176 protein-coding genes, 5 tRNA genes and 2 other RNA genes (2 of these 183 cut by a window edge) are annotated in these 230686 nt (G+C 61.6%); 65 read left to right on the top strand and 118 right to left on the bottom strand.

Annotation, left to right across the window (positions count from 1 at the left end; translation table 11 throughout):
• The 3 genes in view from ACOY6C_RS05910 to scpA are tightly spaced (at most 9 nt apart) and all read right to left on the bottom strand, a layout consistent with a single transcriptional unit that may run on beyond the window.
• Window positions 1-1346: the 5' portion of an acyl-CoA carboxylase subunit beta gene (locus tag ACOY6C_RS05910; RefSeq protein WP_420904568.1), read on the bottom strand. Its footprint begins 199 nt before the window's first position; 1346 of the gene's 1545 nt are visible here — the first part of the coding sequence; its start codon is at window positions 1344-1346; its stop codon lies beyond the left edge, outside the window.
• Between the two features lie 9 nt (window positions 1347-1355).
• Window positions 1356-2330, bottom strand: a complete 975-nt coding sequence (gene meaB, locus ACOY6C_RS05905; RefSeq protein ID WP_420904567.1) for a methylmalonyl Co-A mutase-associated GTPase MeaB — start codon at window positions 2328-2330, stop codon at window positions 1356-1358.
• Window positions 2331-4490 (bottom strand): methylmalonyl-CoA mutase, encoded by a 2160-nt coding sequence (gene scpA / locus ACOY6C_RS05900; RefSeq protein ID WP_420904566.1) that lies wholly within the window; start codon window positions 4488-4490, stop codon window positions 2331-2333.
• A 502-nt stretch (window positions 4491-4992) separates the two neighbouring features.
• On the opposite strand from scpA, the gene ACOY6C_RS05895 reads away from it, so the two are divergent.
• Together ACOY6C_RS05895 and ACOY6C_RS05890 are read left to right on the top strand one after the other, a co-directional pair.
• On the top strand, window positions 4993-7770 hold the full coding sequence (locus ACOY6C_RS05895; protein WP_420904565.1) for a bacteriohemerythrin: 2778 nt from the start codon (window positions 4993-4995) through the stop codon (window positions 7768-7770).
• A 7-nt stretch (window positions 7771-7777) separates the two neighbouring features.
• The gene (locus tag ACOY6C_RS05890) at window positions 7778-10405 is read left to right on the top strand and encodes an ABC transporter permease (protein WP_420904564.1); all 2628 of its coding nucleotides are present in this window, start codon (window positions 7778-7780) and stop codon (window positions 10403-10405) included.
• A gap of 719 nt (window positions 10406-11124) precedes the next feature.
• On the opposite strand, the gene ACOY6C_RS05885 is transcribed toward ACOY6C_RS05890, so the two are convergent.
• Window positions 11125-12072: a CHAD domain-containing protein gene (locus ACOY6C_RS05885; protein WP_420904563.1), complete on the bottom strand. Its 948-nt coding sequence runs from the start codon at window positions 12070-12072 to the stop codon at window positions 11125-11127.
• Between the two features lie 382 nt (window positions 12073-12454).
• Here ACOY6C_RS05885 and ppk2 point away from each other — a divergent pair, with 382 nt between their 5' ends.
• The 20 genes from ppk2 to ACOY6C_RS05785 all read left to right on the top strand — a co-directional run bounded on the left by ppk2 (window position 12455) and on the right by ACOY6C_RS05785 (window position 33068).
• Window positions 12455-13324, top strand: a complete 870-nt coding sequence (gene ppk2 / locus ACOY6C_RS05880; RefSeq protein ID WP_420904562.1) for a polyphosphate kinase 2 — start codon at window positions 12455-12457, stop codon at window positions 13322-13324.
• A gap of 187 nt (window positions 13325-13511) precedes the next feature.
• On the top strand, window positions 13512-14204 hold the full coding sequence (locus ACOY6C_RS05875; protein ID WP_420904561.1) for a cytidylate kinase-like family protein: 693 nt from the start codon (window positions 13512-13514) through the stop codon (window positions 14202-14204).
• 25 nt (window positions 14205-14229) lie between these two features.
• A complete protein-coding gene (locus ACOY6C_RS05870) occupies window positions 14230-16986 on the top strand; it encodes a PAS domain-containing hybrid sensor histidine kinase/response regulator (protein WP_420904560.1) in 2757 nt (918 codons plus the stop codon).
• Window positions 16983-17618 (top strand): lipoyl(octanoyl) transferase LipB, encoded by a 636-nt coding sequence (gene lipB / locus ACOY6C_RS05865; protein WP_420904559.1) that lies wholly within the window; start codon window positions 16983-16985, stop codon window positions 17616-17618. Before ACOY6C_RS05870 ends, lipB begins: the two co-directional genes overlap by 4 nt.
• Window positions 17615-18067: an NUDIX domain-containing protein gene (locus tag ACOY6C_RS05860; protein ID WP_420904558.1), complete on the top strand. Its 453-nt coding sequence runs from the start codon at window positions 17615-17617 to the stop codon at window positions 18065-18067. The genes lipB and ACOY6C_RS05860 overlap by 4 nt, the downstream gene beginning before the upstream one ends.
• Window positions 18064-19431, top strand: coding sequence for a Do family serine endopeptidase (locus ACOY6C_RS05855; protein WP_420904557.1), 1368 nt, complete (start codon window positions 18064-18066; stop codon window positions 19429-19431). The genes ACOY6C_RS05860 and ACOY6C_RS05855 overlap by 4 nt, the downstream gene beginning before the upstream one ends.
• The gene (locus ACOY6C_RS05850) at window positions 19415-20533 is read left to right on the top strand and encodes a hypothetical protein (protein WP_420904556.1); all 1119 of its coding nucleotides are present in this window, start codon (window positions 19415-19417) and stop codon (window positions 20531-20533) included. Before ACOY6C_RS05855 ends, ACOY6C_RS05850 begins: the two co-directional genes overlap by 17 nt.
• A complete protein-coding gene (locus ACOY6C_RS05845) occupies window positions 20530-21642 on the top strand; it encodes a zinc ABC transporter substrate-binding protein (protein ID WP_420904555.1) in 1113 nt (370 codons plus the stop codon). Before ACOY6C_RS05850 ends, ACOY6C_RS05845 begins: the two co-directional genes overlap by 4 nt.
• Window positions 21643-21685: 43 nt before the next feature.
• On the top strand, window positions 21686-23347 hold the full coding sequence (locus tag ACOY6C_RS05840) for a response regulator (protein ID WP_420904554.1): 1662 nt from the start codon (window positions 21686-21688) through the stop codon (window positions 23345-23347).
• Window positions 23344-24252: a prephenate dehydratase gene (pheA, locus tag ACOY6C_RS05835; protein WP_420904553.1), complete on the top strand. Its 909-nt coding sequence runs from the start codon at window positions 23344-23346 to the stop codon at window positions 24250-24252. Before ACOY6C_RS05840 ends, pheA begins: the two co-directional genes overlap by 4 nt.
• Window positions 24249-25046, top strand: a complete 798-nt coding sequence (gene lgt, locus ACOY6C_RS05830; RefSeq protein ID WP_420904552.1) for a prolipoprotein diacylglyceryl transferase — start codon at window positions 24249-24251, stop codon at window positions 25044-25046. The genes pheA and lgt overlap by 4 nt, the downstream gene beginning before the upstream one ends.
• Before the next feature lie 17 nt (window positions 25047-25063).
• The gene (gene uvrC, locus ACOY6C_RS05825) at window positions 25064-26944 is read left to right on the top strand and encodes an excinuclease ABC subunit UvrC (protein ID WP_420904551.1); all 1881 of its coding nucleotides are present in this window, start codon (window positions 25064-25066) and stop codon (window positions 26942-26944) included.
• Window positions 26945-26954: 10 nt separating this feature from the next.
• Window positions 26955-27503, top strand: coding sequence for a CDP-diacylglycerol--glycerol-3-phosphate 3-phosphatidyltransferase (pgsA, locus tag ACOY6C_RS05820; protein ID WP_420904550.1), 549 nt, complete (start codon window positions 26955-26957; stop codon window positions 27501-27503).
• A 325-nt stretch (window positions 27504-27828) separates the two neighbouring features.
• Window positions 27829-27903 (top strand) — tRNA-Gly (locus ACOY6C_RS05815).
• Window positions 27904-27995: 92 nt separating this feature from the next.
• A tRNA-Cys gene (locus ACOY6C_RS05810) sits at window positions 27996-28072 on the top strand.
• A 170-nt stretch (window positions 28073-28242) separates the two neighbouring features.
• Window positions 28243-28317 (top strand) — tRNA-Gly (locus tag ACOY6C_RS05805).
• A 166-nt stretch (window positions 28318-28483) separates the two neighbouring features.
• A complete protein-coding gene (locus tag ACOY6C_RS05800; RefSeq protein WP_420906087.1) occupies window positions 28484-29104 on the top strand; it encodes a LabA-like NYN domain-containing protein in 621 nt (206 codons plus the stop codon).
• A 58-nt stretch (window positions 29105-29162) separates the two neighbouring features.
• Complete coding sequence (gene fabD, locus ACOY6C_RS05795) at window positions 29163-30098, top strand: ACP S-malonyltransferase (RefSeq protein WP_420904549.1); 936 nt, start codon at window positions 29163-29165, stop codon at window positions 30096-30098.
• 292 nt (window positions 30099-30390) lie between these two features.
• Entirely contained in the window at window positions 30391-32451 is a 2061-nt protein-coding gene (locus ACOY6C_RS05790) for a HAMP domain-containing methyl-accepting chemotaxis protein (protein WP_420904548.1), read from the top strand.
• Between the two features lie 227 nt (window positions 32452-32678).
• Complete coding sequence (locus ACOY6C_RS05785; RefSeq protein WP_420904547.1) at window positions 32679-33068, top strand: bacteriohemerythrin; 390 nt, start codon at window positions 32679-32681, stop codon at window positions 33066-33068.
• Between the two features lie 60 nt (window positions 33069-33128).
• Here the strand turns inward: ACOY6C_RS05785 and rfbB are convergent, their stop codons facing one another.
• Both rfbB and ACOY6C_RS05775 read right to left on the bottom strand, forming a co-directional pair.
• Window positions 33129-34208 carry a dTDP-glucose 4,6-dehydratase gene (gene rfbB / locus ACOY6C_RS05780; protein WP_420904546.1) on the bottom strand — a complete coding sequence of 360 codons (1080 nt, stop codon included), beginning with the start codon at window positions 34206-34208 and terminating at the stop codon, window positions 33129-33131.
• Window positions 34209-35098: 890 nt separating this feature from the next.
• Window positions 35099-38014, bottom strand: a complete 2916-nt coding sequence (locus ACOY6C_RS05775) for an insulinase family protein (RefSeq protein WP_420904545.1) — start codon at window positions 38012-38014, stop codon at window positions 35099-35101.
• Between the two features lie 339 nt (window positions 38015-38353).
• On the opposite strand from ACOY6C_RS05775, the gene ACOY6C_RS05770 reads away from it, so the two are divergent.
• The 6 genes from ACOY6C_RS05770 to ACOY6C_RS05745 all read left to right on the top strand — a co-directional run bounded on the left by ACOY6C_RS05770 (window position 38354) and on the right by ACOY6C_RS05745 (window position 46849).
• A complete protein-coding gene (locus tag ACOY6C_RS05770; protein WP_420904544.1) occupies window positions 38354-39610 on the top strand; it encodes an FAD-dependent oxidoreductase in 1257 nt (418 codons plus the stop codon).
• 4 nt (window positions 39611-39614) lie between these two features.
• Window positions 39615-41840, top strand: a complete 2226-nt coding sequence (locus ACOY6C_RS05765; protein ID WP_420904543.1) for an FAD-dependent oxidoreductase — start codon at window positions 39615-39617, stop codon at window positions 41838-41840.
• An 81-nt stretch (window positions 41841-41921) separates the two neighbouring features.
• Window positions 41922-42512: a 4Fe-4S dicluster domain-containing protein gene (locus ACOY6C_RS05760; protein WP_420904542.1), complete on the top strand. Its 591-nt coding sequence runs from the start codon at window positions 41922-41924 to the stop codon at window positions 42510-42512.
• Window positions 42509-43393 carry a CoB--CoM heterodisulfide reductase iron-sulfur subunit B family protein gene (locus ACOY6C_RS05755; protein ID WP_420904541.1) on the top strand — a complete coding sequence of 295 codons (885 nt, stop codon included), beginning with the start codon at window positions 42509-42511 and terminating at the stop codon, window positions 43391-43393. Before ACOY6C_RS05760 ends, ACOY6C_RS05755 begins: the two co-directional genes overlap by 4 nt.
• Window positions 43394-43642: 249 nt before the next feature.
• Window positions 43643-45766 (top strand): NACHT domain-containing protein, encoded by a 2124-nt coding sequence (locus ACOY6C_RS05750; RefSeq protein WP_420904540.1) that lies wholly within the window; start codon window positions 43643-43645, stop codon window positions 45764-45766.
• A gap of 315 nt (window positions 45767-46081) precedes the next feature.
• Window positions 46082-46849, top strand: coding sequence for a Crp/Fnr family transcriptional regulator (locus ACOY6C_RS05745; RefSeq protein ID WP_420904539.1), 768 nt, complete (start codon window positions 46082-46084; stop codon window positions 46847-46849).
• A gap of 199 nt (window positions 46850-47048) precedes the next feature.
• On the opposite strand, the gene ACOY6C_RS05740 is transcribed toward ACOY6C_RS05745, so the two are convergent.
• The 8 genes from ACOY6C_RS05740 to ACOY6C_RS05705 form a co-directional block, all read right to left on the bottom strand.
• Entirely contained in the window at window positions 47049-48431 is a 1383-nt protein-coding gene (locus ACOY6C_RS05740) for a sensor histidine kinase (protein WP_420904538.1), read from the bottom strand.
• Window positions 48403-49425 (bottom strand): SDR family oxidoreductase, encoded by a 1023-nt coding sequence (locus tag ACOY6C_RS05735; RefSeq protein ID WP_420906086.1) that lies wholly within the window; start codon window positions 49423-49425, stop codon window positions 48403-48405. The genes ACOY6C_RS05740 and ACOY6C_RS05735 overlap by 29 nt, the downstream gene beginning before the upstream one ends.
• A gap of 7 nt (window positions 49426-49432) precedes the next feature.
• The gene (locus ACOY6C_RS05730) at window positions 49433-50104 is read right to left on the bottom strand and encodes a response regulator transcription factor (protein ID WP_420904537.1); all 672 of its coding nucleotides are present in this window, start codon (window positions 50102-50104) and stop codon (window positions 49433-49435) included.
• A complete protein-coding gene (locus ACOY6C_RS05725) occupies window positions 50079-50441 on the bottom strand; it encodes a PepSY domain-containing protein (RefSeq protein ID WP_420904536.1) in 363 nt (120 codons plus the stop codon). Before ACOY6C_RS05725 ends, ACOY6C_RS05730 begins: the two co-directional genes overlap by 26 nt.
• A gap of 5 nt (window positions 50442-50446) precedes the next feature.
• Window positions 50447-50998: a diheme cytochrome c gene (locus tag ACOY6C_RS05720; RefSeq protein WP_420904535.1), complete on the bottom strand. Its 552-nt coding sequence runs from the start codon at window positions 50996-50998 to the stop codon at window positions 50447-50449.
• A 12-nt stretch (window positions 50999-51010) separates the two neighbouring features.
• Window positions 51011-52000: a DUF1924 domain-containing protein gene (locus tag ACOY6C_RS05715; protein WP_420904534.1), complete on the bottom strand. Its 990-nt coding sequence runs from the start codon at window positions 51998-52000 to the stop codon at window positions 51011-51013.
• 329 nt (window positions 52001-52329) lie between these two features.
• A complete protein-coding gene (locus ACOY6C_RS05710) occupies window positions 52330-54237 on the bottom strand; it encodes a tail fiber domain-containing protein (protein ID WP_420904533.1) in 1908 nt (635 codons plus the stop codon).
• A 12-nt stretch (window positions 54238-54249) separates the two neighbouring features.
• Entirely contained in the window at window positions 54250-54528 is a 279-nt protein-coding gene (locus ACOY6C_RS05705) for a hypothetical protein (protein WP_420904532.1), read from the bottom strand.
• 254 nt (window positions 54529-54782) lie between these two features.
• Between ACOY6C_RS05705 and ACOY6C_RS05700 the strand changes: the two genes are divergently transcribed.
• Window positions 54783-55364 (top strand): superoxide dismutase, encoded by a 582-nt coding sequence (locus tag ACOY6C_RS05700; protein ID WP_420904531.1) that lies wholly within the window; start codon window positions 54783-54785, stop codon window positions 55362-55364.
• A 473-nt stretch (window positions 55365-55837) separates the two neighbouring features.
• Here ACOY6C_RS05700 and ACOY6C_RS05695 read toward each other — a convergent pair whose 3' ends face one another.
• Window positions 55838-56431, bottom strand: coding sequence for a hypothetical protein (locus ACOY6C_RS05695; protein WP_420904530.1), 594 nt, complete (start codon window positions 56429-56431; stop codon window positions 55838-55840).
• Window positions 56385-56681, bottom strand: coding sequence for a hypothetical protein (locus tag ACOY6C_RS05690; RefSeq protein WP_420904529.1), 297 nt, complete (start codon window positions 56679-56681; stop codon window positions 56385-56387). Before ACOY6C_RS05690 ends, ACOY6C_RS05695 begins: the two co-directional genes overlap by 47 nt.
• On the opposite strand from ACOY6C_RS05690, the gene ACOY6C_RS05685 reads away from it, so the two are divergent.
• Window positions 56652-65297, top strand: coding sequence for a hypothetical protein (locus ACOY6C_RS05685; protein WP_420904528.1), 8646 nt, complete (start codon window positions 56652-56654; stop codon window positions 65295-65297). The two genes, ACOY6C_RS05690 and ACOY6C_RS05685, sit on opposite strands and share 30 nt — an antisense overlap.
• 555 nt (window positions 65298-65852) lie before the next feature.
• Here the strand turns inward: ACOY6C_RS05685 and ACOY6C_RS05680 are convergent.
• The 11 genes from ACOY6C_RS05680 to lysS all read right to left on the bottom strand — a co-directional run bounded on the left by ACOY6C_RS05680 (window position 65853) and on the right by lysS (window position 78698).
• Window positions 65853-68249 (bottom strand): heavy metal translocating P-type ATPase, encoded by a 2397-nt coding sequence (locus tag ACOY6C_RS05680; protein ID WP_420904527.1) that lies wholly within the window; start codon window positions 68247-68249, stop codon window positions 65853-65855.
• A gap of 79 nt (window positions 68250-68328) precedes the next feature.
• Window positions 68329-70305 (bottom strand): DNA mismatch repair endonuclease MutL, encoded by a 1977-nt coding sequence (mutL, locus tag ACOY6C_RS05675; protein ID WP_420904526.1) that lies wholly within the window; start codon window positions 70303-70305, stop codon window positions 68329-68331.
• Window positions 70306-70362: 57 nt separating this feature from the next.
• Window positions 70363-71016 carry an endonuclease III domain-containing protein gene (locus ACOY6C_RS05670; RefSeq protein WP_420904525.1) on the bottom strand — a complete coding sequence of 218 codons (654 nt, stop codon included), beginning with the start codon at window positions 71014-71016 and terminating at the stop codon, window positions 70363-70365.
• Between the two features lie 2 nt (window positions 71017-71018).
• Complete coding sequence (locus ACOY6C_RS05665) at window positions 71019-71351, bottom strand: nucleotidyltransferase domain-containing protein (protein ID WP_420904524.1); 333 nt, start codon at window positions 71349-71351, stop codon at window positions 71019-71021.
• Window positions 71352-71379: 28 nt separating this feature from the next.
• Entirely contained in the window at window positions 71380-72114 is a 735-nt protein-coding gene (locus tag ACOY6C_RS05660; protein ID WP_420904523.1) for a pseudouridine synthase, read from the bottom strand.
• Window positions 72111-73139 carry a tryptophan--tRNA ligase gene (gene trpS, locus ACOY6C_RS05655; protein ID WP_420904522.1) on the bottom strand — a complete coding sequence of 343 codons (1029 nt, stop codon included), beginning with the start codon at window positions 73137-73139 and terminating at the stop codon, window positions 72111-72113. Before trpS ends, ACOY6C_RS05660 begins: the two co-directional genes overlap by 4 nt.
• 37 nt (window positions 73140-73176) lie before the next feature.
• A complete protein-coding gene (locus tag ACOY6C_RS05650) occupies window positions 73177-73848 on the bottom strand; it encodes a site-2 protease family protein (RefSeq protein ID WP_420904521.1) in 672 nt (223 codons plus the stop codon).
• A 66-nt stretch (window positions 73849-73914) separates the two neighbouring features.
• Window positions 73915-75177: a lipoprotein-releasing ABC transporter permease subunit gene (locus tag ACOY6C_RS05645; RefSeq protein WP_420904520.1), complete on the bottom strand. Its 1263-nt coding sequence runs from the start codon at window positions 75175-75177 to the stop codon at window positions 73915-73917.
• Window positions 75174-75881: an ABC transporter ATP-binding protein gene (locus ACOY6C_RS05640; RefSeq protein ID WP_420904519.1), complete on the bottom strand. Its 708-nt coding sequence runs from the start codon at window positions 75879-75881 to the stop codon at window positions 75174-75176. The genes ACOY6C_RS05645 and ACOY6C_RS05640 overlap by 4 nt, the downstream gene beginning before the upstream one ends.
• Complete coding sequence (locus tag ACOY6C_RS05635) at window positions 75874-77121, bottom strand: lipoprotein-releasing ABC transporter permease subunit (RefSeq protein WP_420904518.1); 1248 nt, start codon at window positions 77119-77121, stop codon at window positions 75874-75876. Before ACOY6C_RS05635 ends, ACOY6C_RS05640 begins: the two co-directional genes overlap by 8 nt.
• A 98-nt stretch (window positions 77122-77219) precedes the next feature.
• Window positions 77220-78698, bottom strand: coding sequence for a lysine--tRNA ligase (gene lysS, locus ACOY6C_RS05630; RefSeq protein ID WP_420904517.1), 1479 nt, complete (start codon window positions 78696-78698; stop codon window positions 77220-77222).
• Window positions 78699-78959: 261 nt separating this feature from the next.
• On the opposite strand from lysS, the gene ACOY6C_RS05625 reads away from it, so the two are divergent.
• Window positions 78960-79124 (top strand): hypothetical protein, encoded by a 165-nt coding sequence (locus ACOY6C_RS05625; RefSeq protein ID WP_420904516.1) that lies wholly within the window; start codon window positions 78960-78962, stop codon window positions 79122-79124.
• 171 nt (window positions 79125-79295) lie between these two features.
• Here the strand turns inward: ACOY6C_RS05625 and ACOY6C_RS05620 are convergent, their stop codons facing one another.
• Together ACOY6C_RS05620 and ACOY6C_RS05615 are read right to left on the bottom strand one after the other, a co-directional pair.
• Complete coding sequence (locus ACOY6C_RS05620) at window positions 79296-80045, bottom strand: phospholipase A2 family protein (RefSeq protein WP_420904515.1); 750 nt, start codon at window positions 80043-80045, stop codon at window positions 79296-79298.
• A 9-nt stretch (window positions 80046-80054) separates the two neighbouring features.
• Window positions 80055-80495: a hypothetical protein gene (locus tag ACOY6C_RS05615; protein WP_420904514.1), complete on the bottom strand. Its 441-nt coding sequence runs from the start codon at window positions 80493-80495 to the stop codon at window positions 80055-80057.
• A 280-nt stretch (window positions 80496-80775) separates the two neighbouring features.
• Here ACOY6C_RS05615 and ACOY6C_RS05610 point away from each other — a divergent pair, with 280 nt between their 5' ends.
• Window positions 80776-81276 (top strand): type II toxin-antitoxin system RelE/ParE family toxin, encoded by a 501-nt coding sequence (locus tag ACOY6C_RS05610; protein ID WP_420904513.1) that lies wholly within the window; start codon window positions 80776-80778, stop codon window positions 81274-81276.
• The gene (locus tag ACOY6C_RS05605) at window positions 81269-81571 is read left to right on the top strand and encodes a helix-turn-helix domain-containing protein (RefSeq protein ID WP_420904512.1); all 303 of its coding nucleotides are present in this window, start codon (window positions 81269-81271) and stop codon (window positions 81569-81571) included. Before ACOY6C_RS05610 ends, ACOY6C_RS05605 begins: the two co-directional genes overlap by 8 nt.
• 249 nt (window positions 81572-81820) lie before the next feature.
• Here ACOY6C_RS05605 and recJ read toward each other — a convergent pair whose 3' ends face one another.
• From recJ to alaC, 3 genes are all read right to left on the bottom strand, one after another.
• A complete protein-coding gene (recJ, locus tag ACOY6C_RS05600; protein ID WP_420904511.1) occupies window positions 81821-83575 on the bottom strand; it encodes a single-stranded-DNA-specific exonuclease RecJ in 1755 nt (584 codons plus the stop codon).
• A 312-nt stretch (window positions 83576-83887) separates the two neighbouring features.
• Window positions 83888-85198 carry a homoserine dehydrogenase gene (locus ACOY6C_RS05595; RefSeq protein ID WP_420904510.1) on the bottom strand — a complete coding sequence of 437 codons (1311 nt, stop codon included), beginning with the start codon at window positions 85196-85198 and terminating at the stop codon, window positions 83888-83890.
• A gap of 96 nt (window positions 85199-85294) precedes the next feature.
• Window positions 85295-86485, bottom strand: coding sequence for an alanine transaminase (gene alaC / locus ACOY6C_RS05590; protein ID WP_420904509.1), 1191 nt, complete (start codon window positions 86483-86485; stop codon window positions 85295-85297).
• Between the two features lie 334 nt (window positions 86486-86819).
• Between alaC and gap the strand changes: the two genes are divergently transcribed.
• From gap to ACOY6C_RS05570, 4 genes are all read left to right on the top strand, one after another.
• A complete protein-coding gene (gap, locus tag ACOY6C_RS05585) occupies window positions 86820-87821 on the top strand; it encodes a type I glyceraldehyde-3-phosphate dehydrogenase (RefSeq protein ID WP_420904508.1) in 1002 nt (333 codons plus the stop codon).
• Between the two features lie 5 nt (window positions 87822-87826).
• A complete protein-coding gene (locus tag ACOY6C_RS05580; RefSeq protein ID WP_420904507.1) occupies window positions 87827-88459 on the top strand; it encodes a class I SAM-dependent methyltransferase in 633 nt (210 codons plus the stop codon).
• Window positions 88456-88989, top strand: a complete 534-nt coding sequence (locus ACOY6C_RS05575) for a cytochrome b (RefSeq protein ID WP_420904506.1) — start codon at window positions 88456-88458, stop codon at window positions 88987-88989. The genes ACOY6C_RS05580 and ACOY6C_RS05575 overlap by 4 nt, the downstream gene beginning before the upstream one ends.
• A 139-nt stretch (window positions 88990-89128) precedes the next feature.
• Window positions 89129-89731, top strand: a complete 603-nt coding sequence (locus ACOY6C_RS05570; RefSeq protein WP_420904505.1) for a nitroreductase family protein — start codon at window positions 89129-89131, stop codon at window positions 89729-89731.
• Between the two features lie 284 nt (window positions 89732-90015).
• Here ACOY6C_RS05570 and ACOY6C_RS05565 read toward each other — a convergent pair whose 3' ends face one another.
• The 13 genes from ACOY6C_RS05565 to ACOY6C_RS05505 form a co-directional block, all read right to left on the bottom strand.
• Window positions 90016-90912, bottom strand: coding sequence for a metallophosphoesterase (locus tag ACOY6C_RS05565; protein ID WP_420904504.1), 897 nt, complete (start codon window positions 90910-90912; stop codon window positions 90016-90018).
• Between the two features lie 48 nt (window positions 90913-90960).
• On the bottom strand, window positions 90961-91971 hold the full coding sequence (pdxA, locus tag ACOY6C_RS05560) for a 4-hydroxythreonine-4-phosphate dehydrogenase PdxA (protein WP_420904503.1): 1011 nt from the start codon (window positions 91969-91971) through the stop codon (window positions 90961-90963).
• Complete coding sequence (locus ACOY6C_RS05555) at window positions 91968-93320, bottom strand: peptidylprolyl isomerase (RefSeq protein ID WP_420904502.1); 1353 nt, start codon at window positions 93318-93320, stop codon at window positions 91968-91970. Before ACOY6C_RS05555 ends, pdxA begins: the two co-directional genes overlap by 4 nt.
• Window positions 93304-95568 carry an LPS-assembly protein LptD gene (locus ACOY6C_RS05550; protein ID WP_420904501.1) on the bottom strand — a complete coding sequence of 755 codons (2265 nt, stop codon included), beginning with the start codon at window positions 95566-95568 and terminating at the stop codon, window positions 93304-93306. The genes ACOY6C_RS05555 and ACOY6C_RS05550 overlap by 17 nt, the downstream gene beginning before the upstream one ends.
• 43 nt (window positions 95569-95611) lie before the next feature.
• On the bottom strand, window positions 95612-96913 hold the full coding sequence (locus ACOY6C_RS05545; protein WP_420904500.1) for a bifunctional folylpolyglutamate synthase/dihydrofolate synthase: 1302 nt from the start codon (window positions 96911-96913) through the stop codon (window positions 95612-95614).
• Entirely contained in the window at window positions 96913-97866 is a 954-nt protein-coding gene (gene accD, locus ACOY6C_RS05540; protein ID WP_420904499.1) for an acetyl-CoA carboxylase, carboxyltransferase subunit beta, read from the bottom strand. The genes ACOY6C_RS05545 and accD overlap by 1 nt, the downstream gene beginning before the upstream one ends.
• A gap of 112 nt (window positions 97867-97978) precedes the next feature.
• Entirely contained in the window at window positions 97979-98866 is an 888-nt protein-coding gene (locus ACOY6C_RS05535; protein WP_420904498.1) for a DUF4351 domain-containing protein, read from the bottom strand.
• 194 nt (window positions 98867-99060) lie between these two features.
• Window positions 99061-99696, bottom strand: coding sequence for a phosphoribosylanthranilate isomerase (locus ACOY6C_RS05530; RefSeq protein ID WP_420904497.1), 636 nt, complete (start codon window positions 99694-99696; stop codon window positions 99061-99063).
• Window positions 99697-99754: 58 nt separating this feature from the next.
• Window positions 99755-100111 carry a hypothetical protein gene (locus ACOY6C_RS05525; protein ID WP_420904496.1) on the bottom strand — a complete coding sequence of 119 codons (357 nt, stop codon included), beginning with the start codon at window positions 100109-100111 and terminating at the stop codon, window positions 99755-99757.
• A gap of 148 nt (window positions 100112-100259) precedes the next feature.
• Complete coding sequence (locus ACOY6C_RS05520) at window positions 100260-100928, bottom strand: hypothetical protein (RefSeq protein WP_420904495.1); 669 nt, start codon at window positions 100926-100928, stop codon at window positions 100260-100262.
• Entirely contained in the window at window positions 100925-101698 is a 774-nt protein-coding gene (locus ACOY6C_RS05515) for a hypothetical protein (RefSeq protein WP_420904494.1), read from the bottom strand. The genes ACOY6C_RS05520 and ACOY6C_RS05515 overlap by 4 nt, the downstream gene beginning before the upstream one ends.
• Window positions 101695-102684: a hypothetical protein gene (locus ACOY6C_RS05510; protein ID WP_420904493.1), complete on the bottom strand. Its 990-nt coding sequence runs from the start codon at window positions 102682-102684 to the stop codon at window positions 101695-101697. Before ACOY6C_RS05510 ends, ACOY6C_RS05515 begins: the two co-directional genes overlap by 4 nt.
• Before the next feature lie 40 nt (window positions 102685-102724).
• Complete coding sequence (locus ACOY6C_RS05505; RefSeq protein WP_420904492.1) at window positions 102725-107608, bottom strand: invasin domain 3-containing protein; 4884 nt, start codon at window positions 107606-107608, stop codon at window positions 102725-102727.
• Between the two features lie 321 nt (window positions 107609-107929).
• Here ACOY6C_RS05505 and ACOY6C_RS05500 point away from each other — a divergent pair, with 321 nt between their 5' ends.
• The 4 genes from ACOY6C_RS05500 (at window position 107930) to ACOY6C_RS05485 (ending at window position 112359) form a co-directional block, all read left to right on the top strand.
• Window positions 107930-109231, top strand: a complete 1302-nt coding sequence (locus ACOY6C_RS05500; RefSeq protein ID WP_420904491.1) for an adenylosuccinate synthase — start codon at window positions 107930-107932, stop codon at window positions 109229-109231.
• A 90-nt stretch (window positions 109232-109321) separates the two neighbouring features.
• Window positions 109322-109849, top strand: a complete 528-nt coding sequence (locus ACOY6C_RS05495) for an LEA/WHy family protein (RefSeq protein ID WP_420904490.1) — start codon at window positions 109322-109324, stop codon at window positions 109847-109849.
• Window positions 109850-109967: 118 nt separating this feature from the next.
• Window positions 109968-111416: a 23S rRNA (uracil(1939)-C(5))-methyltransferase RlmD gene (gene rlmD / locus ACOY6C_RS05490; protein ID WP_420904489.1), complete on the top strand. Its 1449-nt coding sequence runs from the start codon at window positions 109968-109970 to the stop codon at window positions 111414-111416.
• 112 nt (window positions 111417-111528) lie between these two features.
• Entirely contained in the window at window positions 111529-112359 is an 831-nt protein-coding gene (locus tag ACOY6C_RS05485) for a hypothetical protein (protein WP_420904488.1), read from the top strand.
• A gap of 23 nt (window positions 112360-112382) precedes the next feature.
• Here the strand turns inward: ACOY6C_RS05485 and ACOY6C_RS05480 are convergent, their stop codons facing one another.
• Both ACOY6C_RS05480 and prfB read right to left on the bottom strand, forming a co-directional pair.
• Window positions 112383-113222, bottom strand: coding sequence for a fused MFS/spermidine synthase (locus ACOY6C_RS05480; RefSeq protein ID WP_420904487.1), 840 nt, complete (start codon window positions 113220-113222; stop codon window positions 112383-112385).
• A gap of 78 nt (window positions 113223-113300) precedes the next feature.
• Window positions 113301-114414 (bottom strand): peptide chain release factor 2 gene (prfB, locus tag ACOY6C_RS05475; RefSeq protein ID WP_420906085.1). Its coding sequence is split into 2 segments (ribosomal slippage): window positions 113301-114344 and window positions 114346-114414, totalling 1113 coding nucleotides; the frame shifts between segments, so codons are not numbered across the junction.
• A gap of 268 nt (window positions 114415-114682) precedes the next feature.
• Here prfB and ACOY6C_RS05470 point away from each other — a divergent pair.
• The gene (locus tag ACOY6C_RS05470) at window positions 114683-116035 is read left to right on the top strand and encodes a class II 3-deoxy-7-phosphoheptulonate synthase (protein WP_420904486.1); all 1353 of its coding nucleotides are present in this window, start codon (window positions 114683-114685) and stop codon (window positions 116033-116035) included.
• 47 nt (window positions 116036-116082) lie between these two features.
• Here ACOY6C_RS05470 and ACOY6C_RS05465 read toward each other — a convergent pair whose 3' ends face one another.
• The 33 genes from ACOY6C_RS05465 to ACOY6C_RS05305 all read right to left on the bottom strand — a co-directional run bounded on the left by ACOY6C_RS05465 (window position 116083) and on the right by ACOY6C_RS05305 (window position 145561).
• On the bottom strand, window positions 116083-116247 hold the full coding sequence (locus ACOY6C_RS05465; RefSeq protein ID WP_420904485.1) for a hypothetical protein: 165 nt from the start codon (window positions 116245-116247) through the stop codon (window positions 116083-116085).
• On the bottom strand, window positions 116247-116459 hold the full coding sequence (locus tag ACOY6C_RS05460; RefSeq protein WP_420904484.1) for a hypothetical protein: 213 nt from the start codon (window positions 116457-116459) through the stop codon (window positions 116247-116249). Before ACOY6C_RS05460 ends, ACOY6C_RS05465 begins: the two co-directional genes overlap by 1 nt.
• Before the next feature lie 56 nt (window positions 116460-116515).
• Window positions 116516-116668, bottom strand: a complete 153-nt coding sequence (locus ACOY6C_RS05455; RefSeq protein ID WP_420904483.1) for a hypothetical protein — start codon at window positions 116666-116668, stop codon at window positions 116516-116518.
• 220 nt (window positions 116669-116888) lie between these two features.
• Complete coding sequence (locus tag ACOY6C_RS05450; RefSeq protein WP_420904482.1) at window positions 116889-118700, bottom strand: O-linked N-acetylglucosamine transferase, SPINDLY family protein; 1812 nt, start codon at window positions 118698-118700, stop codon at window positions 116889-116891.
• Window positions 118701-118708: 8 nt separating this feature from the next.
• Window positions 118709-119791: a TIGR03032 family protein gene (locus ACOY6C_RS05445; protein WP_420904481.1), complete on the bottom strand. Its 1083-nt coding sequence runs from the start codon at window positions 119789-119791 to the stop codon at window positions 118709-118711.
• A 471-nt stretch (window positions 119792-120262) separates the two neighbouring features.
• Window positions 120263-121042 (bottom strand): DNA adenine methylase, encoded by a 780-nt coding sequence (locus tag ACOY6C_RS05440; protein WP_420904480.1) that lies wholly within the window; start codon window positions 121040-121042, stop codon window positions 120263-120265.
• Window positions 120957-121205 carry a Com family DNA-binding transcriptional regulator gene (locus ACOY6C_RS05435; RefSeq protein ID WP_420904479.1) on the bottom strand — a complete coding sequence of 83 codons (249 nt, stop codon included), beginning with the start codon at window positions 121203-121205 and terminating at the stop codon, window positions 120957-120959. The genes ACOY6C_RS05440 and ACOY6C_RS05435 overlap by 86 nt, the downstream gene beginning before the upstream one ends.
• Before the next feature lie 257 nt (window positions 121206-121462).
• On the bottom strand, window positions 121463-121681 hold the full coding sequence (locus tag ACOY6C_RS05430) for a hypothetical protein (protein WP_420904478.1): 219 nt from the start codon (window positions 121679-121681) through the stop codon (window positions 121463-121465).
• On the bottom strand, window positions 121665-125303 hold the full coding sequence (locus ACOY6C_RS05425; protein ID WP_420904477.1) for a discoidin domain-containing protein: 3639 nt from the start codon (window positions 125301-125303) through the stop codon (window positions 121665-121667). Before ACOY6C_RS05425 ends, ACOY6C_RS05430 begins: the two co-directional genes overlap by 17 nt.
• A gap of 29 nt (window positions 125304-125332) precedes the next feature.
• Window positions 125333-126268, bottom strand: a complete 936-nt coding sequence (locus ACOY6C_RS05420) for a hypothetical protein (RefSeq protein WP_420904476.1) — start codon at window positions 126266-126268, stop codon at window positions 125333-125335.
• The gene (locus tag ACOY6C_RS05415) at window positions 126265-127581 is read right to left on the bottom strand and encodes a hypothetical protein (RefSeq protein ID WP_420904475.1); all 1317 of its coding nucleotides are present in this window, start codon (window positions 127579-127581) and stop codon (window positions 126265-126267) included. The genes ACOY6C_RS05420 and ACOY6C_RS05415 overlap by 4 nt, the downstream gene beginning before the upstream one ends.
• 96 nt (window positions 127582-127677) lie before the next feature.
• The gene (locus tag ACOY6C_RS05410; protein ID WP_420904474.1) at window positions 127678-128709 is read right to left on the bottom strand and encodes a hypothetical protein; all 1032 of its coding nucleotides are present in this window, start codon (window positions 128707-128709) and stop codon (window positions 127678-127680) included.
• Between the two features lie 3 nt (window positions 128710-128712).
• Entirely contained in the window at window positions 128713-129081 is a 369-nt protein-coding gene (locus ACOY6C_RS05405) for a hypothetical protein (protein WP_420904473.1), read from the bottom strand.
• Window positions 129078-134054, bottom strand: a complete 4977-nt coding sequence (locus ACOY6C_RS05400; RefSeq protein WP_420904472.1) for a phage tail tape measure protein — start codon at window positions 134052-134054, stop codon at window positions 129078-129080. Before ACOY6C_RS05400 ends, ACOY6C_RS05405 begins: the two co-directional genes overlap by 4 nt.
• A gap of 69 nt (window positions 134055-134123) precedes the next feature.
• Complete coding sequence (locus ACOY6C_RS05395; RefSeq protein WP_420904471.1) at window positions 134124-134483, bottom strand: hypothetical protein; 360 nt, start codon at window positions 134481-134483, stop codon at window positions 134124-134126.
• A gap of 11 nt (window positions 134484-134494) precedes the next feature.
• The gene (locus ACOY6C_RS05390) at window positions 134495-135238 is read right to left on the bottom strand and encodes a phage tail tube protein (RefSeq protein WP_420904470.1); all 744 of its coding nucleotides are present in this window, start codon (window positions 135236-135238) and stop codon (window positions 134495-134497) included.
• Entirely contained in the window at window positions 135235-135681 is a 447-nt protein-coding gene (locus ACOY6C_RS05385; RefSeq protein ID WP_420904469.1) for a phage tail terminator protein, read from the bottom strand. Before ACOY6C_RS05385 ends, ACOY6C_RS05390 begins: the two co-directional genes overlap by 4 nt.
• 1 nt (window position 135682) lies before the next feature.
• Window positions 135683-136195: a phage protein Gp36 family protein gene (locus ACOY6C_RS05380; RefSeq protein ID WP_420904468.1), complete on the bottom strand. Its 513-nt coding sequence runs from the start codon at window positions 136193-136195 to the stop codon at window positions 135683-135685.
• The gene (locus ACOY6C_RS05375; protein WP_420904467.1) at window positions 136195-137130 is read right to left on the bottom strand and encodes a major capsid protein; all 936 of its coding nucleotides are present in this window, start codon (window positions 137128-137130) and stop codon (window positions 136195-136197) included. Before ACOY6C_RS05375 ends, ACOY6C_RS05380 begins: the two co-directional genes overlap by 1 nt.
• Window positions 137131-137173: 43 nt before the next feature.
• Window positions 137174-138169: a peptidase gene (locus ACOY6C_RS05370; RefSeq protein WP_420904466.1), complete on the bottom strand. Its 996-nt coding sequence runs from the start codon at window positions 138167-138169 to the stop codon at window positions 137174-137176.
• A gap of 381 nt (window positions 138170-138550) precedes the next feature.
• Complete coding sequence (locus tag ACOY6C_RS05365; protein WP_420904465.1) at window positions 138551-138895, bottom strand: Mor transcription activator family protein; 345 nt, start codon at window positions 138893-138895, stop codon at window positions 138551-138553.
• Window positions 138892-139311 carry a gp16 family protein gene (locus ACOY6C_RS05360; protein ID WP_420904464.1) on the bottom strand — a complete coding sequence of 140 codons (420 nt, stop codon included), beginning with the start codon at window positions 139309-139311 and terminating at the stop codon, window positions 138892-138894. The genes ACOY6C_RS05365 and ACOY6C_RS05360 overlap by 4 nt, the downstream gene beginning before the upstream one ends.
• 18 nt (window positions 139312-139329) lie before the next feature.
• Window positions 139330-139397: hammerhead ribozyme type II (locus ACOY6C_RS05355), an RNA gene on the bottom strand.
• Window position 139398: 1 nt separating this feature from the next.
• Window positions 139399-139848, bottom strand: a complete 450-nt coding sequence (locus ACOY6C_RS05350; RefSeq protein ID WP_420904463.1) for a hypothetical protein — start codon at window positions 139846-139848, stop codon at window positions 139399-139401.
• Window positions 139849-139883: 35 nt separating this feature from the next.
• The gene (locus tag ACOY6C_RS05345; protein WP_420904462.1) at window positions 139884-140381 is read right to left on the bottom strand and encodes a host-nuclease inhibitor Gam family protein; all 498 of its coding nucleotides are present in this window, start codon (window positions 140379-140381) and stop codon (window positions 139884-139886) included.
• A gap of 12 nt (window positions 140382-140393) precedes the next feature.
• On the bottom strand, window positions 140394-140648 hold the full coding sequence (locus tag ACOY6C_RS05340; protein WP_420904461.1) for a hypothetical protein: 255 nt from the start codon (window positions 140646-140648) through the stop codon (window positions 140394-140396).
• 16 nt (window positions 140649-140664) lie between these two features.
• Window positions 140665-141828 (bottom strand): ExeA family protein, encoded by a 1164-nt coding sequence (locus ACOY6C_RS05335; protein ID WP_420904460.1) that lies wholly within the window; start codon window positions 141826-141828, stop codon window positions 140665-140667.
• Complete coding sequence (locus tag ACOY6C_RS05330; RefSeq protein ID WP_420904459.1) at window positions 141825-143570, bottom strand: transposase; 1746 nt, start codon at window positions 143568-143570, stop codon at window positions 141825-141827. The genes ACOY6C_RS05335 and ACOY6C_RS05330 overlap by 4 nt, the downstream gene beginning before the upstream one ends.
• Window positions 143564-143791, bottom strand: coding sequence for a hypothetical protein (locus ACOY6C_RS05325; RefSeq protein ID WP_420904458.1), 228 nt, complete (start codon window positions 143789-143791; stop codon window positions 143564-143566). The genes ACOY6C_RS05330 and ACOY6C_RS05325 overlap by 7 nt, the downstream gene beginning before the upstream one ends.
• 5 nt (window positions 143792-143796) lie before the next feature.
• Window positions 143797-144783, bottom strand: a complete 987-nt coding sequence (locus ACOY6C_RS05320; protein ID WP_420904457.1) for a hypothetical protein — start codon at window positions 144781-144783, stop codon at window positions 143797-143799.
• Window positions 144784-144788: 5 nt separating this feature from the next.
• On the bottom strand, window positions 144789-145094 hold the full coding sequence (locus tag ACOY6C_RS05315) for a helix-turn-helix domain-containing protein (protein ID WP_420904456.1): 306 nt from the start codon (window positions 145092-145094) through the stop codon (window positions 144789-144791).
• Window positions 145072-145335: a hypothetical protein gene (locus ACOY6C_RS05310; RefSeq protein WP_420904455.1), complete on the bottom strand. Its 264-nt coding sequence runs from the start codon at window positions 145333-145335 to the stop codon at window positions 145072-145074. Before ACOY6C_RS05310 ends, ACOY6C_RS05315 begins: the two co-directional genes overlap by 23 nt.
• 28 nt (window positions 145336-145363) lie before the next feature.
• Window positions 145364-145561, bottom strand: a complete 198-nt coding sequence (locus tag ACOY6C_RS05305; protein WP_420904454.1) for a DNA-binding protein — start codon at window positions 145559-145561, stop codon at window positions 145364-145366.
• 105 nt (window positions 145562-145666) lie between these two features.
• On the opposite strand from ACOY6C_RS05305, the gene ACOY6C_RS05300 reads away from it, so the two are divergent.
• The 17 genes from ACOY6C_RS05300 to ACOY6C_RS05220 all read left to right on the top strand — a co-directional run bounded on the left by ACOY6C_RS05300 (window position 145667) and on the right by ACOY6C_RS05220 (window position 157844).
• Entirely contained in the window at window positions 145667-146068 is a 402-nt protein-coding gene (locus ACOY6C_RS05300) for a helix-turn-helix domain-containing protein (protein WP_420904453.1), read from the top strand.
• 11 nt (window positions 146069-146079) lie between these two features.
• Complete coding sequence (locus ACOY6C_RS05295) at window positions 146080-146451, top strand: hypothetical protein (protein ID WP_420904452.1); 372 nt, start codon at window positions 146080-146082, stop codon at window positions 146449-146451.
• A 65-nt stretch (window positions 146452-146516) separates the two neighbouring features.
• Window positions 146517-147575: a PDDEXK family nuclease gene (locus ACOY6C_RS05290; protein WP_420904451.1), complete on the top strand. Its 1059-nt coding sequence runs from the start codon at window positions 146517-146519 to the stop codon at window positions 147573-147575.
• 145 nt (window positions 147576-147720) lie between these two features.
• Window positions 147721-148674 (top strand): hypothetical protein, encoded by a 954-nt coding sequence (locus ACOY6C_RS05285; protein ID WP_420904450.1) that lies wholly within the window; start codon window positions 147721-147723, stop codon window positions 148672-148674.
• Window positions 148667-149281 carry a hypothetical protein gene (locus ACOY6C_RS05280; RefSeq protein WP_420904449.1) on the top strand — a complete coding sequence of 205 codons (615 nt, stop codon included), beginning with the start codon at window positions 148667-148669 and terminating at the stop codon, window positions 149279-149281. The genes ACOY6C_RS05285 and ACOY6C_RS05280 overlap by 8 nt, the downstream gene beginning before the upstream one ends.
• A gap of 67 nt (window positions 149282-149348) precedes the next feature.
• Entirely contained in the window at window positions 149349-149987 is a 639-nt protein-coding gene (locus ACOY6C_RS05275) for a D-alanyl-D-alanine carboxypeptidase family protein (protein ID WP_420904448.1), read from the top strand.
• The gene (locus ACOY6C_RS05270) at window positions 149984-150169 is read left to right on the top strand and encodes a hypothetical protein (RefSeq protein WP_420904447.1); all 186 of its coding nucleotides are present in this window, start codon (window positions 149984-149986) and stop codon (window positions 150167-150169) included. The genes ACOY6C_RS05275 and ACOY6C_RS05270 overlap by 4 nt, the downstream gene beginning before the upstream one ends.
• Complete coding sequence (locus ACOY6C_RS05265) at window positions 150157-150615, top strand: DUF2730 family protein (RefSeq protein WP_420904446.1); 459 nt, start codon at window positions 150157-150159, stop codon at window positions 150613-150615. The genes ACOY6C_RS05270 and ACOY6C_RS05265 overlap by 13 nt, the downstream gene beginning before the upstream one ends.
• Complete coding sequence (locus tag ACOY6C_RS05260; RefSeq protein WP_420904445.1) at window positions 150608-150904, top strand: VpaChn25_0724 family phage protein; 297 nt, start codon at window positions 150608-150610, stop codon at window positions 150902-150904. The genes ACOY6C_RS05265 and ACOY6C_RS05260 overlap by 8 nt, the downstream gene beginning before the upstream one ends.
• A 10-nt stretch (window positions 150905-150914) precedes the next feature.
• Window positions 150915-151487 (top strand): DUF1804 family protein, encoded by a 573-nt coding sequence (locus tag ACOY6C_RS05255; protein ID WP_420904444.1) that lies wholly within the window; start codon window positions 150915-150917, stop codon window positions 151485-151487.
• Window positions 151484-153163 carry a phage terminase large subunit gene (gene terL, locus ACOY6C_RS05250; RefSeq protein ID WP_420904443.1) on the top strand — a complete coding sequence of 560 codons (1680 nt, stop codon included), beginning with the start codon at window positions 151484-151486 and terminating at the stop codon, window positions 153161-153163. The genes ACOY6C_RS05255 and terL overlap by 4 nt, the downstream gene beginning before the upstream one ends.
• A 2-nt stretch (window positions 153164-153165) precedes the next feature.
• The gene (locus ACOY6C_RS05245; protein ID WP_420904442.1) at window positions 153166-154659 is read left to right on the top strand and encodes a DUF935 domain-containing protein; all 1494 of its coding nucleotides are present in this window, start codon (window positions 153166-153168) and stop codon (window positions 154657-154659) included.
• Complete coding sequence (locus ACOY6C_RS05240) at window positions 154643-155959, top strand: phage minor head protein (RefSeq protein ID WP_420904441.1); 1317 nt, start codon at window positions 154643-154645, stop codon at window positions 155957-155959. The genes ACOY6C_RS05245 and ACOY6C_RS05240 overlap by 17 nt, the downstream gene beginning before the upstream one ends.
• 148 nt (window positions 155960-156107) lie before the next feature.
• Window positions 156108-156482 carry a Mor transcription activator family protein gene (locus ACOY6C_RS05235; protein ID WP_420904440.1) on the top strand — a complete coding sequence of 125 codons (375 nt, stop codon included), beginning with the start codon at window positions 156108-156110 and terminating at the stop codon, window positions 156480-156482.
• Window positions 156479-156919, top strand: coding sequence for a phage virion morphogenesis protein (locus ACOY6C_RS05230; RefSeq protein WP_420904439.1), 441 nt, complete (start codon window positions 156479-156481; stop codon window positions 156917-156919). Before ACOY6C_RS05235 ends, ACOY6C_RS05230 begins: the two co-directional genes overlap by 4 nt.
• 36 nt (window positions 156920-156955) lie before the next feature.
• Window positions 156956-157453 carry a hypothetical protein gene (locus ACOY6C_RS05225; protein ID WP_420904438.1) on the top strand — a complete coding sequence of 166 codons (498 nt, stop codon included), beginning with the start codon at window positions 156956-156958 and terminating at the stop codon, window positions 157451-157453.
• Window positions 157437-157844: a hypothetical protein gene (locus ACOY6C_RS05220; RefSeq protein WP_420904437.1), complete on the top strand. Its 408-nt coding sequence runs from the start codon at window positions 157437-157439 to the stop codon at window positions 157842-157844. The genes ACOY6C_RS05225 and ACOY6C_RS05220 overlap by 17 nt, the downstream gene beginning before the upstream one ends.
• A gap of 457 nt (window positions 157845-158301) precedes the next feature.
• Here ACOY6C_RS05220 and ACOY6C_RS05215 read toward each other — a convergent pair whose 3' ends face one another.
• The 31 genes from ACOY6C_RS05215 to ACOY6C_RS05065 form a co-directional block, all read right to left on the bottom strand.
• Window positions 158302-159615 (bottom strand): HlyD family type I secretion periplasmic adaptor subunit, encoded by a 1314-nt coding sequence (locus ACOY6C_RS05215; protein WP_420904436.1) that lies wholly within the window; start codon window positions 159613-159615, stop codon window positions 158302-158304.
• Entirely contained in the window at window positions 159612-161291 is a 1680-nt protein-coding gene (locus ACOY6C_RS05210) for an ATP-binding cassette domain-containing protein (RefSeq protein ID WP_420904435.1), read from the bottom strand. Before ACOY6C_RS05210 ends, ACOY6C_RS05215 begins: the two co-directional genes overlap by 4 nt.
• A 35-nt stretch (window positions 161292-161326) precedes the next feature.
• On the bottom strand, window positions 161327-184180 hold the full coding sequence (locus ACOY6C_RS05205; RefSeq protein WP_420904434.1) for a cadherin domain-containing protein: 22854 nt from the start codon (window positions 184178-184180) through the stop codon (window positions 161327-161329).
• Between the two features lie 92 nt (window positions 184181-184272).
• Entirely contained in the window at window positions 184273-184536 is a 264-nt protein-coding gene (locus ACOY6C_RS05200; RefSeq protein ID WP_420904433.1) for a hypothetical protein, read from the bottom strand.
• Between the two features lie 346 nt (window positions 184537-184882).
• A complete protein-coding gene (locus ACOY6C_RS05195) occupies window positions 184883-185344 on the bottom strand; it encodes a bacteriohemerythrin (protein ID WP_420904432.1) in 462 nt (153 codons plus the stop codon).
• A gap of 198 nt (window positions 185345-185542) precedes the next feature.
• Complete coding sequence (locus ACOY6C_RS05190) at window positions 185543-187765, bottom strand: NADP-dependent isocitrate dehydrogenase (protein WP_420904431.1); 2223 nt, start codon at window positions 187763-187765, stop codon at window positions 185543-185545.
• Window positions 187766-188179: 414 nt separating this feature from the next.
• Window positions 188180-190201 (bottom strand): sodium-translocating pyrophosphatase, encoded by a 2022-nt coding sequence (locus tag ACOY6C_RS05185; RefSeq protein WP_420906084.1) that lies wholly within the window; start codon window positions 190199-190201, stop codon window positions 188180-188182.
• Window positions 190202-190394: 193 nt separating this feature from the next.
• A complete protein-coding gene (locus tag ACOY6C_RS05180; protein WP_420904430.1) occupies window positions 190395-191036 on the bottom strand; it encodes an adenylate kinase in 642 nt (213 codons plus the stop codon).
• A 186-nt stretch (window positions 191037-191222) separates the two neighbouring features.
• On the bottom strand, window positions 191223-191495 hold the full coding sequence (locus tag ACOY6C_RS05175; protein WP_420904429.1) for a succinate dehydrogenase assembly factor 2: 273 nt from the start codon (window positions 191493-191495) through the stop codon (window positions 191223-191225).
• Window positions 191496-191525: 30 nt separating this feature from the next.
• On the bottom strand, window positions 191526-192164 hold the full coding sequence (locus ACOY6C_RS05170) for a pentapeptide repeat-containing protein (RefSeq protein ID WP_420904428.1): 639 nt from the start codon (window positions 192162-192164) through the stop codon (window positions 191526-191528).
• Between the two features lie 189 nt (window positions 192165-192353).
• Complete coding sequence (locus tag ACOY6C_RS05165; RefSeq protein WP_420904427.1) at window positions 192354-193232, bottom strand: 2-oxoacid:ferredoxin oxidoreductase subunit beta; 879 nt, start codon at window positions 193230-193232, stop codon at window positions 192354-192356.
• Entirely contained in the window at window positions 193232-194947 is a 1716-nt protein-coding gene (locus ACOY6C_RS05160) for a 2-oxoacid:acceptor oxidoreductase subunit alpha (RefSeq protein ID WP_420904426.1), read from the bottom strand. Before ACOY6C_RS05160 ends, ACOY6C_RS05165 begins: the two co-directional genes overlap by 1 nt.
• Before the next feature lie 71 nt (window positions 194948-195018).
• Window positions 195019-195891 carry a succinate--CoA ligase subunit alpha gene (sucD, locus tag ACOY6C_RS05155; RefSeq protein WP_420904425.1) on the bottom strand — a complete coding sequence of 291 codons (873 nt, stop codon included), beginning with the start codon at window positions 195889-195891 and terminating at the stop codon, window positions 195019-195021.
• A 12-nt stretch (window positions 195892-195903) separates the two neighbouring features.
• Window positions 195904-197064 (bottom strand): ADP-forming succinate--CoA ligase subunit beta, encoded by a 1161-nt coding sequence (sucC, locus tag ACOY6C_RS05150; protein ID WP_420904424.1) that lies wholly within the window; start codon window positions 197062-197064, stop codon window positions 195904-195906.
• Window positions 197065-197123: 59 nt separating this feature from the next.
• Window positions 197124-198788 carry an FAD-binding protein gene (locus ACOY6C_RS05145; protein WP_420904423.1) on the bottom strand — a complete coding sequence of 555 codons (1665 nt, stop codon included), beginning with the start codon at window positions 198786-198788 and terminating at the stop codon, window positions 197124-197126.
• 8 nt (window positions 198789-198796) lie between these two features.
• Complete coding sequence (locus tag ACOY6C_RS05140) at window positions 198797-199489, bottom strand: 4Fe-4S dicluster domain-containing protein (RefSeq protein ID WP_420906083.1); 693 nt, start codon at window positions 199487-199489, stop codon at window positions 198797-198799.
• A gap of 534 nt (window positions 199490-200023) precedes the next feature.
• On the bottom strand, window positions 200024-200479 hold the full coding sequence (locus tag ACOY6C_RS05135) for a hypothetical protein (RefSeq protein WP_420904422.1): 456 nt from the start codon (window positions 200477-200479) through the stop codon (window positions 200024-200026).
• Between the two features lie 477 nt (window positions 200480-200956).
• Entirely contained in the window at window positions 200957-201748 is a 792-nt protein-coding gene (locus ACOY6C_RS05130; RefSeq protein ID WP_420904421.1) for a hypothetical protein, read from the bottom strand.
• Between the two features lie 147 nt (window positions 201749-201895).
• Window positions 201896-203212 carry an EAL domain-containing protein gene (locus ACOY6C_RS05125; RefSeq protein ID WP_420904420.1) on the bottom strand — a complete coding sequence of 439 codons (1317 nt, stop codon included), beginning with the start codon at window positions 203210-203212 and terminating at the stop codon, window positions 201896-201898.
• Window positions 203213-203297: 85 nt separating this feature from the next.
• Window positions 203298-204932 (bottom strand): thiamine pyrophosphate-dependent enzyme, encoded by a 1635-nt coding sequence (locus ACOY6C_RS05120; RefSeq protein ID WP_420904419.1) that lies wholly within the window; start codon window positions 204930-204932, stop codon window positions 203298-203300.
• 48 nt (window positions 204933-204980) lie between these two features.
• Window positions 204981-207020, bottom strand: coding sequence for a 2-oxoacid:acceptor oxidoreductase family protein (locus tag ACOY6C_RS05115; RefSeq protein ID WP_420904418.1), 2040 nt, complete (start codon window positions 207018-207020; stop codon window positions 204981-204983).
• Between the two features lie 241 nt (window positions 207021-207261).
• Complete coding sequence (recR, locus tag ACOY6C_RS05110; protein ID WP_420904417.1) at window positions 207262-207882, bottom strand: recombination mediator RecR; 621 nt, start codon at window positions 207880-207882, stop codon at window positions 207262-207264.
• Between the two features lie 34 nt (window positions 207883-207916).
• Window positions 207917-208237 carry a YbaB/EbfC family nucleoid-associated protein gene (locus ACOY6C_RS05105; RefSeq protein ID WP_420904416.1) on the bottom strand — a complete coding sequence of 107 codons (321 nt, stop codon included), beginning with the start codon at window positions 208235-208237 and terminating at the stop codon, window positions 207917-207919.
• A gap of 48 nt (window positions 208238-208285) precedes the next feature.
• On the bottom strand, window positions 208286-210154 hold the full coding sequence (dnaX, locus tag ACOY6C_RS05100) for a DNA polymerase III subunit gamma/tau (RefSeq protein WP_420904415.1): 1869 nt from the start codon (window positions 210152-210154) through the stop codon (window positions 208286-208288).
• A gap of 232 nt (window positions 210155-210386) precedes the next feature.
• Window positions 210387-210484, bottom strand: an RNA gene (gene ffs / locus ACOY6C_RS05095) — signal recognition particle sRNA small type.
• A 75-nt stretch (window positions 210485-210559) separates the two neighbouring features.
• Window positions 210560-210649 (bottom strand) — tRNA-Ser (locus ACOY6C_RS05090).
• On the bottom strand, window positions 210640-211257 hold the full coding sequence (locus tag ACOY6C_RS05085; RefSeq protein WP_420904414.1) for a nucleoside deaminase: 618 nt from the start codon (window positions 211255-211257) through the stop codon (window positions 210640-210642). The genes ACOY6C_RS05090 and ACOY6C_RS05085 overlap by 10 nt, the downstream gene beginning before the upstream one ends.
• Window positions 211254-211808, bottom strand: a complete 555-nt coding sequence (locus ACOY6C_RS05080; RefSeq protein WP_420904413.1) for a hypothetical protein — start codon at window positions 211806-211808, stop codon at window positions 211254-211256. Before ACOY6C_RS05080 ends, ACOY6C_RS05085 begins: the two co-directional genes overlap by 4 nt.
• Window positions 211809-211836: 28 nt before the next feature.
• On the bottom strand, window positions 211837-212193 hold the full coding sequence (locus ACOY6C_RS05075) for a (2Fe-2S) ferredoxin domain-containing protein (RefSeq protein ID WP_420904412.1): 357 nt from the start codon (window positions 212191-212193) through the stop codon (window positions 211837-211839).
• Window positions 212194-212279: 86 nt separating this feature from the next.
• Window positions 212280-212370: transfer RNA gene (locus tag ACOY6C_RS05070), tRNA-Ser, on the bottom strand.
• Between the two features lie 99 nt (window positions 212371-212469).
• Window positions 212470-214356: an SUMF1/EgtB/PvdO family nonheme iron enzyme gene (locus tag ACOY6C_RS05065; RefSeq protein WP_420904411.1), complete on the bottom strand. Its 1887-nt coding sequence runs from the start codon at window positions 214354-214356 to the stop codon at window positions 212470-212472.
• Window positions 214357-214588: 232 nt separating this feature from the next.
• Here ACOY6C_RS05065 and ACOY6C_RS05060 point away from each other — a divergent pair, with 232 nt between their 5' ends.
• From ACOY6C_RS05060 to ACOY6C_RS05045, 4 genes are all read left to right on the top strand, one after another.
• Window positions 214589-215914: an HlyD family type I secretion periplasmic adaptor subunit gene (locus tag ACOY6C_RS05060; protein ID WP_420904410.1), complete on the top strand. Its 1326-nt coding sequence runs from the start codon at window positions 214589-214591 to the stop codon at window positions 215912-215914.
• A 51-nt stretch (window positions 215915-215965) separates the two neighbouring features.
• Window positions 215966-219907: an ATP-binding cassette domain-containing protein gene (locus tag ACOY6C_RS05055; protein WP_420904409.1), complete on the top strand. Its 3942-nt coding sequence runs from the start codon at window positions 215966-215968 to the stop codon at window positions 219905-219907.
• 124 nt (window positions 219908-220031) lie between these two features.
• Complete coding sequence (locus ACOY6C_RS05050; protein WP_420904408.1) at window positions 220032-221459, top strand: HlyD family type I secretion periplasmic adaptor subunit; 1428 nt, start codon at window positions 220032-220034, stop codon at window positions 221457-221459.
• Between the two features lie 19 nt (window positions 221460-221478).
• A complete protein-coding gene (locus tag ACOY6C_RS05045; protein WP_420904407.1) occupies window positions 221479-223404 on the top strand; it encodes an AAA family ATPase in 1926 nt (641 codons plus the stop codon).
• 69 nt (window positions 223405-223473) lie between these two features.
• Here ACOY6C_RS05045 and ACOY6C_RS05040 read toward each other — a convergent pair whose 3' ends face one another.
• The 7 genes from ACOY6C_RS05040 to ACOY6C_RS05010 form a co-directional block, all read right to left on the bottom strand.
• On the bottom strand, window positions 223474-224271 hold the full coding sequence (locus tag ACOY6C_RS05040) for a uracil-DNA glycosylase (RefSeq protein WP_420904406.1): 798 nt from the start codon (window positions 224269-224271) through the stop codon (window positions 223474-223476).
• A 40-nt stretch (window positions 224272-224311) separates the two neighbouring features.
• The gene (locus ACOY6C_RS05035) at window positions 224312-224503 is read right to left on the bottom strand and encodes a hypothetical protein (protein WP_420904405.1); all 192 of its coding nucleotides are present in this window, start codon (window positions 224501-224503) and stop codon (window positions 224312-224314) included.
• 102 nt (window positions 224504-224605) lie between these two features.
• On the bottom strand, window positions 224606-225484 hold the full coding sequence (locus ACOY6C_RS05030) for an SCO family protein (RefSeq protein WP_420904404.1): 879 nt from the start codon (window positions 225482-225484) through the stop codon (window positions 224606-224608).
• Between the two features lie 77 nt (window positions 225485-225561).
• Window positions 225562-226437: a heme o synthase gene (cyoE, locus tag ACOY6C_RS05025; protein WP_420904403.1), complete on the bottom strand. Its 876-nt coding sequence runs from the start codon at window positions 226435-226437 to the stop codon at window positions 225562-225564.
• A 124-nt stretch (window positions 226438-226561) separates the two neighbouring features.
• Window positions 226562-228292: a cbb3-type cytochrome c oxidase subunit I gene (locus ACOY6C_RS05020; protein WP_420904402.1), complete on the bottom strand. Its 1731-nt coding sequence runs from the start codon at window positions 228290-228292 to the stop codon at window positions 226562-226564.
• Between the two features lie 14 nt (window positions 228293-228306).
• Window positions 228307-228843 carry a cupredoxin domain-containing protein gene (locus ACOY6C_RS05015; protein ID WP_420904401.1) on the bottom strand — a complete coding sequence of 179 codons (537 nt, stop codon included), beginning with the start codon at window positions 228841-228843 and terminating at the stop codon, window positions 228307-228309.
• Window positions 228844-228900: 57 nt separating this feature from the next.
• Window positions 228901-229062: a hypothetical protein gene (locus ACOY6C_RS05010; RefSeq protein ID WP_420904400.1), complete on the bottom strand. Its 162-nt coding sequence runs from the start codon at window positions 229060-229062 to the stop codon at window positions 228901-228903.
• Window positions 229063-229488: 426 nt separating this feature from the next.
• Between ACOY6C_RS05010 and ACOY6C_RS05005 the strand changes: the two genes are divergently transcribed.
• Both ACOY6C_RS05005 and ACOY6C_RS05000 read left to right on the top strand, forming a co-directional pair.
• A complete protein-coding gene (locus tag ACOY6C_RS05005) occupies window positions 229489-230565 on the top strand; it encodes a hypothetical protein (protein WP_420904399.1) in 1077 nt (358 codons plus the stop codon).
• A protein-coding gene (locus tag ACOY6C_RS05000; RefSeq protein WP_420904398.1) for an ABC transporter ATP-binding protein crosses the window boundary here: on the top strand, window positions 230552-230686 show its 5' portion. It continues 834 nt past the right edge of the window; the window shows 135 of its 969 coding nt (coding positions 1-135); it begins with the start codon at window positions 230552-230554; its stop codon lies off the right edge, out of view. The genes ACOY6C_RS05005 and ACOY6C_RS05000 overlap by 14 nt, the downstream gene beginning before the upstream one ends.

Here is a 230686-nt window from a genome sequence, read left to right as displayed (position 1 = left end):
TCCTCGGCGGAACGGATCTCGTTGCGAAAGATGATCTCCGCGGCCCCTTTCGGTCCCATGACCGCGATTTCGGCGTTGGGCCAGGCGTAATTGAGATCGCCGCGCAGATGCTTGGAGGACATGACGTCGTATGCGCCGCCATAGGCCTTGCGGATGATCACGGTGATCTTGGGAACCGTGGCCTCGGCAAAGGCGAACAAGAGCTTGGCGCCATGCTTGATGATCCCGCCCAACTCCTGCTGGAGTCCGGGCAGAAAGCCGGGCACATCCACGAAGGTGACCAGCGGGATGTTGAAACAGTCGCAGAACCGCACGAAACGGGCCGCCTTCACCGAACTGGCGATGTCCAGGCAGCCGGCCAGCACCAGAGGCTGATTGGCCACGATGCCGACGGTCCGACCATCCATGCGCGCGAAACCGATGATGATGTTCTTGGCGTAGCCGGCCTGCACCTCGAGAAAGTCGTAGTTGTCCACCACCTTCTCGATCAACTCCTTCATGTCGTAAGGCCGGAGCGGATCGTCGGGGACCAGGGTATCCAGCGACGGGGTGTCGCGACGCGGATCGTCACCGGTTTCGATGCGCGGGAGCGGGGTCTGGTTGTTGGAAGGGAGGAACGAAAGCAGACGACGCAACTGCTTGAGCAGGTTGAGATCGTTGTCAAAGGCGAAATCAGCCACCCCGGAGCGGGTGAAATGGGTGAGCGCGCCCCCCAACTGCTCGGCGCTCACCTCTTCGTGGGTGACGGTCTTGACCACCTCCGGTCCGGTGAGGAACATGTAGGAGGTATCCTTGACCATGAGGATGAAGTCGGTCAAGGCGGGAGAATAGACCGCGCCACCGGCACAGGGGCCCATGATCGCCGAGATCTGCGGCACCACCCCGGAGGCCAGCACGTTGCGCTGGAACACCTCGGCATAGCCGGCCAGGGAGGCCACGCCCTCCTGGATGCGCGCGCCGCCGGAGTCGTTGATACCCAGGATGGGGGCTCCGACCTTGACGGCCATATCCATGATCTTACAAATCTTCCGTGCGTTCGACTCGCTCAGGGAGCCTCCGAGAACCGTGAAATCCTGGGAAAAGGCGAACACCTTGCGTCCGTAGATGGTGCCCACCCCGGTGACCACGCCGTCGCCGGCCACCCGGTTCTCCTGCATGCCGAAATCGGCACAGTTGTGCTCCACGAACATGTCCAACTCCTCGAAGGAGTCGGGATCCATCACCACCTCCAACCGTTCGCGAGCGGTCAGCTTGCCCCGTCTGTGCTGCGCCGCGATGCGCTCCTGCCCGCCCCCCAAACGGGCCTGCCCACGCAAACGATCCAGTTTGTCAATGATTTCCCACATGTTTCCAACTCACCGCCCGAAGAAATGTTGCAACAACCGCTCAGCCGCAGCCACCGCACCCAGCGTGCCATTCTCCACCCCCGGTTCCAGCTCCCCAACCAGTCTCCGAATGGTCGGATCGGCCAGAAACCGGCGCCGCAAGCCATCGTGAACCCGCTCCCACATCCAGGGGGTCGCCTGCCGCAGGCGTCGTTGTTTGAGTTCGCCATTCTCCATGGCGCGTTGCCGAAATGCCTGGATCGTCTCGTAAACCGCCTCGATCCCCTGCTCCTCTTGGGCGCTGGTCAGCAACACCCGAGGCATCCAACCGGTCACGTCGTGGTGCAAAAGCGGCAGCGCGGAACACACCTGCGCGGCGGTGGTTTCGGCGGCATGCCGGAACGGACCATCCGCCTTGTTGATCACCAGCAGCTCGGCCAACTCCATGATGCCGCGCTTGATCCCCTGCAACTCGTCGCCGGCGTTGGGCAACAGCACCAGCATGAAAAGATCCACCATGCCATGAACCTCGGTCTCGCTCTGCCCGACGCCCACCGTCTCGACCAGGATCAGCTCGAAACCGGCGGCCTCCAGCAACACCATGCTCTCGCGGGTACGCCGCGCCACCCCGCCGGTGGCGCCGCCCGTGGCCGTGGGCCGGATGAAGGCCAACGGATGGGCGCTCAGGCGCGGCATGCGGGTTTTGTCGCCGAGTATGCTCCCGCCGCTGCGTCGCGACGACGGATCAATGGCCAACACCGCCGTGGGCACCCCCTTGCCGACCGCCAGCATGCCCAAGGATTCGATCAGGGTGCTCTTGCCCGCCCCCGGCGGACCGCTGATCCCGACCCGTATCCCGCGCATCTCCGTATGGCTCAAACCATCCAGCAGTCGGGCGGCCAGAAGCTCGTCCTCGGGACGGGAACTTTCGATCAGGGTGATCCCCTTGGCCAGCGCCCGACGTTCGCCGCGCCGGATCCCCTCGGCCAGCGACTCCGGGGTCATTCAGGCCGCCCGTGGCAGCAGACGCCGCTCGATGGCCGCCAGAACCCGACCTGCCGCCTCCACCGCCGAGGCGCCCGGCCCAAAAATCTCCGCCACGCCCACCGCTTTGAGGGCGGCATGGTCCTGCTGAGGAATCACCCCGCCAGCCACCACCACCACGTCCCCCGCCCCCTCGCGCTCCAGGGCGCGCATCAGCAAGGGCAGCAGGGTGGCATGCCCGCCGGCCAGACTCGAGACGCCAATGGCGTGAACATCGTTCTCCACCGCCTGCCGGGCGGCATCTTCCGGGGTCTGGAACAAGGGGCCGATGTCCACGTCGAAGCCGGCATCCGCGAACGCCGAGGCGATCACCTTGGCTCCCCGGTCGTGTCCATCCTGACCGAGTTTGACCACCAGCAACCGCGGACGCCTGCCGGTGCGCTGCTCGAACGATGCCACATCGCCGGCCAGATGGCTCCAGGCCGCGTTCCCCTGCCAGTCGGCGGCATACACCCCGCTCACGCCACCGATCTGACGACGATGGCGGCCATATACCGCCTCCAACGCATCGCTCACCTCGCCCACCGTGGCCCGTGCCGCCATCGCCTCGATGGAGAGGGCCAGAAGGTTGCCGCTCTCTTCGCGGGCCGCGCGGGTCAGGGCATCCAGGCAGGCATGGACCGCGCCCGCATCCCGGTTGGCGCGCACCTCGGCCAGACGCGCCAGTTGGGCATCGCGCACCGCCATGTTATCGACCACCAGCACATCCAGCGGTTCATCCGTGGCGCAGCGGTAGCGGTTCACCCCGACGATCACCTCCTCGCCGCGATCGATGCGCGCCTGCTTGCGGGTGGCCGCGCTCTCGATGCGCCGCATTGGCAGACCGGTGGCAATGGCCGAAACCATGCCGCCGGCGGCATCGATCTCCCCGATCAACTCCCAAGCCTTGTCGGCCAGATCGTGGGTCAGGCTCTCCATCAGATAGGAGCCGCCCCAGGGATCGATCACATGGGTGAGATGGGCCTCTTGTTGCAGGATGATCTGAGTGTTGCGCGCGATGCGGGCCGCAAACTCGCTCGGCAGGGCGATGGCCTCGTCGAGCGCGTTGGTGTGCAGGGATTGGGTGCCGCCAAAGACCGCCGCCATCGCCTCGATGGTGGTGCGCACCACGTTGTTGTGCGGATCCTGGCTGGTCAACGACCATCCGGAGGTCTGGCAGTGGGTGCGCAGCAGGCTGGATTTGGGATCCTTGGGATTGAAGGCGGACATGATCCGCGCCCACAGCAGACGCGCCGCGCGCAGCTTGGCCACCTCCATATAAAAGTTCATGCCGATGCCAAAGAAGAACGACAACCGGGGGGCGAACTCGTCCACGTCCAGACCCCGCGCCAGGGCGGTCTGCACATAGGCCTTGCCGTTGGCCAGGGTGTAGGCCAGTTCGAGCGCGGCATCGGCGCCCGCCTCCTGCATGTGGTAGCCGGAAATGGAGATGGGATTGAATCTCGGCATGGTCGCCGAGCAGTGGGCCAGGATGTCGCCGACGATGCGCATCGAGGGCGCGGGGGGATAGATGTAGGTGTTGCGGACCATGAACTCCTTGAGGATGTCGTTCTGGATGGTGCCGCTCAAGGAGGCGTCGGCAACCCCCTGCTCGCGGGCCGCGACCACGTAACCGGCCAGGATCGGCAACACCGCGCCGTTCATGGTCATCGACACCGACACCTTGTCCAGGGCGATGCCGGAAAAGAGGATTTTCAGGTCCTCCACGCTGTCGATGGCCACCCCGGCCTTGCCCACGTCGCCCACCACCTCGGGATGGTCCGAATCGTACCCCCGATGGGTAGGCAGGTCGAAGGCCACCGAGATCCCCTGCCCGCCCGCGGCCAGGGCCTGGCGGTAAAAGGCGTTGGAGGCCTCGGCGGTGGAAAAGCCGGCGTATTGACGGATGGTCCAGGGCCGCTTGACGTACATGGTGGGATAGGGACCGCGCACATAGGGCGGCAACCCGGGCATGGTGTCGGCATCCCACGGACGCCCGGCGAGATCCGCCTGGGTATAGAGGGGATTCAAGGGGATCCCCTCGGAGCCGGTCCAGGTGAGATCCGCGAGGGATTCACCACCCAGGCTGCGCGTCGCGGCCTGTTGCCACTCGGAAAGCGTGGAGCGCGAGGTGTTGTCCATGGATGGCAACGATGGCCTCCTGCCAAAGTGTTGTTGCACGGATGGTGTGAAATCCGTCCATTCCGAATTCAGCCGGGGCATGACCCGAAAAGGCCGAAGCAAACGCCGCAATCCCCCATCCTTTGACGAATTGATTTTGCGCGGACGTTCTCATCATAATCCCGCATCAGGATCCGGTCAATACGCGCCGGGATCATTCAACGGAGTTTTCCCGAAAACCACTCCCTTGCCAAAAAGGCAACGACCATAAAAAACAATTTCATCTTGTATTTTGGCGACAAACATGCCCAACAATGGCATTTCATGTCCCAATAAACGAAATACCATTCCCATCCGCATGGGTTAGGGTATATTCTTTCGACGACAGGATGTTTACGTAACTTGCATGATGGGGGGAAAACCCCCTCACCCCCCGTACCGTGGACCTCCCTGGCGGGAGTTCCACGGTAACCATCAAGAAACTCTTGCCACGCGTTCACCTCAAGATCCACCGCGAGGATCGATGAAAATCACCCAGAAGATCTTTCTCGGATTTCTCACGCCACTGATCATGCTGCTGATTCTGGGCACATGGGGAATCGTGGTCTCCACCCAGGTGATCCAGGCCACCCGACAGGCGAGCGAAGTGGGCTTCAAGCTGGCCATCGAAGCCAAACAAATGGAATTGAGCGTCGTTCAGGTGCAACAGTGGCTTACCGACATCTCCGCCACCCGCGCCGCCGAAGGGTTCGACGACGGTTTCACCAAGGCCGAGGAGAATGCACAGGCCTTCTTGAAGGGGATCGAAACGTTCCGGCAGTACGCCAGACAAACCAGCGACCAGCCTCTTTTGCAACGCCTGGACACCCTCCAGGAGCGGTTCGCGGCCTTCCAAACCATGGGCAAAAAGATGGCCCAGGCCTACATCGATGGCGGACCGCCAGCCGGCAACGCCATGATGGGATCGTTCGACGAACAGGCCGAAGGACTCGCCGAGGTGCTGCGCCCCTTCCTGGAGATGGAGGTCAAGAATGCCGAGGAGGATCTTCAGACCGTTCAAGGCAAACTGGCCTTCCTGCGCGGCGGCATCCTGATCATTCTGCTCATCGCCCTGGCGGCGGTGGGGGTGATCGGCTTTTGGCTCGGGCGCTCGATCACCCAACCGATCCACGCCATAGTGCATGTCATGGATCTGGTCAGCCACGGCGACCTGACCGTCCAGCCCACCGGAGATCACCGCAAGGACGAACTGGGCACCCTGAACCACCATTTCAAGCGGTTGATACACATTTTCAGCGAAAACATCCGCCAGATCAATCTCCAGGCCGCCAACATCACCGCCTTCGTAGCCGGCATTCTCCACATGCGCGACAGCATCGGTCGCGGCAGCCACGATCTGGACGTCATCGCGCGTGAGGTAGCCGGTCAGAACCACCAACTGATCGACGCCATCGGCCATATCCAAGGCAACGTCACCCGTTCCGTGGAAAACCTCGAGGCGCTCCATCACGCCTCCCGGCATGTGAGCGAACGGATCAACACCATCGCCTCCGCCTCCGAGGAGGCCAATGCCGGCATCACCCAGATGGCCGATTCGGCGCGCCACATGCTCGGCAACATCGAATCGGTGCATGGGCAACTCACCGAGGTCCACGATGCCATCTCCAGCGTGGCGAATGCCTCCGACGCGATGAAACGGTCCCTGGATGAGGTGCGCGAACGGTGTCGGGCGGCGCTGTTCGAATCGGAGACCACCCGCGAACGGGCCAGCGAGGCCGAGGCGGTCATGGAGGAGCTGTCCAACTCCGCCCACGAGATCGGCGCGGTGGTGGAGATCATCAACCGCATCAACGAACAGACCTCCATGCTGGCGCTGAATGCGGCCATCGAGGCCGCCGGAGCCGGCGAGGCGGGCAAGGGCTTCGCGGTGGTGGCCAACGAGGTGAAGGCCCTGGCCCGTCAAACCTCCGAGGCGACCTTGCTGATCCAGGAGCAGATCATGGCGATCCGCGATCAGACCCGCGCCGCCAAGGAGAAAACCGACATCATCCACGAATCGGTGGAGCGGATCAACGCCGCCAACGAGGCGATCGACATGTCGGTGAACGCCCAAAGCGAAATGACCGATCGGATCGTGCAGGCGGTGGACAAGGTGGCCCTGGCCACCGGAGAGGTGAACGCCAGCACCGAGGCGTTGCAAACCTCCGCCTCGGACGTGGCGCGCGCCGCCGATCAGGCGGCACTCGGCAGCCGCGAGATCGCCGACTCCGCGGAACAGATCGCCCTCTCCGCGCAGGAGATGTACGATCGCACGCAATTGACCGTCGAATCCGCCGAGTCGATCCAGCAGACCGCCGAAAGAACCAACCAACTGGCCATCGAGGTACGCGACAAGGCGGACAACTCCCTGAAGGTGGTCGAGACCATGCATGGCATCGTCAACCACTTCCAGGCCATGAGCGACGTGGTGAGCGGCATCAGCGAGGCGCTCTATACCGCCCAGGCGCGCATGTACATCGGTTCCGAGCCGTTCAACATCCGCCGCATCAAGGAGGCGGTGATCGATCTGATGTACCGGTTGCATCTGGCGGTCGCCACCCGCGACCCGACCCTGGCCAGCCAGATCAACGATCCGGCCTGTTGCGATGTCAAACGTTGGTTGCGGGATGCCTTGCAAGAGTCCCACCTGGATCTGCCCCTGTACCAGAAGATGGAGGCCACCCACGCCCAGTTGCGTCAGACCGCCTTCGAGATTCTGAACCTGATCCCGCACGAGGATCGCCAGGAGTCGCTCTCCGATGCCCTGATCTTCTTCCACGAACTGCGCCGGGTCTTTTTCGAGCAGCTCAATCAGCTCTATCTCGGCAGATCGGACGACCGCTACGCGCATCCGCCGCTCATCCTCTGGCACAAGACCCTGTCGGTGGGCGTGGAGGCGTTTGACATCGACCACAAGAATCTTCTGGAGTTGATCAACCAGCTCCACACCGCCATGCAGGAGAATCAAGGCGTACCCCAAATCAAGGAGATCCTGGACGATCTGCTCAACTACGCCATCACCCACTTCTCCCGCGAGGAGCAAGTCCTGGCCGATCACGGCTATCCGGGACTGGACGCGCAACACCAGCAGCACGAACGGTTCCTGCACTACATCACCGAGCGGAACAACGCGATGGACCAGGGGGACAGCTTCGCCCTGGCCGCCGAGATGCTGAAATATCTCAAGGATTGGCTGTTGCAGCACATCCTGAAGCACGACATGGCCTACACAAGTTTCCTGACCGCCAAGGGGGTCAAATGAGGAGTCGATGAACCGGCTCGTCTGGCTGGCCGGCTGGCGGGCCCTGTTCGCCCAGCCGGGATTGACCCTTCTGGCCATGCTTGGCGTGGCCCTGGGGGTGGCCACCACCACCGCCGTGGACCTGGCCAATCAGGGGGTGATACGGGCCATGCGTCTTTCGGTGGAGGCGGCCACCGGCCAGGCCACCCACCGTCTCACCGCCCCGCCGCCCGGCATCGACGAAAAGGATTACGCCGCCTGGCGTCTGCGACCAAACGCCCCGCCCGCGGCACCCATCGTCGAGGGGACGGTCTTTTCGCTCGTGCCGGAGGGGGAGAGACCGGCCTCCGCGCCGTTGTCCGGGAGCACCGCCCCTGCGCCGTTGTCCGGGAGCACCGGCGCGACCTCCCCGGAAAAGAGCCCCCCACGGATCCCCCTGACCCTGCTCGGCATCGATCCTCTGTCCGAGGGCGCCCTGCGCCCAGGGTTGCGGATTCCCACCCGGGGGGATCTGCTGGCCACCCTCCTGACCCGCCCGGGCTCGGCGCTCCTGCTCGAGGAGACCGCCCGGAAACTGGGCGTATCCCCCGGCGGGACGCTCCGGATCCTGGCCAACGGTCGGGAAACAGACCTCTTCATCCCCGGCCTCATCACCTCCCCGGACCCCCTGGTACGCCAGGCCCTGGCCGCGACGCTCCTCACCGACATCGCCACTGCCCAGGAACTGCTCGGCATGCGCGGCTGGTTGAGCCGCATCGACGCCCGCTTGCCGGAGAACACCCCTCCCCCGGTCGCCCTGCCCGCCGGGGTGAACCTTGCGCCCGCCAACGAGCGGATCGAAATCCTGGAGAACCTCACCCGCTCGTTCCGGGCCAATCTTTCCGCCTTGAGTCTGCTGGCCCTGCTGGTCGGCACCTTCATCATCCACAACGCCATGGCCTTCTCGGTGGTGCGCCAGCGTCGCATGATCGGTCTCAAGCGCGCCCTGGGGGTCACGCGTGGCGAGATCCTGCGCCAGACACTGCTCGACGGCCTGCTGATCGGTCTGCCCGGCACCCTGTTGGGACTTCTGCTCGGCGTGGCGCTCGGCGACACCCTGCTTCAGTTGGTGGCACGCACCATCGATGATCTGTACTACCGGATGCGGGTGGTCGAGCTGGTGATCGAGCCGCTCTCCCTGTTCAAGGGGCTCATCCTCGGTGTTGGCGCGACCCTCATCGCTTCGTGGCTGCCGGCCCGCGAAGCCGCCACCACTGCCGTAATCGACTCGTTGAGCCGTTCACGACTCGAACAACAACGCGGCACCCGCGCCCCACGCCTGGCCCTCTTCGGTCTGTTGCTGATCCTGGCCGGCTGGGGAACCACCCTCTGGCCCACCTCCCGACTCGAGGCAGGCATGCTCGCCATGGGGCTGATCACCGTGGGGTGCGCGCTGCTCGCCCCCTGGTTCACCATCGCCCTGATGGCGCGCCTGCGCCCGCTCCTCACCCGTGGCGCCGGGCTCCACGGTGCCCTGGCCTGCGGCGGGGTGATCCGCGGCGCCAGCCGCACCGGCATGGCGGTGGCCGCCCTCACCGTGGCCACCGCCATGGTCTCGGGCATGGGGATCCTGATCGACGGCTTTCGCGGCACCCTCTCCAACTGGCTCGAGGCCACCACGGTCTCGGATCTCTATGTCTCGGCGGCGGGCACCCTCTCCAACTCCGATTCGATCCCCCTGGAACCGGACCTGATCCGTGCCCTTTCCAGCGTGCCGGGGGTGGCCTCGGTGGGTCTCGGACGGCGCGTCAACCTGGAGACGCCCGGAGGCATGATCCGTCTGCATATTCTGGAGATCGATTTCAAGCGTTTCTCCGGCCTGCAACTCCACCAGGCCGATCATGCCACCCTCTGGCCGCGCTTTCAGAATGACCAGGTGGTGCTGGTCACCGAATCCCTGGCTTTCAAGCAGAACCTCAAGGTCGGCGATCGGATCACCCTCCCCACCCGGCGCGGTCCCCATCCCTTCACCATTGGCGCGATCCATCGGGATTTCCGCTCGGATGCCGGCATGATCACCTTGAGCCGCCACACCTGGCGCGCCCACTGGCCGGACGAGGCGATGAGCGTATTGGGGATCCATCTGGTGAACCAGGCGGAGGCGGACACGGTGATCGAGGCCTTGCGGCGTGCCGCCGGGCCGGAGCGGTCGCTGCACATCCAGTCCAACCTTCAGTTGCGTCAGAACTCGTTGGAAATCTTTGACCGCACCTTTGCCATCACCCGCGCGTTGCGGCTGTTGGCGTTGTTGACCGCCTTTTTCGGGGTATTGACCGCTTTGTCCGCGATCGGCCATGAACGGATGAGGGAGTTGGCGGCGTTACGCGCCATCGGGCTGCGGGTCGGGGAGATCCGGGGTTCGGTGCTTCTGCAAACGGCGTTGTTGGGTCTGGCGGCGGGGTTATTGGCCGTGCCGCTGGGGTGGATGCAGGGATGGATGTTGCTGCATGTGATCAATCAGCGGGCATTTGGTTGGACGCTGGAGAATCACGCCGGGTGGGTGCTTTTGTTGCAACCGTTGTGGCTGGCCCTGCCGACCGCGCTTCTGGCCGGTCTTCCGGCAGCGCGTCGCATGGCCGCCACCCCGCCGATCGAGGCGTTGCGGGAGGTGGAGTGAACGGTACGAATCAGCCGATCGGGTTGGATTGATGGGCCAGAGGCCACTGGCGGAGTCCAGGGAAAGCCGGCGGAGTCCAGGAGTCCAGGGAAAACCGGCGGGATTCGGAAAAAACTGGCGGGGTCCAGGGGCCAATGGCCCCTGGTGGGGTTCGGGGCGAAGCCCTGAGGTTTGGCTTGTGACTTTTCAATTCTTTTTTTTAATTTTTATCAATACTTAAAACTTAAATAATCTAAAAACGTTTAATTTAATTTTTTTGATTTTCGCGCGCCTTACAAAAAAGCCTTTTTTCGCGTCTTTTGCGAAAAAAGGCGCCGCGCGCGCCGTCTCATGTGCCATGAGTCGTTGCCGTTTTTGGGCAACGACTCATGGCGAATTGCACGTCAGCACCCAAGCCGCCTCCGGCGGCCTGTTCTGGCGATGGTCACAGTTGACGTTTTGCAAAAAACGCAAAACGTCAACTGTGACCAAGGCAGCGCGCAGCGTTTTTTTCGCAAAAGGCGCGAAAAAAACGCTTTTTTGTAAAGCGCGCGAAAACCAAAAGACAAAAACCTAAAGACCAAACCTAAAGACCAAACCAGAAGACCAAACCAGAAGACCAAATCAAAGTCTAAAGTCAAAACCCTGGGAGAGGAATCTCCCAGACGCTCTCTTTTTTTTCGACGGTCGAAGCGACACCTTCCCTGAACGGAACAGGGTATGACATGCCGCAGACACCCTCACTTCATCCACGGCATGGCAGAGCTGGCGAACTCCTCCCAACGGGCATTGAGCTGTCCACGCACCTCCTCGTACTGACGGGAACGCCAGCCGATGATGGCCCCGGCATACTGAAGGGTCTCCAGATCGGTGGAACCGGCCAGAATCTTCTCCAACAGACCCGGCATCACCGAAACGTCGTTCATCACGCCAAGAATGTCCTGCAACCCCTTGAGATGCAGCGTGAAGCTGGCCATCCCCTTCTCGGCGAAAAGAGGCAGGAAGAACTCCAACGCATAACGCAGTTTCTTGCACTCGATGCGCAGGGCATGCAGCTCCACATGATCCATCTCGTCGATACGCTCGCCATATCCGAGAGTCATGGACATGCGCTTGTTGAGCACCGAAGCGGCATAAAGACGGATTCCCCGGTTCATGCGGCGACGGATATCCTCGGGCAGGTCGTTGAGATCCTGCCAACCGGCATCGTCAAGCCAACGCGGGAAAGCGCGCATGAACTTTTTGTAACGGTCGCTGTCCATCATCGCACGCACCTGACGATAGGCCTCCTCGCGACGCTCGATGGCCAGAGCCGTCAATTTTTTCTCGCCAGACTCCAGAGGGATCTTGCCCGCGGTCACCTTCAACCCCTCGGAAATGAACACATCCAAATCCCGGGCCGCACCCATGGTGGAGGCGATCCAACTCATCTCCACCCCCCACGGATCGGTGATGGAACGGGGAATCGCCTTGCGGAACAGTCCCAACGCCGAACGCATGCGACGCAACGACACCCGCGCCTGATGCACCCCCTCGATCTCGTCGCCCCGGTAGGCGACCGGCGCCCACTCCCGCAGAGCCCCGAAATTGTGGTTCAGAATCAGTCCAAAGGCCTCACCTGTGGTCTGCTTGTCCTTGAGTGCCGCACCCTTGCTTTTCGCCGTGGCGTTCATATTCGTTTCGCTCATGTATCCATGTCCGTATTTTTATAGAGAATGATCGAGCTTCTTTGCATCAAGAGCAACGATGGCAAATTTTATCACCATTTTCCCCCATCTTACCCCAAATGCCGAATCCCTAACAAGCGGCTTCTCGTCAATTCAAAAAAATGCATATTGCAATGCAAAATCAACCGGGGAAAGGTGGACATGCGCGCCAGTGCGCCTTATGATGGGGAGGGCTTGCGAATGGCGGGATAAACAACTCTTGGGAAAAATGCGCATGTCCAAGATCAGAACTCCATGCCAAGATTCCAAGGCGTGACGCCTGAATCATGGAACAAACACCGCCTCAATTTTTTTCACTATTGACCCAACGTCCTCACAATTCCAAATGCCGCGGGAGAACGGAATGAGCAACAGCATGCAGGATGATGCCAAACAGAACGAAGCCTCCACCGACGATGACGGTCACCCGATCGTTCTCGGCAAGGGGAGCCAGAAAGCGCAACGCAGTGTCCGTCCCAAATTCAAGAAGATGTCCGAGGAAGAGTACCTCAGCATCATGACCCCCCTGCACATCGAGCTGGTGAAGATGCAGAACTGGGTCAAGGAGAACGGCCTGAAGATGATCGCCCTCTTCGAGGGCCGCGACGCCTCGGGCAAGGGCGGCACCATCAAACGGTTCATCGAACACATGAACCCCCGCGGCTGCCGCGTCGTCGCGCTCGAAAAGCCCACCGACCAGGAGCGGTCGCAGTGGTATTTTCAACGCTACGTGCAGCATCTCCCCTCGGCGGGCGAAATCTGCCTGTTCGACCGCAGCTGGTACAACCGTGCCGGCGTGGAACGGGTGATGGGCTTCTGCTCCAAGGATCAGGTGCGCGAGTTCCTGCGCTCCGTTCCGGAATTCGAGCGGATGCTGGTCAACTCCGGGATCATCCTCTTCAAGTTCTACTTCTCGGTCAGCAAGGAAGAGCAGCTCCGCCGCTTCAACAGCCGCATGAGCGATCCTCTCAAACAGTGGAAACTCTCCCCGGTGGACAAAGAGTCCCAGGACAAGTGGGAGGACTACACCAAGGCCAAGGAGGATATGTTCTTCTACTCCTCGACCCCGGAGTGCCCCTGGACCATCATCAAGTCCGACGACAAGAAACGGGCGCGCATCCATGGCATCAAGTATGTCCTGAGCCAGCTCCCCTACAAGGGAAAGAACAAAGATCTTCTGGACTACGACAAGCGCGTGGTGCGCACCGTGGCCGAAGAGATCGGCATCGACTGATCCCTTTGCACCGCTTGCGACGGCCCGGTCGGACCGGGCCGTCGCTGTTCATGGGAGCGCCAACGCCTGAAAGCCGAGGCGCCTCGCCCTGTCAAACCGATTCCCGGCATCTCCCTGGTTGCACGGATCGCCCGGAATGATCGATCCAACACGCCGAATTCGCATCCGCCAAAGGTCCAAAGACACCATGACGAACACTCCGTTGCATCTGGTCCAGGCCATTCTCGACGCAGGCCGCTACGAACCCGAAACGCACGCCGAAGCGCCCGCCATGCCCAAGCCCCTGGTCACCATCTCCCGATTCTACGGGGCTGCGGGCTCGAACACCTCCAAACTTCTGGCCGACCGACTCGGCGTGCATCTGTACGACAAGGAACTCCTCACCACCATCGTCAACAAAACCAAGGGAGACAAAGAGCTTCTTGCCCGTCTCGACGAGCATGTGCGGGGCCTGGTGGATGAGATGCTGATCTCCTTCTTCTCCAAAAAAAGCATCACCTCGGATCAATATTACCGCTACATGGCGAAAGTGATCCTGGGCATCGCCCCCTTGGGCGGGGTGATCGTCGGGCGCGCCGCCCATCTGCTGCTCTCCCCCACCAAGGCGTTCCGCGTGCGCCTGGAAGGCTCCCTGGCCACCTGCGTGGAACGTCTGGCCAAAAACAAGAACATCAAACCCGACAAGGCCGCAAAGCTGATCCTGGAGACCAACAAGGAGCGCGATCAGTTCGAACGACAGGTGGCCAAACGGTTCCCCGGTGCGCACCACGGCTTCGATCTCACGGTCAACACCGACCGGTTCGCTCCCGAACAGGCGGTCCAGGTGATCATCGCGGCCATGCGCGAGGCGGGATTCCAAACCCCCGAACAACCGGTCTGATCCGCTTGGCTTCGCGACCTGTCCCATGACCGCCCGGCACCGAACGGAGGGTCACACCACCCCCGAAACCGTGGAAACCGAACGTCTCACCCTGTTTGGGACGGGGGTCTGGCCCCTGATCGGCGCCTATCTGCTTGGCTGCCTGGTGGCGGTGGCGGGATTCATGGCCGATGCGGAACTGAATCACGCTCCGGTCGAAGGCGGGGTGATTCTTCTGTTCGCCCTGCTGATCGCCTGGCTCGCCCACCGTCTGCTGATCCGCCCCCATCGACGCGAACGGGCCCGTGACGCGGCGCGCATCGTCGAACTCAACCGCTACCACCACGACATCCTCGACTCCATGGCCAACGGCCTGCTGGTCATCGACGACCAGGGCCGGATCCAGACCGTCAACCGTGCCCTCGCCCGGTTGATCGGCACGCCCCCGGCGGAACTGATCGGTCTGCGGGCGGTTGACCTGTTCGTTGAGCCGGACCCAAAGCGCGCCCGGGCGCCCGACTTCTCCCCCCCATCCCAACTCGAAACCGTTTTACGCGCCGTTGGCGGCGAAACGATTCCGGTGACGCTGCGCGCCTCGCGCCTGGAGGGTTTGACCGACCATACCCACGCCACCATCCTGGTGATCGAGGATCTGACCGAACGACGTCATGCCGAAGCCTGTCTGGCACGAATCCAGAGCCATCTGCGCGAGATGGTCGAAGAGCGCACCGCCAAACTCGAAAAGGCCATGCTGGCCGCCAATGCCGCCAATCAGGCCAAAAACGAATTCCTGGCCAACATGAGCCACGAAATTCGCAGCCCCATGACCGCGATCATCGGCATGACCGATCTGGTGCTCGGCACGCGACTCAGCGGCGAACAGCGCGACAAGCTCACCATCGTCCAGGGCGCCTCCCACAATCTCCTGACCCTGATCAACGGCATCCTGGATCTGGCCAAGATCGAGGCCGGGCAGTTGCGGCTGGAGCGGATCAGCTTCGATCTGCGCGCGGTGGTGGAGAATGTCTGCGATCTGGTGGCGGTCAAGGCGCACGAAAAGGAGCTGGAACTTTTCTGCTACATCGCCCCGGAGACACCCGAAATGGTGATCGGCGATCCGAACCGGCTCTCCCAGATCCTGATCAACCTGATCTCCAATGCCATCAAGTTCACCGACGAAGGGGACGTGACCATCCTGGTGCAACGGGCCGATCCGGTTCCGCCCGCCGGGGAGGAGGAGACGGGAACCGGACGGGATTTCGGCGTGATGTTCTCGGTGGCGGATACCGGCATCGGCATCCCGGACAAGCATCACGCGCGGATCTTCGAACGGTTCACCCAGGCGGACGGCTCGATCACCCGCCGTTTCGGCGGCACCGGACTGGGTTTGACCATCAGCCGGATGCTGGCGGAGATGATGGGCGGCACGATCCGGCTGGAGAGCGAATGGGGCGAGGGGAGCATCTTTCATGTGCTGCTGCGGTTTCCGCCAGGTCGGAGAAACGCGCCGGAAGCAACGCCCGACGCTCCGTCCCTCCCGGTGCGACCGGTGGTGGGTCAGGCGTTGGCCGGCGTGCGCATTCTGATCGCCGATCCCCATCCCATGGGACGCACCATCGCCACCGAGATTCTGCACGAGTTCGGCGCGGTGGTCGGGGAGGTGGATGAGTGGCAGGCGATGTTGGCGGCCCTGGATGCCGCCCACGCCGAAAACCGCCCCTGGGAGGTGGTGCTGCTGGATGAACGGATGATCCTGGTGCTCGGCGCGCGTCTGGAGACCCTCACCGGTCACCCCGGCTGGATGGGCAAGGCGGCGATCCTGTTGCCGACGAACCGACGCCCGGCGGATCTGCCCGCGGTGGCCGAACTCCTGGAGATCATCACCATCATCAAGCCCGTGAAAAGGCTTTCGCTGTTGCGCTCGATCCAGGCGATCCTCGAGGGCAGGCTTCACGAAGCCACCCACGAGCCGGAAAGCTGGCTCGCCAACATCCCGGTCACCCCGTCGTTGCGGATCCTTCTGGCCGAGGATCTGGAGGAGAATCGCGAACTGGCCGCCGATGTGCTTGAAAAGGCCGGTCACCAGGTGGTGCCGGTCAAGGATGGCCAGGAGGCGCTGGATCGCATGGAGGCCGGCCCGCCCTTCGATCTGGTGCTCACGGATCTGCACATGCCGCGCATGGATGGCTATGAACTCACCCGACGCATCCGCGAGGGGTGCACGGCCCAGGCCATGGTCCCGGTCGTGGCGGTGACCGCCCGCGCCCTGCCGGGGGAACGGGCGCTCTGTTTTGCCTCGGGGATGACCGAATTCCTCGTCAAGCCCTATCGACCCCTCGACCTGTTGCACGCCGTATCCCGCGCCGCCTCGAAACAGTCGGCGCTCCGAAAAGGGCCTCCGCGCAAAGAACCGGGACTCCTCACCCCGGTCGAGGATCGGATCGCCTTCGAAGAGGCAGCGGAACGACTGCTGGAGGGGACGACCCCGCTTCTGGAACCGTTGCGGACGGCCCTGGGCGACAAGAACGGTCGTCGGGCCCGCGAGCAGTGCGAAACGATCAAGCGCCTCGCCCTGGGATTGGGCGCGGAGCGTCTCAAGCTCAAGGCGGTGCGACTCGGGACGGCGGCGCGCGCCGAGGAGTGGTTGAAAGCCGGCAAGCTGTTCCGCGAACTGGAAATGGAGTGCGATCAAGCGCTCCTGGCCGTGCGTGACCTCAACGATCCGACCCGGGAACCCGGAACCCTCGAACCGCTTCCAACCCGGATGGTCAATCCCGATTCCACCCCTCTCCCGTCCGAATGAGCACGCCGTTCGAATGCCAGCGCGACGCGCGCATCGCCTACGGCGTCGCCTGGGAACAACAATTGGCGCGGGTGGAGGCGATCGCCGCCGGCGCGGCGCCCAATCTCTTCTGGCTGCTCGAACACGACCCGATCTACACCCTGGGCCGCTCGGCCTCCCGTGCCGAAATCCTTGATGCCACCATCCCGACCATCGTCACCGATCGCGGCGGCAAGGTCACCTATCATGGTCCCGGACAGCTGGTGGGGTATGTGCTCAAGGATCTCCGACCGGCCATCCACGCCGCGCGGGCCCACGTCTTCCGACTGGAGGAGACGGTGATCCGCGCCCTGGCCGGATTGGGGGTCGAGGCGCGGCGCGAATCGAACAACCCCGGCGTGTGGGTGGCTGGAGAAAAAATCGCCGCGTTGGGGGTACGCATTCGGCACGGGGTGGCGTATCATGGCTTTTCGATCAACCGCGCGCCGGATCTGAAGGCCTTTGCCGGCATCGTGCCGTGCGGATTGGCCGGTCGCGGCGTCACCTCTCTGGAAAAACTCGGCGTCCCGGTGAGTCGCGCCGATTTGGAAACAGGCCTGCTGGCCTCCTTCCGGGAGGTCTTCGAGACGGATTGGCGAGGACAAAACCCATGACACGAGAACTGCAAACCCCCTTTCTGGCCGCAGATGTGATCATCGAACTGATCGACCATCCGGGCCGTCCGATCGTGCTGATCGAACGAAAGAACCCGCCGTTCGGGCTGGCGATTCCCGGCGGCTTCGTGGATCGGGACAAGGAGAGCGTCGAACGGGCGGCGGTGCGCGAGGCCCTGGAAGAGACCACGCTTGAGGTGCGTCTGATCGCGCTGTTGGGGATCTACTCCGATCCTGCCCGCGACAACCGGCTGCATTCGGCCTCGGCGATCTACGTGGGCGAGGCCCATGGCACCCCGCGCGCCGCCGACGACGCCAAGGCGGTGCGGATCGTCCTCCCCGATGCGCTCCCCTCCCCTCTGGCCTTCGATCACGATCGGGTGCTCGCGGACTATCTCGCCTTCCGTGCCACGGGGCGCGTGGCCCCCTTAAGAGAAATCTCCCGATGAACGCTCCCTCGCGCTGGTTCTCCCTCTTTGCGCTGCTCACGCTTCTGGCCGCCCCGCCCCTCGAGGCCGGCCTGCCAATGGCCGTGGACGGCCAGAAACTCCCAACCCTGGCCGACATGGTGGATCGGGTGATCCCCGGCGTGGTCAACATCGCCACGACGGGACACGTCAACGTGCCGGATCACCCGCTGCTCAACGATCCGCTTTTTCAACGCTTCTTCGATGTTCCCACCACCCGAGGAAAACGACAGAAGGAGAGCAAAAGCCTCGGATCCGGGGTGGTGGTCGATGCCAAGAACGGCTACATCCTCACCAATCAGCATGTGATCGACAGGGCCGAGATCATCAACGTCACCCTGCGCGACGGCAACAGCATGCAGGCCAAGCTGATCGGCGTGGACAAGGAGACCGACGTCGCGGTGATCCAGGTGCCGGCCAAGGGGCTCAAGGCGCTCCCCTTCGGCGACTCCGACGCGCTACGCGTCGGAGATTTCGTGGTCGCCATGGGCAACCCCTTCGGACTGGGCCAGACCGTCACCTCCGGCATCGTCAGCGCCCTGGGACGCAAGGGACTGGGCAAGGGGTTCGAGGATTTCATCCAGACCGACGCCTCGATCAACCCCGGCAACTCCGGTGGCGCGCTGGTGGATCTCTCCGGCAAGCTGGTGGGGATCAACACCGCCATCCTCTCCCCCGGCGGCGGCAAGGGGAACGTGGGCATCGGGTTCGCCATTCCCATCAACATGGCCCGTCAGGTGATGGGCCAGCTGATCGAACACGGCCAGGTGCGACGGGGCTTTTTCGGCGCCCAGGCCCAGAACCTCACCCCGGAACTGGCCAAGGCCTTCGGCATCAGCGGCGGCTCGGGCGCGGCGATCACCCGCGTGGTGATCAACTCCGCCGCCTTCCAGGCCGGTCTGCGTCCCGGCGACGTGATCATCGAAGCCCAGGGCAAACCGATCCGCTCGGCATCGGATCTCCACAACGTCATCGGCCTGGCCAAGGTGGGCGAGTCGATCCCCTTGAAAGCGATCCGCGACCGCAAGGAGCAGGAGTTCACGGTGGTGATGGCCAATCCCGAGGCCGAAAAGATCAAGGGGGAGAAGATCGATCCCCGGCTTAAAGGGGCGATCTTCGGCATCGACACCGAAGAGGGGGAGAAGACCCAGATCAAGGTGGTGAAGGTGATGCCGAACAGCTCCGCCTGGGAGGCCGGGCTGCGCGACGAGGATCGGATTCTCACGGTCAACAAGAAGCCGGTGCCCGATTTCCCAGCCCTGGCCAAGGCGGTGCGCTCCGACGAGCGGCAGATGCTGTTGAACATCGAGCGTGGCGAGGAGAAGTTCTTTGTCCTGGTGCGTTGAACGGACAGTCTCGCGTCGTGATGGCTCCCACGACCGACACACGCCTCTCCGCGCGTGGTGGCTCGCGCCCGCGCAACGGCGACGGGGACGGCTCGATTTCGCGACGCTCCGCGCGTGGTGGCTCGCGCTCGCTCTGCTGCTCCTGCCAGCACCCCACGCCGAAGCCGAGCCCCAGACCGCGCCGCCGCGTGAACTGCTGGGCCAGATCGTCAACATCGACCGGCCCGAGTTCAAGGCCAAGGGGCGAATCGCCCTGCACCGCCTCAATCCCCTGGCCGGACAGCTGATCCTGAGCGAATCCAGGGGGGATCCGGAGTGGATCTTCAAAACCATCACCCCCTGGAACCCGCGTCTCGCCGCCTTCCTCAAAGAGCTGAAAATCGAGGATCTGGCCCTCACCGAGACCGATCTGTTGCTCGACGGCCCCAGGATCGACTGGAAGGTGGCCGAAATGGCGATCCCCGAGGGGCGGGTCGAACAACTGATCCATCGCCAGGAGGAGGGAGGACTTTGGAACCTCTCCGCGCGGAACTTGCGGTTGGAACGCCTTCCCAAGGGTTTGCAAGGGGTGGTGGTGTCGCTGGCGCCCGGCGCCATGGGGTTCGATCGGCTCGAGGCCTCCGGAGATCGGGAACGCGGCTCGGGCCACGCCACCGGGGTGTTCGGTCAGGGGTGGCGGATGACCCGCCTGGAGGGATCGGGCGAGGTGACCGGACGCGATGGCCAGGGACGCCCCAGCCGGGGCGGCTTCACCTGGAAAGGATCGGGCGTCCGCGCGCCTGGTCTGGCCAGCGCCGCCAAAAAGGTGCCGGAACTGGCCGAGCTGTTGCGTTTCGCCGGACGGAATCCGGGCTCGAAAGAGCCGGTCGATCTGGGCAAAATCGACCTGCGCGTCGAGTCGGACGGCCAGGGGCTGTTCACGATCAAGAAAATCGACCTGAATGCCCCGTGGATCCAGCTTGCCGGGGATGGCGCGCTCGAGATGAAGGGCGGGGCCGGCGGCAAGGATCAACTGCGGTTGAATCTGCTCGCCAAACGACCGGATGGCGACACGAAACGGTTCAAGATCACCCTCCCGGTCGCCACCCTGGTCAAGCCATGAAGATCCGCTTCCCATCCCTGCCGGGCGCCGCGCTGATGCTGGTGCTGATGCAACCGTCGCCCGCCTCGGCCCTCGAGGTGGTGGTCTCCATCAAGCCGCTCCACGCGCTGGCCGCCGCGGTGATGGAAACGACCGGGAAACCGACGCTGCTGATCCAGGGCCATGTCTCCGAACACACCCATGCCCTGCGCCCCTCGGATGCCCGCCTCCTGTCCCACGCGGAGGTGATTTTCTGGGCCGGTCCGGAGCTGGAAGGGTATCTCAAACGTCCTCTGGAGAATCTCGCTCCCCAGGCCCACCAGGTGGCGCTGCTGGCCACTCCGGGTCTGCACCGTCTGCCGATGCGCCAGGGCGGGGTCTGGGAGGGGGACGATCACGACCACAGCAAGGCGGGCGACGACCACGACCACGCGGACCACGACGACCATACCCCGTCGGCCAGAACCGATGACCACGACCACGCGAACCGCAACGACCATGCCCCGTCGGCCAGAACCGATGACCACGACCACGCGAACCGCGACGACCATGCCCCGTCGGCCAAGGCCGTGGAATCCAACGCCCACAAGCCCCCCCCCTCCGTCGAAAAAAAACCGATCGACCCCCACGCCTGGCTCGACCCGCGCAATGCCGCGCACATGGCCTCGGCCATGGCCGAAACCCTGGCGCGCCGCGATCCGGAACGGGCCGCCCGCTACCGCGACAACGCCCAACGACTCGCGCAAAAACTGGCCACCCTGGACACCCGACTGGCCAAAGAGCTGCAAGCGGTGCGCAAGCGCCCCTACATCGTCTTTCACGACGCCTATCAGTACTTCGAAAGCCGCTACGGTCTGAACTCCGTGGGGTCGATCCTGGTCAATCCGGAACAGCCGCCGGGGGCCAAACGGGTCAGCGAGATCGCCGCGCGCCTCCGGGCCACCGGGGCGCGCTGTCTGTTCGCCGAACCGCAATTCCCCCAGCGCATGGTCGATGCCGTGTCCGCCGGTCAGCCGGTGCGGGTCGGGGTGCTCGATCCGCTCGGCGCCGCCTTTCCGGAGGGTCCGGAACTCTATTTCGAGCTGATGGACGCTCTCACCCGCGCCCTGCGCGACTGTCTGCTCCCGTGAACGCACTCCTGCCGCAACCCGTGACCACCCCGGCGAGCCAACCATGAAATCAGCCATTCTCGTCGTGGATGATCATCCGGGAAACCTCTCCCTGATCACCACACAACTGCACGGGATCGACACCGAAATCGTCACCGCCCGTGACGGCCTGGAAGCCCTGGAACGGATGGCCGGTCGCGAATACGCATTGATGCTCCTGGATGCCCACATGCCGATCGTGGACGGCTTCGAGGTCATGCGGCGCATGGTCGATCTGGAGCCGGATCGGCGTCCACCCACCATTCTGGTCACGGCGGTGCATGGGGATCCGGTGTTCATCTCCCGCGCCTATGAGCTGGGCGCGGTGGATTATCTGGTCAAGCCATTCCCCATGGAGCACCTGCGCGCCAAGGTCCAGGTTTTTCTGGAACTCGACCGTCGCAACCGGCTGATCCGTCATCAGGCCGTGGAGCTGGAGGAGCGGCGTCAGTCGCTGGATGTGGCCCGCATCCAGGCCGAAGCCGCCTCGCGCGCCAAGAGCCACTTTCTGGCCAACATGAGCCACGAAATCCGCACGCCGATGAACGCGGTGATCGGCATGACCGACATCCTGCTCGCCTCGAAACTCGATCCTGGGCAGCGTCGTCTGCTGACCACCATTCTGCACGCCTCGGAGTCGTTGTTGAACATCCTCAACGACATTCTGGACTTCTCGAAAATCGAAGCCGATGCGATCCAACTGGATCGCATCCCCCTGGCGCCGCGCAAGGTGGTGGAACACGCGGTGGCCACCCTGGCCGTGGAGGCGGAGATGAAAGGATTGAGTCTCCAGAGCCTCATCGATGCCGGCGTGCCGGAGACGGTTCTGGGCGATCCGGCCCGTCTGCGCCAGGTGTTGATCAACCTGCTCTCCAACGCGGTGAAGTTCACCGAACGGGGCGGAGTGGAGCTGCAACTGCTCAAGAAAAGCCGTCCCGACGGCGGACTGGATCTGGAGTTCCGGGTACTCGACAGCGGCATCGGCATCCCGGACGACAAGATCCCCACCCTGTTCACCATGTTCTCACAGGTGGATGCCGGCATGACCCGACGTTTCGGCGGCACCGGGCTGGGATTGGCCATCAGCCGGAAGCTGGTGGAACGCATGGGGGGCAAGATCCAGGTGACCAGCACCTGCGGTCAGGGAAGCGCCTTCGGCTTCACGGTGCCATGTCTGCTTCCCGACGCCGGAGAACGCCCGAGCCTGGCATCGTCCCTCCCCGCCCATCCGGTGGCGAATCGCCCGGTAAGTGGTGATTTCACGCGGATTCTCCTGGTGGAGGACGATCCGGACAACCGCATGCTCGGCGAACATGTCTTGACATCGGCGGGCTTCTCCGTTACCACGGCTGGCGATGGCGAAGAGGCTTTGAAACAGTTGAACCAGGGGTGCGATCTGGTTTTCATGGATATCCAGATGCCGCGCCTGAACGGCATCGAAACCACCCGACGGATTCGCGCAGGCCGCGAAAAGGCCGATCCGGACCTGCCGATCATCGGCGTGAGCGCCCATGTGCAGATGGATCTGCGTCAGCACTGTCTGGAAGCGGGGATGGATGCCTTTCTCACCAAGCCGTATCGCGCCCAGGATCTCCTGGAGATGATCGCGCATGCCGCCGACAGCCGGCAGCGCCGCATGGAACAACGCCGCAAGGCCACGGACAGACAAGGAAACGGAGCGGCATGAGCAACACCTCCCATCTGCCGGAAGAGGATACCTCCCCCTCTCGAGAAACGCCCGCGCGGGAGCCCCTCGAAAAGACCGTCGCGTTCCAGGGGGAACGGGGCGCCTACAGCGAACAGGCCTGCCGGGAGAGTCTCCCCGGTTACCGGACCATCCCCTGCCGCACCTTCGAAGAGGTGTTCCAGGCGGTGGACGAACGAGAGGCGAGCATCGGCATGATCCCGGTGGAAAACAGCATCGCCGGCGTGGTGAGCGACAGTTACGACCTGTTGGCGGTGTTCCAGCTCCACATCCTGGGGGAGTACTACCTGCGGGTGCGCCACGCTCTGCTCGGTCTGCCGGGCACGCGCATCGACGACGTGCGGGCGGTCTACTCCCACCCCCAGGCGCTGGCCCAGTGCCGCACCTTCATCCGCAAGCACGGCTGGGCCTGCAACGCAGTCTACGACACCGCCGGGGCCGCCGCGGATCTGGCCGAACGGGGTGGAACCCTGGAGGCGGCGATCGCCGCCGAGCTGTGCGCCGAACTCTACGGACTCGACGTGCTGGCCCGCGACATCCAGGACAGCCGGCTCAACACCACCCGGTTTTTGCAGATCGTGAAAGAACGACACGTGCCGCCCAAGGAGGTTCCCTGCAAGACCAGCCTGATCTTCGAGGTGCGCAACATCCCGGCGGCCCTCTACAAGTGTCTGGGCGGATTCGCCACCAACGGCGTCAACCTCACCCGCCTGGAGTCCCGTCCCGTGCCGGGCACCCCCTGGTCGTACCATTTCTATCTCGACTTCCAGGGCCGCCCCGAGGAGCGGCCCTGCAAACTGGCCCTCGAGGAGCTGGATTTCTTCACCAGCAGCTTGAAGATCCTCGGCAGCTATCCCGAATCCCCCACCTGGCATCCCCAACCATGATCGCCTATCCACACTTCGATCCGATCGCCCTGCAACTCGGTCCCATCGCCATCCGCTGGTACGGGTTGATGTACACCCTCACCTTCGTGCTCGGTTGGCCGCTCCTGCAATGGCAGGTGCGACGCCAACGGCTGGAGATCTCCCCGGAACGGCTCGCCGATCTGGTGATGGCGGTGCTGCTCGGGGTGATCCTGGGAGGACGGTTCGGATACATTCTGTTCTATAACTTCAACGCCTACCTCACCAACCCGCTGGCCATCCTCAAGGTGTGGGAGGGGGGCATGTCCTTCCACGGCGGACTGCTGGGGGTGCTGCTGGCCGGTCTCCACTTCTCCCGCAAGGTGGGTCTGTCGTTTCTGGTCGTCATGGAACTGCTGGCGGTGGTCACGCCACTCGGACTGCTGCTGGGCCGGATCGGCAACTTCATCAACGGCGAACTGTGGGGACGTCCCACCGATCTGCCGTGGGGCATGGTCTTCCCCGGCGCCGGCCCCCTGCCCCGCCACCCGAGCCAGCTCTACGAGGCCGGACTCGAAGGGGTGGCGCTGCTGATCGTCCTGATCTGGCTGGGCCGACGCCCCAGACCGGCGGGACTCATCGGCGGGGTCTTTCTGACCGGCTATGCCCTCTCCCGGCTGGCGGTCGAGTTCGTGCGCGAACCGGATGCCCATCTGGGGCTGCTCGCCGGCGACCTGACCATGGGACAGTGGCTCAGTCTGCCCATGCTCGTCATCGGCCTGGGGTTGATCGCCTATGCACGAGGCCGCGCCACGCCAGACACGCCCCCCCGGTGAACGATTTCGCGTCATCCGTGCCGCGCGAGACGGTCGATTCCCTGCCGGATGCTCCAGGGGTCTACCGCTATCTCGACGCGGATGGCCAGGTGCTTTATGTCGGCAAGGCCAAATCCCTCAAGAAACGGGTCGGCTCCTATTTTCATGGAGCCAATTCCGCCCGCATCCAGGCCATGCTCGCCAAGGCGCGGGATCTGGCCATCATCGTCACCGCCAGCGAAGCCGATGCCCTGATCCTCGAAGCCAACCTCATCCGGCGTCTGCAACCCCCTTACAACGTGCTGCTCAAGGACGACAAGTCCCACCCCTGGCTGCGCCTGACCATCAACCACCCCTTCCCGCGCCTCACCCTGCACCGCGGCCCGAAACATCCGGGCGAACGGTACTTCGGCCCCTATCCGAGCGTGCATGCGGTGCGGGAAACCTTGAAATGGTTGCAGGGGATCTTCCCCCTGCGCCAGTGCGAGGAGCGGCAGTTCACCACGCGGCGGCGTCCCTGTCTGCAACACCAGATCAAACGATGTCACGCCCCCTGCATGGGCCTGATCGATTCGGAGAGCCATGGCCGCTGGGTGAAAGAGGCGATCCTGTTTCTGGAGGGGCGCGACCGCCAGTTGATCGAAGGGTTGACCCAGGCGATGTGGGAGGCCGCCGAGACACGCCGCTTCGAGGAGGCGGCCCGCTTGCGGGACCGGATCAAGGCGATTCGCCACGTCCAGGAGCAGCGACGCGGCAACCTCAAGGAGGGGACCGATCTGGATGTGCTCAGCATCACCACCAGCGACGGACCGGCGGTGATCGAGATTTTTTTCATCCGTGACGGGATCCAGCTCGGCAACCAGGCCCACTTTCCGGACAATACCGAGGATCTGGCCCCCGCCGAGGTGCTGGAGTCTTTCATCGCCCAGTTCTACGCCCCCGGTCAGATCGATGCCGAGGACGAAGCGCGGGATGGTCGCGAAAAATCCACCAGCGCCCTCGAGACCCCCTTGCCGCCGCCGGAGATTCTGGTCAACCTGGCCCCGCCGGAGCGCGGCTGGCTGGAGGTGACGTTGAGCCGCCTGCGCGGCGGCGCGGTCAAGATCCGCGTGCCGGAGCGCGGGGAGAAACGGCGTCTGGTGGATCTGGCCCTCACCAACGCCGAAACCGCCAAGATCCGTTCGTTGAGCGGCAAGCGGGCCAACCGTCAACGGCTGGCCGAACTGGCGGAGATTCTGGAGTTGCCTCGCGCGCCGGAGCGGATCGAAGCCTTCGACATCTCCCACATCCAGGATACGCATGTGGTGGCCTCGCTGGTGGCCTTCGGTCCGGAGGGGATGATCAAGAAGGATTACCGCCGCTTCGCGATCCGCGATCCGGACGCCATCGACGACACCTCGCGCATGGCCGAAGTGTTGCGCCGCCGCTTCCGCGACGCCGACGCCAGCGACGCGGACTGGCCGGATCTGGTGCTGCTGGATGGGGGCAAGGGACAGTTGAACGCGGTTGTGGAGGTGGCCGGGGATCTGGGCATCACCGGGGTCACCTTCTGCGCGATCGCCAAGGGTCCGGATCGCGATGCAGGAAAGGAAACCCTGTTCTTGCCCGGACGCTCGGAAGCGATTATACTGCCGGAACGCTCCTCGGTGTTGTTCATGTTGCAGAATATCCGCGACGAGGCGCACCGGTTCGCCGTCACCTATCACCGTGGCAGTCGTGGGAAAGAGCTGGTCCGTTCGGCCCTCGACGACATCCCCGGCGTAGGACCGAACCGCAAGAAGGCGTTGTTGCGACGTTTCGGCTCGGTTCGGGCCCTGCGCGCCGCCGATGTCGAGGAGCTTGAGGCCGTTCCGGGCATCTCCGCCGCCCTGGCAGAGACCATCGTCCACCACCTGAGGAACATCCAGGAAACCACATGAGATCCGATTGATGGTTTGGAATCTTCCCAACACCCTGACCGCGACCCGCATCGCGCTGATCCCGTTCTTCATCGGCAGCGCCTATCTGCCGGATCGCTGGGGATTGATTCTCTCGGCCCTGTTTTTCAGCCTGGCCGCCATCACCGATTGGGCCGACGGCTACGTGGCGCGTCGCTCCGGACTGCTGACCGACTTCGGACGGTTCTTCGACCCGGTGGCCGACAAACTGCTGGTGATCTCGGCGATCGTGCTGCTGCTCTCCCTGGACCGCGCCCCGCTGACGCTGGTGTTGATCATCCTGGCCCGCGAGATCACCATCATGGCCCTGCGCGAACGGATGGCCGGTCTCGGCCTCAAGGTTCCGGTATCCGGCCTGGCCAAATGGAAAACCGGCTTCCAAATGACCGCCATCATCATGCTCCTGGTCCAGGATGGCCTGTTCGACGTGCCATTCCAGTGGCCCGGACTCTTCTTTTTAGGGGTCGCGGCGGTCTTCTCCCTCTGGTCCGGCTACGCCTACCTGGTCACCGCCTGGCCGGCCATCCAGCCGAAACGGTGATGCATCGCCCGATTCACCCATCCTTCTCCCATGGCACCCAGCTTGAAATCATGGCTTCCAAACCGCGCCCAATCGGGCACAGATGGCTTTGTTTGATCTCAGGATCACACGGGATCCAGTCATGACCTCCATACTGCCCGTCAATCTTGATGGTTTACTCCACTTGCGCACCGTTGAAATGAACCGCGTTTCAAGGAAGCTCTGGATCGATTGGAAACCACCTGATGCGCCTGTCCGGCAACGATCGCCATCGCCAATGATCACCCCTTTTTAAACCCCCTTGACGAACCCATCCAGAATTCGCTATGATTGCCAAGTGATGTACGCGGGAGTAACTCAGGGGTAGAGTGCAACCTTGCCAAGGTTGACGTCGAGGGTTCGAATCCCTTCTCCCGCTCCATCTTTTCCACCCTGGCCGTCCGAACGGATGCTCCAGGGGGGGAAACCAGAGGGAACCTCCCCCTCAAACACGTTTTCCTGGCCCGTCGGTCAGGCCGGGTGGCGAAGTGGCCTAACGCAGAGGTCTGCAAAACCTTCATTCGTGGGTTCAAATCCCACCCCGGCCTCCAGTTTTATCGTTGTACCGTGATACCTCGCAACCAGGTGCCACGCATGGCAAGCGCGGGAAAAAAACAATCCCAAAACTTGCATAATGAACTGATTTTTTGATTTTTTTCGGCAGTGCATTTCGATTCGTGGATTTTTGAGGCATTCAAGTTGAGCGTAAAATAGCTCGAATGCGGGAGTAACTCAGGGGTAGAGTGCAACCTTGCCAAGGTTGACGTCGAGGGTTCGAATCCCTTCTCCCGCTCCATCTTCACCCATTCCGCCGTGGAACCCAAAAAAAGCGGTCCACGGTCAAGGGTGAGGGGGCTTTCCCCCCTTCTTGCGAGTTTACGATCCCCCCTCCTCCCCGCCTCCGGATCCTCACGAATCTCCCGTTATTTTCAACAGGATATTCCAAAGGATTTCACATGCCCATCACCTTTCATCCCAACGAGCGCACCGTCATCTTCATCGATGGCTCCAACCTCTACGCCGCCATCCGCTCCCTGGGCTTCGATTTCGACTACAAAAAACTCCTCTCCCACTTCCAAAGCCACAGCCGCCTCCTGCGCGCCTATTACTACACCGCCCTCGGAGATGATCAAGACTACTCGCCGATCCGCCCCCTGGTCGATTGGCTCGCCTACAACGGCTATGCGGTGATCACCAAACCGATCAAGGAGTACCTCGATCCGGTCACCGGTCACAAACGCATCAAGGGGAACATGGACATCGAAATCGCGGTCGGCATGCTGCAAATGGCCCCGCACTACGACCACGCCGTGCTCTTCTCCGGAGATGGCGACTTCCGCAGCGTGGTGCAGGCGATCCAGGACCAGGGCAAATTCGTCTCCGTGGTCAGCTCCCTTCTCACCAGCCCGCCGATGATCGCCGATGAGTTGCGCCGTCAGGCCGACGAGTTCATCGAACTCAACACCCTGAAATCCGAACTGATGCGCAATCCTCATGTCTCCCATGGCAATGTCTGCCCCTCGGTGATCCCGACGGCTCAGGCCGCGACTCCTGCGGTCGCGGAGTCGGGCGCCGCGTTCTGAATACACATTGGTTTCGGGTTCTTCTTGAGTCGATTCTTCAAGGAAGGAGTCTACGCGCATGGGAAAAATCGCCTTTTTGTTTCCCGGACAAGGTTCCCAATCCGTGGGCATGGGTCGCGAACTGCATGACGCGGATCCGGCCATCGCCACCCTGTTCGCCGAGGCCAACGCCACCCTCGGCTTCGACCTGACCGACCTGATGTTCAACGGTCCGGACGAAACCTTGCGTCTGACCGAAAATGCCCAACCCGCCCTGGTGCTCACCGGTCTGGCCGCCCATCACCTGGTGACCGAACGAACCCGCCTGCGCGCCGATTACGTGGCCGGCCACTCCCTGGGCGAATACGCCGCCATCGCGGCGGCAGGGGGATTCCCGGCCCTGGACGCGGTGCGCCTGGTGCGCAAACGCGGCGAGGCGATGCGTTCCGCCCTGCCGGCTGGCGTGGGTGGCATGGCGGCGGTGCTCAACATGGCCCCCGCCGACGTGGAAAAAATCTGCCAGCAGGCCGCCGCCGAAACCGATCTCTTCTGCGCGCCGGCCAACTACAACACCGCCACCCAACTGGTGATCTCCGGCCATGTGGCCGCCGTGCAACGGGCCGTGGAACTGGTCAAGGCCACCAAGGCCAAGGCCCTTCCGGTCCCGGTCTCGGCGGCCTTCCACACCCCCCTCATGGCCAAGGCCGCCGCGACCATGGCCGAGTTCCTGGCCGAACAGCCAATCCAGGACCTCGCCATCCCCCTCATCGCCAACGTCACCGCCGACGCCCTGACACAAGGGGAGATGGTGAAAGAAAATCTCATCGAACAAATCACCGATCCGGTGCGATGGGAGGCCTCGATGCTGCGTCTGGTGGCCCTTGGCGTGGACACCTTCGTGGAACTCGGCAGCGGCACGGTGCTCGCCGGCATGATGAAACGCATCCACAAGGAGGCGCGCATTCTCTCCATCAACACCCCGGCGGATCTGGAAAAACTCACCGACTGGATCTGACCTCCCCGCCATGACGCCTGCCCGATCCGTGCCCCGCACGGATCGGCTCCCGCAGATGCAAAAAACCAACGCCTGGCCGATCCTCATCCCAACGGATCGGGATGTCCCTCCATTCCTGGACCAGATCGCATGCCTCCGATCCCTGTCCATATGATAATCTTTTACAATACCTTTCCATTAAAGTTTCATGCTTGCGCACCATGCGTCGTGCTGATAGGCTGCATGCATGAATTTGCATGGCCATATGGCTCATCGTAATCCCCCCTCGCAAAACTCCGAACTGGTGAAAAAAATGTCCATTCACAATTTAAGCGTCAAGTTCAAGATCCTCGGCGGCGCCTTGCTGTTGGTCGCCATCACGGTGATTTTCGGCGGCCTGGCCAATCTCTACATCGGCAAGGTCTCTGGAGCCCTGTTCGGCATCACCGACAACAACGCCAAGGCGGTGGAGTACGCCACGGGGGTGGAACGGATGGCCCTGGCCACCATCATGGAGGAGAAAAATTATCTGCTGTACGAAAAACCAGAGATTCATCAACGTGCCGAAAACAGCGTCAAGGAGTTGAATCAATTCCTCGACAAGGTGGATGAACTGGCGACCAAATACAACAACACGCAATTGCTGGATCAATCCAAGGCGGCCCGCAATGGCACGGCGGTCTATGCCGACAAGTACCGCGCCGGGGTCAAGGCGTTGCAGGCCAACAAGAACTCCGTGGTCCAGATGGTCGAAAAGGGCCAGATCGTCGAAAAGGCCGCCGAGAAGTTCCTGCAACTCCAGGTGGATGCCTACACCGCCGCCATGAAGGGCAAGGCGGATGCCTCCGCGCTCGATCCCTACGTGCAGCGCTACATCATCACCACCAACATCTACGTGCATGCCCTGGGGATCATGCGCGCCGAAAAGGAGGAGGTGAACTACAAGGATCGCGAGGCCTGGAAGCGGATGAATGTCCTGCTTCCCGAACTGATGAAGCTCTACGACGATCTCCAGAAGATCACCCCGGATGCCGAACAGATCAAGCTGATCGAGGCCGCGCGCAAGGCCACCAGCGAATACATCGAAGCAGCCCGGTCGTGGATCAAGAACGACGACGATCTCAAGGCGATCCTGGCCGACATGGGCAAACTGGGCGCGAATGTGATCAAGCAGGCCCAGCAGGCCGAGGAAGCCGGCTATCATCAACTGGCCGTGGCGCGCGGCGACGCGGAAAAAATCACCCACGAAGCCAATTCGATCATCATCGGCACGATCCTTGGCGCCGTGATTCTCGGCGTGCTGATCGCGCTCTTTCTGGCCTCTCTGATCACCAAACCGATCGTGCAGGGGGTTGCCTTCGCGCAGACCCTGGCGCGGGGCGATCTGACCACCCGTCTCCACATCGACCAGACCGACGAAATCGGCACCCTGGCCAAGTCGTTGAACGAAATGGCCGACAAGCTCAAGGAGGTGATCGGCGAAGTCCGCAACACCGCCAACAGCGTGGCCTCGGGCAGTCAGGAACTCTCCTCCACGGCCCAGCAGATCTCCCAGGGCTCGACCGAACAGGCCGCCTCGGTGGAAGAGACCTCATCGGCCATGGAAGAGATGGCCTCCAACATCCAGCAGAACACCGACAACTCGGAGCAGACCGAGCGGATCGCCCGTCAGGCCTCCATCGACGCGGAACAAGGTGGCCAGTCGGTGAGCGAGGCGGTGAGCGCCATGAAAGAGATCGCCTCGAAAATCTCGATCATCGAAGAGATCGCCCGTCAGACCAATCTGTTGGCCTTGAACGCGGCCATCGAGGCGGCACGCGCCGGCGAGCACGGCAAGGGATTCGCGGTGGTGGCCGCCGAGGTGCGCAAGCTGGCCGAACGCAGCCAAACCGCCGCCGCCGAGATCAGCCGTCTCTCCTCCTCCAGCGTGCTGGTGGCCGAAAAGGCGGGTCAAATCATCAACAAACTGGTTCCGGACATTCAGAAAACCTCCGAACTGGTGCAGGAGATCGCCGCCTCGAGCCGCGAGCAGAACAGCGGCGCCGAGCAGATCAACAAGGCGATCCAGCAGCTCGATCAGGTGATCCAGCAAAACGCCGGGGCCTCCGAGGAGATGGCCGCCACCTCCGAGGAGTTGAATGCCCAAGCCGAATTGTTGCAATCGACCATTTCGTTCTTCAACATCGGCACCGGTTCCGCAGGCGGTGGCGCCACGCGTCGTCCGCCATCCCGCGCCGTGGCAGCCCTGCCCGCGCCGCGCGCGACCCCGAAAAATCCGGGAACCGCCAAGGGAGGCGCCACGTTGCGCCTGACCCATCAGGGCGACTCTGGCGGCGGACGGAAGAATCTGGATGACGAGTTCGAGAGTTTCTGAGTCGAATCGAGGACACCACGCCGGGAGTCCGAACCGCTCCCGGCGTGGTTTCAACCTGACGTGCAAAATCTCTGTATCTTGCAAGCTTTTCCCAGTTGACGCCTCTCTTTCAGGCCTGTACCCTGCCAAATAGATTTGCCGCAAGATCTGTCCGCTCCGTCTGGCCTGTCGATTTATCGACCATGCGGCATCCGGATACTTGTCCACTGACCGCACGAGAGAATTCCATGCCCAGGTTCGATTGGCAATACGGCTATCAGACCAACAACAGGATCGTTGACCTTCAACACAAGTACTTCCTGGAGTTGATGAATCGACTGCACGAAGAACTTGGCGCGAACGTAGATCCGATCTACCAGGAACGTCTCCTGGACGAACTGCTGGCCTATGCCCGATTTCATTTCATCTCCGAGGAGAACATCCTTCTCAAGTACCTGCCGCGCCGTTTCGCCCATCAACAACGGCTGCACGAAGTGCTCGTTCAAGAACTGCAAAAGAAAATCGCGAGCATGAAAGCGGGCCAGACCACAGCCCAGGAGATCGTGCATTTCGTGGTCGAGTGGTTTTTCACCCACACGGTCACCGAGGATGTGACCGATTTTCTGCCGTTGTCCTGACCGTTTTCCTTCCACCCGCCTCTGACCCGAATCCGGGTCAGAGGATTCACCGGTCACGCCTCATCCGCGCCCGCCATACTGCCGTTCCACCCACTGCCGGTAGGCCCCGCTGGTCACATCCGCCACCCAGTCGGCGTGTTCCAGATACCACCCCACGGTCTTGACGATCCCGCTCTCGAAGCTCTCTCCGGGCCGCCAGCCCAGTTCCCGTTCGATTTTTGCGGCGTTGATGGCGTAGCGTCGGTCGTGTCCGGGGCGATCCTGGACAAAGGTCATCTGTTCCGCGTATCCCCGGCCATCCGCTCTGGGGCGCGCCGCGTCGAGAACGCCGCAGATGGTGCGCACCACCTCGAGGTTGGGCTTTTCGTTCCAACCGCCGATGTTGTAGGTTTCGCCCGGTTGGCCCGCCGCCAGCACACGCATGATCGCCAGGCAGTGATCCTCCACATAGAGCCAGTCGCGCACCTGCATCCCATCGCCGTAGATGGGCAGTGGTTTGCCGGCCAGGGCGTTGTGGATCACCAGCGGGATGAGCTTTTCCGGAAACTGATACGGACCGTAGTTGTTGCTGCAATTGGTGATCAGCACCGGCAGGCCATAGGTATGGTGCCAAGCGCGCGCCAGGTGGTCCGAGGCTGCCTTGGAAGCGGCGTAGGGGCTGTTGGGCAGATGCGGATTGGTTTCGGCGAAGGGAGGATCTTCCGGGGTCAAGGTGCCGTAGACCTCATCGGTCGAAACGTGCAGGAAGCGAAAATCCCGTTTGTTCGCGCCATCCTGCGACGTGTCCGGCAATCGGTTCCAGTAGTCGCGGGTCATCTCCAGCAGATGAAAGCTCCCGACGATGTTGGTTTGGATGAATTCGCCCGGACCCAGGATCGAACGATCCACATGGGATTCCGCCGCGAAGTGGAGGATCGCGCGGGGGTGATGCTGATTGAGCAGGGTTCCCAGCAGGTCGCGGTCGTTGATGTCACCACGGGTGAAGAGGTAGCGTGGATCGTCGTTGAGTTTGGCCAGGTTGGCGAGATTGCCGGCATAGGTCAACTTGTCCAGGTTGAGCACCGGTTCGTCGGTGTGTTTGAACCAGGCATGGATGAAATTGGCGCCGATAAAGCCGGCTCCGCCGGTAACGAGGATCATGATTCACAACTCCCTGCCAAAAATGGGGAACGGCTCCAACGGGCAACGGGCTCCAACGGTCACGCGGGGCATCAACACGCCAACGGTCACGCGGGGCATCAACACGCCAACGGTCACGCGGGGCATCAACACGTCAACGGTCACGCGGGGCATCAACACGTCAACGGTCACGCGGGGCATCAGCACGCCAACGGTCACAGGGGACCGGGGACCGGAGGTCCCCGGCGGAGGTTTGGAGGCAGAGCCTCCAAGGTTTTTCCTTTGTGACGTTGACGTTCGCTTGTTGCTCCTTACTGTTCCTGTTTCCGTTCTTGATTCTTGTTCTCGTTTTTCGCGCGCTCTTCACAAAAGCGATTTTTCGCCCAGCGAAAAATCGCCTGCGCGCAGCTTCCGTGCCCCGGTCGTTGCCGTCTTCTGGCAACGACCGGGGCACGTTCGCCCGATTCAAACCGGTCGCCGATGGCGACCGGTCTCTTGGGCCATGTACGCGGGAACGTTTCGCAAAAAACGCGAAACGTTCCCGCAGCCAAGGCAGCGCGCAGCGTTTTTTCGCAAAAAACGCGAAAAAAACGCTTTTTTGTAGAGCGCGCTAAAACCAAAACAACATCAAGAAGGAAAGATCAGAGGAACAGAAAATAAAGTCAAAGTCAGAAAAACAGAAGTCAAAACCAAAAGCAACGTCGTGGGGCGCTGCCCCACACCCTGCCGGGGGCGGTAACCGCCCCCGGTCCCCCGTGATGACGGGTGATCATCCCACCGCCCGGTCCCCCGTGATGACGGGTGATCATCCCACCGCCCGGTCCCCCGTGATGACGGGTGATCATCCCACCGCCCCCACCCGCCCCTGTGACGGAGCATTCCACGCACAACGTCCGCTTGATCCACGCCTCTTACAACGTCCGCTTGATCCACTCCTCCCCCAACCTTCCCTCCATCACCTCGGCGTTGGTCACCAACCCATACCCGGCCCGCTCCGGATCCAGATAGATCCCGGCCACACGCCGCAACTCCACCTCGGTGACCGCCATCACCCGCTTGCGAAAAGCACGCCGCACCTCGGGAAACCGCCCGTACAACGCATCATGAAACGCCCGCTTGGCCTCGCCCGCCGGAGATCCGGGCCGGTCGATCGCCCCGATCATTCCCAAAAGCGCCTCCTCCAAGGCACGCGCATCCGCCTTGCCCGCCATCAACCACTCGAGCGAATTCTGAAAATCGGCCATGGTCTCCTCCACGCGCGGATCGCGATAGGAATAAAACCGGAACAAACCACTGTCCGAATCATACCCCGCCCCGCCACCATAGGCGCCACCCCGTTCGCGAATGGCACGATGCAGATGACCGTTCTTCAGATACAAACCCAACACCGCCAGAGCCGGCGCGTCCGGATGGACATAGGGAACGGTCTTGTGGACACGGGCACAAAAATGGATCTGGGTCACCGTGGCCCAGGCCGTCTTGAGCGCACCGGCAAGCGGTCCCACGACAATGCCGCCCGACGGATCGACCGCCTGGCCACGTCCACCCCACTGCCCGGCCAACGTCTCTCCGAAATCGGCGAAATCCTCCTCCTCACCCACGATCAACATCCGCCCCGGCGCACGCCGCAACAGATCACGCAACCTCTCCAGACGTTCGGCGAACTCGGCGAGAGCCTTGGGATCGTCCAGACTCTTGTCCAGACTCTTCAACCGCTTCACCGCCGCCATGCCGCCCCACAGATCGTTCAAGGCGGCCACGCGACTCATGCCGGCCCCGGCAGCCGAAAGAGCCAGCACATGACCATTCTCGGTGACACGCATCTCGGCGGCGGAACGCATCTGCGCCACCAACTCGCGCAAACGGGAAAGTTCGTCGAAACGGGCGGTGTCGATGGTATCCAGAATCAGTTGCGACAAAGCCCCCTGATTGCGCGACAACGCCTTGCCGGAAATGCAGAAAACGCACCGATAGCTCTCCAGATCGTCCACCGAGGAGCGCAACCCCATACGCGCCGCGATGCCACCGCTGATGGCCGACTGATGGGCCTGGGTCTGAAGGTAATCGCGACCGCCACACCCCACCTCGGAAAGACAGGTGGAAAAGATCGGCAACAACGCCAGCAACTCATCGGGCATGGCCGGCGGGTCGATGACATACTGCTGATAGACCAGCCGGTTGGTGGCCGCCTTGAACCAGAAAACCGGCATCTCCCCCTTTCCGGCCTCGTTCCCCTCGGCGATGGGGATATCCGACGGGATGTCGGAGAGTTCCAGACGCGGCAGAATCTCCGGATCGTCCTCCTGCTCCTGACGGGCGCGCAACGCCTGGGTCCGCTCGATCACCCGCGCCCGCTCCGCCGCATCCATGCCGGCGAGAATCTCCCGCAACCGGGCAATCTCACGCTCCTTGCGCCGGGCGTTCAGCGTGGCATCCGGTTTCAACACCACCCGCACCCGGTGGGGATTCTCCAGCAACCAGACACGCGCCAGACCCTTGATGAAGTCGGGATCGGCCACCCGCTCGCGCAAGGCGTTCAACGCATCATCCAGCGCCAGGGCCTGGATCGGATCCCCGCCGTGCAACGTCGGGGTCAGAGCGTTCAACAGCAGTTTCAGACCATACGGCAGACCATCCCCGCCGATCTCGCGTCGCGACAGCTCCAATTGATGCAACACCGACTCCACCCGCTCCGGCTCGACCCCCTCCTCGGCCACCCGCGCCAGAAGATCCAGAATCAGCTTTTCGACGGCATCGGCCCGTTCCGGCTCCGACCCCTCCAGACCGCATACGAAAACCAACTCCCGTCCCGAGTCGTCCAGGCCGCTCAACGACGAGGGCGAGGCCCCCAGATCGGTGGTCTCGAGCACCTGCAACAGCGGCGAGGAGCTGTTGTCGAGCAACACACCGTTCAACAGATGGGCGTTGAGCAGATGCTCCATCTCCATGGTGCGCCCCAACAGCCAACCCAACACGATGTGGGACTTCTCCGAGGTATCGGTCTCTCCATCCAGGGCATACACCTCCTCGATGGCGAAAGGAGCCGGATGACGCCGCTCGTCGGGAATCGACGAGGCGCCGGGATTGTCCCGAAAACGGGCCAACACCTGTTCCTGGAACCTGGCCTGGTGCTCTGCGGCGGTGATGTCGCCGTAAGTCATGAAAATGGCATTCGAGGGGTGGTAGAAACGGCCATGGAACGCCTTCAACCCGTCCCAGGTCAAATCGGGTATGCACTCCGGATCGCCGCCGCTGTTGTAATGATAGGTGGTGGTGGGAAACAGATGCTCGGACATGCACTGGGAGAGCACCCGCGCCGGAGAACTCATCGCCCCTTTCATCTCGTTGAACACCACACCCTTGAAAACCAGCTCCACATCGGGACTCTCGGGTTCGGCAAACTCCACCCGAAACCCCTCCTGGGCAAAATCGAGTTCATCGAGACGCGGGAAAAAGGCGGCATCCAGATAGACGCGCAGAAGATTATCAAAATCCTTGCGCGACTGGGTGGCAAACGGATAGGCGGTCCAGTCGCTGGAGGTGAAGGCGTTCATGAAGGTGGAGAGCGACCGGCGCAGCATCATGAAGAAAGGATCGCGAACCGGATAACGTTCGCTGCCACACAAGGCGGTGTGCTCGAGAATGTGGGCGACACCGGTCGAATCCTGAGGCACGGTCAAAAAAGCCACCAGAAACGCATTGTGCGGGTCGTCGGCGGCCAGATGCACATGACGGGCGCCCGTGACCCGATGGCGATAGGTCTCCACGGTCAGTTTCAGCGACGCCACGGTTTCACGGCGCGACAGTTCGAATTCGGGATGGCTCATGATGCTCCTTGGCCGGGGCCTGGGTGATGTGCAAACAAAATTGTCGATACAAAAGTATAACGCACGCTTGGGGAAAAAGCGACACGAAACGCGAATCCCCTTGCGCTTAAGCGGTATGCGTGTTAAGAAATTCAGTATATAAGGAAAAGCTGAAACTAACGCATGACGCCTACAAAAGCACGCAAAGGCCATGCCGGTCCTTGAGCTTCCAAAGGCAATAATCGGAACGTGACATTCTGGCTGGTCGTTTCCAGCAGCGCCAATTGGCGCGCAACCCATGCCAGAATTGATGAAGACCCAACCCTCACCCCAAAAAAAATCAACAATCGGAGGTAAACCATGGCGGATGCAAATGCCGCGGGCCAAACCATCCTGGTCGTCGGCGGCGGAATCAGCGGTCTGACCACCGCCGTCGAAGCAGCCGAAACCGGATATCATGTGCTTCTGGTGGAAAAGGATCCTCACCTCGGTGGTCGAGTCTCGCAACACAACAAATATTTCCCCAAACTCTGCTCCCCGACCTGCGGGTTGGAGATCAACTACCAGCGCATCAAAAACAACGCCCGCATCCGCTATCTGACCCTCTCCGAAGTGGTCGATATCCAGGGCGCTGAAGGCGATTACACCGTGCGCATCCAGAAAAATCCGCGCTACGTCACCGAAGCCTGCACCGGCTGCGGCGACTGCTCGGCGGTCTGCACCGCCGAGGTGCCGGATCCGTACAACTTCGGCATGCGTCAGGTCAAGGCGATCCGCAACAACCACGCCATGGCCTTCCCGAGCTGGTACTACATGGATCCCGAATACGCCAAGACCGACGAGGCCCAAAAGGTCGCCAAGGTCTGTCCGGCGGGAGCGATCAAGCCCGACATGCAGGCCGAAATCGTCGAAGAGAAGGTCGCGGCCATCGTCTGGGCCACCGGCTGGAAACCCTATGACGCGGAAAAAATCCTCCCCTACGGCTTTGGTCAGTACGCCAACGTCACCACCAACATGCGCTTCGAGCGTCTGGCCAACGTCTACGGTCCCACCGGCGGAAAAATCGTCCGCGCCGATGGCAAGGAGGCCAAGAACGTCGCCTTCATCCAGTGCGCCGGCTCCCGCGATCACAACTACCTGCCCTTCTGCTCGCGCATCTGCTGTCTGGCCTCGATGAAACAGGCCGCCTACGTGCGCGATCAATATCCGGACTCCAAGGTGACGATCTTCTACATCGATCTGCGCGCCATGGACCGCTACGAAAGCTTTTTGCAAAAAACCCGTGACGATCAGGGCATCAGCTGGATCAAGTCCAAGCCGGCCCGCATCGAGGAGGATGGCCACGGCAATCCGGTGGTGGTGGGCGAAAACACCCTCACCGGCGAACGCTATGCCATGCCCTTCGACCTGGTGGTGCTGGCCACCGGCATGGAGCCCAACTCCGCCGTCGATGCCAAGGTTCCCTATTCCGAGGTTCGCCAGGACGAGTACGGCTTCGTCACCGGTGGCGTGCTGTCCGCCGGTTGCGCGGCCATGCCAACCGACGTGGCCAGCTCCGTGCAGTCGGCCACGGCCATGGCCATGAAGGCGATCCACGCCGCGGTTAAGAGAGGATAAGAACATGGAACAACAAAAGAAAATCGGTTGTTACATCTGCACCGGCTGCGGCATCGGCGACGCGCTGGACCTCAAGGCCCTCAAGGCGATCGCCACCAAGGAGCAGAAAATCCCGGTCGTCAAGGATCATGCCCTGCTGTGCGGAGCCGAGGGCGTGGCGATGATCCAGCAGGATCTCGCCGAGGGGACGGTCAATGCCGTGATCGTCGCCGCCTGCTCGCATCGCGAAAAGGCCGCCGAATTCCGCTTCGACATCGACCTGATGGACCGGGTGGATCTGCGCGACAAGTGCTTGTGGATGCTCGATGTGAAGGAGGGTGACGAGACCGCCGAGGAGGATCGGCAGATGATGGCCGAGGATTACCTCCGTCTCGGTTGCGTCAAGATCAAGAAAATGAACATCCCGGATCCGTTCCTGCACTCGGAAGGCTCCAAGGATGTGCTGGTGGTCGGTGGGGGCCTGGCCGGTCTGACCGCAGCCCGCGACATCGCCCGCGCCGGCTACAACGCCGTGATCATCGAAAAGAGCGATGTTCTGGGCGGCAAGATGAACGCCATGCACAAGGTCACCCCGGACAATCAGCCCCCGTATCGGGAAATGGGCGAGAACTTCATCGGCGCCCTGATCTCGGAAGTCGAGAACGACAACCGCATCAAGATCTTCAAGAACGCCACGGTCACCAAGACCTCCGGCCAGCCGGGCCAGTTCGATCTGATCATCAACAACGCCTCCTCCACCAAGGAGATCCGCGTCGGCTCGATCGTGGTCGCCACCGGCTTCGATCTGTATGATCCCAGCAAACTCCCGGCCAACCTCGGCCATGGCACCTCGCCGGACGTGATCACCAGCGCCGACTTCGAAAAGATGGCCAAGGAGGGCAAGATCCTCCGCAAGTCCGACGGTCAGCCGGCCAAGCGGGTCGCCTTCGCCCTGTGCGCCGGTCAGCGCGACAAGGAGCATCTCGATTATTGCTCCGGCGCCTGCTGCATCTACTCGATGAAACAGGCGATGTACGTGATCGATCAGTACGGCGAGGACGCCTCGACCTATCTGCTCTATCAGGAGATCCGCACCCCCGGTCAGATGGAGGATTTCTACCGCTCGGCCCAGGACAAGGGCGCGGTCTTCATCAAGGGGGATGTGGCCGGTGTCTCCGGCAACGCCAAGGGCGGGGTTTCGGTGAAGGTCCACGACCACCTGATCCGCAACAACGAAACCCTGGATGTGGATCTGCTGGTGCTGGCCACCGGCATGGTCAGCACGGTCGATACCCTGGATCCCAACGCCCCCTCGCCGGTCGGCACCGGTCGCGACGAACTGCCTGGTTCGATCCTGAACCTCCAGTATCGCCAGGGACCAAGCCTGCCACGCCTGGGCGCCGCCGGCTTCCCGGACTCCCACTTCATCTGCTTCCCCTACGAAACCCGGCGCACCGGCATCTACGTCGCCGGTCCGGCCCGTCGCCCCATGGGCATCGCCGCCACGATGACCGATGCCTCGGGCGCCGCCCTCAAAGCCATCCAGGCGGTCGAGGCGGTGTCCCACGGCGTGGCGGTCCACCCCCGTTCGGGTGACCTCTCCTATCCGTCGTACCGCCCGGAAGGGTGTACCCAGTGCAAACGCTGCACGGAAGAGTGCCCGTTCGGCGCCATCAACGAAGATGACAAGGGCAACCCGCTCTTCAACCCGGCCCGCTGCCGCCGGTGCAGCACCTGCATGGGCGCCTGCCCGCAGAAAATCATCTCCTTCGCCAACTACTCGGTGGACATGATCAGCTCCATGATCAAGGAGATCGAGATCCCGGAGGAGGACGAGGAGAAGCCGCGCATCCTGATCTTCGCCTGCACCAACGACGCGGTTCCGGCCCTCGACATGGTGGGACGCAACCGTTCGCCGATCAGCCCCTATGTGCGCATCATTCCGCTGCGCTGCATGGGCTCGCTCTCCCTGGTGTGGATCGCCGACGCCATGTCCAAGGGGTTCGACGGCGTGATGCTGATGGGCTGCAAGCATGGCGACGACTACCAGTGCCACAACGTGCGCGGTTCCGCCCTGGCCGAAATCCGCCTGAGCAAGGTCTCCGAGACCCTGCAACGGTTGAAGCTGGAATCGAACCGCGTGAAGATGGTCGAGGTGAACATCATGGATGCCGATACCCTGCCCAACGCGATCAGCGATTTCGTCGAGCAGATCAGCAACCTGAACCCCAACCCCTACAAGGGTTTCTAACCGGCCTTCAACGAAAACCGGTCGAGCGCCCCGCCCCTGGCATCCAGGAGCGGGGTCCACCGGATGGGAGATCATGGAAAAATGGCTTACGATCTGACATTCGCCAAGGACGTTTACAAGAAGTCCGAAATGGGCCACTGGATCAAGATGTGCATGCAGTGCGGCGTCTGCGCGGGCTCTTGTCCGCTGCGCGCCCATTGGCAGCACTCGCCCCGGCAACTGTTCCAGATGGTGCGCGCCGGCAAGCGCGACGAGGTGCTCAAAAGCTCCGACATGTGGATGTGCACCTCCTGCTACAACTGCATCGTGCGCTGCCCGCGCGAACTGCCCATCACCCACATCATCCACGGTCTGGCCCGCTACGCCGAAACCGAAAAGATGACCGATCCTCTGCAACCCACCCGTCGTTTCGCGGTGGAGGTGTTCTGGAAAAACATCACCGCCACCGGTCGCGTCGGCGAGGCGATGCTCACCATGCGCCTCTACTTCCTGGATGGTCTGGGCGCCGGCATCCAGCGCGGTCTGGAAATGAAGGATTCCGCGATCGGCATGCTCAAAACCCGTCGTTTGAATCCCATTCCGTTCCGCGGCAAGATCAAGGGATTCGACGGCATGACGAAAATGTTGGCGAAAGCGGCTGAACTCGAGGCGAAACTGGAGAACCACGCATGAAGGAGTACACTTTTTTCCCGGGTTGCAGTTCCGAACACAACGCCTCGGCAGCCAACATGGAGAACTCGGTGCAATCCATGTGTCAGATGCTGGGGATCAAGCTCAACGAAATCGATGACTGGAACTGCTGTAGCGCCTCCATCGGCTATGCCGGTGGCGGGCAGTTGCCGCGCATGGCCCTCTCGGCGCGCAACTTCGCCCTGGCGCAAAAACAGCGCGGCAACACCGATCTGGTGGCCACCTGCGCCGCCTGCTGGCTCGCCATGCGCGAGACCAACGAGCGCATCGAGGAAGAGTCCCACATCAAGCAGAACCTCAACACCGCCCTGGCCGAAGCCGGGCTCTCCTACGACGGACACATCAAGACCCGTCACATGGTCGAGGTGCTGATCGAGGATGTGGGTTGGGAGACCCTGAAGTCCAAGGTGACCAAGCCGTTGAAGGGACTCAAGGTGGCCGGTTATGTCGGCTGTCAGACCAACCGTCCCTTTGGGGTGTGCGGGGACAGCTTCGAAAATCCCCAGTATCTGGACCGGATGATCGAGGCCACCGGCGCCACGGCGGTCCCCTTCCCGATGAAGGTGGCCTGTTGTGGTGGTGCGTTGATGTTCTCCGAGCCGGAGAAGTCCTGCGTGCTGACCAAGCAGATCCTGCAATCCGCGGTGGACAACGGCGCCGAGGTGATCGTCACCCCCTGCCCGGTCTGCCAGTTGAACCTGGAGGTCTACCAGGGGTTGATCAACAAAACCCTGGGGACCAACTTCAACATCCCGGTGGTCTACTACTCCCAACTGTTCGTCCTGGCCTGGGGCGGCAAGTGGGAGGATGCGGCGTTGCATCAGCAGGTGATCCCGGCGGAGCCGTTGCGCCGTTTCGCCTGATTTCTCGCCATCCTGGCATCGGGCCCCGAGTGGTTTCGCCACTCGGGGCTTTTTTTGGACCCCATGGGATCCGGTCGCTTTCAGGATCTCCCTCACGCCGACCATGCAGCCTGTCCCACCAAACATAAAATCCTTCTTGCCTGACATGGATTCCATGATAATATCCCGCATGGCGTGACCAGCTCGGGCCCAGGCCCCCGAATCCACGCCGACACCCGCGCCACGGCCAGGATTCCAGAAGATCTTTTCATGACCCCCGACATGCCCTCCGACATCGCGACCTTTCTCGCCACGGCACCCATCGCCCCGCGAACACGACGCCTGCTGACCGCCGCCCCGTTGGAAAATCCTGCGCCCGAACCGCATCCGGATGGTGGCATGGCCCGATTCCGCAAGGCGATTCGCGCCCTTCCCGACCCGGATGGCAGGCACCAACCCGACTCTTCCTGGCTGGAACTCCATCACGGCTATGTCGAACAGCTTCGTCAGCCGCTCTTTCCGGTCCACCAGAGGCCCCGGAACCAGGAGCCGACCCTGACCCCACCAAGCCTCGTCACGGCGTTTCTCCCGCCCGCCTATCGGGCGGTGGTGCATACCCACGATCAGCGCCATTACGACGATCCGACCTTCTGGGATTCGATCGAACTCCGGCAGGATCTCGGTCACCTTCTTCTGGCTTGGCTGCTCTCCGACCAGTCGGCCCTGACTCCCCTGGTGATCATCGGCCCGACCGGCTCGGGCAAGACCCACCTGACCCGCATCCTGGCCGGCCATCTGAGTGCATCCCTGTTTCATCCGGTGCGGCTGGTGCTGGGGAGCGTCGATGCTCAGGCCACGATCCAGGGACAGATCGAGGAGCAGCTGCGTCAGGATCTGGGACGCAAGATCGAATGGGGCCCCTTGAGCCGTTCGGCCCGCGCGCGCCATCCCGTGGTGCTGCTGGACGGAATGAACGAACTGCTCGGCGCCGACGAGCGGGTGTTTCGCGACTATCCGGAAAAGGCGCGCCGTTTTCAGGAGCTGGAGTCCTCCCTGGGACGTCCGGTGCGTCTGATCCTCACCAGTCGCACCGAGGTGATCGATCGGGCCGACCTGCCGGATGGGGCGATGGTGCTGCGTCTGGAGCCCTTCGACGCCATGCGCCGCGACCGCTGGATCCGGCTGTGGAATCGGGCCAATCGGGACTATTTCCGCGCCAGCGGCGTGGAGCCCTTGCGTCCGCCGGACAACCCCGCCCTGCGACAACTGGCCGAGATCCCCTTTCATCTTGCGCTGATGGCGGTGCTGGACGCGGATGGCAACCCGTTGCACGCGTGCGACGCCCTGACCAGCTTCGAGCTGCATCAACGCATCGTGCAACGGTTCGTGGCCCGCACCCTGCCTTCCGGCTGTCCCGACGAACGACTCCATCAAGAGCAGAAACGGCTCGGGGCCGTGGCCGTGGGGATGTTTCATCGTCGGGCTTTGTCGATCCGCGCCGACGAAATCGCGGCAGACGCGCCGTTCTTTCCCCAGGAGGCCGACACCGGGAGTTCACCGTCGGAGGTCTTGCCGCTCCCGCAACTGCTGGAGCAACTCTTTTTCGTGCATGTGGAACGACGTGACAAACGGTCGCGTCCCGGCGCGCTGGGACGGGGAAAGGAGCCGCCGAATCACGGCTACGCCTTCTGGCACGCCACGTTTGGGGAGTTTCTGACCGCGGATTGCCTGTTGCGCCTGACCCGCGACGAAGCGCAACGGATCTGCCGGGAGCGACGCGGACGCAACCGGGCCACCCGCAAGCTCGCCGAGGAGCGGTTCCGCGACCCCATGACCACGCCGGAAGCGTGGATGGCCCCCTTGATCCACACCCCGCTCATCGATCGGCCCGGCATTCTGGCCATGTTGCGGGAACGGGCCAAGGGGTGCTGGCTGATGGACAAGGGGGAGCGCGGCGCGGGCCTGGATCGGGAGAATTTTCTCGTCGTCGTGGACGAGATGATCCAGGGACAGCTGCACTGGATCCTGCATGGCCACACCCTACCCCCGTTGATGACCGACGGACGGCTCCCCTGGTCGCCACGACCGCCGCTGTTGGGTTATCTGGCCATCTACGCCCTCAATCTGATCATCCTGCGCTCGTTGCTCGATCCGGAGGGGTGGATCTTCGACGAGGGGATGCATGGCATCGAGGGGGGCGTGCCAGCCTGGGAACGTCTGAACCATGTGTGGCGCGCCTGGTTCACGGACGAGCATCTGGATCATCTGCACGATTTTCTCGAGATCCGCCGTCATGAGGGACGGGTGCGCATCCAGGCCCATCCCCGTTTCAGCCGTGCGCGCCGCGTCGTCTGTTCGGGGACTCAGTCGGATCCCGAAACAGGCGGAACGTAACGTTCCAAGCCCCCACCGTCGCGGAGGACCGGGGGCCGAATTCCGCGAAAACATGGCCAGACTTGCAAAACACCCCCAATCTTGAAACGCGTCCCGCTTCTCGGGAACCATTTCACACCATTTTTGTCTGAATAGGCAACCGTGTGAAAAATGAGAGGCGCGGCGCGTCCTATGCCACACCCCTTCTCCGTTAAATCACACGCCAGACGACCCAATACCTTGATGGAACACACCCGAATCACACGGCACGAACGTTGCTCTCGGGTTGATGCATCGTGTTGTCAAAAGCCTTCGATTCACAGGAGCCGCAGTACCATGCTCGCACCGAACACCCTTGCCGTCCCTCTTCAGGATGTCTCCTCCTGGTTCCGCTACCAGGATCCGCCCGACGCCCACCTGCCCAGAGGGGAGGCCAACGACGCATCCCACCTCGAACAGCCCCGCGAGATCGAGGTCAATCGATTCCAGACCGGCGAGATCCTGTTCCAAGGCGGAGACGAAACCGGTCCGGTGCTGCTGCTGATGCGTGGTCGGGTGCAGATGTTCGCCGAGGAGGGCTCCCTGCCCACGCCGATTTCCGCGCCACGCGACATCGTGGAGTCGGGAAACTATCTGAACATCGCGGCCCACTTCCTCACGCCCTCCCGCTATTTCATGACCGCGAGGGCCATGGAACCGGGTCAGGTGATGCTGATGGACAAGGCCTTTTTTGAACGGGTCTTGCGCGACTCCCCGGAGACGCAACGCGACCTGATGACCCAGATGGCCCATGAGCTTCGGGAACGCACGGTCCGGTTGCAACAGGAGCCGTGGTGCGCGTCGTGTCGGGTGATCCACTATTTTCTGGAGCGGGTGCCGGGTGATCGTCGCGATGCACCGTTCACGGTCCATCTGGAGACCAAACGACGCGAAATCGCGGTACGGCTGGACATTCGCGAAGAGACCCTGTCGCGCATTCTGACCCAACTGGAAAAGGATGGGCTGCTGTTCTCCCTGGAGCGCAGCGCGATTTCGGTGCCCAAGGCAGAACAGCTTCACGCCCGCCTGCTCGCCTGTCCGCGCTGCCGCAACAAGCGGGCTTAATTCTCTTTACATCTCCCGAGGGAAAGCGACGATTCAGGATCCCCATGATTGCAGGCATCCGGGGACCGCAAGGTCCCCGGCGGAAGTTCGAAGGCGGCGCCTCTTGCAATTTGGGCAAAACGTGTCACCTTCGCCTTGCCTTGAAACAGACCGCTCCAAATGTAGGGGGCCTGAAGGGTTCTCTCAAGAAAAACCGCGCTCACGCCACGGCCTTGAGCGGCAACACCACCTCGACGCAAAACCCGCCCAACGCCTCGGAGCGTCCCAACGCGATCCGTCCGCCGTAATCCAACACGATCTCCTGGACCACGGACAACCCGATCCCCTGCCCGGCGACCCCTTCGGCATCCTCCGCGCGCCCCCCGCGCCGCAAGATCCGCTCGAACTGCTCCGGCGCGCACCCCGGACCATCGTCTTCCACGCGCAACGTCCATCCATCCGCATCCGTCACGCTCAACCGCACCCGTCCGACCGCCCACTTGCAGGCGTTGTCCAACAGATTGCCGACCAGCTCCAACAGATCCTCGCGGTCGATGATCGCCGACAGGGAATCAGGCATGCGGGTCTCGATGCGCAGATTCCGCCCGCCATGGGCGCGACGCATCACATCCACCAGCACCCGCAACTCCCCGATCATTTCCAACCGTCCGACCGGACTCCGCACCCCGGAAAGACGCACCTTCTTCAGCTCGCGGGAAGTCAAGGCGCGAATCAGCTCGATCTGACGCACGATCCTGGCGCGCAACTCCACATGATCCCGCAACTCCTCCCCTTCGATCAGGCGCATCAGCACCGTCAAGGGGGTTTTGATGGCATGGGCCATGTTGCCCGCCGCCTGACGCGAACGTTCCAGACGCGCATGCAGCAGCGCCAACAGCCGATTGATCGCGATGACGAAGGGCAGGATCTCGACGAACAGTCCCTGGACGGGCAGTGACGGGGTGGCCCCCTGTTCGATCTCCCGCAAGGCGACGCCGGCCTGATTCAAGGGTGCCACGGCGCGCCGCAACGCACGCCGCTGCAACATCAGCAGCACAGCGATGGCCAGCAGCGAAATGGCCCCATGTCCCAGTTGCAGCACCCACACCCCGCGTTCCACGTGACTCATCTCCTCGGCCACGACCACCAGCACCGCATGGCCCTGTTTGTAATAGGCGCGGGTGATGCTCCACAGGGAGCGGGCCCAGGGTCGCGATTCGGTCATGAGCGACTTGTCCTGGCCGGGCATGTCCACGGTCAACTCCGCGTCCCACAGGGAACGGGAGCGCAAGGTCTCCTCGCGCACATGAATCTGATAGTAGTGTCCGGACCACGGCTGGGTATAGATGGGATCGATCCGCTCCGGATTGAGCGCCAACCCCGGCATGAGGGTCAGATCCAGATTGGCGAGGAGATTCTCCGCGTCGTGTTCCAGACGCGACACCACATAATCGCGCACCACCTGGCGCATGACCAGCGTGACCAGCAGCCATTGGCAGGCCATGACCACCACCAGCGCCACGGCCAACCCGATCGACAGATCACGCTGCAGGGAGGTACCGGACCCTGCGGCGTCAGAACACTCCTCGTCCGCCATCGACATGCAGCACCTCGCCCGTCACATAATCCGCCGTCACCAGATAGCGCACGGCCTTGACCACCGCCTCCGGACCGGCCATGCCGGCCAGGGGGGTGCGCGCCAACAGACGCCGATACCCCTCATCCGCTCCGGTTTCGGGCGGCAGCAGCGCGCCGGGGGCGATGGCGTTCACCCGCACCTCGGGGGCCAGATCTCGCGCCAGAACCCGTGTCACCATCAACAATCCGGCCTTGGATGCTCCATAGAGGGCATGTCCGGCCAGAGGTCGTTCGCCCCACAGGTCGGCGATCTGCACGATCGAACCGCCTCCATTCCCCCGCATGCGTCGCGCCGCGCCCAGCGCCAACCAGAGCGGCCCCTGGAGATTGACCTGGAGCAGCGCGGTCATCGCCTCCCAACCGGCTCCATCCAACGGGGTGGGTTCAAAGCGGGCGGCGCCATTGACCAGCAACGCCAATCGCCCTTCCAACCCGGTTTCGACCCTCTCCAGCACGGCGTCGAGGGTGGCCGGGTCGGTCAATTCCAAAGAAAACGCCTGCGCCACGCCGCCTTCGGCCACGATCCCGGCCACCACGCCCTCGGCGGACTCCCGATCCCGTTGATATCCCACCGCCACGGCGTATCCCATCCGTCCCAGATCCCGGCAGATCGCCGCGCCCACGCGCCGCCCACCGCCGGTCACCAGCGCCACGCCGCGCCATCCGGCCCGACGATCCCGAGGGTTGGCATCGGGCGACGGACACGCATCGCGCGTCACCTCCCATTCCGCTTCCCGGTCCAATCCGGACAGATCGGCGACCAACAACGCCTCCAGCTCCTCCCTGGTGGTGACCGGCCCGCGTCCGCGCCACGCCGCCCACGGCCAGGGCGGAACCGCACGCCCGGCGCGCCGTTCGTGAACGCGGTACAGCCACCACATCGGCACGAGAGGCAGCAGAAACGGCAGACTCACCATCAGCCCCACCGCCCCCCTGAATCCGCGCCACACGGAACGCATCACCCGGTCACTCCTCCCGAGGTGCGATCAGGAGATACCCCTGTCCGCGCCGTGTCTGGATGCGCTCGCGCCCCACGATATCCCGCAACCGCTTGATGTACACCTCCATCACGTTGCTGTCCTTGTCTCCGTCGTATTCGTAGACATGTTCGGTCAGCCGGCTCTTGGAGAGCACCTGATCCGGATGGAGCATGAAATAGCGCAACAGTCGGAATTCGGTTCCGGTCAGGCCACGCCGCTCACCGGTGGGCAGGATCACCTCCTGCCGCGCCTCGTCCAGGCGCATGCCACCCACCATCAGGTCACCCGGAGCCCGCCCCGAACCACGTCGGGTCAGGGCATTCAGGCGGGCAACCAACTCCTGGACATGGAACGGCTTGCCCAGATAGTCGTCCGCGCCGGCCTTGAAGCCATCCACCCGCTCGTGCCAGGCGTCCCAGGCAGTGAGGATCAACACCGGCACCGTGATGCCACGGCCACGCCAGCCGCGCAACACCTCCAGACCATGGCGTCCCGGCAACCCCAGATCAAGCACCACCGCGTCATAAGGCTCCACGTCGCCCAGGTATTCGGCCTCGACCCCATCACCGGCCTGATCGACCGCGAATCCCGCCCGTCCCAGATCGCGTTTCAACGCGGCGGCAAGCTCCGCATCATCTTCCACCACCAGCAGTCGCACGTTTCGGCTTCTCCTCGTGTTCTCTCAACAATTGACCGGTACGGGCGTCGAACTCCAACTCCATCACCCGTCCACCCTCGTCCTTGACCTCGATCTCATAGATCCATCGCCCGTGCTTGTTCTCAAGCTCCACTTCGAGAATCCGCCGGCCTCGCGCTCTGGGATCGTGCTCCAGGATGCGTTCCAGAGGCAGGATCTCCCCGGCGCGCACCAACTCCCTGGCACGGTCATGATCCCGATGGCGATCCTCGTGATCACGGGAATGGGCGATCCCCATCCCTGGCCAGAGCCATATCAGAGTCCCGACGATGAATCGTGCCCTCCAAGAGCGCTTCATGCGGATCAATCCTTCCAGACACCCAGGCCAGGTACGCGAATCTCCCCCTCTTCAAAGGAGCCCTGCTCGGCACGGGGATGACAACTCTCGCAGCGACTGAACGAGCCGACCTCCGGGCTTCTGACGATTTTCTCGGGAATCTTCCGATGCTCCTTCACGAAATACCCGACACGGCTGATACGCGCCGGAACATCCCCCGCCGCCAACGAGGTCGAAAACTTGCGTGAGAGCTTGTCATCGGTCCGATCCGCAGCATTGGCGATCAGAAAGCCCTGGAGACTCTCCACCGTCACCCCATCCAGTTCGGCGTTGTCCCCGAAATGGCGTTCCAGACCACCCATCACCTGTTCCCAGGCGCGCGCGGGCAGCAAACCCGGCGGATAGGCCATGTGACACGATCCGCACTCGCTCTTGTAGAGCCTGGTCTGTTCCGGCGTGGCGCGCGTGGGCACGGATCGATACTCGGAGCGATCCGTGCCGCCCGACGCCTCCGTCAACGCACCGATGCACCCGGTCAAAAGCAACGCCACCATCCAGCCCTTATGCAGGTTGTTCATGGTCGGCCTCCCTTACCGGACGGAGAGCAGCCAGGTGATGAAATCCCCCTTTTCCTGGACCGAGCAGGGCCGTCCCAGGGTCTCCTTGCAGTTCCGTCCGAACCACTTCTCCACCTTGGCCGGATCGCTCAAACGCTCCCGATTCGCCACCGGGGCCAGAGGTTCGATGGTCTTGCCGGTTTTCAGGTGTTTTCCCGCCTGCCGGGGATCTTCCGTGTGACACGAGGTGCAGCGGGTAACCCGGCCATCTTCACCGGGCACCCCCTGTTTCGCAAACAATGTCCGTCCCCGTTCCGCCTCGAACGGCTGGGCACCCTCGGCGCGATACCCGGCCAGGATCTCCTCCGGCGTGCCCGCCCATGCCGTGCCGCTCATCAGGAGTCCGACCAGCAGCGCCACGGTAACCGTGCCCGTTTGTTTGGGCGCCTTCTCCCAAAACCGGAACATCGCCACCAGACTCCCATGCCCGACCCATTGATGAACGATCCCCATGCCGGCATGCAGACCCAGATAGGCCCACATGGCCACCCCCAATCCTTCATGCACCTCCTTGATGTCATGCAGCCAACCGACGGGACGCACGTTCGGCTCCACGTAGAGCATGAAAATCGTTCCGGTCACCCCCAACGCGGTGGCCGCCAGCAGACCCAATCCCTGCACGGCGCAGGCCAGCGCACCGGGCGTGGTTTCGTTCGGCAACCGCCCTTGCCGGGCATGAACCAGATGGTTCTTGCCATCCGCCCACAGTTCACCCAGACGCGAGGAAGAAAACCAGGGGAAAAACCGCCCCAACGGCGCCGGTTCAGAACAAACCAGGCGCCACATCCAATGGCTGACCAAAAGAACCAGCAACACCACGCCCCAGGTCTCGTGAAACGCATAGAACGAATCCCCGGCCCGTCCGGGTTTGGGGTGGATCATGACCAGGGATACCAGCATCTGTCCCGCGATCCCCAGCGCGATCAACAGATGCAACAAACGGGTGATACGATCATAATACATGACTCTCTCCTTGGTGAAGATGAAAGCGTGTCCATCCGAACCATTCGGACGGTTCTGGGGAGAGAGCATAGGGATGTCAGGTGAATTGACCCTGAATGATCATTCAGGGATACATTTTTTTTACCAAGAAACGCCCGTCAGGGCGTTCCTTGGTTGGAGGCAGGGATTCTCCCCCCATCATGCCAGTTTATCGAGGGGCAAACGGCATGGTGAAGGGGTCGCGACTCATGGCCTCACGACCCCTTCACCTCAAACGGATGGGTGAACGATACCTCTGACGCACGGCGTCACTCTCCCTGCCGGTGCCAGAACGCCTTTCGCATCCCTGGTCAGACGCTCTCGAGCGCCTCGATCCGCACGGTCAGGGCGTTCAACTCCGTCGCCAACGCCACCACCCGCGTCTGGGACTCCTGCAACGCCTTGATCAGGATCGGCACGAAGACCGAATATTTGACCGATTTGGTCACCGTGCCCAGATCACGCCGAACGATGGGACGATCCGCCTCGGTCTCTCCTTCGCCGGGGCTCCACGCCGGATCCGGGATCGTTTCGAAGTCCGGGACCGACTCGACCAATCCCGGAAAAACGGTTTCCACCTCCTGGGCGATCACCCCGATCTGGCGCAACGGGTTGCCGATGAGATTGAAATTCCGCACCCGCACGGCCATGAGATCGGCCAATTTCGGCGCGGTATCGGCAATGTTCTCCTTGAATTTCTCGTCAGAGATGGCTCCATAGCTGTTGTTTGTATTCTGCAGATTTCCATTGTTGAGAATCCTGCATTTGACCGATGCCAACGCCGTCACATCTGAAGAGAACTCGGCAATCGGATCGGTGGCTGTTGTCCCGGAACGATAAGCGCGCAGTGTCAAGATGTCGGACGGGTTGTTGATGTCCAATCTGGCAGATGGCGCCAATGTGTTCAGGCCAAGCAATCCCGCTGACGTGAGATCCAGCAGAACAGAACTCAACCCGGCCTGTTCGCCGTAGATCTCCATCTCCGTTATAAAAGCGTAAATTCCTCCGTTCCACTTTGAAGTGGCATACACGCGAAACTGTGAACAGCTGACCGCGCTGAACGTGACGGTATTCCAGCCCGCTGCAAAAGCGGCCTCTGCTTCATCCGTAGCGGATTGAGTCGCATTGTCTTCCCATCCAGTAATCGAAACCTTAACCCAAGCGGATCCCGTGTAATATTCGACACGAAAATGCTTGATCAGGGAATCGCCGTTTCCCTGTGAATTGTAGAATCGGAACTTTGTGATGTTTCTCTGGCTGCTCAGTGAAAAACCGAATGCGCATGAGGCGGTATTGCTGTAGTTCGTGTTTGAAGACCACGAAGTTGCGCCATTCGTGATCGAGGAAAACGACGCCCCAAGAAGATCGCCAATCAGCCCCGATGGAACGATCTTTTCGGACGGAACCGCCCCGGTAGAACGAACGCACAGTTGTGTTGAAGGGGACGAGGTTCCGAATCCAAGCCGCTTATTCACGGCATCGTAATGCAGCGTGGCGGGATCTTGCGCAATCAAGCCGTCCGGCGCGCCGAAAACCACGCCACCCGATGTCAGATTGTTCACCCCACCGGATCCGATGCCGGTCGGCCCCTTGATGTTGATCCCGGCGTCGCTCCAGGTGGAAACGCCTTTGATATAGACCTGGCCGTTGTCGCCGCGCAGATAAAGATCGAATTGGGCTCCGATCGCGTCCGATGGGACGCCTGAACCCTGATACCAGCGTTGCGGACCTGGAATCCCTTGAGGACCGGTAGCCCCTTGTGGTCCCTGTGGACCGATGGCCCCTTGCGCACCTTGCGGACCCGGATCACCTTGCACCCCTTGCGCCCCTTGCGCCCCTTGCGCCCCTTGCGGACCCACGTCTCCCTGTACCCCTTGCGGCCCCGCCTCCCCTTGCGGACCTTGCGGACCCATCGCACCACTCGGACCCGCCAAGCCTTGCGGTCCCGTCTCGCCCGGGTCACCAGGTTCCCCCTGCACCCCTTGCGGACCTTGCGGACCCTGCAACGCCAATTTCTGCCAGTACTCGCCAGATGTGGCAGGCGCATGACCGTTTCCAACCTGCCTGCACACGTAGATCAAACCATTTTCCATCACCGCATCACCAACCGCATACACGGTCACGGCATCGTAGAATCCGCGAAAAGCCGCCCCAAAGTCCACAGTATCGTTGATTTGGTTTAGCTTACCGGTCATGGGATTGAACTCGAATCTGGACATGACACACCTCCATCACGCATAGGTCAGGGATGCATGGTCGGACCAAGCCTGGTCGAAACGCGCCTCACCCGCAGCAAACTTCGTGGCCGTGGTCCCATCCTCGAACAGACTGATCCGCTTGATCATCCAGACCGGATCCGCCTCGCCACTCCCCGGATAGGCATATCCCAGGTAAAAATGCTGGGTGCTTCCCTCCATGACGGCATGGCTGCGATTGGTCAACAGATCTTCACCTGCGAGCGTGGTTGCAAACTTGCGACTCTTCAACTCCTCCGGACTTAACATCGGCATCTCCTTTGATCCGTCACATAAACGATATTAAATGCTTACATGAACAGTATAACTTTGATCTAAAAAATAAGAATATGAATAAGTTCGTCCAATTGTTATGATTCAGACTCAACAACATAACTAAAAAATAATTTACATGTCCGCCACATTGCTGTATGGAAACCGCCTCCATATTGAGGTATCATGATCGATAATCGCGATTTCGGGATGTCCGCACATCCCCAGCATTCACGCCAACAAAAAGGATGATGACGATGAGCTTTCAATTGCCCCCCTTGCCCTATGCACCGAATGCCCTGGAGCCCCATATTTCCGCCGAAACCCTGGAATTCCATTACGGCAAGCATCATCAAACCTATGTCACCAATCTCAACAAACTGATCGACGGTACGCCGGATCAGGAAAAATCCCTGGAAGAGATCATCAAGAGTTCTTCGGGAGGATTGTTCAACAATGCGGCCCAGGTCTGGAACCACACCTTCTACTGGAACTGCCTGACCCCCGGTGGCGGTGGCGCCCCGACCGGCGCGCTCGCCGATGCCATCAACGCCAAATTCGGCTCTTTCGAGACCTTCAAGGAGCGTTTCACCAACACCGCCATTGGAACCTTTGGTTCCGGATGGGCCTGGTTGGTCAAAAATCCGGATGGTTCGTTGGACCTGATGAGCACCAGCAATGCAGCCACCCCCATGACCGAGGGAAAAACCGCGCTGCTGACCTGTGACGTCTGGGAGCATGCCTACTACATCGATTTCCGCAACGCGCGTCCCAAGTATGTCGAAGCGTTCTGGAACCTGGTCAACTGGGACTTCGTGGCCAGCCGTTTCGCCTCGTAACAGCCTATCCTCTCTTGAACGTGGAACTCCCGTCAGGGAGATCCACGTTCGGCAATCCCCCTCATCATGCAAGCTTACCAACCAGAAGGCCGCCTGGAACACGATTCCAGGCGGCCTTCTGGTTGGCCTGACGATCACAGGGGCCCAGACCGTCTTGACATGTCGTGGCAGCCGCCCCTCATCAAAAATGATGCAACGACCCAAGCAACTCGGCATACTTGTACGCAACAGCTGGCGTCGCAACGCCGTATCAAGGCCTTGACACCACCTGTCAACAAGCCCAATCGGGTAGGATGCGGGTCACCCCACCGTCCTCCCACACCACCGGACAGCCGGACGCACCAAAACAAAATGGCCTGGAGAGATTCTCTCCAGGCCATTTTGTTTTGGTGCCCTTACCCGTCACCTGATGGCAAGCCCCACCCTGCCGTGAACCTCCCTTGCGGGAGTTTCACGGCAGATTCCCAAATTCGTCACCACTCGATCTTGTCGATGTTCTGAAAGTGAACCACATCACCGGTCGCATTGAACGTAATCGAGCCGGACGCATTGTCCAGATGATCGAGCACACCATGCTGCGTGGCGTTGGTCACCGTAACCGTATGATCGTCAACATGCGCAGTCCACCCACCATCGTAGTGGCCGGTCATGGAAAGCGACTTATCGGTCAAGTCGATGATGTCCGTCCACTTGCCTTGACCACCATCCACCGTGGCACTCTGGGCATTGCCAAAAATGAACAGGTCATTGCCAGCCTGACCAAACATATCATCATCACCCCCCCTGCCCAGGAAGGTGTCGTTGCCATTTCCACCCCAGAGGTGATCATCCCCAGAGGTTCCAACCATCAGGTCGTTCTTGGACGTACCGTGCAACGACACGCCATCCTGATGAACAGGCTCATGCGTCGGTTCCGGATGCGGCGCGCAGGTCGGCTCAGGCGCATGCGTCGGTTCCGGATGCGGCGCGCAGGTCGGCTCAGGCGCATGCGTCGGTTCCGGATGCGGCGCGCAGGTCGGCTCAGGCGCATGCGTCGGTTCCGGATGCGGCGCGCAGGTCGGATGCACTCCGGAATGCCCTGAAGATGGCGGTCGGGTATGCATCGACGACGCCGGTCTTGTATGCGTTGACGAGGCCGGTTTCGTACACACCGACGAAGCCGGTTTCGTATGCGTTGACGACGCAGGCTTCGTGTGCATCGACGAGGCCGGTTTCGTATGCGTTGACGACGCCGGTTTCGTATGCATCGACGACGCAGGCTTCGTATGCGTTGACGACGCCGGTTTCGTGTGCGTTGACGACGCAGGCTTCGTACACACCGACGAGGCCGGTTTCGTATGCGTTGACGACGCCGGTTTCGTGTGCGACGACGACGCCGGTTTCGTATGCATCGACGACGCAGGTTTCGTATGCGTTGACGACGCCGGTTTCGTGTGCGACGACGACGCCGGTTTCGTATGCATCGACGACGCAGGCTTCGTATGCGTTGACGACGCCGGTTTCGTCCCGCTCGACGCAGGCTTCGTCCCACTCGACGCAGGCTTCGTCCCGCTCGACGCCGGTTTCGTCCCGCTCGACGCAGGCTTCGTACCGCTCGACGCAGGCTTCGTCCCACTCGACGCCGGTTTCGTCCCGCTCGACGCAGGCTTCGTCCCGCTCGACGCAGGCTTCGTCCCGCTCGAGGCCGGTTTCGTCCCACTCGACGCAGGCTTCGTCCCGCTCGAGGCCGGTTTCGTCCCGCTCGACGCAGGCTTCGTCCCACTCGAAGCAGGCTTCGTCCCGCTCGACGCAGGCTTCGTCCCACTCGACGCAGGCTTTGTCCCGCTCGAGGCCGGTTTCGTCCCACTCGACGCAGGCTTCGTCCCACTCGAGGCCGGTTTCGTCCCACTCGACGCAGGCTTCGTCCCACTCGACGCCGGTTTCGTACCGCTCGACGCAGGCTTCGTCCCGCTCGACGCAGGCTTCGTCCCGCTCGACGCAGGCTTCGTCCCACTCGAGGCCGGTTTCGTCCCGCTCGACGCAGGCTTCGTCCCGCTCGACGCAGGCTTCGTCCCACTCGACGCCGGTTTCGTACCGCTCGACGCAGGCTTCGTCCCGCTCGAGGCCGATTTCGTCCCACTCGACGCAGGCTTCGTCCCGCTCGACGCAGGCTTTGTCCCGCTCGAGGCCGGCTTCGTCCCACTCGACGCCGGTTTCGTCCCGCTCGAGGCCGGCTTCGTCCCACTCGACGCCGGTTTCGTCCCGCTCGACGCAGGCTTCGTCCCGCTCGACGCCGGTTTCGTCCCACTCGAGGCCGGTTTCGTCCCGCTCGACGCAGGCTTTGTCCCACTCGAAGCCGGTTTCGTCCCACTCGAGGCCGGTTTCGTCCCGCTCGACGCAGGCTTTGTCCCACTCGAAGCCGGTTTCGTCCCACTCGACGCAGGCTTCGTACCGCTCGACGCAGGCTTCGTACCGCTCGACGCAGGCTTTGTCCCGCTCGACGCAGGCTTCGTCCCGCTCGACGCAGGCTTCGTCCCGCTCGACGCAGGCTTCGTCCCGCTCGACGCAGGCTTCGTCCCGCTCGACGCAGGCTTCGTCCCACTCGACGCAGGTTTCGTCCCACTCGACGCAGGCTTTGTCCCGCTCGAGGCCGGTTTCGTCCCGCTCGACGCAGGCTTTGTCCCGCTCGAGGCCGGTTTCGTCCCACTCGACGCAGGCTTCGTACCGCTCGACGCCGGTTTCGTCCCGCTCGACGCAGGCTTCGTCCCGCTCGACGCAGGCTTCGTACCGCTCGACGCAGGCTTCGTACCGCTCGACGCAGGCTTTGTCCCGCTCGAGGCCGGCTTCGTCCCACTCGACGCCGGTTTCGTCCCGCTCGACGCAGGCTTCGTCCCGCTCGACGCAGGCTTCGTCCCACTCGACGCAGGCTTCGTCCCACTCGACGCAGGCTTCGTCCCGCTCGACGCAGGCTTCGTCCCGCTCGACGCAGGCTTCGTCCCACTCGACGCAGGCTTCGTCCCACTCGACGCAGGCTTTGTCCCGCTCGAGGCCGGTTTCGTCCCACTCGACGCAGGCTTCGTCCCACTCGACGCAGGCTTTGTCCCACTCGAGGCCGGTTTCGTCCCACTCGAGGCCGGTTTCGTCCCGCTCGACGCAGGCTTCGTCCCACTCGAGGCCGGTTTCGTCCCACTCGACGCAGGCTTCGTACCGCTCGACGCAGGCTTCGTCCCGCTCGACGCAGGCTTCGTACCGCTCGAGGCCGGCTTTGTCCCACTCGAGGCCGGTTTCGTCCCGCTCGACGCAGGCTTTGTCCCGCTCGACGCAGGCTTCGTCCCACTCGACGCAGGCTTCGTCCCGCTCGACGCAGGCTTCGTCCCGCTCGACGCAGGCTTTGTCCCGCTCGAGGCCGGTTTCGTCCCACTCGACGCAGGCTTTGTCCCACTCGAGGCAGGCTTCGTCCCACTCGACGCCGGTTTCGTACCGCTCGACGCAGGCTTCGTCCCGCTCGACGCAGGCTTTGTCCCACTCGACGCAGGCTTTGTCCCACTCGACGCAGGCTTTGTCCCACTCGACGCCGGTTTCGTCCCGCTCGACGCAGGCTTCGTCCCGCTCGACGCAGGCTTCGTCCCGCTCGACGCAGGCTTCGTCCCGCTCGACGGCGGCTGTGAGGTCGGCGTAGTTACACTTGTCGGCGTCGTAGGCGAAGTCACCGTCGTCGGGGTCGTCGGAGTCGTGGCCGAGGTCACCGTCGTCGGCGTCGTGGCCGAGGTCACCGTCGTCGGCGTCGTGGCCGAGGTCACCGTCGTCGGAGTCGTGACCGAAGTCACCGTCGTCGGGGTGGTCGCGCTGGTCACCGTCGTCGGAGTCGTGGCCGAGGTCACCGTCGTCGGGGTCGTCGCGCTGGTTACCGTCGTCGGCGTCGTGGCCGAAGTCACCGTCGTCGGAGTCGTGACCGAAGTCACCGTCGTCGGAGTCGTGGCCGAGGTCACCGTCGTCGGGGTCGTCGCGCTGGTTACCGTCGTCGGCGTCGTGGCCGAAGTCACCGTCGTCGGAGTCGTGACCGAAGTCACCGTCGTCGGAGTCGTGGCCGAGGTCACCGTCGTCGGAGTCGTCGCGCTGGTCACCGTCGTCGGAGTCGTGGCCGAGGTCACCGTCGTCGGGGTCGTGGCACTGGTCACCGTCGTCGGCGTCGTGGCCGAGGTCACCGTCGTCGGGGTCGTGGCCGAGGTCACCGTCGTCGGAGTCGTGGCCGAAGTCACCGTCGTCGGGGTGGTCGCGCTGGTCACCGTCGTCGGAGTCGTCGCGCTAGTCACCGTCGTCGGAGTCGTGACCGAAGTCACCGTCGTCGGAGTCGTGGCCGAGGTCACCGTCGTCGGGGTCGTGGCCGAGGTCACCGTCGTCGGGGTCGTCGCGCTAGTCACCGTCGTCGGAGTCGTGACCGAAGTCACCGTCGTCGGGGTCGTCGCGCTAGTCACCGTCGTCGGAGTCGTGACCGAAGTCACCGTCGTCGGAGTCGTGGCCGAGGTCACCGTCGTCGGCGTCGTGGCACTGGTCACCGTCGTCGGGGTGGTCGCGCTGGTCACCGTCGTCGGAGTCGTCGCGCTAGTCACCGTCGTCGGGGTCGTGGCCGAGGTCACCGTCGTCGGGGTCGTGGCACTGGTCACCGTCGTCGGGGTCGTGGCCGAGGTCACCGTCGTCGGGGTCGTGGCACTGGTCACCGTCGTCGGAGTCGTGACCGAAGTCACCGTCGTCGGAGTCGTGGCCGAGGTCACCGTCGTCGGGGTCGTCGCGCTAGTCACCGTCGTCGGGGTCGTGGCCGAAGTCACCGTGGTCGGGGTGGTCGCGCTGGTCACCGTCGTCGGAGTCGTCGCGCTAGTCACCGTCGTCGGAGTCGTGACCGAAGTCACCGTCGTCGGAGTCGTGGCCGAGGTCACCGTCGTCGGGGTCGTGGCACTGGTCACCGTCGTCGGCGTCGTGGCCGAGGTCACCGTCGTCGGGGTCGTGGCCGAGGTCACCGTCGTCGGAGTCGTGGCCGAGGTCACCGTCGTCGGAGTCGTGACCGAAGTCACCGTCGTCGGAGTCGTCGCGCTAGTCACCGTCGTCGGAGTCGTGACCGAAGTCACCGTCGTCGGAGTCGTGGCCGAAGTCACCGTCGTCGGAGTCGTGGCCGAGGTCACCGTCGTCGGAGTCGTGGCCGAGGTCACCGTCGTCGGAGTCGTGGCCGAGGTCACCGTCGTCGGAGTCGTGACCGAAGTCACCGTCGTCGGAGTCGTGGCCGAGGTCACCGTCGTCGGGGTCGTGGCCGAGGTCACCGTCGTCGGGGTCGTGGCCGAGGTCACCGTCGTCGGGGTCGTGGCCGAAGTCACCGTGGTCGGCGTCGTCGCGCTGGTCACCGTCGTCGGAGTCGTGGCCGAAGTCACCGTCGTCGGGGTCGTCGCGCTAGTCACCGTCGTCGGAGTCGTGACCGAAGTCACCGTCGTCGGAGTCGTGGCCGAGGTCACCGTCGTCGGCGTCGTGGCACTGGTCACCGTTGTCGGAGTCGTGGCCGAAGTCACCGTCGTCGGGGTCGTGGCCGAGGTCACCGTCGTCGGAGTCGTCGCGCTGGTCACCGTCGTCGGAGTCGTCGCGCTGGTCACCGTCGTCGGAGTCGTGGCCGAGGTCACCGTCGTCGGGGTCGTGGCACTGGTCACCGTCGTCGGGGTCGTGGCACTGGTCACCGTCGTCGGGGTCGTGGCCGAGGTCACCGTCGTCGGAGTCGTGGCCGAAGTCACCGTCGTCGGGGTCGTGGCCGAGGTCACCGTCGTCGGAGTCGTGGCCGAGGTCACCGTCGTCGGAGTCGTGACCGAAGTCACCGTCGTCGGAGTCGTAGCCGAGGTCACCGTCGTCGGGGTCGTGGCCGAAGTCACCGTCGTCGGAGTCGTGGCCGAGGTCACCGTCGTCGGAGTCGTGACCGAAGTCACCGTCGTCGGCGTCGTGGCCGAGGTCACCGTCGTCGGGGTGGTCGCGCTGGTCACCGTCGTCGGAGTCGTGGCCGAGGTCACCGTCGTCGGAGTCGTGGCCGAAGTCACCGTCGTCGGGGTGGTCGCGCTGGTGACCGTCGTCGGAGTCGTGGCCGAAGTCACCGTCGTCGGAGTCGTGACCGAAGTCACCGTGGTCGGCGTCGTAGCCGAGGTCACCGTCGTCGGAGTCGTGGCCGAAGTCACCGTCGTCGGAGTCGTGGCCGAGGTCACCGTCGTCGGAGTCGTGGCCGAAGTCACCGTCGTCGGGGTGGTCGCGCTGGTGACCGTCGTCGGAGTCGTGGCCGAAGTCACCGTCGTCGGAGTCGTGACCGAAGTCACCGTGGTCGGCGTCGTAGCCGAGGTCACCGTCGTCGGAGTCGTGGCCGAAGTCACCGTCGTCGGGGTCGTAGCCGAGGTTACCGTCGTCGGAGTCGTGGCCGAGGTCACCGTCGTCGGGGTCGTGGCCGAAGTCACCGTGGTCGGCGTCGTGGCCGAGGTCACCGTCGTCGGAGTCGTGACCGAAGTCACCGTCGTCGGAGTCGTAGCCGAGGTCACCGTCGTCGGGGTCGTGGCCGAAGTCACCGTCGTCGGGGTCGTGGCCGAAGTCACCGTCGTCGGGGTCGTGGCCGAAGTCACCGTCGTCGGGGTCGTGGCCGAAGTCACCGTCGTCGGGGTCGTGGCCGAAGTCACCGTCGTCGGGGTCGTGGCCGAAGTCACCGTCGTCGGGGTCGTGGCCGAAGTCACCGTCGTCGGGGTCGTGGCCGAAGTCACCGTCGTCGGGGTCGTGGCCGAAGTCACCGTCGTCGGGGTCGTGGCCGAAGTCACCGTCGTCGGGGTGGTCGCGCTGGTCACCGTCGTCGGCGTCGTGGCCGAAGTCACCGTCGTCGGGGTCGTGGCCGAGGTCACCGTCGTCGGCGTCGTGGCCGAGGTCACCGTCGTCGGCGTCGTGGCCGAGGTCACCGTCGTCGGCGTCGTGGCCGAAGTCACCGTCGTCGGGGTGGTCGCGCTGGTGACCGTCGTCGGAGTCGTGGCCGAAGTCACCGTGGTCGGAGTCGTCGCGCTGGTCACCGTCGTCGGAGTCGTGGCCGAAGTCACCGTGGTCGGGGTGGTCGCGCTGGTCACCGTCGTCGGCGTCGTAGCCGAGGTTACCGTCGTCGGAGTCGTAGCCGAGGTCACCGTCGTCGGGGTCGTGGCCGAAGTCACCGTCGTCGGGGTCGTGGCCGAAGTCACCGTCGTCGGGGTCGTGGCCGAAGTCACCGTCGTCGGGGTGGTCGCGCTGGTCACCGTCGTCGGAGTCGTGGCCGAAGTCACCGTCGTCGGGGTCGTAGCCGAGGTTACCGTCGTCGGAGTCGTGGCCGAGGTCACCGTCGTCGGAGTCGTGGTCGAAGTCACCGTCGTCGGGGTGGTTGGACTGGTCACCGTCGTCGGCGTCGTCGCGCTAGTCACCGTCGTCGGCGTCGTGGCCGAAGTCACCGTGGTCGGAGTCGTCGCGCTGGTCACCGTCGTCGGAGTCGTCGCGCTAGTCACCGTCGTCGGAGTCGTGACCGAAGTCACCGTCGTCGGAGTCGTGACCGAAGTCACCGTCGTCGGAGTCGTGACCGAAGTCACCGTCGTCGGAGTCGTGACCGAAGTCACCGTCGTCGGAGTCGTGACCGAAGTCACCGTCGTCGGAGTCGTGACCGAAGTCACCGTCGTCGGAGTCGTGACCGAAGTCACCGTCGTCGGGGTCGTAGCCGAGGTCACCGTCGTCGGAGTCGTGGCCGAAGTCACTGTCGTCGGGGTCGTGGCCGAAGTCACCGTCGTCGGAGTCGTGGCCGAGGTCACCGTCGTCGGAGTCGTGGCCGAAGTCACCGTCGTCGGAGTCGTGACCGAAGTCACCGTCGTCGGAGTCGTGACCGAAGTCACCGTCGTCGGAGTCGTGACCGAAGTCACCGTCGTCGGAGTCGTGACCGAAGTCACCGTCGTCGGAGTCGTGACCGAAGTCACCGTCGTCGGGGTCGTAGCCGAGGTCACCGTCGTCGGAGTCGTGGCCGAAGTCACTGTCGTCGGGGTCGTGGCCGAAGTCACCGTCGTCGGAGTCGTGGCCGAGGTCACCGTCGTCGGAGTCGTGGCCGAAGTCACCGTCGTCGGAGTCGTGGCCGAAGTCACCGTCGTCGGAGTCGTGACCGAAGTCACCGTCGTCGGCGTCGTGGCCGAAGTCACCGTCGTCGGAGTCGTCGCGCTAGTCACCGTAGTCGGAGTCGTGGCCGAGGTCACCGTCGTCGGAGTCGTGGCACTGGTCACCGTCGTCGGAGTCGTGGCACTGGTCACCGTCGTCGGAGTCGTGGCACTGGTCACCGTCGTCGGGGTCGTGGCACTGGTCACCGTCGTCGGGGTCGTGGCCGAGGTCACCGTCGTCGGGGTCGTGACCGAAGTCACCGTCGTCGGGGTCGTGACCGAAGTCACCGTCGTCGGAGTCGTGGCCGAGGTCACCGTCGTCGGGGTCGTGGCCGAGGTCACCGTCGTCGGGGTCGTGGCCGAAGTCACCGTGGTCGGAGTCGTCGCGCTGGTCACCGTCGTCGGAGTCGTGGCCGAAGTCACCGTCGTCGGGGTCGTGGCCGAGGTCACCGTCGTCGGGGTCGTGACCGAGGTCACCGTCGTCGGGGTCGTGACCGAAGTCACCGTCGTCGGGGTGGTCGCGCTGGTCACCGTCGTCGGAGTCGTGGCCGAAGTCACCGTCGTCGGAGTCGTCGCGCTAGTCACCGTCGTCGGGGTCGTGGCCGAGGTCACCGTCGTCGGGGTCGTGGCCGAGGTCACCGTCGTCGGGGTCGTGACCGAAGTCACCGTCGTCGGAGTCGTGGCCGAAGTCACCGTCGTCGGGGTGGTCGCGCTGGTCACCGTCGTCGGAGTCGTGACCGAAGTCACCGTCGTCGGAGTCGTGACCGAAGTCACCGTCGTCGGAGTCGTGACCGAAGTCACCGTCGTCGGAGTCGTAGCCGAGGTCACCGTCGTCGGGGTCGTGGCCGAAGTCACCGTCGTCGGAGTCGTGGCCGAGGTCACCGTCGTCGGGGTCGTGGCACTGGTCACCGTCGTCGGGGTCGTGGCACTGGTCACCGTCGTCGGAGTCGTAGCCGAGGTCACCGTCGTCGGAGTCGTGGCCGAGGTCACCGTCGTCGGGGTCGTGGCACTGGTCACCGTCGTCGGCGTCGTCGCGCTAGTGACCGTCGTCGGCGTCGTAGCCGAGGTTACCGTCGTCGGAGTCGTGGCCGAAGTCACCGTGGTCGGAGTCGTAGCCGAGGTCACCGTCGTCGGAGTCGTAGCCGAGGTCACCGTCGTCGGGGTCGTGACCGAAGTCACCGTCGTCGGAGTCGTGGCCGAAGTCACCGTCGTCGGGGTGGTCGCGCTGGTCACCGTCGTCGGAGTCGTCGCGCTAGTCACCGTCGTCGGGGTCGTGGCCGAAGTCACCGTGGTCGGAGTCGTCGCGCTGGTCACCGTCGTCGGGGTCGTGGCCGAAGTCACCGTGGTCGGAGTCGTCGCGCTGGTCACCGTCGTCGGAGTCGTGGCCGAGGTCACCGTCGTCGGAGTCGTGACCGAAGTCACCGTCGTCGGGGTGGTCGGAGTCGTGACCGAAGTCACCGTCGTCGGGGTAGTCGGAGTCGTGACCGAAGTCACCGTCGTCGGGGTGGTCGGAGTCGTGACCGAAGTCACCGTCGTCGGAGTGGTCGGAGTCGTCGGAGTGGTCGGAGTGGTCGGAGTCGTCGGAGAGGTGGTGGTGGTCGGGGTGGTGGGGGACAGTGGAACCGTTGGGGAAGTTGGTGTCGTCGGCAAGGTCGGCGTGGTCGGAGTCGAAGGGGCATCCGAGGCCGCACCCGACAACGGCTCGACGGTCACGGCAGCTGCAACGCCACGCACCTCGGGAACCGTCTGTTCCTCAGGAAGTTGTCGCGGTTCGGATTCCACGTTCGGACGCGGATAGTTCACCAACAAAGGATCCGGTGGGGCGATCTCCGTAGGTGGAACGGGGTCGGCGGCAGCACCCTGGGGATTTTCCACGGGCGGGATCCCCACACCTTCGCCGGGTATCTCCACAACCGGATCGATACCTTCTCCCAAATCGACGCTGCCGGGTGTCGGCAAGGCAACCGGTTGGGTCACCAGATTGGCGGGTTGGAGATTGGCCAGATCCGAATCGTCGTTCGCATCCGCCACGGTCACGCCGTCGGAGTTGGCGACCGGACCAGTATTGTCGGATGGCGCGCCGTTCTGGAGAGCGGTCAGATCGTCGAAAACCTGGGCTTCCGCCTTCTGTTCCTCGGAAGGGGTGAACTCTTTGCTCTCGTCAGCCATGTTCCATCTCCCAATGGTTGATCCACCGATCAGGGCCAGAAGCCTTGCACATCTCAGGTATCGTGAGAGTCAATCCAGCATAACGATCCCGAAAAATTGATCGCTGCACATGATTGACCGTATTGTGAGTATAGAGCCTCCTTGTAAACAAATCCATTCCGCCAAAGGTTATAGTTGCGTCAACTCATTCACCGGACGGATCCACTCGAAAACGACGCAACCGCAAGGCATTGCTCACCACCGTGACGCTGGAAAGGCTCATGGCCACTGCCGCGAAGATCGGCGACAATAAAACCCCGAACCACGGAAACCAGACACCGGCGGCCAAGGGAATCAGAATCACGTTATAGGCAAAGGCCCAGAAAAGGTTCTGGCGGATGTTGCGCATCGTGGCGCGGGAGAGTTGGATGGCCGTGGCCACGCCCATCGGATCCCCGCTCACCAGGGTGATGTCCGAGGCCTCCATGGCGACATCGGTACCCGTACCGATGGCGATCCCCACGTCGGCGCGCGCCAGGGCCGGCGCATCGTTGATGCCGTCGCCCACCATGGCCACCACGCCACCCTGTGCTTGAATCCGCTGGATCTCCGCCACCTTCTGCTCGGGCAGCACCTCGGCGCGCACCTCTTCGATCCCCAGGCGGGCAGCCATGGTCTCGGCGACGACGCGACCATCCCCGGTCAGCATCACCACCTTGATCCCCATCGCACGCAGACGGGCGACGCTCTGTCGGGCACGCGGCTTGATCCCATCCTCCACGGCCAACACACCGATGATCACCCCATCCACCGCCGCCAGAAGCGCGCTCTTGCCGCCTTGTTGCACCGCCTTGAACGCCCCCTCGCTTCCGGCGAGATCCACCCCGTGTTCCTGCATGAGCCGGGCGGTGCCCACCAAAAGCGCATGCCCCGCCACCTCGGCGGACACCCCGTGACCGGGAATCGCCTCGAAGCGTGTCGGTTCGTCGAGCGTCAGTCCCCGTGCCCGCGCGCCGGCGACGATCGCCTCGGCGATCGGGTGTTCCGAACGCCGTTCCGCGGCGGCCACCAGCGCCAGATGCGCTTCCGAGCCGTTCCAATCGGTCAGAACCGGCTTGCCGAGGGTCAACGTGCCGGTTTTGTCGAACACCACCACGTCGATCTTATGGGCGGTTTCGAGGGCATCGCCGCCTCGAATCAGAATCCCATGTTCCGCGCCGCGCCCGGTGCCAACCAGGATCGAGGTGGGCGTGGCCAGACCCAGCGCGCACGGACAGGCGATGATCAACACCGCGACGAAATTCAACAAGGCGTAATTGAAGGCGGGTTCGGGCCCGAACCAGAACCAGGCCAGAAACGTAACGGTCGCGATGCCCATCACCGCAGGCACGAAGATCGCCGCGATCCGATCGGCCAGGCGCGCGATCGGCGGCTTGACCCCCTGTGCCTCGCGCACCATCTCCACCATGCGCGCCAGGGCGGTGTCGCGTCCCACCTTCACCGCCTTGCAGATCACCGAGCCGGTGCGATTGATCGTGCCGCCGGTCACCGCCTCCCCCTTGCCGCGTTCCACGGGCATGGATTCGCCGGTCAGCATCGATTCGTCCAGGGTGGCCTGGCCCTTCAGGATCAGACCATCCACCGGAATCTTCTCGCCGGGTCGCACCACAAAGGTGTCGCCGACCACCACCTCTTTCAGGGGGATGTCGATCTCCTCGCCGCCACGCACCACCCGCGCGGTCTTGGGGGCCAGTCCCATCAACTCTCGGATCGCCTGGGAGGTGCGCCCCTTGGCGCGGATCTCCAGGAACCGCCCCAAAAGGATCAAAACGATGATCATTCCGGACGAGTCGAAATAGACCTCTGCCGCGACCCCGCGCGCGGTGAACAACCCTGGAGCCAGCAGCACCAGCACCGAATAGAGGTAGGCCGAGAAGGTGCCGACCGTGACCAGGCTGTGCATGTTGGCCCCGCCGTGTCGCAAGGCCGCCCAGGCGCTGACGTGAAACGGCCAGCCCACCCAGAACTGCACCGGGGTCACCAGCGCGAATTGCCACCAGTCGGCATGCGGCAGCCCATGCCAGTGCATCACCACCATGTTGGCGATCAGCAGCGCCGCGCCGATCACCAGGCGGCCACGGATCAGGGACTGTTCGCGTTGTCGTTCCGCTTCGGCCAGATCGATCGGTTCTTCGTCGGGACGGGTGCGGATCAGCGTGAAACCCACCGTGCCGATGGCATCGCGCAGCGCCTCGAAGGTGACCACCTCCGCCACATGGGCCACCACCGCCTCCTGAGAGGCCAGATTCACCCGTGCGTGCATCACCCCTGGCAGGGCACTCATGGCTTTTTCCGCCTTGGCCACGCAGGCGGCGCAGGACAACCCCTGAATCGCGAAGGATTCGGTCACCACCGGCACCTGAAAACCGATCTCGCGCACCGCTGCGATCAACCGGTCCAAAGGCACCGCGCCGCTCACCGTCGCCTGGGCCATGGCCAGGTTGACCGCCGCCTTCTCCACCCCGGAAACCCCGTTCAGGGCCCGTTCCACCCGTCCCGCGCACGAGGCGCACGACATGCCACCCACCGGAAAAGTCACCATGTTCGTTATCCAAGATTCTGTATGACTGAATGAAAAAAGTGCGACGTCCGGATGGAATCCCCACCGCCCGGACACCCCCTCAGCGGCGTCCGAACAGTTTTTCCAGATCCTTCAGGCTCATCGCCACGTAGGTCGGACGTCCATGTCCACAGAGTCCGGCATGCAGGGTCGATTCGATCTTGCGCAGCAGGGCGTTCATCTCTTCGCGGCTCAAGCGTCGGTTGGCGCGCACCGAGCCGTGACAGGCCATGGTGGCGATCAGGGGCTCCAGGCGGGCCAGCAGCGCCTCGCTGGTGCCGAAGCGATCGATCTCGCTGGCCAGATCGAGCACCAGGGAGCGGGCCGGGGCATCGGCGATCAGGGCGGGGAGTTCGCGCACCGCGAAATCGTTCCCCCCGAACGGCTCCACCACCACGCCGAGACGGGCCATCTCCTCCAGATGGGCGTTGATCAACCGCGCCTCGACCGGAGAGTAGCGCACCACCTCGGGCACCAACAGCATCTGACGCGGCAGGTGATCCCGCGCGAAGGCTGCCTTCAGCTCCTCATACACGATGCGTTCGTGGGCGGCGTGCTGATCGACCACCACCAGACCCGTGGGGGTCTGGGCCAGAATGTAGGTGCCATGGATCTGTCCGATCGCCTCGCCGAGGTCGATCGTGGCCGGATCCACGCCGGAGAGGCGTGAACCGGTCTCTGATTCGTTCTTTTCGACAAGCGACGGATCCTCTTGGTTCCGCGCCTCGCCAGGCGACGCATCCCGCACGGGGGGCAGAGGCACGGACCAATCGACACCCGGACCCTCGCGCACTCCGGTGAAAGGGATCGATGATCCACCCGAGAGGACGCCACCACCGGGTCGCGAGAAACCCGCGGTGGAAAACGACCCGGACCCGCCCGAACCACGCGGCGGTCCTGGGGGACGTTCCCAGCGGACCGGCTGGCTGACCGCCTCCGGCAGACGCACGCCGGCGGGGAGAACCTCATCCCCATCGGGCGCGTCCGGCAGACGAAACGGCATCCCGGCGCGCACCGTGCGCGCTCCCAACCCGGCCAGGGCATCCCCCAGGGTGGAGCGCACCAGACCATGGATGAAATCGCGCTGGTTGAAGCGCACCTCCTCCTTGGTGGGGTGGACGTTGACATCCAGATCGCCGGGGGGCAACTCCAGAAACAGCACCAGGGCCGGATGGCTCTCCTTGGGAATCAGGTCGCGGTAGGCTTCGCGCACGGCATGGTTGATCAGCTTGTCGCGAATCCAGCGCCCGTTGACGAACAGATGGATGGAGGAGCCGTTGGCGCGATGCAGGGCCGGCAGACCCAACCAGCCGGAAAGATTGGCCTGGGGATGCTGGCGTTCGAACTGGGCGCAGTTGTCCACGAAGTCGCGACCCAGCAGCGCCGCCAGCCGGGCTTCCAGATGCCGGGGATCGTCCCCGGCGCGCAACTCCAGGCTGTCGTGACCGTTGACCACCAGCTTGAAGCCGACCTCCTGATGGGCCAGGGCCAGGCGCTCGACCAACTCGGTGACATGGCCGATCTCGGTGCGCTCGGCGCGCAGAAATTTCAACCGCGCGGGGGTGTTGAAGAAGAGATTGCGAATCGTCACCCGTGTGCCGACGGGCATGACGGCGCGATTTTCCTTGAGATCGGCGCCCCCTTCCAACCGCAATCGCACCCCATCCGGCTCCCCGTCCACCCGGCTTTCCATCTCCAGATGGGCGACCGAGGCGATGGCGGCCAACGCCTCGCCGCGAAAGCCGAGGGTTTGAATGGCGAAGAGATCCTTTTCGGTGGCGATCTTCGAGGTGGCGTGTCGTTCCAGACTCAAACGCGCCTGCTCGGCCACCATGCCGCAACCGTTGTCGGAGACCTGGATCAACCGCCTGCCCCCGGCCTCGATGCGCACCTCGATGCGGGTGGCCCCGGCGTCCAGACTGTTCTCCACCAACTCCTTGACCACCGAGGCAGGACGCTCGACCACCTCGCCTGCGGCGATCTGGTTGGCCAGCACCTCGGGCAGACGACGGATCAGACGGGGCGTTTGAGTGGTCATGGCGTCTTGGATACCGATCACAGGATGTGTGAACCAGCGGGGTTGATCGATCCCGCTTCAATGGCGAAGCGGACAGAACCCCACCGGACAACCCGCGCACACCGGCCTGGCGCGGCAGTGGCGCTTGGCATGCTCGACCAGCAGGGCATGCATCTCGCCCAACAGGGCGGCCTCCGCCGGCAGGCGGCTCGCGATCAGGGTTTGCAGTTCATCATACCCGGCCTTCTCCGCGCACCAGCCAAGCCGGTGGCAGATGCGCCGGGTGTAAGCATCGACCACGAACACCGGACGTTGGGCCGCGTAACAGAGAATCGCGTCCGCAGTCTCCTTGCCCACGCCGTGCACCGCAAGCAGGGACAGACGCAACGCCCCGGTGGGCAGGCCGAACAGCCGCGCGTGATCGTCCCCGAAGGTTGCCATGAAATCGGCGAACGCCCGCAACCGTCCGGTCTTGACGCGAAAGAAGCCCGCCGGGCGGATCAGTTCGCCGAGGGTCTCATCCGGGGTGGCGCGCAGACGGGCCCAGGCGTTCAGGAGACCCGCCTCCTCCAGCCGACGCACCGCCCGCTCCGCGCCGGTCCAGGCAGTATTCTGCACCAACAAGGCCCCGATCATCATCTCCGGCACGGTGCGCGCCGGCCACCAGTGGCGCGGTCCGTAGGCGGCCAGCAGGGTATCGAACAGGCGTCGCGGCGCCTCAATCGGCAACATGATCACGGCCTTTCATAAAGCGCCTTTCCATCATGCAAGGCACGGGCAATGACATGATTTTTCGCGTCACGCCACTGTTGCACCTCGCTGATGCTGCACAACACGATATCCTTGGAGACCGGAATATCGGCCAACAGGCGCCATACCTTGGCCATGGCCCGACGGCGGCTGTTGTGCGGACCATACTCTTCGCGGGTGATGATCAGCAGATCGACGTCCGATTCGGCATGCGCTTCGTCACGCGCCTGGGAGCCGAACAGAATGATCCGCTCCGGATCGATGCTCGCGGTGATCCGGGCAGTCATGGTGTTCAGATCGATGGAAGGGATGGTCATGACACGCCTGTTCCCCTCGAATGACGATTCAACCGCGAGGCCCCACCAACCGCAACAACCCGCCCACCTCGGCGCGGGTCAGGTAGCGCCAGGCGCCCGACGGGATCTCTCCCAGTTCGATGCCAGCGTAGGAGACCCGGATCAACCGCGCCACATCCATTTCGAAGGCGGCGAAGATCCGGCGGATGATGCGGTTGCGCCCCTCCTTGAGGGTCAGGGTCAACCAGCTGTTGGCTCCCACCACCCGCTCCAGCGCGATATCCAACGGACCGGTGGGACCATCCTCCAGGGTCACGCCGGCGCGCAGTTTGTTCAACAGCGGCTCATCCACCCGGCCATGCACCCGCACCCGGTAGACCCTCGGCACCTCGTGACGCGGATGGGTCAGCCGGTTGGCCAGCTCGCCATCGTTGGTGAAAAGCAGCAACCCCTCCGAATTGTAATCCAGCCGCCCCACGCTCACCAGACGCACCCCCGCCCCCTCGACCAGTCCGAACACCGAGGGACGTCCATCGGGATCGCGCCGCGAGCAGATCACCCCCACCGGCTTGTGCAGGGCCACCACCACCTTGAGGTTCCCTTTGCGTCCGGCCACCGGCTGACCATCCACGCACACCACGACGTCGGGTCCGACCTGCACGCCCTGGGTCGTGACGATCTGGCCATCCACGCTCACCCGACCCGCCTCGATCCACCGCTCCCCCTCGCGGCGAGAGCAGAGTCCGGCCTCGGCGAGCCATTTTTGCAACCGCACGCCGCTCATTTCCCACCCAGCCCGCCGAAGCGACCCGCATGCAACGGCAGACCCAGGGCGGTCATCACCCGTTTCATCATCCCCTCGGCCCGCTCGAGCGCCTGGTTGGCGCCCCGATTCAGGATCCCCTCCAGCTCCGCCGGATCGGATCGGAGTTCGTTGAAACGGTTGCGCACCGGATCGAGCAGCGCGATCACCGCCTCGGCGGTCTCGACCTTGAGCTTGCCGTACATGTTGTGGGAAAAGTGGGCCAGCGCCTCCTCCATGGAGGCGTTCCTGGCGGCGCGCCAGATGTTGAGCAGGTTGACCACGCCGGGTTGATTGGCCTCGTCGTCGGAGATCACCCCGAGTCCGTCGGTGACCGCCTTCTTGAATTTCTTCAGGATGGCATCCGGGGTATCCAGAATCATCACCTTGGCCAGATCGGACTCGACGCTCTTGGACATTTTTTTGGTCGGTTCCTGCAAATCCTTGATGCGGGCCGCCCCGCCCCCGGTCACCAGCGGCTCGGGCACCACGAACACCGGGCCGTGGAGCCCGTTGAAACGCACCGCCACATCGCGGGAAAGTTCCAGATGCTGCTTCTGATCCTCGCCCACCGGCACCCGGTGGGTTCCATAGAGCAGGATGTCGGCGGCCATCAGAACCGGGTAGGTGTAGAGGCCGGCGTTGACGTTGTGGGCATGGCTGCGCGCCTTGTCCTTGAACTGGGTCATGCGATCCAGCTCGCCCATCATCGTGAAGGTGGAGAGCAGCCACGCCAGTTCGGCATGGGCCGGGACATGGCTTTGGATGAAGATGACGCTCTTGTCCGGATCGATGCCACAGGCCAGGTACAGCGCGGCCAGATCCAGAATCCGCTCGCGGAAGATGGCCGGATCCTGACGCACGGTCAAGGCGTGCAGATCCACCACGCAGAAGATGCAGTCGTGATCCTCCTGCATGCGGGTCCACTGCCGCAGGGCGCCCAGATAGTTCCCCAGGGTCAACTGCCCGGTGGGTTGGGCGCCGGAAAAGACGATTGGTTTGCTCATGATGTGATTTCCCAAAAAAACGACCTGACGGACAGGTTCAATGCAAACCCGCCATGGAGAGATAAAAACGGTTCAACACCGACATCGCCGGCACCATCACCAGGCTCATCACCCCGGAAAAAGCCAACACCAGCACGATCGGCATGCCATAGCGTCCCAGGGCATCCAGATGGCGATCGAACGGCCTGGGCAGAACCGCCCCCAGCATCCGACCGCCATCGAGCGGCGGAATCGGCAACAGATTGAACACCGCCAGCAGCACGTTCATGTGGATGGCCGCCACCAGCATGTTGGCCAACGGAACCATGAAAAACTCCGGCAGGCGGGTCACCAACCGGAACAGCAGCGCACACCCCAGAGCCAGCAGCAGATTCATCACGGGGCCAGCGGCGGAAACCCAGAACATGCTCATCCGGTAGGAGCGTCCGGGACGCAGAAAATAGCGCGGATCGATGGGCACCGGCTTGGCCCCGCCAAAGACGAACGGCGTGCCGGTGGTCATGAGGGAGGCCAGAAGCATGACCCCCGGAATGACGATGGTCCAGGCCAGATCGATGTGGGGAATGGGATTCAGGGTCAAACGCCCCATGAGGCGCGGGGTGGGATCCCCGAGCCAGGTGGCCACGCGACCATGGGCCCACTCGTGCAGGGTGATGGCGAACAGGATCCCCGGCGCCCAGATGATGATGTTCTGCACGATCTCGTTCATGCCGGATATCCCGTCCGCGCGGGTCGTCGCGCCTGTCGCTGTTGGTCAAGTGTGCCTGGCCCGGTTTCATTCATGACGCAGCGTCTCCACCGGATCGACCCGAGCCGCCCGCCAGGCCGGATAGAGGGTGGCGACCAGGGTGATGGCCAGGCTCGAACCGGCCACCCAGGCCACGTCCCCGGCCACCACCCGAGCGGGCAGGTGGTCGATGAAATAGACTTCGCCCGAGATCAGTTGCATGTCAAGGAGCTTCTCGAGGGCGCGCACCGCCTGTTCCAGATTCCAGGAGAGCACCAGTCCCAGCAGGGTGCCGAGCGTGGTGCCGACCGCGCCGATGATGCCGCCGTGGATCATGAAGATGGCCAGGATGCTCGAGGCGCGGGCGCCCATGGTTTTCAGGATCGCGATCTCCCCGCCCTTCTCCATCACCACCATGATCAGACTGGAGATGATGTTGAAGGCCGCCACCAGCACCACCAGCAGCAGAATCACGAACAGAACCGACTTCTGCATTTGCAGAATGCGAAAGAAATTCCGGTTCATCTCCATCCAATCGCGGATCCAGTACCCTTTTCCGAACGACTCGCGCAAGGCCTGGGCCACCATGGGGGCGGTATCCGGGGTGGTGGCGAGCATCTCGATGCCGGTGACCGTTTGCCCCATTTCCATCAGACGTTGGGCGTCGTCGATGCGGATGTAGGCCATGGCGTTGTCGTATTCGTGCATGCCGGACTCGAAAATCGCCGCCACCTGGAACGCCTCCATGCGCGGACGCGCCACCCCACTTCCGGCGGAGCTGACCGCGACGGTGACCGTGACCCGATCCCCCAGTTCGACCTGCAAATGACGGGCGAGCTTGCCGCCGAGAACGATGGCCTGTTTGGGAAGCCCCTCGAGTTTGCCCTGACGGAGGTTGGCGCCCAGAGCCGAAACCTTGGTTTCGCGTTCCGGATCCATGCCGCGCAGCACCACCCCGAACGAACGCCCCTGGGAGGAGAGCATCGCCTGATGCAACGTATACGGGGCCACCGCGACCACGCCCGGAGTCTCGAGGATGCGCGGGATGAGACTTTCGGGCCCCTCGAGGTTGCCCGAAGGGGCCCGCACCGTCACATGGCTGGTCACGCCGAGGATCTGGCGTTGCAGCTCCTCGCGAAAGCCGGTCATCACCGCCAGCACGGTGATCAGCGCCGCCACCCCGAGCACCACCCCGCCCATGGACAGGGCGGTGATGACGCTGATGAAAAACTCGCTCCGCTTGGCCCGGAGATATCGCAGGCCGATTACCCATTCGAAGCGTTGCCGCCAGAAAGCCAACGGAGCGCTCACGCCGGCCCCTCGGTCCGCTCCTCGGTGAGCACCCCCTCGACCAGATGCAAACGACGATCGAGATCCACCGCCAACTCCGGATTGTGGGTGACCATCAGACAGGCCAGGCCACGCCTGGCGTTCAGCTCCCGCAGCAGACGGAACACCTCGAGGGCGGTCTTGCGATCCAGATTGCCGGTGGGCTCATCGGCCAACAGCAGCCCCGGACCGGTGACCAGCGCACGGGCGATGGCCACCCGCTGCTGCTCGCCGCCGGACATCTGTCCGGGTCGATGGTCGAGACGGTGGCCAAGTCCCACCTCGTTCAACAGGATGGTCGCCTCCTCCCGGGCCCTGGCGCGCGCGATGCGCGCGATCAAAAGCGGCATCATCACGTTCTCGAGCGCGGAGAACTCCGGCAGCAGCCGATGGGATTGATAGACAAAGCCGATGCGTTGGTTGCGAAACCCGGCGGCACGGTTGGCGGGCATGGCGTGCAGATCCTCGCCGTCGATGCGCACCGTGCCGGCGCTCGGTCGGTCGAGTCCGCCCATGATCTGCAACAGGGTGCTCTTCCCCGAACCCGAAACCCCGAGCAGAGCGGCCATCTCCCCGCGCTTCAAGGTGAACTCCACCCCCTTGAGCACCTCCACGCGGCGCGCCTCGGAACCGAACCATTTATACAGCCCCTCGGCCTGCAACACGGGCAACGACGGATCACTCATAACGCAACGCCTCCACCGGATCGACCCCCGCCGCCCGCCAGGCCGGATAGAGCGTGGCCAGCAGGGTGATGGTCAGGCTCATGCCGGCGATCCACGCCACATCGGAGGGGAGCACCGTGGAAGGGACATGATTTTGAAAAAAGGCATCCCCGGAGACGAGCTGAATGCCGGAAAGGTTCTCGATGCCGCGCAACACGGACTCCAGATTCTTGGCCAGCAGCACCCCGAGCGTGGTGCCCAGCACCGTGCCGAGGATGCCGATCGTGCCGCCGTTGATGATGAAGATGGCCATGACGCCGCGCCGACGCGCGCCCATGCTTTTCAAGATGGCGATCTCCTTGCCTTTTTCCATCACCACCATCACCAGGCTCGAAACGATGTTGAAGGCCGCCACCAGCACCACCAGCAGCAGGATGATCGACATGGTGGCCTTTTCCAGCTGCAAGGCGCGAAAGAAGCTGCGATTCATCTCCATCCAGTCTTGCACCTCATACCCGGATCCCAGGGAGGCTTTCAGCCGCTTGCCCACGCCGAGCGCCTCCTGGGGAGTCGTGGTCATCACCGCGATGCCGGAGATATCCGCGCCCAGCCGGTTGAGCCGTTGGGCATCCTCCAGGCGGATGTAGGCCAGAGCATGGTCGTATTCGTACATGCCGGAGTCGAAAATCCCCACCACGATAAACCGCTTCATGCGCGGCAGGGTACCCATGGCGGTCACGGTGGTGGTGGAGACGGTCACGGTGACCCCATCCCCCACCTCCAGATAGAGATTGCGCGCCAGCCGCTTGCCGAGCAGAATCCCGAACTCCGGCAACCCGGCCAGCTTGCCCTCCTTGACGTTGGTGGCCAGGGACGAAACCTGGGCTTCGCGTTCCGGTTCGATGCCGCGCAACGCCACCGCCGCAGAACGGTTCTCCACCGAGAGCATCGCCTGGGTGGAGACGAACGGGGCCAACGCGGTCACCCGGGGATCCTGGGCGATGGTCTCCATGACCTTCTCGTGGCCGGCCAGATTGCCGTTGGCGGCACGCACGGTCACATGGCTGGTCACCCCGAGGATGTTCCCCTGCAACTCCTCGCGAAAGCCGGTCATCACCGCCAGCACGGTGATCAACGCCGCCACCCCGAGCGCCACCCCGCCCAGGGACAAAAAGGTGATGACGCTGATGAAGGACTCCGAGCGCTTGGCGCGCAAATAACGCAGCCCGATCAGCCATTCGTAGCGTTCACGCCACCACATCGCGCCCCGCCTTCGACATGCGTACCCCGCGCGTCATGAACGCAACACCGGAAAGAGAATGCCAGAGCGCCCCGCCTTCAACATGCAGCCCCCGCGCATCATGAACGCAACACCGGAAAGAGAATCACATCGCGGATCGCCGCCGAATCGGTCAACAGCATGGTCAGCCGGTCGATGCCGATCCCCTCGCCCGCCGTCGGGGGCATGCCGTATTCGAGCGCCTGGATGTAATCGGCATCGAAATGCATGGCCTCCTGGTCCCCCTTCTCCTTGGCCGCCACCTGCATGCGGAACCGCTCGGCCTGATCCGCCGGATCGTTCAACTCGGAAAAGGCGTTGGCGATCTCCCAACCGCCGATGAACAGCTCGAACCGCTCGGTGATCTCCGGATTGGCGTCCGAACGGCGCGACAACGGCGACACCGATACCGGATAGTCGATGATGAAGGTGGGCGAAATCAGGTTCGACTCCACCAGCGCCTCGAACAACTCCAGTTGCAGCTTGCCCAGATCCCAGGCCGGCGCCACCTTGACCCCGCAACCGGCGGCCCGCTCCTCCAGATAGTCCCGATCCCCCACCCGCTCGGCATCGAATCCGGCATGCCGGGCCAGCGCCTCCCCCGGCGTCAGGCGCGGCCAGGGCGGGGTGAAGTCGATGGTCCGGCCCTGATGGGTGATCACCAGCGTGCCATGGAGTTCTCGCACCAGATGGGTGATCAGGGTTTCAGTCAAGGCCATCAACTCCCGATAATCCGCGTAGGCCTGGTAAAACTCCATCATGGTGAACTCGGGATTGTGCCGGACCGACAACCCTTCGTTGCGGAAGTTGCGGTTGATCTCGAACACCTTCTCGAACCCGCCGACGATCAGCCGTTTCAAATAGAGTTCCGGCGCGATGCGCAGGTACAAATCCCGATCCAGGGCGTTGTGGTGGGTCACGAAAGGCCGGGCCACCGCGCCGCCGGGAATCGGATGCATCATCGGGGTTTCGACCTCCAGAAACCCCCGCGCCTCCATGAAAGAGCGGATCAGATGGATCAACCGCGACCGGGTGCGAAACACCGCCCGCACCTCGGGATTGACGATCAGATCCACGTAACGTTGCCGATAGCGCGCCTCGACATCCTCCAGGCCGTGGAACTTTTCGGGCAAGGGACGCACCGCCTTGGAGAGCAACTTGAAGCCGCTCACCCGGATGGTCAGTTCGCCAGTCTGGGTCCGAAACAGATTTCCCTCCACGCCGAGAATGTCCCCCACCTCGATCTTGCGGAACACGTCCCGGTAGAGCGCCTCGCCCACCTCGTCGCGGGAGGCGGCGATCTGCATGCGCCCGGAGTCATCGGCAAGCGTCGCAAAGGTGAGCTTGCCAAAGTTGCGCAACAGCATGATCCGCCCGGCACAGCGCACCCGCACCGCAGCCAGCGTGTCGGCCTCGCTGATGGCGTCGTACTCGGCGCGCACCCGGCCCAGGGCGTCGTCAGGCTTGAAATCGTTGGGATAGGGATTGACCCCGGCCTCGACCAGGGATTGCAACTTGGCCTTGCGGGCCGCGATCAGGGGATTCTCTTCCTTGGACATGCGCACTCAATCAACTTCAAAGGGGTGAACCTCCGGAAAGCGCGCATGGCGGGATTTCCGGAGCCTGAAGGTACAATCGATTAAACTACCATATCCCCATCCCGCCCGTCACCATCCGATCACGCCCCTGCACCGAATGTCACAGCCCAAACGATTGCGATTGCATTCGAGCTGGCAGACAGGAGAAAATATCCCCATGGAAACATTCTAAAGAGACGCGCGAACCACAACCCCGAGAAACCGGGAAGGGAGATCAGGACGATGAGCACGATTGTGCTGGTGGGTGGACTGCTGGTGGCGGTCTTCGCCTGGGTGCTGTGGGTCAACAACCGTGACCTGCAAGACGTCTATTCCGACATCAAGCAGACGGAAGAGGAAGAAAAAGCGGAAGAAAACACATCGAAAGAGACCGGGAAGGCCGGGTAGCTCCCGCCACTCACAAACGACACCACTAAAAGATTGTCTGGTGATTCCGAGATCAATTCAGAAACACGAACAATAAAATATTTCAATATAATTTTATACTTATCACCTAAAGAACTATAAAAATCATATAAACCAACAAAAAAACTAAATTTCATACATATAATTATCCAATCATTTTTTCTTATCCATAAGAATGTTAATTTTTCGTTGAACCGTATTTTTAATACCATCTTGTGCTCCGCATTTTTTGAATGCCTGCTCGAAATCTCCTTTAAAGTGACAGTTCTTCATATTATAAAACTCACTATAATTATCTGGGCCCATGAATTTCATCGGCTTCTTTCCATTACAATTAAAAATTTTATTGCTTTCACGTATTTCTTTTACTAAAGGAGCCATAACAAAATTTATCGGTTCTCCCGTTCCGGCATTAGTTAAAGAAATCAATGTAAGTAAATATTTTTTAATTTCACCATCCCTCTCATGAATAGCGTATGCATGCATTGCATAATCGGCAATTTCATGAATTAAATACTGACACGCCTCAACATACGGTTCAGGAACACCAATCCCTGACTGTTTATTGTACCTGATCATTAGGGCTAAACTAGTTACGATAGCATTGTTATCGTAACTTTTAACTATCGCATCGAGATTGTAAAATAAGGCAGAATCACAAACCTGATCATCAATTGACAACTCATAACATATATCGTGGTATTTACATGCAAGATCTACATCATCAACCGTCTCTATTCTCTTTAGATACTCAATTCTTTCACTTTTTGATAATTTTTCATCAACCAAAGGTCTATTTTTTCCGCAAAAATTACCATATCGCCAAATCAAGTGAGTATCCTGCCCTGTTTGCAATCCTGCACATCCAGAAAGAACAATAAAGAAAAACAAAAAAAGTTGCAAGAAATTTTACTACTCATCACTTCCTCCACACTTAACACAAAAAACATTTTTTCTTGTGTTGAATACACAAACAAACAAATTGAACAGTATAAAAAATAACGCTATAATATGAATAAAGACAACAAGATACCATCTGTCAGAATAACTAACACCTTTATAAAAGTAATACAACAGACCGAGAGACTCTTGATTGTTACTCTTTACAAGAAAATCTATCAATAACTGCATAATCTCATAATCATCAATCAAACCCCTGCAATTAACAACCGAAAACAACATATACAACAACGCCGAAGATACTCTTACTGACAATATTTTTTCATTGGCTTTTTTATTTAGATTAACCAAACCCGCAAATATACCAACATGCAAAGACAAGAACATCCCCCATATAATATCAATTTGGTAACCATATCTTTCTATCAAAGCAAGATTTTCGTAAATGACCATTATTTGTTAACACCCTAACAAAAGATAAAATACTTCAATTGTGTCATGTTGATTCTATTTAATTTTTATGGCAAGTTCAAGCTAAAAAAATATTTTTTAATTATATTGTTTTTGCATTCTATACAATTGATAATATTGATTTTTTGTTATATTACCATCTAATTGTTATGCACTTCGCTTATTCGTCCCTCTTCAAACACAACACATGCCAATCCAGATAATAGCAGGAGCGAGGTCGGGATACCGACCACTTCCAATCGATCAGAATGGATCGCAGAACATGCCAATGAGGCCGGAAGGCACACCGACGCAGAGCGAAAAATACACGCACCACAAGGCAAAACCAGCAGTTTCCACGGATCAGGCGTTGAAAAATATCTCACCCAGTGATATGATAGAAACGATGAAACTCTTCAAGAACAGATGGTTCCACCGGTGGGCGCGAAGCGAAGGCATTTCGGATGACGTTTTGCGTGATGCGGCGACAGAGGTCATCGCCGGACAGGTCGAAGCTGACCTCGGAGGCTACCTGTTCAAAAAACGGTTGGCGCGTGCCGGTGGCGGAAAAAGCGGTGGCTATCGAACGATCATCGGTTATCGGAGAACGGATTCAAAACGACTTATTTTTCTCTACGCCTTTTCAAAAAATGCCAGGGCGAACATGACGGACAGGGAAAAATCCGTGTTAACTCTCACGGCAACAGGCTTTCTTGCCGCCACGGATCAACAAATTCAGCAATTGTTGGCAGACGGGGCAATTTTTGAGGTGAGCAATGCGTGAGATCCTGGATGTGGCCCACGAGATGGCCTGCGATCTGGCGAAAGTCGGTGCGCTGGACGAGATCACCATGCGCCAGATCGATGCTTTGTGTCTGCCGCCCAAACGCCCGTTCGGGTCAGAAGAGATCCGACGCATTCGCCTGGCCAATCATGTCAGCCAGGCCGTGTTCGCGCTCTTTCTCGGCATCGGCAAAACAACAGTGCAGCAGTGGGAACAGGGACGCAAGAAACCATCGGGTCCGGCCTTGCGGTTGCTCGATCTCATCGACCGCCATGGGTTGGCCATTCTGGGTTGATGGGCCGCTTGATGCCGCATCCCCTTTGAAGAAGCGTCCTATTCCGCAAGGGTATGCAAGATACGAGGGGCGTTTCCAAAAAACGGAAACGACCCTCGCGAAGGCTGCGCGCGGCGCCTTTTTCGCACACAGCGCGAAAAAGGCTTCTTTGTGAAGAGCGCGCCAAAGGCAAAATCAAAAGAACAAGTCAAAACCCTGGGAGAGGAATCTCCCAGACGCTCTCTTTTTTTTCAACAGTAACGTCCGGATTCATCCCACCGCCACCCGCGCATCCTTGATCAAAAACTGCACCCGCTCACGGTTGTGATAACGGTTGATCGACAAGGTACCGGCCACGTCCATGCGACCAGCCGGACGCAGCAGTCCCTCACCCAAAGGACCGGGCAGCACGCCAAAGGCGATCGCCTCCAACGCCCGATCGCGTCCATCGACCAGATGACACTTCACATGCTTGTCGTTCAACCCCTTGGGATCCATCACCCGCACATCACGGGCCACCCACACCGGTTCCGGATTGCCGCGCCCGAAGGGTTGCAACCGCTCGATGCGGCCCGCCAACTCCAAATCGATCGCCTCGAAGGGCAGTTCGCCATCCACCCGCAACGTCGGCAAAAAAACCTCCGGGTCGTTGCCGGCCCGCACCGCCTGATCGAACGCCTCGGCGAACGCTTCCACCCGGTTCGGCTGCAACGTCACCCCGGCGGCGGCACGATGGCCACCGAAAAATTGCAGATGCTCCGCGCACGCCTCCACCGCAGCCAACAGATCCACCCCCGGTATCGATCGGGCCGAACCCTTGCCGCCCCCCTCCCCGTCCAGCGCCACCACCACCACCGGACGATGATAACGCTCCATCAACCGCGAGGCGACAATCCCCACCACCCCCGGATGCCACCCCTCGCCCGCCACCACCAACCCCATGCGGCGCTCCGCCAGACCCAGCCGCTCCACCTGGGCCACCGATTCGGTCTGGATGCGCCGCTCCAACCCCTGCCGCTCCTGGTTGAACGCCTCCAACTGGGCGGCGATCTCGCGGGCGCGCTCCGGATCCTCGGAAATCAACAACTCCGCACCCAGCATCCCCCGTCCCAACCGCCCGCCGGCGTTGAGTCTGGGTCCGATCTGAAATCCCACCTGTCCGGCGCTCAACGAGCCGTGCAACCGGGCGATCTCCATCAACGCGGCCAGCCCGATCTTCAACCCGCCCGGCTGGGAGACCTGACGCAACCCCGCCGTGGTCAAGGTACGATTCAAGCCGGTCAGGCTGGCGACATCGGCGATGGTGCCGATGGCCACCAGGTCCAGCACCCCCTTCAAATCCGGCTCGCGCACGCCCGAGTTGAACCAACCCCGCGCACGCAAGGCCCGGTTCAAAGCCATCACCAGATAAAAGGCCACTCCGACCCCGGCCAACTCCTTGTGGGGGAACTCGTCATCACGACGGTTGGGATTGATCACCGCCACGGCGGGCGGCAACGCCTCGCGGGCCTGATGGTGGTCGGTGACAATCACATCCAGCCCCACCGAAGCCGCCTCCTCCAGGGCTTCGAACGCGGTGATGCCACAATCCACCGTGATCACCACCCGCACCCCCTCGGCATGCAGACGCCGCAACGCCGGACCGTTGGGTCCATACCCCTCGGCCATGCGATCCGGAATGTAGATGCGCGGAGGCTGTCCCAGGGCGCCCAGATAACGATGCAACAACGCACTCGAGGTCACGCCGTCCACATCGTAATCCCCGAAGATGGCGCACGGTTCCTTGTCCTCCAGCATGCGCACCAGCCGCGTCACCGCCGTCTCCATGCCCGCCAGACCCAACGGATCGGCCAGATGGCTCAACAAAGGCCGCAGGTACCGCTCCATGTCGTCCGGAGTCTTCAACTGTCGGTGGGCGATGATCGGAGCGAACAGCGGATGCAGGCCAAATTCCCGCGTCAAGCGTCGCTCGGCCTCGGTGACCTCGGCGCGGGTTTGCCAGCTCTTGCCTGTGAGTGAAAGCATGGATGCCCTTTCGGGAGATGGGACGGCGTTGGGGGGATCGGTTATGAGAAGAAAGGGCATTGATTGCCATGGAAACAGCCATACAAAGCTTTCCACGGCTCGGGGACAGGGACGCATGCGCGAATCGAAAAACAAGGTGAGGCGCACTCATTGGGCCAACGCGCAGGATGGGGGAAGATCCCCCTCACCCCCCGTATCGTGGACCTCCCTTCGAGCGTTCCACGGTAACGCAACGCGTCAGCCATCCCCTGTGTCACAATCCGGGGACCGGGCGCTCCCCGGCCCCCGCGACAACACACACCTTTGAACACCTCACGCCAGGGCCGACTCGATGCGGATGGCCCGTGGCGGCTCACGCACCGCATCGAGCAGCTCGATCTCCTCCATGGCCATGAACAGACGGGACTCGGTGGTCTCGTGGGTCACCATCACCAGAGGCACCGCCTCCACCGGAGAACGGCCCTTTTGATGGATGGCATCGATGGAGATGGCCTGTTTGGCCAGAATCGCCGTAATGTCGGCCAGCACCCCCGGCTGATCGGCCACGGCCAGACGGATGTAGAAACTCCCGCGCCGCTGGGTCGAAGTCTGGATCGGCATGGTGCGCAGGTGATGCACCGGCACCGAAAGCGGCGGCACGCGATTCTTCGCGCCGGCCTTGAGATCCCGCGCCAGGTCCATCAGATCGGCCACCACGGCGCTGGCCGTCGGACGTTCCCCGGCCCCGCGTCCGTGATACATCGTGGTGCCGGCGAAATCCCCATGCACGAACACCGCGTTGGAGACCCCTTCCACCGCCGCGACCATCGACCCTTCCGGCACCATCACCGGGCGAACCGCCACCTCCAGCATCCCCTCCTGCATGCGGGCCATGCCGAGCAGTTTCAACCGGTAGCCCATCTCGCGCGCCCAGGCGATATCCACCTCCGACACATGGCGGATCCCCTCCTTGTCGATGTGGGAGAAGTCCAACCGGGCGCCGAAGGCGATGGCGGTGAGGATCGCCAGTTTGTGGGCCGCGTCGATGCCATCGACATCGAACGAGGGATCGGCCTCGGCATATCCCTTGGCCTGGGCCGCGGCGAGCACCTCGGCGAAGGGCAGGCCCTTCTCGCGCATTTCGGTGAGGATGTAGTTGCAGGTGCCGTTCAGGATCCCGTACACCAGATCGATGCGGTTGCCCGACAGGCTCTCGCGCAGCGCCTTGATCACCGGCACGGCGCCGGCCACGGCAGCCTCGAAACCCAGCTGCACCCCGCGTGAATTGGCCAGGGCGAAAATCTCGTGGCCGAACTCGGCGATCAGCGCCTTGTTGGCGGTGATGACGTGCTTGCCGCTCTCCAGAGCGCGTCCGACCAGATCACGGGCCGGAATGATACCGCCGATCAACTCCACCACCACGTCCAGATCCTGGGCATCCAGCACCCGATTGACGTTACCGGTCAACTCGACGTTGCCCAGAGGCAGGCCGCGATCCCGTTCCGGGGTACGGGTGGCGATGCGCACCAGGCGCAACGGCACCCCGGCCCTTTGGGCCAGCAACTCCTGGTGGTTCAACAACAGATCGGCCACGCCGCGTCCCACGGTGCCAAAACCCAACATTCCGATGCGCAATGCTTCCAACGTTCATGCTCCCGATTGACTTGCCAGATGGAACGAGAACCCCTCTCGTTCCCCCGTCCATGAGCCTCCCTCTGTCGGGAGCGCCATGTTTCACCCTCAAGGCGCCACATCGCCCCCGAGATTCATGAAACGACGAATCCCCCGGATCGCCTGCCGGGTGCGGTGTTCGTTCTCGATCAGGGCGATGCGCACATAATGATCGCCGTACTGACCAAAACCGATCCCCGGACTGACCGCCACCTTGGCCTCCTTGAGCAGCAGCTTGGAGAACTCCAGGGAGCCGACGGACTTGAACTCGTCCGGAATCTCGGCCCAGACGAACATCGACGCCTTGGGCTTTTCCACCTTCCATCCGGCGCGATCCAGCCCTTCGATAAGCACGTCGCGGCGGAACTGGTAGGTGGCGCAGTGCTCCTGGATACACTCCTGAGGACCGTTCAGGGCCACGGAAGCGGCGATCTGGATCGGCTGGAACATGCCGTAATCGAGATAGGATTTGATGCGCGTCAGGGCATGCACCAGGCGCTCGCATCCCACGCCGAAACCCACGCGCCAACCGGGCATGCTGTAGGTCTTGGAAAGCGAATGAAACTCGATGCAGCGCTCCTTGGCGCCCGGCACCTGCAACATGCTCGGGGCCTTGTAGCCGTCGAAGCAGATATCGGCATAGGCGATATCCGAAATGACGAACAGGTCGTGTTCCCGCGCGAATTCGTTGATTTTGTAGTAAAAATCCAACTCAACCACCTGAGCGGTCGGATTGGATGGAAAGTTGATTACCAATGTTTTTGGTTTGGGCCAGGTGTTGCGGATCGCCTGGGTGAGCGCCTCGAAGAAGTCGGTGTTGGGCACCAGCGGCACATGGCGGATATCCGCGCCGGCCAGCACGAAGGCGTAAACGTGGATCGGATAGGTGGGATTGGGCACCAGCACCGTATCCCCCGGATTGGTCATGGCCAGGGCCAGGTGGGAGATCCCCTCCTTGGAGCCGATGGTGACGATGGCCTCGGTATTGGGGTCGAGTTCCACGTCGAAGCGGCGCTGGTAATAGGCACAGATCGCCTTGCGCAGCCCGTGGATCCCCTTGGAGACCGAATAGCGGTGGTTGCGTCCCTCCTGGGCGGCCTCGCAGAGTCGATCGACGATGTGCTTGGGCGTGGGTTGATCCGGATTGCCCATGCCGAAATCGATGATGTCCTCTCCCCGTTGCCGGGCGGCGTATTTGAGGTCGTTGACCACCGCGAAGACGTACGGGGGCAGTCTCTTGATGCGCTGAAACTCTTCCATGGTTCGCTTCTTGATTTCGTCAGGGTGGATGAAACCTTCAAGGAAACGATAATCGCTCCTTCAAGGGGAGGATAAACCAACGTCAGGCCCGTTGAAAGTGAAAATCCGTCACACAGGGTCATCCCACTCGGCCATCGGCTCGGCTTTTGAACCGAAAAAACCGCTTCCAAGAGGGAACCCGACGTTCCCGCCCCCGGTCTTAAAGCCAGCGGGTCACGTCAAGGATCTGCCAACAGAACTTGAAAAATGGGGCCCTTCTCTGGCAAGATAATGGTTTGGCGCGTGGTTCAAACCCACATTGGCCTCACCGGCCACCATCCCGCAAGGTTCCGTCATGACCATACGCATCGGCATCAACGGTTTCGGTCGCATAGGCCGTGCCATCTTTCGCGCGGCCTTGAGCGATCCGGCCTTCCAGGATCTCCAGGTCGTGGCGATCAACGATCTCTCCACTCCGGAGATCCTCACCCATCTGTTCCGGTTCGACTCGTTCATCGGCCCGTGGAAGGGGGAGTGTTCCCTGCACGGGGCCACGTTGACCCTGAACACCCATGCCTGTCAATTTCTCTCCGAGCCCCTGCCCGCCGCCATCCCCTGGCATCGGTACGGGGTGGACGTGGTGATCGAGGCCACCGGTCGTTTCGCCAATCTGGCGGATGCCTCCTCCCATCTGCGCGGTGGCGCCCGACGCGTGATCATCTCCGCGCCGGCCAAGGGCGAGGTCAAGACCGTGGTCATGGGGATCAACGAAGACGAATACGATCCGGATCGGGACCGGGTGGTCTCCAACGCCTCCTGCACCACCAACTGCCTGGCCCATCCGGCACGCCTCATCCTCGACCATTTCGGCATCAAGCGGGGGCTTCTCACCACCATCCACTCCTACACCGCCGACCAGCGTCTGCTCGACGCCCCGCACAACGATCTGCGTCGCGCCCGTTCCGCCGCCACCTCGATCATCCCCACCACCACCGGCGCCGCCGCGGCCATCGGACTGGTGATCCCGGAGCTGTCGGGTCGTTTCGACGGCATGTCGGTACGGGTGCCGGTGGCCAACGTCTCGTTGGTGGACATGGTGGTGGAGGTGGAAAAAAGCACCAACACCGACACCCTCAACGAGATCCTGCAAGCCGCCCAAACCCGTTACATGGGCTTCTCCAATCTCCCCCTGGTCTCCTCGGACTACCGCGAAGAGTCCAGGTCCGGGGTGGTGGACGGCCTCTCCACGCGGGTCATCGACACCACGGTCAAAATATTGATCTGGTACAACAACGAATGGGCCTACGCCCATCGTGTCCTGGATCTGATCCATCACATGCACGCCCTGGAGATCTGACCGCCATGAACACGCCACCCCGCCAGATCGGGGAGTTCACCGATTGGGAGAGCCGCTACCGGAGCGATGCCATCGACAAGCTCCCCTGGTACACCCCGGAACCGGATGGCGATCTTCTCGCCACCCTCTCCACCCGTGCCATACGCAACGGCCACTTCCTGGATCTGGGCACCGGTCCCGGCACCCAGGCGGTCTGGCTGGCCAGACAGGGGTTCCGGGTCACCGGCACCGATCTCTCCCAAACCGCGCTGGAATCGGCCCGCCGATACGCGCATGACGCGGGGGTCGAGGTCACATGGGTCATCGACGACATCCTGAACACCTCTTTGGCCGGTCCCTTCGATTGGATCTTCGATCGCGGCTGTTTTCACGTCCTGCCGCCGGAGCGGCGCGCCGATTATGTGGCAACCCTTCATCGCCTGCTCGCGCCGGGTGGTCTGCTCCTCCTCAAGACCTTTCACGTCCAGGAAACCCTCATGGAGGGTGGTCCGTACCGTTTCGACACCGCGACCATCGAGCAACTCTTCTCCAGCCACTTCCAACCGGTCGAAAGCCGCCCCAGCCGTTTCGAGGGAACCCTCGAACATCAGCCCGTGGCGCTCTTCACCCTTCTCGAACCCCGTGACCCGCGCCCATGAACCCGCCCATCCCCATCCGATTCGATCCGGTCGCGCGCCTGCTGCACTGGACCATGGCGTTTCTGTTGATCGGCATGGTGATGCTTGGTTTCTACGCCGCCAATCTCAAGCCCGACGATCCAATCGCCCCGCGTCTGTTCCACTGGCACCGCTCCCTGGGTGTGTTCGCCTTTGTCCTGGCGGTCATCCGTTTGAGCTGGCGTCTGCGTCACCCCCTGCCACCCTTCCACGCGGCCATGCCGGAGTGGGAACGACGGGACACGGTACGGATCGAACGGGGTCTCTACCTGCTCATTCTGGTCATCCCGATCACCGGCTATCTGGCCTCCACCGCAGATGGCAAGGCGGTGAGCGTGTTCGGTCTGGAACTCCCGGCGCTCCTCGAGGCCGACAAGGCGCGTGGCACCGCGTTGGCCGCCGCCCATTTCGGCACCGCGCTCCTGTTGACCACGCTCGCCACCCTGCACATCCTGTTCGTGTTCAAACACCATCATCTCGACCGGGATGGTTTGTTGTCGCGCATGTGGTAACATGGCCTCCACTTCTTTCCGACCAGAGCACGACCAGACTCATCCGGTCGTCTGGTCGCATCGTCCGAAAGATGGATCTCGGGTCGTTCCCTGCAAGGGACTCGATCCCAACCGATACTTTTTTTGAAGGAACATCAAGATGGATGTACTCGCCGCCATTGAGAACCGTCGTGCGGTCAAACGTTTCGATCCCGATCATGTCATGAGTCGCGAGGAGGAGGAGCGTTTGCTGCGTCTGACCATCCTTTCCCCCACGGCCTTCAACATCCAGAACTGGCGTTTCGTGGTGGTGCGTTCCCGTTCGTTGCGCGAACAGATCCGCGCCGTGGCCTGGGATCAGGCACAGATCACCGACGCCTCGTTGCTGGTGATCGTGTGCGCCGATCTGAAGGCCTGGGACAAGCAGCCGGAGCGTTACTGGCGTTCCGCCCCGTCGAAAACCCAGCAGACGCTGGTTCAGATGATTCGCGGTTACTATTCCGGCAACGACGCCTTGCAGCATGACGAGGCGATCCGTTCCGGAGGCATCGCGGCGCAGACGTTGATGCTGGCCGCGCAGGGGATGGGCTACGACTCCTGTCCCATGACCGGATTCGATTTCGAGGCGGTGGGGCGATTCATCCGCATGCCGCCGGATCACATCGTCACCATGATCGTGGCGGTGGGCAAGGCGTCGGCCCCGGCCAATCCGCGTGGGGGGCAGCTGGATCTGGATGAGGTGCGGGTGTTGGATCGGTTTTGAGGGGGGATGATTCGAAAAAACTGTCGCGGGGGACAACCAGGTAAACTGTCGCGAGGATCCAGGGGCCGGATCGGCCCCCGGCGAAGATTCGGAGGCAGAGCCTCTGAGGTTTTGCCTTTGCTTGATCTCTTTGTACCGTGGAACTCCCGAAGGAAGGGCCACGGTAAGGGGGGTGAGGAGGTTCTCCCACCCCTCATGCACGTTACCCGAACATCTCGCCCCCGGTCCCCGCCAGCTTTTCGACCCCGACCCGTTCTTCCCGCCCCGCGCCAGTTTTCACCCCTTCACCGATGAATTCCCAACAACTCCCGCATCTGCTTCTTGAACCGCTCCTCTCCACCCTGCCAATACATCTCCCGCGCGTTCACGAAATACACCTCACCCTTGCGGTCCACAATCGCCGCACCCAACAAACTCATCTTCGGCTGATTGTCGTTGTTCACCAACCGCACTCCCGGCGTCTCCATCTCGATGGCCTCGTCCTTCTGCACCAGAATGTTCGGACGATGACCATGCACCACCGTGTGAATGTCCAACTCTTTGAGCATGCGACTGATCTTCTCCGCACGCTTCTCCCCGTCGAAACTGCTCTCCTGATAATACAAACGGGCCTTCTTGATGTTTCCCATCAAAACCTTGCCCTCTTCGGACCGGAACAAGGCATGATGCCCCTCGTAAAACGCCTTGCGCACCCGATCGTTGAAACCATTCAAATCATGTTTCTCGGCTCGGATCTGCGCCAGGAATCGCAACAGATACAATGTTGGATAACCATGCATAAACAAGGTCTTGCCAAAAACGTGAATCAGATCGCGACCGTGAATGAACGCCTCTCGCACCCCACCCAAATAGGTGTATGCCCCCTTTTCCAACCGATGCAACACATCCAGCTCGTGGTTGCCATTCAAAATTTTAACATCACAGGTTTTTGGAGCGGTGCGTGATAAATGAATAAAATAATCAATCATGGCCAGGGATGGCGCGAATTTGTTCAGCCAGTCGCCGGTGTGGATCACCCGAATGCCATGCACACCCTTGCGCCAGTTCCCCTCCCGATCACACACCCCCACGATATGCAACGCATAATGCACCGCGCGCAGATCGTTGTCGGTGTCCGACAACACCACGGCAAAACGGGGTTCTTCGTGTTTATTGTGCTCTTTGTCGTGATGCTTGGACATCCCATCCAACCTTCCTGGTTGTCTCGCGAACCGAGCCCTAAACAGGCATCACCCTTGCCCCGATCGACGGTTGAAAGCGATCTGCCTGGCCGTCTCCAACGCCACCAGATACGAACCGAGATCGGCGACCCCCTGCCCGGCAATGTCGTGGGCCGTGCCATGATCCACGCTGGTGCGGACGATGGGGAGATTTAATGTTACGTTAACCGCATGACCGAAAGCCAACATCTTCAGGGGAATCAACCCCTGATCATGATACATGCACACCACCGCATCATACCCGGCCCGCGCACGGGCATGGAACAGGGTATCCGCCGGCAAGGGACCGCGCAATCCTGGAAAAGCCTCCCGCAACTCCCGGCACACCGGCTCGATCAGACGGATCTCCTCGTCGCCGAAGGCGCCCCCTTCGCCGGCATGGGGATTGAGCCCGGTCACCACCAGACGCGGTTCGGGCATGGCGAAATCGTGACGCAACGCCTGCAAGGTCGCCAGGATCAACCCGTGCAACCCCTCGCGCGTCAACGATCGCGACACCGATTCCACGGATTGGTGAATGGTGGCCAACACCACCCGCAACCCCTCTCCGGCCAGCATCATCACCGGCATGCGCACGTCCAGCAAACGGGCCAGAAGCTCGGTATGGCCGGGAAAATCGAAGCCTGCGGCGTGGATCGACCCCTTGTGGATCGGTGGGGTGACCATGGCGGCCACCTGTCCGGCCTCGGCGAGCCGACAGGCGGTCTCGATGCTTTCGACAACACAGGCGGCATGACCCGGATGGGGCTTGCCAAACGCGAACACCGTATGATCGACCGGATTCCGGGTGGCCAGGATGTCGAAATGGTCCGGCGCACCACCCGCATCGACCGTCACCGCGCCGAACACCCGAAACGGAATCGTCAAACCCAGATGGGCGGCGGTACGCGCATACACCTCCGGGTCGCCGACATGCAACAAACGATATCCGGATACCCGCTTTTCGGCAAAGGCCCTCAATACGATCTCCGGCCCCACCCCCACCGGATCGCCCATGCTGACCGCCAGAAGGTCGATCATCGGTACTCCACGAAAGCACGCAACCGGATATCGCGCAACCACTGATTATAACGCGCGTTGAGCTTGGACTCCATCAACCGCTCCTCCAACTCCTTGCGCCGCGCCTCCAGGGAGTCGGGAGCCAGCTCTTTTTTCTCCTCCACCAGGATCAGGTGCCAGCCAAACGGCGTGCGCACCGGCTGGGAAAGTTCGTTGGGACGCAACCGGAAGGCCGCCTCCTCGAACGGCGCCACCATCATCCCCGGCCCGAACCAACCCAACTCCCCACCATCCTTGGCACTGCCATCCTGGGAGATCTCACGGGCCACTTTCGCGAAATCGGCCCCTTTCATCAACTCCTGACGAATCTTCTGGAGTTTTTCCAGAACCTGACGCTCCTCCCCACCTCCGGCGCCCTCGCCGACCTTCAACAGGATATGCCGCGCCCGCACCTTGACCTGGCCAGAACCTCCCGTCCCCTTGCCCTGACGACTCTCGAGCACCACCACCACATGATACCCCTGCGGGGTACGAATCGGTTTCGTCACCTCGCCCGGTCGCATGGCAAAGACCACGGTCTCCAGCTCCGGCATGATTTCGCCCTGCTTGAACCAGCCGATCTCCCCCCCTTCGATGCCGCTCGGATCGTCCGAGAACTGACCGGCCAGATTGGCCAGCGACTCCCCGGTCCGCAACCGCCCGGCCAGTTTTTCCGCCAGTTCGGCCTTCTCCGCGACTTTGGAGGCCGAGGTCGATCCATCCACCGCCAGCAGAATCTGCCCCAAACGAACCTCCCTGGGTCCGCCACCCCCCTGGGAAACATCATGCAACGCCCGGATCTCGTCGTCCGACACCGACACCATGGGCCGGATCACCTTGGTGATCAGACGGGTCTTCAAAATCTGATCCCGCAATCCCTGACGATACCCCTCCGGATCGATCCCCTGCCGAACCAGGGCTTCGGGCAGCTTGCCGGGTGGGAGCTGGTTGTTGCGCTCCACCTGGGCCATGGCCGAGTCCACATCCTGATCCGAGACATTGAGCCCCATCTGTTCGGCCTTCTGCTCGCGCAGCACCCGTTGAATCAGCTCTTCGAGCACCTTCTGACGAAACTTGTCCTGATCGACGTTGCCGCCCTCCTGACGGATGCGCTCGAGCATGGGACGGGCCGCTTCCTCGACCTCGGAGGCGGTGATGACCCTGGGTTTGACCGGTTTTTCCGAGACGATGCCCGCCTCGACCACGGCCACGATCCGGTCCGATACCGCCAGCAGCTCCTGCCAGGCCGCGAACGTCAACAACCCGCCCAGGCCGATCGCCAGCCACGCCGGGACCCGACGACGCCCATCACCATCACGAAGAGAAGCCATAGCCACCCAAACCCCGCAACATGAAGAAGAATCCCACGAATCCGCCGCCGTGCTCGCTGGTCTGCGAGGAGAGATCGCGACCGCCGGAAAGCTCCAGGCTCCAACAAGAGTGCTCGTATGTCAAGCCGGTGCGCCAACTCTTGATGGCACTGCTCTCCAACGAGTAATCGGCAGTCTGTTTCCAGCGCCAGTTTTCATCCAGACGCAGCTGGGTCTGCAAGGATACGTCCTCCAAGGGATCGCGGCTTCCCTCGGTCAGCATCACCCCGGCCATGGGATCGGGACGGTTGCGATGATACCCCAGACCCACCATCACGTTGGCATCGCCGTAGTTGACCATGGACTCCACATACTCCATCAGGTTCTGATGCGGGTTGTAGCGCCCACCCAGGGAGAGCCCCCAGTGGCTCCAGGGGAAAAACTCGACCCCGGCCACCATGTTCGAAAAGGCTTGTCCCTGTTGGTACTCCCGATCCCCTTCCGGCGCCCAACGCTGTCCGATGGTGGCGTTCAACAGGTTGCGAATCGCGCCATCATCCTGGCGTCCGTAAAGACGCGAGGTCAAACCGTAGGTCACCCACTGCCCGGCGCTCACCCGGTCCTCGCCGGAGTAGAGATTGCCCGCATAGAGATTCGAAACCGTGAAGTTGCGCAGGGTGGAGTCAAAGTTCGGCAGACGGCTCTGATCCGAGGCGGAGATCAGGGCATATTGCACCGCCGGCTCCAGGGTATGCTTCCAGGCGCCATTGCCGTAGGTGCGCGACAGGTCCAGATCCAGACGCACCCGCAAGGAGGCCGATTCGCGCGCCACGGTCGAATCATAATCCAGACCGGTCTGATTGGGATCCCCCTGGATCCAGTAACCGGTCTCCCGCAGACCCAGGGCGCCGCTCACATGGCCGATCGGCAGGGTACGCCAATATTGCAGCTCGGGCGCCAGATCGAACCGCTGCGCCGCATCGCCGGAGAGTTGATAGAAGCTGTCGAACTTGGCATCGTTGTGCAGCGTGAAATGCCCCACCCGCGTTCCGCTCCCCTCCACGGCCCGATCCAGGGCATGGAGCGGACGATCGTCCGTGAAGCTCACATAGGGCAAACGCTGCACCGTGTAGCGGTCGTTGGCGGCATCCAGATTCTGGAACCACAGCGAACCGGCCTCGAAATTGGTGAAGCCGTTCTGACGCAGCCACAAACGATCGGCGATCAAATGGGACTCCAGACGCCGCTCGCGGGAGTCCACCAGCTTCTTTTGCTGAAAATCGTGCAGAAAATCGCGGGTCTGGCTGGCAGCCAGACGGGCATCCAGCTCCCAGCTCTCCAGGTCGTGACGGTGGGTGAAGAGCGTCAATCCGCGGTGCCGGTCCTCGACGGTATCGACGATGTTCAACGTGTCGAGGGTGCCGGTGTAGTTCTCCCCCATGTAGCGGTATTGCGCCTTGGTGAGCACGCCGCGCCGCGAGGTGGGGTGCAGGGCGAAGGTGGCATCCCGCTCCGGGGCGATGTTCCAGTAGTAGGGCAGATCCAGTTCGAAACCGTTGCCCCCGGAAACGCGCATGACAGGATACAGAAAACCGCTTTGCCGCTTGGGCATGAAAGGGTGCTGCCACCAGGGTGACCACAACACCGGCACATCCCCCACCCGCAGACTGGCCCCGTGGGCGGTCAGGGTGTTCTCGGTCCGGTCCACGTCGATGGTCTCGGCCACCAACTCCCACGACGGCGTTGCATTGGGTTCGCACTCGCAGGTGGTATACCGTCCCCGATCCATGGTGAAGGTGTCCTGGGACTTGAACACCACCTTGTCGGCGTTGATCTTACCCTTGGCGCCCTTGATCGTTCCGGAGACCCGTTCCATGCTGCCGCTGCGCGTTTCCAGATTCAGGCGCAGGTTGTCGCTGGTGAAAAGATCGCTGCCGCGCATCAGACGGATGTTGCCGGTGGCCTGGATCTCGCGTTGATCGATGAAATAGGTCGCCTCGTCGGCGTAAAGATCCACCCCACCCTCCTGGGAGAGTTTCACCTTGCCGCGTGCGGTGACCGATCGTTTGTCGTGGTCGATATCCAGGTGGTCGGCATCCATGTCGAGCGCCCGATCCTCGGCCCAGAGCGCCACCGGCGGCGCCACGATCAGCAAGGACAGCAGGGACAGCAAGGACGGCAGTCGCGCGCCGCGCGCCGCTCCGGTTCGTGCCGCGCCAGGCATGCCGCCATCTCGGGTGATCGGATGTTTTATGGAATCGCGCTTCATGCGTGGCCTCGGCTCGCTGGAACGTTTATCACAATCGATTCCCTTAACATAGCAGAGAACGGGCCTCTCCCACCAGCAACAATGAACCGGTCACCACCACGCGCCCCTCGGCACCAGCCATCGCGCGCGCGCGTTCCAACGCCTGACCCGTATCGTCGCAGGCGACAACGCGCCCATCGTCCGGCCACAACCCGAGCAATTCCGACGCGCTCCGACCCCGTGGGCCACCCATGGGCACCACGACCACCGCATCGGCCAGCGGCGCGAGCAGCCGCACCATGGTTTGGCCATCCTTGTTGTCGAGCACGGAAAAGAGCAGCACCGTCGGTCCACCGCCCCCAGCCGATTCCGGCGAGCGCAGGAAGCGTCGCAGAACGCGGGCGCCGTCCGGATTGTGGGCCCCGTCCAGCCAGACCGGCGGGGATCCCGGAAACCGCTCCAGCCGTCCCGGCCAGCACGCCGAACCCACTCCGCTCCGGATCGCCGCGTCGGACACCCCTAAAATCCCCTCGCGCCGCAGGCATCGCAGACCAGCCACGGCCAACGCCGCGTTGGCAACCTGATGCCGACCGGCCAGGGCCGGTCGCGGCAGCATCACCGCCCCGTCCCGATCCTCGAGACGCCACCAGCCGGCACGTCCCAGCCCATCGGCGAAGATGCGCCGGCGAAAATCCCGCCCTCCGATCGCCAGAGGCACCCCCCGGCGACGCGCGATCCCCGCCACCACCCGCGTGGTGGCGCGACCGGCGGTATCGACCACGGCGGGAATCCCTCTTTTCAAGATCCCGGCCTTCTCGAAGGCGATCCGCTCCAGGGAGGGACCCAGATAATCGCAATGGTCCAGGCCGATGGCGGTGACGATGCTCAACAGGGGGGTCACCACGTTGGTGGCATCCAACCGCCCGCCCAGGCCGGTCTCGAGCAGCACGATCCCGGAGCCGTTCCGAAACCGCGCCTGTCTGGCCACATGCAGAAAGGCCGCCGCGGTGGTCAACTCGAAAAAGGTGGTCTCCGCGTCCGGATCGGCGGCCAGGGTTTCGAGAAGGAGCGGGTCAAGCTCCCGATCGTCGATCGCGCGACCGTCCAGGCGGATCCGTTCGTTGAAACGGTGCAGATGAGGCGAGGTGAAACGGGCCACCGGGATTCCGGCGGCCCTGAGCATGGCTTCGAGAAAGGCGATCACCGACCCCTTGCCGTTGGTCCCGGCCACATGAATCACGGCAAGATGCCGGTGCGGATCGCCAAGTCGGGCGAGCAGACGACGAATCGCGGTCAGACCCGGTCGAATGGTCTCCGACGGGCGGCGTTCCAGGAGTTGACGCAGGACGGGGGACTCCCCGTCCATCACGGGGAGACCAGGGTTTTCGACTCCGCCGGCAGATGAACCGGATCCATGCGACCGCTCCGGCCCGCCTCGTCGCGATGATCCCGTCCACGGGTCAGGCGGTTGAGCAGATCGGCCAGTTGATCGCGCATTTCGTGGCGCAAGCAGATGCGATCGATGAAGCCATGCTCCAACAGGTATTCGCTGCGTTGGAACCCCTCCGGCAGGGTTTCGCGGGTGGTCTGCTCGATGACGCGCGGACCGGCAAAGCAGATCAACGCGTGAGGCTCGGCGAGAATGATATCCCCGAGCATGGCGAACGAAGCCGTGACCCCACCGGTGGTGGGATCGGTGAGCACCGAGATGAAAGGCAGGCCGGCCTCATCCAGGCGGGTCAAGGCGGTGGAGGTGCGGGCCATCTGCATCAGCGAGAGGATCCCCTCCTGCATGCGCGCCCCGCCCGAAGCGGAAAAAACCACATAGCCGCAGCCGGCATCCACCGCGGCCATGGCCCCCTGGGCGAGCTTGGCACCCACCACCGACCCCATGGAGCCGCCGAGAAAATCGAAATCGAAGGCTGCCACCACCGCCGGAATGGACTGGATGGTCCCCTTGAAAACCCGCACCGCGTCGTGGAGTCCGGTCTCTTTCTGGGCGTCGCGCACCCGGTCGCGATAGCGCTTGAGATCCTTGAACTTCAGAGGATCGGAGGGTTGCAGGTTGGCGAACAGCTCCCGGCGTCCATCGGGATCGAGGGTGATGTCGATGCGCGTGAAGCCGGAGATGCGGAAGTGGTGCTTGCAGTGCGGGCAGACATTCAGATTCCGCTCCAGCTCCTTGTGGAACAGGGTCTGTCCGCACGGTTCGCACTTGATCCACAACCCTTCCGGAGCGTGCTGGGCGCGACTCCCCTCGGATTTGATCTTGGGCCGGATCAGGCGGTTGAGCCAGTTCATCGGTGTATTGGACGTCATGGAATCCAGACTCCCCATGGTTTCCTCCCCTTCATGGCGCAAGAGAAAGGAATGCGTTGGTCAAACCGTGGATCTCCCTGGCGGGAGGTTCCATGGTCAGGAACATGGTCAATCAGGAGGCGAACACCTCGTCCACGGAATTGGCGAAGACGAAGTTGTCGCTCCATGTCTCGATCAGCTCCAGGTTCGCCGATCTGACCTTCTCAATCACCCAATCCGGCGTTTGGCCAAACTTGCGGCGCATCAGTTTCAGGAGCATGGAAGCGGCTTCTTCCTGGCGGCCTTCCTGGCGGCCTTCCTGGCGGCCTTCCTGGCGGCCTTCCTGCTTGCTCTCCATCTGCGCTTTCATGAACAACGGTCGCAGCACGTCGTTATCCATCACATTGAATGTCAGGGCCATCTCTTCAGCCTCCTTTTGGATGATCTTCTCAAGTCTCCTCAGCCTGGACAGAACGAACAGTTTCGTCAGGGCATCGGCCCGAGCCTTGGTCGGCAATTCGCTGATGCGGTACAAGAGTTCCCGGATCGTTTCCGTCTGCCGGTCCATCCGGCAGAGGATGGCCAGGATGTTCTCCTCCAGAAGCGGGCTGGCCAGCAACTCCTGGCAGTCGATGGTGCGGATGTCCACCACCTCGTAGCGAAAGAAGAGGTCTTTTTCAGCAATTGTCGTCCGCGGATCCCAGGATTCCAGTCCGACGTACAACACCTTCTGAACCAAGTCGCTGTCCGGATAGCGCTGGCGGATCAGCGCATAATAGATCAGCATCCGCCACGACATACCCTCGGATGCGCTTTGCAACTCCAGGTGCAGGATCGAACCGTCCTCCATTCGGAACACCAAGTCCGGCAGCCACTTCCGGGTGGATGCGAACTCCACGGAAAGCGATTCGATCGCCTGAGAACCGCTCAGAATCCGCAACAGCGTCTGGGGCAGGTGTTCGAACAGATCCTTGAGCGTGGTGTCGTACTGGGAACGGTTGTTTTCGTTCGTATTCTCCATCCGTGCCTTTTGATATGCCAACTCTCGATCCGCTACTTGTTCGACTGACCGACCACCCGGTCGGTTCCATGTCTTCCGCATGAGAAGGGTCAGCGGTTTTGAATCCGCAACACGGCGCGTTCCAAGACGAGGCGGAAGCCGAGGAGTCGGGATAACCCGGCTTCCACCCCGATCAATCGGGCAAAAGCCGATTGTCAGGAGCGGGAAAAAAGGGCTGCGGCTTCCCGCACCCGCCGGACGAATCCGATCATTTTCGCGGGATCCTTGATGCCAGGAGCCGCCTCCACGCCGCTGGAGACATCCACGGCATAGGGCTGCACGCGTCGCACGGCATCCGCCACGTTCTCCGGGTCGAGCCCACCGGCCAGAATCCACGGCACCGGAGGTTGGAACCCCGCCAGAATCGACCAGTCGAACGGCTGGCCCGACCCGCCGTAGTGACCCGCCACCTTGGCATCGAGCAGCAACCCCTGGACCGGATAGCGTTCCACGCCGATCAGATCCTCGGGGCCCGCGACCCGCAGCGCCTTGATCACCCGTCCGGGCAGATCGCGACAGGCCTGGGGGGATTCATCCCCGTGCAACTGGATCGCATCCAGCCGGCAACGCCCGGCGGTCTCCAGGATGGTTTCACGCGCCGCGTTGACGAACAGTCCGGTGACGGTGACGAATGGCGGCAGGCGCCGGATGATCGCCTCGGCGGACTCGAGGGTGACGCAACGCCTGGAACCCTCGAAAAAGACGAATCCCAACGCATCGGCTCCTGCCGCGCAGGCTGCCAGGGCATCCTCAAGGCGGGTGATGCCGCAGATCTTGACACGCGGAATCATCCGTCACGCCTCGGCAAACAATCCCCCGCGTCGGGCATCAGGGCGGCCATGGCAAGGATCACTCCTCGTCGCCGTCCCCCTCGCCATCCTCCTCTTCATCGTCCTCTTCGTCCTCGTCGCCCTCGATGCTGCCGACGACACGACCCAGGAAGTCGAAGATGCGACGCCCCTCTCCGAACCGCTTTTGATCCTCGTCCAGATCGTCGAGGGTCAACTCCGGATCGAAGGCGTAACGGACCGGTTCATCCTCGGCGATCTCCTCGTCCAGGACATAGATTTCGCACGCCTCCGGATACCAATCCTCGAGGGTGAATTTTCTCGACTCGTCCAGACGGGTGAGGATCGGCGACTTGTTGCCGAACTCCAGGGTGATGCTCTGGCCGGGCTTGATTTTGGCGACTTCGATGCTTTCCATGGGGCAGTGTCCCGAGATTTTGAAGCAAGGTGAACAAGGATGCGACCAATCACGAAGAATAACGAAATCGCCTCGCGCTGGCAACCGCGCAAGAGATCCACACCGAGGGTTTGTGTTCTTTTCAACGCCGTTCAGGGCGCGTGAGGCGCTATTCGGGCTTGCCGATCAACTCCGGCGAAAAACTCAAGGTGTGCAGACGCAGCGAGACATACGAGGTAGGATAGTCGGCCACCACGAACTCCACATCATCCCAGAAGAGCTTCCAGGGAAGACGCTCCAGATCGCGCAGATGCCGCACCAGATCGAAATATTGACCGGAAAAGCGCATCTTGAGGGTGTGTTGATGGATCGAACGCGCCTTGCCCTCTCCCTCGAGCAGGGTGACGGGCGGTTGCACTTCCAGGGAGATGAGCTTCAGACCGCTTTTGCCGGCCAGCATCTCTTGCAACAGCTTGAGCGTGTCGGCGGGGGAGACCATGCCCCCCAGTCCGACGCCCAACTGCTTGTCCAGGCTCTCCACCTCCTCTTTCATCCGTGCGATCCGCTCCCTGGCCAACTGATCCGGATGCTTGTCCTTGCGGGCCAGCACCTCCTGCTCGAGGGTGGCCATTTCGCGGATCCCCTTTTGCACCTGGCTACGCTGTTTTTCCAGATTGGCCCGCTCCCTGGTGAAGGGATCGAGGATCACCTGGGACCAGAGCGCGCCCAGGGCGATCAGCAGCAACGCCAGCAGTTGGATCCGCTCGCGCCGCGAAAACTTCTCCATGCGCGCCAGGCTCCCCTGCCACTGCTTCTTCAGATCATTCAGACCGCTCACGGCTTGGCGCCCTTTTTGGAATCCGGGGGATCACCGAGTGGAATGGCCAGGGGTCTGCTCATTTTCTTCATGCGCTCCTGATCCTCTTCCAGAGCCTTGCGGGTCTTCTCCATGATCTCCGGCTCCTTGTTGCTCTCCTTCTTCTCCCAGAACCGATCCAACTCCCGACCGGAGCCGGTATGCGTCTGGAACCGCAACAACTGGCTCTCCTCCCCGCCGGGCAGGATCCGCAGATGGGTGAAACGATACGCCGCGAACACCGGGCGACGCACGATCGCCTGAATCACCGCGGGAATGCTCTCCGGCTTGCTCCGCGCCGCGGCCCCCTCCAGAAGGATCTCCCGCCCGCCCTCAAAAATCCCGATACCGGTCAACCAGGCCCCATCCTGGGTGGTGGTGGCCATCTCCCGAAAGTAGCCGCCGAATCCCTTGTCGCTGCCCACCCGGCCATCCTGGAACATGATGAGCATGCGACTCTTGAGATTTTTTTCCTGGTCGAGCCGCTCGGCCTCGTGGGCCAACGCCGGCTGAGGCTCCCGCCGAGGATAGAGCGCGGAGAGTTCGGTCACCCGATTGGTGATGCGCTCCCGCTCCTGTTCCAACGCGCGCAGCGCCCCTCGATCCATGGAGAGCCTCCACTGGACGAACAACACCAATCCCAGGGTCAACACCATCAGAAGCAGCAGAAATCGTCCGATCGTGCCCAGCGCCAAAGGATCGAAACGGGGGTGGAAGATCTCCTGATAAAAATTGACCTCCTGCCGGCTCATGCCTCCTCCCCGCCCCTCTCCCGCATGGTGGCGCCGATGGCCGGCAGAAGCCGCGCCAGATCCGACTCGGCGACCCCTTCCGGACACTCCAGAATCTCGTTCACCGGCAAGGGCCGAATCCGCATCCCCAACCGCTCGGCCAGGGCCTGCCGGACCCCCTCGATGGGCACGACCATGGGCGTGATATGCAACGACGACGCCTGCCCCTGGCCAAAGTGGCTCTCGAAATAATCCATGGTGCGCTGCGCCTCCAGGGCGATCCGATCCATGAACGGCGCCCGGGTCACCCCGCCGCCATCGTCATCCAGATTCTCAAGCAGGGTATCGAATCCGTTCTCGAAACGCCGCGCCAGATAGAACTGACCACGTTTGATCATCATCACCATGCCGCTTTTTTTCTCCAGATGCAGCATCACCATGCCATCGTGATCGTCGGGCAGTCCCCGCGCCAGGTTGCGCAACGCCAACTCCGGGATGTCCAGGGCCGTCAGCTTCACCCCGGCCCCCTGAAAGAGCCGCACCAGGTCGCGCACCTCCGACTCCCTGGCCACGGCGACATAGATTCGGGTTGAATTGCCCGGCATCGCGAAGATCTCCACCACCGCCTGGGTGACCGGAAAGGGGATCTGATCCTTGACGCGCCATTTCATGGCCGCGTTCCACTCCTCGCGCGGCAACTCCGGGGCGTCGGCGGGAAAAAGCACGTAGGCGGAACGGTCCAGCACGCCCACGAAACGGGCCTTTTCGAGTTTGTGGCTCTTGACGAGCCCCTGGGCCACCTTGGCGGCGGTCTGTCCCTTGGGGACCGGGGAGAAAACGCACACCTCGAGACGTGGCCTCTCCCCCTCCGGAAACAGCACATGCACCAACCCGACCCCGTCGGGAGAGGCGTGCAGCGCGGCCACCCCCTCGGCTTTCTTCCGGGAGCGCTTGAAGAACTTCTTGAGATCGACCGGCTCCCTCAGCCCCCGCCAACCGTCGGGCACGCGGAGGGTCAAACGCTCTCGAATCCTGGCGAGCCCGCCCTCAATAGACGGAAATGCTGACATTGGTATTCATTCCCGAGCAATAGATGCCTCCGGCATCGTCCGACCGACCGGTGCCGGTCACGACCGCGTAAAAGGTGGCCACGCCGTAGGCATTGGTCAAGGTGCTGCTCGAGGGGCCAGCGGTTCCAAACGTGGGGGTGCCAAAGGCATCGAACGTCACGGACTGAAGCGTGATCGTCACGGTCCCGGTACTGTTGCTGGCACTCGCACAACTGATCGATGCATTCGGCACCTGGATCGACCCATCATCCTCGGTGGTCACGGTGAAATATTGGGAGGTGTTGCCGCCGATGCGCGTCGGCGACACGGTGACATTGGCCGGCAAGAGCGGGGAGTAGCAGAATTTCCCCCTGGTGACCAGGGTGACACCGCTGGCTCCGACATCGTTGACCTCATTGACGCCGGCCACGATCAACACCTGACCGGAGCGGTTCGGAAAACGGGCGTCCTCGACCGTGGTGGTGTTGTAGAGGCCGGTCAGTGCATTGTAGCCAAGACAACCAAGCTGGATGGTCTCGCGATTGGCCGGATAGGTGACCCGGATCGGCGCCACCCCTCCGGTGGTGGAGGTCACGCCGGTGGTCAACAGGGCCGGATCGCAACCGGTCTGGCCGGAGTAGCCGTGAATCGCACCGCCGCGCAGCGAGGCGCCCACGGTATAGCTCAAACCGCTCAGCGTCTGGGAGAAGTTCTGATGGGTGGTCAGGACAGTGGCGGACAAGGGACTGGTGACGAAACGACGCCGATCCTGGGCGGAGTCGATCCGATCGAAGAGCACCTGATCCCCGGTTTGAATGGTGCGACCGATGCCGGAACTGTCGATCAACCGGCTGGTGTTGAAGCTGGCGGCGGCGTCGGTCAGATTGGGAGAGGATGCGCTGATGGCACCGGTGGCGCTTTGGGCCAACACCGCGTCGATCAGGTTCAGGGAGATCACCGTGCCGTCCGGCACCGCGTTGCCGTAGCGGTCGGTGACCAGCGCCGAGCCCTGGCGACAATAGACGCCGCCCCGGCCATAATCCTTCAGATTAACCGCGCCATCCTTGAACGCCTCGGAAATGGCCATGGCATGGGCCGGACCCGACGAGATGGCCACCAGGGAAGAGACCGCGCTGGCCAGCACCGTCGCCCCATCGGTATCCAGCGCCTCGACCAGGAACTCCACCACGCCGGGACGCACCCCGGAGGTCAGGGTGACGTTCGCCGAACCGCCGCGCGAACGGATCAGAATCGCGTTCACGCTGTCTGTGCTCTTGTGGGTCTCCTCGTCGCTCTCCAGGGTGGCGCCTGTCTTGCGGCCAATGCCGGCCACGGTCTCCCCGCCCTGGGGACGGGTTTTCAACGTGACGCGCAGATTGTTGACATGAACCGGATAGTTCAGGCCGAGGCTGCTTTCGTCCAGGGGGTCTCCCACCGCGTCGCGCACCTGAATGGCGACGCCGACGGTTTCGCTCTTGCCCACCCCACGCACGAAAATCTTCTGAGCGCCGGCGGTCATCTGGATCGAACTGGCCTTGCGACCGCTCGAACCGCTCACGCCACCCGACAGACCGATGCGGACGGTGTTGGAAAGTCCGCTGAACTCGTTCAGGGTCAACACCGCGTCGGTGTTGGTCGAGGCGGCCACCAGGGTGAAACCGGCCCGACCGGAAACGGTGGTCGCGGTATTGGCCCCCTGAATGGCGCCGGCGGTGGTCAACAGGGTGACACGCGTCCCATCCGCCACCGGATTGTCGTTGACATCGCGCAGCGACACCGTGACCGTGGCGGTGGCTTTGCCGTCCGCGGGCAGGGTACTGGGATTGACGGTGATCGACGAGTTGGTCGTGGTCGCGGCGCCCGGCGTGAACTGGATGGTTTTGGTGACGATCTTGCCGCCCAGGGTGGCGGTGAGCAGGGTCGTGGCGCTCACGCAGCGCGGGGTCAGGAACAGATTCACGGTTCCCGTGGCATCGGTGAGCCGATCCACCGCGCTGGTCACCGTGGCGGTGGCGCCGCACAGATTGGTCTCACTGCCCAGCGTTCCCTCCGTGGTCGAAAGGCGCAGCAATCCGCCCATCAGGGGATTGTTGCCAGGTGTCTTGGCGGTGACGCGCACCAGGATATGGCTGGAACCATCGGCCCGCACCGCATCGGCGCCCAGATCGATGCTCATGTCCCCGACCCGCGCGGCATCGATGCGGATTTTGGTCTCGCGCAGGGAGTCGATCACCGAGGCCGCGCTGGCCAGGATGGTCCCGGATGGTTTGACGCTGGCGGCGATCAGAACGTCGATCAAACCCTGGGCGCTGGCGTCGAAACCGGCCACCGGAAGCGCGCTCAACGTCACGGATTGCGTGACCAGAGCGCTCCGCTCGGCGGCGGAGATCACGATGGAATCACTGCTGGCGTCCGTGTCCAGGGTCGCGAGGAACCGTTGCAGGTTGATCGCCTTTTGCACCGCGTCGGAATCGGAGGGGTTGACCAGATCGTGAACGTTGATGGTCTGAATGCCGATGGTCGAGGCCGGGGTCATGGTGCCGAGCACCACCCCGCCCACCGAGAAGGTGACCGGCGAGAGCACCGAACCGATGGTGAAGAACTGGAACTTGCCCTCGGAGTCGGTCTCCCCCTCCTGGATCACCCCGTTGAGTTCCGCCTTGTAGTGCAACCCCTGCACGATCGACCCCTGGAACACCCCCGGATAGGTGGGCAGCGAAGCGGTCGGGGTGGCGCTGATCGTGACGCTGGCGGTCAGATACGGGGCTTCGAGGATGGACAGATGCGCCACCCCGGCACTGCCCGGAGCCACCAGGGTGAAGGTGGCCTGCCCGGAGAGGATGGTTTTGCTCGCACCGCCAGAAATCGTGCCCAGATCCGTGGCCAAGGTCACGGTGGTGCCATCGACGAGCGGATTGCCGTAGCCGTCCTTGAGCATGACGGTGATCTGGGAGGTGGATTTCCCATCCGCCGACAGCGTGGAGGGATTGGCCACCAGCGATGAATGGACGTAGGAGAGGGGACCAGGGAGGAATTGGACCGTCTTGGCCACGTTCACCCCACCCGCCGTGGCGGTCACCTGGACCGATCCGGATTGACATCCCGGCGTCAGGGTCACATAGGCAAAACCATCGGCCTGAATCAGTTTGTCCACCAGGCGCACCGGGGTCACGGATCCGGAACAGAGGTTGCCCTCGGTATCCAACGAACCGCCGCTGGTCTCGATGCGGACCAGCGCGCCGGTGATCGAATCATCCGATTGCGCCTTGGCCTTGATCTGAATGCCGACCTTGCTGGCGCCATCCGCCACCACGCCGCCCGTTCCGGTCATGATCTCCAGCGAGACGATGCGCGTCAGATCGACCTGACGCTTGTAGATGCGCAGATTCTCGACCACCGCCGAGGTTTCGAGCAGGGCGCTCCCGGCAGGCAGGGCATTGGCGGCGATCAACGTGTTGATCAAGGTCGTGGCGCTCGGGATGAACTGGGCAACCGGCAACTCGGCCAGATTGATCGAGGCACTCGCCAGGGCGCTCCGCGCCGAGGCCTTGATCAGGATCGCGGTCGGCGTCGCGGATGTGGAGATGGAACTCAGGAATCGTTGAATACCAATCGCCTTGTCCAGGGCATCCACCCCGTCGGCGGGCACCAGATCGTTGACGGTCACGGCGTAATAACCGGAATAGTTCGGCAGGGTCATCGTGCCCAGCGTCACCCCGCCGATCGAGAAGGTGACCGGCGCCACGGTGGAGCCCTCCACCAGATACTGGAACTTCCCCTCGGAGTCGGTCTCCCCTTCCAGGACCGTGCCGCCGAGCTGGCTCTTGTAGTGGACCCCCACCAGGGTATAGCCCTGGAACACGCCGGTGCGCCGGGTGGCGTTGTCCGGAACGGTCGTGGAAGTGAAGGTCACCGTGGCCGAGGCGAGCATGCCGCCAATCGAGGCTGTGACGGTCCCGGTTCCGCTCTGACAGCCGGGCGTCAACAACAGGGTGACGGTGCCGCTGGCGTCGGTCATCCGCTCCACCCGGGTGGTGGGGGTGGTCGCGGAGGCGCACAGATCGGTCTCGCCCCCCAGACTGCCCAGCGTGGTGGTCACGGTGACCAGTCCGCCGCTCAACGCCTTGCTGTCGCTGGTTTTCGCCCTCACCTGAATCAGAAGACGGCTCTTGCCATCCGCCGGCACCGATTCGGCACCCGTGATCAGGGTGACGGAACCGACCCGCGCGGCATCGATGCGGGTCTTGGTCTCCTGGATGTGGCTGGTGACCTCGCTCTCGGGAACCAGGGTGGTGCCCGCCGACAGGGTGCCGTTGCTCACCAGCGTGTTGATCAAGGTGGTGGCGCGGGCGTCGAAATCGCTGCCGGTCAACTCGTTGAGCTTGACGCTCTCGGAGGCCAGCGCGGTGCGTGTGGCCGCGGAAACCCAGATGATGTCGGCGTTCGGAGAGGTGTCCACGCTGGCCAGAAACCGTTGCAGATTGGTCGCCTTGACCCGTGCTTCCCCATCCGAGGCGTTCACCAGGTCGAACACGCTCATGCTGTAGGAACCGGTGGTGATGGGCGTGAGGGTGCCCAGCACCACCCCACCCACGGAAAAGGTCACCGGCGCGATGGTGGCGCCGTCGGAGAGATACTCGAAACGTCCCTGGGCATCGGTCTCCCCCTCCTTGATCACGGTGCCCAGCTGGGTCTTGTAGTGGACACCCACCACGGTCGAACCTTGAAACGTTCCGTAATAGGTGGTCGTCGAGGTGGTGGTCGTGGTGGTTGTGCTCGTCGCGCTCGACGACTTGGAGCCCGAACCACTGCCCCCGCCACCGCAGCCGGTCAGAATGACGCCCAAAAGAGCGATCCCAAGGATTCGCAAACCCATTTTCATCACGCCTTCACCCTCGCCAACCAGAATCAACCCGACACGGAAGAACACCCAAAGACAACGTACCATGGAACGCCCGAAAGGAGGTCCATGGTACGGGGGGGTGAGGGGGGTCTCCCCCCATCATGCAAGTTTGCAAAATTCAGACCGCAATCCCGATTCCAGAAAATATCGCTGCCTTGCCAGAGAGAAGATGCATTTTAACGCTGGCATCCGCGGGAATTTGATGGCATAGTCAAACGTTGGCAGACTGATCGAAACCCGACCGGTCCTTTTGGCTTGTCCCATTCCGCGTAAGATTTTTTATAAAGAGACCAACCGACCATGGCCAATGTCATCATCCTGGGCGCCCAATGGGGCGACGAGGGCAAGGGAAAGATCGTCGATCTTCTCACCGAACAGGCGGACGCCGTGGTCCGCTTTCAGGGCGGACACAACGCCGGGCACACCCTGGTGGTGGATGGCATCAAATATGTCCTGCATCTGATCCCCTCCGGCATCGTGCGCGGCAAGACCTGTCTGATCGGCAACGGCGTGGTGCTGGATCCCAGCGCCCTGATCGCCGAAATCGAAGAGTTGTCCCGTCAGGGGGTGACCATCACCGGCGCGGGCTTCAAGATCTCCGCCCTCACCCAGCTCATCATGCCCTATCACCGCGAACTCGATCTGGCCCGCGAACGCCGCAAGGGCAAAGGCAAAATCGGCACCACGGGACGCGGCATCGGCCCGGCCTACGAAGACAAAATGGCCCGGCGCGGCATCCGCGTCGGCGATCTCTACAACCGGCAACTCTTCGAATCCAAGTTGCAGGACAATCTCGCCTACCACAACTTCGTGCTCGAGAACTTCCACAACGCCGCCACCTTCACCCTCGAGGCGATCCGCGACGACTACCTGCGCATGGCCGATCAACTCGCTCCGTTCATCGATGATGTCAGCCTGATCCTGGCCGATGCCATGGAAGCCGGTCAGTCGATCCTCTTCGAGGGCGCCCAGGGCACCATGCTCGACGTGGACCACGGCACCTACCCCTTCGTGACCTCCTCCTCGACCGTGGCCGGCGGAGCCTGCTCCGGCACCGGGGTCGGTCCCACCCGCATCGATTACGTGCTCGGCGTGGCCAAGGCCTACACCACCCGCGTGGGTAGCGGTCCCTTCCCCACCGAACTCCACGATGCCGTGGGCGAGCATCTCTTCAAGGTGGGGCATGAACTGGGGGCCAGCACCGGACGCGCCCGGCGTTGCGGCTGGTTCGACGCCGTGGTGGTGCGCCACGCGGCGCGCATCAACGGCATCACCGGCCTGGCGCTGACCAAGCTCGACGTGCTCGATGGCCTGCCCACCCTCAAAATCTGCGTGGGCTATCAACGCAACGGTCAAAAACTCACCACCATGCCCTCGGATCCGGGCGTGCTCGAGGCGTGCGAGCCGATCTACGAGGAGATGCCCGGCTGGAACGAATCCACCTCGGGCATCGACCAGGTGGAACAACTCCCCAAGGCCGCCCGCGACTACATCGCCCGACTGGAGCAACTGACCGGCATTCCCGCCGCCATCCTCTCCACCGGTCCGGATCGGGTGCAGACCATCATTCGCGACAACCCGTTCCAACGCGCCAACTCCTGACCTCCCAGGTCGCCATCCCCATCACCCCGTCCGATTCGGGGATGGCGACCTTCCGCATCCACGGTTGAATCAACCTCCTTCGAGGGCAAGGTGGGCAAGGCTTTTTTCCAGATACGCGATTTCGTTCCCCGACTGCTGATCGCCATCGCCGTCGGATGGTGGCTCGCGGCCTGCTCCCCGCTGACGACACTGACCGGGGACAAACCCAAACTGGAAAAACCCTCTTTAAGCGTCGTGGACGTGCAACCGGCGCGCAAAGGCAAACCCGCACTCCTGGAACCACGCCTGCGGGTGCGGGTCAAGGTGGAAAATCCCAACCCGGTCGAGTTGCCCATCGGCGGCATCGAATGTCGCCTCGAAATGCAGGGCATGGATTTCGCCACCGGCAGAACCACCGATTTCTTCGTCATCCCGGCCCATGGCGCCACCGAGTTCGACCTGGAGGTATCCACCGAACTCAACAAGGCGATGAAACAACTCTCCGCGCTGCTGCGCAAAAAAGAACTCTCCGCCGACTACCGGCTCAGCGGTCGCATCCACGTCGAGATCCCCTTCATCGGCGCTGTCCCCTTCGAAAAAAGCGGCACGTTGCAACGCGCGATCCGATGGGATGAGTAATCCCCCTGCCAACCGCCCGGAAAACACGGCACGCCGCAACGCGCGATCCGATGAAATGCGTAATCCCCCTGCCAACCGCCCGGAAAACACGGCACGCCGCAACGCGCGATCCGATGAAATGCGTAATCCCTCTGCCAACCGCCCGGAAAACACGGCACGCCGCAACGCGCGATCCGATGAAATGCGCCCCCCTGCCAACGCCCAGGAACCCGCCAACCGCGCAACGCCGCGCAACACCCCGTCGTGCGCTCCTGCCATCCGGTCAGAATCCCCCCTTGTGGAACTGCTGATCGAAAAGATCGTGCCGGGCGGCATGGGACTGACCCGTCTCCAAGGCCAGGTCGCCTTCGTGGCCGGGGTGATCCCCGGCGACCGCATCCTGGGACGCATCGTCGCCACCCATCGCCATCACCTGATCGTCCAACGGGAAAGCCTCCTGGAATCCGGTCCCGACGCCGCGGATCCGGGCTGCCCCCACGCGGAACGTTGCGGTGGCTGTCAATTGCGACGCCTGGAGCCCAGCCGACAAGAGTCCCTGAAAAGCTCGTTCGTGGAAGAGAGCCTGCGCCGCATCGCCCGCATCGACCCGGAAGGGATCATCCAGCCGCTCCTGCCCGCCGACCGGATCGATGGCTATCGCCGCCGGGCCAGGCTGCATACCCGCTGGAACGGTCAGGAACTGCTGCTGGGCTTCCATGCCCACGCCTCCCATGAGATCGTGGATCTGGTCACCTGCCCGGCCCTCGATCCCCGCCTGAACGCCCTGCTCGCTCCGCTGCGCCGTCTCGGCGCCTCCCTGCGCGCCCGTGACTCCCTCACCGCCTTCGAACCCGTCTGCGGCGATCAGACGGTCGGACTGATCATCGCGCTATCCCGTCCCCCCTCGTCTGCCGATAAGGAGTCCATGCGCGCGTTCGCTCGCCAACAAGGACTCCAGCAACTCTGGATCCGCGTGGGTGGCGCCGCCCCCGCCCCCCTGACGAGAGACGAACCCCTCGCCTATCAGGTCGGAGGATGCGCGATCCGTTTCGAGGCGGATGACTTCGTGCAAGGTCACGCCGAGCAAAACAAACGGCTGGTGGAACTGGCACTGGAGTTGGCCGGAACAGGTGGACGGGCCTGGGATCTCTTCTGCGGGATAGGCAACTTCACCATCCCCCTGGCCGAACGGTTCGACGCCGTGGTGGCCGCGGACCTGCTGCCCGGTTCCCTGCGCCGCTGTGTCGAAAACGGTCGCCTGGCCGGCCTGGAAACACGCATCCAGACCCGCCGCGTGGATCTGTTCCGCGACGAAGGGGTGGACACCCTCCCCTGGGATGGCGCCACACCGGAGGTGATCCTGCTGGACCCGCCCCGCAACGGCGCGGAAAGTGTCTGCCGTCGGGCCGTCGCGACGAAAACGGCACGATTGGTGTATATCTCGTGCGACCCGGCCACCTTTGCCCGCGACGCGGCCACCCTGATCGCCGGCGGATATGGCCTGGAACGGGTTCAACCCATCGACCTGTTCCCACACACCCGCCATGTGGAGCTGGTCGCCCGCTTCACGCACATGACGGATGGATGAATGAGCATTTATGTGAGAAAATCATTTTTACACTTTGAATATTTATTGTTAGAATCATGGTCAATACCGATATGAATAAATCAGAATACCAGTTGGCGACGGGGATGGGACCATGACCGATCTTCCAGGCAAACGCGCGATGTTGGAGAAACAGGCGCAACGAGCACAACAGGCCAAGGCCTCCGAGGAGGCGGAAAAAACGACGCGCGCCGCCCAGGCAAGCGGACAGGCGGTCGCCGGGGCCCCGCCAACCCCCGCGCAGTTGGACGCCATGCAGGATCAGTTGCAGGCCGAGGAGAACATCATCCTGGCCGGCAAACTCGAGCAGCAGCGCAAGAAGCGCGAGCAGGAGCTGCAACGCGGCAAACCCAAGACCATCGAGAAGGTCAATGTCGAGGATCTGAAGTTCACCCGCGAGGAGCGCAAGGTCGAGCTGCCGGAGCGGATTCGCAAGCTGCCCAAGGATCATCCGGTGCGGCTGATGTATGAAAAGGGGTTCAAGGAGAAGGGAATCCGTCTGCCCGGTTCGTCCTACAACGTGAACGCCGACGACACCCTGGATATCAAGGACACCATCCAGACCGTGGTCAAGCCGGCGCTGGTGATCGTGGTGATCATTCTGATATTTTTTGGTCTCTGGAAAGGGGCCCAGAACTATCAGAGCGGTGCTGCGGAGACCCGCCAGGAGATCATGGCGCTGTTGCGGGAAAAACAGTACACCCCGGACCATCCGCGCCTGAAGAAGGAATTTCGCGAGCTTTACTGGAGCAACTGGTTGCCGGATCTACAGAAATTGTTGCGCATGATTCAGTCCATGGGGATCAATCCCGATGCACTGACCGCCAATCCTGAGGCCGGGAGTTATCTGGAGTACATCAAACGGCACAATCTGCCGTTCAACCAGACCGACGCCCTGGAGTGGTATTCGCGCGAGATTCGCTAACGTGCATGATGGGGAGCCCCCGGTCATCCGGGGGCCAAACCCAGCCAGCGTCGCCAGGGAGCGTATTTTTCCAGCCGCCCCATCTCCTCAAGATAGGTCGAGAAATTCATCCCCAGGCGGGCCTCCAGCAACCGGGCCCGTCCGGCCAGACTCCGGCGCCCCTCCCATTCCGGAACACCCGGTCCGGCGAACAGAATCTCGTTGCTGAATCCGGGCACCGAAAGCCCCAGCGTCGCGCGCGGAAACCGACGGATCAGACCCGCCGTCACCCCCTGAAACAGGGGCTGGTCGCTGCGCAACACATTGAGGGTCAACACGCCGCACGCGCTCAACCGCTCCCTTGCGATCTCGAACATCGGCTCGGCATACACCCCGCGCGCCGCCCCGTGTTGATCGAAGGCATCCAGCAGGATCAGATCCCAGGTCGAAAACCGTTCCAGATCCAGAAACCGGGCACCATCCGCGCAGATCACGTTGAGCCGCGCGTCGCTGGGCAGATGGAAATACCGACGCGCCACCACGGGCAGGATGGGATCGTTTTCCACCACATCCATCCGGCAGGCGGGAAAGTGATGCAGGAGAAATTTGGCCAGGGATCCACCGCCCAACCCGACCATCAACACCCGGAACGGTTCATCGCGCGCCGCAGCCTCCAAAAACAGCAAACCGGCCATCATGCGCCGGGTATATCGGAGCACCAGTCGGTTCGGGTCGTCGATGGCCATGCGGCTCTGGGTGAGGTGGCTGTCGAAGGCCAGCAGACGGGAGTGGTCGTCCTGGAGCACCTCGATCATCCGACCGGCGTGCTCACGTCGGTACAACACCCGCATTTCGGGTTCCAGAAGATCGCGACTGGCGCCCATGTCGATGGTTGGCTACCCGGAAGCTGGCGTGATCCGAGGCGATCCCGCGCTTGGGACCGCCTCGGGAGGGAGGCGAAGTCAGGCCGCGGCCCCTTCTCCGATCCGCTGGGAGAGAGCGGCCTTGATGAAGTCGTCCAGATCGCCGTCGAGCACCGCATCCGCAGCCCCCTTTTCGACGCCGGTGCGCAGATCCTTGACCATGCGGTAGGGGTGGAGCACATAGGAACGGATCTGGCGACCCCAGCCGATTTCGCTCTTGGCGTCGTTGATCTGCTTGTTCTCGTCGGCCCGTTTATCGAGTTCGAGCTGATAGAGACGGGCCTTGAGCATGCCCATGGCCTCATCCTTGTTGCGATGTTGCGAGCGACCGTTCTGACACTGCACCACGATGCCGGTGGGGTTGTGGGTGATGCGCACCGCCGAGCTGGTTTTGTTGACGTGCTGTCCCCCCGCGCCGGAGGCGCGATAGGTGTCGATGCGCAGATCCTTCTCCTCGATGGCGATCTCGATGGTGTCGTCGATCTCGGGATAGACATAGACCGAGGTGAACGAGGTATGGCGCCGCGCCGAGGCGTCGAACGGGCTGATGCGCACCAGACGGTGGACGCCGCTTTCGGTTTTCAGATGACCGTAGGCGAACTCCCCCTCGATGCGCAGGGAGACCGACTTGCAACCCGCCTCGTCGCCGGGCTGGTAGTCGTTCATTTCCACCTTGAAGCCGTGGGATTCGCACCAGCGCAGATACATGCGCAGCAGCATCTCGGCCCAGTCCTGGGACTCGGTGCCCCCGGCGCCGGGATGGATCTCCAGGAAGGCGTTGTTGATGTCGGCCTCGCCCGACAGCATGCGCGCCAACTCGAGCGCCTCGACGCGCGCGAGCATGGCCACCGCCTGGTTTGTCACGTCGGCCAGGAGATCCTCCTCCCGCTCCTCCACGGCCATGGCGTGCAACTCCCGGGCATCCCGCAGCTCCTGGACCAGATGGTCCCATTCGCCGATGGTCTTTTCCAGGAGGCTTTTTTCACGCATCACCTCGCGGGCCCGATCGGGCTGATTCCACAGCGAGGGATCCTCGGTGAAAGAGATCAGCTCCTCCAGCCGTTTCTTGCCGTGATCGTAGTTAAAGATGCCCCCTCAGGAGATCGAGTTTCTCCTGTATGGCATCGAAATGGCGTTGAACGTTCTCTTCCATGGTGGTGCGACGAAACTCCCCGACAAGGTTGGACCCCAATCAAATCAGTCTATTCTAGCCCATCTCCTACCGGTTCGTCACCCTTTAAGTGCAAGGCGCGCCGAAAAACGGTCCATCACCCCCCCGCATGGGAACCATCCACAAACAAAACCGATCCAAATCATCATTCTCCCTGTATCCGGGAGCGATTCTACGCTAAACTCTTCGTTTTCCGTTTTGAATCGGCTCTCATGGCCAATAAAAATTCTCAAAGCAAGGAATCATCACCGTGTCCGACTGGCATCCCTACTCCTGGAGAACCTTTCCCGCCCTCCAACAGCCCGATTGGCCCAGCCCCGAAGCCCTGGCGGCCACCTGCAAAAACCTCACCCGCTATCCGCCCCTGGTCTTCGCCGGCGAAGTGCGCTCCCTGAAAGAGCACCTGGCCAAGGTCGCGCTCGGCGAAGCCTTCCTGCTGCAAGGCGGCGACTGCGCCGAATCCTTCAACGACTTCACCGCCAACTCCATCCGCGACAAACTCCGGGTGCTGTTGCAAATGGCGGTCATCCTCACCCACGGCATCGCCAAACCGGTGATCAAGGTGGGGCGCATCGCCGGCCAGTTCGCCAAACCCCGCTCCAGCCCCATGGAAACGCAAAACGGCGTCTCCCTGCCGAGCTTCCGCGGCGAATCGGTCAACGATCCGGCCTTCACCGAAGAGGCCCGCGTCCCGGATCCGTTACGTCTGGAACGGGCCTATTTCCAGTCCGCCAGCACCCTCAACCTGTTGCGCGCCTTCACCCATGGCGGTTTCGCCAACCTGCACCGCGTCCACACCTGGAACCAGGACTTCGTGGCCAACAGCCCGCAAGGCCAACGCTACGCCCACCTGGCCGACGAGTTGACCAACACCCTCGACTTCATGCGCGCCATCGGCCTGAACTCCATGAACAGCCCGATGCTCAAGGAGGTCGAATACTTCACCAGCCACGAAGCCCTGCTGCTCGAATACGAAGCGTCCCTCACCCGTCAGGACTCCCTGACCGGGGATTACTACGACTGTTCGGCCCACATGATCTGGATCGGCGAGCGCACCCGGCAGCCGGATGGCGCCCATGTGGAGTTCCTGCGCGGAGTAAAGAATCCGTTGGGGGTCAAAATCGGTCCCAAGGCATCGGTGGACGATCTGTTGCGCCTGTGCGACAAGCTCAGCCCGGACAACGAACCGGGTCGCCTCACCTTCATCGGACGCTTCGGCCACGATCAAATCGCCAAGGCCTTCCCGCCCCTGGTGCAGGGCATCATCAAGGAGGGGCGCACCATCGTCTGGAGCTGCGATCCGATGCACGGCAACACCTACTCAGCCCCGAGCGGACACAAAACCCGCGCGCTGGATCATATCGTCGGGGAGTTGCGGCAGTTCTTCGAAATCCTTCAGGCCGAAAACGTCTGGCCCGGCGGGGTCCATTTCGAATTGACCGGGGACAACGTGACCGAATGCGTGGGCGGCTCCCACGACATCCGCGAAGAGCATCTGATCGAACGCTACGAAACCACCTGCGATCCGCGCCTCAACGCGGCCCAGAGTCTGGATGTCGCGTTTCTGGTCGCCGAGGCGTTGCGTTCGTTTCAGTCCAAATAACGAGTCTGGATGTCGCGTTATCTGGTCGCCGAGGCGTTGCGTTCGTTTCAGTCCAAATAACCTGCGGGTTGGGGGGAGAACCCCTCCCCCCGACCGCACACCTTCCTTGCCGCGACGCCACGGCAATCGACCAGCCGACCCGCGCCGACCGGACGCAGACCCCTGCCCCCCTTGGGAAACAACCGTCCGCCCACCGGCGTCGCGCAGATCATCACGACTCGTTCCCAGCCATGGAGCAATCCATGTGGATCCAGCCGGTAAAACCGGTCATGCCGCTGATTCCCAGCCCCAATCCGAACGACCAATCCCGCGCGGCGGTCTCCGGCACGCTGCCACGCCGGATCGTGCGACGCGCAAAGCCGCGCGCGATCAAACCATTGCCAAACGGTCCCTTGCCGGTGGGACGCATCTCGATCGTGGTCATTGCTTTTCTCCAGGTTGCTTGTATGTATTGAGTGATCGTTTGCGACGGGGCGCCGATCATCCATGGGATGACCAGATCTCGATCGCCAGCAACGCAATGAGCATCAGACTCGTGGCGATCAACCCCCAGAACATCAGCCCGGACAGATCCCGTTCCAGCGCGTCGGCGCGATGCTCGACAGGAAACGTGGGTTCTCCGCGACTTTTCATCCTCATTCTTGACCCTCGAAAGATCGGGTTCTTCATGAACTGGCGGCGCGCTGTTCAATCGCGCCAGTCGCACCATGGGCAGGCAGGTTAATGACATGCAAACCATCTGCCAACATGCATTAACCGGGCGAGTCAGGTTATCGCGCGAGCATTATCCGGAAAAATCAAACGAATGAAACAGGTTTGGACCGGGCATATCCATCCTTGTGCCATTCATCCGTCACCGGGCGTCAAACGCCACCTCACCGTGCGGACCGACACGCAGCGGCGCGGGCGTCAAGCCGGCGTCATGGCGGGCCTGGATGGCCAGGAAAGCGGTCTCCAGCTTGCGGGCGAAGGCCGCGCCCGAAAAAAGTTCGGCCCCGGATACCGCGTGACGCAAGCGGGCGCGCGCCTGCTCCCGCCCCTCCCGATCCAGGGCCAGCTCCAGGGCGATCCGCCCGTACTGGCGCAGATCGGCGGCGATCCACTCCGGAAACCCCAAGACGGTGAGCAGACTGGCTCCGACCCGACCGGCAAAGGTGGCGCCGCGCAGGGTGACCACCGGGCAGCCGGCCCACAGGGCATCGCTGGCGGTGGTGTGGGCGTTGCAGGGCAAGGTATCCAGAAACAGGTCGGCCAGGCGGTAACGGGCCAGATGTTGGGCATGGGGCAGCGGGGGTGCGAAGATCAACCGGCCCGGATCCATGCCGATGCGGGCGACCATGCCGCGCACATGGCGTTGCGCCTCGGCATTGAAGGCCAAAAGCCACAGACAACTCCCCGGCACGGCGCGCAGCAGTTCCAGCCAGAGCCCGAAAAAGTCCGGGGTGATCTTGACCGTCTGGTTGAAGCAGCAGAAGACCACCCCTTCTTCCGGCAGGCCATGGGCGCGGCGTGTGCCAATCGTTGCATCGATGCGGCGCTGACTGTCGTTGACCTGATAGCTTCCGGCCAGCCAGATCGGTTGTTCGGCGAAGAACGGGCGGTGGTATTCGGGCAGCACCACCTGGTCCGCCACCACGTAATCGATGAAATCCCCGCCCATGGTGCCCGGATAGCCGAGATAGGCCACCTGGAGCGGGGCCGGACGCAACGCCATGACGCAGGGACGGGCATCGCGGGTATAGCCCTTGAGATCCACCAGGATATCGATCCGGTCGTCCGCGATCCGTTGGGCAAGGGTGGCGTCATCGAGGATGGCGCAGTCGCGGAAGGTTTCGATGTTGTTCACCAGATCGCGCCGGACCGCCGAACCATCGTCCGGACCATACGAATAGCCGAAGATCCGGAACCGGGTCCGATCGTGGGAGGCGAAGAGTTCACGGGCCAGCACTGCGGTGGCGTGCTGGTGGAAATCCCCGGAGAGATACCCCACCCGAATGCGCCGTTCCCCAGTCGCGACCCGCATCGGACGGCGCACCGGCGGCATGGCCCGGGTCTGTTCGACGACGCGAGCGGCGAAACGGTCTGCGCAGAGTCGCATCTCCCCCGGATCCCGACAGAAGAAGAGAAACGAAAAGGGATTGATCTCGGCCTGATCGCGGCGCATCTGTTCGACCAGCCGCATGATCAGCGGATCGAGTTCCGACCAGTCGCACACCTGTTGTTTCTGGTGGATCAGGTGCATCAACGCCTGGGTGTGATCGGGGTCGGCCTCGAGCGCGCGACGCAGGGCATGGATCGCCTCATGGACCACCCCCAGACGCACCAGGGCGATGCCGAGGTTGGTCCAGGCCAGATGGTGGGTGGGATCGATCTCCACGCAGCGCCGGTAGGCCTCCACCGAGGCGGCGAAATCGCGCCGGTCCGAAAGAATGATGCCGAGATGGTTCCATGCCTCGGCGTGATGGGGTGCGAGACGGATGGCGCGTCGGCAGACGGTTTCGGCCTCGGTGTGGCGGCGGAGTTGATTCAGGGCGATGGCCAGGTTGGCGAGCACCCTGGCATCGTGCGGATTGTCGGCGAGCAGCCGTTGGTAGGCTCCCACCGCCTGTTCCAGCCGCCCGGCCCGATGGTGGGACAGGGCGGCTTGCAAGAGAGTCGCGGCCATGCGCGGTTTCAGGCGCGCATGAGATCGGGGTTCAGGTCCGCCACCTTGAGGATATGGTGGATCTCGCGGCTGCGGAACCCCAGGGCCATGGGGCGCGTCTGGTTGGAGACCGCCACCACATCATAAAGTTCGTCCACCACCCCTTCGACGGTCAGGGTATGGGTGGCGGCACCGCTCTTGAGATCCACGATCTGGATGCCGCAACGGGGTGCGACTTTTTCGCGTTCCAGGCGGGCATGGAACGGCAGATCGTTGAAAGAGCGGTTTTCGCGTGCCTTGGACATGCCCACCACCGCGTAGTTGCCGACCAGGGAGAGTCCGCGCAGGAAGCCGGGGCAGAACGCCACCGGTTCGAAGCGTTCGCTTTTGGGGTCCACGAAGCCCAGCTCGCCGCTTCCCGCGTTCAGCAGCCACACCTTGCCCTGATGGACGCGGGGAGAATGGGGCATGGAGAGTCCGGTACAGATCACCTCGTCGTTCCACATATCCATCACCACCCCGCCGCCGACGCGGTGTTCGCGCCACCCTTCCACCACGTCGGTGCGACTGACCATGGTGACATAGCGCGGGCGTCCCTGATCGAGGGCCAGGCCGTTGATATGACATCGGTCTTCGGCCACCAGTCGGGAGATGAACGGTGGTTTCCAGATCGGCACGAAGCTGTCGTTTTCGCCGGTGGTGGCCACGCAGTTGAACAGGGTCACCACGAAAACCGCCCGTCCATCCGGCAGGATGGCGATGTCGTGGATATCCACATCCCCGGTGGTATGGCCGGTCATGGGCACGTAGAGGGCGTCGTATCCGTCGTGGGTTTGGCCCGTTTCGAGGATATCCGTAAAGCGCCAGAGTTGAAACCGCGAGGCGAGCCACAGGGTTCGTCCCCGTTGGGCCACTCCCATGCAGCGGTCGAAGGTGCGTTCGAACACCGACATCGAGCCATCGGGTTTCAGACCAATAAAAAAAATCTTGCTCGCCTGATAGGTGGTGAAGATCAGGCTGACCCGTTCCTGTTCCAGCCAGCGGGTGAACAGACGTGAGCCATCGATGCGCAGGAGCGGTTCCGGGGTGGTGGATGGGTTGGATTCTTCCATGATGGGATCCTGAGTTGAACAAACTGCCGGGGTCCAGGGGCCAATGGCCCCTGGTGGGATCCAAGGGCAAAGCCCTTGGTGGGATCCAAGGGCAAAGCCCTGGGACTTTGATTTTGACTTTCGCGCGCTTTTCACGATAAGCGATTTTTCGCGCTTTTTGCGAAAAATCGCGCAAGCGCGCGGGTCTCATGTGCCGTGCTTCGTTGCCGGTTTTGGGCAACGAAGCACGGCGAATTGCTCACCGTCCGATAGCCGCCTTCGGCGGCCTGTTGTGGGCCATGTTCGCGGGAACGTTTCGCAAAATGAAGCGCGGCGCGATAAATTGCGCCCAAAATGCGAGATAATTGCACGCCTCATCTTGTCGCGCATGGTGCAACAAAATCACACCACGTGCAACACTGACCGACAGGCTGTCTGACACCGGGTCAGTCCAGTGCCAGACAGCCCATCCTCCTTATCCTCTCTTCGTCATCAATAGTTCCGAATCAATAGCTCCTTTGCGACTGGGCGCGGGCCGGTGGTGCAGGAGTAGCGGGTCGTCACCGGGGTGATCTGGAACGCCCCGAAGATTCCCCGAATCTCCGGAGTGTCGTTGAGGCTCATGAGGAACTTGCCACGGATGCCGGCCAATTGGGAAGCGAGCGCGTTGAAATCCTCCCGCGTGAAAATGCCTTTCCCGTAGTAGTCCTCGCAACCGTGGTATGGAGGATCGATGTAGAAGAACGTACCCGCCCGATCATAACGACGGATCAGATCCCCATACGGCAGATGCTCGATCATGACACGGCTCAAGCGTGTGTGCGCCAGCTCGACCTCGCGCCGGACCTTGAAAGGATCCAGGCTTGACGGCATGATCGCCGATGTCCCCAGCGTGCGTCTCCCGGTCATGCGTCCGCCGAAGCACAACTTGTGGAGGTAATAGAACCTCACCGCCCGCTGGATGTCCGTCAGCGTATTCGGCGGCGTTTCGAGAAACCGCTCGAACTCCTCCCGGCTCGTCAGGGCCCACTGTAACGTCTCGACAAACGCCTCCCAATGGAACCGGACGATCCGGTACAAATTCACCACGTCGCTGTTGATATCGTTGATCACCTCGCAATCGGAGCGAGGTTTGCGGAACAAAATCCAGGCCGCACCGGCAAACGGTTCCGCATAGCACTGATGGTCAGGAATGAGGGGGACAATGGTTCGTGAAAGCAGATACTTTCCGCCCGTCCAACCGGCAAGCGGGCTTTTGATCGGTATGTTCATTTTTGCTACCTGACGACAACGCTCTCTGGCGTTCTGTCTGGCGCGGTTCTTGACCACTGAAATGGTTAAGGGTTTTACATTTTGGACATTTGATCTCAACGCGCGTTCCCGCACCCTTGGCCAACAAACGCCCACACTGGCCACATCTCAACTCTTCCAACATCGGATACCTTTCTGTACTCTTTATCCCGCCGCGCGTGCGGTGCGGGACGGCCAAAAATGGCCAGTTGGTCGTGCAGGATTCTACCCTGCGGCTTGGGGTGTGTCATCACCCCGGCCCCCGCTTATTGCTTCCCAGCAATCACACAGACAACCCAAACAATCTTTCCGCGCAAGAATTCCTGAAAGCATTTGCAGTGGCTATTCCTTACAAGCCACTACCACGAGTTCAACCGACTGCATAGGCGCATCGTTCTTACCTCACACATAAAACACCCGCTCCAGCCCTCGGTTCATCTTGATCGCCCGCCCATCCCGAATCACCACCCCATCGCCCACCACCAGATCACCCTCGGGCGCGGCCTCGATCAGGCCTTGGTTGGTGGCCACGCGGACCACGGTGCCGCGCAGGGCGACGATGCGGCCCGGCGTCTGTTGCGTCGGGGTGAGGATGGATCGCAGATCATCGAGCAGTGACATGGCGCACCAGATCAAGGGTGGTGATGGGGGAATCATCGATGGTGTGGCGCACCGACTTGATCTTGGCGCGCCACGGGATGCCGAGGGCGGTGTCCTGCACCTCGATCAACTGGCCGGGAAGAAGATCGGCGTTGAAGAGCGTGTCCACCGTCACATCCTGGAGAGCTTCGCCCGCATCGATCACGGCACGCCCTCGCTCGCGGCGGGCATCGACGTGGGAGGCGAGCGGTTCCAGGATGTCATCACCAGGATGTGTGCCGTCGCCGCGCAAGGCGGTGATCTCGCCGGCAGAACGCGCATCGCCATCCGTGGCAGTGGCTTTGAAGACGACCGGGAATTGCACCTCTCCGGCCAGGACTCGGGGCGCCTGGAAGCGCCATGACAAGGCACGCCGTGACACCTTTACCCGCGCCACCGACAGGCCGGAACGGGCCGCCGTGACGGTGAGGCCGTCGGCATTCAGGGTGATGGCGCCCAGATCCGCACCCAGCCAGTGCCAGGAGTCAAGCGAAATGACCTGTCCCGGCAGGGTGACCGTCGCTTTGTCGATAAAAACCAGATCCACCGTCTCTTGCCACTCCTGCACCTCACCCGGCCAAAGATTGCCTGCCGAGGCGGTCAATGTGACGTTGCCCACCTCCAGACCGGCATGCACCAGCAGATGGACCTGCGCACCTGGATAGAGATTCGGCGAACCCCAATTCAGACCTCTCTCACGACTGTCCGGCTCGATGGAGAGTCTGCCCGATTCGCTCGGTTGCCAGTCGCGTACCACCACGCGGTCCACGCGGGCAAGATGCCGATAGGACTCCTGGATGGAGAGGATGAGATCCTCGGTCAGAATGTGATCCGGAGTGGCCGCCGTCCAATCCGGCACCCGGACCGGGAATCTGTGCCGGGCGATGAGTCTGCCATCCGGCAGGGTTTCGATCATGCCACCGGCAGCCCCTGCGATGGCCTCGGCGATGGCCATGGGCGCGGCTTTGTCAAACGCGATCCGGCCCGGCGGAATCGGCCAGTCGAGCAAGGACCACTCGATTGCGCCCACGGCGGATTCAGCGGCCTCACGGGCGGTCATGATGGAGTCCGGGGTCATGGAGACGAGTGTGGCGCGTGGGGCCGCTTTGATGGCCGAGGTGCTGACCAGCGATACAGTCAAACCCAAGGAATCGGCGCCGCGCGTCACCGAACGGCTGTCCACCAACAGGGCAAAGCCGGTCTCGCCCAGCATCAGCGTGACCGGATCATCCACGCGCAACGCCTGAAAGTCGGCAAGCGTGGTGATGGTGGCCGATCCGGACCAGCCATATTCGCCTTCCGCGATGCCGATTTCAGCGGATACAACTTCGATGCGCTGCTGGCCGTGCAGAATGCAGGGATCGATCGAAGGGATCACGGCGGGCCGGTCGGAGACGATCAACCGGTACGGGGTATCCAGGGCCATTCCGGCGCGGTTGTGGTCGAGGATCTGAAACGGTGTTGAAAGGCCGTTCACGGCATCGACGGCATAACCGTAAACCGTAACAAGTCCGGTGGATGCCATCCGCATGAACGAGAAGGGCGTTTTGAGTGCGCGACCAGCACCGAAATATTGCGGCTGCACGAGGGCAGCGGCGGTGAAGACCCCGTAGCGGGTACGCAAGGCGGCGCCGGTCACCGGGAGCAGAAAGACCAGAGGCTCGACGGCAAAGCTTTTGGTGATCAGCGGGTTTTCATTCTCGCCCTCGGGTTCCGGCCACTCTGTGTACGGATCGACCTCCCAGGATTGGAGGATCCACCATTCCAGGCCGTCGTCGGAGTATTGCAGGCTGAACGCCGCCGGGGCGCCGCCCGGATCGCGCACCGTGATGGCCATTTCGGCAACCGTGGCCGCACGGCCTTCACCCAGATCCCAACCGATCGAAAGCGGCTCCCACTCCGACACTCCAAGCTGACCACCAACCTCGCCGGTCCAGTCTGAATCGGAGTCCGGACCGATCTCCTCATCAAAGGCCTTGGCTGCGAAGTCGGCATGCTGGCTGGCAAACGCGCTCCCGGAAACGCAAAATGATGGACCATCCGTCACGCTACGCCATTCCAGCCTGGCCAGATCGATATAACCGTAATCTCCCATGCTGGAGGCGGTCATGAACAGCCGCCAGAAGCGATGCGCCGGATTGACGGTGCGGGCGAGCAGATAGGCGGTCTTGAGGGCAGCGCCGGAGATCCGGCCATCATCGATGGTCAAAAGCTTCTCGGCATAATCCTCCCAGTCGCGCGCGGTCAGACCGGACCAGCTTTTCAGATCGCTCCAGAGAGTACCATCGTCCGAGAATTGCAGACTGAAAGCGGACGGTGCGCGACTGGCCTCAAACGGCGTGATGAGCAGTTCGACGACCTCCAAGGCCACACCCTCGCCAAGATCATACGAGACCCAGAGATCCCCGTCATAGGAGAGCCCGTACCAGCCGTAGCCCTCAAAAAGCCAGCTGGCATCATCGGGATTGTGGCTTGCGTCAGCCGTGCCGTTGATGCAAATCGTCTGCCCTTCCACCACGGCGCGCAACTGCAGGCCGATCAGGATGACCTCGTTGACAAAGGGGCGGGTCGAGGCGGTGATGTAAAGACGCCAGAAACGGTGCTGCGTGGTTGGCTCGCCGCCAATGCGGTAGACCGCCTCAATCCCGGCACGGGCATACTGGATTGGTCCGGTAGCCATAACCTTGGCCTGATACGCGGTCCACTCCTCAACCCCGAGATTCTGCCACGCCTTTTTGATGTGCCACACCTCGCCATCGTCGGAGTATTGCAGGCTGAAAGCGTTGGGTGTGTGGGTGATCTCGTTGGATGGGGTGTAGGCGATCTCCGCGACAGCCGAAGCGTTGCCCTCGCCCAGATCGCAACCGATCCAAACGGGATTTTTGCAATCATTCTCATCGATGCCCCCCCAGCCCGACATCGGATTGTCGTCAAACGCGTAGGCGATATCTGACTCCGGATAACCGATCAGGCTGCTACCCTCGCAGATCGATGGTCCGTCCTGGATCGCCCGGAATTCGATCTGGTTGGCGATGGGATAGTTGGACTCGCCGGTACACCAGCTGCCAGCCCACCCCAGGGCATTGGATTGGGTGATAAAAAGCCGCCAGAAACGGTGCGGGCCAGGGTCGGCATGGTTGTAGTCAAAGGGTGTGCTGACCCCGGCTGCCGCAGTCATCGTCCAATAAACAGAGAAGACCGCCTGGCTCCAGAAAAAATTCTCGCTGAGCGCGGTCCAGGATTTGAGCGTGGTCCAGGTCAAGCCGTCGTCGGAGTGTTGCAGGCTGAAGCTGCTCGGGGCCGAGTAGCCCGAGGCCAGAATGGCGATCTCCTCGACTGAAGCGGAGTTGCCGGACCCAAGATCATAGCCAATCCAGGCCGGCGCATCGGTCCCGATCAAATACCACGAGGTCGTGTCGCTGCCGTCGAAGGCATGGGCTGCCGGATGCGATGCCTCCGCACCGCTGGCCATGGCGCTCCCGCCCGTGCAGATGGAGGGTCCGCCGATGATCGCCCGGAATTCGATCGCCTGGATCAGCAGGATATTCTGGCTTGAGTTCTGCGACCGGGTGACATACAGCCGCCAGAAACGGTGTGCGCTCATACCTGTTCCTCACGCTTGCGGGTCTGAACCTACAAAAAGTTCAAGAATGGCGTCAAATCAGGATAATAGCCTGGGCTGACACCGCCCAAATTGATCCCGTATTCCACGTCGCGGTAGTACTGACGCAGCCAGATATCATGATCTCCGGGCGAGACCCCATCATCGGCCATGAATGGCCAGCCGTACTCGGGGTGGAAAGGATAGGTCGTGCCGGGATGATACCTCTGACAGAAGATGCCGTTGGGGCTTATGACCGGTGGCGAATTGAGCGGCAGGACGCGAAAGAAAAACTCCGGTCGCTCGATACCGAACAACTCGCGCAGCCGGATCTTTTTGATGCGCAGCACGTACCGGCCATTGGCATACAGAGTCGGGTACATGAGATCCTGCTGGCTGATGGTGGTCAGGCCGTGAAAGTATCGCTCCTTTTCGGCCTTCTTTTCGGCGATCAGGTCGCGCAGCACGGCGGCATTCGCGGAGTCCGGATCCAAGGTTGCCAGTTGCCTGGTCAATTCGTTGATTACCGCATCCAGTTCAGCCACCTTCTCAAGCCACTGTTGTTGTTTGTCCAGGTAGGCGGTGTTGACAGCGGTGACTCCGAGTTCGGCCAGCTTGTCACGCGCCATCTGGGTGGGATACTCGTAGTTGAACCTGCCGAGGTTGAAGACGCCTTCAGCCCAATAGCCGTTGTAATCGTCCCGCCGGACGGGTCGGTAAAACGGCGGATGAGAGGATCCTGCCACCACAAACGCGATATAGGGCTGATAGATCGGCTGGCCGATCGAGGCAATCTCGATCTTGATGGGTTTCCCGTATTGGTTGGTTCCGGTTATCAAATACACCTTGATCGCCACGAGCCCATTGACAGGCGAGACGATGACGCCGGACTCATCGAAAATTCGCAACCGGACGGTGATGTCACTGGCAAAGGGGTAGCCCATCAATTGGTGCTTTTTGTCGCTCATGCCCAGAGTTTCCCCGGATCCTCGCCCACCTTCTCGTTCGGCTCTTTTTTGTGGTTGCCGGTCGGGGGCTGTACGGTGAACTGTTCGGTGCGGTACTCATAGCCGGCATTGCCGGCCTGACTGCCGGTCTTGGGGTCCATGAAGACCAGCCACACCTTGTAGATGATCTTGACGGGCTTTTTGTCGATGTACCAATCCGAGCCACTCTTCTCCGTATCCCAGTTGGGATAGATCTTGTAAACCTCGTATTCGACGAACACCTCCTCCTTGGACTTGACGGCGGTGGGCATGGTCTCGTCCATAAATTCCACCTGCCGATCCGTCCTTGCCATGCTCATCGCAACCTGTCCCGTGCGTGTTTTGTAGCGCGCCACAGCCGAGACAAACAGGTTTTTACGCGAGCCCAACTCCAGATCGGTGCCGGATGAATTGATCCGGATTTCGCTGCCACCGACGGAGTAGTCGATCACAAACTTCTGCTTGCCCACCCCACCCGGGATCCGGCCCGAAAAGCCGGAGAACCCTTTGCCGAGGAAATCGAACTTGTAATCCAGATTCCCGTTTGTCGCGACTTCAGCCATAAGCAGCCCGGAAGAGACGACACGCACCGTGCTCATGTCCGGCAGATTGGAGGGCTTCTTGCGTTTGAAGCCCACGATACAAGGAAGAGAGCGGACAATGGACACCGACACCTGGTTGTTGTCCGTGTTTCCGGACCCGGACGATGGCGGCTTTTTGATCAGCTCGTCCAGCCTCTGCTCCAGCGATTTGATGCGCGCGGGATCCACCATGGCGTTACGCAACCGGTCGAGTTCGGCGCGCAACGCGCTGGTCATCCGATCATAGGTCAAGAATTGATCCTGCTTAGCGTTCGACTCGTGCAGTCTGTTGCGCAACTCTTGCTCCAGTTGCGCAATCCGTGCGGGATCTTCGCCGTTGTCGCGCAGATTGCGGATTTGCTCGTACAGGTCGTTGATTGTGGCATCGGTGCGGCTCGCACCGTCACGCAACAATCCCTCCAGTCGCACGATCTCCTCTTTGGTTCCGGATGCGACCTGGAGTTGTTCAAGCATGTCGCCCAGATCCTCGATGGCGCCCTCGAGATCCCCGCTCAAGAGCTTATTCAGGATGGATTGTAAAGGTTGGGACAGATCACCTCCTCCATCCATATACTCCTGTATGGCTGCCAGGGTCGCCGGATCGTCACCATTGGTTTGAACATCGGCAAGAAAGTTGCCCAGCATGGCCAGGATGTCGGCATCGCCCACCGGCTTATACAGCTCAACGAGTCGGTCGTAGATGTCGTCAGCCAAATCGCCTGTTGATTGGCTCTGGATGTCATTCGACGATCCCCCTCCGGAGGGATAAACAAAGTTCAGGACAGCGGTTGCCGTAATGATGGCCATGGATCAGGCGCTTTGCAGGGTGCAAACCAGGGTCGCGCCATTGGCTGCGGTGGCGGCAGCCCCGGCGGGCACGATCCGTTTCTCCCAGATCCCGATGGCGCTTGGATGGGTGTTGAAGGTGATGGTATCGCCTGTTGTCCAGGAGAGGGTGGTCCATGCCAGGGCATCGATGACGAAATACGATCCACCCCCGGTACCGCTGGGCGCAAACGTACTCGCCACAGTGCCTTCTCCTACAACGCCGACACGCGCCCCCGTGACGGTGTAGGCGCCTGGACCGATAAAGGTGAGCGTCCAGGACTCTTCGATCGTGCCTTTGCTGGTGCCGTTGATGGGATAGTTCAGGCTGTCGAAGGTGCCGGAACCGTTGTTGACAAAGCCATCCACCAGCGGCTCGACATCGCCTACTTCGATCACCGATTGCACTCTGGTTCCCTCGGTCATGGTGTAGGCGTTGGCAAGGGTGGTGCCTGGCTCAAAGGTCAACGTGGCGGTATTGCCATTCCAGAGCACGGCATTGGTCGAGGCCAAGCGGAGAAACTCCTCGGATCCGACCGTGGTATTGAAGGTCGTTTTGTCGGAGATGCGGATCAGATCGCCGTTTTTGAAGATGGCATCAGCGGGATTCTCGACCGCCACGGTGATGGATGTGGCTCCGGCAGAAGCATCGGCGGCCAGATCGGCGCCCCCGTAGAAACGGGTGTAGCCAACCGCCTCGGCCTGGGTGTCGGTTTGGGAGGCGAGCAGATTTCCGGCCCAGGTGAGCAAAATCCGGTCATCGCCTGGGGTGTGTTTATCCAGAAACAGCCGGGTGTTGGAGGCCTTGGTGGTCGTGGCCGGGGCAATGCGCACAAAGATCTTGCGGTATCGGGTCGATCCGGCGAGGCGTTCGGCCTCCGGGATGTGGGGCCAGACGTTTTCGGCCACGTTGTTGGTGATCAGCGATGAGGCAAATCCCATGAGTCCGCCGTTGCTGGCGCTGTCGTTGACGGTGATGGATTTGCGGTATGAGATGTCGGTGTTGGCAATGGCCATGGGTCAGATCTCCACGAGTCGGATTTCGCCGGTATACGGCGGGGTGTGGGGAAAGATGGGCTGGAACGCCACAGCGGGTGGGTCGTGGTGACGGAAGGTCACCACCCGCACCGGATCATCCAACCAATGGAGCTCAAAGGTGGCGCCGGGTTGGGCGGCCATCGCCTTCAAGGCATCGATTTCGGATTGCGTAAGCCACGTGACCGATTTCTCGGCCAGCAGCGTGATCGGGCGACCGGTGATTTGTCTGGTTGGATGCAACACCACCCGCCCGGATAGCGTCTGGAGCGCCGTCTGCTTGACCGGTGACCAGGAATCCCGATCCGACCACTGAATGGAGTTTGGAAGTATCAGAGCGCCAAGCCGTTTCATCGTGATCTCCCGGTTTGGGTGCGGGCGGCCAGCCGTCTCTCCAGCCCTCTGGCCAGCGCGGTGACTTGATCCTCAATCGCATAGGATCTCGAGACCGGCTCATTGTTGATGCGGATGTCAATCCGCTGCGGTGGTTGATCGCGCTGGTTGAACGATGCTCTTTCCGGGTGCTGATACGTCGTGCCAAGGAACGGCATCGGCACCGAATTCCGGGGCGCGATGAATCCTCCAGAGGCGTAACGCGGCAGGCCGTTCAGCAGCAACTCGCGCATCAACGGAAAATTGCCGGCATTGAACGCCTCGGCCAGACCCGGCGCACGAGAGACCACCCGCTTGTTGAGCATGAACTCGCCCGGCATGGCCAGGATCGGCACCGAATCCTCGTTGCCCACCCCCGGCACCCAGCCACCGCGCGCAAAGGCAAGCGGGGTGATCATGCCGCCGCCGGCATAGCCTTGTTTGGTGACCACATTCACGGTGACGGTTTTTGAGTCCGGCAGAGCCTCGATCTGTCTCTTGATCTCGTCGATCCGCTGTCTTGCAGTGTCGATATCCGCGTTGATGTCGATGTTGCGCGGCTCTCCCAAGCTGTTCAGTTTTTCTTGCAGCGTTCCAAATTTTTCTCTCAGGCTGTCGATACTGCTTTGCGCGGAGGTGACATCGAATTTAATGGTCGGATCAAAGGTCTTGAACAGCTCCTTGAACGATTCAAAGGTGCCCTTCATTTGGTCAAAGCCCTGCTGCACGGGAGCTACCAGATTGTTGGCAACGTTTTCCTTGACGTTCTTCAAGACCTCCGCAACATCCACCAACTCGGCCCTGACCTTGACGACCCGCTCCTTTTTCTCCAAAAGCGTATCTATCTCAGCCGCCGCTGCCTGGACTTTTTCCGTATCCACGGTCACGATAAGCTTGTGATCTTGATCCAGCTTGGTGTTCAGTTCACCAATTTTGTTGCCTAGATTGTTTAGCCCCTGAGCAAGACCTTCATGCTGCTCACGCATCATATTGGCACTGCGTCCAGCAGCATCCGCCTGTTGTTCATTGGCCCTAATGACAATTTCCGAGGCATCCTTTAGCTTCTTTTGGGATGAGGTGAATCCCTTTTCAGTAAGCTCGATCAGACCAGTGGTAGCGGTGACAACTTCTTTGCCCGAACTCTCGTTACTGCTTGTCAAATGATGATAATAATCAATGCTCTTTTTCTTTTGGCTTTCTCTGATAGAATCTTCAAGGTCAGCCATTTTTTCAGCCAAATCCATGGCCTTCTCGGCGTGCTTGCGCGCGCCGTCAAAATCTCCTTGACGGAGCAACTCTTTTGACTTGGCCAGCTCCTGCTCATACCGCTCTTCTGTTTTCCACAATTTTTGTTTGTCGGTCATTCCTCGCTCTGCAAGCCGTGACAAGCGATCTTCCAGGGACATCCGAAAATCTGCGTTGGCCTGACGGTATCTTTTAGCCTCTTCAAGCAGACGCTTCTCCTCGCCGATCAATTTATCGATCGTCGTCCGATACGCCTGTTCGCTCTGCTCCAAAATACGCCGTTCCGAGAGCAGCCGCTCCTCGTCGATGCGGGTTTTGTCCTGTTTCAGGCGCTCGGCGTTGGCGAGCTTGAGCCGGTACTCCTCATCGTTGATTCGCAGCGCTTCCGCCAGATAGCGATTCTCCTCTCTGATCCTGGTTTGGCTCTCCTCGATGGTAATCTGGGTGAGTTTGGCCAGCTTGTCCCGTTCGGAGGTCTCGAAAACAGCCGCAGAGCGCTCGACAGCGAGCTTTTGTTGGGCGGCGCTCTCTTCGGCGGAACTGGCGATCTGTTTGTGAGTCTGGGCTGCAAAGGAGGCCATCGCCTGCCAGGATTTACTGGCATCATCCACAGCGGTTTTAAGCGTTTCGCGGGATTTGTTAAGAGATTCGTCGTATTTCTTGATCTGTTCGTCTGCGGCCTTGATCGCCCCGTTGACCGCATTGGTGGCTGAAATCAAGGGGCCGGCCAGGGTGGCGTTCGTCAGCTTGAGTTGTTCGTTGAGATCCTTGGAGGCGGTCTTGCTGGCATCTATGCTCCCGGTCATGCTGGTGAACATCTCAAGAATTTGCGCCCGGACTGCCGGATCGACCCGGATCCTGGCCAACTCCTTGTCGAGTTGATCCAAGGACATCCCGGCAGAGATCGCCTCCTGGATCAGCGCCTTGAAACCGGATTCGGTATCACCCAACTGCCGGCGCAACTCGGCCCCCTTGGCGATGTTGGAATCATACGATCCGGTCAAACGGTCGAGTTTCAAGAAGAACCGCTGGGTGAGCGAGGCAGCCTGATCCGATGAAAAGCCATAGCGGTTTTTCAGATCGTCGCTGTAGGCGGTCATCTCCCCCTTGGCGGCCATAAAGGCGCGTGCCTGCATATCCAGGTGCAGGGCGAAACTCTGCTGATCCTCACTTTTCAAGGTGGCCAGATAGGCTTTCAAGGTGGCGGTATTGTCCTTGGCGGCGCTGCCAACCCGCGCCAGGGCACGGCCCTGTTCGTCAATCGAGATATTGGCTCCTGGCAGCAGTTCCGCCAGTTTTTGTTCGGCCTCGATATGGGCTTTGGTGCCGGTTTTGGTAAACTCCAGGGTGGATCTGAGAGTCTCCAACGCCTTGATTTTTTCTGTTGTGGCCCCTCGCGCATCGCCCATGGCCTTGGCCGAATCCTGCAAGGGCTTGACCGTGGACTCGGTGGCCTTAGACCAGGCCCAGGCGGCCACCGAGGCGGCGGTCAGGAAGATGCCGAGCGGAGTGAGCATGAGGGTACGGGCTGCCGTGGTCAGCAGACCGATGGCGCCACTCAAACCGATGACAGGTGCTGTCATGGCGCCTACGGTGGCTGCGGCAGCGGTGGTGCGATTGGCTAGCACGCCTGCTGCCAGACTGGCCGCCAGCCAGCCGGAATTGACCTGAGCAAACGGGGCCACCAACGATACGGCGCTGGCGGCCAAACCGCCCATGGATGCACCCAGGGCAATCACCCCACCGCGCAACACGCTCCAGAGCATTTGCAACGCGCCGAACCCGGCCAGCACGGTGATGGTCGAAACCGCCGCCGCCGAAAGCGTGGGAAAGGTGTTCACAAGAAAGCTCACGCCGTGCGCCAACCCGGCCACGCCGTCGGCACCGAGCTTGATGATCGGCAGAAATCCATTGCCCAGGGCAATGCCTGCCTCGGTTATGGCATTTTTGGCCAAATCCAGATGGGCTTGCGTGGTTTTCAACCGCTCGTTGAACTCGCGTTGCATGGAGCCGGCGTAGCTCGCCTCGTTGGCCACCAGACCAAGTATTTCATTGTACTTGCCCATATTGTTGACCACCTGCACGATCTCGTCGGAGAACTGCTTGCCGAACAGACCGACCAGGGTGTTCATCTTGGTCTGATTGTCGAGTTTGGAGATCAATGTTAGAAGATCGATCAGCGCCTTTTGCGGGCCAGCCTTGATCATCTCTGCCATCTGTTCGCCGGTGATCCCCAATCCCAACAGCGCGGCTTTGAAATCGGTGGTCTGGGTGGGTGCGGTGGCCAGTTCTCGCATCAGGGCGTTGATCGCGGTCGCGGCCCGTTCCGGACCCAAGCCCATGGAGAGGAAGGTGGTAGCCAGGGCGGCAGTCTCCGTATTGGCCAGACCGAAGACGCGCGCCATGCCGCCGGTGCGATTCATGACCTCGACGATATCTTTTTCCACCGCGTTGGTGTTGTTGCCGAGATGGTTGATCGCATCGGCCAGGAGTTTCGTTTGCGGCACGGTCAGGGCAAAGACGTTCATCATCTTTCCCACAGCCTCGCCGGCGGCATTGGGGGCCATGACGAACGCCGTGGACATCTTGGCAACCAGTTCGGTGAACTCACGCATGGATCCAGCGGCAATCCCCATCTGTCCACCAGCGAAGGCAATCGCTGCCAGACCGTTGACCGTGACCGGGATTTCACGCGACATGGCGATGATCTGGTCGCGCATCTCCTTGAAGGCTTTTGGGGTCTCGAAATCGACCACCTTGCGCACATCCGACATGGCGGTCTCGAACGAAATCGCGGCCTGGACCGCTGCATTCAGACCTGCTCCGGCCAGCGCCAACTTCACCAATTCATTGCGAACCTGCGAGAAACTCGAAACCAATCCGCCCGAGCTGTCGCGCAGCGCGATGATCTGGCTGGTCATGGCGGTATGCGCTTGCGCAAGTTCCGTTGCCGTCAGGGTACCGCTGGCGCGTAACCGTTCGTAGGCCGCCACAACGCGGGCGATCTCGCGCTCCACGTTTTCAGTTGGACCCAACCCGAGAAGGTTGCGCGCGTTGTCGATACGCTGGCGCTCCCTGGCTGCGGCGGTCACACGCGCCAATTGCGCTTCGAGTCGCTTTTGCTCCTCTGTCAGATTGTTGGTATCAACCCCTGCGGCACGCAGGGTTGTGCCCAGCTGTTCCAGACCTCTCGACTCTCTGGTAAGCTGATCTGCCAGCCTGGATGCCGCCCCGCCGGCAATCGTCAGATCGCGCTGCAAGGTTTTCGAGAAAAGACTCAGATCGTTGGACTGCTCTTTGAGTCGTTCGATGCTCGTTTTCAACGCTTCGATCTGGGCGCGTTGTTCGTCGGTGCGCAGATTTACCGGCGTTTTCCGAAGTTCGGTGAGCGCGGTCCGAGCCTTGTCCAGTTGCTGCGCAACGCCGGACAGATCCTCTTGCACCTTCTTGAAGGTGTTGCCGAGACGCTCGGCCTCGGTTTTGGCCGGGCCGAGCGCATTCTTGAGCGCCTCCACGCTTTTGGTCATGCCCTCGAACGATTTGATATTGTTCAGAGATGAGGCGATCTCTTTGGCAAACGACTGCGTGGTGGCACCCAGCGCACTCATGCCGGCGGTGAACGCCGTCTGCGCGGAACGCAGCCCGCCCACGAACGCGGACGGATCGAGCGTCAGGATGACGGACAGATTACGTTGTGCGCTGCTGCTCATTCAGCCACTCCAGGGCGTGTGCGAAAACATCCACCGGGTATTGCCATACGTCCACATGCAGGATGCTGGTCAATCGGAAGACGGCGGATTCGAGCTGTCGGCAGGCGTCTGGTGTGTCGCCAGATGCTTCTGGCCGGCATCCAGCACCTGTTTCTTCCAGGCGAAAAAAAGGGGGTTGCACTCCTGGCACTGCTTGGCGATCTCGATCAGATCTTCAAGACAGAACGCGCCGATCTCCTCTTTGGTCAGTGTCGTGAAGGTTTGGATCTCCAGGAACGAAATCTCCTGGAGTACATGATCGCCAAAAATATCCTGGTTCAGGATATTCCGGTTCTGAAATTCCTGGAGCATCTGCCACAGTGCGGCAACCGTAGGAGAGATCACCGTGACAGTGCGCCCCCCCACCTCGATCTGCTTCTCTCTGCGCATCTCGCCCCCCGTCAGTACACGAGCGTTTCGGAGAAGAACTTGCTCGCTCCGGCCTCGGTGCGGGTGTCATCGCGCAACAGGCGTCCCGTCAACTGCAGCGTGGCCGGTTTGTCGCCCTTGTAGTCGTTGCCCTTGCTGGCCTCGAACTGCACGCACCACAGATCGACGATGCGCGGCTTGCCATCCATCACGGAGTTGATGCCATCGAAGAGCATGTAAAGCCGTTGCGCGCTCGTGGTCATGGCCTCGATGGTCGCCTGCGCACCATGGCTGTACGAGACCTTCAGGCTTTCCAGATCGTCGATGGTGGAGGTGTCCGGAATGATCAGACCGGCACCGGTGACGGTGTAATCCGTGCCGGAGGCAAAGGTGGTCAAGCCGTCGCTGCTTTTGACCACGACGCTGGAGGCACCGGCGCGGGCCAGACGGGTCAAAGTACCCTTGTGCGCGGTCACCACCTCGTTGGAGACGGTGCCGGCAGCCACGGCAGCGGAGGTACCCCAATAGGCCAGAGCCAGATTCTCGTGGTTCAGATCGTGCAGCACCAGCGTGACATCGGCATCCTCGATGATCGACGCCGAGGCGGCCACCCCTCCCGACGGACTGTCGTAGTCCTTGATGGTTTCGGTCTTGGAGTTGATCCCGATCTTCAACTCGGAGGAGTTGGTCAACTCGCGCAGCGGATCGTTCGGATTGTCGTAGCGGCGGGCGTAAACCTTGCCGGCGCCTTTGTAGTAGTAAGCTTGAGCGGTCATGAATTGCATCCCTTGGTTGTGATGGCGCTCACATAGCGGAGCGGATAAAATGCGTTTTTTTCCAGATAGCTGGGTCGGGGCGGGCTGCTCTTGGTCAGCTCGCCGTATCCGGGAGCGGGCACCCAGCCTTGCAATCTTTCGTTGATCGACCAGAGCAGCGGCCCGGCCCGCTCCCGATCCCCCTGGGCCGGAGTGGCGTAATTTTTGGTCACCAGCACCACCAGCCAGTACTGGCGCACGATCTGAAACGGCCCGGCCTGGTAATCGTCACCGTCCGGGATGCTCTCGCCGTCGTAGAGCACATAGACCGCGCCGTCCGCGACACGACCATCCTTCAACAGCTCCAGATCGCGCGCGGAATGCACCATGCCCAAGCCTTCGATGTTGGTCTGCCGGATCCGCTCCATGATGAACGCCTGGAGCGCGAAATAATCGCCGGCCATGTCAGTACCCATCCATGGCGCCAAAAAAAACGACGCCGGGCGTTGCCTCTACCCGCCCGACACCTCCCGCCGAGGCGTCTGCCCGACCGGAGAGGATCGCCTGACCAGAGGCGATCCTCTCCAACCAGCGCACAGCGTCGTCATGGCGCGTCCGCACCGCGCGATCCACCGAGTCGTCATCCATGGCAAAGCGCGCCAGATCCGCACAGATCGAAACGAGTGGCGCCGAGGCGCACTGTTCGGATGAGAGCGGCAGGGGGTAGCGCGCCGAGAAATAGGAGTCCATGCGCGCCGAGACCTGCGCCAGAACACGCTGCATGCGCCCCAGGCAGCGCTCGGCAGCCTCGCACGCCTGGGCGGTGTAGCCGGCACGATCCCCACCCGTGATCGTCAAACGCAACAAAGCGCCACCGATCTCGATACCAGGCGGGATGTCATCCGGACGGGCGATGCCGGCAATCTCGCTGGCGCCAAACAGCTCCAAGAGGTCTGACGGGGTGGCGTAGATGCTCATTAGCCGGCCACATTGCGCAAAAGGAACCCGGCGCCCGGACCGACCATCACCGGCTTGTACTCGTGCGTCACCGGATAGAGCCACGACTTGGTTTTGCCGTCGTAAATCGCCGACTCCACGAAGGGACAGCCGCGCAGCACATAGGTGTAGCCGTAGGAGGGCACCTCTTTTCCGACGCCACCCTCCGGGACATAGGCCAGGATGGCGTCAGCACCCCACACATCGTGGAAATCCCCCTGGTCGTCGGTGTAGATCGCCTCGCCGACCACCACCTTTTTCAGGTTCCACTGCGCGGCGAGCATGTCGGCGGTGACCGAAGCACTGCTGGTGTATTTGAACTTCTCGATCACCGCCGGCGAACTCTTGGCCGCGTTGAATGCCATAGGTCCGAGCAGCAACGTGTTGGGATAGCGCCCGATGGTCCCACGGATCACCTCACGGGCCTCGTCGATGTCGGAGAGAGGATCCTTGGCGCCATCGCTCCAGGGAGTCTGGCCGGCACCGGTCAGATTCAGCACATGATCGGCGGCATATTTGGCCGGATCGCGCGCCAGGGCGGCCTGGGCGTATTCCGCGCCGAGCAGCAGAATATCCATCACCGTCCGCACCGACTGAGCACCCAGATTCACACCGGGCGCACGCGACGCCTCTTCGAGATGCTCGCGCGGCAGCTTGCCGCTCAGGGCGTGCTGATCCAGGGCGAACGCTTGTCCCTCATACCCGATCGGCACCTCTTTCACGTTGGCGCCGGGCGCGCGGGCGGTGCCGACCAGCCGGAACGCCTGCTTGTCGAACTCGATGATCTTGCCGGCACGCAGCTCCACCGGCACGCGCGGGTACAACAGATCCCCGACCAGCGTGGCATTGCGATAACCGATGCTCACTTCGGTCAAAACCGGGTCCACCACCCGGACATCAGACATGCTCATATTCATGAGAGGCTCCTTCGCACTCTTTATGATACGTTTGGGTGACGGCTCACTTATTGGCGGGCGGCGCGGTGCGCTCGACCGCGCAGGCGGCGACCAGGAAATCGACGCCGTGCTTCTCGGCATACGCCAGGGCCTGTTGATGCAACGCCTTGCGGCCCGGATCGACGCGATACCCCGGAGGCAGATCGACCATGGAAATGCCCTCGAAGGGGAGTTCGCGGGCGTGCTCGCCAAAATGGATGCGCGGCGCGAGCTGCTCCAGGAATTGGCGGTAGAGATCCTTCGGGGCGGCCTGCACCGTTTTGTCGCCCTCGGCGAAGCGCACGATATCCGATCCGGCCCCCAGCACACCCAACAGGGTCAGGACGCCGGATTTCTCGCCCGGAAGCACGCGCCCCTCTTTCACCATGCGTTCGGCAAAGGCGGCATCCTCGCGGGCACGCGCGGCGGCTTCCTGCTCATCGAACTTGCGCACCCGTTCGGCAAAGGCCACCTCTTCCTCGCGCAACTTCTTCTCCTTCTCGGCATGATCGCTCTCGGGAGCGGGAGGGATGGGTGTTTTGTCTTGATCCGACATGCTGACAGACTCCTTGGTTGATGGTGATTCCGAAAACTCCACCGTGATCACCCCGTCACCCTGATCGGCAAACGCGGCATCACCCAGACCTTTCAGGGATGGGGGCTGGCCGCCGAGAAACCCGACATGTCTTAAATAGAAGATGCCGGGCACGGGATTGGTTGGGGCGTGCGGGGTGTAGAAAGCGGCGGACAGTTTTTTGTAGCGCCCGGCGTTGACCGCCTCGGCAAATTGCGGGTCCACCTGTCCGGGGGTCGCCAGCAGTTGCCCGTTCCGGACAACCAGACCTGTCACCCAACCCCAGGCGGGCGAATTGTTTTCGGGATGGCCGACCACCAGGGGCGCCTCGTGCAGCGCCGGGTTGTAAGCCTGGGCGGTGGCGATCAGATCGGCCTCGCCAAAGTGCAAGGTGGCGCCGGACTGATCGGTGTGGGTACCGGGACGAAAGATGAGCAGGTCACGCATGCGAGACACCGGATGGATTGGAGTTGCCAGAACTCACGGCGCCCAATGACGGCCCGTTGACCCTTGTCGTGCATGTCGAATCAACGGACCGGCCACCAAGGGCACCATGCCTGACATACAGTACGAGGGGTTTGGCGGGAATATCTTTTAAAGCGGATTGCAAACTTGCATGACGGGGGGAACACCTCGCCCCTCCAACCCTGAACCCCCCTTCGGGATCTCCAAGGTAAACGAGCGAAGAAGAGAGGGACGGCGGATCGGAAAGATTATCGAAAACCTGTTTTATAAAGCTTTATAAAACGGTTTGCAGCCGCTTTTTAGGCGAGGACGGGCATGGAGCCATGCCCGGCAAGAATATGGCCCTGAATGCCGTTATTTTCGCTATTCCCCGAAAGGAAGCGTTTTCTGGCGGCTGGCGATTCGCTCCTGGCGGATGCGGGCGATGATCTTGTAGACGCGTTGCACCGAGAGCTTGTATTTTTTTGCCAGACCGTTGATGCCCAGGGCGCGCTGCTCATCAAAAATCTGGAGGTCGCGTTTGGAGAGCTGGAACCGGGTGCCTTTGGCGATATAAATCGGCTGCCCGCCCCAGGATGCGGCGATCTCGTCGGCCAGGGCAAAGCCGATCTGCTCGGCGGCCTCGGCCTCCAGCCCGAAATCGGCAAGGAGCGCCTGGGTACGGTCGGCAAGATCACTCAAGATCTCGGGCATCTGATCGCGGCTCATGAGGTCACCCCTGGACGTGCCAACCATTTTTTCATGGACTCGATGAGCATGATCTTCTGCGGCACCGAACACCAGTTGAGCGTCTCGACACCCGTCATGCGCACCACATAAGCACGCAAAGCCTCCTCGGAGCTGTTGCGCAACTTGCCGGCATCTTTCAAAGAAAACCATAACGCGCGGATCTTGCCGGTCAAAGGATCCGGCTTGATAACCTGCTTGGCGCGCCCCTGAACCTGAAATCCAAAGGCGGTGAAGTGATCGATGACCTGGTGCATTTCCGCCTCGGTCATCACCTTGAGCGAATCCTTGCCCGTGGCCGCACTCAAGGCATCCCGATAGGCGGCTTCGTCCAGGTGCAGATCGCGCTTGGCCACATGGATCACGGCAATCAGGCGGCTCCTGTTGGATGGGTTCATCGATCAATCTCCTGTTGCTTGTGGCTGCTCATCAGGCCAGGGCACCACCCCTGACGACCGCCCCCAGTGGTGGGGCGGTTTCGCACATCACACCTCAATCCCGTACTCCTGCTTGCTCGCAGAGGTCACCGACTGGGGATTCATGCTTTTATCCGAATCATCGACGTTGCACCGCTCCAGCCGCAGATGCGGATAACCCGTCGGCTCCTCCTGATGCGCGCAATCATCTGGCACCGTTGGCGTCAGGTTCGCGCACTGCATGACAGGCTCATCAACGAAGGGACCCAGCTCACTGGCCAACCCGATGTCATCGTTGATACAGGCAAGATCCCGTTTCAGCTGCTTGAGATAACGGCGCGCATGTTTTTTATTCTTTTTTATCGTGCGCAACTCTTTCCGGGTCTCACGGATCAAAATCTTGACTTTGTTCTTTTTGGCTTTCCACTCACGGATCTCCTGGATCACCTGAACATGATTCTCCTCCACCTCTTTCGTCAGCGCCGCCGCATGTTCCGGGTTACTGTTTTGCTCATTCATGGTTTCACTCCTTTGGCTGATTGAGGGTAACTTGCTCACGCAACCTCTTCCTGCTTGGTTTCGTAATAAAAAAGATCCTTCTCCACCCGCGCCACATCGACCAGGACCAGGGCCTCGTCGCTCCATTGGGAAAGAACCTCCTTGTCCGGCTCCTGCTTGACGCGGATGGCGTTCTTGAAGGCCAGTTGGTTCAGTTTCTCCAGAACGTTGGCCCAGCTCTTTTTGGGTTTCAGCTCGGTGGAGCGGCGGAAACCGAGCACGCCGAAGAGCAATTCCAGGCTGCGTTTCCCCCGGAACAGGGCATCCTTGTTGTGGGTGGCAAAGAAGGCGACGCCGCTTTCCATCTCGGCCAGGCGTTTTTTCAAGGGGCCGACCAAAGCCTCGGTCCTGGTTTTGGCCGCGTCGATTTCGGCATTCAGGGCGATCTCGGCATCCTTGATCGACCGTTTGATGCCCGCGATCTCGCCGAGGATCTGATTGGCATGGTCCAGATCGCGGACCCATTGGATTTCCGGTTTGCTGCGCGTACTCATCGAGAGAACTCCTTACATGGGGTGGGGAAACAGCCGCGCCAGCCAGAACTGGGTGCGGGGATAGCCGGTCGCGGAACACTCACGCCGGGAAAAGCCGATCACCTGGTTGCGTTGCATGAGTCGGTCGAGAATCCGCTCGGCATGTGGCACGGTCCATTCGAGGGTGCGGGCGATCTCCGGAGCGGTCATCCCGGAGCGACGCCGCCCCATGACGACCACAACCCGGCGGGCATCGAGAACATTGGCAAGCCATTCGAATCCGATCATCTTTTTGATCCTCCCTTCAACGCGCTTCACGCAGGGCTTGACGCACCACGTCTGCCGTGACTTTGTTCGCACCGATGCCGGCGGCCAGATTCAAGGACGCCACCACCAGATTGTTGATGGCCAACGGAAACACGCGCGAGACCCCGCTCTTGGCGTCGGTCAGGATCTCCCGCATGGCGGCATAGGCACCGGGCTCGATCAGGTTGCCCGCCTCATGGCCGACCCGTTTGATCTTATGGGCCACATAGGCCTCCAGTGCGTCGCCGAGCGGCGGCAACTCGACGATATCGATGCGCTGCACCACCTCGCGCACCTCGGCGGAGCGTTCATTGAGCTTGGTCATCAACTCCGGCTGGCCGATCAGAACAATGCCCAACAGACGCGCAAATCCCTGGCGCAACTCGTTGAAACGCTTGAGGTGTTTCAAGGTGGTCTTGGAGAGTCCATGCGCCTCCTCAATCAGCAGGAGGTGTTTGAACCCGGCATCCGTGCTCCGGATCAACAGTTCGCGAATCTGCCGCGTCCGGGCCTCCAGGCCGCGTTTGGGGCGCACGGCAGGGTCGAGCGCGGTGAGGATCGCCTCGGTCAAGGCATCGGCGCGCACCACCCGCCCGGCGGCACTCGTCTCTTCGGAGCCCAGACACGACGGCTCGATGACGATCATCGACTGGCGTTCGCGCTGGATGCGGTCCAACAGATCCAGGCGCAAGGTGCTTTTGCCGCTGCCGGACTCACCGACCACGGCGAGAAAACCGCCATTCTTGGCCGCCTGGATCATCTCCTCGCGCACATAGTGGGCATCGGGGGTCAGGAACAGATCGTCGGCGGCGTTGATGTCGTTGTTGAACGGATCGCGAAAGAGTCTCAATCGCTTGCACGTCTCCGGATGCAGTCGTTGATGACGCAGATACACGGTCTCCTCCTTGTCGGGTTGGGGTGTGGGATGGTTTGAGGGTTGGGGTTGGGGTTGGGAGGCAAACAGCGCGGCCAGGGTCGGCTCGTCCGCGCCCCATTGGGTCAATTGGTCGCGGATGCGTCCGGCGCAGAGTGCGCCTTGCTTGACCGGCCAGCGGTGGTGGTTGATCAGTTGCGAGATGGCGGCATCGGAAATGTTGACCGCGCGCGCCAGATCGCGTTGTGTTCTGCCTCTGGATAAGAGAAATGCCGGCAAACCGTTCATGCATCACCTCCCACCGCCATCAGACGCGGAGCAGCTGTCCGTGAGAACTCCAGGCACAAGCCATCCAGGGCCGATTCCGGCACCCCCTCCGGATGGCGTGCCACCAGAACCTGGAACTCCTGCGCATCCAGGTTGCGCCCGAGACGCTCGCGCAGCCGGATGGCGGCGCTCACCGTGTCCAACGGCACGGCAACGGGCGGCAGAGCCAGCACCGCCAGCCGCTTTCCGGGCGTCTCGGCCACCGGCGAGAAGGCCGGCGCCGGCAGCAGATCGGCATAGGCATCGATCTTTCCAGCCATCACCGGCTGGTTGCGCTTGCGGCGCTTTTCCGCCTCAATCGGATCACTCACACCGTAAGCCGCCGCGTTCAACGCCTTGCGCGCCTTGTCGGCCAGGGTGTCGGGCATGGCCTTGTGCTCCTCGCCCAACATGGCCGCATGCTCGGCAAAACCGGCCTCGTTCCGGGCCACGGGTTGCACGGTGAACCAGGCCTCCGGCTCCAGATCCGGCACACGCACATCGATGGCCGGGGCGCGGTAGGGACTGACCCGCACCAGCAGCTTTTCATGCACCATCACGCCGGGCACGTGGCGCACGTCGTAGTCTTGGCGGCTCCACCCCTTGACCTTGTAAGAGAGGGTCAGATCATCGTCCACGCGACGCTTGACCGCCGTGCTGGTCATCAACTCCTTGAGCAGCTCCAGACCCGGCGCCGGGCGCATCTGCTCCGGGGTGATGGTGGACCAGAGATCGAACCGGCTCTGACCGTGGCGGGTGTGCACCATGGTCCGGTTGAAATCCAGGGACCAGCGACGGGCCAGCAGGTTGACATGCCCCAGACTGTTGACCGGTTCGTGCCGCAAGCGCCACTCGAACCCCTGTTCCACGATGCGCTGCATCACCTCCACCACCCCCTTGGCGCGCGAGTTGCCCGGCAGATGCACCAGGGGTTTCACATCCAGATTGCGCAACAGGTTCAAAAAGGCGTGGGACATGTTGGCCGAGCCGGGATCCATGCCCAACAAAAACGGCACACCGTGGAAAGGATCGCCGGGCCGGGCGCGGATGGCGTTCATGAACACCTCGGAGATGTTCTCCTGACTCTCGCCACCCAACCGGTATTCCAGGTAGAACGCGCCACTGTAGTGGTCCACCACCACATAGCGGTTCAAACGTTTCTTTTCGATCGCCTGGAAGTTGTGAGGCTTGTTCTTGTAGAACACCTCTTCGTTCATCGCCTCCAGGGTGTTGTCGCCTAAGTAGTAGAGCACGGAGAGCGAGGCATCCACGAACCAGGCGTGATTGGGATGGCGCGACTGCTGCGTGCCGTGCGGGGTGGGCGCGGCCAACTGACAAGGGTGCATCCCGAGATGCCGCAGCTGCCGGGAGATGGTGGTCACCGATACCGGCACCTCCATGCCGTTGGCGATGGCCACCCGTTTTGCATCCTTCATGGAGAGGAGTTGCTTGCCGGTGCCGCGCCGCGAGGCGTGCACCAGCCCGGCGATGGTAAACAGGCTGTTATCGTCCAGTGCGGTGCTGCCCTTGTCGGTGCGCGGCTTGCGGTCGCGACCCGGCACGTAATCCAGATCGTCCGCCAGCCAGCGAAACACCGTTTGCCGGGAACATCCGAGCTGCTCCGCTCCGGCATCGATGATCGCACCCTTCTCCCGCCATCCGGCACGCGCATGCTCGGTGGCCACGCGGTTGAGGATCTCCAGACGAACCATCTCGTTCAGCATGGCGCGACCTCCAACTTTTTTTGGCAACGCTGACGATACCGCTCCCCGGCATGCAACGCCTCCTGCTCGCTGACAAACAACCCGTCCGGCATGGTCTCGGCAGACAAGAGCCCGATCTCATCCAGATAGGGCGCCCAGCCAAGCCGAGATGCGAGGAATCCGCGCTCAAAACGGGCGGTGACACGGGCATGGGCAAAGCGGTTGAGCATGGCACGCTCCATGGCGATCACCCCAGCGCCTCGGGTTCGGAGCCGGCATCGGTGTCCATCCAGGGCGGATGTACCAGACGCTGGAAATCGACCGGCAAGTTGTGTTGCAACGCGATTTCGTGGATGTTCTGAAACAGCCAGGAGACGGTGCTCTCGACCGCGTGACGCATCGATTCGGATTCGCATGCGCCTTGCAGATCGGCGATGGTCTGGGAAAAATGGGCGATGCGCCCGAAGAGCGCCTCCGAGGCATAGCGCAACTTGCTCAACAGCGCCGCCTCTTTCTCCAGGCGCTGTCTCTCCTTGGCGTCCGGCGTGATGGCATCCCGTTTGGCAATTTCCTGTTGCAGCGTATCGATGGTCTGGTGACGGCTGGCCAACACCTGATCCTTGGCCTTGAGCGTGTTCTCCAGCTGCGTTTTGATCTGCGCCGCCGCCTCCTTATCGCGCTGATGGCGCGCGGCCATCTCTTGCAACAGATCCAGCACCTGCTCCCGATCCTCGGCCTGCATCGCCGTCTTGATCACCTCCTGGTCCGCCTCGGGCAGCGCCTTCAACGCCGCGTAGTCGCGCGACTTGAAACCGATCACCTCGGCGCGCTCGTACAGCTCGGAACCGAGCAGGTTGAGGTTCTGGGAGAGTTGTTGCACCCTACGAGCGGTTCTCCCGAGGAATACCTCGCAAAACTCCTCCAAATCCGAAACATGTTTCGTATTTCCATCACGGTCGATATATGGAAGACCTTTGTATTTCTTACTGTTCTTGATTCTCTCAAACGTCTGGGCAAGCGCTACATCCGAAACGTGTTTCGTAAATTCAAACGCCTCGATCCGCCCGATCTGCTTGATCACCTCATACGAATCCATGATCACCGCCTCGGCGCCGGCCAGTTCGTTGACGGCCTGGGCGAGCACGGGTAGATTGGGGGTCTGGAGCTCCGGGGTGGCCTCGACCGGGGTTGCGGGCGGGCGGCCACGGCGGGTGGGGGTGGTGTTCTGGCTCATGCGGGTTACTCCGTGATCGGGGTGGTGATGCGCGCCACGGAGCGATCCAGCCGGTCGCGCGCCTGGTTGATGTGGTCGAGGATGGTGGCCGCTGCCCGCGCCAGGCGATGCGAGGCCCGCACATGTCCGGTATCCGCCACGGATTCGATCAGCTCGTGCCGTTTCAACTCGTCGATGTAGCGGCTGACATTGCTCGCGCTCAGCCCGAGCGCCGCCGCGATGCGGTGCTGCGGCACGCCGTGCACGAAGTTCTGGACCAGGATGTAATTCAAGACGCTCAACGCCTTATCAACGCTTTGGATCGTGGCCATGGATGCACCTGGAATCGCAGGAGTTCGTTACGCCAAGGCCAGCCTGCCGGCCCATGCGGGCCAGACAGATGCCACACAAGATCTCATCCTCATCCACGTCGAACTCCCGCAGGAGCCGATCGGCCCACTGGTTGATCGACAAGGCGATGGTGGTGATTTTTGTGGCGCGAGTGCGATAGTGCTCCGGACGGCCCTGCAAGGCGGGGACTTTTGGTTCAGTGAATGGTTCATGCGTGGTCATGGTGGTTTCTCTTGGGGTTGAGAATGGATTAGGCGGCGACGGACTTCATGCCCAGGGCGACGGCGATCTGGTGGGCGCGTCCAAAATTGGCCTTAAGTTGTCCGTTGAGCACCCGATAAACCGCTTCAACCGGGAAGCCGTTCATACTGGCCCAGCTCTTGACGGTGAGTCCGCGTGCGCGGAAATTACGCTCTTTGATCTCCTTGAGATCCGGGTTGTCAGGCATGGCGTGTTCTCCGTTTTCTGGTGTTTATTGTGCGTGGTTTGTGCTGCTTTTGTGTTGGATAAATTATCCCGAACGGTAAAATTTTGTCAATAGGATTTTTACCATATGGTAGAAATTTTCGAACGTCTGCGATCGGAGCGAAAGCGACTGGGCTTTAATCAAACTGATTTTGCAGAGAAAGCGGGGGTTGGCCTTGGATCGCAAGTTCGGTACGAGTCCGGGGAACGATTGCCTGACGCTGGATATCTTGCAGCAATTGACACCATTGGTGCCGACGTGCAGTACATCCTGTCTGGCGTCAGATCAAACACGATAGTAAGGATGCCAAATCGTGAGTTGCTAGCGTGGTCGATTGCCGTAGTGGAAGAGGCTTTGATTGCGACCAAGCGAACAACCACTCCGGAAAAAAAGGCGAATATTATTTTGGCGGTGTATACCGCCTACCAGGACGATGCAGAGAAGCCTCGCGACAAGGATTTGATCATGCATCTGATACGTGCCGCATGAAGGGTATGGATATGGACGACACTACCAAAGACAATTTGGTTTACCTGTTTCAGACTGAGACCCAGCCAGAAGCCTCTCCAAAGCGACGACAGAAATCAATTGTGAGGCGGTTGCGCAAAATTCATCTCCTGTCTGTGGTCGGGGTAATACTGGTATTGATGGCTGGCGTAGGTTGGTGGAGGTATCAACAGTCGTTGCCGCTTACCGAAGAGCAACGCACCATCTTGTCCGCTTTGGTGAGCGAGGCAGAGAGAAAGTCTGGCGAGACCAGGAACAGACTTTGGGAAAAAACAAAGATATCCTTAAAAGTTCGGAGATTAGAAGATATACAACGAGGAGATTTTGAAAAGGCAAAAGAAATTCTCTTGATAGAATCAAGGTAAATATTCTTTCGCCCATCTTTGATCCGATAACTGATGGGGTCTAACCGCCTATGCGATGGACTGATTTGCTGTTTGATGCGGTTGATATCACAAAATCATACAGTATCAACTATCAAGAAGATTTGCGGTGGCTGTTTCGTCAGAAATTGCTTGATATCCTTGAATTAAACGGTGAACCAATTGTCAGAACACCTCTTCCAAAACTTGTAAAAACATCCAATTCCATTTTATTTCCAGGAAGACATTTAATATATCAGACTGGGGGGAAACTGCCTCCAGAAGAGATTGATGCTCAATTCTGCCTTAAATACGGATTTGATATCTATAGCGTAAAAGCTATCAATTACAGACATTTGCGCAAAGAGTTTCTAGAGCCGTTGGACTTTGTAAGTGACGGACCGTGCAGTATCGGAAATTTTGCTGTAGCTTTTGATCGTCCTCCTGTAGGATATGTTTCCGTCTTGCCTGGAGATGTAGCCGTCTGTGGCATGGCGGAAATTCCATATGGCAAGACTCGAAGTATTCAAGCATGGTTAGGTGTATGGTTTGTTCGCGAAAGAATTCAATGCGGTATCATTGAAAAATTAGAACAACTTCCATTTCTTCATAAAGATCGCTTTCAACGCAATCCAGAGAGCTTTTTTAGCTCGTTATATTATAGCAAGTTCATGCAATATAATGGAATTTCAGGAGAAAACGAACAAGAATTACGGCAAAGATTAGGTTTTAAACCGATTGGATCGATAGGCGTCAGTGAAGAAATAATGTACAGGTCTCTCTGTAATATCTTCGGAAAGGAGCACGCTACACGAAGATATCGAGGCAAAGAATTAGATGGGTTAGAAATTGATGTCTGGATACCAAGCAGGAAATTAGGATTTGAATATCAAGGTGAGCAGCATTTTAGACAGATCGATCACTGGCACGGAGATGAATGTTTTAAACATCAACGCGCCAGAGACGAAAAAAAGAAGCGTCTATGCAAGAAACTTGGTTATCGGATCATTCATCTGACACCAAAAGACGACCTCAGCAGGGAGGCAATCCTGCGAACTCTTAGAAATCTAGAGTGGATTGATCCAGAATTTGCTTCCAAAGACAACGAGGCAGGAGTAAACCTCTGACGCATGGCCCGTGATGCCCGCCGGCCACTGGCATCAGGGGCCAATCGTGAACGTAAGTATAACTGTAATAATATCCATGTTATGAATCGCGTCCGAAATCAGAGCAAATCCTGAATAACCCAATTATTATGAGGAACAATTTGAAATGCGCGAGAGTAAATCAAAGACGCTCCATTACAGGAAAGCGGTTCTTACGCAACGGGGTTACACCCTCCAATCGCTGCTTGAGAGATTGTTAAACGAATATCGATACGTGGAAGATCGATGGCAGGATATGGATGAGGAAGGGAAGAGCAAGCGTCTGATCAATCATCATTTAAGCGAGATTGGCATGGAGTTCGGAAATTTCCTGTCTTTTGAAAGTGGCGCCAACAGATTACTAATGACGGTCATGAACAGTGTCACGGCCATGGATGTTGGCCAGATTGCACCGACCTCTTCGGATGAAGGTTTAAGGCGTGAATTTTTGGATGCGATTCTGTATTATGGTATCCGTGGGAATCATGTCATTTTGTTGCAATCCTCCAGTTTGCAAGCGCGTCAGTTCGAGGATTATCTCAACTGGTGGTTACATCGCGCCAACATCAAAGAGTTGGTCCGCCTGCTGGATGAACCAGACCCGGACATTGCGCGCATCCTGAACGAGAAAAACGTCAAGAGCTTGAGATTGCGATCAGATATGCTCTCCGAATCGGTTGATATGGAGCATCGCAAGAGTGACAAGGAACAATTTTCTGTTCAGGGAAGAGGGTCAAGAATCATTGCTTCCGTGTTGGGGGTTGAGCGGTTGGCGACATTGGATCTGGAACGTGTGGGAGCGGACGATTTGGTTGTGGATGTTGTTGTTACCTATAACCGCTCAACAAGTTCAACCGGGCAAAATCTCCTGGACAAATTATCAAGAATGGTCAGCAGGATGGACGCGGAAGGGACGCAATTGATCGTTCCAGGAGTAGGCACAATTTCCGGAAACCAATTACGGCAGTCAAAAAGAATTTCGGTGGAGACTCGTAATGGTGAGATTGTGCAGAACGATCTGTTCCCGAAGATGCAACGGTGGCTTGAGGAACTGGTAGCCGGAGAAACGATCCATGGCTGAAAAATCAAGGCAATGGTTGAATTCATTCCTTGTCGTTGGAGTCTGGGGCGCGCTTTTTCCCTGGATATGGTTCAAATTTCTTGCGGGTCAGATCTTGCATTTAAATGACCTTGACCGACTTGCTGAATGGGTAAGATACGTGCCTGGGTTGCATTTTGCTGTTCTTGGCGTCATCTTTGCTCTTAATCCGCGCCTGCACGAATTGCGACAGATGGAACAATTGGATCGGGAGTTGCGGTTTGAATTGACAGAAATTGTTGAGCAACTATCTGGACGATTATTTAGGATGGCCATGGTAGTGGTTGTGTCTATTTTGGTGTGTCTGGCTGCTCCAATGTTCAAGGGAGACGACTTATTAAGGTTCGCTATGATCTTTGCGGCAGGGAGCACGGTATATTTTTCCTCGGCATTTCTGCTGGCACTCTTTGTTTTGTCGCAAGAATTGTCGCGCCAGAAAACAAGAATTTCAGACCATGACCGCGATAAAAGGGCTCAAATCGAGTTGATTAAGGCATTAAAGGAGGCCCGAGAGAAAGAATACAAACCTCTTGACGCCCTCGATAAATACAACGAATTCATACAGCCTCCCACCACACAGATTCATTGATCGTTTCCATCTGCTTTTCTAACCCACGTTAAAAGACCTCCCTCCATGCCGCCCCTATACTGGCGGCATGGACACTCAATCGATACTCTCCTCCCCTGCCTTCCACGACACCCAGCACCTTCAGCGTTTTTTGAAGGGGCTGGGTCACTACGCCGGCGCGCTGGACGGGCTCCTCGGACCCAAAACCCGCGCGGCGGCGGTGCGCTTCGAGTCGGTCTCGACCGGAATCGCCAACGCCTTCGGCAGCTTCGACGCCCGCAGCGAACGCGAGATCTTCACCCTGCACCCGGATGCACAACGCTTGTGCCGCGGTCTGTTGACCGCACTGCGCGCCAACGGTCTCGACGCGCGCGTCTTGTGCGGCATGCGCTCCTACGCCCAACAGAACGCCCTTTACAGTCAGGGGCGCACCAAGGCCGGCGCGGTGGTCACTCGCGCCACCGGCGGCAACTCGTTCCACAACTTCGGCGTGGCCTTCGATATTGGCCTCTTCTCCAGTGGCAAATACCTGCAAAACGCCGACCCTTATCTGGACGCCGCCAGAATCGGCAAGCACTGCGGTCTTGAGTGCGGCGCCTTCTGGCAGAGCTTTTCCGATCCTCCTCATTACCAACTGCTCTCGCTGCCACCTTTGTCCTTGATCCGCAAGCGGTTCGAGGCAGGGTTTCCGTTGTTCCAATCATCCACTCAAGGAGACAAGACATGAGCATTTTCGATCTCATCACCACGGTTGCCCCCCCGGTGATCGCCACCGCCTCGGCGATCGCGGCCATCACCCCGACCCCGCAGCAAGGCTCGACGCTCTGGTATGCCTACCGTCTGATCGATTTCCTGGCCTTGAACGTCAACAACGCCAAGGATCCGGGTGAGCCGCCGTGCCGCCGGTGATCGCGGAGACCGAGGGGAGCATGGAGTGGCTGCTCAAATGGTGGCCACTCCTGACCACGCTGGTCTCCGGCGTGGTCGGCTGGGGGTACTGGTCGCTCAAACAGCGCATGGTGCCGCGTGAGGAGTTCGTCACGGCCATCGACGAACTCCGCGCCGCCGATGTCGCCATCGAGGAGCGGATCGTCTCGGTCGAAACCACCCTCCACCACCTGCCGACTCGAGATGATCTGAAAAAGGTTGATGTGCGCATTTCGGATCTGTCCGGCGTCCTGAACAACCGCATTTCCGATCTGTCTGGCGTGATGCATGACCGGATATCGAATGTGTCAGGCGATATCCGCGCCATGACCGAAAAGGTCAACGGCCTGCACGATGTCTTGAATCGCATGGACCGGCAGCTCGGGCTGCTGCTGGAACACCACATGAGGAGCGGGAGCGATGGGTAAATCGTTTGATCTGCGCATGTCCGAGACGCGCCGGATGTTCATTCTGCAAGCCCTGAAAGCGGCTGCGGATTATCGGGCCGGGACGCCGATCATCGGTGAGTTTCTGCTCACCATGGGTTTCGGATGCCCGCACGTTGCCCTGCGTGCCGAACTCGAATGGCTGCGCGATGAACGGTTGGTCACGCTCGACGACATCGATGAACTGCTGATCGCGCGTCTCACCCAGGCCGGGTTGGATGTTGCCAACGGCCTGCAACAGATCCCCGGCGTGCGCCGGATGGATCCTTAAGGAGGGTGCCGTGCCTGCTCGTGGCAAGGTTGCGGCACTTCCGGGTCATGTCCGGATGTGGCTGGATGAGGTGCTCCAGGCCGAGAACTACTCCGGCTATGCCGTTCTGGAGCAGGAGATGCGCACGCGCGGATACGAGATCAGCAAATCCGCACTGCATCGCCACGGACAGGATTTGCGGAAGAAACTGGAGGCCATGCGCGCGGCCACCGAATGGGCCAAGGAGTTTGTCGCCCAGAACGGTGATCAAGAGGGGGTGCTCAACGAGGCCACCCTGGCATCACTGCAAGCCGACGCCTTCCGCCTGATGTTGAATCTGCGCGACAGCGACGAAACCACGGATCCGGAAAAACGGGCGCGGATTCTGGCCAGCGTGGCCAACTCCATGGCCAATGTGGCGCGGTCGTCGGTGATACAGAAACGGTGGCGCGCCACGGTCTCGGCGCCGAACCTGGAAGAGGCGCAAAAAATTCTCGACCGGCTGATGACGTTCGTTCAGGAGCGATTTCCAGGACATGCTCCGGCGATTCTGGAGGTTCTGGAGCCGTTCGGTGCGGTGTTGGCCAAGGAGTATCCGGCATGAAACGCGGCTCTCCGGATCGTTTCCTCACCGATCATGCCCGAAGCGTCGCCGAATGGCGCGCACGCATCCAGACGGATGTGGAGGGTTTCGACGCAGACGCGGCAGACAGTTCGGCGCGTCGGCAACGGGCCAGCTCGGATCTGGAGTTCTTTGCGCGCACCTATTTTCCCCACTACATCCGCATGCCGAACAGCCGCATGCACGACTGGCTCTATCGCCAGCTGCCGGAGGCGCTCGACGCCCGGGACGGCTGCAGGCTGGTCCTCGCCGCACCACGCGGCGAGGCAAAATCCACCATCGCCTGCAAGATCCTGACGTTGTGGGCGGTCCTGACCGGACGCAAGCACTATGTCTGTCTGGTGGCCGATGTCGCGGATCAGGCCATCGCCCTGCTGGATGCGATCAAGGCGGAACTGGAGGTCAACCCGCGTCTGACGCGCGACTGGTCAGACGAAACCGGCATCGGCAAGGTGTGGCAGACCGGGGTGATCCTGACCCGCAACAACCGCAAGATCCAGGCATTTGGCAGTGGAAAACGGATGCGCGGCCTGTCTCACGGGCCAAACCGTCCGGATCTGGTCATTTGCGACGACCTTGAAAACGATGAAAACGTTCGCTCACCAGAGCAACGCGACAAGCTTGAAAACTGGCTGCGTCAAACAGTGCTTTACCTCGGCGCGGCGGACGGCTCCATGGATCTGATCATCATCGGCACCGTGCTGCATTATGACTCGGTGCTCTCCCGGTTGCGGCAGAATCCTCTGTGGCGCTCCGAGCTGTTCCGGTCGGTGATCACCTGGCCCCAGCGCATGGAGCTCTGGGACCAGTGGGAAGCGCTCCTTCTCAACGAGGGGACGGCGGCAGCCCAGGCGTTTTACGACGCGCGCGCTACATCCATGCAAGAGGGCGCCGAGGTCTCCTGGCCCCAGGCGCGGCCTTTGTACGCCTTGATGGTGCGACGGGCGACGGACGGTCACAAAGCGTTCGACTCCGAACAGCAGAATGATCCGGTCTCCGGGGAAGAAAACCCGTTCTCCGGCAAGGGGGTGTTGCAGTTCTGGAACACACCGGATCCGGAGTGGGTGTTCTTCGGCGCCTGCGATCCCTCCCTGGGTCTGCACGGCGCCGGTCGGGATCCGTGCGCCATCCTGGTGGGTGGCGTGAACCGTCGCCAAGGGAGTCTGATGGTGATCGAGGCGCGTATCGCCCGCATGGTGCCGGATCGAATCATCGAGGAGATCATCGCGTTGCAGGCGCGCTACGGCTGCGTGCTATGGGTGATCGAAGCCGTGCAGTTCCAGATGATGCTCTACGCCGAGTTGATCAAACGGTCGAATCAGCGCGGCATTCCGGTGCCCGCCATGCCGGTCAAACCGCACACCGACAAGATGCTGCGCATCGAATCCCTGCAACCCTACATCGCACGCGGCCAAATTTTATTTCACCCGTCCCAAACCACGCTGTTGGAGCAGTTGCGTCACTTCCCAAAGGCCGATCACGACGACGGACCGGATGCGCTGCATATGTTGTGGGAGGCTGCCTGGAAGGGGAGCGTCCCGATTGAATTTCGGGCTGCCGGACCGCGCGCCACGGCGGATATGCCGCCTTCGGTTGAGCTGGACGGGGTGGGTTTTGGCGCCGTCGGCGGACGCATCGACACGTGGGGGTATGTCTGATCATGAGCGACACGAAACGGCCTGTCATCCAGGATCAACGCCCGGAACTCGATGCGATCGCCACCATTCAGAATGGCCGGGACATCACACGCGGCTATGTCGATTTCCTGCCGATCCTCACCTCCCAGGACACGATTCTGCGCGCCAAGGGTGCGTCGAATCTGGCCATCTATGACGAGGTGTTGCGTGATGACATGGTGCAATCGGCCTTCGCGCAACGGCGGCTGGCTCTCACCAGCACCGAATGGCGCGTGGAGCCGGGCGGTACGGCGGCGCTGGATCGCAAAGCAGCGGACTCCTTGAAAGAGATCCTCCTGGCGATCGATCTGGACGGCGTGACCGACAAAATGCTGTTCGGGGTGTTCTACGGCTTTGCCGTGGGCGAATGCATCTGGGAGGTCGCGGACAACCAGGTGATTCTCAAAGCGATCAAGGTTCGCAAGCAGCGCCGTTTCGGTTTCGCTCCGGATGGTTCGCTGCGTCTGCTTACCTCCCAAAACCCCACCGGAGAACCGGTTCCGGAACGCAAATTCTGGCACTTCCGCCAGGGCGCGGACAATGACGACGAGCCCTACGGCCTCGGTTTGGCCCACTGGCTTTACTGGCCCACTTGGTTCAAACGCAACGGCGTGCGCGCCTGGATGAGTTTTCTCGACAAGTTCGCGCAACCCACCGTGATCGGCGAATACTCTGCCGCAGCCTCGGACGAGGACAAGCGCCGTCTGCTCCAAAGCATCTCCTCGCTGCAAAGCCAGTCCGGCATCATCATCCCCCAGGGTATGATGGTGCGCCTACTGGAGATGGAAAAAAGTGGCGGGCGCGGCGATTACGCAGGGTTGACCGCGTTGATGAACAATGCGATTGCCCGGATCATCACCACCCAGACCATGACTCTGGAGGACGGCTCCTCGCTCTCCCAGGCTGAGGTTCACGAACGGATGCTGAATCGGGTGGTGCGCTCCGATGGCAACATGATCGCCTCATCGTTCAATCAAAGCGTGGCGAGTTGGTTGACCGAATGGAATTACCCTGGTGCCAGACCGCCTCGACTCGTTTTCATGACGGACGAACACGAGGATCTGAATCGGCGCGCCGAACGCGAAAAAATCCTGACCGAAATCACCCCTTATCGCCCAACCCGCAAGCATCTGGAAGAGGTGTTCGGCGGTGATTGGGAAGAGAAACCCACCCAAAAAGCGGAGAGCGATACCATTCCGCCTTCCCCTGCGAGCGGACACCAGTTCGCGGAGCTGGATCATCCTGCCGGTCAACAGGCCGTGGATGCGTTCGATTTCGGTACGCAACTCCAGGATGCGGCGGCAGCGCTGCTCAAACCGTTACTGGAACGCCTGCAAAACGGTCTGACCCCGGAAGAGTTGATGATTCAGCTGGGGGAGCTGTATCCGGAGATGGATTATCGCGGGCTGATGGCCCTGTTGGATCAGGTGATGACGGCAGGAATGGCGTGGGGGCGTAGCGATGTCGGCGCCGAATAATCAGCCGCTCTCATTCGTGCTCCCGTTACCCTTCGACGAGGCCATCCAGGCCGTAACCGGAAAAGGCAACAGGATCACCTGGAGCTGGCGCGACATGACCAGTCAGGAACACGCCCTGGAATTCACGGTCGCCAAGGCCATGAGCCTCGACATCCTGGCCGATATTCGCACTGCCCTGGAGCGCGCCATCAAGGAGGGCCGCACCGAACGTCTCTTTGCCAAGGATCTGGAAGGGATACTCAAGGCCAAGGGTTGGTGGGGCCAACAAGAGATGATCGGCCCGGACGGAAAACCACATATCGTGCAACTCGGCAGCCCGAGACGGCTGGAGACCATCTTTCGGACCAATCTGCAAACCGCCTACATGAGGGGCCGCCACCAGCAGATGATCGCCAACGCGGATGATCGCCCTTATTGGCAATACGTGGCGGTGATGGACTCGCGCACCCGTGCCGCCCATCGCGCACTGCACGGCAAGGTGTTCCGCTTTGACGATCCGGTCTGGGGACACATCTATCCGCCCAACGGGTTTCGGTGTCGCTGCCGGGTGCGGGCACTGTCCGGATTAAGACTCGATCGGGAAGGGTTGCAGGTCGAGGACTCCAGAAAATACCTGACTCGCCTGCCGGTATCTGATGACCCTCTGGCGCCAACCGTGGCATTGCGCCTGCCCGGCATGAACGAGCCGTTCATTCCCGACCCCGGCTTTGATTACAACCCCGGCAAAAGCCTGGCAGCGTGGGACAAGAACGCCTTGAAGCCGGATTGTCCGGGCGGATTCTCCTTTGCGGAGCGGCATCCGGGAAACTGCATCCGGATTCTGCCCGGTCAAAAAAACTGGCGCGACTACGGACGCCCGGATCTGCGCGATGTCGGGGATGGTTTCCGCCTGCCTGCCCCCCAATTATTGACTAAAGGCGCAGATACGACCGAGGCGTTGGCAATCCTGAAGTCTACCCTCAAGGTGGGCGACGGCCAACCCATGAGGGTGATCAACACACCTGTCGATCCGGTGGTGATTCGCGCCGAATGGTTGCCTCATCTGGTGGCCAAACGCGATCAGACGCGAGAGCGCTACGCTCAATACATCGTCCCCACGCTGGAAAATCCATTTGAAGTCTGGTTGACCGCTTATGAGGACGGTTACAGGCGGAGGTTCATTGGACTATTCCGAGATCAGAGAGACCTGCTATCCGTGGTCCGGGAGAATCGCGACGGCAGCGTGCTGTGGAACATCATCCGCATGAAAGATACGGAACTCAATAAGCAGCGAACCGGAGAGTTGATCTGGAAGAAATGATCGGGGGTTAGGTGCGCCCGGTAGGCGCGGGGGCCACCGGCACAAGGAGTCAGAGTTATCGTTCCCGCTCACGACTCTGAAACCCGCCCCGATCAAGAATGAATATAGCCGTTTCCATGAACCTTTGAAAGCAAAAAGGAGAGCCGCCATGCTTGCCCTGAATGAACAAACCCCAGAACACGATGATCTGCCTGAATCCCTGCAAGAGATCGCCGATGCGATCGGTCGTGAGGGAGCCATGCATCTGGTCGAAAACTGCGGAGGAACGCGGGTTTTTGTGCCTCGCAAAATGCGCGTGCAGCATAAACTGGTGACGCTGCTGGGATTCGAGCAGGCGCGCAAGCTGTCACAGTACTTCGGTGGCGAAACCTTGACTGTGGTGCGTAACGCGCAACTGCTGCGTCGGGAACGCAATCGCGAAATCATTCGCCGCTATGATGCAGGCACCGGAGTGCGCCAATTGGCGCTCGACAACAACCTGACCGAGCGGCAGATTTACGCCATTTTGAGTTCCATGCCGTGAGTGACGACCTGATCCGGGTGGTGATCGATGACGCCCAAGTCAAATCGGCGTTGGACCGGTTGCTTGGTCGCAGCACAGATATGTCCGCGCCATTCCGACAGATCGCCGGCGTTATGGGATTCGCGGTGGAGGAAAATTTCGCCCAGGAAGGACGCCCTCCATGGATACCATGGGCGCCGTCAACGGCGAACAGAAGATCCGGAGGCAAGATTCTTCAGGACACCGGCAGACTGGCCGCATCGATCACCACCGCCTCGGATGCCTTGTCGGCCACCATGGGGACGAATACGGCCTATGCCGCGATTCACCAGTTTGGCGGACAGGCAGGGCGCAACCGGGCCGTGACCATTCCGGCACGTCCATTCCTGGCCCTGGCTGCCGACGACACGGAGGAGATCATGGATATTCTCGGGAGATACATCGGTGATTTTGGGTAAAGATGGTCTCATGAAGACGTTAATCGGATATTGAACATGTTGCTTACCTGTCCATCATGCGGTTGTCAGGCATCTGCCGAACTATGGAAAATTGATGAGGATTACCGTGAAATATTAGCGATTCATGCCTCCTTGCCTGCTGAAATCCGGGAAGAGGCGTGGCGCTATCTCTCTTTGTTCAGGCCGGCAAAATCGCGACTGTCATGGTCACAAGTCAAACGTCGTTTGAATGCGTTGCGCGTCCTGATCTCTTCCGGCGACGTAACCCATGATCACCGACCGTGCCGCATCTGTCCGCCATCTGTCTGGGCCGCCGCCATGGCCCAGATGCAAGATCGACGCGACAAGATATCGCGCCCACTGACCAATCATAACTATTTGATTATAGTGGCTTACGATCTTGCAGGTCAGCAGGAAAGCAATGTCACCACCAATCCGGTCATGGTTGAATCGCCAAAAGGTGGAATACCACCATCAAGAGCTATGGCAGCCGTGGACAGACTCATGGAGTTCGGGCGTGGCGGAAGGGCGTGATTTGTCATGGCTGCGCGAAGAAATTGCCCTTGGACTATCCAAATGCGTACTTTTGCGCCTTCCTGGATATCCTGCGGCTGATGTCATTGAATTTGTTGCTGAGGTCTGGCTGGAAGCGATATTGAGTGCACCGATCTACTGGACTGAGAATCTGGATCGCCTCCGGATCAGACAGGCGTTTATTGCGCTCACGCGCGTGCACTATCAGTGGCCGACCCCCGCCATCTTGTTGGATCATCTCCCCCCGAGAGCAGCCGTCATGTCGCTGCCCGAGCCACCCATGTCGGAGGAGCAGTTGGCCAAAAATCTCGAAATGATCCGCAAGTTGCGCCAAGACCTTGAATCAAACCTCGGGATGGATCAGAAAAAGCCCTACGGCAACCCCCCTTGACAAGACGGGACACTGCGGTCTACAAAAAATCATCCGTCACGTCCTAGCCTTGAAATTTGCCGATTCCATCCGTTGCATCATGCGCAACGCCTTTGCACGCCGGTCCCGTTTCTTCCCGGATTTTCCCGACTCTTCCCGGAATTTATCGTGCATTTTCTCGGTCATTTATCACGTTCCGGATCAGCAAAAAACGCGAAACGTTCCCGCAGCCAAGGCTGCGCGCAGCGTTTTTTCGCAAAAAACGCGAAAAAACGCTTTTTTGTAGAGCGCGCCAAAAGCAAAAGCAAAAACAAGATCAAAGTCAGAAGACAAAATCAAAGTCAAAAAACAAGATCAAAGTCAAAAGCAACACCTCGGAGACTCCGTCTCCGAACCTCTGCCGGGGGCCTTCGGCCCCCCGTCCCCCACAACAATTTCAACCCTTGCTTGCCTACCCGCCTACCCACCTGCCCTCCCCCTACCGCTCCCCCAACGCAGCATGCATGGCATTGAAAAGAGGTGAAAACAGATACTCCAAGATCGAACGATGGCCAGTCAAAATCGATACCTGCAAAATCATCCCAGGCACCAACCGATAACTCTGCCCCCGACTGACAAACGAAGCACTCTCGATCTTCACCCGCACCTTGTAGAAAGGATTGCCCTCCTTGATCACGAAGGTGTCCGGACTCACATTCACCACCTGCCCGTTCAACTCGCCAAACCGGGCGGCATCCGAAGAGATCAACCGGATCTTGGCCGGCTGCCCAACCGAAACATACCCGATATCGTGAATCGGCAACTTGGCCTCGATCACCAACTCATCCCCCTCGGGCACGATCTCCAGAATCGTCTCGCCAGCCCGAATCACCCCACCCAACGTGGCCACATTCAAACTCTTGACCACCCCCTGCACCGGAGATTTGACCTGAGTACGCCGAAAACTGTCCTCGAACTTGCCCAGACGAGCCTGATGCTCGATCAAATCACGCCGCGCAGTCTCAAGCTGCTTGCTCACCTCCTCGTCATAACGACTGCGCACCAGCTTCAATTGGGCATTGGCCTCCTTCAACATCGCCTCAGCCCGCGCCACCGCAGAAGTGTCCTCCTCGATGCGACTCTGCACCGAACTCAACTCCTTCAACAAATCCAGATGACCATATCGGCTGGAAATGTCGTTCTTCAACAACTTCTCACTGATATCCACCTGCTCCTTCAAGAGTCCGGAACGCTTCTGGGCGTTGCGCAACCGCGCCTGAATCTCCTGAATGTCGTGCTGACGCTGCACCACGCTCTCGGACTGTCCGGTGATGGCATTCTTGAGGTTCACACGCCTCGACTGAAACTGCTCCTTCACCTGCCGCACCCGCTGCTCGCCAAACTCACGGATCTGCTCGGACGTAAACTGCAACTCATCCTTCCCCGCCGCCTCGGCCTCCAGTCGGATGATCTCCACCTGCAACGCGGTGACTCGCGCCTTCAACTCACCCACATCCGCTCCCGAGGCGGTCGATTCCAACTCCAGCAAGGGTTGATCGCGCTGCACCACCTGCCCCTCGCGCACCAGGATCTCACGCACGATCCCCCCTTCCAGATGCTGCACCTTCTTGACCAGCGACGAAGGAACCACCTCTCCCTGGGTGATGCTGATGATGTCCAACGTGCCATGATGACCCCAGGCCAACAGAATCGCGATCACCACGAAAACCGCCCACAAAAACCGCCTCGAGGCCCGCGCGGAGTCGATATCCAGCTCCCCGAAGGGCGGAACCGGGTTCTCCACGACGCTCATGCCGGCCCCCCGATCCGTGCCGGACGCGCCTCGGCCTTGCGCACCATGGGCGTCGGCTTGACGTTGAGATCCACCACCACATCCGCCACTTGGGCGGCATTGAAATCATGGGAAGCCATCACCACCGCCCGCCCCTCGGCGATCCAACCCTTGATCAACTCAAGCATCAACTTGCGCCCCTCACCGTCCATCCCCTCCAACGGCTCGTCAAGCAACACCAACCGCCCATCCACCGCCATGGCACGCGCCAGGGCGATGCGCCGCCGGATGCCGGGCGCGAGTTTCTGCCCGGCTTCGGTCAACGGACGATCCAACCCCTGATCGCTTTCGTTCAGAAAACGCCGCAACCCCACCCGATCGACCAGCCCTTGCAGATGGTTGTCGTCCAGATCAGGCCGCACGGTGAGCAGATTCTCCCGCAGACTCGCCTCCAGAAACAACGGCTCCTGAGGCAAACAAGTCAAACGCGCATGCCACCAGTCGGGTTGCAGTTGCGCCAGATTCATCCCATCCACCAGAATCTTGCCACGATTGGGCTCCAAGGCACCGGACAACAGACGCAACAACGTGGTCTTGCCGCTGCCGTTGTCCCCAACCACGGCCACCAGCTTTCCCGGCTCGATCGCCAACGAAAGCGCCTCGAACAACACCCCTTTGCTGCCCGGCCAGGCAAAGCCGACACTCTGCAACTCGACATGGCCGGAAAAGGTTTGTGGCATCACCCCCTCCCCCTTCTCCAACGGGAGCTTGCCGAACTGAGCGAGCATCTCCAACCCCTGACGCGCCTTGGCCAACTGCGGGGCCAGTTGCGCGTTGCGCAGCAACGGGGCGATGGCACGACCGGCCAGAATGTTGGCGCCGATGATCAGACCGGTATCCATCTGACCCAGAATCGCCAGCTTGGCCCCCACCCCGATCACCGCCACCCCCATCAATGCACCGATCCCCTGGGTGACCGATTGCAATCCTTCCTGCCGGTCGATGAGACGGGTCTGCTCCAGATGCAGCTTGACGGTCTGCTCCCACCAGCTTTTGCGCAACAAAACGCCGGCGTTGAAAATGCGCACCGTTTCGGCGGCAGACAGGGTGGCGGCGGAGAGCGCCGCATGCCGGGCCGACAGTTGGGTGACCTCCTGGGTCGGTTTGTTGAGGCGATGCTGGGAGACAAGCGTCAGGAGATAGACGACAAGCAGAAAAAAGGCCGCGATTGCGGCGATCCATGGATGGATCAGCAACAGCGCGGCGATGAACAACAACGCATACGGCATGTCCAACAACGCCACGATGGTGGCCGGAGTGTAGCTCTTTTGCACCGTGGCCAGGTGTCCCAACAACTCGCGTTGACCGGCGGTGGGCAATCTCATCAGTTCAGCAAGCCGCACACCGATGAGATTGTTGAAAAAACCAGCAGCCACCCGACCCATGGGCGGATTGGTGACCCGGTTGGCCAGATCGCGACGCAAACGCCGCAATCCCCCTTCCATCAAAATCGCCAGCACCGCGCCCACAGTCAGGGTGATCAGGGTGGCATCCACCCCGCTGGCCACATAGCGGTTGAGCACCTGGATCACATAGAGCGACGAAGCCAACCCCAGCAGGTTGATCAACAGCGAAGCGGCCAAAAGCTCGATGGCCAGCACCGGTCGCAGCCACAAAAAACGCATCAACTCCTTCATGACATCAAAGTCCGCACCGGCATCCCGTGCCCCCCTTACACATGCGCCACCGCATGCGGATGGAACGGATCCTCCACCAGCAGCGGTTGATTCTGAACCACCACCGCGCTGGCGTGATCCATCGGCGCGGCCTCTGGCGTCACCGCTTGCGGACCATCCGGCACGGCGGTGATCATCGCCTGAATCGCCAGGTCGAGATCGTGGGCCGTGGACGCCACCACCGGCGTGGCATCCTCCAGAATATCGAAATACCCCCCGCCGCCGATCTCGGGCAAAAGGGTCGCCGGAACGTTCTCCGGAAGCAACGAGGCCACCGCGTCGTGCAACGCGATCGTATCCGTGGGATGGACCGCGAAGTTCACCTCCGAGATTCCACCCACGCTACCATCGGAACGGGTGAAGGAAGCGTCGGTCAGAATCTGGTTCTCACCCTGCCACTGGCCGTTGGCCGTGGTCGAAAGGGCGATCGAGGCGATGCCGTGTTGCGCCAGACTGCCCAGCTCACCGACCTGCGAAAAACCATCCTGGTTGGCGTCGCGCCACACCAGAAGATCGCTCCAGGCCGCATCATGGGCGTCCAACAGGTGGTCCAGATTGTCGTCAAACCGGGCCAGGGCCGCCATGCCGGAGTGGGCATCGTCGAACATCCGCTCGGAGAGAAGCTCCGTGGCGTCGTTGATCACCCCGTCGTGGTTGCGATCCATGGCCAACAAGCCGTCATCGGCTGCCACCCAGCCGGTTTTCTGCACGTTTCCAGGCCCGCCCATGTCGAACCAGACCGCCGCATCGCGCAACTCCACCCCGTCCCCATCCAGATCGAGCACCAGAGGATCCACGTAGGTGCTGCTCGTCATCCCCTCGTCCACCCAAACGCTCACCCCCTGGGCGGTATAGACATTGAAGTCGATTCCCAGATCATCGTCATGCATGGTACTGGGATCCAGATCCCAGCCATCATCGAATTCCAGATGCACCACATCCGTGAGTTCGCCAACGATCTTCAACACCGTGCCGGTACCGAGGATCTGGGTAACCGCGCTGGCGTTCAGATAGAGCACGTCATTGCCGCCCACCGACAGATCGATGATCTCGATGCCATCAATCCGACTGGCCACCCCGGCGAGCGTCAGATCCAGGGTCAAACCAGCCCCATCGAGACGCAGCGTATCCTTGCCCGCGCCACCATCCACGGAGATGAAATTCATATCCCCAATGGCCAGGATGTCGTTCCCGGCGTCGCCGATGAGCACATCGGCACCGCCTTGGCCGATCAGCGTGTCGTTGCCCAGATAACCGTTCAGGGTGTCGGCGTCACCACTCCCGACAAACGTCTGTCCGATACTCCTCTCAACCCATACCGTGACCCCTTGGGCGGTGTGGACATCATAATCGTGGCCGTTCTCATGTGCGGAGTTCCGATTCACCACCCAGTTGACGTTCAAGCCGAGATCCACCACATCCGCCTGATCACCGTGAATCTTGACCACCCCGCCCGCCTCGAGCAACCCGCTGGCCAAGCCGGCGGTGAGCACGAGCGTGTTGTTGCCGCCATTCGCCACCAGATCGATGATCTCGATGCCGCGGATGCTGCTGGCCGTGCCAAAGGTGGTCATGTTCACCGTCATGCCGGGACCATCCAAACGCAAGGTGTCGGTCCCGCCGCCGCCATCCACCGCAAAGAAGGTGGCATCCCCAATCGCGAGAAGATCGTTCCCGGCCCCGCCGGTCAGCACATCGTTGCCGCCACCCCCGACAAGGGTGTCATCCCCCAGATAGCCATGCAGGATGTCGGCCCCGGAAGAGCCGGTCACGAGGCGATTGACCGCCAGGGAGGCCTTGTCGTTGCCGCCGTAAATCACATAGCTGGCGCCGTTATAATTCGAGCCAGCATACTTGGCGCCCACGATGATGTCCGCAAAGCCATCGCCATTGACATCCCCGGCACCGGACACCGAAACGCCGAACCCCTCATACCCGGTCGGACTGTCGATGCGAACACCGTTGGCGCCCTGGATGTCGGCCAGAGTCAGCACCGACGCAAAGCCGGACTCCTTGCCATACAGAATATAAACCTCACCATTCGAGGAGAGACCCACCACCAGATCGTCAAAGCCATCGCCGTTGAAATCCCCAGCCGAGGCGATGCTGCTGCCCAGATAATTGTGGTAGGATGGCCCGTCCACGCGAAAACCGTTCCTGCCATTCAGGCTGGCGAGATCGATCTCACCTACCCCGCCTCCGCGCACCCCGAAGACCACATACAGGGATCCGGAATTGTCGTCCACCGTATCCGCTTCCTTGGCGCCGATCAACAGATCCGCCACCCCATCGCCGTTGAGATCCCCGGCGGAAGCGACCGAACACCCGGTCTGCTCACCATCGGCGATTCCCGACAGCTTGATGCCGTCGCTGCTGGTCATGGCGCTCAGATCAAACGTGGTTCCCAACCCGTCCGACTTGCCGTACACCACATAGGCCGCGCCCTTGTAGTTGCCTCCGGCACCAATGGCACCGATGAACAGATCATCATAGCCGTCGCCATTCACATCCCCAGCCGCGCTCACCGAATAACCGGCCAGGAAACCGTTGCCACCCGTGATCACGCAGATCGTGGGCGGATGATCGACATTCCCGCTGCCGGAGAGACTCACCGGACCGGTGGTGCTCCAATCCGCCTGGCCGAACACCACATAGGCCGCGCCAGCGGAATCCCCGGTTGGATAACGAGCGGCGCCGATGATGAAATCATCGAAGCCATCGCCGTTGAGATCCCCGGCCCCGCTCACCGCACGACCGGTTTGATCCTGGTTCCACACCCCGTCCAGACGCACGCCGTCGCCGTTGACCCACGACTGGTCAAGGTCGAAGGCGCCGGTGGACGCGGCAAACAGCGTGTCCGCTCGGCCAAAGAACAGGTAGCTGACCCCCGTGGTCTCGTTGGCGTCGTTGTGAGCGTTCCAGGCGCCGATGAGTATGTCGTCGTAGCCATCGCCGTTCACATCCCCAACGCCGGAGACCGATGCGCCGGTCTCGTCGAAGTCGGCAACACCCGCCAGCTTGAAGCCGTTGCTGCCATCCAGGGTGGAGAGATCCAGGGTAAAGGGTTGGTTCGAGGCGCTCCCGAACACCACATAGGCCGCGCCCGGACCCGGTTCCGAGCTCCCGATGGCGGGATTGTCCGGAGCGCCGATGATCACGTCTTCAAACCCGTCGCCGTTGACATCCCCGGCCATGCACACCGAAAAGCCGGCTTGGTCATAGGGGTTCTCGCCCATCACCTTGAAGCCCATGGTCCAGGCTGGCGTGGCGCCGCTGAAATTGCCGCCATAGAGCACATACGACTGCTCGTTGCCCCCCGCACCGACGGGCGGGGAACCCGGCGCGCCGATGATCACGTCGTCGTAGCCATCCAGGTTCAGATCGCCCGCGCCGGCCACCGACATACCAAGCGCCTGGGTTCCGTCCGGCAGGCCATCCACCCGGAAGCCGTCCCGACCACCGAGAGAGGCCAGATCCACCGTGGCGGCGAATCCGCTCCCCTTGCCGTAGATCACATAGGCGCTCCCAGGTCGGGAATAGACGCCAGAAAAAGCCGGCGGGGCGCCTGGCACGCCGACAACGATGTCGTCGAAGCCATCGCCGTTGAAATCCCCCGCCGAAGCGACCGAAGTGCCCAGGTAATCCCCGACGTTCAATCCCGAAAGCCGGAAACCGGTGACGCCATCCAGATCGGAAAGATCCACCTCGCTGGCAAAAACGCCCGTCTTGCCAAAGATCACGAACGCGGCACCGGAGACATACTGGCCATTGGAGTTGGCCCGGAAGGCGCCCACCAACATGTCGTCCAGACCATCGCCGTTCACATCCCCCGCCGAAGAGACGCTCCACCCGGCAAAGTCATACGCCGCCGTGCCGGTCAGCTTGAAGCCGCTGGCGCCGTCCAGGGTGGAGAGATCGAGCACGGTGCCGAAACCACCCGCCTTGCCATACACCACATAGGCCGCGCCATACCGGTCGTCCGGGTTGTTGCCCGGCACGCTGTCCACCCGATCGGCGCCGATGATCAGATCGGCATAGCCATCGCCGTTGATATCCCCGGCAGAGGCAACCGAGATGCCGGCATGATCGTGCCCCTCGACACCCCGGATCAGGAATGCTGCGGGTCCATTGATGTCGTTGATCAGATCGCCAACCGTCGCGGAGGGGTAATCACTCCAGAAATTGCCGCCCTGTCCATACACCACATACGCTGCCCCGGCACTGGTCAAAAAACCACCCACGCCATCCGGACTGTCGTAGCGCACGGCACCCACGATCATGTCATCCCAGCCGTCGCCGTTGATATCCCCGGCGCCCCTGGCCGAAATCCCGAACTGATCCCCGTCGTACAGGCCGGAAAGCTGGAAGCCGTCCGTGCCATCCAGTTCGGACAGATTCAGCGACGTTCCCACAAGGCTGGTGGAACCGAACACCACATAGCAGGTGCCCGGCCCGGTGTATCCCGCACCATTGTTGTTGGTGCCGATCACGATATCATCCACGCCGTCGCCGTTGATGTCACCGATGCCGCTGACCGCATAGCCGGCGCGCTGATGTTGGCTCTCCCCCCTTAACTGATACCCCTCGCCATTGGACAAACCGAACGCCAGCGACACGAGATCCGACTGGTTGGCATGGCCGGCGCCAAAAACCACATAGGCTCCACCATACTGTTGATCCGCCAGATGCGGCGCGCCCACAAGCAGATCCGCGATGCCATCACCGTTGAAATCCCCAGCCGAGGAGACCGAATAACCGCTGTAAGGCAAACCGTCGCTGTCCCAGGCGAGCGCAAAGCCGTTGTCCCCGTTCAGGGCCGCAACATCGTTCGGCATGACGGTGACCTGGATGTACGGACCGGTGGCGATCTGAATATGGTTGGCCTCGTCGTGATAGAACGCATTGTCCCAGCTCTGCTGGTACTCCTTGATCCAGCTCCCTTTCAGGATCAGGTGATCCGCCTCGTCGGAACGGAACGTCAGTTCGAGCATGCCGCTCATCGTGCTCAGCCCCGACACGATCGACAGGATCGACTCCGGACCGCCGACGATCAGGGTATCCACCCGATCGTTGGACATGTCGATCTGCTCGATCCCCCGGATGCGACCGGCCATGCCCGGTTCGGTGAGATCCAGAACCACGCCGTGACTGGGATAGTCGGGATCGCTCTGGAACACGAGGCTGTCGAAGCCGCTTCCGCCATCGACACGCAGAAAGCCGGTATCCGACACGTAGAGATAATCATCTCCGGCACCCGCGAGCAGCGCATCCGCGCCGCCATTGCCATGGAGGGAATCACCCTCCTGGGAACCGGTCAGCCGGTCTCCGGTGGCATCCACCGCGGTGACGGTCGCACCGTTGAAGTTACCCCCAAAGAACACGTCCACCGCGCCAGGGGCGTTGCTGTTGGTCACCGCCGGCGATCCGATCAGCAGATCGTCGAAGCCGTCGTCGTTGAGATCCCCGCCACCACTCACCCAGAAACCGGCCCCATCGTTGGCCTTGGCCCCCTCGAAGGTGAGTCCGTCGGCGATACCGATGCGATCCAGCGACACAACCCCGCTCCAGGAGTTCTTGCCGTAAAGCAGATAACCCCGCCCGACATCGACGCCCACATGATCGCCACCCGAAGCACCGATCACCAGATCGGCCAGGCCGTCGCCGTTCACATCGCCCGCGCCGGATACCGAGAATCCGGCCAGATCCCCGTTCATTTGCCCATCGATCCGGAACCCCTTGGTGCCATTCAGGGTGGAGAGATCCATGGCGGTCAGGTTGGTGGCCCCGAACACCACATAAGCGCTGCCGGATGCCACGCCGTCGGCATTGTCGCCCCACGGCGCGGCAACGATCAGGTCATCCAGACCGTCGCCATTCACATCCCCGGCGGACGACACCGACCAGCCGGTGTTCACCTCGCCGCCGAAACCGGTGAGGGCGAAACCCTGGCTGCCCAGGTTGTCCAGATCCAGTTGCGCGCTCCATCCGCCGCTCCGCCCCAACACCACATAGGTCCGACCCGGATCGTCCACGATGTTCGACGGCGCGCCCACCAGCAGATCAGCCAGGCCATCCCCGTTCACATCCCCGGCGGACGACACCGCGATGCCGGCCCGATCAAGCAAGGCGCCATTCAAACGGAAACCATTGGCGCCATTGAGCGTGCCCAGATCCAACTCCGTGGCCCAGACACCGCCATGGCCGAAGATCACATAGGCCGCGCCCGAATCGCTCTGCGCCCCCCGGGCGCCCACCACCAGATCGTCCCAACCATCCCCGTTCACATCCCCGGCAAATCCGAGCGAATACCCAAAGGCATCGTTGCTCGCCTGGCCAAAGATGGCAAAGCCCTTGTTGCCGCCCGCGGCCAGATTGGTCGGGGTGGTCCAGGTGACGTCGGAAGTGCCGAAGACCACATACACCGCGCCCGCGTATTGGTAAGTAACCGGCTGATTGTTGACATCCGTCGTGACATTCGCGACTCTCGGCGCGCCCACCACCAGATCCGCGAAACCGTCGCCATTGAGATCCCCGCTCAACGAAACCGCACTGCCCACCCATTGGCTCGCGTCCAACGCCCCCGTGAACAGGAAGCCGGTCGTCAGGGAGTTGGTCAGCGTGCTCAGATCCGGCGCCGAAGACGAAGGCAGACTCGATCCGAACACCACGTAGGCGGCGCCGGTACCATAGGTCTGACTCGGGCCCGCATACCGCACGTTCGGCGCGCCGATCACCAGATCACCAAACCCGTCGCCATTGAAATCCCCCCCCATGCCGACCGCGGTTCCGGCATCATCGGCGTCGGCCAATCCGTTCAACCGGTAACCGTTCTGCCCATCCAGACTGCCCAGTTGCACCCAGGACTGTATCTGAACCGTCTTGCCGATCTTCAACGCCAGGGCCCCGTCGGTATACACGTCGTACGTGGCATCGCTCAAGTTGGCGTCACGGATGAAACCGTACTCCAGATGCACCAGGCAACTCGCATCCCCATCGATGGTCAGATCGATCCCGTCGGTCGGATCGCCGATCTGGGCGATCGCCTGATGACTCAACCAAAGCGCATGACCATGCAGTTCGCCCAGGTTGTCGGCGTCCAGGGATCCGATCAGATCGATGGCCTCGATGTGGGAGATGCGGTTGAAAAGACCTGTCTGGATCAGATCCAGCTCGAAGCTCGCCAGCCCGGTCAACTCCAGGGTGTCGAAGCCACCGCCCCCGTCGATCTTCAAGAAGGTGTCATCCGACACGGAGAGGCGATCGTCCCCATTTCCGCCGAGCAGCACATCCGCGCCACCCCAACCGTTAAGGGTATCGTTGCCCAACCCGCCATGCAGAATGTTGTCCGAAGCGGTCCCATTGGCCATCACCGTCCCATCGGACAGACCGGTGAAATTTCCACCATAATAAAGATAAGCCGCGCCGGCATTCACATAACCGTTATAATAGAAATCGGGCGCACCGATCAGGAAATCCTCGTAGCCGTCGTGATTCACATCCCCGGCGCTGGCGACCGCCGAACCGGAATGATCCTGACTGTTCGCGCCATTCAGACGGAAGCCCGCGATGCCATCGAGTTGACACAGCTCCATCGCCGCATCGAACCCCCCGGCCTTGCCGAAGATCACGAAGGTCGAACCCTGGTCTGGCACCCATGCGCTGCCATCGTAGAAATCCGCGAACGGCGCGCCGATCAGCAGGTCGGCAAAGCCGTCGCCGTTGATGTCCCCGCCCCCGGCAACCGAAAAGCCGGTCCGGTCGTTGTCCCGATCCCCGAAAATGGCGAAGCCGTTGGAACCATCGAGCCCGTCCGCCTCGATCACGCCGGTCAGGCCGCTCGCCTGGCCGAAGATCACATAGCTCTCGCCGCGATAGTTTGCCGCGCCCCCCGAGCCGTCCGCCTTCGGCGCGCCGACCAGCAGATCATCGCACCCATCGCCGTTGACATCCCCGGCGGACGAAACCGACCAACCGGCCTTGCTGCCCGCTTTGCCCTTGAAACGAAAACCGGCGAAACCGGTTCCCAGATCGGTCAGGTCGAGAGACGCAGCCAAGCCGCTCGAAGCGCCAAAAACCACATAGACCCTGCCCTCCCCGCCATTGAAATACGGTGCGGTGATCGCGATATCGGCCAGGCCGTCGCCGTTCATGTCCCCCGCCGAGGCGACCGCGTAGCCCACCTGGTCGCCCGCCGCGGCCCCCTCGATGCGGAAACCGTTGCTGCCATTCAGGGCGCCGATGTTGAACTCCGCCTCGAAGGTGCCACCGTGGCCAAACACCACATAGGCGCCACCCACATCGCTCACCAGACTCGCGCCGCGCATCACGTCCATGGCACGATGCCCGATCAACAGATCATCGTAGCCATCGCCATTGAAATCCCCGGCGGATGCCACCGCATTGCCGAGATACCCGTTGGTCGCGGTTCCGTTGATGCCAAAACCCTTACCACCGTTCAATGTGTCCACGCTGGTGGTCTCGTCGAACCCGCCCTCCAACGCGGTGTCCTTGCCAAAGAGCACATAGGCCTTGCCACCATGGATCATGTTGCCGGCAAACGCATTGGGCGCACCGACGAGCAGATCGTCGATGCCATCGCCGTTGAAATCCCCATGTCCGATCGACATCGGAAACCGATCGTTCGCATACCCGCCGGCAATGCGGAAACCACTGGAGGATCCCAGGGAACACGCCATCTCCAGGGCATTCGACCCAAAACCATCCGTCTTGCCGAACATGATGTAGGTATACCCGGCATCGGTGGCCGAAGAGTTGGCATACGGCACGCCGATGGCCACGTCCGCGATGCCATCACCGTTGATGTCCCCCACCGAGGCGACCGGGGAGCCTGCATGGTCATCATCGTCGAAGGTCTTGTTGGTGAAGCGGATTCCTTCACCGCCGGTCAGACTCCCCAACGACACCGCCAGGGTCGGGGTCTGAACCGTCGGGGTCTGGCTGGTCAGAAGCTCTGCATACCCGTTGGCATCGATGTAGGAGACCTCCACGGAGATCACCGCGCCATCCTCGGTGACGGTGAGGGGCAAGAACGAGCTGGTGGCGCCGCTGATCGCCACCCCGTTCGCTTTCCACTGATAAGAAGGAAGGTTGCCGCTCAACACGCCGCCATCCGGATCCGTGCCCAGATTGGCGGTCAGAACCGAGCCCACCAGGGCGTTGCCGGTAATCGTGAGGGGCGCGTCCCCGCTGTCCGGACCGCCCCGAACCACGCCTCCGGCCTGGCCGATGATAGAGTTCTTGTAGGTGTGGTTGCTGTTGCCGTCCTTGTAGCGGAACTCGACGGTGATGACCGTGCCAAACGCCAGGGCGTTGTCCAGGGTCAGGGTGGAACTGGTGGCATTGGTGGTGCTCGCTCCAGAGATCGCCACCCCATCGGCATACCACTGGAAGCTGTAATCGCTCTGCGATCCCAGACCGTCGCGATCGGTCAACCCTGCGGTGCTCGCGGTCAGGGTCTGGCCCCGATAGGGATTTCCGGTCACCGAAAGGGGGCCGACCGGCGCGAAGTTGAGATCCGGATCCAGCATCAACGTCACGCTGTCCAGCGTGTATTTGTCGTACAGTTGGCCATCCGGTCCGGTGACCTGGATCCCCGTATCCATCCAGTGGTTGGTGATGTGGACCGTATTGGTGACATCACCCGTCACATAGAGCGTGGATCCCGCCCCGGTGATCTGCCCCACGCCCAACGGGGTCACCCACAGATGCGCAAAATTATTGCCCACCATGTCGATGCGCTCGATGTCGCGGAGCGCCCCCATCACCGAACTTGCGCCCAGATCGAGCGAAACGCCGTTGCCAGGCGTCCAATAACCGATATCCCCACCCGTCGTGTAGCCGGACGCCCCCAACACCAGGGTATCGAATCCGCCGCCACCGTCGATGCGCTGGATATTCCCATCCAGAATCTTGAGGGTGTCGTTGCCCGCTCCGCCGATCAACACGTCGGCGGAACCACCAGCCGAACCGGTGAGCGTGTCGTAGCCTGCGCCACCCACCAGAACGGTCCCGCTGGCGGTCAAATCGGGACGAACGGCACTGTTGAAATTGCCGCCGAAGAGCACATAACTGGCCCCGGAGTTCCAGTTCGGACTCCCGGACACACCCGGTTCGGCCAGGGATGCGCCGATGATCAGATCATCGAAGCCGTCGCCGTTCAGATCTCCAGCGACCTGCACCGCCATGCCGGCGCGATCGTTGACATCCACCCCTTCCAGGCGAAAACCATCGGTTCCGTCCAGATCCGAGAGATCCAGGACGGTCATGCCACTCCAACTGCCCTTGCCATAAATCAGGTAAGCCGCTCCGACATCGCTGTTGCTGTTTAAGTCCGCCTTCCAACTGGAAACCAGCATGTCGTCGTAGCCGTCGCCGTTGAAATCCCCGGCATTGCTCACCGACCAGCCCGCATTGTCATCCATGTCCACGCCATCGATGCGGAAACCGCCGCCGGTGTTCCCCAGGTTGGAGAGCATCAGCAACGTGGATCCCCAGGATGCCGCGCCGAACACCACATAAATCGCCCCGTTGTCGGTGCCGCTCTGATCCGAATAGGGCGCACCGATCAGCAGATCCGCGAACCCGTCGCCGTTGATATCCCCCTCGGCACTGACCGAAAGCCCGCTCTGCTCATTGGCCTGGGTGCCGAACAGGCACACCCCCTGCCCGACAACCAACGTGGAAAGATCCATGACCGGGTTCCACCCGGTCTCCTGGCCAAACACGATGTAGGTCGAGCCAGCCTTGTTGTTCAATGGATCGCTGCCCTTGGCACCGATGATCAGATCCGCCAGGCCATCGCCATTCATATCGCCGGCGCCACTCACCGAAAAGCCGGCGTAATCCCCACCCGCGTCGCCGGTGATCAAGAACCCGTTGCTGCCATTCAGGGTGGAAAGATCGATGCTCGGAGACCAGGCGCTCTGACTGCCGAAAACCACATAGGCGCCACCCTGGGTGTTGCCCAGAACCGGCGCGCCGATAATCAGATCGTCGCAGCCATCCCCGTTGATGTCCCCGGCATTGTGAACCGAATGGCCGCTCATAACGATGGCGGAGGGTCCAGCCAGGCGGAAACCGTTGCCACCATCCAGGTTGGCAAGATCCAACGTGGCCGTCGAACTCCAGTCGCTCTTGCCGAACACCACATAGGCCGCCCCGGAGTCCATTCCGCCCACATCCGAAGACGAGGCGCCGATCAGAAGATCCCCGATGCCATCGCCGTTGACATCCCCGGCGCGGCTGACGCTCACGCCGCTCTGATCCCCGATGCCCACGCCATCGATTCTGAACCCGTTGATCCCGTTGGCCAAAACAAACAGGGGGTGCCAGAAGCTCCAACCCGTCTGGCTTCCAAAGATCACATAGCTGATGCCGGCGTTGCTGGTTCCATCCGGATCCGCCATGTAGGCGCCCACGATCAGGTCGTCGAACCCATCGCCGTTCACATCCCCGGCCCCGGAAACCGACTTGCCGGCAAAACCCTCTTCGGCGTTGCCATCCAGTCGGAAACCGTTGTTGCCATCCAGGGAGGCCAACGACAGCGAAGCCTCCGGCGTATACGCCACGGTTCCGGCGATGGTGCCGATTTTGGATTCCACGCTGCCCTGGGCATCTGTCCAGGTCACCCGCACGCTGATCGTGCTGCCGATCAGATCGCCAGAAAGATACAACGAACTCCCGGTCGCGCCGTTGATCGCATGACCGCTCTGCAACCATTGATATTCGATGCGGCCCAACCCGTCGGCATCGGTCAGGGTGTGGGTGGCGGTCAGGGTCTGGCCGTAATTCATCGTGCCGGAGAGGGTGACATCGCCTTGCAGCGCATAGCCCTGGCTGACATGACCGGCGGTATTGACGATTCTCTGGTCGATCAGCAGGGTTTGGGCGCCATGCGTATACGAGACATAGGTGTTGGCATCCCCGGCCAGGATCACGGTACCACCCGAAATCCAGCCCCCGCCGATCTGCACGAAATCATCGCTGCCGCCCACGATGCGCAGATCCTCCCCCGCGCCGGTGATCTGACTGACCACCGCGGGATTCAGATTCAACGTATACGGGCGCGGGTTGCCTACTCCGTCGTTGGCGGTGGAGAGGTCGATGATTTCAATATCCCGGATCCGGTTGGCCATGCCCGCCGTGGTCAGATCCAGATTGAAGGTCGTCGTCTCCAGGCGCAGGATATCGGTATTGCCGCCGCCGTCCAGGCTCAGGAAGGTGGCATCGCCAATGACCAGGATGTCGTTCCCCGCACCGCCGATCAACGTATCCGGACCACCAAAGCCAATCAGGGTGTCATCACCCACGCCACCGATCACGACTTCGTAGGCAGTCGATGAGCCAAAATATTTGAGTTGCCCCGCCAGGGAGAGATTGCTGAAATTCCCGCCGAAGAGGATGTAGGCGGCCCCGGCATCGGCTCCTCCAGCCGCCGAGGTATAGGCGCCGATCAGCAGATCATCATACCCGTCGTGGTTGACATCCCCGGCGGCACTCACCGATTCGCCTGTCTTGTCGTTGGCTGCCACCCCGTCCAGACGGAAGCCGTTCGAACCATCCAACTCCGAAAGCAACAGCGTGACCGGTGTGGTTCCCCAACTCGACTGTCCAAACACCAGGTAAACGGATCCCGACTGATCGAGGGTGTTCGGATCGGCCTTCCAGGCCCCGATCAGCAGATCGTCCAGACCATCGCCGTTCACATCGCCAGCGCCACTCACGCTCACGCCGGTATAATCGTCGGAGGAGACCCCGCCCAGGCGGAACCCGACGCTGGTATCCAGCGAAGCCAGCGAGATGCTCGAAGACCACCCCGCGCCCTGACTGTGGCCAAACAGCACGGAGACCGAACCAGCATGCGTTCCGTCCGCGGAGTCCCCCTTGACGCCGATGATCAGATCATCGTAACCATCGCCGTTGATATCCCCGGCCCCGCTCACCGAACTCCCGACCGAATCCCCGATCTCGGCGCCGCTGATGCGAAAACCGTTGCCGCCATTCAGGTCCGAAAGGTTCAGGCCCCAGTCCCACGCGCCCGTCTTGCCGAACACCACATAGCTGGCCCCGGTCATGTCGGTTCCAATCGGTTTGGCATTTGGGGCGCCGATGATCAAATCCTCGATACCATCGCCGTTGATATCCCCGGCCCCACCGACCGAATAACCCGTCAAGGCGCCGTCGTTCACGCCGTTCAAGCGAAATCCATTGCTGCCGTTCAGGTCGGCCAGCGCCACAATCGCATCCCAACCGCCTGCCTTGCCGAACACCACATATCCCGCGCCGGTCACGCCATCCTGGGGAGTATAGGTGCTGATCGCACCCACGATCAGGTCGTCCCATCCATCCCCATTGATATCGCCCGCACCATGCACGGAAACGCCGGCATGAATGCCAACCCCGGCATCTCCTGGGGCGTTGCCATCGATCCGGAAACCCTGGGAGCCATTCAGGGTAGAGAGTTGGAAGTTCACATCGCTCCAGTTGGAACCGCCGAACACCACATAGGCGGAACCGGCATTGTTGCCAGCTTGATCGGAAATCGGGGCGCCGATGATCAGGTCGGCGTAGCCATCGCCGTTCACGTCGCCGGCCCAACCGACTGAACGACCGGCGTTCTCAGCCTGGGAAAAGGCTTTCAGATGGACTCCGGTACTGCTGGTCAACGCGGAGAGGTCGATGCTGGCGTTCCAGGCGTTGTCCGAACCGAACACCACATATCCGCCACTGGGATTGGCCATTTGGGCGCCGATCAGGAGATCCTCGATGCCATCCCCGTTCACATCCCCGAGGTTGCTGACCTCGCTGCCGGCCCATTCACCCGAGGAACCAACCAGCCGGAAGCCATTGGTTCCATCCAGCGAGGCCAGAGAGATCACCGCCTGTTGGGTGTAGGTGACAGCCTCGGTGGCGTTGCTGGTGGCGCTCACCGTGTTGCCCAGACCATCCGTGGCGCTCGCCGTAACCGTGATCACCTTGCCGAGATGGCTGTTGTTGAGAAGCAGTTCGTGGGTGGTGGCCCCGGCAATGACCACCCCGTCGGCCTTCCACTGATAACTCACGCTCCCCAAAACATCCGGATCGGCCAGGTCGTTGGAGGCGGTCAGGGTGTTGCCGGTCGCGGCGAGGCCATCGATGGTGGCGCCACCCATGCCCGGATCGTTGGCGTTGGCGATCGCCAGGGTCACAGCCTGCTCAACCTCGGCGTTCACCCCGTCCGAGGCGATCACGGTGAAGCTGTAGCTCCCCTGGGTCTCGTAATTCGGATTGCCGGTCAGGGTCACGGCTCCGGTCGTGGCGTTGATGGAGAAGGCAAGGTAGTCATCAACCGTCTTGAGGCTGTAGGTCACGCCTGCGCTGATATCGCCCGAATCGGTGGCGACTGCCGAATAGACCACCTGACCCGCGCCGCTGTTTTCATCAATCGTGGTCGCGGTCCCGCCGGAGGTGAAACTGGGCGCCACCTCATCCAGGTTGTTGACCGTCAACGTCACCGCCTGTTCGACATGCGGATTGATGCCGTCCGTGGCGAGCACCTTGAAGGTGTAGCTCGGTTTGATCTCGTGGTTCGGATCGATCGCCAGGGTTACCGCGCCGGTCGAAATGTCGTAGATGAGATCGAAATAATCCCCATAAGCCAGCACCGCATAGGTCACCCCGGCGCTGACATCCCCGCCGTCGGTGGCGGTGATGGTATAGACCACCTGCCCCGCACCGCTGTTCTCGTCGATGGACGCGGTGGCACTCGAGGTGATGGTCGGCGGGGATTCATCCACGTTGGTGATCGCCAGCGTGACCGCCTTCTCCACGGCATGTCCCGCGCCATCGGTCGCGACCATGGTGAAGCTGTAACCCGACTTGACTTCATAATTCGGATTGTCGAGCAAATCCACCTGGCCGGTCGAATGGTCGATTTGAAACAAGGTGTAATCATCCACCTCTTTCAAGGTATAGGTCACCCCACCACTCACATCCCCCAGGTCGGTAGCACTCGCCGTATAAACCAACTGGAGCGCGCCGCTGTTTTCATCAATCGTGGTCGCGGTCCCGCCCGATGTAAAGCTCGGGGCCACCTCGTCCAGATTGGCGATCGCCAGGGTCACCGCCTGCTCAACCCCGGCGTTCACCCCGTCCGAGGCGACCACGGTGAAGCTGTAGCTCCCCTTGGTCTCGTAATCCGGACTGCCGGTCAGGGTCACGGCTCCGGTCGTGGCGTTGATGGCGAAAGATCCCGAATCACCGCCCGCTTTCAGACTGTAGGTCACACCCGCACTGATATCGCCCGAATCGCTGGCAACCGCCGAATAGACCACCTGGCCCGCGCCGCTGTTTTCATCAATCGTGGTCGCGGTCCCGCCCGAGGTGAAACTCGGGGCCACCTCGTCCAGATTGGCGATCGCCAGGGTCACCGCCTGCTCCACCCCGGCGTTCACCCCGTCCGAGGCGACCACGGTGAAGCTGTAGCTCGCCTGGGTCTCGTAATCCGGACTGCCGGTCAGGGTCACGGCTCCGGTCGTGGCGTTGATGGCGAAAGATCCCGAATCACCGCCCGCTTTCAGACTGTAGGTCACACCCGCGCTGATATCGCCCGAATCGCTGGCAACCGCCGAATAGACCACCTGGCCCGCGCCGCTGTTTTCATCAATCGTGGTCGCGGTCCCGCCCGAGGTGAAACTCGGGGCCACCTCGTCCAGATTGGCGATCGCCAGGGTCACCGCCTGCTCAACCCCGGCGTTCACCCCGTCCGAGGCGATCACGGTGAAGCTGTAGCTCCCCTTGGTCTCGTAATCCGGATTGCCGGTCAGGGTCACGGCTCCGGTCGTGGCGTTGATGGAGAAGGATCCCGCATCACCGCCCGCTTTCAGACTGTAGGTCACACCCGCGCTGATATCGCCCGAATCGCTGGCAACCGCCGAATAGACCACCTGGCCCGCGCCGCTGTTTTCATCAATCGTGGTCGCGGTCCCGCCCGAGGTGAAACTCGGGGCCACCTCGTCCAGATTGGCGATCGCCAGGGTCACCGCCTGCTCAACCCCGGCGTTCACCCCGTCCGAGGCGATCACGGTGAAGCTGTAGCTCCCCTTGGTCTCGTAATTCGGATTGCCGGTCAGGGTCACGGCTCCGGTCGTGGCGTTGATGGAGAAAGATCCCGAATCACCGCCCGCTTTCAGACTGTAGGTCACACCCGCGCTGATATCGCCCGAATCGCTGGCAACCGCCGAATAGACCACCTGGCCCGCGCCGCTGTTTTCGTTAATTGTGGTCGCAGTCCCGCCCGAGGTGAAACTCGGGGCCACCTCGTCCAGATTGGCGATCGCCAGGGTCACCGCCTGCTCAACCCCGGCGTTCACCCCGTCCGAGGCGACCACGGTGAAGCTGTAGCTCCCCTTGGTCTCGTAATCCGGATTGCCGGTCAGGGTCACGGCTCCGGTCGTGGCGTTGATGGCGAAAGATCCCGAATCACCGCCCGCTTTCAGACTGTAGGTCACACCCTCGCTGATATCGCCCGAATCGCTGGCAACCGCCGAATAGACCACCTGGCCCGCGCCGCTGTTTTCATCAATCGTGGTCGCGGTCCCGCCCGAGGTGAAACTCGGGGCCACCTCGTCCAGATTGGCGATCGCCAGGGTCACCGCCTGCTCAACCCCGGCGTTCACCCCGTCCGAGGCGACCACGGTGAAGCTGTAGCTCCCCTTGGTCTCGTAATCCGGATTGCCGGTCAGGGTCACGGCTCCGGTCGTGGCGTTGATGGAGAAGGATCCCGAATCACCGCCCGCTTTCAGACTGTAGGTCACACCCGCGCTGATATCGCCCGAATCGCTGGCAACCGCCGAATAGACCACCTGGCCCGCGCCGCTGTTTTCATCAATCGTGGTCGCGGTCCCGCCCGAGGTGAAACTCGGGGCCACCTCGTCCAGATTGGCGATCGCCAGGGTCACCGCCTGCTCAACCCCGGCGTTCACCCCGTCCGAGGCGATCACGGTGAAGCTGTAGCTCCCCTTGGTCTCGTAATTCGGATTGCCGGTCAGGGTCACGGCTCCGGTCGTGGCGTTGATGGAGAAAGATCCCGCATCACCGCCCGCTTTCAGACTGTAGGTCACACCCGCGCTGATATCGCCCGAATCGCTGGCAACCGCCGAATAGACCACCTGGCCCGCGCCGCTGTTTTCATCAATCGTGGTCGCGGTCCCGCCCGAGGTGAAACTCGGGGCCACCTCGTCCAGATTGGCGATCGCCAGGGTCACCGCCTGCTCAACCCCGGCGTTCACCCCGTCCGAGGCGATCACGGTGAAGCTGTAGCTCCCCTTGGTCTCGTAATTCGGATTGCCGGTCAGGGTCACGGCTCCGGTCGTGGCGTTGATGGAGAAAGATCCCGAATCACCGCCCGCTTTCAGACTGTAGGTCACACCCGCGCTGATATCGCCCGAATCGCTGGCAACCGCCGAATAGACCACCTGGCCCGCGCCGCTGTTTTCGTTAATTGTGGTCGCAGTCCCGCCCGAGGTGAAACTCGGGGCCACCTCGTCCAGATTGGCGATCGCCAGGGTCACCGCCTGCTCAACCCCGGCGTTCACCCCGTCCGAGGCGACCACGGTGAAGCTGTAGCTCCCCTTGGTCTCGTAATCCGGATTGCCGGTCAGGGTCACGGCTCCGGTCGTGGCGTTGATGGCGAAAGATCCCGAATCACCGCCCGCTTTCAGACTGTAGGTCACACCCGCGCTGATATCGCCCGAATCGCTGGCAACCGCCGAATAGACCACCTGGCCCGCGCCGCTGTTTTCATCAATCGTGGTCGCAGTCCCGCCCGAGGTGAAACTCGGGGCCACCTCGTCCAGATTGGCGATCGCCAGGGTCACCGCCTGCTCAACCCCGGCGTTCACCCCGTCCGAGGCGATCACGGTGAAGCTGTAGCTCCCCTTGGTCTCGTAATTCGGATTGCCGGTCAGGGTCACGGCTCCGGTCGTGGCGTTGATGGAGAAGGATCCCGAATCACCGCCCGCTTTCAGACTGTAGGTCACACCCGCGCTGATATCGCCCGAATCGCTGGCAACCGCCGAATAGACCACCTGGCCCGCGCCGCTGTTTTCGTTAATTGTGGTCGCAGTCCCGCCCGAAGTGAAACTCGGGGCCACCTCGTCCAGATTGGCGATCGCCAGGGTCACCGCCTGCTCAACCCCGGCATTCACCCCGTCCGAGGCGATCACGGTGAAGCTGTAGCTCCCCTTGGTCTCGTAATTCGGATTGCCGGTCAGGGTCACGGCTCCGGTCGTGGCGTTGATGGAGAAGGATCCCGAGTCACCACCCGCTTTCAGACTGTAGGTCACACCCGCGCTGATATCGCCCGAATCGCTGGCAACCGCCGAATAGACCACCTGGCCCGCGCCGCTGTTTTCGTTAATTGTGGTCGCGGTCCCGCCCGATGTAAAGCTCGGGGCCACCTCGTCCAGATTGGCGATCGCCAGGGTCACCGCCTGCTCAACCCCGGCGTTCACCCCGTCCGAGGCGATCACGGTGAAGCTGTAGCTCCCCTTGGTCTCGTAATTCGGATTGCCGGTCAGGGTCACGGCTCCGGTCGTGGCGTTGATGGAGAAGGATCCCGAATCACCGCCCGCTTTCAGACTGTAGGTCACACCCGCGCTGATATCGCCCGAATCGCTGGCAACCGCCGAATAGACCACCTGGCCCGCGCCGCTATTTTCGTTAATTGTGGTCGCGGTCCCGCCCGAGGTGAAGCTTGGGGCCACCTCGTCCAGATTGGTGATCACCAGGGTCACCGCCCGCGCCACCGCATTCCCAGCCGTGCCGGTCGCCACCACCGTGAAGCCGTAGCTCCCCTTGGTTTCAAAGTCCGGATTGACGGTCAAAGTCACGACACCGGTTGCGCTGTCGATCGAAAAGGCCGCTGCATCCCCCACGCCGGATTTCAGTCTGTAGCTCACGCCACTCGCAAAAGTCGTAAGCACGGTGTAAACAGGCGTATTGGCGCCGCTGTTCTCGGCAAGTGGCGTGGCGGTCGGGCCCGAGGTGATCGACAACACCGTTTCATCCACATTGGTGATCGCCAAGAAGACCGCTTTCTCGGCGACATGCCCGACGCCATCGGTTGCTTGTACCGTGAAGGAGTAACCCGATTTGGTTTCAAAGTCCGGATTGTCGATCAGGGTGACCGCACCGGAAAGGACGTTGATGGAGAAAGACGCGAAATCATCCACCGGTTTCAGGCTGTAGGTGACGCCCGCGCTCACATCCCCAACATCGGTCGCAAGCGCCGAATAAACCACCCGCCCCGCGCCACTCTGCTCCAATATCGATGTGGCCGTGGAGGAAGAGGTGATCGTCGGCGCCACCTCGTCGAGATTGACGATCGTGATCGCCACGGCCCTGGTATCGGTCAACGCACCATCCGAGGCGGTGAGCATGATGTGATAGACATGATCCGCGCCGGCATCCACGGGCAGTTCAAAATCGGGCACGTCAACAAAAGTCACGGCACCACTGGCAGAGATGGAAAAAAACTCCGCGTCGGTCCCGCCCAGTGACCACTGGATCGTCGTGCCAGAATTGGGGTCGGTCGCCGTGGCCTGGTAGACCGTGCCCGTGGCGTTTTCATTCCACGAGACCGCGGAAGAGGAGGTAATCGTCGGAGGCTGGGGTATCTCAAGCGGAATGTCGTCGGCAGGATCGTTGGTGACGGTGATCGCCACCACACGCGCATCGGCGAGAAAACCATCCGAAGCGGTCACCACCAGGTCATAAACATGATCCCCGCCCACATCGGCGGGTGACTCGTAGTCCGGCGCGCTCTTGAAGCGCACGGCACCCGTCGCCGAAATCTCGAACAACCCGGCATCCGCGCCGGAGAGCGACCATACCAGGGTGGTCCCGGCATCCGGATCGCTTCCCGTCGCCTGATATACCGTACCCGCGCCGTTCTCGACAAACGAAACAACACCCCCGGAGGTGACCATCGGGGCTTCGTTGAGGTTGGTGACCGTGACCTCGACCGACCGGGAGACCGTGGGACGCGCACCTGTGTCCGCAGCAAAAGGTCCCCCCTGGTCGGTGACGGTCACCGTAAGGCTGTAGACAGGTCCACCCACCCCGTGGCTCGGGATCTCGAAATCCGGCGCGGACTTGAAAGACAAGGCGCCGCTTACCGGATCGATGGCGAACAGATCCGCATCCGTGCCACCGGAGATCGACCATCTCAAATCCGCATGCGCATGCACGCTGCTCGCAGCCAGGGTCTCGACCCCGGCGCTGTTCTCCGCCAACGTCAAGGCCAGGGGATCCGAACCCCCTTCCCCGATTACCGGGGTCAACGAATCACGAAAATGGGAATACGCCTGCTCGACCGGAATCAGGTCGGGGATCCCCACCTCGGCCAGCAATCCCTTGAGCTGGGTATTGTTGGCAAAAGCATCAGGCGCCAAGGTCAAATCGAGTTCGAGATTCTGGGCGTGTTCAATGGTGGCGGGTGAAATCGTGATCCCGTTGTCCGGGTTGCCGTCGCTGTCCAGGGTCTGCAACAGCCGCAGCAGATTGGTGAGGATGTTGTCGTTGATCGTGCCCGTTGAGCCACTCGCCAGATCGACCGGTGTGACGATCACCGAAGCACCCTCGCCGGTCAACACCTGCCCAAGCACCAGATTGCCCAACTTGAAGACGATCTTCTCCCCCGGATGATAGGTGAAGCGCCCCTGTGCGTCGGTCTGACCCTCGATGTCGTCCGCGTAATAGGTGATGCCACCCACGGCACTGTCCAGAAAATAGCCGACGCCCACATCCGCCTGAGGGGCATCCGCCATCCGCACCACCAGCGAAAAGGTATCCGACACGTGCGCCCCGGCCCGGTCGGTCGCGGTGATGCGCACGCTGTAACTGCCCAACTGCGCAGGGGTGATGCCATCTGCGGTCAATCGACCCGTGGTCGCATCGAACTGCATCCAGCTCGGCAGGGAAAGCTGATGTCCGTCCGTATCCACCAGGGTCGCGGTCAGGGTCAACGCTTCGTTCGGATCAACCGACTGGTCGATATCCAAAAAAGTGTTGCCGGGAACGGTGAACGCAAACGGAGAGCCGTCCGCAAGTTGCGCGACGTAATGATCCCCCACCTGTTTGATCAGCACGGCCCGTTCGGATCGCGCGACCGCCATGGCGACCCCGTGCGCGACCACCGGAGCATCGTTGACGTTGGCCACCGTGAGGCTGAAAACCTGACTGGTGGATAAATTCAGAGGATCCGTGGACGTTACCTGGATGGAGAGCTTGCCGACATCGCTGTTGGATGGCGTTCCGGTGAACCGTCCGGAGGTCGCGTCAAAGTTCAACCAGACAGGCAAGGACGCACCACCGACCAACTTCGCGCTCAAGGTGACATCCTGACCATCCGGATCCACGCTGCCACCCAGATTCAGGGCAAAAACAACATCCTCCGCAGCCACCTGATCGGTGACGGCAGGCAGAAGCGGCGCATGGTTGACGAACGGGATCAATTCGATCTGATACGCCCCCAGGGAGACTTTCAGAGTCTCGGGCAGAGCCGCCTTATCCGGGGTGATCTGCCTGGTGGCCTCCTCGACCTTGGCGATCGCGACCAACAGGGTCTCGGCGAACGCCTTGATCTCCGCCTGAGTCACCTTGGTTTGCAGGGTCTCCCAGGTAACCTCGCCCCCCTTGGCATCCGCACCCGGTTTTTCCTCCTTGGGCTTCTCCTCGAGCGGCTTCTCCTCAAGCGGCTTCTCCTCGGAGGGCTTCTCTCCCCCGGATTGCCCGGTGGACTCCTCGCCTTGCTTCTCCTCCTTGGTGACCTTGGGATCGGTGGCATGATCCTTGTCCGTGGTCTGCCCGGGCTTCTCCTGCGGCTTCTCCAGTTGCTGCTGCTTCTCCGTCTCCTTGGCTCGAATCACCGCCTGGAACGACACCTGCCCCTCCAGGCGCTTCATCAACGCCTCGGGTGCCTGGAACACCGGTACCGGCGGTCCACCGCTCAGTTTGACCATGGTGGCCATACCCGGCTTCAACAGCACCACCACCCCTTGCCCGTGGATATCCGCGATCTCGAGAATACCGGCGTTGTGGACCACCGTGGTACTGCCGTCGGTCACCACCTCGCCCATGAGTTCGCTACCGCGCACGCCGATTTCTGCGGTCGGGGTCTTGATCAGGGTGTGTTTGCCGGCATGGAGTTGCCCGATCTGGCCACTGGCATACCGGAACGCGCCGGTCAACACCGTGGCTCCGAACTGCCCCTTGGACTCCTCGGGCTTGAAGACGAACTGATCGATCAGGGCGCGCGCCGATTCACCCAACTGGAAGGTGGTGCCGTCGTTCATCACGAACTGGGCCAGGCTCTCCGCCGAGGTGGAGAGTTGATCCCCCTCCTGGATCGGATCTCCCTCCTTGAGGGAGCGAACCACCCCGTCCCTGCCCCTGGCATCGACCGTGCCGGACATGGTGGCGACCTTGCCGACCACCTCACCGGCTTCCGCCGCCCCGGGTGCGCCGGGACCAGCCACCACGACCGATTGGTCCGCCACGGAAAAGGTCAACGCCCGAACGGTCGAGAAAACAAGCCCCGAACCATTGGCCAAAGCCAGATCCGGGGGAGAAGCAAGGGAAAAATATCCCTCGATGCGGATCACCGCGCCATCCGGATTGGTGATCAGCAGATCCTGACCATCCTGGGTGTATTCGCCCTGGAGCAGAAAAGAGCCGTCCGGAAGGAGAATCGAGGCGGCACCCGGCGGAATCTTAAGATGGATCTCGTGATTGACCCATGGCGCGAGGGGGGATTGCGCGACAAATCCCTGTGGCAAGAGCTGTTTCATGGCGAACATCCCGCTCATTCAAGACACGTCGTCGTCCGCCGAGCCTCTTCCCCACGGACAATTCAACAGACAACCAGACCCCGCACGCCCGATCAACGCGTCGGAGCGGCACCCCCCTCCACCGCCGGGTTGCGACGCAGGACGCCGGCCTCGGTCAATTTATCCACCACCTGCTTGCTCATTCCGAACGAACGCAAAAAACCGTCCAACGGCATGATCAGGCGCGAACGGGTCTCCATCTTCGAATTGTTGGCATCGGATTGGGACGGATCGAGTGTGGCCAACTCGATGCGCACGATATTGCCGGTGACGACAATATTGCCGAAAGTATCACAATAGATCTCGGAAATACTCATACGATAAGCTCCACACTGGAATCGATAACCAGATTGCCAAGAAGAGAAAAAATCTCCTCAAGACAATCCACGGGACTTTTGAGCAACGTTCCACGGCATTTGAAAGACGACATCGTGAACAAACAAAAGACCAACCGGATCAAGGGAGGGACGACTGTGACAAACCCACCACCAGCCAATGGATGGGATGAATTATCCTGTAGATTTCTGAAAATTGCAAGCAGATTAAATAAGTACAATATTCTTGCAAAGCAGGAAGTTAATGATCAAAAGAATAAACGATCGTCTGTTAATATCGAGTTATTTACAAAAAGACCATCATCAAGGATGAAATAATCTCAATGGATTACAAAGAATGAGTTGAATCAAAATGCTCCGGAAATTCCTGCGCATAGAGCAAAAGATAGGCACACAACTCCCGATCCACCTCGGCGATGTGATGCTCCAGCCAGGTCAGCAGAAATGAAGCCACTTCCCGGGCAATGGCCCGCTCGGCCTGGGCCGAATCGGCGTTGGCGAACCGCTCCCGAAACAATCCGACCTGTTTGAAAAGCGAGCGATGCTCGTGCAGATGATCCTCCATGCCCGGAAAACCGGTGGAGCGCATGAAAATCTCCTCGTGTTTGAAATGGGTCGCGGTGTAGCCGTTCAAACACAAAAACACCGTGGCCAAATCATACCCATCCTCCCCCTGATCCAACGAACGCAACAACTCATGATAGATGGCGAAAATCAGTTCGTGCTGGGTATCGATCGACGAACAGCCCAGACGGTATTGCGCGGGCATGAAACTGAGTCGGTTTTCCATCAAGCGCGCCTCGACAAAATAAAAAGGTTGGGCCCCGACCGTGCTCTTCGATGATGGGCGTTCCACGAAACAAAAGGGCCATGAACCCATAGAATACGGATTCATGGCCCGAATTGCAATCATTCAGATCCATGCCTAGCCTTTCTTTCCGGGCCACGACAGCCCGGATAGCGGCCAGATTCGATCTCAAACCATCCCTTAACCGATGATGGCGTTCAGGGTGGCGCTCGGACGTTGCGCCTTGGCCACCTTGACCGGATCGGTATGGTAATACCCACCCACGTCGATGGGAGATCCCACTCCGATCTTCAACTCCTCGGAGATCGTGGCGTCATTCTGCTCGAGCGCGGCGGCGATCGGAGCGAAGTGAGCCTTCAACTCGGCATCTTCGTCCTGATCGGCCAGGGCACGGGCCCAGTGCTTGGCGATGTAGTAGTGGCTGGCCTTGTTGTCCACCTCACCCACGGCACGACCGGGCGACATGTTGTTGTCGAGCAGACTGCCAATGGCATGATCCAGGGTCTTGGCCAGAACCAAGGACTTGGAGTTGCCACGGGTGTGTCCCAGATGCTCGAGCGAAGCCCCGAACGCGGAAAATTCGCCCAGCGAATCCCAACGCAGATGTCCCTCTTCCAGAAACTGCTGCACATGCTTGGGAGCCGAACCGCCGGCACCGGTCTCGAACAGCCCCCCCCCCTGCATCAACGGGACGATGGAGAGCATCTTGGCGCTGGTGCCCAGTTCCAGAATCGGGAACAGATCGGTCAGATAATCACGCAACACGTTGCCGGTCACGGAAATGGTGTTCTCACCATCCTTCATGCGCTGCAAGGAGAAGATGGCCGCATCCACCGGCGGCAGGATGCGCAGATCCAACCCGGTGGTGTCGTGATCCTTGAGATAGACCTCGGCCTTGGCGATCAACTGGGCATCGTGGGGACGGGCCGCGTCAAGCCAGAACACCGCCGGCCAGCCGGAAAGACGGGCACGGGTCACCGCCAGCTTCACCCAGTCGCGAATCGCGGCGTCCGTGGCCTGACACATGCGCCAGATGTCCCCGGCCTGCACCGCATGCTCCATCAACACGGTTCCCGCCGCGTCGATCACCTTCATCACGCCATCGGCGGGAGCCTTGAAGGTGGTGTTGTGGGATCCGTACTCCTCGGCCTTCTGGGCCATCAGGCCGACGTTCGGCACGCTGCCCATGGTGGACGGATTGAAGGCGCCATGCTTCTTGCAGAAGTTGATCGTGGCGTCGTACACCCCGGCGTAACAACGATCCGGAATCACCGCCTTGGTGTCATTGGCCTTGCCATCCGGCCCCCAACCCTTGCCGCCGTTGCGGATCATGGCGGGCATGGAGGCATCGACGATGATGTCGCTGGGAACGTGCAGGTTGGTGATGCCGCGATCCGAATCGACCATGTAAAGAGCCGGTCCGTTGGCGAAACAGGCCTGGATGTCCGCCTCGATCGCCTGACGCTCGGCATCCGGCAGGGTGGCGATCTTGGCGAGCAGGTCGCCGAAGCCGTTGTTGGGATCCACGCCGAGCTTGGCGATCAACGCCGCGTGCCTGGTGAACACCTCCTCGAAGAAGACCGTCACCGCGTGACCGAAGATGATCGGATCCGACACCTTCATCATCGTGGCCTTCATGTGCAACGAAAAGAGCACACCCTGTTGTTTGGCCTCCGCGATCTGCTCCTTGAGGAACGCGCGCAACGCCTGGACGCTCATGAAGGTGCCGTCGATCACGTCATCGGTCTTGAGGGGAACCTTATCCTTCATCACCGTCACCGAGCCGTCGGCGCCGACGAACTCGATGCGGGCGTTCCCCGCCGAAGCGGCGGAGACGGTCAGGGACTTCTCGTTGCCAAAAAAATCACCGCCTGTCATGGAGGCGACATGGGTCTTGGAGTCCGGGCTCCAGGCCCCCATCTTGTGGGGATTTTTCTGGGCATAGGCCTTGACCGAAAGCGGGGCGCGACGGTCGGAGTTGCCCTCGCGCAGCACCGGGTTGACGGCGCTCCCCTTGATCTTGTCGTAACGGACCTTGGCCTCGCGCTCCGCGTCGCTCTGGGGATCCTCGGGATAGTCCGGAATGGCGTAACCCTGGGATTGCAACTCCTTGATGGCCGCCTTGAGCTGCGGCACCGAGGCGCTGACGTTCGGGAGCTTGATGACGTTGGCTTCCGGGGTCTTGACCAGTTCACCCAATTCGGCCAGATCATCGGGTTGTCTTTGGGCTTCGGTGAGATTTTCCGGGAAACTGGCGATGATGCGTCCGGCCAGGGAGATATCCTTGGTGCCGATGGTGATGCCGGCGGCGCGGGTGAAGCTCTGGAGAATCGGCAGGAACGAGCCGCTGGCCAATTCCGGCGCTTCATCGACCTTGGTGTAAATGATATCCGGTTGTGACATCGATTGTAGCTCCTTGACTCTGTGAATCTGCTGTAACGATGGGATCGACCAGAAAATGGACTTGAATCCGCGTGAGGGCGACGACCCCGAAACGGAGTGCATCTCCTGCCGCTTGGAACCACCGGAGGGCGACTCCGGAGGGAATCTCGGATGGCGCCGGTATACTCTGGATCTCCATCTCCAAAAAACCGCGCGCCGCTTGGGAAGGAAGGTTTTTCATGCCAGGGAGGAGCCCCCTCTCTCCCAGCCGACGCAAACTCGAAAAGTCCGCGTCGGATTCAACCAGAACAGGGTTGGCCCCCATCGATTGCCGTAACCTCCCGTCAGGGAAAGATCCACGGTCCGGGGGGCTTCCCCCATCATGCACGGCCCCTGGAACCTCCGCGAGGAGATTCCAGGGGGGATTCACGACAATTAGACGATCAGGGCCACGATCAGCAAAGCCACGATGTTGGTGATCTTGATCATCGGGTTGACCGCCGGACCGGCGGTATCCTTGTAGGGGTCGCCCACCGTGTCACCGGTGACCGACGCCTTGTGGGCGTCGGAACCCTTGCCACCGAAGTTGCCCATCTCGATGTACTTCTTGGCGTTGTCCCAGGCGCCACCACCGGTGGTCATGGAGATGGCCACGAAGATACCGGTGATGATGGTACCCATGAGCACGCCGCCCAGGGCCTGCGGCCCGAGCAGGAAGCCGACCAGCACCGGCACGAGAACCGGCAGGAGCGACGGGACGATCATCTCGGCGATCGCCGCCTTGGTCAGCATGTCCACGGCCTTGGAGTAGTCCGGCTTGCCGGTCCCTTCCATGATGCCCGGAATTTCGCGGAACTGACGACGCACTTCGATCACGACGGCGCCCGCCGCGCGACCCACGGCCTCCATGCCCATGGCGGCGAAGAGATACGGCATCATGCCACCGAGGAACAGACCGACGATGACCATGTGATCCGACAGGTTGAAGGTGATCCCCTGCACGACCTTGTCGAGTTCGTGGGTGTAGTCGGCGAAGAGCACCAGGGCGGCCAGACCAGCGGAACCGATGGCATACCCCTTGGTGACGGCCTTGGTGGTGTTGCCGACCGCATCCAACGGATCGGTGATATCACGGATCTCGGAGGGCAGTTCGGCCATCTCGGCGATGCCGCCGGCGTTGTCGGTGATCGGGCCATAGGCGTCGAGGGCAACGATGATGCCGCTCATGGAGAGCATGGAGGTGGCGGCCACGGCGATGCCGTAAAGACCGGCCAGGTCATGGGCGGCGACGATGCTGACACACACCGCGAGCACCGGGGCGGCGGTCGCCTTCATGGAGACGCCCAGACCGGCGATGACGTTGGTGCCGTGGCCGGTCTCGGAGGCCTTGGCGATGTCGCGCACCGGTTGGAACTCGGTGGCGGTGTAATATTCGGTGATCATCACCATGGCGGCGGTCAGGGCCAAGCCGATCATGGCCGCGCCGTAGAGCGCGCCGACGCTGTACATGCCGTTCTTGCCCATGATCCACATGGTGATCGGCAGGAAGGTGACCGCGGCGATGATGCCGGAGACGATCAGACCACGATAGAGCGCGGTCATGATCTTCTTGCCCGGAAGATATTTGACGAAATAGACACCCACGATGGAGGCGATGATCGAGACGCCGCCCAGAACCAGCGGATAGAGCACGGCATTGCCGAACTTCGGCATGACCAGGGCGCCCAGCAGCATGGTGGCCACCACGGTCACGACATAGGTCTCGAACAGGTCGGCGGCCATTCCGGCGCAGTCGCCCACGTTGTCGCCCACGTTGTCGGCGATCACCGCCGGGTTGCGCGGGTCATCCTCGGGGATGCCGGCTTCCACCTTGCCCACCAGGTCCGCGCCCACATCCGCGCCCTTGGTGAAGATGCCGCCACCCAGACGGGCGAAGATGGAGATCAGCGAGCCACCGAAGGCCACGCCCACCAACGGCTTGAGAACCATCGCCATGGTGGTTCCGCCGGCGAGCTTCAACAGCAGCCAGAAGAAGATCGCGACACCCAACAGACCCAGACCCACCACCAGCATGCCGGTGATGGCGCCACCGCGGAAAGCCACCTGCAGGGCGGCATCCAGACCGTTCTTGGCCGCCTCGGCGGTGCGCACGTTGGCCTTGACCGAAATGCCCATGCCGATGAAGCCGGACAGACCGGAAAGCACCGCGCCCACCACAAAACCAAGCGCCGTGGCGACATCCAGGAACATGGCCATCAACATGAACAGCACGCCGCCCACATAACCGATCGTGGTGTACTGACGCTTCATGTAGGCACGCGCACCCTCCTCCACGGCTCCGGCGATCTCACGCATCCGGTCCGTTCCGGTGGGCAGGGCCAAAATCCATTCACGGGTCTTCCACCCGTATGCTACTGCGCCTATTCCGCACAGTATCGAAAAGAACAACGCCCCCATCGATATTTCCATAGCCTCAAACCCCTTATCCGAAAAATGAGTTTTCATTCCCGCTCGCGCGGGTTGTGTTACGTGTCAGAAAGAAGGGTTCCAACCCCTCTCGCCCCACCTTTCCATCCCGCGGGGGAGATGCACGGTGGGTTCGCGCGCCGTTGGCCGGATTCGGTCCAACCGCACGCGCGACTTGGCTCTGTCAGCCGATGATGGCGCACAGGGCATCGAACACGACGTTCATATCCTGCATGCCGTCCACGACCTTGATCTCTCCCTTGCCGCGATAGAAATTCAGCACCGGCGCGGTCTGGGCATGATAGACGGTCAGACGGTTGCGCACCGTCTCCTCGGTGTCGTCCGCGCGGGTGACCAGGGCGCCGCCGCACTTGTCGCAAACGTTTTCGACCGCCGGAGCCTTGTGCTCGATGTGATACCCCTCGCCGCACTTGCCGCAGGTGCGGCGTCCGGTGATGCGGGAGACCAGCGCCTCGTCGGCGGCGGTGATGTCGATCACCTGATCGATCTTCAGCCCCCGCTCGGTCAACATGGTGTCCAGCGCCTCGGCCTGGCCGACGGTGCGCGGAAACCCGTCCAGAATGAAACCGTTGGCGCAATCCGCCTCGCCGATGCGATCCCCGATGATGCCGACCACGATCGCGTCGGTCACCAGACCGCCGCTCTCCATGGCCGCCTTGGCCTGAAGACCGACCGGGGTGCCGGCCTTGACCGCCGCGCGCAGCATGTCACCGGTGGACAGTTGCGGAATGCCATACTTTTCCGCGATGCGCCGCGCCTGAGTGCCCTTGCCGGCACCAGGAGGGCCCATGAAGATCAGATTCATGCGAAACTCCTTTGGATACAATGAACAATACGTGGCTGAAACGAGTCGAACAAACGACGATAAACGATATTGATTTCAATCAATTGTAAAATCAACAAATTGTTTCGATACTAAACCATCCTGGCGTGGTTGTCATACCCTAAAATGATTTTTTCGCCAATTTTTCCACCAGCCCGACGCGTCATCTCACGAATGCTCGCGGGCATGCGCACCCAGACGCGCCATCAAGCTCCGGTCGATCCGCTCGGGTATCGGCTTGATGCCGCCCATCCAATCCAGCAGATCCGCATCCGACTCCTCGAGCAACTCCAGAAACCCGGCACAAGCCCGGTCATCCAGTCCGGCGAGTTCACGCTCCAGAAAGCGCTCCAGAATGCGCTCCATCTCGGCCATCGACCGCCGCCCGGCCAGAAAGACCAGCCGCCGCCGTGCCGCAACGAGATTCACATCGCCATCCATGCCCATCGGATCCCTTGGTCCCAGATCCCGCTACTCTCCGTCGAAGACCGGAAGATCCCGCACCCAGTCCCGACCGGGAATCGTCTCGCCCCCCCAGGGCGGTTTGCCGTAGTACAACGCATCGTCGGTGCAGACGTGATGATACTCGGCGTGATGGAAATTGGCCTTGCGAAAATCCACCCCCCGCAGATCGCACGAGATGAAACGGGTCGCATCGAGCGAAGATTCGCGCATCTGGGCTTGGGAGAGGTTCGCGCCGGTGAAATCGGCTTGGTCCAGATTGGTCTGGAGCATCTGCGCCTTGACCAGAACCGCGTTGCGAAAATCGACCCGCGGCATGGCGCTCAAAAAAAACGACGCCTCCGTGGCATCCGCCCCCTCCAGGGAGCATTGATCCATCTCCACCCTCTGGAACAGGGCGTGAGACATGCGGGCTGCACGCATGGTGACGCGGGAGAATTGCGACTCCACCACATGGGCGCCGGTCAGATCGCAGCCATCCAGATTGACATCGCTCAACACCCCGCCGGAGAGATTCACCCCGGAAAGGTTCATGCCGGACAGATCGACGCCCGAGATGTGGATGAAGGAGAGGTCCGCGTCACGCAAGGAGCCGTCGGCGTGACCGAAGGCTTCCATCAAGGCGGTTTTGGTGACGAAACGTTGCATGCGAATTCGTTAATATTAAAAATATCAAGTTGATTGACCCTGTACTACAGACACTTTAACACAGGTTCCACACACCGTCCATGGTATCTGGCAAACAAAACACCACGAAAATCGCGAGATCCTCCGATGATTCGGTCCGGGGGCGATCACCACCCCCGGACCGGCACTCAACAACCCGACGACATCACCTCACGGACGGTACAGATTGACGATCTTGTTCCGATCATAATCCGGCGTGCCGTTCACCATCTTGACGATGGCGGACAGACGCTCGTCCAGGGTTTCGCGTTCCACCTTGTACAACAACCCCATCGGACGGTGGCCCTCGCCATCGCCGCGGGCGATATCCATGGCCGCACCCAGATCGGTGACATCGTGCCCCTCGGGGATCTCCTTCATCAGGTCGCGATAGTACTGGATCGTGTCGATGCGGTTGTAGGTGACGCACTGGGAGTAGAGGTTCACATAGGAGAAGCCCTTGTGCTCCAGCGCCCCCTTGATCAGATCCGCGCACACCTTGGGCTTGCCGGCAAAGGCCTGGGCGACATACGTGGCCCCATAGGTGAGCATGTACAAAAGCGGATTCATCGGATCGTCCGGACCGCCATACGGGGTGGTGTAGGCCTTCAACTCGCGGCGCGAGGTGGGCGAATACTGACCCTTGGTCAAACCGTAGATGCCGTTGTCGAACAGGATGTAGGTCATGTTGACGTTGCGGCGCGCCATGTGCGGCATGTGACCGCCACCGATGGCGAAGCCGTCGCCGTCACCGCCGGTGATGCACACCAGCAACTCCGGACGGGCCAGCTGCACGCCCGTGGCCACCGGTCCGGCGCGACCATGCAGGGTGTGCATCTTGTAGGACTGCATGAAGTACGGGGTACGCGACGAGCAGCCGATGCCCGAAACGTTCACCAGATTGGTCGGATCCACGCCCAACTCGGAGAGGGCGCGCATGATCCCGTTCAAAATGCCATGATGGCCACAGCCCGGACACCACACCACATTCACGTCCGACTTGTAATCCTTCGGCGCCATTTCCTTTTTGTGCAACGCGGCGATGGACATTACAGCACCTCCTTCACTTTATTCACGATCATCGCGGGATTGAACGGCAGTCCCCCGCAGACGGTGTAGGGAATGGGGCGGATGGACGTCTCCGCGCGGATGAAATGGGACAACTGACCCTGGAAGTTCACCTCGGGCACGAGGATCTTCTTGCAGGTTTTGGCGAAGGCTTCGTACTGGGCCACCGGCATCGGCCACATCAGCTTGGGATAGAACCCCTTGACCTTGTAGCCGTCGGCGCGCAGACGGGCGATCGCCTCGCGGGCCACGCCGATGGTGCTGCCCCAGGTGATGATGCCCACATCCGCGTCGCCGTCGCCGTCGATCTCGACCGGCTTGTAGTTCTCGGCCAGACCCTGGATCTTGCCGAACCGCTTGCGATGCATCGCTTCGTGGTTGTCCGCCGACCAGGACGGAGAGCCACTCGGGCCGTGCTCCAGACCGGTGGCGATGTGCTCGCCACCCGGCGTGCCGGGATCGGCCATCGGCGACACCAGGTCATCGGTCATGACATAACGCTGATACTTCCCCTCGCCATCCCAACGCTTGCGGGTGACGATGGTGTAGCTCTCCGGCTTGGGAGCCGGGATCGTCTGGGTGGAGAAGGCCAGCGAGCCATCGGAGAGCAGAATCACCGGGCACTGGAACTCCTCGGCCAGATTCAGCGCATCGACGGTCATGTCCACGCAATCCTTCACGTCCTCCACCGACAACACCACGCGCGGCGCATCGCCGTGGGTGCCGTGGATGGCCAGGAACAGGTCCGACTGCTCGTGCTTGGTCGGCAGACCCGTGGAGGGACCGCCGCGCTGCACGTCCACCACCAGCGTGGGGATCTCGCCCATCGAAGCCATGCCCAACAATTCGCTCATCAGCGACAGGCCCGGACCCGAGGTGGCGGTCATCGACTTGCGACCCGCATACGAGGCGCCCAACACCTGGGCGATCGAGGCGATCTCGTCCTCGGCCTGAACCAGGGTGCCGGTCAACTTCGGGATGTGGGTGGCCACGAACTTGGCGATCTCGGTGGCCGGCGTGATCGGATAGGCGGAGTAGAACTCCAGTCCGCCCAGAATCGCGCCCATGCCCACCGCGTCGTTGCCGGAGATGATGATCACATCCTTGGGATCCACGGCATCGGCCACGCGCCAGTTGTCCACCTTCTGGATCGCGGCGCCCAGCTCCTTGCCCTTTTCGAAAGCCTTGAGATTGAAGCCGAGGATCTCTTCGCCCTTCTTCTTGAATTTGTTGGTCAGAACCTGCCGCAGGGTCTCCTCGTTGATGTTGAAGAGGACCGACAGCGCGCCCATGGCCACCATGTTCTTGGAACGGTACGAGCCCAGATCCTTGGCCGCCTGAGACATCGGCACCGGATAGCCGATCACCCCTTCCGGAATCTCCGGCTCGAAGTCGCCGCCCGGATAGTCGTACACGAAAGCGGTTCCCGGTGTCAGGAGATGCTTGTTGAGTTCATAGGCTTCGCCGTTGAACGCGCAGAAAACATCGAAGGTGTCGCCCTGATTGTACACCCGTTCGGAGCTGACCCGAACCTGGTACATGGCGTACCCCCCCTTGATCTCCGCCGGGAAGGTCTTGAAGGTGTAGACCTCCAACCCCGCCCGCGCGCAGGCCGCGGCCACGAAGTCACCGGTGGAGACGATACCCTCGCCTCCCTCTCCGGCGACCCGGATGATCAGGTCATTTGCTTTGGACATCGAGCGTTCCTCTCCTTGCTTGAAGTATGGCCGTTCCGACGCTCCCGAGCCGGAACGGCACTTGAATCAAACTACCCCCTCATCGACTGCTTGACGACGACACCCATTTCGGCGGGTGAACGGGCGATGTGAACACCCGCCATTTCCAATGCTTCGAACTTTTCAGCGGCGGTCCCCTTGCCACCGGAGATGATCGCGCCGGCATGCCCCATGCGCTTGCCCTTGGGCGCGGTGGCGCCGGCGATGAAGGCGGTGACCGGCTTGGTCATGTGCGCCTTGATCCAGGCCGCGGCCTCCTCCTCGGCGGTCCCGCCGATCTCACCGATCATGATCACCGCCTCGGTCTGCGGATCGTCCTGGAACATCGACAGACAGTCGATGAAATTGGTACCGTTGATCGGATCGCCGCCCAGGCCCACGCAGGTGCTCTGACCCAGCCCGACCGCCGTGGTCTGCGCCACCGCCTCGTAGGTCAGGGTGCCGGAACGCGACACCACGCCGACGTTGCCCACCTTGTGGATGTGACCCGGCATGATGCCGATCTTGCAGGCGCCCGGCGTGATCACGCCCGGACAGTTCGGCCCCACCAGACGGGTGACGCCACCGGACAGAAACCGCTTCACCTTCACCATGTCGAGCACCGGGATCCCCTCGGTGATGCAGACCACCAGCTTCAAGCCGGCGTCCGCGGCCTCCATGATGGCATCCGCCGCGAAGGGCGGCGGCACGAAAATCACCGATGCATCCGCGCCGGTCTCGCGCACGGCCTCGGCCACGGTGTTGAACACCGGTCGATCCAGATGGCGCGTGCCCCCCTTGCCCGGCGTCACGCCGCCGACCAGTTGGGTGCCGTAGGCGATCGCCTGTTCGGAATGGAAGGTTCCGTTGGCCCCGGTGAAACCCTGACAGATCACACGGGTGTTCTTGTCAACCAGAATGCTCATCGAAAACCCTCCTTATTGAATGGCCGCCACCACCTTGGTGGCGGCATCGTCCAAGTCATCCGCGGGAATGATCGCCAAACCCGACTTTTTCAAGATCTCCTTGCCCAGATCCACGTTGGTGCCGGCGAGGCGCACCACCAACGGCACTTTGACATCGACCTTGCGCGCAGCGGCCACCACGCCATCGGCGATCACGTCGCACCGCATGATGCCGCCAAAGATGTTGATCAACACACCCTTGACGCTGGAATCGGAGAGAATCAGTTGCAGGGCCGCGGTCACCGACTCGGTGGTGGCGCCGCCGCCCACATCCAGGAAGTTGGCCGGCGCGGCCCCCTTGAGCTTGATGATGTCCATGGTGGCCATGGCCAGACCGGCGCCGTTGACCATGCAGCCGATGGTGCCTTCCAGGCTGATGTAGTTGAGTTCATGCCGCGAGGCTTCGACCTCGAGGGGATTCTCCTCGTCCAGATCGCGCAGTTCGCGGATATCCGGATGACGATAGAGCGCGTTGCCGTCGAAGTTCATCTTGGCATCCAGCGCCATCACGTCCCCGTCCCCGGTGACCACCAGAGGATTGATCTCGGCCAGGGAGGCGTCGGTGGCGACGAAGGCGTTGTAGAGGGCGGTCATGAACTGCACACCCTTGTTCACCTGCGGACCCGCCAGACCCAGCCCGAAAGCCAGATTGCGCGCCTGATACGCCTGGAAACCGACCGCCGGATCGACGGCCTCCTTCAGGATCTTCTCCGGCGTGCGGGCCGCCACCTCTTCGATCTCCATGCCGCCCTCGGTCGAGGCCATCATGGTCACGCGCCCGGTGGCGCGATCGATCACCATGCCGAGATAAAGCTCACGGGCGATGTTGCACCCCTCCTCCACATAGATCCGCTTCACCTCCTTGCCCGCCGGACCGGTCTGCTTGGTGACCAGCGTCATGCCGAGCATGCGCCGGGCCTCCTCGCGCACCTCCTCCACGCTCTTGACCACCTTCACGCCACCGCCCTTGCCACGGCCACCGGCATGGATCTGCGCCTTGACCACGAACACGGCGGAACCCAACGCCTTCGCACCGGCCACGGCCTCGTCCGGAGTGAAGGCCACATGACCCCGCGGGACTTTCACCCCGAAACCGGCCAAGATCTTTTTTGCTTGATATTCATGAATATTCATAGTCTCTCACCTGTTTCGCTCCAACGGTCAATGTCCACACGCCCTGCCTCACGCAGTCCCTAGATGGGAGTCACCCTCCCGTAAGCCGGCAACAAGCGCGGCGCGGTTCCGCCCGATTGTTTTCCGACCGCCTCCAACTGTTCCAGAAACGCCTCCAGATGGCCCAATCCCGGTTCAGTGGGCTCCTTCACCCCCGCCGCGAAGGTCGCGGCAGAGATCCCGGCGCGCCTTCCGAAGACCAGGATCTCCAACAAGGCGTTGCCCATCAGGCGATTGCGGCCATGCACCCCCCCGGTCACCTCCCCCGCCGCGAACAACCCCGGCATATCGGTGCCACCGTTCGGCCAGATCACCACGCCCCCGTTCTGATAGTGCAGGGTTGGATAGGCCAGCAACGGCACCTGGCGGATATCCAAGCCCATGCGCAGATACTCCTTGAAGCGTCCGGGAAACTCCTTCTCGATGGTGCCGCGTCCGTGGATCAGGTCGATCATCGGGATATCCAGCCACACCCCGACCCCGCCGCCCGGGATGTTCACCCCGTTCCCGAACTCCGAACACTCGCGAATGATGGCCGCCGAGGTGACATCGCGAGGCTCCAGGCTGAAGACGAACTCATCCCCATGCCGGTTCAGGAGTTGCGCCCCCAGACCGCGAAACTTCTCGGTCAGGAGCAGTCCGGCCAACTTCTCCGGAAAGGCCACCCCGGTGGGGTGGTACTGACTGCTGCGCAGATCGCGCAACGGCACCCCGGCCCGATAGGCCAACACCAGACCATCCGCCGTGGCGCCGTGGTGGTTGGAGGTCGGGAAGCCGCTCAGGTGCAGCCGCCCCATGCCACCGGTCGCCAGGATCACCGCCTTGGCGGTCACCACCAGCGGGCGTCCGCTCGGCAACTGTTCGAGCACCGCGCCGGCGGCCCGTCCGTTGTCGTCGGTCAGAAGCTCCACCGCCGGCGCGAACGGCAACACCGTGACCCCTTTGAGACACTCCAGACGATCCTTCAGAACCCGCATCATCTCCAGGCCGGTGACATCCCCAGCCGCGTGCAGCCGCTTGCGCGAGGTGCCGCCGCCGTGTCGCACCTTCATCCGTCCGGTGGGGTACTTGTCGAAGAGCATGCCCAACTCTTCCAACCAGCGCAGCACCGTCGGTCCCTCGGAGACCAGCGCCTCCACCAGGTCCGGATCGCTGCTGAAATGCCCGCCACCCATCACATCCAGAAAATGTTGCGCCGGCGAGTCGCACTCGTGATCCGCCACCTGCATGCCGCCTTCGGCCATCACGGTGTTGGAGTCGCCCAGGCGCAGTTTGCTGGCCATCAGCACCCGGGCGCCCGCCTCCGCAGCCACGATGGCCGCCGCCACGCCCGCGCCGCCGCCCCCGATCACCAGCACGTCGGTGGTCATGTCCACCGCCAGGGGATGCTCTGCCGTCTCGTCCAGCAACCGTTTCACCACCGGACGGGGGCGCGCCTCGAGCAGCGACAGAATCTCCAGGGGGACCGAACTCCCCTTCGACGGCCCCACCGAGAGAATACCGAACCCCTCCTCGCGATGGTCGGGATGAAACTCCCGCAGCAGCGCCCTCCGGTCGGACAGGGAGAGTTGTTCGATCCCCTCGCCCATGCGGCGACGGTCCAAACGCTGGTCGCGGGTCCGCTGCACCATGCGGATCGACTCGCGCAACGACTCGGGAAACGGTTGCAGATGAGCGATGGACATGGCGGCTCTTATAACAACGTCCGGTCCTCGGGCAACCAGGTGCCCGGAGGGGATTCGTCCGGTTCGCGCTCCCGACGCAGATAGAGCGCCTGGAACTCCATGGGATCCATACGCCGCATCCAGCGAAAGATCGCGGTGAAACGACCGGAATCGACCTTTTCGACCATGCGGGTCAGATGCTCGGCGCGGGGCTCCTGATGGGCGCCCAGCCAGCGTCGCGCGGCCAGGGCCGCATTCGGCTGAGAGATGCTCGCCGGACAGCGGATCACGCACAACTGGCACTGAATGCAGGTGAACGACTCCCGCGCTGCGGATTTAAGATCCCCCCGCTTGATCATGCCCACATAGCCCATGACATCGAGGTCCATGGGACACATGCGCACACACTCACCGCACATGACGCAGTGGTTGACTTCCGGGTAGAGCCGCAGGACGTGATGCGCCGGGGTCTCATCCTCTGGGAGTTCCAGACGGTGCGGTTGTTTTTTGACCGGGACGTGCGGCAAGGGGAGAATTTCCATGCCATCGAGTACCGTCTGCTGGCACATCAGGCCCGCAGACATGGCGTGCGTCTGGGATGGCACCCGAAAAAGAACCGCGCAAGCCCCGCAGACGCCCCCCCGACATCCAACTCCGCGTACCGGACCGATTCCCACCGCTTCGAGAGCGGAGAGAATGGTCTTGCCGGACGGGACTTGCAACCATGTTTCGTCGTAACGGATCGCGACCGTGGACGATGTTTGCAGCGTATTCTTCAATGATCCGCCATGACCTGTTCGAGGTCGGCTTTATTCCATAAACCCGATTAATCGTCCATAATTCATTTATATCCGACCAAACGCCAAAAGAATGCCATGATCCGGCACGAGGATCAAGGTCACGCGGAATTTTTTACCGTGGAACTCCCGCAAGGGAGGTACACGGTGGGGGGTGAGGGGGTTCTCCCCCCATCATGCCAGGTTACCGTGGAACTCCCGCAAGGGAGGTACACGGTGGGGGGTGAGGGGGTTCTCCCCCCATCATGCCAGGTTACCGTGGAACTCCCGCAAGGGAGGTACACGGTGGGGGGTGAGGGGATTCTCCCACCGTGCCAGTTACGCGATCACCGGTAACGTACCGATCCGGACACGAATCGGGGGTTGAGATCTACATCCCAACCCCCGAAAATTCACACCGTCCGACACATGCTCACCGGGTCATGCATCCCATCGGGATGCGCGATCCATCGACTCCCGTCACTCGGCAGTGGCCGAGGTCTCATCGGTCTGCTTGTTCCAATGAATGGTGATGTGGGAGATCGAGCACAGATCCACATTGTACCAAACCGCATCTTCGCCATCTTCATACATCACCTTCAGATCCCATTTGCACGGGCCAGAAGGGCGGCTGAAGCGCATATGCAGGGTGGAACCGTCGGGCATGGTGCCATCCAGGATGTTGTCACCCCAATCATCGGATTTACTCGGACCGACATAGACCTCCTTGATCGTATAGCCTGTCTGATTGGTCAGATCGAAATCCTGCCGCGACTCGGCCAGAAGGTTCCCGGAAAACATCAAACCGCATGCCAGGGCCCCAGCAGTAAATAAGCGTTTCATGACTTTCTCCTCAATTTCTTTGTTGATTTCACGACGATAAACGATCCGGAATTCACCCGAACCGGCTGTTTTCCAGACCCGTTCGGCATACAAACCTTCAGTGCGGTATCCGGTTCACACTGCTTTCCTGAATCCTTGCAAAACGATTATCGATTGGTTCACAAACGTCTGAAAGTGAACTGTCGTCAATAAGATTCCAAACAATCAACCTTATGGAACCCACACACCCGGCCCCATCAATCCATTCCGCTCCCTGACACACATCCGGACAACCAACCGAACGAGGTCAACCCAACCACCATAACAAAAGCGCAGGCGCCACATTTTTAGAAATGATCTGAAATGTCTGCGTAAAATAGGGCCAATCAGCCCAATGATCAAGATCTTTTCCGATCACACTGCCAACTTTTTATACCAGATCCGGCAGTCTCGGGTGATTGCATGGGACAACGAATTGGTTCACAAGAAGAATTGCAAGAAAAACAGGCTTGTCTTGCCGTGAATGAAAATCACTTCCGATTGATCGGATGGACAAGAGGCTCAGGGGCATGCCCGCAACGGCTGCCGGATTCAGGAAGATTGCCTGGAGCCATCCTCGAGGATCTCCCGCGCCATGCTCACACGATGCAGACGGACCGTCTCGTCGCACTGATGCGAACGGATCGATTCCGCCTGTTTCTCTTCCAGGGCGGGATTCTGATAATAGGGATGATCGGGGTCGATGCGGTAGGATTCAAGCAGACTGCGCAGACTGCGGATCAGCTCCGGCTCGGTGCGACAGCGGTAGGTGCGGACGAAATCGGTCAGAAACGCCAGACGCACGTCGGACAGGGTGCCCAGGCGCGCCCAGTGCGACACCAGGCGACGCAACAAATCGGACGCCGCCGGCCCACTCCAGACCGGACGGCGCGCCAGACTCATGGCCAGATGGCGCGCATCGCCCGTCAAGGCCTGGTCGATGGCGGTCGCCACCCCTTCGTCAACCGGGCGATCCAACCCCAGCAAACGCAGATACCGGTCCACCACCACCTCGGGCAGAGGGAGGTAACCGGTATGACCGCCCACCCGCACCGGACAGGAGAGGGTTTCGGAAGCCAGGGTCGCCAGCATCGCCCCTTGCGCCTCGAGGCTCAATCCGGCAGGCGCAAGAGCCGCCTCGCACTCGGCCCGATCGCCCTGCACCGGCGTGAACAGCGGCGAAAGCAGCAACTCCTGCTCGTATTCGTCCATCTTGAGAATGGCGCCCGTGGCCTTGCCCGGCTCGGACTCCTCGGCATTCAACGGCAGGTCGATACGCGATGAGGGGGGGGTGCGGGTGCGTCGCAATTGACCACGCACGATGTCCAGCAAGTCGATATTCATGGCTCTCTTTCAATCCCTTGTCATGTCCGTACCACGATCCGAACGGAATGGCATCACCCGCTCTCCCACCCGGATGGTTCATCCGGGCGGGTCGGCAGTGATATTCCTGGTTGCAACGATAATGGCACGATGATGCGGGAAAGAAAATCAGAAAATCTTGTCTTCGCTCCACTCCACGTCGCAGCAGAGCACATAGACATGGCTCCCCTTGCGAATCGAGACCGACAGCGTGGTGCAGATGTTCAGGCTGGTATTGGAGCGATACGGCGGAGAAAATTGCACCACCCCAGGGTTGTGGATGGCGGAATGGAAGCTGTTGCGACGGGTCCAGGTGGCCCCATAGGAGTCCCACAACGGCTTGTAGCGCATATCGACCCGTTTGAGTTTCTCCTCCGGGACGATGTTCTGGCTGACCTGCAACCCCTTGTGATCCAACAAATAGACCCGTTCCACACCCTTCATGCGCAGAATGCGTCCGGCAGCCTCTTCCAACGGGTTGTCGTCGGCGACCGCCCAGGCGCACTCCATGAACTCGTTGGTGTACTGCCCCATCTCCAGATTGTGGTGATGGACCTCCTTGAAGATCTCCCGCTCGCTCTGGGACAACAGGTTGCGGAACGCACCATCCCAGTCCACGGCGCTGCGGCGCGTGGCACGGGTCTCCAGACTGCCGAAATAGCGGCCCTGGACGAAATCCGCCTCCAGACGCATGACCAGAAACGCCTCTTCCTCGGTCTCGATCTTCTCCATGAGCACCAGACCGCCCGAGGCGTGGATCAGCGACACCAGCTTGAAAAGCATGCGCTTGGCACGACCGCTCTTCAGGGCGTTGACGATGAGGGAGTGGTCGAGCTTGACGATATCCGGCGACAGACGCCACAACCGGTCCAGGTTGGCCGACTCGGCGCGGAAGTCGTCGAACAGCACCAGACAGCCCAACTCCTTGAGCTGATCGATGGTGCGGGTGAGCACGGTTTCGAAGTTGCCGGCATGCTCGCGCAGCGCGATCACCAGCTGATGCGGCGGAAACCCGGTGTAATCGAGCAAATCGGCCAGAAACTGGATGTCCGGATCCTTCACGCCGAGCATCACGCGCGGATGCATGTTGGTGACCAGCCAGCGGTCATCGATCTCCGCAGCCATGTAGTTCTTCATGTGCAACAACATGCGCATGCGGTCCATCTGCACCACATGCTCAGGATCGTTGATGCACGAGAAAATCGAAGTGGCCGAGCGGGTGGTTCCATCCGGCTCGATGGCCCGGCAGAAGGCCTCGAACCCCACGCCGCGCTGATGGGTGGTGCTGTAGATCCTCTGAAAAAAAGTGCCCACCCGCCAGGAGTGAAAATCAGCCTGGAACACGCCATCGTGCTGAATGATCTGGCGATCGAGGGTACGCAGATCATTGAAATTGACGCTTTCGCGCGCTTTACCATCCGGGGTGGTTTTGGCCCGATCATCCATTGCTTGCACTCCTTCCCCTTGATCCGTCAACAATTGAATAGCCTGGCGATGCTCTGTGCCACATCATAGCAAACTTTCGCGCCGGTTATCCATTTCTTTCGAGTTCTTCGATCTGATCTTCGTTCTGCACCCGCGCCAACTCCTGCAAGAGACGCCAGTTGAGCTGACGGTCCTTCTGGGAGAGCATGAGCACGTCGCTGGGATTGCCCTCGGCGTCGAAGTTCTTCTTGAAACGGCCCTCGCCTCTGGCGAACTCGATGAAATCGAAGGTCTTCTCGACCCCGTTCGCATCCTTCTTGACGTGCCAGTCACGACGCATCGACGGATTGCCCTGCAACGACAGACGCGAAGCCAGGGTCGGTCCGCCCTCCGGGTCGTAGATGAAGACCGGGAAGGCGCGCGATTCGACCGCCAGGATCGCCCGCTCGCAAGAACGGTCATCGGCCACCTGATGCTCGGGCTGACAGGTGGTGTAGACGTTGATCAGGGCCGGTCCGTCGAACTCCAAAGCCTGTTCGATGCACCTGTAGAAGTGGTTGATCATCGGACCCACGGTCTGGGCCACGAAGACGTGCGGATGCATCATCGCGATGTTGGCGATCTCCTTGCGCCGCTCCCACTTGCCCTTGACGTGGGTGCCATGCACCGACATCTTGGCGTCCTGACCGATGTAGGTGGCGGTGGAGGTCTGACCACCGGTGTTGGAGTAGACCTGGGTGTCGAGCACCAGGGCCTTGATGTTCATGCCGGAGGTCAACATGCGCGACAGGGCCTGGAAGCCGATGTCGAGCATGGAGCCGTCACCGCCGATCACCCAGATCTGATGATCCTGCTTGCCAACCTGGTCCCAATGGCTGCGGATCCCCATGGCCACGGTGGCGGCGTTTTCGAACAGGGAGTTGACCCACGGCGCACGAAATGGATTGTACGGATAGGTGGAGCCGTACACCGTGTTGCAGCCGGTGTTGGCCACGATGCCGTACTTGTTGCCGATCTTGGTTTGGGTCATGGCCAGGAACTGACGCAGCACCGAGGTTTCGCCGCACCCCATGCAGGAGCCGGCGCCACCCACGTACTGATTGGCCGAATCCCGAAGCATGATATCCACCTTGAGCTTCGGGTTGATGTACATCTCCGGGGTCTCCGGGGCTTTTTTGTAGAACTCCCAGAGGGTGAAGTAGGCCGGAAGATTCACCGGCGTCTTCTTGATCATCTTCAAGGCGTTGTGGCTGCCGCAGGCGGTGACGCACTCGCCGCACCCCTTGCACTTGGTCGGATCGATGAAGATCCCGAACCAGGCGCCGCCCGAGGCGTCGCTGCCCTTGCCCTTCTTCTTCTCGTAGGTCTTCCAGAACTTGGTGGTCTGCACCAGCTGGCTGGTGATCAACTCCTGATCACCCTCCTCCGCAAAGAATCCGAGGCTCTTCTCACGGGCATCCTGAGTGATCACCTTGCCCCAGATGGCCGAGTCCGGACAGTTCTGGACGCACTCCATGCAGGCGACGCAGTTGGCCGACTCGTACTCGGGCAGGTCCGGCGCGATGTAGGAAAAATCGCGATAAGAGCCGGTCCCAGCCGGAACCACGGAACAGGCCAGAAACGCATCCGCTGGCTGCCCGGAGCCGGCGCCGCTGTTGTAGGCGCTCAGAATCTCCCTGGCACGCGTGGCATCGTACCATTGGGGCGTGGCTTCGGAATAGATCAACGCACGTTGGGTCATGACGAACCTCCCATGGAAACGATCAGCACCGTTTCCGACACGAAACCCTTAAATAAAGAACGCGTTCACGTCCTTGCCCTTGGCATCCCACTCCTCTTTGCCCTGGACAAGAATTTCATCCGGCGTGCTGTCCATGATGGCCGGGGTCACTTCCATGACCCGCGTATACCCTTTCTTGACCGCCGCGAGGTTGTCCTCCACCACCTTGGCGCCACGCTTGCCGAAATACTTGGTCAAGGGTTTGGCCACCTTGGAGAACAACGCCTCTTCGGTCATGCCGGCATTCTCGCGGAACGGCGTCACCCGCAGGAACACGCCCAACAGCACCACACCCTGGAAACGCTGAATCAACGAGGAGTCGTTCAAACACGATTCACGGGCGATCTGGATGGTATCGACCCCGTAGAAGCGGATGCGGTTGGTCTTCATGAAATACTTGGCATAGGGCGGCAGGGAATCCCAGAGCGACTGAGCCGAGGTCTCGTCGGTGTGCTGGAAGACGATGCCCCCCTCTTGCAGCCCCACGAGCGGATTGCCCATGTGCCAGGTGGTCGGATCCATCAACGGCACGAACTCCACCTGCTTGAGTTCGCAGTGGGTGAGGATCTTTCCTTCCGGGATCACGGTAAGGTAGGTGTTGGTGGGCAACCCCTTCTTTTCCGAACCGTATTTGGGCGCAGCCTGCACCCTGAAACCGAAGATGTCGCCGAGCATGGTGGCGATCACCTTGTTGGTGGTCACCGAACCGTAACCGCCCACCGAATGGGCGCGCACCGAGAACGATCCGGTCGGACGCACGTCCGGCTCCTCCTCGAAGGGGAGCGCGCTGGCGTGATCGATGCCGAGGGTGAAATAGCGTTTCCCCTCCACCGGTCCGAGGAGCATGTTCCTGACCACGGCCAGCATGTGACCGGGGGTGACATCGCGAGAGCCCAGACCCGCCGCGCCGGAGAAGACCACCGGCATGCGCTCGATCTTGTCGAAGCCCGGCAATCCCATGGCCGCCTTGGCCAGCGACGCCTCAACGTCGGTGGTCAGAGGGTTGTCCACCATGGTCGGAATGTCGCACCGCTCGAGCACCGCGACCGCCTTGCAGTTCTTGAGCGCACGGGCAACCGCCTCCGCCGGGAAGGGGCGGAAACAGGTGACGATCACCACGCCGAGCTTGACGCCCAAACGGGAACGCACCACGTTGATCGCCGACATGGCGGTCTCCGCCGTGGTTCCCATGGCGACGATGGCGTATTCGGCATCCTCCATGCGGATCGACTGGGCCAGTTCGTAGCGGCGTCCGGTCAGGGCATGGTACTCGTCCATGGCCGACTGGATGATGCCGGGCAGCTTGTCGTAGTAGTGGCGCTGGGCGATCTTGCCCTGCATGTAGGCGTCCTGGTTCTGCACCACGCCGATCTGCACCGGGGTGGCCGGATCGAACACCGCCCGCATCCGCTCGCGGGGATCGCCAAGATACTCCCGGATCAACCCCTCTTCCGGGAAATTAAGATTTTCGATGGTGTGGGTACCCAGGAAGCCGTCCTGGACATTCATCATCGGGGTGAAGGCTGCTTCCGAGGCGCGTCGCGCGATCAGGCACAGGTCCGCCGAGGCCTGCACGCTGTGGGCGAAGAGAATCCCCCAGCCGCAATCCGAAACCCCCATCACGTCGTCGTGACCGGCATGGACGTTCAACGCCTGGGAGGTCAGGGCCCGGGCGCCGACGTTGAGCACTTGCGGCAGACGTTTGCCGGAGATGGTATAGAGCACCTCCTTCATCAGGATCAGCCCCTGCCCGGAGGTGAAGTTGGTCACCCGCCCGCCGGCCAGCGCGAACCCCTCGCAGGCCGAGGCCGAAGAGTGCTCGGACTCCAGCTCCATCCAGGCCAGGGGCGTTCCCCAGACGTTTTTCGCGCCGTTGGCGACCGCGACCTGATAGAGGATGCCCATGTTGGTGGAAGAGGTGATCGGGTAGGCCGCGGCGCCATCCGTGGCCCGCGTCTCCACATAGGAAACTGCGTCGGAGCCGTCGCCGGTACCGGGAATACCCGGAAAACGGTAGCTCGCTTGAGATTGGGCTGCCTGTTCGCTCATTGAAAACGCCCTCCTGGTGTTGAGGTGCCATGCGTGCCCATTCGTACCGAACCGGCGGGCCGATCATCGGAAGCCATGATGACGCTCGCGTGACTCAATACGGCAATGGATACGCAAGTATATTGCACTGCAAAAGAAATTTCAAGCTTTTCTGAGAACCGCTCTCAAGATTTACCGTAGAACTCCCGCCAGGAACTCCATGGTACGGGGAGTGAGGGGGGGATCCCCCATCATGACTAAGTTATATCTTGAAATTTCGCCTGCCGACAATTGCCTGATAAAGCGTTGATTCATCAATATATTCCAGTTCACCCCCCATGGGAAGCCCATGGGCCAGACGGGTGATGCACGGCACGAACGGTTCCGCCAGACGGGCCACGAAATGGGCGGTTGCCTCCCCTTCGACGGTGGAATTGGTCGCCACGATCAACTCCGCGAACCCCTCTCCAGCCAACCGGCTCTCCAGGGAGGCCAGATTCAGGGCATCCGGCCCAACCCCATCCAGAGGGCTCAACCGGCCTCCCAGCACATGATACATCCCTTTGAACAACCCGGCCTTCTCGATGGCCAAAAGGTCGGAGGGCTCCTCGACCACGCACAGACGACTCCGGTCCCGCAGGGGATCTTCGCAGATCCAGCACAAGATCTCCCCGGCTCCGGAATCCTCCTCGGCGAGGTTGTGGCAGCACGCGCAACCGCGAATCCGATCCCGCACCCCTTCCAGGGCCTCGATCAACTCGCCAGTCTCCCCGTGGCCGCGTCGCAACAGATGATGAACCATGCGCCGCGCGCTCTTGGGGCCCACGCCGGGAAAGCGCGACAGCACCACCACCGCCCGTTCCAACGAGGGCAATCCCTTCACTGTCGCATCCCGCCTTTCGGATCGTGCCTTGGAATCAGAACGGCAGATTCAGTCCAGGGATCTTCATCCCCCCGGTCAACTGCGCCATGCTGTCGCGGGTGGCCTCCTGGACCTTGCGCTGCGCGTCGTTGAACGCCGCGGCCACCAGATCCTCAAGCATTTCGATCTCCTCGGCATCCACCACCGAAGGATCGATGCGCACCCGCATCACCTCCTGCTTGCCATTCATCACCACCTGGACCATGCCGCCCCCGGCATGTCCGGTGAGAACCAGCGCCGCCAACTCTTCCTGGATCTTGGCCATTTTGGCCTGCATGGCCTGGGCCTGTTTCATGATCTCGCCGATGTTCTTCATAGCCTGCTCTCCCGGCGCGCCGCAACCTGGAATGATGGGGAAAACCCCTCACCCCTGGACCTCAGAACTCCCCTCGGAAATTCCACGGTACGTAAAGTTAGGACTGGACGCGCCACGCAAAGGTTCCACGGAAATCAACCGGGCCGAAAAAGTCTCCATCAACCGTCGCGCGTCCGGGCGTTCGAGCAGCTTCTCCTCGAGACGACGACGGTACTCCCGCTCCTCCCGTTCGCTCCGCTCCTGGATGGTCTCGGGACGCGGCTCCGATGAGGGAGGTTCGACAACCACCCGGATTCCACTCAGTCCGCGCTCGTGCAGGAAGACCCGCAGGATCTCCCGCATCCGCTCCGGCGTACCAAAACAGTCATCCACCAACCGCAAACGCAGGCAGACCTCGCCCCCCTCCTCCGGAACGCCGAAGGCGATGCAGGCCACCTGACCACGCATCTTGCGCGCCACTTCCGGGGCGTGCTCGGTGGCGGAGGATAGCAGTTGATCCCAGGATGTCAATGCTTCGGACACTCCCGCGACACGCCCCGACACGGGAGACGCGGGCGGCTCGATGTTTTTTTCTTTTCCATCCTCGAGAGTTGGGCTGTTCTTGACCGGTTTGGAAAACATTTTCTCCGCCTGAACCGGCGCCCGTCCGAAAGGGTCGGAAGGGCGATGCCCTTCCGCTTCGGGAATCATCCGAACCGGAACGGTCACCGGTGCGGCGGCCACAGGCATGGAGCGGGGCGCACAAGTCGCGGGCGCGGCCACGGAAGGAGCAGCCGGATTGGCCACCGAAGCGGGAGGCGCCACCGAAGCGGGAGGCGCCACCGGTCCACCCCCGGCCAGCATGGCGATCAGTTTATCCAGCTCCGGGATCGGACGCAGATAGGTGGCCCGCAACAACACCATCTCCAGAGCCTGGGCCGGATGATCGGCCAGCTTGATCTCCCCCTCCCCCTTCAGGAAGGTCTGGTAGACCATCTGCAACTGCTCCAGACCCGGCCCCTCACCGCTCGCGGTCCCGCCCAGCACCCGTTCGCGGGTCCGACGATGCACCCGATCCAACAGATCGCGCATCAACGCCACCGGCTCCACGCCGCCGGCGTGAAAATGGGCCAGGGACTCCAGCACCTCCGGGCCGTGCCCGCCCAGCATCCGATCCAACAGCCGCTCCACCGCCTCCAGATCGGTCAAGCCCAACAGGGCGCGCACCGCCTCGAAACGCACCTCGCCCGAACCATGGGCGATCACCTGATCCAACAGCGACAACCCGTCGCGCACCGACCCGTCCGCGGCACGCGCCACCGCCTCCAGGGCGTCCGCGTCCCAGTCGATCCCCTCCTGGCGGAGGATATGCTCCAGATGGTCGATGAGCAGGGCCGGTGTCACCCGCTTGAGATCATGGCGTTGACAGCGACTCAGGATGGTGGCCGGTATCTTGCGCGGCTCGGTGGTGGCGAAGATGAATTTGACGTGCGCGGGAGGCTCCTCCAACGTCTTCAACAGGGCGTTGAAGGATTGGGTGGAGAGCATGTGCACCTCGTCGAGGATGAACACCTTGAACGGCGAGGAGGCCGGTGCGTAGGGGGCCAACTCCAGAAGCTCGCGCATCTGCTCGACCTTGGTGCGCGAGGCGGCATCAATCTCCAACACATCGGGATGGGAGCCGGCGATCACCTCCTGGCAGGAGTCGCACACCCCGCACGGCTCGGCATCCTTGGCCTCGCGACAGTTGAGCCGCATGGCCAGAATCCGCGCCAGGGTGGTTTTGCCTACGCCACGGGTTCCGGAAAACAGAAACGCGTGCGGCACCCGACCGGTTGCCAGGGCATTGCGCAGCGCCCGCACCACATGCTGCTGTCCGACCAGAGAGGCAAAACTCCTCGGTCGCCAGCGACGCGCCAACACGACATAAGAGGACATGCTCGGACCCCAAGAGGGCGGGAATTACCAAAACATTAGATATTCATGACAACCATTCGGATTATCGTCAATACGGGGCGATCCCCCTTCGGCTCCGGTTCAGCCACGAGCAGAGCCATCCGAATGGTCTTCAGGCACGGAAGAAACTGGCGTGATGGAGGGGAAAAAACTCACCCCCCGACCATGGATCTCCCTGGCGGGAGTTCCATGGCAAGAAAAAATTAAGGGCGGCTCCGGTCAGGTGGAATACGGCGCCCGAAAGATCCCGCTGCCGCTGCTACCTTCCGGTCCTGACGGGGTTCACGGGTTTTCGTCGCGTACGACCTGACCATCAACGCCGCCCGCGATTCCATCGCTCAAGGGAAGATCCCCGGCGCGAAAGCGAAAAGTCGTGATGGGAACAGATGGCGGAGAGAGAGGGATTCGAACCCTCGGTACTGGTTAGAGTACACACGCTTTCCAGGCGTGCACCTTCAACCGCTCGGTCATCTCTCCGCACTGGTCATCGAATCCAGTATTAAAGCAGATTCTCCATCCAGATTCAAGGCTATCCGCCGCTCCCGGAAAAAAAATCTTAAAAGTCCAGCAGAATCAGCGGCGCAGACCACCTCTTGCCCTTCGATCGGGACATGTGGGGCGTCGTGGGTCACCGCATCGCCCCTCCGATCCCCCTCATTCTCCAGACGTGGGGCGTCGTGGGTCACCGCATCGCCCCTCCGATCCCCCTCATTCTCCAGACGTGGGGCGTCGTGGGTCACCCGCGCCACCCGCGCCTCGGCGAGCGCCGCGCGACAGATCGGGCAGGGTTCGAGGCTCACATGCAGCGCGGTGTCGCCCAACCGGTAGTTGCCCACCCGGCGGGCCGCCAGACGCAAGGTACGCAACTCAGCGTGTCCCAGGGGATCGGCGGCGGTCACGCAGTCGTTGCCGCGCGCGGCCAGAGGTCTGCCCATCGCATCGGTCAACAGAGCGCCGACCGGCACCTCTCCGCCCGCCCCAGCCTCGGCGGCCACCACCAGGGCCAGCAAGGCGCGAGCGCGTCCCTCGGACAGCCACGCCCCTTCCGGAGGCGGCGTCCCGTCGGAGGGAACCTCCGGGCTCATCGCTTGTCGGTCTTGCCGTCCGCCGGCCCCAGAAAGGTAAGATCGAAACGGGGGTGATCCCAGGCGGTCTGGGCCGAATCACGCGCGAACAGCCATCCTTCGTGGAACGCCTTGCGGTCCTGGTTCTTCAGCTCCACCCACACCGCCGGATTGACATGTCCTTCCGGTCCATGGACCGCCTCCCCTTCGCGGATCATCAGATCCGGCGCATAGGCGCGCGGCAGAATCCACCCCCCCCACGGCGTGGCGTGCAACTCGCCCACCGCGATCACCAGCTGATCGATGCGCTGGGTGCGCTTGTCCATCAGGCGGAAACGCATCGGCATGCCGGAGGTGACGCGGATCATCGTTTCGTCCGGGCGGGCGTGAATCTGATGGACATGGGGGGCCAGGGGCAGACGCGGGGTTTTGTTGGTGTTGGTATCCACGGAGAGGAAACGGGATTTGGGCGCGGTTTGCGGCATGGCGCGGTACACACCGATACCGCCGCCGATCAGCACCATCAAGAGCATCCATGGCCAGAGTTCGAACAACCGCTTCATGAGACTCATGCGCTCCTTGCGCTCGAAACCAGACGACTCAACCCGGCGGATGAACCGCGTCGTTGGCCAGAAGCAACCGTTCGACCCGTTCGCCCTTGAGAATGTGCCGCTCCAGGATCTCATCCACATCCGCGGTGGTGCGGTAGTGATACCACACCCCCTCGGGATAGATCACCAGCAACGGACCCAACTCGCAGCGATCCAGGCAGCCGGCCTGGTTGATGCGCACGTTGCCGACCGACGGGAGCGTCTTGACGCGGAACTTCAAGTGGCCCTGCAGATCCAGCGCCCCCTTGCGCGCGCAATCGCCACGCGGATGGTCCGGGGCGCGGCTGTTGACGCAGCAGAAGACATGAATCGCGTAAAAACCGTGTTGCGTAGGAGGCGCATCCATGAGTCACGAACCTCGTCAGCCAGGATACCAGGGGGTTGGAGCGTGATGAACGAATCGATCCGGAGGGGGTGAGTCGTGGATGAAAATGGCGGAGAGAGAGGGATTCGAACCCTCGATACCCTTTCGAGTATAACACCTTAGCAGGGTGCCGCCTTCAGCCGGCTCGGCCATCTCTCCGTGGGGTGGCGCGTAGTTTCCCTGAAACCGCGTCACTTGTCAACCTTCCATAAAGAAACGTTTCACCACATTTGACCACCGCCCGTTGCAGACCCGCGTTCACCGCCCCTCCCCGTCACCCGCCATCCCCCCTGCCACCCAGGGAGAGAGGATCAACCGGAAGCCAAGATCATCCTTGCCCACATCCGGATAGGCGCCACCGCGATGGGAGGCGCGCACCAGAGCCGCCGTGACGCGCCACGACCCGCCCCGCTTGATGCGATAGCCGATCTCCCCGCGATGGAGCGGGTTGCGTTGCCGGGCCGCCGGCGTGGCATAAAAACGGTTGTCGAACAGATCCTCGCACCACTCCCACACCGTGCCGTGCATGTCGCAAAGCCCGTAACGGTTGGCCGGAAAGGTGCCGCACGGCATGGTCCCCTTGCGCCTTACCCCGGCGGGACCATCGCCATAGGGTTCGGTGCCGTCGTAATTGGCCAGGGAGGAGTCGATGCCCGCGCCGAAGTGGAACGGGGTCTGGCCGCCGCCATGGCACGCATACTCCCACTGCGCCTCGGAGGGGAGCGCGAACCGCAGACCGGTGCGCCGGCTCAACCAGTCGGCGAAAGCCACCGCGTCGAACCAGCTGACATGAATCACCGGGTGGGTATCGTCCTGATGGTAACGGGTATTCTTCCAGTGATGCCAGTTCATCCCCTGATGGGCGCGCTGGTTGTAACGCAGGATGAACTGGGCGCGCTCCACGTCGGTCACATGCAGGGTCTCCTCCACGAACACCCGGAACGCACCACGGGTCACCGGGAAACGCCCCATCCAGAACCCGTCCAGTTGCACCCGATGACGCGGCAACTCCCCGCCGAACCATTTTTCGAACGTCTCCGGGTCGTTGAAGCGCCGCAACAGCGCCTCCTCCTCCGGGGATTGACCCATGTCGAACCCCCCGCCCGGAATCCAGACGAACTCCTGGCCGGTCACGGGTTCGCGCCACACCCGGTTGATCCGCTCCTTGCCGCGCTCCGGGGCCGCCGGCGGACCCACGGCCCGCACCCGTCCGCGCCCCTCTCGGTTCAAACCCTCCTCCCAGGCTGTCTCCTCGGCGCGCAAGGCGGCGACGATCGACGCCAGATCCGCATGCCTGGAGGCCGGATCCTCGTTCAAACAACGCTCGATGACCGCCACACATCCAGGCATGGTTCTCAGGATTTCATCACTCCAATGCAACGTCTTCTGTTGAGCGATCTTGGCCCAGATCGGCTGTTGATAATCATAATCCGCTACCGGCCAGCGTCCCTCCAGAATGTAGTACCCCACCAGACCGAATCCGAACTGCACCACCCCCTCGTCGATGCGCGTCACGCGATGATCGAGCAATTCCGGAGGTTTGAAGAAATCGGTGGTGATCACCCGGTAATAATCGGCCAGTCGCGCCTCGCAAATCCCGCCCGTGTCGATCACCCCCAACTCCATCACCCCCGGATCACGCGACGAGACCAGAATGTTCTCCAGTTTCAAATCCGTGATGATCAAACCCACATCCGCGAGCAGCCGGTGGAGCAATTGTGCCAGTCGATTGAGCAAGCGGCGTTTACGTACCGAGTTATAGAGGTTATACTTCTTGAGACGCTTGATGAAGTCGTAGAGGTCGATCGGCCAGTAATCCATGTGAATCAGGCCGTAAATCTCGATCGGAGCGACCGGGTCAGGATCGGTGTATTCGTGAAACGAACGGATCCGCACCAGGCTGGCGTGGTGCAACCGGTCCCACTGGGTGGTCAATTGCCGCCACTCATGGTTCTCCTCCGGTTCGGTGGCACCGCGCATCTTCAAGGGGACGATCTTGACCGCCGCGCGGGACACCTCGTCCTCGACAAGAAAAACCTGGCCGAAACTGCCGGCCCCCAGGAGCCTCACCACCGCACGGCCCGGCAGAAACCGTTGAATCAGTCCTGTGGCCTGCGCAACGGTGAGGTCAATCTTGCGCGGCATCGACGACCACTCCCGACCGGAAACCACGCTTCCCCGTCTGGAGACAGGTTCGCGATGACGATCCGGATCCCAAACCGTCCCGTTCCAGGCTGACGATCGAAATCGATTGACTCTCTGGCTTATTCATCCGACCCATTCATCTGAAGCGGTTGATCCGAATTTGGAAATCGATGCAGCAGAGCATCGCAAACGAACCTTCAGGAACAAAACACCTCGAAAGCGCCCATCCGGCATGAAACTTTTTCCAGACAATCCGCCACCCACGCACATCCGTCCCCTGGAGATCACGGGAAACCACCGTGACGTGGCCGCGCCCGCCCTGATCCGCGACACCTGGAAAATCGTCCTGTTCGCGTTTCTGCCCCTGTTGGCCTGGTCGTTCCTGGCCCATCTCCAGGAGGTGGCCAACGCGCCGGGTCAGGTGATGCCGAGCGGATCGGTGCATACCATCCAGCACCTCGAGGGTGGGATCATCGAGGAAGTATTAGTGCGCGAAAATGCCATCGTCAAGGCGAATGATCCCCTTTTCCGTCTCGATGGAACCCAGGTGAACGCCGAACTGGAACAGATCGACGCCAGGATCGCCGGACTGGAGGCGCGGGCCATCCGCGCGCGGGCCTTTGCCGAGAATTGGGAGGCCGATTTCTCCCCGATCCCGGCCCGTTTCTGCAAGCTGGCCGATGGACAGCGCCAGGCCCTGGCCGAACAGGAGATCGCCCTGGAAAACGCCAAACAGGTGGTGCGCGCCCAGATCGCGCAACGCAACTCGGAGCTGCAATCCCTGCTCGCCGCCCTCGACACCGCCCGTGGACAGGTCACCCTGACCTCCAGAATGCTCGAAATCCGCGAGACCCTGTTGCAGCAGAAAGCCGTGTCCCGCATCGTCTATCTGGAGACCCTCAAGGCCAGGGAGACCGCCCTCGGCGAGGTGAAACGGATCAACAAACAGATCGAAAACATCCGCGGTGCCATCGCCGAGGCCCATGGCCGGCTCAAACAGACCGAAGCCGATGCCCGACGCCAGTCCAGCGACGAGATGACCCTGATCACCAACGAACTGGCCCAGGTACGCGAACAACGCCTGGAGATCCTCGATCGCGCCACCCGTCTGACAGTCCGCGCGCCGGTCGGCGGCATCGCCCAGGAGGTGAACATCACCTCGCGAATGGTGCCACCCGGCGGCATCCTGACCCGGATCGTGCCGGTTCGGGACCGGATGCAGATCGAAATCCACATCTCCCCCAAGGATATCGGACGGGTACGGGTCGGGGCCCCGGTGACCATCAAGTTGAGCAGCTATTCGTTCGTCTATTTCGGTCGCATCCAGGGTGTCCTCACCTCGGTGTCGCCCAGCACCCTGCTCGACGAAAAGAAAGAGCCCTACTACAAAGGGATCGTCACCCTCGACAAGGGCCATCTCGGCGACGACCCGGACAAAAATCCGATCCTGCCCGGCATGCTCGCCCAGGTGGACATCTCCCTGGATCAGCGCCGGGTGATCGAAATCCTGTGGGAACCGGTTTTCAACACGGTCCACGACGCCTTCAAGGAGCATTGATTGATCTGAATCCCCCGTATATACGGAAATTTATATGTAATCAGGAGTCTCATGCCCAAGGATATTCACGGCCTGCCGGAAGGAGCGGGACAACCAGGCACCATCGTGGTGCTGGGGATCACCTCGCTGCTCATCAATTTACTGGGACTGATGGTACCCCTGCTGTTGATGCAGGTGTTCAACCGCATCATTCCGAACCAGGCCCTCAACACCCTGTCGATGCTGGTGATCACCGTGCTGATCGCCCTGATGGTGGATGGCGCCATCCAGACCCTGCGCTCCCATGTGGTGGGCTGGATCGGCGCCCGTTTCGTCCACAAGGGGAGCTGTCGCCTGCTGCGCCGCCTGCTGTTCGCCGAACCCCGCGAGTTCGAACGGGTCGATGGCGCCAAATACCTGGAACAGATGAACGCCATCCACACCATCGGCGATCTCTACTCCGGCCAGGCGATGATCGCCCTGTTCGATCTCCCGTTCCTGCTGCTGTTTCTGTTCATGATCTTCAAGCTCGGCGGCATCCTGCTGTTGATCCCGCTGCTCTCGGTGGGAGCCATCTCGATCTTCTCCTCGGTGATGGGCGAAAAGCTCCACAAGACCCTCGACACCGACATGCGCGTCAACCAGCGCCGCTTCAGCTTCATCACCGAAACCTTAAGCCGCATCCATGCCGTGAAATCCATGGCCATGGAGGCGCAAATGCTGCGCCGCTACGAGATGTTGCAGCTCGGCGGGCTGCGCCACACCTACGACATCATCTTTCGCGGCGGCATCATCCCGGTATTCTCCTCGTTCGCCAGCCAGGCGAGCACCGCCCTCATCGTCGGTCTGGGCGCGCTCCAGGTGATCCACGGCGACATGACCACCGGCGGACTGGCCGCCTGCACCATGCTGGCCGGTCGCATCATGCAACCCCTGCAAACCCTGGTGCGCGGCTGGACCAAGCTGCAATCGACCCGGTTGGCCAAGGCGCAAATCGACGAACTGTTCGGGCTTCCGCAACGTCCGCCGCCCGTCGAGTCCGACACCCTGGAAGGGATCGAGGGGGGAATCGAGCTGCACCACGTCACCTGTCGCTTCGATCAGGATGCCCCTCTGTTCAACGATCTCACCCTCACCATCGAGCCGAACCGTTGCATCGGTCTGATCGGCAAGAGCGGGGATGGCAAGACCACGCTGTTGAAACTGATCGCCGGCGCGGTGCTGCCCACCGAGGGGGAGGTGCGCATCGACGGGGTGAACCGTACCCGACTGCCGGCCCATCTGCACGCCGGCATCGGCTACGTGCCCCAGGTCGGGGTGCTGTTCAACGCCACGTTGCTCGAAAACCTCACCATGTTCAACGAGTCGCGCAACCACACGGCCCTCCGGATCGCCACCGAACTGGGACTGGATGCCATCGTGGCGCGCATGCCGCAAGGCTATCAGACCCCGATCGGCGAAGGGGTGTCGGACATCCTGCCCGCCGGCGTCATCCAGCGCATCGCCATCATCCGCGTGCTGGCCATGGAGCCGAAAATCCTGTTGTTCGACGAGGCCAACACCGCCATCGACTCGGCAGGCGACATCCTGCTGCGCAACCATCTGGAGACCCTCAAGGGGCGCTGCACGCTGCTGCTGGTCTCGGAACGCCCCTCCCTGTTGCGCATCACCGACCGGTGCTATCAGTTCAAGGATGGGACGCTCGCCCCTCTGACCAACTTCATGGACGCCCTCAATCCTCCCGCGCCGCCAGCCAGCGACCCCGCGGTCCCGGCTCCGACGCTGCCCCATGCCGCCCTGCTCGCGGCCAGCCTGGACCCATCGGCTCGGGAGAATCCGAACGGTCCTGCGCCGACGATCCCCACCGACGGAGAGACGTCGGACGAAATCGCATCCCCACCCCGGCACCGGGAGGACTGGCGTCTCCTTCTGGACCAGATGCCTGGCAAGAACCGCTTCACCCATTGTCTGGGCGGATTGTTGGAGTCCCTGCGCTGGCGCGGCACGGGCCGTCAACTCGCCGAGGCGATCCCCCATCTGATGGGGGAACTGGACCTGACCGGTCTTTGCAACGTCATGGCCAACCTGAACTTCACCCACAAAATGGAGCGCGGCGAGATCGGCTCCGTGGATGCGCGCCTGACCCCGTTTCTGTTCGTGTTCGACGACGGGCGCGTGGAGGTGATCCAGGAAAAACGGTCCGCCACCACCATGGTGGTGGCCAGTCCGGAGGCGGAATCGACCAACGCGGTCGTGGAACTGGAAGGCCATGGGACCGCCTTTTTCTTCTCCCCCCCCCAGGAGGAGCCGGCCACGCGCATGGGCTGGGTCCGGACCCAACTGTTGCGGTTTCGCCAGCTGATCTGGAACCTCATGGCGATCACCATCATCGGCAACATCATGACCACCGCCATGCCGATCTACGTGATGGTGGTCTACGACCGGGTGATCCCCACCGGCTCGATCTCCACCGGCATGGTGATGCTGATCGGCACCCTGTTCGCCCTGCTGGTGGATGCCTCGTTACGGATCCATCGCGTCCATCTGCTCGCCTACATCGGCACCAAGCTGGAACGTTCGTTGAGCGGCATCATCCTCAACCAGATTCTCGGTCTGCCCGCCGCCCTCACCGAACAGATCTCCGCCGGCAACCAGGTGTCGCGTCTGCGCTCCCTGGAGGTGGTCCGCGAAATCATGACCGGACCGCTGGCCATGCTTTTTTACGACATCCCGACCACCCTGTTGTTCCTGATCACTCTGTCGTTCATCAGCCCGAACGTTATCGCCATGATGATGCTGCTGATCGCCGCCATGGTGCTGGTGGCCGTCGCCCTGCTGCCGGTGATCCAGATCCGTTCGAATCTGGCATCCCAGTACAACTCCCGCCTGCAAGCCTTTCTCACCGAAGCCTTGAGCCGCATCCAGACCATCCAGAGCACCCATTCCGAGGAGATCTGGTTCGAGCGGTTCCGGGATCTCTCCGGCAAGGCCACCCTGGCCAACTTCAAGCTGGCGATGCTCTCCAACCACATGACCACCCTGGCGCGCCTGTTGACCATGGCCGCCGGCGTCGGCGTGATGAACGACACCGCCCGTTCGGTGGTCGCCTCGGACATCAACCATACCGGCGTGGTGATCGCCTCGATGCTGATGACCTGGCGGATCCTCTCGCCGCTTCAGACCCTTTTTCTGGGCATCACCAAGATCGTCGGCATCGTCAACAGCGTCACCCAACTCGACCGGCTCATGGAACTCAAACCGGAACGGGGCTTTGGTTCGCTCTCCAAGGCGCGCAAGGAGTTCCAGGGGGAGATCGCCTTCGCGCGCGTCTCGTTCCGCTACTCCTCGGACGCGGAACCGGCCCTGGTGGGCGTTTCGTTCCGGGTTTCCGCCGGCTCGGTGGTGGCGGTGATCGGAGCCAACGGCTCGGGAAAATCCACCCTGATCAAAATGATCCTGGGACTCTACGACCCCCAGGCCGGCAGCGTGCTGATCGACAACAACGACATCCGGCAGATCAATGCCTTGCAGTTGCGCCACGCCATCGGTTATCTGCCCCAGCAGTGCGACATCTTCTTCGGTTCCGTGGCCCAGAATCTGCGTCTGGTGCGCCCGGACGCCAGCGACGAGGAGCTGCGCGAGGCCTGCGCGCGCGCCGGGCTGCTCGAAGAGATCATGCAGATGCCCAAGGGGTTCGAATCGCGCCTTCAGGACAGCCGCAGCGATCAGCTCTCCGCCGGCTTCAAGCAGCGGCTCTCCCTGGCGCGAGCCCTGTTGAAAAAAAGCCGCATCATGCTTTTCGACGAGCCGGCCAACAACATGGACGCCAAGAGCGAAGCCCTGTTCCGACAGGCGGTGCAGGAGATGCGTGGCACCACCACCATCTTCATCGTCACCCACCGACCCAGCCACTTGAAACTGGCCGATCAGGTGCTCTTTCTCGATCGGGGCTATCTGCGCGCCGCCGGCCCGCCGGCGGAAATCGAAAAACTTCTGCCCAGATCATTCGTGTAGTCGCGCCAGTCTGGCCGGTTGGCTGGTCACGGGTCCAACTTGCATGATGGGGGGATAGCCCCCTCACCCCCCGTACCATGGACCTTCCCTTCGGGAGTTCCATGGTAATCAGGAGCCCATTATCATGTTCACAAACCGTTTTTCCAGACACTTGAGCGAGGCGCAAATCCTCGAGGAGTCCGGTGTCTCCGGCTCGGTGAAGCTGGTGCTGGTCGCCACCCTGCTGGTGACGCTCCTGTTGCTGTGGCTCGCGGCGGTCATCCAGGCCAACGAGGCGGTCAAGGTGACCGGTGAGTTTCTCCCAACGCTCGGAGTACGGCGCATCCAGCCCGCAGAGAGCGGCATTCTGACCGAAATCACCGTGGTCAACGGTCAAAACGTGCGCAAGGGGGAGCTTTTGGCCCGCCTGAAAAATGCCCAGGCCGAGGCCGAGGAGAGCCAGGTCGAGGCGCGGCTGATGGGACTCAAGGCCAGAAAAACCCGTCTGGAGGCGTTCCTGGCCGGAACCGAGCCTGACTTCACCGGCATTCCGAACAAATACATCGATGTGATCCGCGAGCAACGCAGCCTGCTGGATACCCAGAACCAGGTACGGGAGAAAAGTTTGTGGGTCTTCGACTCCCAGATCCAACAGAAACGCACCGAAATCGAACTGGCCTCCCAGAATCTGCGCAACATGGAAAAAAGCGCGGAGGTCGATGGAGATCTTTTGGAGTTGAAGGAGAACCTGGGCAAGAAAAACCTCATCTCGCGCCTCTCCCAGTTGGAGTCCAAGCGGGTCTACACGGACAGCACCGGCAAGGTCAAAACGTTGCGGGTGCAGATCCAACAGAATCAGAGCGCCCTCGATGAGGTTCTGGCCAAGCGCGGTTCCTATGAAAAGGAGCTGCGCAATCAAGCCAGTCAGGAACTGGGCGGGGTCAAGAACGAAATCAGCCAGGTGACCACCCTGTTGGAACGCCTGCGCGACCGCCGCAACAACCTGGACATCTTCGCGCCGGTCCATGGTCAGGTGCAGGACTCCCGCGCCACCACCGTGGGCGGGGTGTTCAGTCCCCGCGACGTGCTCATGGAGATCGTGCCCGAAGAGGATACCCTGCAACTGGAGGTCAACATCTCCCCCAAGGATATCGGCTATGTGCACCCCGGACAGACCGTGGCCATTCAGGTGACCAGCTTTGATCTCAACCGGTTCGGCGGGGTCGAGGGACGGTTGATTTCGCTTTCGCCCTTCACGCGGATGGACAAGGACGGCTCGGTCTTCTATAAAGGAATCGTCAAGCCCGATCGCCTGTTCGTCGGAGAACCGGGAGCCGGACACGCCATCGTGCCGGGCATGAAAGCCAAGGCTGACATCATCTCGGGAAGCCGCACCATTCTCTCCTACATCCTCAACCCGCTCACCCGTCCGGAACGACACGCCTCGCTCCTGGATGAACTGGCGACGATCTGGCAGGCCATCCACCAGCTTTTCGATCTCCCGTCAGGGAGTTCCACGGGGGGAGGATTGACGGGGGCTGCCCCATCCTGCACGTTTTTCGCATCAACCTGACACCAACGGTGCCTCGGACATGGAACCACTGCCCCTGACCAAGCGTCAGATCGAAATCTTGAAGCTGATCCAGGCCGGATACAGCAACAAGGAGGTCGCGCGCCGGCTGGAGATCTCCGATGGCACGGTCAAACAGCATCTGGTGGAGATCTTCCGCCGCCTCAAGGTCAACAACCGCACCAAGGCCGCCCAGATGGTCACCCGCGCCGAGGAGGAGTTTCTGTTTCTCTCCCCCGCGCAAAAAGATGACGCCGGGCGCACCCGAAGCGTCGTCCGCGCCCCGGTCAACTCGGCGTTGTTGCAGCCGTTGCACTGCGTCGGCATGCGTCCCCATGCCCCGAGTCTCCTGCTGCACCGCCTGGGCACCGAGGCCTACAACCGTCTGAACCGTCTGCTGCGCGAGTGCTGCGCCTTGGCCGCGCGGCGCTTCGAAGGGGTGGTGCAGGGGAGTATCGAAGGCCCCCTGGTGCTGTTCGGCGCGCGGATCGTCCGCGAGGACGACGCCCTGCGCGCCGTCTGTTGCGCCGGCATGATCATGGATGAGCTGGAAAAGGGGTTCCCGGAGCTGGTCCCGCTCGCCGACTGGGTGCGGGTGATGGTCTATTCGGTGCAGGTGGTCAGCTCCACCGATGGCCACAACACCACCTTGCAGGGAGATCTGCACCATCCGGATTTCACCGGATCCGGAGTCCGGACCATCGGACACGGCATTCATCTCTCCCCCGGCACGGCGCAGGATCTCGATCGTCTGTTCGCCCGGCACGGTCTGATCTCGACCCTCTTTCCGGGCTGCGGGGTGCTCAACAACCACTTCCACCCTGTCCCGATCGCCGCGAACACCCCCTTCGTGGGTCGCGACACCGAACTCGACGAACTGCATCGCCGGGTGGCCAAGCTCATGCGCGGCGACTCGGAATCGACCCTGGTGGTGGGCGAGGTTGGTTTCGGCGAGACCCGGCTGGTGCGTCAGTTGCGCATGGAGACCGCCCAGCGCAAGGAGATCCTCTGGCTCGCCGGCACCTGTCACACCGTGGCGCGCACCATTCCCCTGCATCCGTTCGTGCCGATTCTGGAGAGTCTGGCCCAGACCGATCGCACCCTTCCAGCGCGTACACGCTGGAACCATCTGGAAGAGTGGATGAGCCGTTTGCCGGTGCCCTGGAATCGCATCGGCAAGCGGTTTCTGGCCCTGGCGCAGGAGACCGAGCCCCCTCCGCGCATGCAGCAGGGGGATGCCCTGCACTCCGAGCTGACCGAATTTCTGCTCACCCTGTTTTCCGCCAGTCCGCACGCGGTGATCGTCCACATCGACAACGCCCAGTGGAGCGATCCCTACTCGCGTCTGTTGTTGCCGGGTCTGGCGGGTCGCCTGAATCATACGAAGGTGTGGTTGATCCTGTCGGGACGCAAGGCGGAGTTGCGTTCCCTGGCCAATCATCTGTCGTTCAGCGTGCTCTCCCTGATGCGTCTGCCCAACCGGGACATTTTGCGGTTGTTGAAGCAGATGCCGGTTGCCAAGCGGTTGGACGCGGTACAGATCGACATGTTGTTGGAGTGGAGTCGCGGGGTACCGTTGTTCGCGGTGGAGATCGCCCAGCATCTGGCCGGGATGAAGAAATCGGCGCTTCAGGAGACCATTCAGGCCCAGGATCTGTTTCCCGAGTCGCTTTTCTGCACGGTGATGGAGCGGTTGCATGCCTTGACCGGCATGGACTGGAAGTTGATCCGCGCCTTGGCGGCCAGCCCTCACGAGGTGCCGATGGAGGAGTTGCTTGCCTGGAATCTGCATGGGGATGGGGCCACCACGGAGGCCAGTGTCAATCATCTGGAACAGGCGGGTTTGTTGCGTTTCGCGACGCGCGGGACGGTGCGGGTCATTTCGTTCGGCAACGAGATGGTGCGTGCCGCGATTCGCAAGACCCTGCCTGAACGGGATTTGAGGTGAGGCCGGGATGCGTTCTGCCCCTCCGTGATGACGGATGAGCATCCCACCGCCCTGCCACGCCTCACCGACCTACTCCACTCCGTCCAACCGCTTCTTCAACAACAACAAATCCTCCCACAACGCCCGCTTCGACAACGGCGCACGCAAACAATAGGTCGGATGATAGGTCGCGATCACCGGAATGCCGCGCCATACATGCACCTGCCCGCGCGCCTTGGTCAACCGCCCCACATCCCCCAACAACGTCTCCACCACCACCTTGCCCAACGCCACGATCGCTCTGGGACGGATCGTCTCCAACTCCTCGATCCAATACCCCTGACACAACCGTATCTCATCCCCCCTCGGCGCCCGATCCGCCGGCGGACGACACTTGACCAGATGGGTGACATACACCTCCTGCCGCCCCAACCCCAAACCACGCAACATCCCCTCGAACAACTCCCGACCATCCCCAGCCAAGGCCATCCCCTTGGACTCCTCCGCCTCACCCGGCGCATCGATGATCCACACCACCGGCGCATCCGCAGGACCACCCCCATACAACGCCTTGCGCCGGGTCAATGAAAGCGCGCAAGCCTGACAACCGGCCACACGCCCAGCCCGCTCGGCCAACAACGCCACCCGCTCATCCAACGGCAAAGGTGACGTCAGCAGACGATCCAGCGAAACAGGCACCGGCTCATCGATCACGCTGGGCGGAACCGGCGCAACCTCGGGCACGATCGGAACGGATAAACGGGGAACAGGCGTGACGGGAAGCTTTAATGGAGGATGCTGCCATCCCCACGCCTCCCCGGTGAGTCGATCAATCCCACACGCACGCCAGTACCGCAACGTGGACAAAAGGGCAGATCGGGTATCCATGGGCTGGATCCTCACCGGGACGCGGGTCGGAACAACCCGATCACATCAAGGACGCACGATGATGGGTCGGACGCATCGAATAGGCGGCGGCATCCTGCTTGAGTTTCATGAGTTTTCTTTGCAGGATCAGAGCGGTTTGATAGGTCTCGATTCCTTTAATTACGGTCATTTTTTCAATGGTATCGTAAATTTCGTAATCGTTTTTCTTGGATATGATGCGTAAAGCTTCCATAAGAGACTCCTTGCAGCGGGGGTTGTGATTCTCATGCCAAGAATAGCATTTTCCCTGCCAAGATCTCTTCATTCGAATTGTCAAGGGTTTGCATGTCAGGCGTCAAAAGCCCTCGGTTTCAATAGGTCTTTTGCGTGCTCTGCGACGCGCGCGCAACCACTCGCGCAACACCCAGTAAAGCGTGCCCAGAATCACCGTTCCACCGCAGAACATGCCGACGAAAATGGAATAATCGAAACGATATGAATCGGTTAACGGATCATAGGTGGTGCAGAAAAACCGCACCCGACGCACCAACTCCTCGACCGGCGTCTCCTCCAGAGTGGAGGGGGTACCGAGGATGAGGGTGCGCAGCGGTTCGGTGAGCAGCTGGGTCTGAAAGGACTCTCCATACACCTGGCGATAGACCTTGCCCTGGGCATCGACCACGGTGGCCTGCACCACATGGTCAAACCCTTTGGGAGAAGGGGCGAAGACGAAGCCGAGTTGATGGGTCAACCGGGTGAGGGTCTCCGGAGAGCCGCTCAACAGAGTCCAGTTCGGCTGTTTCTCGATCCCCTGCTGCCGACCGAAGTGGGCCATGGCTTTCGGCTTGTCGTAACGGGTGTCGAAACCGATGCTGACGACGTTGAAACTCTGCTCGCCAAACCCCTCGCGGGCCTTTTCCACCACCGAGGCCAGATAACGGGTGGCGATCGAGCAGGTGTGATAGCAACTGGTGTAGATCAGGCTGATGATCAGAGGCTTGCCGAGAAAGGTGGAGAGTTCCACCTTCTCGCCCGCCGGATTGGTGAAGGTGTAGGCCTCCAGGGTGCGCCCGATGGCGGCCTGACTGGCCTCCACCGCCGCCTGGGCGTTGAAGACCGGATCACGCCCCTTGCCCACCGGGGCCTCGGCCCGCGACAGACCAGGAACGCACCAGATCCCGACCAGGACGATCATCAAGAGGGAACGGATCTGTAAACCCGCGTGGACAAACATGACACAGACCTCAGCCGATGGAGACCCTGCACGGCAGACGTGGATGAAGCGACGCGGCTGAAAATCCGAAAGCGCGCTCAAACCGGAATGAGACTGCCCTCGATGTAGAGAGCGGCCAAAAAAAGCGCAAGCTGGATCAGGGAGGCGCGAAAGCTGACCATCGCCTGGGACGAGGTGGGATTATGCACCAGACGCCAGCTTTTCGCCAAGAAGATCGCGCTTCCGGTCAGGGCGCCGAGCAGATAGACCCAACCCATGCCGAAAAAGGCCGGGAGCAGGGAGGCGATGGCCAACAGCACGGTGTTGAAAAAGACGGTGCGGGCCGCGTGAGACTCGCCGGCCACCACCGGGAGCATCGGGATGCCGGCCTGGTCGTACTCCTTTTTCAAGGCGATGGCGAGGCTCCAGAAGTGCGGCGGGGTCCACAGAAAGAGGATGAAGGCCAGGGACATGGCCAACGGAGTCGGTTCCGGATGGAGAATGGCGGTTCCGGAGAGGATGGCGAAGCTGCCGGCCAGACCACCGATGACGATGTTGAGCCAGGTGCGCCGCTTAAGCCAGACCGTATAGACCACGCCGTAAAAAAAGGCCCCCATGAAGACATGGATGGCCGCGACCGGGTTGATGTAATGCCACACCAGCCCGACCGGGACCACCACCAGCAGCGCGAAGAAGAGCAGCCACGACGGGGAGTGCGGCAGGGCGCCGGTGACGAAAGGCCGGTTGCGGGTTCGCTCCATGCGGGCATCGATGTCGTGGTCGTGGTAATGGTTCAGCCCGCCCGCCGCGCCGGCGGAGAGCAGCACGGCCACGATCAACAGGGTGATCTCGAACGCGGAAGGGGCAGGTCCGGGCATCGCGACGATGCCGGCCCCGGCGGTCAGGGCCATGGCCACGCCGATGCGCAGCTTGAAGAGAATCAGGATCTGCTTGACCAGGGAGAACATGCCCATGCCTCTTGAAAAAATATCGAGAAAAACTTGATTAAATCAATGGAAGGCTAACAAACAAGAATAAATTGCGCAAGACGGAGAACCCGGGATGGGCCCGAAAGCCCATCCCGGGGTGAAAATCGTATCAGTTCATCGGCCAGATCGACGAAAGATACTTGGCGTTGATGAAGAAGTAGATGACGAAGGATGCCAGGAAGACCAGGGCCAGCACGAAGGTACCCTTGGCCTGGGCGCCGCCGTCACCGGCCTGCTCGATCGGGGCCAGACCCAGCTTGCCGGGCTGCTCGATGGTGTAGCAGGAGGAGGCCATCGGGAAGCCGAAGCTGGAAAACAGGCTGGCGCCCGGATCCAGACGCTTGCCGAAGACCAGCGAACCCACGGCGATCAGGCAGAACAACCCGCCACCCACGGCTGCCAGCAGACCACCGAGACCGGCGATACCCATCATGGTGACGGCGGTTCCCGCGAACTGGAATTGCAGGGCCGCATCCGAGAAGTTGATGTCCCAGTGACGACGCGGGACACCCAGGGTGCCGGCGCCGAGCAGGAACAGGATGAGGATCAGCATGCCGCCGCCGAAGATGTAGGGCTGCCATTTGCAGGCGTTCGGCCAGATCAGCTGGCGCCGGAACAGCACCGGGATCAGGAAGAAGGTGATCGCCATGAAGGCCATGGTGGTGCCGACCGCGACGGTCGCATGGAAGTGACCGGGCACGAAGATGGTGTTGTGGATGATCAGGTTGATCTGCTCGGTACCCATGACCACGCCGGTGATGCCGCCGATGAAGCCGAACACGATCAGGGAGATGAACATGCTCGAGAAGACCGGGTTGGCCCAGGGAGCCTTGCGCAGCCACTCGAACAGGCCGTTGTTGAAGCCTTTCTTGCGTTGGGCGACTTCGATGCAGCCCGGCACGGTCAGACCATGGATCATGCTGGCGAGCACGGCCAGATACATGGCATAGCTGGTGTTGAAGACCTTCCAGGTGGAGCTGACGCCCGGATCGGCCAGGATGTGGTGCGCACTGGCCAGTTGCAGAAAGAGGATGTAGAGCAGGAAGGCGGTACGGCTGACCTTCTCCGACATGGGACGGGCGCCGAACAGGATGGCGGCGATGGCATACCAGATGGAGACGTGGGCCGCCACGTTGATCTGCTGGGAGGAGTGACCCAGAGCCCACCAGATGGTGCGGTACATCAGCGGATCGATGTGGTTGATGAAGCCCAGGGACCACAGCAGCGTCGGGATCAGGATCACGGCGCCCGAGGCGATGGTGAAGATGGCGATGATGGTGGCGGTGAGAGCGCCAAAGGTGACCAGCGGGATGGAGCCGTCATAGGTCTTCTCCTGCTTGGCGACCACGAGGGTGGCCAGGAAGAGGAAGCAACCGATCAGCGCGCCCACGGCGAACAGGATCAGGCCGAGGTAGAAGATCGGCTCCGCCGGCATCGGCACGTAGGAGGTGAACATGACGCTCGAGTTGCCGCGCAGGAAGGCGACCATGGTCAGCGTGGAGCCGGCCACCATCAGCAAAAAGCCGATCCAGCCGATTCCGGGCGTCGCAGGCCGGGTGCGCAGCAGCGTGGACGATGCGAAATAGAGCACCGCCATTTCGAAGAAGATGATCCAGAAGATCAGGATGGCCGTTCCATGGATGGAGAGGGCCAGATAGAAGTTCTCCGCGCTCAGGATGTGCAGGGAGGGCATGCGGGTCAAGGCGACGAGCAGACCCAGGATACCGCCCAACAGCAGATAGACCACGCCGAAGACGGCATGAGCCTTCATGAGCGATTCAGCCGATTTGTGGAAAAACAGGCCCGTATCCGGGCATTGACGAAACATTTTGGCGGCCATGTATGCGCTCTCCCTTATTTCACGAAGATCTTGCCCAACATGGTGTGATGGCCGACGCCGCAATATTCGTTGCAGACGATGGCGAACTCACCCGATTGGTCCGGGGTGATGGTGACGACGGTCTCGTAACCAGGCAGGATCTGGAGATTGATGTTGGTCGGTTGCAGGGAGAAGCCATGCTGCCAATCCAGGGAGGAGATATGCAGGCGATAGGATTTGTTCTTCTCCAGCTCCAGGATCGGCCACCACTGCCAGAGACGACCCAGCATGTAGACATCGCTGCCCGCCGGGGGATGGACCACCGGGATGTTGGACTTGGCGTCGGTGCGCACGGTATGGGCCTTGGCCATGGCGTTGGCCTTGGACTCGAACACCTCGGGCGGGGTCTTGTAGGATTCGTTGGAGAGGTTTTGCTTGCCATACAGATGCCAGTAAGGCATCCACAGGAAGAGCACCAGACACCACAACAAGGCGATGATGATCCAGATCATCTCGATGCCGTGGACCGGTTCCTTCCACCAGAGTCTCCGCGAGGGAGGCAGAATGCTCATGCGATAACCCTCCTTCCAATGTAATTGCGCATAGATGTTCCTTTGAATTTTGAAAGTTTATTTCACGGCTGGGATGGAAATGATCTCCATGATCCCCCACAGGAGATAGAAGACCGTGGGAAAAAGAACACCAATCAGCAGCAGCATGAAGGGGTTATCCAAAAGCTGTTGCATGCCGGGTACTGGCTCGTTCGGGTCGTCGTCTTCGATTTTTTGCATGATAATGTCCTCGCCTTGGAGTGTAGAAGTTGATAAATAAACGATCTTTATCGGGAAATTCTTGGGGAGCGACCCCACGCCCCCATCCGTGAAAATCTCCGCAAGGGCGTTTCACGGAATAACAACCAACCGCGCCTCTTTCGATCGTCGCAATTTAATGCAGTCATGACACGTATTCCTTGACCTGCATCAAGGAAGATCAAAAAAAACGAATTTTACCACATCGCGCCTCGCCAACCCCGACGCTTGACGCGCTCACGTACTCTGTTGCACACTGTTATTTCATCCGATTTCCAATGCATGATCCGAATTTTACCGGTCCACCCACCATCCGAACCGTGCAGCCCAACCCGCGGGAACCAAACCTTGACACCTTCCACCACGCCAGACCAATCATCCCAACCCGTGTCACGCGGTTTCACGCGCGTGGCCGTCCTGTTTCACGCCTTGGCCGGCGCGGTCCTGGTGGTCTGGGGTGACCGGGTGCATGAACACCTCCTGCTGCCGGCCACGGTGGCCACGATCCATCTCTATGTGCTCGGCGTGTTGACCATGAGCCTGATCGGCCTGGCGCTGGAACGTCTGCCCTACTGGACCGGCCAGCCCCTCCCCTGGCCCGGTCTGAACCGCTGGACCCTTTTCTTCCTGTCGCTCGGCGCGCTGACCGTATTCCTGGGCATCGGCACCGACATGCACCGCTGGAACCTGCTCGCCGCCTCCGCCGGGGTGGGACTGGGGATCGGATTCTTCATCCTCCAGGCCGGACGGATGCTCTTTGCAGCCACCCGTCACGACGGCTTGATCCTCATCCTGAAACTCTCCATCCTCTCCCTGACCGCAGTCCTGATCCTGGGCGGGATCTTTCTGGGGGAGTACGCCCACGGTTTCATGGCGTTCGACCGCATGTCCATGGTGGGCGTCCATCTGACCCTGGGGATCTACGGCTGGGCCGGCTTGATGCTCATGGCCCTGCGCCGGAGCACCAGCGCCACCCGTGCCCGACACGACGACACCCTGCCCATGTCCGTGGTGATCGGCGCCTTCCTTTCGCTGTGTTTCATCCCATGGATGCTCTTCAACCCCAATGCCGGGGATTACTGGCTCTGGCCATGCGTGTTGCCTGGGTTCGCCACCATCGCCATGATTTCGGCCCATGCCCACAACAACCGCTTCTGGCGCGCCGGGGATCTGTTGGGGGTGGCGGCTTTCCTGGTTCTGAGCACCTGGCCCCTGGTGCCCGACGAACGGACCCGGTTCCTGTTCGGAGTCTTGATCCTGCCCGGCTGGACCCTGGGACAACTGCTCGGCATCTACGAACACCGCAATCCGGGTCGTCTGGGGGTGGTGCATCTGGCCCTGTATCTGGCCAGCGTCGCCCTGCCCGCCATGGGGCTCTTTCTGCCGTGGACGGAGTTCTGGCGGATGGGTGGCGTCGCCTGGCTGCTCCTGTCGGTGCTGTTCGTCGCCGCCCATCAAAAGGGACAGGCCCGTGACCCCGCCTGATTCACCCGCCGTCCGCATCGCGGGACTCACCCACGCCTATCCGGGCCGACGACGCCAACCACCCCGCCTGGCCCTGGACGGACTGGACCTGACCATTCCGCGCGGCTGTTTTTTCGTGCTC

The sequence above is a fragment of the Candidatus Magnetaquiglobus chichijimensis genome (assembly GCF_045865675.1).
Lineage (GTDB): Bacteria > Pseudomonadota > Magnetococcia > Magnetococcales > Magnetaquicoccaceae > Magnetaquiglobus > Magnetaquiglobus chichijimensis.
This window is presented reverse-complemented; position numbering and strand designations above follow the sequence as displayed.

Excerpts from the sequence above, each read along its gene's own strand:
- meaB (WP_420904567.1), bottom strand. The coding sequence starts at position 2,330 with ATGACCCCGGAGTCGCTGGCCGAGGGGATCCGGCGCGGCGAACGTCGG.
- scpA (WP_420904566.1), bottom strand. The coding sequence starts at position 4,490 with ATGGACAACACCTCGCGCTCCACGCTTTCCGAGTGGCAACAGGCCGCG.
- ACOY6C_RS05895 (WP_420904565.1), top strand. The coding sequence starts at position 4,993 with ATGAAAATCACCCAGAAGATCTTTCTCGGATTTCTCACGCCACTGATC.
- ACOY6C_RS05890 (WP_420904564.1), top strand. The coding sequence starts at position 7,778 with ATGAACCGGCTCGTCTGGCTGGCCGGCTGGCGGGCCCTGTTCGCCCAG.
- ACOY6C_RS05885 (WP_420904563.1), bottom strand. The coding sequence starts at position 12,072 with ATGAGCGAAACGAATATGAACGCCACGGCGAAAAGCAAGGGTGCGGCA.
- ppk2 (WP_420904562.1), top strand. The coding sequence starts at position 12,455 with ATGAGCAACAGCATGCAGGATGATGCCAAACAGAACGAAGCCTCCACC.
- ACOY6C_RS05875 (WP_420904561.1), top strand. The coding sequence starts at position 13,512 with ATGACGAACACTCCGTTGCATCTGGTCCAGGCCATTCTCGACGCAGGC.
- ACOY6C_RS05870 (WP_420904560.1), top strand. The coding sequence starts at position 14,230 with ATGACCGCCCGGCACCGAACGGAGGGTCACACCACCCCCGAAACCGTG.
- lipB (WP_420904559.1), top strand. The coding sequence starts at position 16,983 with ATGAGCACGCCGTTCGAATGCCAGCGCGACGCGCGCATCGCCTACGGC.
- ACOY6C_RS05860 (WP_420904558.1), top strand. The coding sequence starts at position 17,615 with ATGACACGAGAACTGCAAACCCCCTTTCTGGCCGCAGATGTGATCATC.
- ACOY6C_RS05855 (WP_420904557.1), top strand. The coding sequence starts at position 18,064 with ATGAACGCTCCCTCGCGCTGGTTCTCCCTCTTTGCGCTGCTCACGCTT.
- ACOY6C_RS05845 (WP_420904555.1), top strand. The coding sequence starts at position 20,530 with ATGAAGATCCGCTTCCCATCCCTGCCGGGCGCCGCGCTGATGCTGGTG.
- ACOY6C_RS05840 (WP_420904554.1), top strand. The coding sequence starts at position 21,686 with ATGAAATCAGCCATTCTCGTCGTGGATGATCATCCGGGAAACCTCTCC.
- pheA (WP_420904553.1), top strand. The coding sequence starts at position 23,344 with ATGAGCAACACCTCCCATCTGCCGGAAGAGGATACCTCCCCCTCTCGA.
- lgt (WP_420904552.1), top strand. The coding sequence starts at position 24,249 with ATGATCGCCTATCCACACTTCGATCCGATCGCCCTGCAACTCGGTCCC.
- pgsA (WP_420904550.1), top strand. The coding sequence starts at position 26,955 with ATGGTTTGGAATCTTCCCAACACCCTGACCGCGACCCGCATCGCGCTG.
- fabD (WP_420904549.1), top strand. The coding sequence starts at position 29,163 with ATGGGAAAAATCGCCTTTTTGTTTCCCGGACAAGGTTCCCAATCCGTG.
- ACOY6C_RS05790 (WP_420904548.1), top strand. The coding sequence starts at position 30,391 with ATGTCCATTCACAATTTAAGCGTCAAGTTCAAGATCCTCGGCGGCGCC.
- ACOY6C_RS05785 (WP_420904547.1), top strand. The coding sequence starts at position 32,679 with ATGCCCAGGTTCGATTGGCAATACGGCTATCAGACCAACAACAGGATC.
- rfbB (WP_420904546.1), bottom strand. The coding sequence starts at position 34,208 with ATGATCCTCGTTACCGGCGGAGCCGGCTTTATCGGCGCCAATTTCATC.
- ACOY6C_RS05775 (WP_420904545.1), bottom strand. The coding sequence starts at position 38,014 with ATGAGCCATCCCGAATTCGAACTGTCGCGCCGTGAAACCGTGGCGTCG.
- ACOY6C_RS05770 (WP_420904544.1), top strand. The coding sequence starts at position 38,354 with ATGGCGGATGCAAATGCCGCGGGCCAAACCATCCTGGTCGTCGGCGGC.
- ACOY6C_RS05765 (WP_420904543.1), top strand. The coding sequence starts at position 39,615 with ATGGAACAACAAAAGAAAATCGGTTGTTACATCTGCACCGGCTGCGGC.
- ACOY6C_RS05760 (WP_420904542.1), top strand. The coding sequence starts at position 41,922 with ATGGCTTACGATCTGACATTCGCCAAGGACGTTTACAAGAAGTCCGAA.
- ACOY6C_RS05755 (WP_420904541.1), top strand. The coding sequence starts at position 42,509 with ATGAAGGAGTACACTTTTTTCCCGGGTTGCAGTTCCGAACACAACGCC.
- ACOY6C_RS05750 (WP_420904540.1), top strand. The coding sequence starts at position 43,643 with ATGACCCCCGACATGCCCTCCGACATCGCGACCTTTCTCGCCACGGCA.
- ACOY6C_RS05745 (WP_420904539.1), top strand. The coding sequence starts at position 46,082 with ATGCTCGCACCGAACACCCTTGCCGTCCCTCTTCAGGATGTCTCCTCC.
- ACOY6C_RS05740 (WP_420904538.1), bottom strand. The coding sequence starts at position 48,431 with ATGTCGATGGCGGACGAGGAGTGTTCTGACGCCGCAGGGTCCGGTACC.
- ACOY6C_RS05735 (WP_420906086.1), bottom strand. The coding sequence starts at position 49,425 with ATGCGTTCCGTGTGGCGCGGATTCAGGGGGGCGGTGGGGCTGATGGTG.
- ACOY6C_RS05725 (WP_420904536.1), bottom strand. The coding sequence starts at position 50,441 with ATGAAGCGCTCTTGGAGGGCACGATTCATCGTCGGGACTCTGATATGG.
- ACOY6C_RS05720 (WP_420904535.1), bottom strand. The coding sequence starts at position 50,998 with ATGAACAACCTGCATAAGGGCTGGATGGTGGCGTTGCTTTTGACCGGG.
- ACOY6C_RS05715 (WP_420904534.1), bottom strand. The coding sequence starts at position 52,000 with ATGTATTATGATCGTATCACCCGTTTGTTGCATCTGTTGATCGCGCTG.
- ACOY6C_RS05710 (WP_420904533.1), bottom strand. The coding sequence starts at position 54,237 with ATGTCCAGATTCGAGTTCAATCCCATGACCGGTAAGCTAAACCAAATC.
- ACOY6C_RS05705 (WP_420904532.1), bottom strand. The coding sequence starts at position 54,528 with ATGCCGATGTTAAGTCCGGAGGAGTTGAAGAGTCGCAAGTTTGCAACC.
- ACOY6C_RS05700 (WP_420904531.1), top strand. The coding sequence starts at position 54,783 with ATGAGCTTTCAATTGCCCCCCTTGCCCTATGCACCGAATGCCCTGGAG.
- ACOY6C_RS05680 (WP_420904527.1), bottom strand. The coding sequence starts at position 68,249 with ATGGTGACTTTTCCGGTGGGTGGCATGTCGTGCGCCTCGTGCGCGGGA.
- mutL (WP_420904526.1), bottom strand. The coding sequence starts at position 70,305 with ATGACCACTCAAACGCCCCGTCTGATCCGTCGTCTGCCCGAGGTGCTG.
- ACOY6C_RS05670 (WP_420904525.1), bottom strand. The coding sequence starts at position 71,016 with ATGTTGCCGATTGAGGCGCCGCGACGCCTGTTCGATACCCTGCTGGCC.
- ACOY6C_RS05665 (WP_420904524.1), bottom strand. The coding sequence starts at position 71,351 with ATGACCATCCCTTCCATCGATCTGAACACCATGACTGCCCGGATCACC.
- ACOY6C_RS05660 (WP_420904523.1), bottom strand. The coding sequence starts at position 72,114 with ATGAGCGGCGTGCGGTTGCAAAAATGGCTCGCCGAGGCCGGACTCTGC.
- trpS (WP_420904522.1), bottom strand. The coding sequence starts at position 73,139 with ATGAGCAAACCAATCGTCTTTTCCGGCGCCCAACCCACCGGGCAGTTG.
- ACOY6C_RS05650 (WP_420904521.1), bottom strand. The coding sequence starts at position 73,848 with ATGAACGAGATCGTGCAGAACATCATCATCTGGGCGCCGGGGATCCTG.
- ACOY6C_RS05640 (WP_420904519.1), bottom strand. The coding sequence starts at position 75,881 with ATGAGTGATCCGTCGTTGCCCGTGTTGCAGGCCGAGGGGCTGTATAAA.
- ACOY6C_RS05635 (WP_420904518.1), bottom strand. The coding sequence starts at position 77,121 with ATGTGGTGGCGTGAACGCTACGAATGGCTGATCGGGCTGCGTTATTTG.
- lysS (WP_420904517.1), bottom strand. The coding sequence starts at position 78,698 with ATGTCCAAGGAAGAGAATCCCCTGATCGCGGCCCGCAAGGCCAAGTTG.
- ACOY6C_RS05625 (WP_420904516.1), top strand. The coding sequence starts at position 78,960 with ATGAGCACGATTGTGCTGGTGGGTGGACTGCTGGTGGCGGTCTTCGCC.
- ACOY6C_RS05615 (WP_420904514.1), bottom strand. The coding sequence starts at position 80,495 with ATGGTCATTTACGAAAATCTTGCTTTGATAGAAAGATATGGTTACCAA.
- ACOY6C_RS05610 (WP_420904513.1), top strand. The coding sequence starts at position 80,776 with ATGCCAATGAGGCCGGAAGGCACACCGACGCAGAGCGAAAAATACACG.
- ACOY6C_RS05605 (WP_420904512.1), top strand. The coding sequence starts at position 81,269 with ATGCGTGAGATCCTGGATGTGGCCCACGAGATGGCCTGCGATCTGGCG.
- recJ (WP_420904511.1), bottom strand. The coding sequence starts at position 83,575 with ATGCTTTCACTCACAGGCAAGAGCTGGCAAACCCGCGCCGAGGTCACC.
- alaC (WP_420904509.1), bottom strand. The coding sequence starts at position 86,485 with ATGGAAGAGTTTCAGCGCATCAAGAGACTGCCCCCGTACGTCTTCGCG.
- gap (WP_420904508.1), top strand. The coding sequence starts at position 86,820 with ATGACCATACGCATCGGCATCAACGGTTTCGGTCGCATAGGCCGTGCC.
- ACOY6C_RS05580 (WP_420904507.1), top strand. The coding sequence starts at position 87,827 with ATGAACACGCCACCCCGCCAGATCGGGGAGTTCACCGATTGGGAGAGC.
- ACOY6C_RS05575 (WP_420904506.1), top strand. The coding sequence starts at position 88,456 with ATGAACCCGCCCATCCCCATCCGATTCGATCCGGTCGCGCGCCTGCTG.
- ACOY6C_RS05570 (WP_420904505.1), top strand. The coding sequence starts at position 89,129 with ATGGATGTACTCGCCGCCATTGAGAACCGTCGTGCGGTCAAACGTTTC.
- ACOY6C_RS05565 (WP_420904504.1), bottom strand. The coding sequence starts at position 90,912 with ATGTCCAAGCATCACGACAAAGAGCACAATAAACACGAAGAACCCCGT.
- pdxA (WP_420904503.1), bottom strand. The coding sequence starts at position 91,971 with ATGATCGACCTTCTGGCGGTCAGCATGGGCGATCCGGTGGGGGTGGGG.
- ACOY6C_RS05555 (WP_420904502.1), bottom strand. The coding sequence starts at position 93,320 with ATGGCTTCTCTTCGTGATGGTGATGGGCGTCGTCGGGTCCCGGCGTGG.
- ACOY6C_RS05550 (WP_420904501.1), bottom strand. The coding sequence starts at position 95,568 with ATGAAGCGCGATTCCATAAAACATCCGATCACCCGAGATGGCGGCATG.
- ACOY6C_RS05545 (WP_420904500.1), bottom strand. The coding sequence starts at position 96,913 with ATGGACGGGGAGTCCCCCGTCCTGCGTCAACTCCTGGAACGCCGCCCG.
- accD (WP_420904499.1), bottom strand. The coding sequence starts at position 97,866 with ATGACGTCCAATACACCGATGAACTGGCTCAACCGCCTGATCCGGCCC.
- ACOY6C_RS05535 (WP_420904498.1), bottom strand. The coding sequence starts at position 98,866 with ATGGAGAATACGAACGAAAACAACCGTTCCCAGTACGACACCACGCTC.
- ACOY6C_RS05530 (WP_420904497.1), bottom strand. The coding sequence starts at position 99,696 with ATGATTCCGCGTGTCAAGATCTGCGGCATCACCCGCCTTGAGGATGCC.
- ACOY6C_RS05525 (WP_420904496.1), bottom strand. The coding sequence starts at position 100,111 with ATGGAAAGCATCGAAGTCGCCAAAATCAAGCCCGGCCAGAGCATCACC.
- ACOY6C_RS05515 (WP_420904494.1), bottom strand. The coding sequence starts at position 101,698 with ATGAGCCGGCAGGAGGTCAATTTTTATCAGGAGATCTTCCACCCCCGT.
- ACOY6C_RS05505 (WP_420904492.1), bottom strand. The coding sequence starts at position 107,608 with ATGAAAATGGGTTTGCGAATCCTTGGGATCGCTCTTTTGGGCGTCATT.
- ACOY6C_RS05500 (WP_420904491.1), top strand. The coding sequence starts at position 107,930 with ATGGCCAATGTCATCATCCTGGGCGCCCAATGGGGCGACGAGGGCAAG.
- rlmD (WP_420904489.1), top strand. The coding sequence starts at position 109,968 with ATGCGTAATCCCTCTGCCAACCGCCCGGAAAACACGGCACGCCGCAAC.
- ACOY6C_RS05485 (WP_420904488.1), top strand. The coding sequence starts at position 111,529 with ATGACCGATCTTCCAGGCAAACGCGCGATGTTGGAGAAACAGGCGCAA.
- ACOY6C_RS05480 (WP_420904487.1), bottom strand. The coding sequence starts at position 113,222 with ATGGGCGCCAGTCGCGATCTTCTGGAACCCGAAATGCGGGTGTTGTAC.
- ACOY6C_RS05465 (WP_420904485.1), bottom strand. The coding sequence starts at position 116,247 with ATGATCTGCGCGACGCCGGTGGGCGGACGGTTGTTTCCCAAGGGGGGC.
- ACOY6C_RS05460 (WP_420904484.1), bottom strand. The coding sequence starts at position 116,459 with ATGACCACGATCGAGATGCGTCCCACCGGCAAGGGACCGTTTGGCAAT.
- ACOY6C_RS05455 (WP_420904483.1), bottom strand. The coding sequence starts at position 116,668 with ATGAAAAGTCGCGGAGAACCCACGTTTCCTGTCGAGCATCGCGCCGAC.
- ACOY6C_RS05450 (WP_420904482.1), bottom strand. The coding sequence starts at position 118,700 with ATGGCCGCGACTCTCTTGCAAGCCGCCCTGTCCCACCATCGGGCCGGG.
- ACOY6C_RS05445 (WP_420904481.1), bottom strand. The coding sequence starts at position 119,791 with ATGGAAGAATCCAACCCATCCACCACCCCGGAACCGCTCCTGCGCATC.
- ACOY6C_RS05440 (WP_420904480.1), bottom strand. The coding sequence starts at position 121,042 with ATGAACATACCGATCAAAAGCCCGCTTGCCGGTTGGACGGGCGGAAAG.
- ACOY6C_RS05435 (WP_420904479.1), bottom strand. The coding sequence starts at position 121,205 with ATGTTGGAAGAGTTGAGATGTGGCCAGTGTGGGCGTTTGTTGGCCAAG.
- ACOY6C_RS05430 (WP_420904478.1), bottom strand. The coding sequence starts at position 121,681 with ATGTCACTGCTCGATGATCTGCGATCCATCCTCACCCCGACGCAACAG.
- ACOY6C_RS05425 (WP_420904477.1), bottom strand. The coding sequence starts at position 125,303 with ATGAGCGCACACCGTTTCTGGCGGCTGTATGTCACCCGGTCGCAGAAC.
- ACOY6C_RS05420 (WP_420904476.1), bottom strand. The coding sequence starts at position 126,268 with ATGAGCGACAAAAAGCACCAATTGATGGGCTACCCCTTTGCCAGTGAC.
- ACOY6C_RS05410 (WP_420904474.1), bottom strand. The coding sequence starts at position 128,709 with ATGGCCATTGCCAACACCGACATCTCATACCGCAAATCCATCACCGTC.
- ACOY6C_RS05405 (WP_420904473.1), bottom strand. The coding sequence starts at position 129,081 with ATGAAACGGCTTGGCGCTCTGATACTTCCAAACTCCATTCAGTGGTCG.
- ACOY6C_RS05400 (WP_420904472.1), bottom strand. The coding sequence starts at position 134,054 with ATGAGCAGCAGCGCACAACGTAATCTGTCCGTCATCCTGACGCTCGAT.
- ACOY6C_RS05395 (WP_420904471.1), bottom strand. The coding sequence starts at position 134,483 with ATGCGCAGAGAGAAGCAGATCGAGGTGGGGGGGCGCACTGTCACGGTG.
- ACOY6C_RS05390 (WP_420904470.1), bottom strand. The coding sequence starts at position 135,238 with ATGACCGCTCAAGCTTACTACTACAAAGGCGCCGGCAAGGTTTACGCC.
- ACOY6C_RS05385 (WP_420904469.1), bottom strand. The coding sequence starts at position 135,681 with ATGGCCGGCGATTATTTCGCGCTCCAGGCGTTCATCATGGAGCGGATC.
- ACOY6C_RS05380 (WP_420904468.1), bottom strand. The coding sequence starts at position 136,195 with ATGAGCATCTACGCCACCCCGTCAGACCTCTTGGAGCTGTTTGGCGCC.
- ACOY6C_RS05375 (WP_420904467.1), bottom strand. The coding sequence starts at position 137,130 with ATGAATATGAGCATGTCTGATGTCCGGGTGGTGGACCCGGTTTTGACC.
- ACOY6C_RS05370 (WP_420904466.1), bottom strand. The coding sequence starts at position 138,169 with ATGCGTGACCTGCTCATCTTTCGTCCCGGTACCCACACCGATCAGTCC.
- ACOY6C_RS05365 (WP_420904465.1), bottom strand. The coding sequence starts at position 138,895 with ATGAGCCGCGATCAGATGCCCGAGATCTTGAGTGATCTTGCCGACCGT.
- ACOY6C_RS05360 (WP_420904464.1), bottom strand. The coding sequence starts at position 139,311 with ATGAACCCATCCAACAGGAGCCGCCTGATTGCCGTGATCCATGTGGCC.
- ACOY6C_RS05350 (WP_420904463.1), bottom strand. The coding sequence starts at position 139,848 with ATGAATGAGCAAAACAGTAACCCGGAACATGCGGCGGCGCTGACGAAA.
- ACOY6C_RS05345 (WP_420904462.1), bottom strand. The coding sequence starts at position 140,381 with ATGAGTACGCGCAGCAAACCGGAAATCCAATGGGTCCGCGATCTGGAC.
- ACOY6C_RS05340 (WP_420904461.1), bottom strand. The coding sequence starts at position 140,648 with ATGATCGGATTCGAATGGCTTGCCAATGTTCTCGATGCCCGCCGGGTT.
- ACOY6C_RS05335 (WP_420904460.1), bottom strand. The coding sequence starts at position 141,828 with ATGAACGGTTTGCCGGCATTTCTCTTATCCAGAGGCAGAACACAACGC.
- ACOY6C_RS05330 (WP_420904459.1), bottom strand. The coding sequence starts at position 143,570 with ATGCTGAACGAGATGGTTCGTCTGGAGATCCTCAACCGCGTGGCCACC.
- ACOY6C_RS05325 (WP_420904458.1), bottom strand. The coding sequence starts at position 143,791 with ATGGAGCGTGCCATGCTCAACCGCTTTGCCCATGCCCGTGTCACCGCC.
- ACOY6C_RS05320 (WP_420904457.1), bottom strand. The coding sequence starts at position 144,783 with ATGAGCCAGAACACCACCCCCACCCGCCGTGGCCGCCCGCCCGCAACC.
- ACOY6C_RS05315 (WP_420904456.1), bottom strand. The coding sequence starts at position 145,094 with ATGGCCACGATCCAAAGCGTTGATAAGGCGTTGAGCGTCTTGAATTAC.
- ACOY6C_RS05310 (WP_420904455.1), bottom strand. The coding sequence starts at position 145,335 with ATGACCACGCATGAACCATTCACTGAACCAAAAGTCCCCGCCTTGCAG.
- ACOY6C_RS05305 (WP_420904454.1), bottom strand. The coding sequence starts at position 145,561 with ATGCCTGACAACCCGGATCTCAAGGAGATCAAAGAGCGTAATTTCCGC.
- ACOY6C_RS05300 (WP_420904453.1), top strand. The coding sequence starts at position 145,667 with ATGGTAGAAATTTTCGAACGTCTGCGATCGGAGCGAAAGCGACTGGGC.
- ACOY6C_RS05295 (WP_420904452.1), top strand. The coding sequence starts at position 146,080 with ATGGACGACACTACCAAAGACAATTTGGTTTACCTGTTTCAGACTGAG.
- ACOY6C_RS05285 (WP_420904450.1), top strand. The coding sequence starts at position 147,721 with ATGCGCGAGAGTAAATCAAAGACGCTCCATTACAGGAAAGCGGTTCTT.
- ACOY6C_RS05280 (WP_420904449.1), top strand. The coding sequence starts at position 148,667 with ATGGCTGAAAAATCAAGGCAATGGTTGAATTCATTCCTTGTCGTTGGA.
- ACOY6C_RS05275 (WP_420904448.1), top strand. The coding sequence starts at position 149,349 with ATGGACACTCAATCGATACTCTCCTCCCCTGCCTTCCACGACACCCAG.
- ACOY6C_RS05270 (WP_420904447.1), top strand. The coding sequence starts at position 149,984 with ATGAGCATTTTCGATCTCATCACCACGGTTGCCCCCCCGGTGATCGCC.
- ACOY6C_RS05260 (WP_420904445.1), top strand. The coding sequence starts at position 150,608 with ATGGGTAAATCGTTTGATCTGCGCATGTCCGAGACGCGCCGGATGTTC.
- terL (WP_420904443.1), top strand. The coding sequence starts at position 151,484 with ATGAAACGCGGCTCTCCGGATCGTTTCCTCACCGATCATGCCCGAAGC.
- ACOY6C_RS05245 (WP_420904442.1), top strand. The coding sequence starts at position 153,166 with ATGAGCGACACGAAACGGCCTGTCATCCAGGATCAACGCCCGGAACTC.
- ACOY6C_RS05240 (WP_420904441.1), top strand. The coding sequence starts at position 154,643 with ATGTCGGCGCCGAATAATCAGCCGCTCTCATTCGTGCTCCCGTTACCC.
- ACOY6C_RS05235 (WP_420904440.1), top strand. The coding sequence starts at position 156,108 with ATGCTTGCCCTGAATGAACAAACCCCAGAACACGATGATCTGCCTGAA.
- ACOY6C_RS05225 (WP_420904438.1), top strand. The coding sequence starts at position 156,956 with ATGTTGCTTACCTGTCCATCATGCGGTTGTCAGGCATCTGCCGAACTA.
- ACOY6C_RS05215 (WP_420904436.1), bottom strand. The coding sequence starts at position 159,615 with ATGAGCGTCGTGGAGAACCCGGTTCCGCCCTTCGGGGAGCTGGATATC.
- ACOY6C_RS05210 (WP_420904435.1), bottom strand. The coding sequence starts at position 161,291 with ATGAAGGAGTTGATGCGTTTTTTGTGGCTGCGACCGGTGCTGGCCATC.
- ACOY6C_RS05205 (WP_420904434.1), bottom strand. The coding sequence starts at position 184,180 with ATGAAACAGCTCTTGCCACAGGGATTTGTCGCGCAATCCCCCCTCGCG.
- ACOY6C_RS05200 (WP_420904433.1), bottom strand. The coding sequence starts at position 184,536 with ATGAGTATTTCCGAGATCTATTGTGATACTTTCGGCAATATTGTCGTC.
- ACOY6C_RS05195 (WP_420904432.1), bottom strand. The coding sequence starts at position 185,344 with ATGGAAAACCGACTCAGTTTCATGCCCGCGCAATACCGTCTGGGCTGT.
- ACOY6C_RS05190 (WP_420904431.1), bottom strand. The coding sequence starts at position 187,765 with ATGTCACAACCGGATATCATTTACACCAAGGTCGATGAAGCGCCGGAA.
- ACOY6C_RS05185 (WP_420906084.1), bottom strand. The coding sequence starts at position 190,201 with ATGGGGGCGTTGTTCTTTTCGATACTGTGCGGAATAGGCGCAGTAGCA.
- ACOY6C_RS05180 (WP_420904430.1), bottom strand. The coding sequence starts at position 191,036 with ATGAATCTGATCTTCATGGGCCCTCCTGGTGCCGGCAAGGGCACTCAG.
- ACOY6C_RS05175 (WP_420904429.1), bottom strand. The coding sequence starts at position 191,495 with ATGGATGGCGATGTGAATCTCGTTGCGGCACGGCGGCGGCTGGTCTTT.
- ACOY6C_RS05170 (WP_420904428.1), bottom strand. The coding sequence starts at position 192,164 with ATGCAACGTTTCGTCACCAAAACCGCCTTGATGGAAGCCTTCGGTCAC.
- ACOY6C_RS05165 (WP_420904427.1), bottom strand. The coding sequence starts at position 193,232 with ATGTCCATCGCCGCGTTGCACAAAAAGGAAATGGCGCCGAAGGATTAC.
- ACOY6C_RS05160 (WP_420904426.1), bottom strand. The coding sequence starts at position 194,947 with ATGTCCAAAGCAAATGACCTGATCATCCGGGTCGCCGGAGAGGGAGGC.
- sucD (WP_420904425.1), bottom strand. The coding sequence starts at position 195,891 with ATGAGCATTCTGGTTGACAAGAACACCCGTGTGATCTGTCAGGGTTTC.
- sucC (WP_420904424.1), bottom strand. The coding sequence starts at position 197,064 with ATGAATATTCATGAATATCAAGCAAAAAAGATCTTGGCCGGTTTCGGG.
- ACOY6C_RS05145 (WP_420904423.1), bottom strand. The coding sequence starts at position 198,788 with ATGTCCATCGCTCATCTGCAACCGTTTCCCGAGTCGTTGCGCGAGTCG.
- ACOY6C_RS05130 (WP_420904421.1), bottom strand. The coding sequence starts at position 201,748 with ATGAATATCGACTTGCTGGACATCGTGCGTGGTCAATTGCGACGCACC.
- ACOY6C_RS05125 (WP_420904420.1), bottom strand. The coding sequence starts at position 203,212 with ATGGATGATCGGGCCAAAACCACCCCGGATGGTAAAGCGCGCGAAAGC.
- ACOY6C_RS05120 (WP_420904419.1), bottom strand. The coding sequence starts at position 204,932 with ATGACCCAACGTGCGTTGATCTATTCCGAAGCCACGCCCCAATGGTAC.
- ACOY6C_RS05115 (WP_420904418.1), bottom strand. The coding sequence starts at position 207,020 with ATGAGCGAACAGGCAGCCCAATCTCAAGCGAGCTACCGTTTTCCGGGT.
- ACOY6C_RS05105 (WP_420904416.1), bottom strand. The coding sequence starts at position 208,237 with ATGAAGAACATCGGCGAGATCATGAAACAGGCCCAGGCCATGCAGGCC.
- dnaX (WP_420904415.1), bottom strand. The coding sequence starts at position 210,154 with ATGTCCTCTTATGTCGTGTTGGCGCGTCGCTGGCGACCGAGGAGTTTT.
- ACOY6C_RS05085 (WP_420904414.1), bottom strand. The coding sequence starts at position 211,257 with ATGAGCCCGGAGGTTCCCTCCGACGGGACGCCGCCTCCGGAAGGGGCG.
- ACOY6C_RS05080 (WP_420904413.1), bottom strand. The coding sequence starts at position 211,808 with ATGAGTCTCATGAAGCGGTTGTTCGAACTCTGGCCATGGATGCTCTTG.
- ACOY6C_RS05075 (WP_420904412.1), bottom strand. The coding sequence starts at position 212,193 with ATGGATGCGCCTCCTACGCAACACGGTTTTTACGCGATTCATGTCTTC.
- ACOY6C_RS05065 (WP_420904411.1), bottom strand. The coding sequence starts at position 214,356 with ATGCCGCGCAAGATTGACCTCACCGTTGCGCAGGCCACAGGACTGATT.
- ACOY6C_RS05060 (WP_420904410.1), top strand. The coding sequence starts at position 214,589 with ATGAAACTTTTTCCAGACAATCCGCCACCCACGCACATCCGTCCCCTG.
- ACOY6C_RS05055 (WP_420904409.1), top strand. The coding sequence starts at position 215,966 with ATGCCCAAGGATATTCACGGCCTGCCGGAAGGAGCGGGACAACCAGGC.
- ACOY6C_RS05050 (WP_420904408.1), top strand. The coding sequence starts at position 220,032 with ATGTTCACAAACCGTTTTTCCAGACACTTGAGCGAGGCGCAAATCCTC.
- ACOY6C_RS05045 (WP_420904407.1), top strand. The coding sequence starts at position 221,479 with ATGGAACCACTGCCCCTGACCAAGCGTCAGATCGAAATCTTGAAGCTG.
- ACOY6C_RS05040 (WP_420904406.1), bottom strand. The coding sequence starts at position 224,271 with ATGGATACCCGATCTGCCCTTTTGTCCACGTTGCGGTACTGGCGTGCG.
- ACOY6C_RS05035 (WP_420904405.1), bottom strand. The coding sequence starts at position 224,503 with ATGGAAGCTTTACGCATCATATCCAAGAAAAACGATTACGAAATTTAC.
- ACOY6C_RS05030 (WP_420904404.1), bottom strand. The coding sequence starts at position 225,484 with ATGTTTGTCCACGCGGGTTTACAGATCCGTTCCCTCTTGATGATCGTC.
- cyoE (WP_420904403.1), bottom strand. The coding sequence starts at position 226,437 with ATGGGCATGTTCTCCCTGGTCAAGCAGATCCTGATTCTCTTCAAGCTG.
- ACOY6C_RS05020 (WP_420904402.1), bottom strand. The coding sequence starts at position 228,292 with ATGGCCGCCAAAATGTTTCGTCAATGCCCGGATACGGGCCTGTTTTTC.
- ACOY6C_RS05015 (WP_420904401.1), bottom strand. The coding sequence starts at position 228,843 with ATGAGCATTCTGCCTCCCTCGCGGAGACTCTGGTGGAAGGAACCGGTC.
- ACOY6C_RS05010 (WP_420904400.1), bottom strand. The coding sequence starts at position 229,062 with ATGCAAAAAATCGAAGACGACGACCCGAACGAGCCAGTACCCGGCATG.